The organism is Mesorhizobium sophorae (genome assembly GCF_002270415.1).
Classification (GTDB): domain Bacteria; phylum Pseudomonadota; class Alphaproteobacteria; order Rhizobiales; family Rhizobiaceae; genus Mesorhizobium; species Mesorhizobium sophorae.
Map to the genome: position 1 here is coordinate 1,411,410 of NZ_NNRI01000007.1, position 209,977 is coordinate 1,621,386.

Consider the following 209,977-nt stretch of genomic DNA (forward strand, 5'->3'; position numbering starts at 1 on the left):
GCCCGACATCGAGTTTCGCGGCGTCACCAAACGCTATGGCGCGGTGACCGCGGTCAGCGGCATCGATCTTGCCGTCCCGCCTTCCGCCTTTGTCGCCCTGCTCGGACCGTCCGGCTGCGGCAAGACGACCTGCCTGCGCATGATAGGCGGCTTCGAGCAGCCGAGCGAAGGCCAGGTGTTCATTCGCGGCCAGGACATGGCCGGCACGCCGCCCTACCGGCGGCCTGTCAACATGGTGTTCCAGCAATACGCGCTGTTTCCGCATCTCGATGTCGAGGACAACGTCGCCTACGGGCTGCGCCAGGCACGGCCGCGGCTGTCGTCGCGCGAGATCGCCTCAAGGGTCGGCGAGGCGCTGGCAATGGTGCGGCTCGCCGGCTATGGCCGCCGCAAGGTCCACGAACTGTCCGGCGGCCAGCAGCAGCGTGTCGCGCTGGCGCGCGCACTGGTCAACAAGCCGGCCGTGCTGCTGCTTGACGAGCCGCTGGCCGCACTCGACAAGAAGCTGCGCACCGACATGCAGATCGAGCTGCAGAACCTGCAGCGCGAGATCGGCATCACCTTCGTATTGGTCACCCACGACCAGGAGGAGGCGCTGTCGATGAGCGATTTTGTCTGCGTCATGAATGGCGGCCGCATAGTCCAGCTCGGACAGCCGAGTGAGATCTATGACGAGCCGGCCGATCTGTTCGTCGCCGATTTCGTCGGCAAGACCAATTTGCTGAGCGGCAAGGTCGCCGGGCAGTCGGGCGAGCTGGTGGATATCGCGCTTGCCGACGGCACCGTCATTGCGGCGCGCAAGCGGACGGCCTTGCGGCAGGGCGAGACCGTCTCAGTCAGCCTGCGTCCTGAATCGCTCAGTCTCGGCGCTCCGGAAAGCGGCCGGTTCAAGGGCATTGTCCGGAACCGGATTTTCCTCGGGTCGACCGCCGAATACGCGATCGAGGTCCAGGGCATCGGGACGCTACTCGCCAAGGCTGATCACCTGATCGGCCACGGCAATCTCTTCAAGCCGGGTGAACCCGTCGCCATCGGCTTTGCCGCCGGAACGCCCTTGGCGTTTCCGGACCCCAAGAACAACGGGACCAACCAGAGGGTAACCAAACATGTCGAAATCATATCGTGACGGACTGCCAATAAGCCCTGAAAACTTCGTCGACCAACTGATGCGCCTCAAGCGCGGCTCGATCGGCCGCCGCGACTTCCTCGGCCTCACCGGCCTCGGCATTGCGACGGCGGTGATGGCGCGCGAGATCGGCATCATGCCGACGCCGGCCTTTGCCGCTGAAAGCCTCGGCGACCGCATGTCGATCGCGACCTGGCCGAACTATCATGACCCGGCGACATTCGAGAATTTCAAGAAGGACACCGGCGTTGCCGTCGAGGTCAACGTGTTCGGCTCCAACGAGGAGATGCTGGCCAAGCTGCAGGCCGGCGCCTCCGGCTGGAGCCTGTTCGTGCCGACCAACTACACGATCTCGACCTACCAGAAGCTCGGCATCATCGAGGCGCTCGATATGGCGAAACTGCCGAATTTCGACGGCTCGCAGGAAGATCCGCGCTTCACCTCGGAAGGCACGATCGACGGGACGACCTACGCCGTGCCGAAGAACTGGGGCACCACCGGCTTTGCCGTCAACACCAAGCAGCTGACCAAGCCGATGACCAGCTGGAAGGATTTCTGGGACACAGCGATGGCGGAGGGCGACGGCCGCACCATGGTGCACGACTACCAGCTGACCACGATCGGCAATGCGCTGAAATATTACGGCTATTCGTTCAACTCGCTGAAGCAGGACGAACTCGCCAAGGCGGAGGAATTGCTGCTGAAGGTCAAGCCGCATCTGTTCGCGGTCTCATCCGACTACCAGCCGGGAATGCGCGCGGGTGATGCCTGGATGACCATGTGCTGGACCAATGACGGTGCGCAGCTGCATCGCGACATTCCCGAGATCGCCTATGTGCTGGGCAAGGAAGGCGGCGAGATCTGGACCGATTTCTATGCCATTCCAAAGGACGCCCCGAACAAGCCCGCCGGCTACGCGCTGCTCAACTACCTGATGAATCCGCAGGTCGCGGTCAAGGAGCACCTGGCCAATGGTGCGCCGTCGACCGATGCGCGGGTCAACAAGCTGCTGCCCAAGGAGGTGCTCGACAATCCGATCCTCTATCCGGCGGCGGACCTGTTGACGCCGCTCGAGTTCGGTGCGGCGGCTACACTGACCGATCCCGGCCGGGCCGAACTGATGGCCCGCTTCAAGTCGGCCTGAGCGACCGGCCTGATGCAGACAATTGACCGGCGGGCACATGTCCGCCGGCACCGGGGCGGTTTCAATGCACGGCAATAAACTTCGTGATAATCTGCTGACCGCCTTGCTGCTCGGTCCGGCGGCGGCGTGGCTGGTGGTCTTCCTGGTGCTGCCGTTCATAGCCATCGCCGTGTTCAGCGTCGGCGAGCGGGCGCCGGAGGGCGGCTACCAGGCGGCCTTTACGCTGGCGCAATATGCCAATCTTCCGGCGCGGGCGACCGCCTTCTGGAACACCATGATGCTGGCGCCGATGGGGGCGCTTGCCTGTCTTCTCGTCGCCTATCCAGTTGCCTATTACCTCGCCCTGCAAGCGCCGCAGCGCTGGCGGCTGATCCTGCTCGCGCTCGTCGTCATCCCGTTCTGGACCAGCCTTCTGATGCGGACCTATGCCTGGATGTATGTGCTGGGCGGGCGCGGCATTCCGGCTCTGCTCGCTTATGTCGGCTTCGAGGATATCAGGCTGATCAACACGCCGGGCGCCGTGCTGCTCGGCATCGTCTATGGCTATCTGCCGCTGATGATCCTGCCGATCTATGTCAGCCTCGAGCGGCTCGACCGCCGGCTGCTGGAAGCCTCCGCCGATCTCGGTGCGACGCCACTCTCCACATTCCTTGGCGTGACGCTGAAACTGTCGCTGCCGGGGGTGATGACCGGCTTCTCGCTGGTGATGATCCTGCTGCTCGGCGAGTATCTGATCCCGACGCTGCTTGGCGGCGGCAAGGTGTTCTTCATCGGCAATGCGCTGGTCGACCTGTTCCTGCAGTCGCGCAACTGGCCGTTCGGATCGGCCATCGCGATCACACTGGTGCTGGTCTCGGTGGTGGTGCTGATCGCGGCCAATCGCATCTCGACCCAAGTCTCGGGCGCCCGCCGGGTGGATCTGATCTGATGCGCGCCTTCGTCATTGCCGTCTTCGCCTTCCTCTATCTGCCGATCGCGCTGGTGGTGCTGTTCTCCTTCAACGCCGGGCACCATGCGAGCGAGTTAACCGGCTTTTCCGTGCAATGGTACGGCAAGGCGCTGGCCAACCCGTTCCTGGTCGAAGCGTTGAAGAACAGCCTGTTCATCGCCACCACCAGCGCCTCGCTGGCGGCGCTGTGCGGCACTGCGGCCGCGCTTGGCCTGGCGCGCGTCAGTGTACGGACCCGCGCTGTCTTCGATGCGCTTCTGGGTGCCGCGATCGTCGTTCCCGGGGTCGTCATCGGCATCTCGACGCTGGTCGCACTCGTCCAGCTGTTCGCGGTCGTCAACCCGTTCCTCGCCTCGATATGGCCCTACGACCAGCCGCCGCGCCTGTCGCTCGGCTATGGCTCGATCATTGCGGCGCATGGCCTGTTTTCGATGGCGCTGGTGACGATGATCGTCGGCACGCGTCTCGGCAGCCTCGACCGCAACCTGGTCGAGGCCTCGAGCGATCTCTACGCCACGCCATTGACGACGTTTCGCAGCATCGTCCTTCCGCAGATCATGCCGGCGGTGGTTGCCGGTTACCTGCTCGCCTTCACCTTTTCCTTCGACGATTTCATCGTCGCCTTCTTCGTCGCCGGTGCGCAAACCACGCTGCCGATCTATGTGTTCGCGTCGATCCGGCGCGGCGTGACGCCGGAAATCAATGCCATCGCGACGATCGTGCTCGTCGCCTCCGTGCTGCTTGTGGTGCTTGCCCAATGGCAGCTGCGCCAACGCAAACCATCAAACTGAAAGTCGCACCCATGATCCTCAAAGACCGCATCGCCGTGGTGACGGGTGCCGGCTCCGGCATCGGGCGCGCCGGCGCCATGATCATGGCTAGGGAAGGCGCGCTGGTCGTCATCGCCGACCGGGACCAGGCCAGCGGCGAGGCAACGGCTTGCGACATCCGCGCGGCGGGCGGCCGGGCCGAGGCGCTCGCCACCGATGTCGCGGATGACGCGGCGGTCGAGCAGCTCATTGCCGGCACGCTCGACAGGCACGGGCGTATCGACATCCTGCACAATCATGCCGGCATCCAGGTCGGCGGCACGCTGACCGAAGTCGAGGTCGGCGGCATGGATGCCTCGTGGCGGGTCAATGTGCGGGCGCAATTCCTGGCGGCCAGGCTGGTCATGCCGTCGATGATCGCACAGGGCGGCGGTGTCATCCTCAACACCGCCTCGAATTCGGGCGTGTTCTACGACCGCGAGATGATCGCCTACGCCACGTCGAAACATGCGGTGGTGGCGATGACCAGGCAGATGTCGCTCGACTATGCCAGCGACAATGTCCGCGTCAACGCGCTCTGCCCAGGCTGGGTCGACACGCCGTTCAACGAGCCGTTCATCGCCCAGATGGGCGGTCGCGAGGCGATCGAAAACTATGTCCGCACCAAGATCCCGATGGGGCGCTGGGCCAGCGCAGAAGAGATCGCCGAGGCGATCCTGTTCCTCGTTTCCGACCGTTCATCCTTCATGACCGGCCAGGCGCTTGTGATCGACGGTGGCGAAAGCATCGGCTGACGCGGCCTATTTGTTGGTGCAATTCCGGACGGAAAATCGCTACACGCGTTTCCTGGAATTGCACTCCGTCTCGGCCTTCAACCAGTCGGCAAATATCGTCATTGCCTGCGAGTTCTGGCGCCGGCGCCGCGCCGACAGCCAGTAACGGCCGACGTCGACGGTGCAGTCGAAAGGCTGCACCAGCTCAGCCGAACAGAGCTCGCGGCTGAACATCGAAATCGGCAGCAGCGCCACTCCGGCGCCCTGGACGGCAGCGTTCGCCATGGTGACCGATGAGTCGAAGACGATGCCCTTGATCGGCGGGCAATGGCAGCCTGCCGTCTCGAACCAGCACAGCCATTCGTCTTCCCGGTAGGAACACAGCAGCGTTTCGCGCGCGAGATCGGAAGGGTCGCGCAGACGCGCGGCGATGTCGGGGGTGCAGGCCGGCGAGAAGCCACCTGGCAGCAGCGGCGTGTTCTCGGTGCCCTGCCAGGAGCCATCGCCGAAGCGGATGGCAAAGTCGAGACCGTCGGCGGCGAGATTGACCCGGTTGTTGTTGGTCGAGATGCGCAGCTCGATGTCCGGATAGGCCTGGTGAAATGCCGGCAATCTGGGGATCAGCCATCCTGACGCAAAAGTCCCGACGACACCGACGGTGACGATGTCGTTGAAGCGGCCGCCCTCGAAGCGGTCGAGCGTGACGCTGATCCTGTTGAAGGCATCGCTCAGCACGGGCAGCAGGGCTTCGCCTTCCTCGCTCAAAGCGAGGCCGTGCGGCAATCGGCGAAAAAGCCTGATGCCGAGGACCTCTTCGAGGCCCTTGATCTGATGGCTGACGGCAGCCTGGGTGACGCGCAGTTCGAGACCGGCGCCGGTGAAACTGAGATGCCTTGCGGAGGCCTCGAAGGCGCGCAAGCCATTCAACGGGAGGTGCGATCGCTTCATCATCCAGCCCTAATTTTTCTTATGGCGGGGGCGATGTTTACTCGTTTGCGATGGCGCCGGATTCGGTCCAGTTCTGCTGCGCGGGGCGACAGAGAGTGTGGACATGACAAGCAGACGCAGTTTCATCAGTGGTCTCGCGGTGGTTTTGACGGCCCCGGTTGGTGCCATCGCGAAGGCGGCAACGAGCCCGACAAAATTTGATGGGGTCTTGCCGAAAATAAGGCGGATCGAGGCGAAAAGCGGCGGCCGGCTCGGCGTGTCCTGCCGGATCTCCGGAACGACCGCGCAATTCGGCTATCGCCAGGGCGAGCTGTTCCCCATGTGCAGCACCTTCAAGGCACTCGCGGCGGCGTTCATCCTGCATCGGGTCGATGGCGGCATCGAGCAGCTCGACCGCAGCATCAAGATCCCGCACGACGCCGTCATCGCGAACTCTCCGACGACCAAGAAACATGCCGGCGGCGAGATGACGGTGGCGCAGCTTTGCGAGGCCGCCGTGACAGTCAGCGACAACGGGGCGGCCAATCTGTTGTTGGAGTCGTTTGGCGGGCCGGCGCAGCTGACAGCCTATCTGCGTTCGATAGGCGACAAGGTGACCAGGCTGGACCGGATCGAACCGGAGCTGAACGAGTCGCTGCCGGGCGACGCGCGCGACACGACCTCGCCGCTGGCCATGACCGGCAATTTTGAACGGCTGACGATCGGCAACAGCCTGTCGGAGAAGGGCCGGGTGCAGCTTGTCGATTGGCTGGTGGCGAACAAGACCGGCGACGAGCGCATAAGGGCGGCACTGCCGAAAGGCTGGACATGTGGCGACAAGACCGGAACCGGCGCGCACGGCAGCACCAACGACGCGGCCGTCATCTGGCCGGCTTCCGGCAACCCGATTTTGATGTCGGTCTATCTGACGGGCACGAAACAGAGCCTGGCCAAACGCAACGCCGTCATTGCCGCTGTCTCGCACGCGTTGGTCGAAGCGATCGCGGCGTAAATGTTTGTATCGAGCGGCGCGGTGTTTGCCGCGCCGCTGCCTTCATACATGCTTGCGGCCACCGGTCTCGCGGAACCAGCTGTCGGGGTAGGGATACCACCAGTCCTGGATCGTCGGTTTGTGGTCGATAATCACCATCTTCGAGCGGCGGAAGGCGTCGAGGCCCTGGCGGCCAAGTTCGCGGCCGAGGCCCGAAGCCTTCCAGCCGCCGAAGGGCAAGGCGTCATTGTCGATCAGCGGGTTGTTGACCCAGACCATGCCGGCCTCGAGCCGCTCGGCGGCCTCATGCGCCTCGGCCAGATCGGTGGTGAACACCGAGGCGCCAAGCCCGAACGGGCTGTCATTGGCAAGCCGGATCGCCTCGTCGAAATCCCGGACACGGCAGATCGCGGCGACCGGCCCGAAACACTCCTCGCGCACGATCGCCATATCAGGGGTGACACCGGTCAGGATCGTTGGCTCGTAGAACCAGCCTGTGTTGTGTGCGGGCGGGATGCGCCCGCCGGTGACCGCCCTGGCACCGTTGCGAATAGCATCGTCAACGAGGCGCATCACTTTCGCCCGCGCGCCTTCGCTGACCAGCGGGCCGATCTCGGTCTTGTCCATGCCGTTGCCGATGCGCAGCGCGCGTGTCCTTTCGGCGAACAGGTCGACAAAGCGGTCATGCACGGCGTCGACGACGAAGAAGCGCTCGGCCGAGGTGCAGACCTGGCCGGTGAGGTGGAAGGCGGCGGTGACGCTGCCGGCCGCGGCGACATCGAGCGGGGCGTGTTGGCTGATGATCAGCGGATCGCTGCCGCCGGCTTCGATGACGCAAGGCTTCATGCGTTCGGCACAGGCCACCGCCACCGCCTTGCCGGCGGCGACCGAGCCGGTGAAGGCGACAGCATGGGTGCGGTCGGAAACGATCAGCGCCTGCGCGGTGGCAGCGCCGCCGGGCAGGCAGGAGACCAGCCCCTCCGGCAGCGAGCGGAACATGGTCATGTAGTCGAGCGTCGACAGCGTCGTCGCCTCGGCCGGCTTGATGACGCAGGCGTTGCCGGCGGCGAGCGATGCCGCAACAGTCCAGCACATCAGCAGGATCGGGAAGTTGTAAGGCATGATGTGGACGGAGACGCCATAGGGCTCGTAACGCGCATACTGGAAGGAACCGGCCTGCGTCGTGCCGGCGATCTTGCCGGCATCGTCGCGCGCCATCTCGGCATAGTAGCGGAAGATCGGCGCGCAGTTGGCGATCTCACCGATGGCTTCCGGATAGGGCTTGCCCATCTCGCGCACCATCAGCTCGGCGCAATGCGTGAAGTCGGCCGCTTCGATGGCATTGGCGACGGCATGGAGGTGCTTGGCGCGGCTCTTGGCGTCGAGCCTTTTCCAGGCGGCCTGCGCCTTGGTCGCGGCGGTCAGCGCGGCGTCGATCTCGCCATCGCTGGCCGACGCGATAGCCCCAACTGTCTCCAGCGTTGCCGGATCGATCACCGGTTTGTTCGCAGCGGTCATCGGCCGGTAGTCCGGATTGACGAAGTAGGTCGGCCGGTCAGGGGCGAAATGCATGGATATCCTCTCGGACCCGCTCAGCGGATCATGTAGACCTTCTTGATCGTCTCATGGACGGTGCAGACGCCTTTCCAGTCCTGCGGAAAGAACGCCGCCGTGTCCGGCTCGATCTCGATGATCTCGCCGGATTCATGGACATAGGTGCAGCGGCCCTCGAGGAAGTGGCAGAACTCGTCGCGGGTGACGTGGCAGTGCCATTTGCCTGGCGTGCACACCCACAGGCCACATTCGGAACGGCCTTCAGGCCCTTTGTACAGCAGCTTGCCCGAAGTGTGGGATTCGCCCTCGATCATAGTCGGGATGACGCCCCAGTCGACGAGGTCGGTAATAGTGAGCGGGGACTTCATGATCGGTGTTGTCATATCGATTTTCCCTAGGTGGCATTGGTGCTCACCGGCACATGAAGGCCTTGGTCAGCGTTTCGGTGATGATGGAGATGCCGGTCCAGCCGGCCGGGAAGAACACAAGCGTGCCGGCCTCGACCGGAACCTCTTCGCCGTTCTCATGGACATAGCTGCCGCTTCCCGACAGGAAATGGCAGAACTCGTCGGCCTGGAAGGTGACTTTCCGCGTGCCCGATGTGCACGACCACAGGCCGCATTCGCTCGATCCGTCCGGGTTCTGCGACAGGGTCTTGCCCGAGGCGCGCGGCGAGCCGGCTAGCGTGTTGCTGCCCGCGCCCCAATCCTCCAGGTCCACGGTCGAGGCGTTTTGCCAGTGTGGTGTCGGCATGTTGTGAAACTCCGAGGATCAGGCCAGCATGTAGACGTTGCGCATGGTCTCATGCACGGTGCATTCGCCCGCCCAGCCGGCCGGGAACATGACCACGGTTCCAGCACTGACTTCTATCACTTCGCCGACATTCGACCTGTAGGTCGCGCGGCCGGCGACGAAATGGCACAATTCATCGCGCGGGATGCTAAGGCGCCAGTGGCCAGGCGTGCAGACCCAGATGCCGGATTCCGGCTGGTTGTTCGGCCCTTTGTGCACCAGCCTGCCGGTGGAATGGGACGCGCCGTCCAGCGCATCCGGCTGGGCACCCCAGTCGACGAGATCGGTGCGGGTCGAGGCCTGATGGAGGTGTGGTGCGGAGGAGGTCACAGCAGCGCCTCCAGCAACCCAGCTGCCTTTTCCGGGCCGTTCTGCGCGTGCATCTGCGCCGAGGTCTTTGCCAGCCTGGCCTTCATCGCCGGATCGGTCAGGCAGGCTTCGATCTTGGCGACGAGCTCGGCATCGTTCCAGTCGTAGCGCGGCATGCCGAAGCCGTGGCCGGTTTCCTCGACGCGGGTGGCGTTGTCGTGGCCGTCCCAGACATAGGGCATGATGATGGCCGGCTTACCGAAATAGAGGCACTCGGTGAATGAGTTGTTGCCGCCATGGTGGATCACCGCATCGACCTGCGGGATGACCGAGGGCTGCGGGAACCAGCTCTCGACGATGACGTTGCCGGGCACGTCCGTGTACTGGTCCTTGTAGCCGCCGACATTGACCAACGCCCGGTAGCGCGTCTTGCCCAGCGTCGCGATGATGCGCTTCAACAGGTCGACATCGCCGGCGCCGAGGCTGCCGAAGGAAACATAAAGCAGCGGTCCGTCATTGTTCTCGGCGAAGGTCGGCACCGTGTAGGGTTTTTCCTGTCGCACGCAGCCTTCGAGATACTGGAATTTTGCCGGATCGAGCGGATGGCGGCGCTTGAACTTTGCCGCCTCGGGATAAAGCAGCAGGTTCAGGTAGGGCGAGGCTTCGAAGAACTGGCCGATCGGATAGGGCGTCTCGATGTTGGCGGTGAGGAAGGCGTTGAAGTCGTCATGGATCGGCCTGATCACCGCGTTGAAATGGTCGCGGTAGCGCTGGTGGCCGGCATGGTCGTTCTCGCCGCAGCCGGAAAGATGTGGCGGGATGTCCTCATCCTCGATCTCGTTTTCCGAGCAGGAGATGACGCGCACCCAAGGCTTGCCGAACTGCTTGATCGCCGGGAACAGGATGACGTTGTCGACGCAGATGACGTCCGGCTTGATGTCAGCCAGAACGCGCGGCAGATCCTTCTGCGCCCATTTGGCGCTATCGACGATCGCCGTCCAGCAATCCTTGACGTAATTGTCGACCTGGTCATAAGGCGATTTGCGGAAATTCGGGATGTGGCCATTGATGAAGTCCTCCCAGAATTTGGCCATCTGCTCGGGCGGCATCGGCTCGGACAGATTCACCGGATGGGCTGCGAAGCCGTAGCCCTTGTAGACGTCGACGAAGCCAGGATCGGAGAGGAACACCGCCTTGTGCCCGCGCGCCTCGACCGCCTGGGCGATGCCGACGGAATTGAGCGCTGGGCCATAGGCCGCTTCGGGAAAAAACGCGATCGTCTTCTGCGCCATCAGGCTTCTCCTTCACTCTGCGAAAATTCTGACATCGGCGGCGTCCCAGCCGAGTTCGACCTGGTCGCCCGACGAGACCGGCCGGCGGTCCGCCGCATCGGCGGTGACGCGCACCAGGAATGGCTTTGGCGACAGGGGGGTTCGGACATGCAGCTGCAGGTCAAGCCCCTGATAGGCCAATGCCTCGACCGTGCCCGTGGTGCGGTTGGCGGTCTCCACTGACGGGAACAGCCGGATGCGCTCTGGCCGCACCGAAGCGACAGCGGACGCACCGGGCCCAAGCTTGGGGGGAACCTTGCCGGCGATCCGCGTGCCATTGCCGGCGAGCACGCCATCGGCGGCGGCCTTGCCCGGCACGAAATTCATCACGCCGATGAAGTCGGCGACGAAACGGTCGGCGGGATGCTCGTAGATTGCATGCGGGGTGTCGCATTGCAGCAACCGGCCGTCCTTGAGCACGGCCATGCGGTCGGCCATGACAAGCGATTCTTCCTGATCGTGGGTGACGATGACGAAGGTGATGCCGACCTCGTGCTGCAGGCGCTTCAATTCCAATTGCATGGCGCCGCGCAGCTTCTTGTCGAGGGCGCCGAGCGGCTCGTCGAGCAGCAGCAGCCGGGGCCGCTTGACCAGAGCCCGGGCGAGCGCAACACGCTGCTTCTGGCCGCCCGACAATTGCTCCGGCTTGCGGTCGGCGAAGGAAACGAGTTCGGTCGTCGCCAGGATGGCATCGACACGGGAGCGGATTTCGCTAGCCGGCAAACACTCCATTTCCAGGCCGTAGGACACATTGGCCCTGACGCTCATATGCGGAAACAGCGCGTAGGACTGGAACATCAGATTGACCGGCCGCTTGTTGGGCGGGGTCCTGGCGATGTCGCGGCCGTCCAGCAGGATGCGCCCGTCATTCGGCGTCTCGAAGCCGGCCAGCATGCGCAGCAGCGTGGTCTTGCCGCAGCCCGAAGGCCCGAGCAGGGCGAAGAACTCGTTCTCGCGGATGTCGAGGGAGATACCGTCGACAGCGGTCACGCGGCCGAAACTCTTTGACACATGATCGATGGCCAGCAGCGTGCGCGGTTCGCTCATTGGCCGATGACCCCTCGATTGAGCCGCTGCGACAAGGTCAGCGCGGTGATCGAGACCGCCATGACGATGGTCGCCAGCGCGTTGATCTCCGGCGTGATGCCGAAGCGGATCATTGCGTAGATCTGCATCGGCAGCGTGGTCGAGGCGCGCCCAGCGCCGGCGGTGAAGAAAGCGATGATGAACTCGTCGACCGACAGCGTGAAGGCAAGCAGCGCGCCGGCGATGACCGCCGGCAGGATGACCGGCAATGTCACCCGCCGGAAGGTGGTGACTGCGGAGGCGCCAAGGTCGGTGGACGCCTCGACGATCGACCAGTCGAAACTTTTCAGCCGGGCGCGCACCACCGAGCAGACGAAGGCGAGATTGAAGACGACATGGGCAAGAATGATTGTGTGCAGGCCCATGGTCAGGTTAAGCATGGAGAAGAACGACAGCAGCGCGATCGCCAGCACGATGTCGGGAATGATCATCGGCGCGAAGATCAGCGCTTCGAGACCCTTGCCATAATGCCGGCGCATCTCGACGCCGATCGCCAGCAACGTGCCGAGCAGCGTGGCGATGGCGGTCGAAACCAGTGCCACGATCAGCGTGTTGAGCGCGGCGGACAGGATCGCGGAATTGCCGGCCAGCGAGACATACCATTTCAGCGAAAAGCCCGACCACGCGGTCGGCAGACCGCCCTCGTTGAAGGACAGCGCCACCAGCACGGCAATCGGGATGTAGAGGAAGGCGAAGACCAGGCTCAGCACGAGCCAGAGCGTGCGCCGCGTGGCGGGAGAGCGCTCAGCCATCGGCGCCTCCGCTCACTTGCGCGGCGCGGCCCGAGGCGCGATCGGCGGCCAGCGCCTGCGCCATCAGCACCAGCAGCATGATGGCGATCAGCACCATGGCGAGCGCCGCGCCGAAGGGCCAGTCATTGGCGGTCAAGAACTGGTCGTAGACGAGATTGCCGATCATCTGGAATCGGCCACCGCCGAGCAGCGCAGGGGTGACGAAGTTGCCGATCGACAGCACGAAGACGAACACGGCGCCGGCGGCGATGCCGGGCACGGTCAGCGGCAGGATGACACGGCGAAAGGTGGTGATGGCCGAAGCGCCGAGGTCACGCGAAGCCTCGGCGAGTTCTGGGTTGAGACGCGACAGCGGTGCGTAGCAGGCGAGGATGACGAAGGGCAGGTAGTTGTAGACCAGGCCGGCGATGACGGCACCTTCGGTGTAGAGCATCGACGGCGGCTCGCCGGTGTAGCCGAACCAGCGCAGCAGCTGGGTGATCAGGCCCTCGCGGTTGAGCAGCACGATCCAGGCATAGGTGCGGATCAGATAGTTGGACCAGAACGGCAGCACGGCGAAGAACAGCAGCACCGGCTGCAGCCGGCGCGGCGCGGCTGATATGGCATAGGCGGCGGCATAGCCGATCACCACCGCGATCAGCGTCGCCGTGCCGGCGATGCGTGCAGATTTGAGGAAGATGCCGGCATAGAGCGGGTCGAAAACCAGCCCGAAATTCTCCAGCGTGAAGGTGTATTGGATGCCGCCATAGATGCCGCGTCGGAAGAAGGCGAGCGCCAGCACCAGCGCGCACGGCACGACCATCAGCGCGGTCAGCCAGACCAGCGCCGGGGCCATCAGCAAGGAGGAGCGAAGTCTGGTCTGGGACAATGTTTGGGTACCGCTCAAGGCCGGCAGCAGAAGCGCCGCCGGCCGTGATGTCTGGTTTGACGCTGCTTACTGCGCGGCCTTGATCTCGCTGACGATCTTCGAATAGTCGCGCTGGGCGTCGCCGACGTCACGCAGCTGCTCGAACTTGACGAGATCGGCCACCGGCATCGCCATGTTGGGGAATTTCGCCAGGAAATCGGCTGGCAGGCTTTCCATAGCCGGCTTGTTCGGCACCTTGTAATCGATGTTCTGCGCCGCCCAGGCATGGTTCTTGGCGTCGAGCATGAAGTTGATGAACTGGAAGGCCGCGTCCTTGTGTTCAGAAGCCTTCATCACCACCATCGTGTCGACCCACAGATCCGAGCCTTCCTTCGGGATCACGTATTTGATCTCGGGCTTCTCGGCGATGCCGTAGTTGCACCAGCCGTCCCATGCCTGCACCATCAACGCCTCCCCGGAAACCAGCTTCGAATAGAAGGTGGTGTCGTCATAGGCGAGCAGGGTCTTCTTGGCCGAGATCAGCAGGTCCTTGACCTCGGCCATCTTGGCCGGATCGGTCTCGTTGACCGAAAAACCCTTGTCGAGCTGGCCGGCGGCGAGCAGCCAGCGGTCGGTCGCCAGCATGGTGGTCTTGCCCTTGAGGTCGTCGGAGGGCGCGAGAAGGTCGCTCCAGCTGGTCGGCGCCACCTTCACCAGGTCGGAGCGGTAGCAGAGGCCTGTCGTGCCCCAGGTGTAGGGGACTGAAAAGGTGTTGCCGACATCATGCGGCAGCTTGGTCGCTTCAGGGTAGAGGTTGGCGAGGTTGGGCACCTTGGCGTGGTCGATCGGCTCGGTCAGGCCGAGCTTGTTCAGCACCTCGGCGAAGGGCGAGGAGACGAAGACCACGTCATAGCCCTTGCCGCCGGCGGCGATGAGCTTGCCCATGATCTCTTCATTGGTGGCATGAACAACCACTTCGCCGGCGACGCCGGTGGCGGTCTTGAAGGCAGCCATGGCGTCGGGCGCCATGTAGCCGTCCCAGTTGGAAATGACCAGGTCGGCCGCAGCCGCGGGTGCGGCCAGCGCCAAGGCCAGGCCAAGTGCGATTGACGGCATCTTCAGCGAACGGTGCCGCAAGAGAGTGGTGGCGGTCATGACAGGTTCCCCATTCTGGTTGATCGTCGAATTCATTCGCCGGCTGCGACCCATGCCGCCGCCTCGATCCTGTTCCCTCGGTCTTTTTTGTGCCGATTGTCCTGACAGTACTATTGCAGAAAAAAGTACGTCAATCCATAATTTGCCAAGCGACCGTGGAATCTGGCCGATTGCGTCCGTGGGGCCGATCGGTCAAAGCATATAGGTCATGTCCGTTCACGAGCATTGTCATGCAAGCCGCCGCCCGACGACCCCGCACCAACCACCTCGACCTGGCGCAGCGCATCCTGGATGTGGCCCGGCAGCGCGGTTTCGAACCCGGCGCACGCCTGCCGGAACAGCAGATCGCCTCGCTGTGCAATGTGTCGCGCACGCCGGTACGGGCGGCGCTTAGCCTGCTTATGGAACAGGGCGTTGTGCGTTGGGAGGCGGATTCCGGCTATTACCTTGCCGTCGACCTCACGAGCCAGCCGGCCGTTGCCGCTGAATTGCCGCCTACCGAGGAGGACGAACTCGCCGAGGCGATTCTGCGCGACCGGTCGGCGCGGCGGCTGGACCAGACGGTGACCGTCGCCGGGTTGATGCGGCGGTACAATGCTGAACGCAAGACGGTACTAAAATCGCTTAACAGACTAACGGAAGAGAATCTGCTCGACCGTGCGCCCGGCCAGTCCTGGCTCTTCCGCCGCGCGCCTGACGACCCGGAGGCGCAGGGCGAAAGCTATGAGTACCGCTTGCTGCTGGAGCCCGCCGCCATCCTGACCCCCGGCTTCCGGCTTGGCGGCGCACGCGCAGCGGCCCTGCGCCAGGGCATGGAAGCGCTGTCGGCGCTGCCGGACGCCGCATTCGACACACGCGAGTTCCAGCGGCTGGACATCGATTTTCACGGCATGCTGGCGGAGGGCTCCGCCAATCGCTTCGTGGCCGACGCGCTGGCCGATCATCTCAGGCTGCGCCGGCTGCCGGGCATCTATGCCGGCGTCAACGTCTTCCGGCTGCGGCAATCGCTGCGTGAGCACCTGAACATACTCGACCATCTTGAAAGCCGGCAGTATGAGGTGGCGGCCGATCTGCTTCGCATTCACCTGCGGCTCTCCCGCAACCAGCGACCGCAAGCGGCCAGTCGCGGGGCGCCCGCCCTGTTCGGCATGATCAGCCGGCCGGAATGACGAGGATTAATTGACGCGAAAAGCCAGCCCGACCATCGCGCTGTTTCCCGAAGCGAGTTTCGGCGCGGCGTTGAATTGCGTCGGCATCGCGCAGGCGCTGCGGGCGAAAGGCGCACGGCCTGTCTTCATCTGTCATGCCGGCTTCTCCGGCGTCTTTGCCGACTATGGTTTTCAGGAATACCAGCTGCCTACCGACGAGCCGCTGAGCGACAGCGAACGGCAGAGCTACTGGCAGGCCTTCGTGCGCAGGCATCTGCCGCATTTCAGGCTGAGCCCGATCGACCAGCTCGAAACCTATGTCGCGCCGACCTGGCAAGCGATCGTCGACACCGCGGTCAACGCCGAAGCGCCGCTGCGCCAGTTGCTGGCGCGGCTGAAGCCGGACGCTGTGGTGCTCGACAACGTCATCATGTTCCCGGCGATCGCGGCCGCCGGCTGCCCGTGGGTGCGTGTCGTCTCCTGCGCCGAGACCGAGCTTCCGGACGCGCGGGTGCCCCCCTATCTGTCTGGGCTTGGCGCCGACGACCCGCAACGCGCGGCGTTCGAGGCCCGCTATCTCAAGGCCTCGGCGCCCGCGCATGACCGCTTCAACCGCTTTCGGACGGATGCCGGCCTGGCGCCGCTGCCGAAGGGCCTGTTTCTCGAAGCCTCGCCAGACCTCAACCTTTTGCTGACGCCGACGATCGTGCGCCGCGAACGCGCCGAGCCGCTCGACCCGGACCGGTTCGTCTATCTGGAAGGCTGCGTGCGTTCGGAAGGGCCGTTCGCAGTGCCTGTGTTCCCGCGCAATGAGGGGCCGTTGGTCTATCTCAGCTTCGGCAGTCTCGGCGCCATGGATGTCGGCCTGATCGAGCGCATGCTGGCCGTGTTCGACAGGCTGCCGGCCCGCTTCATCGTCAATGCCGGCGGCCTGCGCGACGCCTATCGCGCTGTGCCGGACAATGTCTATCTCGACGCCTGGTTTCCGCAGCCGTCGGTGGTTGCGAAATCAGACCTGTTCATCCATCACGGCGGCAATAACAGCTTTTGCGAAGCGCTGCGCTTCGGCGTGCCGTCGCTGATCATGCCCTATTGCTGGGACGGGCACGACAATGCCCGACGCGCCGCGGAAACCGGCGTTGGCGACCATATCGGCCGTGATGCCTGGACCGAAGGAGTATTGGAGAAAGCCATTCTCGGCCTGCTGGCCGATGACGCAATGCGCGCCCGCCTCAGGGACAATGCAGCCCATATGGCGCTGAAACCCGGAACGGATGTGGCCGCGCAAGCCATACTCTCTGTGATACGGACATGAACGAAATGCCTGACATGAACACGAATACTTCCCTCTCCAGCGGCAACGATCCCAAGGCCTGGCTGACCCAGCACGGCATCAACGAAGTCGAGTGCCTGGTGCCTGACATGAACGGGGTCCTGCGCGGCAAGGCCTTGCCGGCAGCCAAGTTCCTCAAGGCGCTGGAGGACCGCGCGCTCTACCTGCCGAGCAGCGCCTTTCTGGTCAGCATCGACGGCCGCTACACCGGTTCGATCGACGAGGGTTTTGCCTACTCGGACCCGGACATGCGCATGGTGCCGGATGTTTCGACGCTCACCCTGGCGCCCGGCGCCGGTGCAGGCAAGGCCTATGTCTTCGCCGATGCCTTTCACATGGACGACCGGCCATGGATGGCCTCGCCACGCCATGTGCTGAGAGCCGTGCTCGACCTCTACCGTCAGCGCGGTTGGCGGGCGGTGGTGGCGCCGGAGCTCGAATTCTACCTGACCGCGCCCAATCCCGATCCCGACCGGCCGCTGACGGCACCGGTCGGCGGCAATGGCCGCGCCGAGAGCGTGCAGCATCCCTACGATATGGCGGCACTGGAGGAGTTCGAGCCGGTGGTCCGCCGCATCTATGACTATGCGGCGGCATCCGGACTGCCGCTCGACACGCTGATCCATGAATCGGGTACGGCGCAGCTGGAGATCAACTTCCTGCATGGCGACGCGCTGCCGCTGGCCGACAAGGTGCTGCTGTTCAAGCGGTTGACGCGCCAGGCCGCCCAACAGAGCGGCATGCATGCCACCTTCATGGCCAAGCCGATCGCGGCACAGGCGGGGAGCTCGATGCATCTGCACATGTCGGTCATCGACGAGGCCGGCAACACGCTGTTTGCCGGCAGCGACGATGCCGACACCGAAATGTTCGGCCATTTCATCGGCGGCCTGCAGAAATATGTCCCGGAGATCATGCCGCTGTTTGCGCCCAACGTGAACTCGTTCCGTCGCATCCGGCCGAACCACAGCGCGCCGGCCAACATCGAATGGTCGCACGACAACCGCTCCTGTGGCCTGCGGGTGCCGGCTGGTGGCCGCGCCGCGCGGCGGGTGGAGAACCGGTTGCCGGGTGCGGATTCCAATCCCTATCTGGCGATCGCCGGTTCGCTCCTCGCGGGCTATCTCGGCGTCGAGCAGAAGCTGGCGCGGTCGGCCGAGGCGTCGGGCAATGCCTACAAGATCAAAAGCACGCTGCCGAAAACCATGGAGGAGGCGCTGGATCGTTTCACCGCTTGCGACCCAGTGCGGGAACTGCTCGGCGAGGACTTCTTCCAGACCTATCTGCGCGTCAAGAGCGTCGAGCTCGACCTGTTCCAGGGCGTGGTGACGAGCTGGGAACGCGACCACCTGCTGCTGAAGGTGTAATGATGGGCTTCAATTCCGGTTTGGATATCGGCAAATCCTACTATGTCGCGACGGCAAATCCGTCGCCGGACCATCCCGCCCTGCAGGGCGATGTCGACGCCGACCTGGTTGTCGTCGGCGGCGGCTGCACCGGCCTGTCGGCGGCCCTTCACGCTGCCGAGCGCGGCCTGAAGGTGGTGCTGCTCGAAGGCGGCAAGATCGGCTGGGGCGCTTCCGGCCGCAATGGCGGCCAGATGATCCCCGGCCTGCGCAAGGGCGCCAAGGGCCTGGTCAAGCTCTACGGGCCCGAGCGGGCAAAGGTCCTGTTCGACCTCGCCTTCGAGGCACGCGGGCTGGTGCTCGACATCATCGAGCGCCACGCCATCGATTGCGATCTCAGGCTGACCGGCCATCTGGTCGGGGCGGTCAATGGGTCCGACCTTAGGGATCTCGAGGAAGAGGCGGAGTGCCTGGCCACGGTGATGAAGTTCCCGCATGCCGAAATCCTGTCGGCGGCGGAAGCCCGCCGCAAGGTCGACACGCCCTATCACGGCGCGATGTACGAGCCGCTTGGCGGCCACATGCATCCGCTGAACTACACGCTCGGCCTCGCCCGCGCGGCGGCCGCGGCCGGTGTCACCATTCATGAGAATTCGGTCGCCGTGCGGCTGGAGCGCGAGCCTTCGATCCGGGTCTCGACGGCCAAGGGGTCGGTCCGGGCAAAACACGTCGTGCTGGCGGGCGATGCACTGCTCAACGGATTGGAGCCGCGCGTCAACAGCCGCATCATGCCGGTCGGCAACTACATCGTCGCCACCGAGCCGCTGGGGGGCAAACGCAATGTCATCCCGGCCAATGTCGCGGTGTCCGACACCCGCTTCGTCGTCAACTACTACCGCATGTCGGCGGACGGGCGCTTGCTGTTCGGTGGCGGCGAGCGCTACACGCCGTCGCCGCCGGCCGACATTGCCGGCTTTGTGCGGCCGCATATGGAAAAGACCTTCCCGCAACTTCAAGGCTGCCGCATCGATCATGCCTGGGGCGGGCTGGTGTCGGTGACGACGTCGCGGCTGCCGCATGTCGGGCACTATGGCGAGGTCTATTTCGCGCATGGCTATTCCGGCAAGGGCGTCATCCTGTCGACGCTGTCGGGCAAGCTTTTGGCCGAGGCGATCACCGGTGACGCTTCGCGGCTCGACCTGTTCTCGACGCTCACGCCCATGCCGTTCCCCGGCGGCACGGCGTTGCGCGGTCCACTCTACGTGCTCGGCATGCTGTGGTACGCGATGCGCGACCGCATCAAGCATTGAGGGTGAGTACGCCGCAGCTACGCATCGAAGTTCGCGCCGCCCCTCACCTGCCTACCGGCATCCTCTCCCTGTATAGTGACGGGGAGAGGGGCGCTGTCATTTATGGTTTCGCCAATCGCCAGCGTCGCAAAAAGGCGTCGGCGTTGCGGCCAGCTACTTTCTCCCCGTCTCTATACGGGGAGAAATGCCCGGCAGGGCAATGAGGGGCGGCGCCGACGATGAGGGCTTATTCCTAAGCTCGCAATGATCTCTTTAGACGACGAAAAAATCCTCGATGCGCTGCTTGGCCTCGAGCAGCGCCGGCAGGATTTCCCGTTCCATCTCCGCGACGGTGAAACGCGCGGACTGGGTCGAGACGTTGATGGCCGCGACCGTGCGGTCCGCGCGGTCGCGGATCGGCACGGCGATCGAGCGCAGGCCGAGCTCCAGCTCTTCGTCGACGACGGCAAAGCCATCCGCTTTGGCTTTGCCAATGGCATATGCCAGCAGCCGCGTGTCGGTGATTGTCTTTGGCGTCCGTTTCTCGATCGTCGCCTGGCCGAGAAATGCGTCCAATTCCTGGGGCGTCAGGCCGGCAAGCAGGACGCGCCCCATCGAGGTGCAATAGGCGGGCAGCCTGGTACCGACCTCGAGCGAGACGCTGAGGATGCGGCGGCCGGGAATGCGGGCGACGTAGACGACATCCTGGCCCGACAGGATCGCCGCCGAGCAGGCCTCGTTCAACTCAGCCGCCACTGCCCGCATGGTCGGGGCGGCGAAGCTCCATAGCGAGGCGCCGCCGAGCCAGGTGCGGGCGATGGTCAGCAGGCGCGGCGACAGCGAAAAGACGCGGCCGGCCTGGGTGGCGTAGCCTGTGGCGACAAGCGTCAATAGAAAGCGGCGGGCGCCGGCGCGGGTCAGGCCCGCCTCCTCGGCCATTTCCGTCAGCGTCATGCCAGAGGGATGCCGGGCCAGGATCTCCATGACGGCGAGGCCACGCTCGAGCGAACAGACATGGTCGCGGGAAGCCGCCTCTTCGTCCATCCCACCTCCCAGAACGATATCCTTGCCAGGATTGACTCAACCTCTCACCCAACGTAGAAAGTATCGCATATAAAACATATGTTCGCAATACGAACTTTCTTGAACCCGGGAGCCCGATGCGATGGTCAAGTTCCTGCCGCTCAAACAGGCTGTGGCCGAGAACCTGAACAATGGCGACTCCGTCGCCTTCGAGGGCTTCACCCATCTGATCCCGACGGCGGCGGCGCATGAGGCGATCCGCCAGGGATTTCGCGACCTGACCCTGATCCGCATGACACCGGACCTGATCTACGACCAGATGATCGGCATGGGCATGGCGAAGAAGATCATCTTCTCCTATGTCGGTAATCCCGGCGTCGGCCTGCTGCGGCGCGCCCGCGACGCCATCGAGAATGGTTTTCCCAGATCGATCGAGATCGAGGAACACAGCCATGCCGGCATGGCCAACGCCTATGAGGCGGGTGCTGCCGGCCTGCCCTGCGCGGTGTTTCGCGGCTATCGCGGTGCCGGGCTGGCAACGGTCAATCCGAACATCAAGTCGGTGACCTGTCCGTTCACCGGCGAGGTGCTGGCAGCCGTTCCTTCGATCCGGCCCGATGTCACCTTCATCCATGCGCAGAAGGCCGACAGGAAAGGCAATGTGCTGGTCGAAGGCATCGTCGGCATCCAGAAGGAAGCGGTGCTGGCGGCTAGCCGAGCGGTGGTGACGGTCGAGGAAGTGGTCGACACTTTCGACGATCTGCACCCCAATCTGACCGTGCTGCCGCGCTGGACGATCGCGGCGATCTCCGTCGTGCCCGGCGGTTCGCACCCGTCCTACGCGCATGGCTATTACGCGCGCGACAATGCGGCCTATCTCGAATGGGACGAGATCGCCGCCGACCGAGACAAATTCCAGGAGTGGATGCAGGCGAACGTCATCGAGAAGAGCGCCGACGATTTCGCGGCCCGTGTCGAGCATCTGAGGAAAGCGGCATGAGCGACAATCCGGACTTCACCCCCAACGAGATGATGACGATCGCCGCCAGCCGCGCGCTGCGGAATGACGATGTCTGCTTCGTCGGCATCGGCGCGCCGTCCGCCGCCTGCAACGTGGCGCGGCTGACGCATGCACCCGACATCACCTTGATTTATGAGAGCGGCACGATCGGCACCGCGCCAGACGTGCTGCCGCTGTCGATCGGCGATGGCGAATTGTGCGAAACCGCCGTCACCACGGTCGCGGTGCCGGAGATGTTCCGCTACTGGCTGCAGGGCGGCCGCATCTCGATCGGTTTTTTGGGTGCGGCCCAACTCGACAAGTTCGGCAACATCAACACCACCGTCATCGGCGACTATTTCCACCCCAAGACCCGGCTGCCCGGCGGCGGCGGCGCGCCGGAAATCGCGACGTCGTCGAAGGAGATCTACATCACCATGGCGCAGACCAGGCGCGGCATGGTCGAAAAGATCGATTTCTTCACCTCCTTCGGCCATGGCGAGGGCGGCGATCATCGAAAGCGGCTTGGCATCGACACCGCGGGCCCGACCTTGCTGATCACCGACCTCGCCATCTGGAAGCCGGACCCGGTGACCAAGGAATTCACGGTCGTGTCGTTGCATCCCGGTGTCACGCGCCAGCAGGTGCAGGAGACCTGTGGCTGGATGGTAAAGTTCGCGGAGGCGCTTGACGAAACGCCGGCGCCAAGCGAACTCGAACTGACGACATTGCGCGACCTGCAGGCCCGTACCAAGGCGGCGCATGAGGGAAGCGGAAAAGCAAAGGCTGCATGACATGGCCGAGGCCTATATCTGCGACTACATCCGCACGCCGATCGGCCGCTTCGGCGGCTCGCTGTCCTCGGTGCGCGCCGACGACCTTGGCGCCATACCCCTGAGAGCACTGGTCGAGCGCAATCCCGGTATCGACTGGCAGGCCGTCGACGACGTCATCTATGGCTGCGCAAACCAGGCCGGCGAGGACAACCGCAACGTGGCGCGCATGGCGCTGCTGCTGGCCGGTCTGCCAAAGGAGATCCCGGGCTCCACCGTCAACCGGCTGTGCGGCTCCGGCATGGATGCGCTGACCATCGCCGCGCGGGCGATCAAGGCCGGCGAGGCCGAACTGATGATCGCAGGCGGAGTCGAATCGATGAGCCGCGCGCCCTTCGTCATGCCCAAGGCCGACACGGCGTTTTCGCGCAACGCCGAGATCTATGACACCACCATCGGCTGGCGCTTCGTCAACCCGGTGATGAAGAAGCAGTATGGCGTCGATTCGATGCCTGAAACCGGCGAGAACGTGGCAGAAGAGTTCGCCATCTCCCGCGCGGCCCAGGACGCCTTTGCCGTGCGCAGCCAGGACAAGGCGGTCGCAGCGCAGGCCAACGGCCGGCTGGCCAAGGAAATCACGCCGGTGACCATCCCGCAGCGCAAGGGTGATGCGGTGATCGTCTCGAAGGACGAGCATCCCCGTGCCGGCACGACGGTCGAGGCGCTGGCCAAATTGCCGACGCCGTTCCGGCAGGGCGGCACGGTGACGGCCGGCAATGCCTCCGGCGTCAATGACGGGGCGGCTGCGTTGATCGTTGCCTCGGAAGCAGCCGTCAAGAAATATGGCCTGACGCCGATCGCCCGTATCCTTGGCGGTGCCGCCGCCGGTGTGGCGCCGCGCATCATGGGCATCGGCCCGGCGCCGGCGACGCAAAAACTGTGCGCGCGGCTTGGGCTTACGCCGCAGCAATTCGACGTTATCGAGCTCAACGAAGCCTTTGCCTCGCAAGGCATCGCCGTGCTGCGCCAACTCGGCATTACCGAGGATGCCGGGCACGTCAATCCGAATGGCGGCGCCATCGCGCTCGGCCATCCGCTCGGCATGTCGGGCGCCCGCATATCCGGTACGGCGGCGCTGGAGCTTCGCGAACGCGGCGGCCGCTATGCACTGGCAACCATGTGCATCGGTGTCGGCCAGGGCATCGCGATCGCGCTCGAACGGGCCTGAGCGGCAGCCTCTTCTTGGCCGGCTAAGATCGAGGCTGATTCGGGCGCGCAAATTTGACCATGTGGACAAAAGTGCGGACCCGTTCCATAGTTCCCTGTCTGACATTTTCACGAACAGCCGGCTCGACACGGCTGTCGAACAGAGGGGAATGCAATGGAAAACCGGAAGAATAGAATCCAGATAAAACGCGAAGGGCTTTCGCGACGCAATGTGCTGGAATTGGGCGCGCTTGGCCTGGCTGCGGCCATGCTGCCAGGCGCCGCCTTCGGCAAGGACAAGAAGCTGAAGGTAGCGGCGATCTTCGCCACGCCGATCGAGGAGCCATGGGACAACCAGATCCATGTCGCCTTGCAGAAGGCCGAGAAGGAACTCGGCATCGAGTACAAATGGTCGGAGAAGGTGCAGACAGCCGATTTCAGCCGCGTCATGCGCGAATATGCACAAGGCGGCTACCAGCTGGTGCTGGGCGATGCCTTCGCAGCCGAGCGTGAATCGCGCCGCACCGCCAAGCAGTTCCCGAAGACTGCCTTCCTCTTCGGCTCCGGCGCCGGACCGGCGGAACCCAATTTCGGCGTCTTCGACAACTGGATCCACGAGCCGGCCTATCTGTCCGGCATGATCGCCGGAAAGATGTCGAAGTCGGGCACGATCGGCGCTGTCGCGGCGATGGGCATTCCGGAAGTGAACCGGCTGGTCAACGCCTTCTTCGCCGGCGCCAAGGAGGTCAATCCCAACATCAAGAAGAAGGTCGCCTTCATCGGTTCCTTCTTCGATCCGCCGAAGGCCAAGGAAGCGGCGGTCGCGCAGATCGACGCCGGTGTCGACGTGATCTATGCCGAGCGTTTCGGTGTCATCGAAGCGGCGGTGGACAAGAAGATCCTCGCCATCTCCAACATGTCCGACCAGTCGAGCCTCGGCCCCGACACGGTCATCACCGGCCCGGTCTGGGATATGTATCCGACCGTCCAGCAGGCGATCAAACTCGTCAAGGCCGGCGTCTTCACCGCGCAGGACTATGGCGATTTCTCGCGCATGGCCAAGGGCGGTTCGCAACTCGCGCCCTACCACAAGTTCGACAAGACGCTGCCGGCGGACGTCAAGGAACTGGTCGAGAAGAAGAAGGCCGAAATCCTCGAAGGCAATTTCCGCGTCGACGTCGACGAGAACACGCCGGTTTCGGATTGATTTTTCTCACCCTCCCCTTGTGGGGGTGAGCAGCCGGTTCGCCGCAGGCGAATTCATCGTGCCAGTGGCACGATGAAAGGCTAGCGAACGCCGGGACGCTGCGAAGCAGCGGGGACCCGGAAGGGCTTGCCAATTATCAGCCCAGCCCTTCGCAGGCTCAGGGCGTTCGAAACTCGAAAAGCCAAGCAATTGGCTTTTCGTCCGCCACGCGGACCGTTGCTCACCCCCACAAGGGGGAGGGTGAAGAGCTGCGCCAACGCCATCTCACCGGGAGCCATCTTGCCCGCCCTACTCATCGAAATGCGCGGCATCACCAAGAGCTTCGGCGCCGTCAAGGCGAACGAGGCCGTTGATCTCAGCGTCGCGCCGGGCGAGATTCTCGGTCTTCTGGGCGAGAATGGCGCCGGCAAGACGACGCTGATGAACGTGCTGTTCGGCGCCTATGCGCCCGATGCAGGCGAGATCCTCATCCAGGGCCAGCCGGTGCGGATCTCCAGTTCGGCCGATGCGCTGGCCGCCGGCATCGGCATGGTGCACCAGCATTTTCATCTGGCACCCCGGCTGACGGTGCTGGAGAATCTGCTCATCGGCATATCAGGCAGATCGGGGCGGATCGATCGCGCCGGCGGGCTGGGGCGCCTGGCGGAGATCGGCCGCCAGCATGGGTTGACGCTTGATCCCGACCTTCCGGTGTCGGCGCTGTCGGTCGGCGAGCAGCAGCGGCTCGAAATCGTCAAGGCGCTGTTTCGTGGCGCCAAACTGCTGATCCTTGACGAGCCGACCGCCGTGCTGGCGCCAACGGAGGTCGACGGGCTGTTTTCGGCGCTCCGATCGATGGCGGCGCAGGGCCTCGGCATCATCTTCATCTCGCACAAGCTCAATGAAGTGCGGGCGCTGACCCATCGCTGCACGGTGCTGCGGCATGGCCGCGTCGCCGGCCGTGTCGATGACCCCGCCAACACGACATCGGCCGCAATGGCGCAACTGATGTGCGGCCACGAGATCGTGCCGCCGGCGAGGGGGGCATCGACCCCCGGTGGAGCGGTGCTGACGCTCGACGGCATTTCGACATCGCGGCATTCGGGCACGGCGTTGCGCGACGTGTCGCTTGCCGTCCGCGCCGGCGAGATCCTCGGTATTGCCGGTGTCTCGGGCAATGGTCAGCGCGCCCTGGCGGAAGTGATCTCCGGCGTGCGTGTGCCCGACGCCGGCCAGATGACCATCGCCGGCCAAAAGGTGTCGCGGTATTCGCCGCGCGAGGTGCAGGCGCTCGGTCTCGGCCGCATCCCGGAAGACCGCATGACGACCGGGCTGGTCACCAACCTGCCGCTTGCCGATTCGATGGTGCTGCCGCGCATCGGCACGGCGGCGTTCAGCAGCAGGGGCCTGCTCAAGCCAGATGCGATCCGTGCCTTCGCCGAGGCGCAGATCAAGGCCTATGACATTCGCTGCCCCGGACCGATGACCCGTGCCGGGGCGCTGTCGGGCGGCAATCTGCAGAAAGCGCTGCTGGCTCGCGAACTCGCCTTCGATCCGAAGGTGCTGATCGTCTCGCAGCCGACGCGCGGCCTTGATATCGGCGCTGCCCGCTTCATCCACGAAAAATTCCTCGACATGCGGGCCAAGGGCTGCGGCATCATCGTCATCGGCGAGGATCTCGAGGAACTGCTGGTGCTCTGCGACCGCATCGCGGTGATGTATGAGGGCCGAATCGCCGGCACGCTCGACAGCGCCGATGCGACGGTGGCCCGGCTTGGGCTGATGATGACCGGCGCGGAGGGGCACAGCTGATGTTTCGCCTGGAAGTCCGCGTCTCGACGCCCGCCTGGTTCAATTTGGCCCTGCCGCTGCTGGCGATCGCAGCCACGCTTGTCCTGTGCAGCGGCCTGATCGCGTTGGCCGGCGCCGGCGTCATCGAAGCCTATGGCGTGATGTTCACGGCCTCGCTGGGCGACAGCTACGCGATCACCGAAACGATGGTGCGTGCCGCGCCGATGATCTTCACCGGGCTGGCGGTGGCGGTCGCCTTCCGAGCAAAATTCTGGAACATCGGCGCCGAGGGGCAATTGCTGGCCGGCGCGGTGGCAAGCTGCTTTGTCGGCGCGATCCCGATGTCGGGACCGCTCGCCATGCTGTTGATGGCGGTGGCCGGTGCCGCCGCCGGCGCGGCGGTTGCCTTGGCGCCGGCGACACTGCGGGTCAAATTCAAGGTCGATGACGTGGTCAGCTCGCTGCTCCTCAATTCGGTCATCTACTATGCGCTGATGGCGCTGATCGAAGGGCCGTGGAAAGACAGTTTCAGCGGCTATCCGATTTCGCCGCCGATCGAGGATTCGGCCAACTTTCCGGTGCTGCTCGAAGGCACGCGGCTGCATCTCGGCGTTGTCGTGGCGCTGCTGGCGGCGCCATTGATCTGGTTCCTGATCGTGCGCACGACGCTCGGCTTCCGGATCAGGGTCACCGGCGAGAACCCGGAAGCCGCACGCTATGGCGGCATCCATGTCGAGCGGGTGCTGATCTCGACCGCGCTGCTGTCCGGGGCTCTGGCCGGGCTCGCTGGGGTCGGCGAGGTCGGCGGCGTGCATTTCCAGGTCATGAGCGACATCTCGCCGGGCTACGGCTATTCCGGCATCGTCGTTGCCATGCTGGCGCGGCTCAATCCGCTCGGCGTGGTGCCGGCGGCGATCTTCCTGGCCGCCGTGATGACCGGCGCCGAGGCGATGTCGCGCGCGACCGGAGTGCCGGCCTTCCTCAGCGACGTCATCCAGGGCACCGCATTGCTTGCCATGCTGGTGGCGCTGCTGTTCACCGCCTACCGCATCCGCCGCGTCGGAGTGGCCCGATGAGCGCGGTGTTCGAACAGATCTTTCAGGTCGGCTTCCTGGCCGCGATCATCCGCATCGCCACGCCGCTTGCTTTCGCGACGCTTGGCGAAATGTTCTCCGAGCGCGCCGGCGTGCTCAATCTCGGCATCGAAGGCATCATGCTGTTGTCGGCGATGACCGGCTTCACCGCCACCAGCCTCAGCGGCAGCCTGTGGCTCGGCGTGCTCGTCGCCGTGCTGACCGGCATGCTGATGGGTGCGCTGCATGCGCTGTTCACGGTGGCGCTGGGCCTCAGCCAGCATGTCTGCGGCATTGGTGTCACGCTGTTCTCCTCGGGCCTCGCCTATTTCCTCTATCGGCTGATCTTCGGCCAGCAATCGGTGCCGCCAAGCATCAAGGGGTTCGAGACGCTGCCTGTCCCGGTCCTCTCCAGCCTCCCGGTGCTCGGACCGGCGGTGTTCAACCAGTTTGCGCTGGTCTACATGGCGATCCTTGCCATTCCGCTGGCCGCCTTCGTCCTCTACCGCACGCCCTGGGGCCTGTCGGTGCGCATGGTCGGCGAAAATCCGCGCGCCGCCGATTCGGCCGGTGTCAGCGTCATCGCCACGCGTTTCCAGGCGGTCATCCTCGGCGGTGCGCTGATGGGGCTGGCCGGTGCCTTCCTGTCGATGGCACAGTTCAACGCCTTCACCTTCGGCGTGGTGTCGGGGCGCGGCTGGGTAGCAATCGCGCTGGTCGTGTTCGGCCGCTGGGATCCGTGGCGTTCGGCAGGGGCTGCGCTGCTGTTCGCCTTTGTCGATGCCTTGCAACTGCGTATGCAGGCGAGCGGGCTGGGGCATATCCCCTACGAGGCATTCCTGATGCTGCCCTTCATCTTCACGATAGTCGCCATGGCTGTCATGTCGCGCAACGCGGTGGCGCCGTCGGCCCTGCTCAAGCCGTTTCGTCGCGAGGAGCGCTGACAGCCAAGGGCTGTCAGCGTCCAGCTGGTCACATGGCGGTAAAGCCGTTGTCGACGAACAGATGCGTGCCGTTGACGAAGCTGGATTCGTCGCTGGCCAGGTAAAGCGCGGCCCTGGCCACCTCTTCCGGCTCGCCGATACGGCCCTGCTGCGCCGCCAGTGCGGCGTCTGAGACATCGATGCCGAGCCGACCGAGATCGGCAACCTCGCGCAGGCCGTGCGGCGTGCGGATGAAGCCGGGGCAGACCGCGTTGCAGCGGATGTTGCGGTCGCGGAACTCGACGGCGATGGCGCGCGCGAACATGTGGCAGGCGCCCTTGGTGGTGTCGTAGAGCACCTCCATCGGCGTCGCCGCCACCGCCGAGATCGACGAGGTGCAGACGATCGAGCCGCCACCGGCCGATATCATGCCGGGCAGCACGGCGCGCGTCATCAGGAACATCGAGCGCACGTTGACGGCATGCAGCCAGTCCCACTCCTGCACCGTCGTCTCCAGAAACGGCTTTATGACGATGGTGCCGGCATGGTTGAACAGGACGGTGATCGGGCCGAGTTTTTCGGTCGCGCCCTCCACCGCCGCCTCGACCTGAGTTTCATCGGACACGTCGGCGACCCAGTGTTCGGCTATGTGTCCCCGCGCGCGGATCGCCGCCGCGGTTGCGGCGGCTGCTTCGCCATTGCGGTCGATGATCGCCACCTTGGCACCTTCCGCGGCGAACAGCTCCGAAGCCGCTCCGCCCATCCCCGTCGCGCCGCCCGAAATGATAGCGACCTTGCCGGCCAGTCTCGCGCCCATTTTCCTGCTCCCCTGTCAGACGATTTCGTGTTTGCCGATCGGGGCGATGCTATCGCGCGCGCTCCGGGCGGCCAATGCATGATTTGGGTGCAGCGAGGACAAGGCCACAGGCTCCATTCAGGGCGAGAGCAATGCACGGCGTGACGGTCGAGCTGTGGCCAAAGCACGCCATCCCAGCAACTCGGTACCAATTCCTGATCAGATGTCAGAAAATTATTCTACCCATGTTCGAAAAATAGCAATCGACAAAGTCTACAAGTTTTATAGATTAACCGGCAAGACGGAGGTCGATATGTCCTATATCCAGAACGCCCAGACGGATCGCAGCAGCCAGCGGCTGGTCAACGCCCAGGCCTTTCGTCCGGCCTATGCCGGTGCTTTCGCCTATATCGTCTTTGCCCTTGCGTTCGTGTTCACCGGGGCAGTTGTTCTGGGCCTCATTCCCTGAGTCGTCAGATCGACCGGGACTAGCCGCCAACGCTTTCAGGCAATCGGAGTTGAATGAACCGGATCCTCGGTGCGCTCTCGCGCGGCTGGGGTTCGAATTTCACAGCATCAGTGATTCCAGAGATGGAGGAGATGGCAATGCCGATCGAGTTCACGCATGTCCCCAGCAAGACCGCCGACGCCGCTGTTCCCTTTTTCTACGACTTTGCCGAGACCGCGACCAAGCTCGGGCTGATCGAGGATGGCGGCTTCAGAAAGATCGTCGTCGACGATTCGGCCGGGCTGTTGACCAATATGGATCTTGCAGCCCAGGTGCTGGACCGGACGTCGTCGCTGGAAGTCGTGCTCACCCACTGGGCGGGCGTGGTCGAACCGACGGTGGCGGCGCGCCAGCTGGCGTCGATCGACAGGAAGAGCGGCGGACGGCTGGCGCTCAGGATGATCAGCGAACCGCTGAACGACGACGATGCCGAAACGCGGCCGGTCGGGCACACGGTCATCTGGCAGCGCATTGACGAATATCTGGTGCTGTTGAAGCGGCTGTGGTCGAACGACCGGCCGTTCGACCATGAAGGCGCGTTCTACAGCATCAAAGGCGGTTATGTGCCGCGCAAGGGTCCGCACGGCGCCGATCTCGTCATCCGCATGGGCGGGCAGTCCGGAACGGCGCTCAAGGTGACCGGTCGGCATGCCGATGTCTTCGAACTGGCGCCAGGCTCGATCGACGAGGTCCGGCAACTGATGGAGCGCGTGCGCGGCGCCGCAGCCGAACATGGCCGAGCCGGCAAGCTTCGCTTTGCGCTTCCGGTCAGGATTCACCGGGGCGCTTCCGCCGCCGGCTACAAGGCAGTCGATGTTGCCGGGCCGCCGGCCCAGGCGGCCCTGTCGCTGCTGGCCTATGCAGCTCTCGGGATCGATGAATTCATGACTGTCGGCGTCGACACGCCGCGCGAGATCGCAACGGCCGGCCGTGAAACGATCGCCCTGCTGCGCAATTCGCTGGCGCGTCGTGAGGCGGAGGTGCCGCAGCCCGGGGCATATGCGCCGCGCGTGCCGCAAGTGGTGCGTGCAGCGGGCTGAGCAGGCGCCCTTGGAATCAACCTGTCGCGCCACTCAGCCGCGACAGGCCTTCGATGACGGCGGCAGACTCCGCCAGCGCGCCGAAGACGCCGTCCTCGACCGTCACCATATGAAGCGCGGCCTCATGGGCCTTTTGATCGCCGCTGGCACAGGCATCGGAAATCGTCAGGCACTGAAAGTTGCGGTCGCAGGCCTCGCGCAACGTGGTGTGGACGCAGACATCCGTCGTGCAGCCGGTAAACATCAGATGTGTGATGCCTTGCGCGCGCAGCACAAGCTCGAAATCCGTATAGGTGAAGGCGCTGTTGCAGGTCTTGTCTACGATAATGTCCTGCGGCGCGACGTCGATCTCTGGAACGATCTGAAATCCCGGGCCTGAACGAAGCAGGATCTCGGTGCCTTCGAGACCGGCGCGCTTGCGGCGCCATTTCTCGTAAGGCGTCATGTCGGCCATGTCAGCCCGATAACCCTGCCTCGTGTGGATGATCCTGACACCGGCCTTGCGGGCGGCGGCGATCAGCCGGCCCACGGTCGGCAGGATCGCCCTCAGCGGCGAGGGGTCATATCCCTGCCTGGCAAAATAGCCCGTCGTCGACAGGAAATCCTGCTGCAGGTCGATGACGACAAGCGCGGTGTTTTCGGCGGCCAGCCTGCCGTCATAAGGGAAGTCGAAGGGCGTCGCCTTGATCATCTTTGGCTCCCGGTTTTTGGACCGGCACCATAGCACTTTGCAACAACGCGACGACACCAGATGCCGGCGGCGCGGATCCGAATTTCGCGCCGATATTGACGGTCGCGACCAATTATTGATCGTTACACTCACCTTCAATGTTGACTAGCAATATCATGTTTTATAATCAACCTGGCATCGGCCTGCCGACAACCAGTATCTGGAATTGCGGCGGCCGTACTGGAGAAGAGCCATGACCGTGGCTGGAATTGATGCCCAGACGGCCTTCCACATCGACGCGGTGCGCTTTGCTGTCGGCGAGCGGACGCTGCTCGCTCCGGTTTCGCTCGATCTGGAGGGCCTTCGACAGCAATGGAACTGACCTTGCCGCACGATCTGTCGCCATGGGGCATGTTCATGGCGGCCGATATCATCGTCAAGGCGGTGATGATCGGGCTGGCCTTCGCCTCCCTCGTCACCTGGACGGTATGGCTGGCGAAATCGCTGGAGATTTTCGCCGGCAAGCTGCGCATCCGTCATGCCGTACGGGCGATCAGCGATGCCGCCACCTTGAAGCAGGCCAGCCGTGCGCTCGACGGCAGCAGCGGCCCCGGCGCGCTTCTGGCGCGGGTGGCGGAAGAGGAGGTCGCACTCTCGGCCGGAGCGCTCGATCATGTCTCGGGAGACGGACTGAAGGAGCGGGTCACCTCGCGCCTGTCGCGCATCGAGGCGGCGGCGTCACGGCGCATGTCGCGCGGCACCGGCCTGCTGGCGACGATCGGCTCGACCGCGCCATTCGTCGGGTTGTTCGGTACCGTCTGGGGCATCATGAACGCCTTTATCGGCATCTCGCAGGCGCAGACCACCAATCTCGCTGTGGTCGCGCCTGGCATCGCCGAAGCGCTGCTGGCCACGGCGATGGGTCTTGTCGCTGCCATACCGGCTGTCGTCATCTACAACGTCTTTGCGCGCTCGATAGCCGGCTACCGGCAGATCCTCGCCGACGCCTCGGCGGGTGTCGAACGGCTGGTCAGCCGTGACCTCGACTTCCGCAGTGTCGCGCCGGCAACGGCGATGGCCGCGGAATGATGGTGGCGGACTAGCGGAGCAAGGCCATGGCAAGGAGAATCCGACAGACCATGGACGATCTCGAGGAAAGCCACGAGATCAACGTCACCCCGTTCATCGATGTCATCCTGGTGCTGTTGATCATCTTCATGGTCGCCGCACCGCTGGCGACGGTGGATGTCAATGTCGATCTTCCGGGCTCGACCGCTACGCCCGCGCCGCGGCCGGAAACACCGTTGTTCCTGACGCTGAAGGACGATCTGACGCTGGCGATCGGCAACGACCGTGTCCCGCGCCCGGCTTTCGCCGCCACGTTGGACAGCAGGACGAAGGGCGACAAGCAAACGCGCATCTTCCTGCGCGCCGACAAGGCGGTGGCCTATGGCGACCTGATGGAGGCGATGAACCTGCTGCGCCGGGCGGGCTATCTGAAGATCGCGCTGGTCGGCCTGGAAACGGGTCCCGCGGCCGATGCCCCGGCGCCCGCCACCACGAGAGCAGCAGTGCCATGACGCAAGCGGCCGCCTTGCCCTTGGTCGAGTTGTCGCGCTTCAGCCGCCGCGACCTTGGCTTGTGGGCGGGTGCGGCCGCGCTGGTGCTTGGAGCCCATGTCGCGGTCGCCTATGCCGTGCAGACCTTCAGCATGGTCGAGGAAGCCGATGGCGGCCCGCCACCGGCCCAAGTGATCGAGATGGCGCCGATGGTGGTGATGCCGGCGGTCGAGGAACAGGTGGCCGCGCTGGACGCGGTGACACCCGATCAGACCGAACCGACGCCCGCGTCCGAGAAGGCGCAGCCGGTTGTCGACCGGCCGCAAGTCGTCCCGCCCGACGAGATCGAACCCACCCGGACCGAGGTGGCTGAACAGGTCGACCAGCCGCCGCCGGATGAGGTCGCCCCCGATATTGCCGAGGCCGTCGCACCCGACGTGACTATTCCATTGCCACAACCCAAGCCGGTCGAGGCCCACAAGGACAAGAAACCGGTCGAGGCCAAGGCGAAAACGCCTGTCGACAGACCAAAACCGCGGCCGAGGAAGGAGACGGCGGCGCCGCCGAACACGGCGAGCATCGCCAGCGCCGATGCGAGGCCGGCCGCCAGGACGGCCGCGCCGAAGTCGGCGGAATCGGCATCGCGGTCCGGCGATTCCAGCAAATGGGACTCCCGCCTGGGGGCCTGGATCAAGCGGCACACGCGCTATCCCAGTTCAGCCAAGGCCCGAGGCGTGGAAGGCAAGCCGTATGTCGCCTTTACGGTCGACTCGTCGGGCCGGGTCCTGTCTGCCAGGCTCACCCGTTCCTCCGGGGATGCCGATCTGGACCGTGCTGCGCTCGCCGTGCTGCAAGGCGCCACCGTGCCGGCACCGCCGCCGGAACTCGGCGCACGCCAAAGCCGCACGGCACCGTTCGTGTTCAGCCTGCGCAACTAAGGTCTGTTGATATTCAGATGAGGCCGGCCTGCAAATGCAATCAAGGCCGCAATGGCGGCCGCATCGGACGGCCTACCCTTGATGATGTTGGCGACCTCGGTATCGGCCTGTTCGAACCAGTAGACCATGTCGGCGCTGCCGAGATCTGCGGCGGATCTTTTCAGCAGCGGCAGCAGGCCTTGCAACGCGCACAGTGTCTCCCAACGGTCTGGCCGGAGGATCGAACCTGCCGCCGCGCATGCGGCTGGCGCTTGCATGCGGCTACGCTCTCCTTGCGTGAGCGCGATTGTCCTTTGGCTGCGCCTTCGGGTGCCGCGGGTTGCCGCTGAGCTGCGGATGCCTGGCCGGCCGTGCGCCGCGAAGGACGTCGAAGGCTTCGGCATAGGCCATGCCCAGCAGATAGGAGATCATGGGAAAGCGGCTTGCTTCAGCCATCTGCACGAGCTCATTGGTCATCGACGAGATGTATTGAAGACTATCGATCTCCGACTGACGTAAAGATTGGTTTGGCACGTGCTTCTCCTGTCATCTGGTGGAACTCAGGGAACGCGTCACTGGCATACTAAGCCGACTAATTAATTGACCGACCCACCGGAGGCGGGCAGATTGCGGTGTCGATATGGTCGGTGAGGCGAACGAGACCAAGCAGGCGGTCGATCGCCGAATGTCCGAGCGCGGCGGTGGGGCATGCCGACGGGCCATGATTGGTCGCCGCAGGCATCATGTTCTGGCCGATATACCCGGCCTGCGAAAAGAAGACAGTCTGCGTGCCGGCGGCAATCGTCAGCTTCGGAGCGGGGGTCGCTTTCTTGGCCATTTTCATCCCTTCTTGACCCTCATGGGACCCGTTGAAAGACCCAAAAACGGGGATTCACGACAAGAAAGGTAAGGTCGAAAGAGTTAACGGTTTGTTAAAATTGTAGTAATGAAGCGCGCAAAAGGCGGTCTTGCGACTTATCTTTCCTGACGGTTAAGTGTAAAATATCGATTTTGTTCAGATGCAGAGTTTGACAATCGTTGGTATGCGCTCTTTTGGTGCATTTTTATTCTTATTTAGCGTAAACAGCGTGGCCGGGAGGGCTTAGCCCGTCCCGCGTGAGGCTGACCACCAGCTGGTCGACGCTCGGATCGTCGAGCCTGACGACATGTGCCATGCTGATGGCGTGCCTCGGGCGGATGTTGGATATGTCGTGCCGCATGATGACGGACACGAATGCCGGCCAAGCCTCGGTCAGAAGCATGGCCTTGCCCGTCAGCGTCGGTTCGGAGATGGGGGCCTATTGCACGGAGATCAGCGACGGCTCGCCAGTCTGGCGGCGGTTGATGCCGCTGAGACAAATCCAGTTCAGACGCGAGGTCGCCTCCCGATGGTGGTTGCCGCGCGCCTGTGCCCATGCCGATGCCCGCCGTCCGACCATCCGGTGACCCTTCTGATAGGTGACCGGTTCGGCTTCGCGCCGCACGAAGGTCACCGATCGCATCAACAGGCCGGGGCGGTGCGGAATCGAAATATAGGTGAAATAGGTGCCTCCCGCGATCGATGGACTGGGAGGGCGCATCATCTGAGGGAACAGGCTCTCGGAAATTGGCGGCAGGCCACGCCCCCTGGGCTCGGGGACGCCGGGATCCCGGTACAGTTCAGCTTCATCGATCCGGAAGTAAGTCGCATATCAGCTTGGCGGTGGCCTTGTTAGGAACGGTCTGTGCTTGCAGGTAGCGTTCGAACTGCGGTAACGACGCCCTCCAGGCGCGCCGCGATGTTGACGCCGTCACCCACGAGGTCGCCGTCGCTTTCCTCAACGACGTCTCTTGTGTGGATTCCGATGCGAAACTCAATAGGGCGCTCGATCGTAACACCTGCATTGCGTTCGAGCATGGCGGTCTGCACCTCGATGGCGTAGCGCACCGCGTCGACGATCAAGCGACCGGTCGTAGCGGCATCGCTGTCGCGGCACAGTCTGCCGCCTGTCGCGAATTGACCTTGATGTCCCCAGATGCCACTATGGAACGGTAGCTGATTGCGAAGACAAGACTTCTTGCCGCGGCGGCCGATCCCCTTGAACGCGCGGCTGGCAGCCTGCCTTAGTCGACTACCCATGCTGATTTGCGTCTTGCGGTTGGGTGACATGAATTGAGCCCAACGAACGAGACCGGCGACTGCTTTGGTGTTCAATTCTCAAACGGCTCGGATGGAGGAGCAAATGGCCAAAGACGTAGACACAAGTGCAGCCCCGCCAAGTGCTGAGCAACTGCGACTGGCTCTTCTGAAGGAGCAGATGGCAGAGGTAGACAAGCAGGAAAAACTGCGAGCGAGAGAGAATGAGGAACTCACTAAGTTTACAAACAGTTTCCTGAAGGACCAAGTGAATGACGATGAAATCGCAATGGTCCGCCGCCTGGTGATGAACGCTGTCAAGAATGGCAAGTACGAAGCACTAGTATACAGTTTCCCTTCGGACCTGTGTACCGACAGCGGCCGAGCCATCAACAGCTCTGATCCGCAATGGACCGAAACCCTCCAGGGTAAAGCCAAGCAATTCTACCAGCGCTACTTGGACATTGGGAAGCCGCAAGGTTACAAGCTCAAAGCCATGGTTATTAACTTCCCGGGTGGAGTTCCCGGTGACATCGGCCTGTTCCTCAATTGGGCGCCGGAACGCAAATAAAAACTAGTGGTGGTTTCTGAAGTGGCTGGTCAGAACACGCCCGGAACCACGTTGCGCGGAGTTGCATCGTCCACGAAGTCGTCGGGTCGCTTTTGGCGTTTGCTGAAGTTCGGTTTTTCGAACTCGACGTGCTCATAGGGGATTGAGCTCAGAATGTGCGAGATGCAGTTGATGCGCGCGCCCTTCTTGTCATTCGACGGCACGATCCACCAGGGCGCATGCCTTGTGTCTGTTGCACGGATCATTTCGTTGTAGGCGTGGGTGTACTCCCACCAACGATTGTATGACTCAATATCCATCGGGCTCAGTTTCCACTGCCGAAGGGGGTCGTCGGCACGCTGCCGGAAACGCCGTTCCTGCTCTTCCTCGCTCACATCGAGGAAGTATTTGAGCAACGTTACGCCGCCTTCTACAATGGCGGCCTCAAGAGTCGGTACCTGTTCGAGAAAGCGTCGCGCCTGCTTGTCGCTGCAGAAACCCATGACGCGTTCGACGCCGGGACGGTTGTACCAGGAGCGGTCGAATATGACGACCTCGCCTGCCGCAGGAAAGTGCGCGAAGTAGCGCTGCATATAGAGTTGGGTCTTCTCCCGATCGGTCGGCGCCGGCAGCGCGACGACCCGAAACACCCGCGGGCTGACCCGCTCGGTCAGGCGCTTGATCACTCCGCCTTTCCCGGCGGCGTCACGGCCCTCGAAAACGATCGCGATGCGGGCGCCAGTCTTCTTCACCCAAGCCTGAAGGTGAGCAAGCTCAACATGCAACCGGGCGAGTTCTTTCGCATAATTTTTCCCTTCCGATTTTTCCTCCACATGCTCAGATACGACCGCCGACTTGTTCTTCTTCTTACCCATGGGTTCCTCCCTTCAACACAACTCACACGGTGCAAATTCCTTGAAACGTCATGCGCGGGCCTCGAACGCATGATACGCGTCTTCGAGAATGTCGAAAACCATGTCGGAGCCAATGTGCTCGATTACGCCGGCCCGAACAAGGATGTCCCGCGCTTCGGCATGAAGGTCCGCCAGGCCAAACCTGATCCCGCGATTGCGCAATTCGTCAAATAGCTCCTCCAGCATTGCCGCTGCCGAGCTGTCGATCTGGGAAATTGCACTTGCATCGATCAGCAGCCAGCGGGTGTCGATCGGCAATTCCTCGGCAATGGACCGCAGCCGCGATGCGACGTAATCGGTGTTGAAGAACAGCAGGCTGCCCTGGACAAGGCAAACGGCAAGGCCGGGCACCTGACGGGCCTCGGGCGTTCGATGCAGTTTGTAGAAGCCGTCATGGCCTGGAACACGGCCGAGCATGGCGTCGCGGGGAAACATCAGCTTGCACAGAACATAGACGAGCGTCGCACCGATCGCGATGACGACCCCGTTGAGCACGCCCAGACCGATCGGACCCCACATCGCGATGAGCGCGAAGACGAACTCCATGCGGCTGATGCGCCAAATCTGCCTAAGGGCCGCGAGATCGATCAGGCTGATTGCAGTAGCCGCAAGAATCGCCCCGAGCGCAGGGATCGGGATAATCCTTAGGGTCTGCCCGAGAAACAGCAGTGTCGCGATCAGGGTCACGGCAGCCACGATGCTCGAAACTTGCGAGCGCCCGCCAACGGACAAGTTAACCGCCGTGCGCGAGTCGGAGGCCGTAACCGGGAAGGCGCCGAAAAGGCTCGCGGCTATGTTCGCAGCGCCAAATCCGATGAGTTCGCGATTTGGATCGACCGGGTAGCCGCCTATTGCCCCAAAGCTGCGGGCCGTAATGATGCCGGCGCCGTAGCTCACGACGAAGATCGCCGCAGCGCCGAGGACCAGCGTCTGGATCGGAAGGCCAGCAATCGCTGGCAACGACAACGAGGGCAACCCTGTCGGAATATCGCCGACAACCGCAATGCCGCGTCCTTCAAAGTCGAAGACGGCTGAAAGCACTACGGCGAGGACCACAACCAGCACTGGCCCGGGAACCGGAAAACGCATGATCCGTACGATCTGCAACAAACCGAACATCCCCATGGCCAGCAGGAGAGACTGCCAATGTATCGATCCGGCCTTGCGCAGAAGTTCGAGGACCGGTCCGAGCAGGCCTTCCGCCTCGATCTTGACTCCGGTGAAGCGACCGATTTGCCCGATCAGGATCGAAAACGAGATACCGATGAAGAACCCAGTCAGAATGGGGCGCGAGAGGAAGGTCGCAAGAACGCCGAGCCGAAGCACCCACGCCGCCAGGCAAAACAGCCCAACGCCTAGCGCAAGGACTGCTGCGACCGCTGTTCGGTCCACTTCGAGCCCGACTGGCACGCTCGCTGTAACGGCAACTAAAACCGCCGCGAGCACCGTCATCGTAGCCGCGTCCGGGCCGACTATGAGCTGACGCGAGGGGCCAAAGATCGCGTAGGCCACCAGCGGCGCGATACTCGCGTAGATGCCGGTCTCTGGCGGCAGGCCCGCTATCGCGGGGTAGGCGATGGCACTGGGAAGCCCAACCGCGGCAACTGCAAGCCCGGCGGAAACATCGCTTCGCACCCAGCCCATTTGATAACCGTAAAGACTTGTAGGCACGGAAAGGCGCAAGCCCACCGGGTTGAATCCTTAGCTGGCATAGCAACTTTATTAGCGTAAACTAAGTCTACAGATTTGTAAAAGGCCTGACAACAATCAGCCATGAGCGAGATCGAGTTAAAATTTCTCCTCGACGAACTGACGTCGACCCAACTGAGCGCGCGCGTGAAGGCGCTTAAGCTGGCTACTGGCCGCCCGAAAACCAGGACGCTCAGAAGCATCTATCTCGACACCCCTGGTCATGCGCTGAAGAAGTCAGGAGTCGCGCTCAGACTCCGGCGCGACGGGCGACGTTGGATACAGACCGTCAAGACCAAGCCAGAGCTGCATGGCGGCCTGTCGCAGGTTGGCGAGGTGGAGAATCCGGCTCCGGGCGGACGGCTATGTCTCGAAGCGATTCCCGACGCAGCGGTCCGGGAGGAGGTCATTCGCCGCGTGAACGGCGCGCCGCTTGAGCCCGTCTGCGAGACCGTGATCAGGCGTTCCGTCAGCGAGCTGTCCCTTGAGGACGGCACGCGTGCGGAACTGGCAATAGACATCGGCGAAATCCACGCGGGGGAGCGCTCGGCCGAGTTGCGTGAACTCGAGATCGAACTCATCGAGGGCAACCTGGGCGGACTGTTCGACATCGCGCATCTTCTGTTTCCTGACGGGGGCCTGAGGTTCTCCTGCCTTTCCAAGGCGGCGCGCGGCTATCTCCTCGCGGAACAGGGATGGATCGACCCGCCGCTCGCGCCCCGCAATGCCGAGGACGTTGCGCTCGATCGGGCTCAGATCGCCGAGCAGGCGGCACGCGACGTCCTTCGCGAGTGCCTCGAGCAGATCGCCACGAATGTCGTGGTCATCCGGAAGCTGGACGATCCCGAAGGGCCGCACCAGTTGCGGATCGGCCTGCGCCGATTGCGAAGCGCGTTCTCTGCCTGCGGTTCCGTTCTGAAGAGCCCGGAAATGACGCGGCTCAACATGGAAGCCCGCTGGCTTGGTCAGGAGGTCGGGCGTCTCAGGGATATCGACGTGGTGGCGAACGACATCGTGCGACGGGAGGCCGAGGCCCACGTGGATGAACCGGGTTTGCCGCCCCTGGCCGATGCTCTCTCGCGGCAGGCGGGGCGGCAGTGTGATCACCTTCGCAAGCTTCTCCCCGAGGCGCGCGTGCAGGCGTTCCTGATCGACTTGGCGCGGTTCGTGGAGGCGCGAGGCTGGCTCGTTCCTCAGGATTTTGGCCAGACCGAGCGGCTTGCAGCGCCGGTCGTCGAGTTGGCCGGCAAGGCACTCAGCAAGCGCTGGAAAAAGGTTAGCAAGCGCGCGCACGGACTTGAGACCTTGACGGTTGAGCAACGCCACGACCTGCGGAAACAGCTGAAGACGCTGCGCTATGCGGTTGAGTTCTTCTCTCCCTTGTACCCGGCGAAACGTGTTGAACAGTTCCTGAAGCAATTGAAGAAACTTCAGGCGGTCTTCGGCGACCTGAACGACGCGGCGATGGTCAGAGCCATGTTGACGGGGGCGGAAGCGCACGGCGCCGGCGATCCGACCGCGCAACGCGCCATCGGATGGGTGATCGGGGCGAGCCAGGCGCGTGCCGAATTCGGCTGGGCTGGCGCAAAAACCTTGTGGGAAAACCTGGATGAGATCCGCCCCTTCTGGAAGTAACTCGGCACCGCGACCGACATGTCTGACACAAGCGCCAATGGGTGCCTAATTAGTCTTGGTTGAAACGCGTCGTATAATGCTGAATGGCCGCCCGAACATTGGAAAATAAGCGCTCGGGTCCCAGCCGATTGGCGAAGCCTGAGGCCCGGATGTATTCAAGTACGCTGGGGTTCAGCCCTACCAGCCAACACGTCACGCCTTGCTCGGTCATGCGGCGTTCACCCTCCATCAACATCTGGAGGGCTGAATACTCGATGTCGAAAACCCGGCTCATGTCGAGCGCGAGGACACGCGGCTTATGCTCGGCGACCAGGGTCTGGATCCGATCCGCGACCCGTTGAGCATTGGCGAAGAAGAGCCGTCCCTCAGGCCGAAGGATCAACAGGCCCTCGAATGTCTCGTCGTCCGGGTGCTCGGACGACAACGGCCGGAGTACGTCGGCTCCCCGTTTGCGGCCGATAACGTAAACGTTTGGGTTCGCCGCCTGACTGGCCAAGCCCGCCAGCGACAGGACAATCGCCACGACGATTCCCTGGAGCGTGCCGAAGGCAAGCACGCCAAGGAAGGCCGCCAGCGCCCATCGAAACTCCATTCGCCGGACCTTGCGGATGGAGATGAACTCGGCCGGCTGAATTAGTCCAATCGAGTAGACGATCACGATTGCCGCCAGCACAGCCTGGGGCAACAGGCTGAGCAGAGGGGCAAGCAGCAGCATGGTGGCCGCTGCGGCGGCGGCCGTGACGAGCGACGCCATCTGCGTGTGTCCGCCGACCGCGCGGACCACGGCGGTCTGGGAGGTACCACCCCCCGCCGGCATGGCGCCGAACAAAGCGCCTGCCAGGTTGGCGGCGCCAGTTGCAAGAAGCTCGCGGTCGGGCTTGATGGGTGGCTCGGCGGGGTCGGCAAAGGCTCGGCCGGCGGCGATCGTTTCGGTGAAGCTCATCAATGCGATGCCGAGAGCGCCGGGCAAGAGTTGCTGGACAAGGCTGAGACTGGGCAAGGTGACCGACGGAAGCGACTGTGGAATGAACCCCACGGTGCCAACGCCCAAGGAATCCAAGCCAAGGAACCACGAAAGCACGATCCCGGCGCTCACCACTACGAGGGGAGCCGGCGAATGGGGCCAGAACCGCTCCATCGCCAACAGCGCGAGTATTGCCGCGATGGCGATGATCAGAGTGAGCACCGACATGTCGGGCAAATGGTGCGCCACACTCAAAATGTCGCGCAGGAAGCCTTCCTTCGCAATGTGCACGCCAAGCAGCTTCGGCACTTGATCAAGTACGATCACAAGGCCGATGCCGGCCTTGAAGCCGGTTAGAACGGGAGACGAGATGAAATTGGCGATGAACCCGAGGCGAAGCACGGAGGCCCCGATCAGCAGGGCTCCGGTCAGCGCGGTGAGCGTCGCAGTCGCGGTGATCAGCCTGCCCGGGTCACCGTCCGGAACTGCGAGCCCGAGCTGTGTCCCGGCGAGGATCGCAAGGGTGGTCGTAGAGCTTACACTCAGGACACGCGATGTGCCTAGCAGCGCGTAGACGATCATCGGCACGAACGCCGTGTAAAGCCCGATACTTACCGGCAGGCCCGCAACCGTCGCGTAGGCCATCGCCTTAGGCAGGACGACGGCTGCGGCCGTCAAACCTGCGACCACATCGAGGCGTTGGACTGCAACGACCGAGGGTGTTCTCACGCCGCTTTGCCAGCGCTCGTTAATCGAGCGACCTTAGTGTCAGTTTTGGGTTCTCAACATAGCGCGTAACTCCTCGGCAAGGAAGAGCGCTCAATTACGCGCCGTCCTGGGCTCTAATCAGTTGGCAGTGCGGTCCGCCTACAAATGAAAGCGGATGAGGCAGCGGCAGCTTGACGGGCGGGCGATCCAGTGGTGCCGGGCAGCCGAAACTATTCTGGACAATGCGGTAACAAGGGGATCATATAAATGCGCGTAGGCGTATTGTGTTCAACCAAGTGGGGGACACTTGATATGGTTGCACAGCTCACAACAGGCGAACGCCAGCTTGCGATCGTTGTTCTCTCGCTTGTCGCCCTCCTAGGGCTGGCCATGGCTGCCGCCGGGCGCGCAGACCCAATCGGCGTGCATGGCTTCATCGTTTTGGCAATTTGCTGTGGTCTCATTTTTGTGGTGCTCGGCGCGTATTACGCACCGGAGCCGTCTCCAGAACGGCTGGAGCATTACTATGACGACCCCAGCAAGGTCGGCATTGTGCTCACCATGGCCTGGGCGGTGGTCGGGATGTTCCTCGGCGTCTGGGTCGCAAGCCTGCTCGCGTGGCCGGACCTGACCTTCGATGCAGCGTGGGCGAGCTTCGGCCGCCTGCGCCCCGCCCATACCAGCGCCGTCATCTTCGGGTTTGGCGGCAACGCGCTGATCGCCACCTCCTTCCACGTTCTCCAGCGCACGTCCCGGGCGCGGCTGCCGGACCAGTTCAGCCCATGGTTCGTGCTCATCGGCTACAATCTGTTCTGCGTGGTCGCGGCGACCGGCTACTTCATGGGCGTGACACAATCGAAGGAATACGCCGAGCCTGAATGGTATGCTGATATCTGGCTGGTCGTCGTCTGGGTAACGTATTTTGCCATCTACATCCGCACGCTGGCGCGGCGAAAGGAACCGCACATCTATGTCGCCAATTGGTACTATATGGCCTTCATCCTGGTTGTTGCGATCCTCCACATCGTGAACAATCTTGCCGTCCCGGTATCGTTCGGACACGCCAAGAGCTATTCCGTTTTTTCAGGTGTCCAGGATGCGATGGTTCAATGGTGGTACGGCCACAACGCCGTCGCGTTCTTCCTTACAGCCGGCTTTCTCGGCATGATGTATTACTACCTGCCAAAGAGGGCCGGGCGGCCTATCTATTCCTACAGGCTTTCCATCATCAGTTTCTGGGGCATCACCTTCATGTACATGTGGGCGGGTTCCCACCACCTGCTTTACACGGCGTTGCCACAATGGGTTCAGACGCTGGGCATGACCTTCTCGCTGATCCTGCTGGTACCTTCCTGGGCTTCGGCCGGAAACGCACTCGCCACGCTCAACGGCGCCTGGCACAAGGTCCGCGACGATGCGACCCTGCGCTTCATGATGGCCGCGGCGGTCTTTTACGGACTGACCACGTTCGAGGGGTCGTTCCTGGCCATTCGCCCGGTCAACTCGCTATCCCACTACACTGACTGGACCGTCGGACATGTACACGCCGGCGCGCTTGGGTGGGTCGCGCTGATAACGTTCGGCTCGATCTACTGTATTGTTCCGTGGCTCTGGAAGCGCGAGCGTATGTATTCAGCGCGGCTGGTCGAAGTCCATTTCTGGTTGGCCATTATCGGAACGGTTATCTATGTCTTCGCGATGTGGAATTCGGGCATCATCCAAGGCCTGATGTGGCGGACCTACAACGAGAACGGAACGCTGACCTACTCCTTCGTGGAGTCCATGGTCGCCATGCATCCCTACTACATCGCGCGCGCCTTTGGCGGTCTTCTGTTCCTGATGGGCGCTATCGTCGGTTCCTACAACATCTGGATGACGATCCGTGGCGAGGCGGAGGTCGCCCCTGAGTCCGCAGACCTCCCCGAGCCCAGGCTCGCGTCCGCGCCGGGGGAGTAGGACATGGCCGAATTTCATCGCAAGATTGAACGCAACGCCATGGGCTTCGTTCTGGCCATCGTCGTCGTCGCCAGCATTGGCGGCTTTGTCGAGATCGCTCCACTGTTCACGATCGACGACACGGTCGAGAACGTGCAGGACATGCGGCTCTACACCCCGCTGGAGCAGGCTGGGCGCGACATCTACACGCGCGAAGGTTGCTACGCCTGCCATTCTCAAATGATCCGAACACTGCGCGACGAGGTCGAACGCTACGGTCCTTATTCGCTCGCCGTTGAATCTAAATACGATCATCCGATGTTGTGGGGATCAAAGCGCACGGGACCGGATCTGGCCCGCATAGGCGGCAAATATTCTGACGCCTGGCAGGTCGCCCACCTGATCAATCCCCGCGACGTCGTGCCGGAATCCGTCATGCCGAAATATGGCTGGCTGCAGCGCAACGCCCTGCGCATCGACGACCTCGGCGAGCATTTGGCCGCTCTCAGGGACGTCGGCGTTCCCTATACGGACGACATGATTGCCAACGCGACCCAGGATGCTCTCGGCCAGGCCGCTCCGGACGGTGATTTCGCCGCCGGCGTTGTCAAGCGCTACGGGCAGGCAACGCAGGTCAGGGCTTTTGACGGCGATCCGGGAACCATCACGGAAATGGATGCGCTGGTCGCCTATCTCCAGATCATGGGCCATCTCACCGACGCTGCCTACAAACAGGCGGCAGCCGCGGAGCCTGCAAAATGAACTTCGACCATGACACCGTCGTCGGCTTCACGAAGAGCTGGGGGCTGTTCTACCTGATCGCTATGGCAGTTGGCGTCCTGATCTATGTTTTCTGGCCTTCGAACTTAGAGCGGTTCCACGCGGCCAAGAAGAACATCCTCGATGAGGACGACAAGCCATGGAAGTAGGCGAACGCGATCCCGTCACCGGGCAGCTGACGACGGGTCATGAATGGAACGGCATAAAGGAGCTCTACACTCCGGTACCGCGGGTCGTGATCTTGTTTCTCGTCCTCACGACCCTGTTCGCGGTGGGATACTGGATCCTTATGCCTGCTTGGCCCTTGGGGCGGACCTACACGAAGGGCCTGCTTGGGGTCGATCAGAAAACGACGGTCGAACGTCAGGTCGAAGAGGCCACCGCCGAACGCGCGCTATGGACGAAGCGGATTGACGAGATGGATTTCCCGGCGATCAGGGCGGACCCCGCGCTGATGGAAACCGTGCGCGAAGCCGGAGCGACGCTCTTCAAGGACAATTGCGCGGCGTGCCACGGAGCTCGTGGCACAGGAGGTAAGGGTTTTCCCGACCTGACGGCAGCCGCATGGCTGTGGGGCGGCAATCCAGAGACGATCGTCGAAACGCTGCGCGTTGGGATCAATTCGGCGCATGACGAAACACGGGTCTCGCAGATGCTCGCCTTCGGCCGTGACGGAATCCTCAGCCTAGCGCAGATCAACGATGTGCGTGCCTACGTTCAGTCTCTCGGCGGGTCGACCGAACCCACCGTCGCTTCGCCTGAGGCCGTTTCTCGCGGAAAGGAAGTCTTTGTCGCGAACTGTGTTGCTTGTCATGGAGAGGATGCCAAGGGCAAACAAGACGTAGGCGCTCCTGATCTCACCGATGCCAATTGGATCTATGGGGGAGATAGCCAGTCGATCCACACGTCGATCTATTCGGGGCACCAAGGACAGATGCCGTCCTGGGAGCAGCGCCTTTCGACGACCCAGCGCAAGATCCTCGCACTTTATGTCCTGTCACTTTCGGAGAAAAGATCGTGACGGTCGCCGCTGAAAAAACAGAAGCAGGGATCGCTCCACGGGCATTCTCGCGCGGCAAGGCCTTGGCGGTCGCCTTGGTTGCCGCCGGACTTGCCACATTCACCGTTGCAAACGCGCATTTCCTCTACGTGGCATTCATGTCGCAGCCGGACTGCGTTCCACACAGCAAGGTGTCACGAGCCGCCATTCCGGGAGGCCTCTACCAAGCCGCCGATCCGGCTTGCTAGGGCCTTGCGAACACGGCAATGAACCAGGCAGGGCAGGAAGGAACATCACAATGGGCAATGTCGATTTGACAGCGGATGGCCCTACCTACGTGGGGGCCCGCAATCGCCATCTTCCAGCCGGCGCCGCCCTCGGCTGGCTGCGCGCCGGTTGGCGTGACCTCATGGCAGAGCCGGGTTCCAGCCTCGCCTACGGCCTCGCTGTGTTCATCGTTTCAGTCGCGATCGTCGGAGGCCTTTTCTTCCTCGGTCTCGACTACATCCTGTTTCCCGCCATCGCTGCCTTCATGGTCGTCGGTCCGCTCGTCGCCATAGGTCTCTACGAAAAGAGCCGGCTGATCGAGGCCGGCGAGCCGGTTTCGCTGCAGCGCATGATCTTCGTCAGGCCGGCCTCCGGCGCCCAGGTGCTGTTCACCGGCGTCATCATGCTGGGGCTGGCCTTGCTGTGGATGCGAGCCGCAGTCATTATCTATGCGCTGTTCTTCGGTTTGCGGCCGTTTCCAGGCCTCGACCATGTTGCTTCGATGCTATTCACCACGGGCATCGGATGGGCCATGCTCGCCACGGGCACCGTCGTCGGCGGGGTTTTCGCGGCGTTTTCCTTTGCGATCAGCGTTTTCTCGGTACCGATGCTCCTCGACGAGCGGACGGACGCTTTTACGGCAATGGGCATGAGCATTTCCCGCGTCTGGAACAATCGGCCTGTCATGATCGCTTGGGGAGCGATTGTGCTTGCGCTGACCGCGGTCGGCCTGCTGACAGCAATGATCGGCCTGATCGTCGTCTTTCCACTGCTCGGGCACGCTACCTGGCACGCCTACAAGGCAATCAAATGACGTCGGCTATGCTCAGGCCGCAAAAGGCTGCTGACCCATGACCTGTTGCGCGCCCGGTGCGGAGGCCGCCTTGTCGATCGCCGGGATTGATGCCGGGTCGAACCCGGCGGAGGAAATCCGGCTGGCCAGTCGTGATCTCGGTAACGGCGCCCGCCAATCCGCTCTTTCGGTTCCCGGTATTCATTGCGCGGCCTGCATCGCAACGGTCGAAAGTACCCTGTTGACATTGCCCGGTGTGGAATTTGCCCGCGTGAACCTCTCCATGAAGCGCGTCACGGTGAATTGGCGTGCGGCGGAAATCAGCTCGCCCGATCTGATCGGGGCTCTGAGCGCCGCCGGCTACGATGCACATGTATTCTCGATCGAATCCGATCCGCGCGATCCTGAGTATTCGCGGCTCATCCGGGCGCTCGCAGTTGCCGGGTTCTCGGCAATGAACATCATGATTCTGTCCGTGTCTGTGTGGTCGGGCGCCGATGCGGGCACACGTCAAGCCTTCCACTTGATATCGGCGGTGCTTGCGCTGCCTGCCTTGATCTACTCGGGGCGGATTTTCCATGCCTCTGCGTGGTCTGCGCTTCGCCAGCGACGGACCAACATGGACGTGCCGATTTCGGTTGGTGTGACGCTTGCCTTCGCGCTTAGCCTCTACGACACGGTCCACAACGCCACTCATGCATATTTCGATGCTGCGACTTCGCTTCTGTTCTTCCTGCTGATCGGCCGTACACTCGACCATTTGATGCGTGAAAAGGCCCGCTCGGCGGTGGCTGGCCTGGCCAGGCTGGCGCCTGCAGGCGCAACGATCATCGAAGCCGATGGCCAGCGGCGCTACGTCCCGGTTGGCGAGATCGAGCCCGGAGCGTCCCTACTCGTTGCCGCTGGTGATCGAATCCCGCTCGACGGGGTGGTGACGGAAGGCGCTTCCGAACTCGATTGCTCGCTGGTTTCGGGCGAGGCCGCACCCAAGCACGCCGGACCAGGGACCATGATCCAGGCAGGGTTGACGAACCTTACGGGTCCGTTGACGGTCAGGACCATTGCGCGTGCGGACAGCTCATTCATTGCCGAAATGGTCCGGATGATGGAGGCAGCCGAGGGCGGACGGGCGCGTTACCGCCGGCTGGCCGACCGGGCCGCCGCCCTCTATTCTCCGGTGGTGCACGTGATGGCCCTGCTGTCGTTCCTCGGCTGGATATCGGCTACCGGCGATTGGCACGCATCGGTCACGATCGCGATAGCCGTCCTGATCATCACCTGCCCCTGCGCGCTGGGCCTTGCCGTGCCGATCGTCCAGGTCGTGGCCGCGCGCCGCCTCTTCGAGAAAGGTATCATGGTCAAGGACGGCTCGGCGCTGGAGCGGCTTGCGGAAGTCGACACCGTGCTTTTCGACAAGACGGGAACCCTGACACTTGGAAAGCCGCGCCTCGTCAACGCCAGCGACATCGAACCGTATGCCCTGGGAATCGCGGCGGCGATCGTCGCCCGTTCCAGGCATCCAATGTCTGCGGCGATCTCGGACGCTGTACAAAACGGTCAGGCATTTCCGGAGTTCGACCGGATTTCAGAACATCCGGGCTGTGGAGTGGAAGCGCGAGCGGGAAACAATATCTATCGCATCGGCCGACCGGACTGGGCGCTTGGCCGCAAAGCCGCAATTTCCGATGAGCGCGCTTTCTCCGTTTCGCTCCTCGTGAAAGACGGCGCGCCGTTGGCCAGCTTCGTATTCGAGGACGGCAATCGTCCTGATGTTCGAGAGACGGTGAGCCGGTTGCAGCGGCAAGGCCTTGCTGTCGGAATCCTCTCTGGGGACCGACGACCTGTCGTCGAAGAACTTGCGTCATCTCTCCGGATCGACAGCTTCATGCCGGAACTGCTTCCATCCGGAAAAGTTGCGCGCATCGCCGAACTGCGCAAGGCCGGAAGCACGATTCTGATGGTCGGCGACGGCCTGAACGATGCTCCAGCGCTTGCGGCCGCGCACGTGTCTATGGCGCCCGCGACGGCAGCCGATGTCGGCCGCAACGCCGCGGACTTCGTCTTCTTGCACCCGAGTCTTTCGGCTGTGACGGACGCTCTCAAAATCTCGCGCAATGCAGGAATCCTGATTCGCCAGAATTTCACGCTGGCGATCGGCTACAACATCATCGCGGTACCAGTCGCCATCCTCGGCCACGTGACTCCGCTTGTGGCAGCGGTCGCGATGTCGCTGTCTTCGATTGTCGTTGTGTCCAACGCTCTTCGTCTCAGCAATCGTCCATGTCGAAAACCGCCCCGCTGGCAAGCCGCATCGACTCACGCCAACATTCAAGCGATGGCTACAGGATCATGAGCTACCTGTCCGTTCTCGTGCCGATCGCAATTCTGATGGGCCTTGCAGGGCTCGCCGCCTTCATGTGGGCGCTGCGTTCAGGACAGTATGACGATCTCGACGGGGCGGCCGAGCGAATCCTTATGGATGACGACCAGGAATGAAACAGCGAGGAAGCAAACCTTCTTGCGGACGGTCGATCTACGACTCAAATTCAAAGGCCCAGTTTAGGAAAATTTCGGACTGAGATGACCTGTAGCCTGCGGGGTTGTCGAAAGTTGAACGAATGACGCTCGCAACCGGAAGGTCGGCTTCGCATCTTCCTTGGAAAATTGTGGGCACGGAAATGGACCCAGAGAGACGGGAAGCAAATACACCTGCAGAAGGCCTCGAGATATGGTCTCAGTCACGGCCGAACCAAAGAGCAAAGGATGTAACCTCGGACAACACGAGGGCTTTTCCGAGCAGGTACGTGGCCAAAGGTTCCAAAATCCGCTGGTGGAGCTGAGGAGGATCGAACTCCTGACCTCGTCATTGCGAACGACGCGCTCTCCCAGCTGAGCTACAGCCCCGTCCAGCGGATGGGCGCATTTATCGGGCGCCGCGCTTTCCTGTCAAGGCGGCGTTTTGCCGAAATCCGCGGCTGCCGGTCGTCAGGCCAGCACGCGGAGGACGGCGGCCCTTGCCGGTTTCGCCTGCAATGGCTACATGTCGGCAACAATTGGAGACCGGCATGCTCGCCCTCATTCAAACAATCGTCATGGCGCTTGACCTCTATTGGTGGGTCATCATCGCTTCGGCGATCTTTTCCTGGCTCTACGCCTTCAACGTCGTCAACTCGCGCAACCAGTTCGTCGGCAGCATCGGCAACATGCTGTTCCGGCTGACGGAGCCGGCGTTGCGGCCGATCCGGCGCTTCATACCGGACCTTGGCGGCATCGACATCTCGCCGATCATCCTCCTGCTGATCCTGTTCTTCCTCCGGCAGTTCCTGCTCACCACTGTGGCGCCTCTGGTCTTGTGAACCCATGACTGCATGAGCACGCCGTTCCGCCTGCGCGATGACGGTATCGACCTGTTCGTCCGGCTGACACCAAATGCGGCGCTGGACAGGCTCGAAAGCATCGAGACCTTGGCGGATGGGCGAAGCCACCTGAAGGCCCGCGTCCGCGCCGTGCCGGAAAACGGCGCCGCCAATCAGGCGCTTGAGCGGTTGCTGGCCAAGGCGCTGGGCGTGTCGGTGTCCGCCGTCTCGATTGTCGCCGGTGGTACCGCCCGGCTGAAGACCGTGCGCATTGCAGGCGACCGGGCGATGCTGGCGAAAAAAATCGAGGCGCTCGGCCAGCAGTCCTGATGCGCTGGCGGTTCAATCCCCCAGCGGCAGACGCGGATCGTCGACTTTCAACGTGTTCACGCTCTGCTTGATGCGGCGCAGGTTTTCCAAAACCTTTGGTCCGCGCGTCTCGGCGACCGATGTGACGATCATGTCGACGATCGACAGCAGTGCGTAGCGCGACGATGTCGGCTTGTAGATGTTGCCGTCCTCGAGCGACTGGAAATGGATAACCGTGTCAGCGGCTTTGGCGAGTGCCGAGTCAGGCGGGGTGATGGCGATGGTGGTGGCGCCATATTGCTGGGCGACCTGCACCGCATCGATGACCGATCGGGCATAGCCGGAAACCGAAAAGGCGATCAGCGTGGTATCGGGAGTGGCAACGGCGGCGTACATGCGCTGCAACTGTCCGTCGATCTGCGCCAGCACCGAGACGCCCAGCCTGAACAGCCGGTTCTGCATCTCGGTCGCCATCATCGAGGAAATGCCGCCCGACCCGATACACAGAACGTTGCCGGAGACGGCGATGCGCGCGGCGACGGCGACCAGCGTCGTCATGTCGAGGTTTTCGCTGGCGCGCTGGATGGCTGATATCGCGGCCTCGGTGATGGCGGAAGCGATGCGTTGTTCGCGGGCGTCGCGGCTCAACGGCTCCGGCGACAGATACTGGCCGCCGATGGCGATGGCTTGCGCCAGATAGAATTTGAAGTCGCGCAGGCCCTCGCAACCGAGGTTGCGGCAGAACCGGGTCACCGTCGGCTCGCTGACGCCGACGCGGGCGGCAATTTCCGAGATGGCCGCCTTGGAGACAAAATCGAGGTCGGCAAGCACGAAGCCGGCCAGCTTGCGATCCGATTTCGTGCCGTCCTGCAACATCAGTTGCAGGCGCGTAATGATATCGGCCGGCGTCTTCATATCCGTGTTTTCATACGGGCAGGCCCGTCGCCTTGTCGAACAGGTGGATGTTGCCGGGATCGACGCTCACCGGCAGCACGTCGCCCGGCCTGACTGGCACCCTGTCACGGAACACGGCGCGCACCGTGTCGTTGTCGATGGCGCCATAGACATGGGTTTCGGAACCAGTCGGTTCGACGACATGCACCTTGATCGCCATCGCGTCGGCGGCCTCGCCGATGACAAAATGTTCGGGCCGGATACCGGCCTCCACCACACTGCTCGCCGACATCTGCTTGCCGGCAAGCGCAAGCCGCCCGCCGCCGGTCGACTCGAACCAGGTTTTCTCAGGCGTTGTCTTGAGAGAACCGGAAACAAAACTCATCGAAGGCGAGCCGAGGAAGCTGGCGACGAATTTGTTGGCCGGTCGGTCATAGAGCTCCAGCGGCGCGCCGACCTGCTGGATCCTGCCGTGGTCCATCACGACGATGCGGTCGGCCATGGTCATGGCCTCGATCTGGTCGTGAGTGACATAGACGATCGTCGATTTCAGCCGCTGGTGCAGCGCCTTGATCTCGACGCGCATCTGCACGCGCAATTGCGCGTCGAGGTTGGACAAGGGCTCGTCGAACAGGAACACCGACGGTTCGCGCACGATGGCGCGGCCCATGGCGACGCGCTGGCGCTGGCCGCCGGATAGCTGGCGGGGATAGCGGTCGAGATAGGAGAACAGATTGAGGACGCCTGACGCCTTCTTAACCTTTGCGTCGACCGTGGCGCGCGCCTCGCCGCGGATCTTCGGGCCAAAGCCGATATTGTCCGACGCCTTCAGATGCGGAAACAGCGCATAGGACTGGAACACCATGGCGATGTTGCGCTGCTGCGGCGGCAGCGCGTTGGCGCGCACGCCGCCGATCAACAGGTCGCCGGAGGTGATCGTCTCCAGCCCGGCCAGCATGCGCAGCAGGGTCGACTTGCCGCAGCCGGACGGCCCGACCAGCACGACGAACTCGCCGCTCTTGATGTCGAGGCTGACGTTTTCAAGGATATTGTGCTGGCCGAAGGATTTCGACAGATCGCGGAACTCGACGTCGGTCATGGTCACGCTCCCAATATGTCATCGATGAATGGCAGGCAACCGGCGGTCAGGCCAGCATCCACCGGCATCACCACCCCTGTTACGCCCGATGCGCGATCGGAGGCAAGGAAGGCGACGGCTTCGGCCACCTCCGAAGCGTTGACGATGCGGCCGAGCGGATAGAGCCGCTGCAGCTTGCCGAGGATTTCAGGATCCTTGGCAAGGCGATGGTCCCAGGCGGCAGTGCGGATCGATCCTGGGCAAACCACATTGGCACGCAGGCCGCTGCGGCCGAGCTCGACGGCAATCGCCTTGGCATAGGCGTTGATCCCGGCCTTGGCCGCCGCATAGGCGGGATTGCCGAAATGCGCGATTGCATTGACCGATGAGATGAAGACGATGCTGCCGGAGCCTTGGGTAGTCATCGCCTTGATCAGCGGATCGGCGAACATCATGACGCCGGTCAGGTTGAGGTCGAGCTCCTGTCCGATCTTGTCGGAGTTGAGGGCAGGGAGCGTCTCGGCGCGCGTCCAGCCGGCATTGTTGATGAGAATGTCCGGCACGCCATCCCGGTCGAGGATCGCGGCGATCGCCGCGTCTATCGACGCCCGGTCGAGAAGGTCGAAGACATGGCCGGAGGCAAGGTGCGGGCTGTTCAACGCTTCGCTGGACTGGTCGCAACCGACGACCCTGGCGCCCCGTTGCGCCATCAGCGCCACGATGGCGGTGCCGAGGCCGCCGCCAGCACCGGTCACCACGACAGTCTTGCCTTCGAATTCAGCCCTGCTTTCGAACTTGGCCCTGCCTTCGAATTCGGTTTGCGAAACCACCGTGTGTCATCCTCCGGGAGCTCTGACATTCGTATCAGGCCTAGTTCACTAAATGTAATTAAGCAACAGAATAATCTGCTTGCAAGCCTTCAAATCATCGATAATGTAGGAAAGTCACATAATCTTCTGTGCCGGTCGCGGAGAGGCGCGCAGGTGCAAAATCAAAATGGGAGACATCAAATGAGCCTTGCAAAATGGACTGTCGGCCTGATGGCCGGAATGAGCATGCTGGCATTTGCGGCGCAGGCAAATGCGGGCGAGGTGCGCGTCACTGTCGCCGAGTACAGCGCCAAGACTGGACCTTATTTCGACAGCGTCAAGAAGGAATTCGAGGCGGCAAACCCCGGCATCACCGTCAAGTTCGAAGTGGTACCGTGGGATGTGCTGCTGCAGAAGCTGACCACCGACATCACCGCCGGCACCAATGCCGATCTGTCGATCATCGGCACGCGCTGGCTGATCGACTTTGTCCAGCAGGATGTCGCCGAGCCGCTCGACAGCTATATCAAGCCCGACTTCAAGGGCCGCTTCATCGACACCTTCCTGTCACCCTCGATCATGGACGGCAAGACCTACGGCCTGCCGATCGCGGCCTCGGCGCGTGCGCTGTACTACAACAGGGAACTGTTCGAGAAAGCCGGCATCGCCAATCCGCCGGCAACCTGGACCGAGCTGCAGGAAGACGCGCGCAAGATCAAGGCGCTCGGTTCCGGCACCTTCGGTTTCGGCCTGCAGGGCAAGGAGATCGAGACCGACGTCTATTACTACTATGCGATGTGGTCCCAAGGCACCGAAATCCTCAACAAGGACGGCACCTCCGGCCTCGGCACGCCGGGCGCGCTCGAAGCAGCCAAGCTCTACAAGTCGATGATCGACGAGGGCCTGACCGAGCCGGGCGTCACCTCTAACAACCGCGAGGATGTGCAGAACCTGTTCAAGCAGGGCAAGGTCGGCATGATGATCACGGCACCCTTCCTGTCCAACCAGATCAAGGACGAGGCGCCAAAGCTGAAATACGGCGTGGCGGCCATTCCGGCCGGACCGACCGGTGCGCGCGGCACCTATGGCGTGACCGATTCCATCATCATGTTCAAGAACTCCAAGAACAAGGACGAGGCCTGGAAGCTGCTCAATTTCCTGTTCACCACCGAGCAGCGCGCCAAGTTCACGCAAGGCGAAGGCTTCCTGCCGGTGAACAAGGAAGAGGCCAAAATGGACTATTATGTGAACAATGCCGATCTGGCGGCGTTCACCGCCCTGCTGCCCGACGCCCGCTTCGCACCGATCATCCCAGGCTGGGAAGAAGTCGCCCAGATCACGTCGGACGCCATGCAGAAAATCTATCTCGGCAGCGCCGAACCCGAGGCGGCGCTGAAGGACGCCGCTGCCAAGGCCAATGCAGTGCTGAAGAAATAGTGCTGAGGAAATAGGGCGTCTCTCCCGCGCCCGTGGCGCGCCCAGACGATCGGGCGCGCCACACTTTTCCGAGGCGAATTTCGAATTCGCCACGGAGCGGGTCATCGTTCAACAGAAAACGCCTGACAGCTCTATCTCTCCGTTTTCAACGCAATCCAGGACGGAAAACCGCTCCACATTTTTCCTGGAATTGCTCTAGGTCAGCCGATGCAAAATCGCTTCTTGCCCTATCTCCTGACCTTGCCCAGCCTGTTCCTGGCGGCTGTCGTCATCTTCTGGCCGGTGTGGGACCTGGTCCAGATCTCGACGCATGAGGTCAGTCGCTTCGGTCAGCTTCGTGAATTCAACGACTTCGCCAATTTCGCGGCGCTCGCTGCCGATCCCGATTTCATGGCCGCGCTCTGGCGCACCGGACAGTGGACGGTGCTGGTCGTCGGTGGCGCGCTGTTGCTGTCGATCCCGGTAGCGATGATCCTCAACACCGATTTCTATGGCCGCGGCGTCGCCCGCGTTATCATCATGCTGCCCTGGGCGGTGTCGCTGACCATGACCGCCGTGGTCTGGCGCTGGGCGCTGAGCGGCGAAAGCGGCATGCTGAACTCGGCGCTGATTGGCCTCGGCCTCATCGACCACAATATCCAGTGGCTGGCGAGCGCGGAGACCGCCTTTCCGATGCAGGTGCTGATCGGCATCCTGGTGACGGTGCCGTTCACGACGACGATCTTCCTCGGCGGCCTGTCGTCGATCCCCGACGACCTCTACGAGGCGGCAGCACTCGAAGGCGCGACATCGCTGCAGCAGTTCCGCGAAATTACCTTTCCGTTGCTGAAACCGTTCATCAACATCGCCATCGTGCTCAACACCATCTACGTCTTCAATTCATTCCCGATCATCTGGGTGATGACGCAGGGCGGGCCGGCCAATTCGACCGACATCCTGGTCACCCATCTGTACAAGCTGGCCTTCCGCATCGGCAAACTGGGCGAGGCTTCCGCGGTCTCGCTGGTGATGTTCGCCATATTGTTGGTCTTCACCATGATCTATGTGCGGCTGGCGATGCGGGAGCAACGCGGATGACGAGTAAGCTGAAGCGTTCGATCATTGCCTGGCTGCTGCTGGCGCCGCTGATCGTGGTGACGATCTTTCCCTTTGCGGTGATGTTCCTGACTGCCGTCAAGCCGAGGCAGGAAGTGCTGTCGCCGACCTGGTGGCCGAGCGAATTCCGCTGGTCGAATTTCTCCGACATGTGGGTGGCGACCGGCTTCGGCCAGGCGCTGCTCAATTCGCTCTACGTATCTGTTATCGCCACGGTCGGCGCCATCCTGATTTCGGTTCCCGCGGCCTACGCGATGTCGCGCTTCCGCTTTGCCGGCTACGGCGCCTTGCGCCAGTTCCTGCTGATCTCGCAGATGATCTCGCCGATCGTGCTGGTGCTCGGCCTGTTCCGGTTGATGGCAGCCTGGGGCCTGGTCGAAAGCACCACGGCGCTCGGCTTCATCTACATGGCCTTCAACGTCGCCTTCACGGTGTGGATGCTGCAGAGCTATTTCGACACCATCCCGCGCGATCTCGAGGAAGCGGCCTGGATGGAAGGTGCCGGCCGCTGGCTGACCCTGCGCAAGGTGTTCCTGCCGCTCTGCCTGCCAGCGATCGCGGTGACCGCCATCTTTACCTTCATCAATGCCTGGAACGAATTCGTCGTGGCGCTCACCATGCTGCGCAGCCAGGAAAGCTACACGCTGCCGATCCAGGTGTTTTCGCTGGTCGCCGGCCGCTACACCATCGAATGGCACCACGTCATGGCCGCCACGTTGCTGGCGACCTTGCCGGTGGCAATCCTGTTCATCTGGCTGCAGCGCTACCTCGTCAGGGGGCTGGCGCTCGGGGCGGTCAAATAGCCGCTAGGGCGGTTCATCGTTTCACGGAAACGCAGAACCGCTCTATCTCTTTGTTTTGACACAATTCCGGACGGAAAACCGTTTCGTACTTTTCCTGGAATTGCGACAGCATCCACGGAGTTCTCATGCGCATCTTCACCGCCTCGCTGGCGACGGAAACCAACACCTTCTCGCCGGTGCCGACAGATCGGGCATCGTTCGAGATGGCGTTCTATGCCGGACCCGGCAAGCATCCGGAGACGCCGACGCTGTGTTCCTCGCCGATGGTCTCCCTGCGCCGGCGCGCGGCGGCCGAAGGCCTGACCGTCATTGAGGGCACCGCCACCTGGGCGGAGCCCGGCGGCCTGGTGCAGCAGCAGACCTATGAGGCGCTGCGCGACGAGATCCTCGGCCAGCTCGAGGCGGCACTGCCGGTCGATGCCGTCATTCTTGGCCTGCATGGCGCCATGGTGGCGCAAGGCTATGACGATTGCGAAGGCGACCTGCTCGAACGAATCCGCGAGATGGTGGGTCCGAAGGTGGTGATCGCCTCTGAGTTCGATCCGCACAGCCATCTGACACCCAAGCGTGTCGCCGCGTCAGACATCATGGCCTACTTCCTAGAGTTCCCGCACACCGATTTCTACGAGCGTGGCGAACATGTCGTCGAGCTTGGCCTCGCCGCGGCGCGTGGTGAGATCAGGCCTGTCATCTCGACCTTCGACTGCCGCATGATCCAGGTGCTGCCGACCAGCCGCGAGCCGATGCGCTCCTTCGTCGACCGCATCAAGGCGCTGCATGGCAGGGATGGCGTGCTGTCGATTTCGATCGTCCACGGCTTCATGGCGGCCGACGTGGCCGAAATGGGCACGCGCATCCTGGTCGTCACCGACAACGACAAGGCCAAGGGCGATGCGCTGGCGGAACGGCTGGGGCGAGAACTCTACGCGCTGCGCGAAGAGACGGCGATGACGATGTTGAGCGCCGCTGACGGCATCGATCGGGCGCTGGCCGTGCGCGCTGAAAACCCGGGCAAGCCGGCGGTCGTCGCCGACATCTGGGACAATCCCGGCGGCGGTGTGCCCGGCGACGGCACCGTCGTGCTGCGCCAGATGCTGGCGCGCGGGCTGAACACCATCGGCGTTGCAACAATCTGGGATCCGATCGCGGTGACCTTCTGCCTGGCGGCAGGCGAAGGTGCCGTCATCGACCTGCGTTTCGGCGGCAAGGCCGGCCCGCAGGCCGGCGAGCCGATCGACGCGCGGGTGCGGGTGCTGAAGGCCGTTCGGGAGGGCTGGCAGAGTTTCGGGCCGAGCCGGGTGACGCTCGGGCCGACGGCGCTGGTGCGCATCGAAGGCACCGAGGTCGACATCATCCTCAACACCAATCGCACGCAGACCTTCGAGCCGGATATCTTTTCCAACATCGGTGTCGATCCGATGGCCAAGGATATCTTGCTGATCAAGTCGACCAATCATTTCTATGCCGGCTTCGAGCCGATCGCCGCCGAGATCATCTATGTCTCGGCGCCGAGTTCGTATCCGAGCAATCCGGCGGTGACCGATTACAAGAAGCTGACGCGGCCGGTTTGGCCTAGGGTGACGGACCCGTGGGCGGTAGAGCCGGGATAAGGGATTGCCAGCGTTGCGACCTTGCGCGGCCTGTCCTTCTCCCCCACGGGGAGAAGGAAAAAGCAGGCGCTACACCAGCCCGCGCTTGACCATCATCGCATGGGGCGACGGCATCTTGCCGCGAAACGCCGTGTAGAGCTCTTCGGGGTCCTTCGAGCCGCCGGCGGCGTAGATGTTCTTTCTCAGCTTCTCAGCGAGACCCGGGTTGAAGGGATCGCCGGTCTCCTCGAAGGCGGCGAAGGCATCGGCGTCGAGAACTTCAGACCACATGTAGGAGTAATAGCCGGCCGAATAGCCGTCGCCGGAAAACACATGGCCGAAATGTGGAGTGCGATGACGCATCGCGATGGTTTCCGGCATGTCGAGCTTTTCAAGCGTTTCGGCTTCGAAACGAAGTGGCGCTTCTGGTGCATCCGGCCGCGCGTGATAGGCCATGTCGATCAGCGCCGAAGAGGTGAATTCGACCGTGGCGAAGCCGGCGCCAAAGGTGCGCGCCGCCAGCATCTTGTCGAGCAGCACCTTCGGCATCGGCTTGCCGGTCTTCACGTGCAGCGCGTGCTTTTCCAGAACCGCCGGCACCGTCAGCCAGTGTTCGTAGAGCTGCGAGGGCAATTCGACGAAATCGCGGCTGACCGAGGTGCCGGAAACCGACGGCCAGGTGACGTCGGTCAGCATGCCGTGCAGCGCGTGGCCAAATTCATGGAACAACGTTCTCGCCTCGTCGACCGACAGCAAGGCCGGCTCGCCGGCCGGCGGCTTGGCGAAGTTCATGATGTTGTAGATCACCGGTTTCGACCCGTGGCCAAGCTTGTACCCGGACTTGAGCGCGCTCATCCAGGCGCCGGAGCGCTTTGATGGCCGCGCGAAATAATCGGCGAGGAACAGGCCGCGTTCGCTGCCATCGGCGTTTCTTACCACGAAGACGTGCGCATCCGGATGCCATACGGCAATGCCTTGCTTTTCCTCGAAGGTGATGCCGAACAGCCGTGTCGCCACGTCGAAGCAGGCGTCGATGACGCGGTCTAGCTGCAGATAGGGTTTTAGTTCGGCCTGATCGAAGGCGAACTTTTCGGCGCGCAGCTTCTCCTGGTAGAAGCGCCAGTCCCAGGCGGCGAATGTCTCGTTGCTGCCGGCCTCCGCCGCCAGCCGCTGCAGTTCGCTCTGGTCGGCGGCGGCCCTTTCCACTGCCTTCTCCCAGACCGGATCGAGCAGCGCATGCACTGCCTTCGGCGTCTTGGCCATGGTGTCGTCGAGCTTCAGCGCGGCAAACGAGCCGTAGCCGAGCAGCTTTGCCTTTTCGGCGCGCAGCTTCAGCATGTCGCGCACGACGATTGTGTTGTCGGTGGCGCCGCCATTCTGGCCGCGCATGGTGAAGGCGCGGAAGGCGATTTCGCGCAGGTCGCGGCGTTCCGAGAAGGTCGTGAACGGCTCGTAGATCGAACGAGACAGGGTGACCGCATAGCGGCCCTTCTGGCCGCGCATCTCGGCGGCTTCGGCCATCGAGCTTTTCAGGAAGTCCGGCAAACCGGCAAGATCTGCCGCGTCGAGGAACAGCGCCCAGTCGCGCTCGTCGGCAAGCACGTTCTGGCCGAAATTCGTGCCAAGCGACGACAATTCCTCGTTGATCCTTGCCAGCCGCTTCTTGCCGTCGGCGTCGAGCTTCGCGCCGGAGCGTACAAACCCCTTCCAGGTCTTCTCCAGCACCCGCAGCGTCTCGGCATCGAGCTTCAGGCTTTCCCGGCGCTGGTAAAGGTCGTCGATGCGGGCGAACAGCCGCTCGTTCATCGAGATTGCCGAGAAATGCCTGGACATTTTTGGCGAGATGTCGCGCTCCAGTGCCTGGAACGTGTCATTGGTGTGGGCGCCGGCGCGACACCAGAAGATCGACGAGACACGGTCGAGTGCCTCGCCGCCGAGTTCCAGCGCCTGCAGCGTGTTGTCGATGGTCGGCGCGTCCTTGTTGCCGGCGATCGCCTCGATCTCCGCCTCATGCGCCTTCAGCGCCGCGTCGAAGGCCGGGGCAAAGTCGTCGTCGCCAATGCGGGTGAAATCAGGCAGGCCGAGCGGCCCCTGCCACGCGGTCAGCGGATGGATGGCGAGGTCGACGGCTTTCGTGGAATGCATGGACAATCTTTCCTTGGTGAAGGCAGGCCGGGCGCCGGTGAAGGCGGTGGGCTGGGTGAGTTGGTACCGATGTAGGGCGCAGGTTTGCCGCGCGCAACAGTGCCACCGGTCAGGTTTTCGTCAGTAACCGTCGCAATTCTCGGCGATCGCCGCTTGCGAGCTCGCGGTGATGCGATTGTCGGTCACCGCGAAGGTTTCCTGCATCAGCATGTCGTTTTTGGGAAAATCATAGCAGGCGATCACGGTGGTGACCCCGCCTTCGCTTTTCTCGATCCGGTGCCGGATCTCCGCACCCGCAACGGCGCCTTGCCATTCATCGATCGAGGCGATGAATTCCTGCTTGCTCTGCACGATGCCGAGGTCGTCCAGCTTGATGCGGACGTCGTCGGCGAGCAGGTCGGACAGTTCAGTGCGGTCGGCGACCAGGAGGGCCGAATACCATCGGCTGATGATGGCGCCATCGTCGGCATAAACTGGACTGATCGAAAACAGCAACGCTGCCGCGACGAAAGTGATCGAACGGCGATCTCCCATCATGTGCTGCCTCCGTCTTCCTGTTCGACTATCAGCTCACCCGAAGAGCCGGTTGTCACCTTTCGCTGGCGCGTTCCTTCGGTTCTGGATCATGGTCTACGCCATCTCCGGCCGTTCGAAATCGCCGGTCTCCTTGTTCATCACCCAGAGTTCGCCGGTCGAAATGTCAAACCAGGCGCCGTGCAGCGACAGCCGCCCCTTGCCTTCGAGGATCGAGACGCAAGGAAAGGTCCTGAGATTGGCGATGGAATAGCGGATCGAAATACGCTCCAGCGCGGTCTGGCGCTCCGACGCCGTCATGAACGTGCTGGAGGACACGGTCTCGGCCGCTGGGGCGATGAGGCTCATCCATTTGCCGATGAAGTCGCCGGGAGACAGCGGTGCGGACGTGGTGTCGAGCGCGGCGCGGATGCCGCCGCAGCGACCATGGCCCATGACGACGATGTTCTTGACCTTGAGGCTCTGCACGGCGAATTCGAGTGCGGCAGAGGTCGAATGGAACTCGCCGTCGGGCGCGTAGGGTGGCACCAGATTGCCGACATTGCGCAGCACGAAGAGTTCGCCGGGGCCGGCGTCGAAGATCGCTTCGGGGGCCGCGCGGGAGTCGCAGCAGGCGACGATCATCGTTTCGGGTGCCTGGCCTTCGCGGGCAAGCTCGCGATAGCGTCCGCTCTCGGTCAGATAGCGGCCGCTCATGAAACTGCGGTAGCCGGCGAGAAGATGGTCGGGGAGATGGGGCATGGGCGGCGTCTGGAGCCTTTCCGGGTTGGATGCGGCAGCTCGTTGCGGTCTAGAGCGGGTCACCGTTTCACGGAAACGTCGAACCGCTCTTTCTGTTTTGCTTTGGCGCAATTCCGAACGGAAAACCGCTTCACACTTTTCCTAGAATTGCTCCAGAGAGCCTCTAACGGCAAAAGCCTCTTGCGGGCAATGCCGAATTGCAGATGGCTGCCCGCCAATCGCCATCCAAGACGCATGGCTTGAGCTATTGGGTTCACGCCCAGATGGCGACGGGGATGCCAAAACCGTCGCGGTCCGGAGGGTCGGGAAATGGCCGTGCCTCGCCGCCGGCAATGCGACCGGCAATCAGCATCATCGCCGCCGCATCGAGAAAATCATCGGCGGCTGCACCGCGCGGCGGCGGCTGATCGAGAAAGCCCATCTCATAGCCATGCCGGCTAAGCAGCGCCTTGCGTTCCGCTATGCCGGCCGGATTGATGCTGCCCTTGATCTTCTTCGGCAGCTGCATGGCCTGGTCGCCGTTCAGCCGGCAGAAAGCGACTTCCGGATGCGATTCGAAGATGCGGCCACGCAATTCGGGCCGGGCGATGAGCAAGGCGTCGATCTCGCGGATCTTGGCAAAAATACCGAAGGCCTGGATCGAAACGCCGCGCGGCGGGTCTGATGTGGTCATGGCCACCTCGCTTGCCCGGCGATGCGCGGCATACCAGGCTTCGATGGTGGTGAAGTCGCCCGTATCGGCATAGAGCGCGGCGCGGGACGGGATCGAAAAGACGCTGGACTGCCGTTGCCCGAGCAATGGCCGCACCAGCGCTTCCGGTCCGCGCCCGCCTTTGCTCGAAAACTCGGGCAGACCGATCGGCATGTCGACGGCGAGAACCGCGTCGGCAGGCAGTGATGCAAGCAGGGCTGTGAAACTTGCAAAGACATCGACAGAGGGTGTGGAACCGGGGCTACGAGGTATCGAGCCGGGATCGCGCCGCACGGCGATCCAGCCGGCCTTGCAGCCGTCAACGCCGACAGTCACGACGGTCGTGGCCAGGGTCACGCCCGCCGGTCCCTCCCCGGATGCGTGAGGTGGCGAAGCTGCACCATCGCCATCGGGTTCGCCAGGCTCTGCGCATCGGTTTCGAGCTGCAGTTCGTCGCCGCCGCGCTTGGCGGTGCGCGCCAGGATCTCGTAGACCGCCGCCGTGGTCGACTGCAGCGCCTTGATCGCCGGCTGGCCGGACAGGATGCGCGCCAGGTAGACGGCCGCCGTCAGGTCGCCGAGACCGTTCGGCGGCTTGTCGATGAGGCGGTGCTCGGCCAGCAGCACCTGGTTGCCGTCGAGCAGCAGGTTGCCCGTGCCACCGGTCATCAGCGACGGCGCCGAGGTGACAAGCATGGTCGATGGCCCGGCGTGAAGGGCGGCCGCGATTACCGATTTCAGGTCGGGCAAGGGTGCGCCGGCCATCCATTCCAGTTCGTACCGGTTGGGGGTGGCGATGTCGGCGATCGGCATCAGCCGATCACGCATGGCGGCGGCAGTCGGTTCCGGCACGTAGAGGCCACCCGAATCGCCCATCACCGGGTCGCAGATATAGACGGCGTCAGGCGTCTTTGCCTTCACCACGGCGACCAGCGAGGCGATGGCCTCGGCCTGGCCGGCCTCGCCGAGATAGCCGGACAGCACGGCGCCGACTTCACCCAGCCACGGCGCACGCTCAAGATCGGCCATCAACGCCTTGAACTGGTCGAGCGGCGGCACGATCCGCGTCGCCCGCCCATGACCGGGATGCCAGGGCAGGATGATCGTCGGCACCGCCCACACCGGAAAGCCCAGTGTTTCCAGCGCAAAGACAGCCGCCCGGTTGCCGACCGAGCCGCGCGCGACATGGCTGGAGATGACGATGACCGCACGCGGCGCGTCGGTTTTTTCGGCGCTCATTGTTCTTTGATTCCTAACTGCCCCGGATGACGTAAAGCACGAGCCAGACCATCAGGCCCAGCGTCAGCAGCAGGCCGAGTGTGCGGCCAATGCGCGTGCCCCAGACTTCGATCGGGTCGGCACGGTCGGCATCGGCCGCGGTGACGTGGTCGCGCATGCCTTTCGTGCTGCGCGCCACAAACGAATTGCCGGCCGGATCCGTCTCGCGCGCGATGCGCTCGAGGATACGGCGCGATTCCCTCTCGCTGTCCTGGCGTTCCGCCATGATGATGTCCCGTTTCGTCGAGACCTTATCGCGTTCGCGCGGCCAAACACAGGGCCTTGCAACGGCACCGGGCGTGCCAGGCAAGCGGGCCGACGGTCGGGCGGTTTTCTTGCCCGCCGATTGTGGTAATGCTTCGCATGCAACTTCTACCGAGGGACCTCATCATGTTCGCCCAGCGCCTTGCTCCACCATCCATGTTCCGCACGCTGCCTGCCTTCCTGATGATGGCGATCGTGCTGCCGCTGCTGGCCGGCTGCGGTTACAACACCATCCCGACGGCGGAGGAAAACGCCAAGGCGGCATGGAGCGAGGTGCTGAACCAGTATCAGCGCCGCGCCGACCTCATCCCCAACCTGGTCGAGACGGTCAAGGGCTATGCCTCGCACGAAAAGGACACGCTCGATGCGGTGGTCGAGGCCCGCGCCAAGGCAACGCAGATAACGGTGACGCCGGAAACGCTGAAGGATCCCGAAGCCCTCAAGAAGTTCCAGGATGCCCAGGCAGGGCTGACCAGCGCGCTGTCGCGGCTGATCGCGGTATCGGAGGCCTATCCGGACCTCAAGGCGAACCAAAATTTCCTGGCGCTGCAGGCACAGCTCGAAGGCACCGAAAACCGCATTGCGGTGGCACGGCGCGACTACATCCAGGCGGTCAAGGACTACAATCTGACGCTGAAGACCTTCCCCTCGGTGCTGTGGGCGACCTTCTGGTTCCGCAGCAACCAGCCCTTCGCCAACTTCACCATCGACGATGACAAGCTGCAGACGCCGAAGGTCGATTTCGGCACCAAGCAGGGCGGATAACGAGCGCTTGGTGAGTCTGGTCTCTGTCGACCTTGAGCTACGTCCCACCCCCCTCTGGCCTGCCGGCCATCTCCCCCGCAAGGGGGGAGATCGGCAGCTTTGGCGCTTTCGCCAATCGTTTGCGTTGCGGAGAGTACGCTGCCTGTTATGACAGCCAATCTCCCCCCTTGCGGGGGAGATGGCCGGCAGGCCAGAGGGGGGTGGGAAGAAACGCCAACCTGGCATTCCTAGCGCTATTTCTCAGCTTCCTCTTCCTCCCGTTCACCGCCCTCGCCGCCGACCTGCCCGCCCTGACCGGCCGCGTCGTCGACAATGCCGGCATCATCGATGCGGCGACCAAGGCGGCGTTGACGCAGAAGCTTGCCGACTTCGAGACAAAAGGCTCCGACCAGATCGTCGTCGCCACCATCAACAATCTCGACGGCGAGGAGATCGAACCTTACGCCAACCGGCTGTTTCGCTTCTGGAAACTCGGCCAGGCGAAGGAAAACAACGGCGTCCTGCTGCTGGTGGCCAAGGACGACCACAAGATGCGCATCGAGGTCGGGTATGGTCTTGAAGGCACACTGACCGACCTGCACACCAAGCTGATCATCGAGAACGACTTGGTGCCGGCCTTCCGCGCCGGCGATTTCTCCGGCGGCATCAGCAAGGCCGTCAACGACATGATCATGGTGCTGGAAGGCAATCCGGAGGAGCTGGTGGCGCGTGGCGAGCGCAACCAGCAGGCGCCATTCAATTCCGACGACCTGTTCTTCGCCGTCTTCATCAGCATCTGGGCGATCATCTTCTTCGGCAGCATCGCGGTCTCCGTCCTGCCGCCGATCTTTGGCCAGAAGCTTGGTCCCGGCCGCTACCGCTGGCTCGGCATGACCTTCGAGCCACACCGGCGGTCGTCTGGTGGCGGCTGGTCGTCGGGAAGCTCCGGCGGCGGCTGGTCTTCGGGCGGTGGCGGTGGCGGCTTTTCCGGCGGCGGCGGTTCGTCCGGCGGCGGCGGTTCCTCGGGAAGCTGGTGATCGCATGACAACACGCACCGTCAGCCTGTCGAGACCCTGCCGGTTCGCCGCGGCAGTCCTGGTGGCCGTGACGGCGCTGTTCGTCGGGTTCACGGCCTTTGCCGCCGAGTTGCCGGCGCTGACCGGCCGTGTCGTCGACAATGCCGGCATCATCGACACCGCGACCAAGGCGGCACTGACGCAGAAACTCGCCGATTTCGAGACAAAGGGCTCCGACCAGATCGTCGTCGCCACCATCAACAGTCTCGACGGCGAGGAGATCGAACCCTACGCCAACCGGCTGTTCCGCTTCTGGAAGCTCGGTCAGGCCGGCGAGAACAATGGCGTGCTTTTGCTGGTGGCCAAGAACGACCACAAGATGCGCATCGAGGTCGGCTATGGGCTGGAAGGCACGCTGACCGACCTGCACACCAAGCTGATCATCGAAAACGACATGGTGCCGGCCTTCCGCGCCGGCGACTTCTCCGGCGGCATCAGCAAGGCCGTCGACGACATGGTCATGGTGCTGGAAGGCAATCCGGAGGAGCTGGAGGCGCGCGGTCAGCGCAATCCCGCCCATAACAGCATGCCCATCGACCCCATCGTCGCGGTGTTCCTGATCCTGTGGGGCACAATGTTCTTCGGCGGGTTGGCGATGGCGTTCCTGCCGCCGACGTTCGGCACAAAGCTGTCGCCGGGCGTGTACAAATGGCTGGGCATGACGTTTCGTTACGGCCGCGGACCGAGCGGATCCTCGGGCAGCAGCTGGACAACGGGTTCGTCGTCGGGCAGCGGCTGGTCGTCGGGAAGTTCCGGTGGCGGGTGGTCGTCCGGCTTAAGCAGCGGCGGCGGGTTTTCGGGTGGCGGTGGCTCATCCGGTGGTGGCGGTTCTTCAGGAAGCTGGTGAGACAAGATCATGGCGACACGACCGATCAGCCCGGAAGATCATGAGCGCATCGCCACTGCGATCCGCGCCGCCGAAACCAGGACCGATGGCGAGATCTACTGCGTCATGGCGCATGCCAGCGACGGCTATTTCTTCCCGGCCGCCTTCATGGTGACGGCAGGCATGCTGATCGTCAGCCTTGCCGTTGGTTATGGGCTGGAGGCCTGGTGGCTGTCGATCCGGCTGCCGCATTTCGTCATCGCCCAGCTGCTGGCGCTGGCCTGCGTGCTGGCCTTGTTGTGGGCGCTGCCCGGCCTGCGCATCCATCTGGTACCAAGGCGGATGCGTTATCAGGCGGCGCACGCCAATGCGATCAAGCAGTTCCTCGCCCGCAACGTCCACCGCACCGCGGCGCGCACCGGCGTGCTGGTGTTCGTCTCGATCGCCGAACGCTACGCCGAGGTGGTCGCCGATTCGGGCATCGATGCCAAAGTCGGCCAGCATGTCTGGGATGGCGTGGTGCGCGACTTGACCGCGCATGCCGGCGACGACCGGCTTGCCGATGGCTTCGTCAAGGCGATCGAAACGGTGGGCGCGGTGCTGTCCGAGCATTTCCCGGTCACGTCGAGCGACACCAACGAACTCGACGACCATCTCGTCGAGATCTGAGCCTCTCCAAAACGGTCTCGAAGCCACTTCACCGACGCGATGATCGTCTGTGAGAAAGCGGTCGGCGGGCCGCGCGGACTCTTGCAATCGGGCAATGCGGGTTTATGGTTAAGAAATCATGAATACGCTGACGATCGACATAAGGAAGGCCGAACCGAGCGACGCAGGCGCCATCGCCGAGGTGCACCTGCAGGCCTGGCGCGGCGCCTATTCCGGCATCATTCCACACCGCACGCTGACATCGATGATCAACCGCCGTGGCGCCGATTGGTGGGCGAATGCCATCCGCCGCGCCGCCACCGTGCTGGTCGTCGAAATCGGCGGCAACATCGCCGGCTATGCCACGATCGGCAAGAACCGGGCCCGGGAACTCAGGCAGCAAGGCGAAATCTACGAATTGTACCTGCGCCCGGAATATCAGGGCATCGGGCTCGGCAGCCGTTTGTTCGCGGCAGCCAAGGCGCGTCTGGCCGATCACGGGCTGAAGGGGATGGTGGTGTGGGCGCTGGAAGACAACCAGAACGCACTCGCCTTCTACGCCGGCGCCGGCGGCCGTGATGTTGCCGAGGGTGTCGAAATCTTCGAGCAGAAGGCGCTGAAGAAGGTCGCTTTCGTCTGGGAGTGACGGCCCGGCCTTTCGGCCACTGTGTCCACCTGACCCTACCCAGCACCATTCGCCGCATTGCGCCGCCGCGCCTCGCCCGCTATCGATCTTTCATCGATAAGAGGGACAAAGCCCATGCGCATTGAAGCCATAGCCAGCGGAAAGAATCCGCCTGAGGACGTCAACGTCATCATCGAGGTGCCGATCGGTGGCGAGCCGATCAAATACGAGATGGACAAGGAGGCCGGCACGCTGTTCGTCGACCGCTTCCTGCACACCTCGATGCGCTACCCCGGCAATTACGGCTTCGTGCCGCACACGCTGTCGGGCGACGGTGATCCGATCGACGTGCTGGTCTGCAACACCCGTGCGCTGGTGCCGGGTTGCGTCATCAACGTCAGGCCGATCGGCGTGCTGATCATGGAAGACAATGCCGGCCAGGACGAAAAGATCATCGCCGTGCCGTCACCCAAGCTGACGCTGCGCTACGAGAACGTCACCGAATACACCCAGTTGCCCGACATCACGCGCCAGCAGGTGCAGCACTTCTTCGAGCACTACAAGGATCTCGAGCCCGGCAAATGGGTCAAGATCGAAGGCTGGCACGATTCCAAATACGCCAAGAAGATGATCCTCGACGCAATCGCGCGGGCCAAGGCGAGCAAGTAACTCAGCTTCGTCATCCCAGGGCGGAGCGGGAGCGAAGCGACGCGCAGACCCTGGGATCCATGCCGTGATGCCTGTCGCGGACGCGGCGGAACAGAATTCTGCACCGCTGCGGCGTTGTGATTTCGCGGCATGGATCCTCGGGTCTGCGCTGCGTCGCTACGCTCCTTGCTCCGCCCGTGGATGACGAAGTTACGGGCGCTGCGGCCAATCCGACGAGCTTAGTTATCGACCCGACCGAAAGCCGGCACGTTGCCGATGACGGTGTGCCGGTCCTTGCCGCAGGCGAACGTCCGCGCTTTGTCGTCGGCCAGTTTGCGTGCCTGATCGTTGGCGGCGGGATTGCCGGTGGCCAGCACCAGGCCGACCGTGCAGCCATCGCGGGCGTCCATCTGGCCGACCTTGGCGACGAGCAGCACCTCGGTCGGCTTGTTTTCGTCGTCCGGGTTGCTGATCGAGCGGCGGTGGATCGCGGCAAAGGGCACAGCCTTGTCGCCCGTGGTTTCGATGCGCCACTCGATCCTGGCGCCGGACGAATTGAAGCCGGAGAAACTCTCCCAGACCGATGTCATGTCGCTGCCGGGCGGAAAGCCATAAACAGCGATTCGCGCGCGTCGTCATAGGCGATCAGAACGGGGTAGCCGCGATAGCCTGAACAGGCGAGATCGGCCCAGTCGCCGTCGCCTTCTTCGGCCTGCGCGTAGGTTACGCAGTCCTTCTTCCAGTCGAGATCGGTATAGGCGCTTGAGATGTCGCTGGCCTGCGCCGCCTGGCAGAAACCGGCCAAGACGAACGGGATCAGAAGAGCGCGCATGGCCGACAATCTCCGTTGCAAGCCATCGCAACGTAGCGTCAAACGCTATTTCTTCAAGCTCGCTTCAATCAGCAGATCGGCGTTGCGGGCGACCGATTGCGCCGGGCCGCCGAGCCCGAACAACTGGCCGCTGATATAGGCGCCTTCGATCAGCAGCAGCAGGCCGTCGCCCAGCGTATCGGGATCCTGCGCACCCATTGCAACCGCCATGGCGCGCAGGCGACGGCGCAATTCCTGTTTGTTGGCCTCGCTGACCACGCGGGCCGGATGGCTGTGTTCGGGGTACTCGACCGCCGCATTGGTCATGCCGCAGCCGCGATAGTCCGCCACCTGCGTGCGCTTGCCGATGCGGGTCAGGAATGCCTTGATCTGCGCACGCGGGTCGCCGGGATGGGCGGCGACCGCCTCATCGAAACGCTCCCAGTATTCCTGGTCGTACTGCCTGAGATAGGAGGCCGCCAGCTCATCCTTGGAGGGAAAGCTGCGATAGAGGCTGGGCTTGGTGACGCCGGCGCGCTTGACGATCTCGTCGACGCCGATCGCCCTGATGCCGCGCCGGTAGAACAGCTCGTAGGCCACGTCGAGGATCTTCTTGGCGGCCTTCGGTGGCGCCGATGCATGACCGTCGCTGATGGTCAGTTCAATATTTTTGTCCGTTGGCATCATGGAACTCGATTGACAATGTTACCGATCGGTACGTATACCTTCTCCCATCTGAAACGTACCGGTCAGTAACATGATAGCTCAATCCCGTCCGTTTGGCCAGCGCTACGCTTTCGTCGTGGTTGGCGTCATCTTCCTCTGCCTGCTGGTCGCGGCCGGCCTGCGCTCGGCACCCGCCGTCATGATGCTGCCGTTGGAGAACAGTTTCGGCTGGCGCCGCGACATCGTTTCGCTGGCCGCCGGTGTCGGCATCCTGCTCTACGGCCTGACCGGGCCGTTCGCCGCCGCCCTGATGGAGCGGATCGGGCTGCGCCGCACGCTGCTTGCCTCGCTGGTGGTGATGTCAGGCTCGACCGCACTCAGCCTCTTGATGACCAAGCCCTGGCATCTGTTCATCACCTGGGGCGTGTTCTCGGGCATTGGTTCCGGCGCTGTTGCCAGCGTGCTCGGCGCCACCATCGTCAACCGCTGGTTCAAGACCAATCGTGGCCTTGTCATGGGGCTGATGTCGGCCTCCAGTGCCTCAGGCATGCTGGTGTTCCTGCCGCTGATCGCCTCGCTGGCACAGTCGGGAGGCTGGCAGCCGGTTGTCATCGCCGTTTCGATCGCCACCGCTGCTCTGGTGCCGCTGGTCTGGCTGCTGGTGCCGGAGCGGCCGGCTTCGATCGGCATGGTGCGCTATGGTGCCGCGGCCGACGATGTGCCGCCGGTGTCACCGGCATCGCAGGGCAATTTCCTCGCCCACACGTTCTCGACGCTGCGCCGCGCCGCCGGCACGCGCGTGTTCTGGTATCTGTTCGCCACCTTCTTCGTCTGCGGTTTCACCACCAACGGACTGGTCGGCACGCATCTGATCGCCTTCTGCGGCGACATGGGCATCGGCGAGGTGCAGGCCGCCGGCCTGCTGTCGATGATGGGCATTTTCGACCTGATCGGCACGACGCTGTCGGGCTGGCTCACCGACCGTTTCGACCCGCGCAAGCTGCTCGGCGTCTATTATGGGATCCGTGGCCTGTCGCTGATCTACCTGCCCTATTCCGGCTTCTCGGCAACCAGCCTGATCATCTTCGCGGTGCTCTACGGCCTCGACTGGATCGCCACCGTGCCGCCGACGCTGAGGCTCGCCAACGAGGCGTTCGGCGATCGCAGCGGTCCGATCGTGTTCGGCTGGATCGTCGCTGGACATCAGATCGGCGCGGCTGCTGCCGCAGCCTTCGGCGGCACGATGCGCGAGCTTCAGGGCAATTACGAGCTGGCCTTCATGATCGCCGGCATGACGGCAATCGCCGCCGCCTGTATCTCGCTGTTGATCAACACCAGCCGACCGGCCTTCGATCCGGAACCGCAAGCGGCTTAAGGCGACTGGGTGCGGCTCTCCCTTCTCCCCCTGGAGATAAGGGGAGAACGTGCCCAGCCTGTTGGCTGTTATCAAACCTTCATGGTTTGGAGATGCGCCTGAAACATTGAGGTTGGACCTTGGTGGCACCGTTCACGCCATCCAGGAGACAGCCATGTACAAGCTCTCGATGACCCGCCGTGCTTTCGTCACCTCGGCCAGCGCCGCTGGCCTGGTTGGCGTATCAGGACTGGCAATGCCATACTATTCACGCGCCAGCCAGCGCCCGGCCTTCACCCATGGCGTCCAGTCAGGCGATGTCGACGCCACCAGCGGCATGGTGTGGACGCGCACGGATCGGCCGTCGCGCGTCACGTTCGAAGTGTCGTCGACCGAAAGTTTCACTGATGCCGTCCGCCTGGCGCCGCTCGATACCTCGCCGGCCAGCGACTATACAGTCAAGCGTCTGCTCACCGACCTCGCTTCCGACCAGGATATCTTCTATCGCATGACGGCAGCCGATCTCGCCGACATCAATGCGGTTTCCGAGCCGATCACCGGCCGCTTCCGCACCGCGCCCGCTTCCAGGCGCGACATCAAGTTCGCCTGGTCGGGCGACACCGCCGGCCAGGGCTGGGGTATCGACGAGACCGGCATGAAGACTTACGCCACGATCGGCAAGCACACGCCCGACTTCTTCCTGCATTCGGGCGACACCATCTATGCCGACGGCGCGATGAAGGACGAGGTCGACCTGCCCGGGGGCGGCAAGTGGAAGAACGTCGTGCTGATCGACGGCAAGCGCAAGGTCGCCGAGACGCTGGACGAATACCGGGACCAGTGGAAATACAACATGATGGACAAGAACGTGCTGGGCCTCAGCGCAATTTGCCCGACGTTCTACCAGTGGGACGACCACGAAGTGCTGAACAACTGGTCGGATTCGAAGGATCTCAGTGCCGACAACCGGTACACCGAGAAATCCATCCATGTGCTGGCGGCACGCGCGGCGCGTGCGTTCCATGAAATGACGACGATCCGCTACGAACCGTCCGAGCCGGGCCGCGTCTATCGCAAGATTGCCTATGGGCCGCTGCTCGACGTGTTCTTCCTCGATATGCGTTCCTATCGCGGCCCCAACGGTCCGGACATGCAGGATGAGATGACGCCACAATCGCGCATGCTCGGCGAACAGCAGACGAAATGGCTGAAGCGCGAACTGGCAAATTCGAAGGCGACCTGGAAAATCATCGCCGCCGACATGCCGCTCGGCCTCGTCGTCTGGGACGATGGCGCCAAGAAGGTCGGCGCGGAAGCGGTCAGCAACGGCGACAACCGCCCGGCCAAGGGACGCGAGCTCGAGATCGCCGATCTGCTGCGCTTCATCAAGAATGCCGGCATCAGCAACACCGTCTGGCTGACCGCCGACGTGCATTACACCGCTGCGCACTACTACAATCCCGACAAGGCGCAGTTCCAGGATTTCAATCCGTTCTGGGAATTCGTCTCGGGCCCGATCCATGCCGGCACGTTCGGCCCGAACGATTTCGACATGACCTTCGGTCCGGAGCTGAAATTCATCAAGGCGCCAACCGCCGAGCAAGGCCAGAACCTGCCGCCGTCAGCCGGCCTTCAATTCTTCGGGCTGGTCGATATCAATGGCGCCAGCGAGCAGATGACGGTGCGGCTGATGGATCGCGACGACAACGAACTCTACAAGGTCACGCTCGACCCGGTGCGGTCGGCGTAAGCCGACCTTCGTCATCTCTGGGATAACGACCGCTGCCGGCGGTCGTCAGTCGGGATAGCAGACCATCGGGACGTTCGGCCAGACGGCGGTGTCGCAGTTGGCGGCATCCTGCCTTTGCTTGAAGGCGGCGCTGACAGGGCCGGTCACCATCGGGTCGACGCCGTCGGGTGCGTCGGCAAAGACCTGCTCGGCGGATGGCGCAACGGTTGGCAAGGCAGGCCGCGCTTCCTTCTGCGTCGCAGCCGACTGCGCGGCGTTGGCCGCCAGCAGGATGGCAAAGGCAGCGGACGCGATGAGCGGCCAAAATCGGTTGAGTTTATCGGTCATGACGTTCGAACTGTCCGGGCCTCGAAAGGTTCCCGCCTTGGTTAACAAAATCATTTCACACGCAGATGCTTAAGATTTGATGAGTATTTGGTGTCGCGCGTCCTCTTTCGCAACTGCGAAAAACCCTGTATGAGCCGCGCAACCGAAAGAGGCAGCGCCTTTGGCCTGCTGCCTGCAACGCTTCCGAGACCAGAACATGAAAATCCGTAATATCGCGATCATCGCGCACGTCGACCATGGAAAAACCACCCTCGTCGACCAGTTGCTCCGGCAATCCGGCTCCTTCCGCGACAATCAGCGCGTCGCCGAGCGCGCCATGGATTCCAACGACCTCGAAAAGGAACGCGGGATCACCATCCTGGCCAAGGCGACCTCGGTCGACTGGAAGGACACCCGCATCAACATCGTCGACACCCCTGGCCACGCCGACTTTGGCGGAGAGGTCGAGCGCATCCTGTCGATGGTGGATTCGGCCATCGTGCTGGTCGACGCCGCCGAAGGGCCGATGCCGCAGACCAAATTCGTCGTCGGCAAGGCGCTCAAGGTTGGCCTGAAGCCGATCGTCGTCATCAACAAGATCGACCGTCCGGATGCCCGCCATGTTGAGGTGGTCAACGAGGTGTTCGACCTGTTCGCGGCGCTCGACGCCACCGACGAGCAGCTCGATTTCCCGATTCTTTACGGTTCAGGCCGCGATGGCTGGGTTTCGGAAAATCCGGAAGGCCCCAAGGACCAGGGCCTGGCGCCGCTGTTCGATCTCGTCATCAAGCACGTGCCGACGCCGACCGTTCATCCCGGCCCGTTCCGCATGATCGGCACCATCCTGGAGGCCAATCCGTTCCTTGGCCGCATCATCACCGGCCGCATCGAGAGCGGCACGCTGAAGTCCAACCAGCCGGTCAAGGTGCTGCACCATGACGGCACGCTGGTTGAGACCGGCCGTATTTCCAAGATCCTCGCCTTCCGCGGACTCGAGCGCCAGCCGATCGAAGAAGCCCAGGCGGGTGATATCGTCGCCATCGCCGGCCTGTCGAAGGGCACCGTCGCCGATACGTTCTGCGACCCGTCCGTGACCGAACCGCTGCATGCGCAGCCGATCGATCCGCCGACCGTGACCATGTCCTTCCTCGTCAACGACAGCCCGCTGGCCGGCACCGAAGGCGACAAGGTGACCAGCCGCGTCATCCGTGACCGCCTGCTGCGCGAGGCCGAAGGCAATGTCGCGCTGAAGATCGAGGAATCGCCGGACAAGGATTCGTTCTTCGTCTCCGGCCGCGGTGAATTGCAGCTGGCCGTGCTGATCGAGACGATGCGCCGCGAAGGCTTCGAGATCGCCGTGTCGCGGCCGCGCGTCGTCATGCAGAAGGGCGAAAGCGGCGAATTGCTGGAGCCGGTCGAGGAAGTCGTCATCGACGTCGACGAGGAGCATGCCGGCATCGTCGTGCAGAAGATGTCGGAGCGCAAGGCCGAGATGGTCGAGCTGCGCCCGTCAGGCGGCAACCGCCAGCGCATCGTCTTCCACGCGCCGACGCGTGGCCTGATCGGCTATCAGTCGGAACTGCTGACCGACACGCGCGGCACCGCCGTGATGAACCGGCTGTTCCATGCCTACGAGCCCTACAAGGGCGAGTTGCCGGGCCGCACCAATGGCGTGCTGATCTCCAACGAGCAGGGCGAGGCGGTGGCCTATGCCATGTGGAATCTGGAAGACCGCGGCCCGATGGTCATTGATCCCGGCGTCAAGGTCTATCAGGGCATGATCATCGGCATCCATAGCCGCGACAACGATCTCGAAGTGAACGTGCTGAAGGGCAAGAAGCTGACCAACATCCGCGCCGCAGGCAAGGACGAGGCGGTCAAGCTCACCCCGCCGATCCGCATGACGCTGGAACGCGCACTGGCCTGGATCCAGGACGACGAGCTGGTCGAGGTGACGCCGAAGACCATCCGCCTGCGCAAGCTCTATCTCGACCCGAACGAGCGCAAGCGTTTCGAGAAGTCAGCCAAGGCAGTTGGCGCGGCGTAATCTCACTTTCTCTTTCTCACAGCTGAGAGGGGCGGAGTACAACAGTGCTTCGCCCCTCTCTTCATTCACCCGCCAGCGGCCGAGATGATGTTCTCCCGGTCGGCTTCGCCGGCAAGGTCGATCCGGATCGTGGTCCCCGCGCGAGCCGGCCTGCGCAGGGCTTTGGCGCCGTCGGGGTCCACGACCAACAATCGCCTTTCTTCCAACGTCTGAAGCCGCGATCGCGAGAGGCCGAGTTCGTTAGCGAGCAGCCGGTCAAGCCGCAGCGATGTCGGCATTTCGAGCCCGAGCAGGAGTTCCAACATGGTTGCGGCCTCTTGAGGGGAGCCGAGCATTTGTTTGCGGACGACGACGTCGGGAAATTCCTCCACGCGTCCCAGCCGGCTGCGCAGCGCGATGACGTCGAAAGCATGGCGCCGGGCGAGTGACGGATCATTGCTTTCGAGCGCTGCCAGCCGCGCCGGTTCGATGTCGCGGCGGTTGCAGCGCTCCAATATGCCGAAATTCCAGGAATTGTCGCAGTCGATGCAACGGTAGATCAGCCAGACGTCGATGCGCTTGCCGTTGGCGTTGACGCGGAATTTTTCGCTGCAGCGATAGGCCTTCACGGTGCCGCAGCGATTGCAGTTGATGAGTGGTCGAGGTGCAGTCTTGGGCGCGATCGCCCAGCGGATACGCAGGAGTGCAGACATGCCGATAAGCTCTTCCCGTCGGGAAGTTCATCAGGTCGGCAATGTCGAGATGCCCATGCGGGCGCGGCGTGGCGGCAGGCTGTGGCGATCGGAAATCAGGTGTCACGGGCGGAAAGCGCGCGACAGCGGTTCAGCAGTGCCAAACCGGTCTCGAACCGCCGCCCAGAGGAACACATGAATTGAAAACAGGCACCGCGAATGCGGCGCCATGCAGTGTGTCGGGGGAGTTGACGAGACCGGCGGTTACTGAGGCAAAGTGAGGCTCGAAATTGTTTCGCGGCGGCCCTTCTAGCTGCGAGATGCCAGAGGTGCAAGGCACCTGATTATCTCACGTTGGTGCTACCGTTCATCCGCCTGCCGGCACCTTCTCCCCGTAAGGGATGGAGGAGAAGGGAGAAGCTCCAGCGATTATCTTGCCTTTGCCAGCGTTACAGCTGTCGGGTTAGTGTGGCGGATCGAACCTCAAGCAGAGATCCTGACCATGCACCTCACTTCGCTGCTGATCTTCGCCGCCGCCTTGTTCGTTGCCGCCGGTTCGCCGGGCCCGTCGATCGCGGCGCTCGTCGCGCGGGTCATCTCGAAAGGGTATCGTGACGTGTTCCCGTTCCTGCTCGCCATGTGGATTGGCGAGGGCATCTGGCTGTCGTTGGCGGTGTTCGGGCTGGCTGTCGTGGCGCAGAGTTTTCACTTCGCCTTCGTCGTCGTGAAATGGATCGGCGTCGCCTATCTCGCCTATCTCGCCTTCAAGATGTGGACCGCGCCGGTCGACGCCAAAGAGGGCGAGATGCCGCGCGAGGATTCGCCCGCAAAACTGTTCTTCGCCGGCATGGCGGTGACGCTCGGCAATCCCAAGATCATGATGTTCTACCTGGCGCTGCTGCCGACCATCATCGACCTCGCGTCGGTGAGCATCCTCGGCTGGGTCGAATTGACGGCGACCATGGCGGTGGTCCTCATCGTCATCAATCTCGCCTGGGTGCTCGCCGCCTCGCAGGCGCGCAAGCTGTTGAAAAGCAAGCGCGCCATGAAGATCGCCAACCGCGTCAGCGCCACCACGATGGCCGGCGCTGCCGCGGCGATCGCGGCGCGGCGATAGGGCATGAATCCGAACCGAAGGACTGCGTCAGCGAAAAGCGGGAACGTTTTCTGCTTCGCAGACCCTCGGTTAGGAGGATCACGCTTAAAACGCCGCGTCACATCACTTCAATGATCGGCGCGATCTCGACGCTGAAAGCCGGGTCCATCAGGATAGGACAATCCTTGGCCTTGCCGACGGCATCGTCGATGTCTTTTGCTTCAACGATCGTATAGCCGGCGGTTGGATTGCTGCCGCCATTGTTCTCGACCTTGCCGCCGGGCAGCACCATCTTCGACATGCCGACCGGATTGCCGCCGTCGACCACGGCCGAGCCGAGCTTGCCGTACCAGTGCGTCCAGGCGTCCATTGCCGCCTGCCGTTCGGCCTCCTCGGTCGGCATCTTGCCCGAGCCGTGATAGACGTAGAGAAACTTCGCCATGTTCTCCTCCCTTGATCAGCGGCATCGAACCGGCATGCGGTCACGCCGCCTGGCGATCATCGGACCAAAGCGGCGAACATGCAACGAGAATGCGAAAGGGCTAATGTAGGGCGCGGCTGGCTCCAGCAGCTTACCTCGCCATGGCGTGGTATTCGTCGTTCGGCCGCATGTCGATTGCCGCCGCCACGCGGTTCGACATGTTGAAGAACGAAGCGGTCGAGGCGATGTCCCAGATGTCGCGATCGGTGAAGCCGGCCTTGCGCAGTGCGGCTCGATCAGCCTCGACGATCTTAGCCGGCTCTTCCGTCAGCTTGACGGCGAATTCGAGCATTGCGGTCTGCCTCGGCGAAAGCTCGGCGGCGCGGAAGTTCATCACCATCATCTCGCCGAGCGTCGGGTCGCCGGACAACTGTCGCACCGCCGCGCCATGCGCGGTCAGGCAATAATAGCAATGGTTGATCGAGGAGACGGCAACCGCGATCATCTCACGTTCCAGTTTCGACAGGCCGGACTCGCCCAGCATCAGGTCGTTGTACATGTCGGTGAAGGCGCGCAGCTTCTTGTCGTCGAAGGCGTAGGCGCGCAGCACGTTGGGAACGAGGCCGAGCTTCTCCTCGCATTTGGCGAAATAGGTTTTTGTCGCCTCGCTCAACTCTCCCGAAGCAAGGTCAAGCGCGGTGATTTTGTCGGTCATGGGGTGGCTTCTCCTCGTTGGGCGATGTCCTGTCGCCGAATTCCGATAAATCTTGGCAAGCCGTCAAACCTTTGTCGCCAAACAGCGCTCATCTGCTACCATAGTCACAAAAGCATGCGACGGGAGGAGTGGCATCATGGCCAGCGTGAAATCCGCAGCGAAGTCGAAGAAAAAGGCCACCGCAGCAGCAAGGACGGAGGAAAGACCAGCCAGGCTTGCCGACTACCTGCTCGCCCGCGCGCCGGCCGAAGACATCGCCGCCTATGAGGTGGCCGACCTCGAACGCGCCGCCGATCTTGCCGGCCAGGCGGTCGCCGGCCACAAGAAGAGTGAGTGCGTCGTCGCCGTCGATGCCGATTCAGGCGTCGTCCGCGAGGGCCGCCCGGTGACGGTGATCACGGTCGTCAACGACAACATGCCGTTCCTGTTCGATTCCATCCTTGGCGAGATCACCGAAAGCGCCGGCGAACCGACGCTGGTCACCCACCCGGTCATCACCGTTCGCCACGGCAAAGGCGGTGTGGAAGAAATCCTCGGCGACGGCAATTTCGCCAAGGACGACGGCAGCCACGACCGGCTGAGCGTCATCCATGTTCATATCCCGCGGCTGACCGCCGAGCAGGCGGCGGGATTGACCGAGCGGCTGCGCAAGATGCTCGGTCAGGTGCACGCTGCTGTCCACGACTGGCGGCCGATGCTGGCCCGCCTCGACCAGGCGATCTCGGAGTTCCGCTATTCGGCGGTGCCGCTCGACAAGAAGAGCGTTGCCGAGGCGATCGCCTTCCTGGAGTGGCTGCGCGACGACAATTTCACCTTCCTCGGCATGCGCGAGTTCAAATACACCGGCGGCGAGGAAAGCGGCACGCTGGAGCGCGCCGACAAGCCCGGTCTCGGTATCCTGTCCGATCCGGATGTGCTGGTGCTGAGGCGCGGCACGGAAGCTGTGACGACAACGCCGGAAATCCGCGCCTTCCTGCATGGGCCGGAGCCGCTGATCGTCACCAAGGCCAATGCCAAGTCTTCGGTGCACCGCCGCATCTATCTCGATTACATCGGCGTCAAGACCTACACGTCCAAGGGCACGCTGGCGGGCGAATTGCGCATCGTCGGCCTGTTCACCTCGACCGCCTACACGCGCTCCGTGATGAAGATCCCGTATCTGCGGTCGAAGGCCGAAACGATCATCGCCAAGTCCGGTTTCGATCGGCACGATCACTCCGGCAAGGCGCTGATCAATGTGCTGGAGAGCTATCCGCGCGACGAGTTGTTCCAGGTGCCGGTGCCGATCCTGAGGAAGCACGCCGCAGCCATTCTCGGCTTGGTCGAGCGGCCGCGGGTCCGGGCGCTGGTGCGTGTCGACCAGTTCGATCGCTTCGTCTCGATCCTCGTCTTCGTGCCGCGCGACCGCTACGACAGCGTCGTGCGCGAGAAGATCGGCAGCTATCTCAAGACCGTCTTCGAAGGCCGGCTGTCGGCCCATTACCCGGCCTTCCCCGAAGGCGGGCTGGCGCGCGTCCATTTCATCATCGGCCGCTCAGGCGGCAAGACGCCGAAGGTCGAGCAAGCGGCGATCGAGGCGGCGATCCGTGACATCGTGCGCACCTGGGAGGATGCCCTTTCCGATGCGGCGGACGCCAATGGTGGCGACCAGGCTTTGAAGAGCATCGCCGCACGGCTGCCGGAAAGCTACCGCGATACGTTCAGCGCGGCGGTGGCGCTGGCCGATGCGGGGCGCATCGCCAAGATCAGCGCCAGCAATCCGATCGCCATCGACTATTATCGTCACGCCGAGCAGAAGCCGCATCAGGCGTCGCTGAAAATCTATCACCACGGCAGCCCGGTGGCGCTGTCACGGCGCGTGCCGGTGCTGGAAAACATCGGCTTCCGGGTCATCAGCGAGCGCACCTTCGAGGTCGGCGACGACCAGTCCGGTATGGTCTTCATCCACGACATGGAGCTCGAGAACAGCTACGGCAAGCCGATCGACCTTACCGATGGCGGCGCGCTGTTCGAGGACGCATTCCTGTCCGCCTGGCGGGGCGACGTCGACAATGACGGCTATAACGGCCTTGCCCAGACCGCGGGCCTGTGGTCGGGCGAGATCACCATCCTGCGCGCCTATGGCCGCTATCTGCAGCAGGTCGGCATTCCGCAAAGCCAGGACTTCATCGCCGCCGCGCTCAACCGCTATCCCGATATCGCGCGCGGCCTGCATGCGCTGTTCATCGCCCGGCTTGGCCCGACGGCCGAGGCCGAGGGCGTGGTGGCGGCAAAGCACCTCAAGGCCAAGATCAAGGATGCGCTGGAAGATGTGCCGAACATCGACGACGACACCATCATCCGCCGCTATCTCAACCTGATCGAAGCCTCGCTGCGCACCAATCATTTCGTTGCCGATACGAAAGAGAAAGGCCAGTCGCTGGCGATCAAACTCGATTCGCATGCGGTCGACGGCTTGCCGGCGCCGCGGCCGTGGCGGGAGATCTTCGTCTACGGTTCCGAGGTCGAGGGGCTGCATCTGCGCTTCGGCCCGGTGGCGCGTGGCGGTCTGCGCTGGTCGGACCGAGCCCAGGACTACCGCACCGAGGTGCTCGGCCTGGTCAAGGCGCAGCAGGTCAAGAACGCCGTCATCGTGCCGGTTGGCGCCAAGGGCGGCTTTTTCCCCAAGCGCCTGCCGGCGGGCGGCAGCCGCGATGCGATCTTCGAGGCCGGCACCTCGGCCTACAAGAACTTTGTCTCCAGCCTGCTGTCGATCACCGACAATATCGGCCTCGACGGCGTCATCCCGCCGGCCGGCGTCGTGCGCCGCGACCCGGACGATCCATATTTCGTCGTTGCCGCCGACAAGGGCACCGCGACCTTCTCCGACACCGCCAACGCCATCAGCGAGAAGCACGGCTTCTGGCTCGACGACGCGTTCGCCAGCGGCGGATCGGCCGGTTACGACCACAAGAAGATGGGCATCACCGCCAAGGGCGCCTGGGAAGCGGTCAAGCGGCATTTCCGCGAGATGAACCGCGACATCCAGACCTCGCCCTTCACCGTCGTCGGTGTCGGCGACATGTCGGGTGACGTGTTCGGCAACGGCATGCTTTTGTCGCCGAAGACCAGGCTGATCGCCGCCTTCGACCATCGCGACATCTTCATCGATCCCGATCCCGACATGGCGGCTTCGATGGCCGAGCGCGAGCGCATGTTCGCCCTGCCGCGTTCGAGCTGGCAGGACTACGACAAGACCAAACTGTCGGAAGGCGGCATCATCGTGTCGCGCAACCAGAAGTCGATCACCTTGCCGGCGGCGGCGGCGGCGGCGATCGGTCTGGCCAAGACGACCGCCACGCCGGTCGAGATCATGGGCGCCATCCTCAAGGCGCCGGTCGATCTGCTCTGGTTCGGCGGCATCGGCACGTATTTGAGGGCATCCGGCGAAACCAACGCCGAGGTCGGCGACCGCGCCAATGATGCCGTCCGCATCACCGCGCTCGACGTGCGCGCCAAGGTGATCGGCGAGGGCGCCAATCTCGGCGTGACGCAGCGGGCCCGCATCGAGTTCGGCATGAATGGCGGCCGCTGCAACTCGGACGCCATCGACAATTCGGGCGGCGTCAACTGCTCCGACGTCGAGGTCAACATCAAGATTGCGCTGGCTTCGGCCATGCGCAAGGGATCGTTGACGCGCCCTGCGCGCAACAAGCTGCTGGCCGAAATGACCGGGGAGGTTAGCGGACTGGTACTGTCCAACAATTACGAGCAGACACTGGCGCTTTCGATCGCCCGCAAGCGCGGCCTCGCCGACATCGCGCACCAAAGCCGCTTCATGACTGCGCTGGAGGGACGCGGCCTGCTCGACCGCGCCGTCGAGACGCTGCCGTCGCCGGCAGCCCTTGCCGAGCGCGAAGCACGGGGCGAGCCGCTGACCAGGGCCGAGCTCGGCGTGTTGCTGGCCTATGCCAAGATCGTGCTGTTTTCCGATATCGTCGCCAGCGACGTGCCGGACGACGTGCATTTCGATCGCGACCTGATGGGCTATTTCCCGGACCGGATGGCGAAGAAATACGCAGCCGAGATCAACGACCACAGGTTGCGCCGCGAGATCATCGCCCGCGTCGTCGCCAACGACCTGGTCAATCGCGGCGGCCCGTCCTTCGTCAACCGGTTGCAGGAAGCGACCGGACGTACCGCGGCCGACGTGGTGCGCACTTTTGCTGTGGTGCGCGACGGTTTTGCCTTGCCGGCGCTCTATCGCGAGATCGACGCGCTCGACAATCTCATCGACGGCCAGGTGCAGCTTGATCTCTACCAGGCGGTCAGCCGGCTGATCTACGTGACCAGCGGCTGGTATCTCAAGAACGATGCCGGCACCGCACCACTTGGTCAGCGCATCGGCGAACTCATGGAAGCGCGCAAGGCACTGGAACCCAAGCTCGTTTCGCTGCTGCCGGCCTTCTCGCGCGAGCGTATCGAGGAGAAGCGGCACGGGCTGTTCAAGAGTGGCGCGCCGGAAAAGCTGGCCGGGCAATTGGCGCTGAACGAGGTGGCGGAGCTCATCCCCGACATCGCGCTGACAGCGCGCACGGCCGGCGCCGACATCGTTGCCGCGGCCAAGGCGTTCTTCGCGGTCAGCGATGCCTTCCGTATCCCGCGTGTCGAGGACGCGGCGCGTTCGATCACGCCCTCCGACTACTACGATCAACTGGCGCTGTCGCGCGCCACCGACACGATCGGGGCAGCGCGGCGCGGCATTGCGGTGGCAGCACTCACCGGTCATGCCAAGGCCGCGGATCCGGTGGTGGCCTGGCTGGAAGCCGGCGGCGAGCGGGTGGCGCGCATCCGCGAGCGGCTTCAGGCGCTCACCGAAGGCGGCGACATCACCGTGTCGCGGCTGTCGGTCGCGTCGGGGCTGATGAGCGATCTGACGGGGATGTGACCCCATTCGCTTCACAAGGCTGGTGCTGCCCCTCATCCGGCTGCCGCCACCTTCTCCCCGTATTGTGACGGGGAGAAGGGAGCCTGTCGCGATCGTCGGCGCCTTACTACAACGCTGACCGTTGGCGAAACGTCGATGACCGCGTCTTTCTCCCGTCACTATACGGGGAGAAATGCCCGGCAGGGCAATGAGGGGCGGCGCCATGCTTGTTCGTTTGCACCATCACGAAAAAACATGCAGACATGGCGCGCGACGCGTGGAGCAGACGCTGAGGAGGGGACATGACCGAGGTAACCGTGCAGCGTGCGTCCGGGCGCGGCATCTGGGGATGGATGTTCTTCGACTGGGCGGCGCAGCCGTTCTTCACTGTCGTCACCACCTTCATCTTCGGCCCCTATTTCGTTTCGCGCATGGCGAGCGATCCCAATACCGGCCAGGCGGTCTGGGGCTATGGCATTGCCGCGGCCGGGCTGGTCATCGCCGTGCTGTCGCCAATCCTCGGCTCGATCGCCGACCAGACCGGACCGCGCAAGCCCTGGATCGCGTTCTTCGCCGCGATCAAGATCACCAGCCTTTGCCTATTGTGGTTCGCGGCTCCTGGCTCCAACCTGTTCCTCATCGTGGGGCTGTTCTCGTTGGCCTCGGTGGCGGCGGAATTCTCGACCGTGTTCAACGATTCGATGATGCCGCGCCTGGTGCCGAAAAGCGAAATCGGCCGCATCTCCAACATCGCCTGGGGCCTCGGCTATCTCGGCGGCATGATCGCGCTGATCTTCGTCGTCACCTGCATGGCCGGCTCGCCCGAGACCGGCAAGACAATCATCGGCCTCGACCCGCTGTTCGGCCTCGACCCGAAACTCGGCGAGGACGCGCGCGCCACCGGGCCGCTGTCGGCCGGCTGGTACTTCCTGTTCATCCTGCCGATGTTCTTCTTCACGCCGGATGCCATCAAGGGCATCCCGATCGGGCCGGCGGTGCGCGAAGGCCTTTCAGAGCTGAAATCGACGCTGGCCGAGGTGCGCCAGCGTGGCGGTATCTTCCGCTTCCTCGTCGCCCGCATGATCTACCAGGACGGCGTCAACGCGCTGCTGGCGCTGGGCGGCACCTTCGCGGCGGCGATGTTCCACTGGTCGATCACCGAGATCGGCATGTTCGGCATCATCCTCAATGTCGTCGCCATCCTGGGCTGCTGGGTTGCGGCGCGCCTCGACACCGCGCTCGGCTCCAAGGTGGTCGTGATGATTGCGCTGGTCATGCTGTCCATCGCCACCGTCGGCGTCGTCTCGACCGGTCCGGGCTTCACGCTGCTCGGCCTGATACAGCTGTCGACGGCCGATTCGGGCGGCCTGTTCGGCACCGCGGCCGAAAAGGCCTACATCCTGTACGGCCTGTTGATCGGCCTGGCCTTCGGGCCGGTGCAGGCATCGTCGCGCTCCTACATGGCGCGCAGCGTCACGGCGGCGGAATCCGGCCGCTATTTCGGCATCTATGCGCTGGCCGGGCGGGCGACCAGCTTCCTGGCGCCGTTCCTGGTGGCAACCATCACCGCCGTCAGCGGCTCGGCGCGGCTCGGCATGGCGGTGATCATCCTGTTCCTGGGCATCGGCATGGCGATCCTGATCAGGACGCCGTATCCGGCGGACCAGCCGGTAGAATGATTTACCCTCCCCCTTGTGGGGGTGAGCAGCCCGGTTCGCGCAGCGAATTCAGCGTGCCGGTGGCACGATGAAAGGCCGGCGAACGCCGGGACGCTGCGCAGCAGCGGGGACCCGGCCGGGCTGTTGATCATTCATTCCCAGCCCTTCGCAGGCTCAGGGCGTTCGAAGCTCGAAAAGCCAAGCAATTGGCTTTTCGTTCGCTGCGCGAACCGCTTCTTACCCCCACAAGGGGGAGGGTAAAGGCCCCTCAGTGCCGGAAGTGCCGCACGCCCGTAAACACCATGGCGATCCCGTGCGCGTCGGCGGCGGCGATGACGTCGTCGTCGCGCATCGAGCCGCCGGGCTGGATGACGGCGGTGGCGCCGGCTTCGATCGCCGACAGCAATCCGTCGGCGAAGGGGAAGAACGCGTCGGAGGCGACAACCGAGCCCTTGGTCAGCGGTTCGGCAAGGCCCGCCGCCTCGGCCGCGTCGAGCGCCTTGCGCGCGGCAATGCGCGAGGAATCGACCCGGCTCATCTGGCCGGCGCCGATGCCGACGGTGGCGCCGTCCCTGGCGTAGACGATGGCGTTGGACTTGACGTGCTTGGCGATGCGGAAGGCGAATTTCAGGTCGGCCATTTCGGCCGCCGTCGGCGCGCGCTTGGTCACCACTTTCAGCTCGAGGTCGTCGACCACGGCATTGTCCCTGCCCTGGACGAGGATGCCACCGGCGACGGATTTGACTGTCGTGCCGGGCGTGCGCGGGTCCGGCAGGCCGCCGGTGACCAGCAGGCGCAGGTTCTTTTTCGCCGCGACGATTGCGGCTGCCTCGTGGGTCGCGTCGGGCGCGATGATCACCTCGGTGAAGGTTTTCACGATCTCCTCGGCGGCTTCGGCGTCGAGGGTGCGATTCATGGCGACGATACCGCCGAAGGCCGAGACCGGATCGCAGGCTAGCGCCTTGGCATAGGCTGCCTTCAGCGACGCGCCCTCGGCGACCCCGCACGGGTTGGCGTGCTTGATGATGGCGACGGCGGCGGAGCGGTTCGGATCGAATTCGCCGGCCAGTTCGAACGCGGCATCGGTGTCGTTGATGTTGTTGTAGGAGAGCTGCTTGCCTTGCAACTGGCGCGCCGTGGCGACGCCCGGCCGCTTGTCGCCATTGAGGTAGAAGCCGGCGCTCTGGTGCGGATTCTCGCCGTAGCGCATCACCTCGACCAGCCTGCCGCCGAAGGCGCGCCACATCGGATGCTCGATCTCGAGCGCCTCGGCGAACCAGCCGGAGATCGCCGCGTCATAGGTGGCGGTGCGGGCAAAGGCCTTGGCCGCCAGCTTCTTGCGGAAATCCAGCGACAGCGAGCCGATGTTCATCTCCAGTGCGTTCAGCACCGAGGCGTAGTCGCCAGGGTCGGTGACGATGGCGACATAGGCATGGTTCTTGGCCGAGGCGCGGATCATCGCTGGGCCGCCAATGTCGATGTTCTCGACAATCGCGGCATAGTCAGCGCCGGAGCGGCGGACTTCCTCGAAGGGATAGAGATTGGAGACGACGAGATCGATCGGCTCGATGCCGTATTTGCGCATCGCAGCCGAGTGCTCGGGGTCGTCGCGCACACCAAGCAGCGCGCCATGCACGCCGGGATGCAAGGTCTTGACGCGGCCATCCATGATCTCGGGAAAGCCGGTGAGCTCGGAGACGTCACGCACCGCCAGGCCAGCCTCGGCGATCGCCTTTGCCGTGCCGCCGGTCGAGACCAGTTCGACGCCGGCAGCCGCCAGCGCCCTGGCGAAATCGATCAGCCCGGTCTTGTCGAAGACGGAGAGCAGGGCGCGACGCACCGGAACGAGGTCGGGTGCTGGAATGTTCTTGGCGGCGACGGCCATGGGCTGGCGGCCTTTCACGGCTGGTGTGGTGGGTGCCCGCGCCGTAGCACATGAGGCCCGGAAATCAAGCGTCGCGCGTCATTCGACGGTTTCATATGCAATTTGCCGGGCGCGGATATAGGCTCTTTTTCTCGTCAATGGAGGAAACTGATGGCATTTGTCCGTATTGGCCAGTTCACAGCGTTGCCGGAAACGACGGAGCAGTTGCGGGCGATCTATGAAACCGAGGCGATCCCCGCTATCCGCGCCGCAAACGGCAATATCAGCGCAGTGCTGCTGCAGCAGCATCAAGCGCGCGACACATTCATGGCAATCACCATATGGAGCACCGTCGAGGACGCAGAGCGCTATGACCGCAGCGGCCAAGCGGCGGCGATGGTCGACAAGATCCGCTTCGCCTTCGCCGGCCCGCCATCGCTCAGCACCTATGACGCCTTCGGTATCTCGCAACAGGCTTGAGCGAGCCGACTGTTTTCGCGCGCCAGATCAGTTGTTCTCGGGATAGCCGGCGATGCTGGTGCGTGTCAGCTGCCAATGGACTTCGGCGACGTCCGAGGCTTTGAAGGCAAGCACGATCTGGCGGCTGCGGCGCGGGCCGCCAAGGCCGGCGAAATAGATCGATTCCTCGACCTCCGGCACCACTTCGCTGGAGGTGAACACCCAGGTGTCGGCCTGATCGCCGGCCAGGACCAGCCGATCGTGCTCGTCCTGCAGCAGGTTGACGTCGGGATGGACGTGGAAGCGGATGGTGACGAAGTCGCGGCCGTTGTTGCGGATCGCCGCATTGCCCGGGCGCAGAAAGCGGTCCCTGCCGGCCAGCACGTTGCCGTTCTGCGACAGTTTCAGCTCGCGCTCATGCAGGAAGCCGAAGCGCGGGACATAGCCGTCATGGCGGGCGATGAAGCCTTGAATTCCTTTCTGGTCGGTGCGCTTGCACTGCACCTGTTGCGGCCCGCCGATCAATGGCGAGCCGAGCAGGTCGTTGACACGCAACGAATGGCTGAAGCGTGCCGACGAGGTGTCGTTGATGGTAGCGGTCGAGTGCGCGGCGGTGGCGCGCGCCAGCGGCCGGAACTCGGCGACGCCATAGGTGTCGATGCCGGCGTTGACGATGTAATGCTGGCGGCCGGACGACAGTTCGAAGGCGAGGCATCCGGCGTGCGCGGCATTGGACACGTCGACCGGCGGCGGCAGGCCGGTGTCGGCGATGACGGTGACGCCGCCCATCGACAGGCGCTCATAGCCGGAATGCGGGGCATGCAGCAGCGGCGAGCCTGCGGTGTCGTCGTGACGCAGGATGGTGGCGATGCGATCGTGGATGGTAGCGCCCATGCCGTTGAAGCGGGCGAGGCTGCCGTCCTGATGGCGGAAGAAGCGCAGCGCCGGCAGCATGCGGTCGATGGCGCCGATGAGGGCCTGCGGCGGCGTTTCGGCCTGGTTGGCATAGGTCTGGCGCAACGGCAAAAGGTCGGCGAGGATTTCCAGGACGACCATCGGATTGCGCGAAATGTGACCGCCATCGGCAAGGATCTGGCGGTCGAGCTCCGCGGCGAGGTTGCGGGTGGCGCCGCGCAGCGCCGATGCCGGCGCCGGCAAGGACAGGGCGGCGAAGGCCAGCGCGATGCGGGCGCGCAGCCTGTCCTTGCCATCCGGCATTTCGCGCGCCATCGACCTGAGGTAGCGGATCTGGACGGCAAGCGTCTTCAGGAAGGCGCGGTAGAAGGGGAATTCGGCGCCCTGCAGCACGACAGAGGAATGCTGCAGCCAGGCGATGATGCGCTTGGCCGTCGTGCCGGGCTCCCAGGCGATGCCAGAAATATGGCTGCCATGGATGGTGATCCAGTCGGAGACCAGCGCGCGGGCGTTGGCGGCGGCCAGTTCGGTGCCGGCGGCGCGCATGTGGCGCAGCCAGCGAAAGCCGTGCAGCGTCTTTTGCCAGCCGTGGTTGGGCACGTTGATCTGGAAGGGCGATTTGCCGCCGGTCTCGACCAGATGCCCCGACAGGGGATAACGGCCGTAGTAGATCTCGAGCGCGATCTGCGGGTCGGCCAGACGCAGGTCCGGCGGTGCGATCAGCACACGTTCGGGCGTGCGGCCGGAATAGCGCCAACGATAGATCGGCCCGGCACGCAAGCGCCGGCGCGTCTTGCGCCAGAACTCCTTCGCGACAAGCGTCCACAGACGCGTCGTGTTGCTGGCAGCAAGTGCCAAAACCCCTCCTGATCGTCTTCTACCCCGGCACAAGTTTACATGATTGCACGACTCGTGCGAAGGCGAATTCCATCGGACGGCGCCGGCTCATCCGGTGTTGCCCCCGACCTTCCCTAAAAAAGTCAGCAAATCCCGGCGGTTAAATATTTAGCCGGCTCGGCGCATGCGGGCGGCGAAGAAGCCGTCGAGGCCCGAGCGTTCCGGCGCGCCGAGGTCCAGATCGGCGGGCGTGGTGCGCAATGTGCCTTGCGGCGTCAGGAACGGATCGATGCCGGCGATCTCGCCTTGCCGCAGCGGATCGTCGGCTATTTCAGCCGTCCCGGCCAGAAAGGCGCGATAGAGGTCTTCGCCCTCGAGCGGGTCGAGCGAACAGTTGGAAAAGACGATCCTGCCGCCGGGTTTTACCAGCGTCACGGCGCGGGCGAGCAGCCTGCGTTGCAGGTCGGCGAGCTTTTCGACATCGGCCGCCGTCTTGGTCCATGGCACGTCGGGATGTCGCCGCACCGTGCCGGTCGACGAGCAGGGCGCGTCGAGGAGCACGGCGTCGAACAATTCCTTAGGCTCGTATTTAGTGAGGTCGGCCTGGACGATGTCGGCGGACAGGCCGAGGCGGTCGAGATTTTGCGTCAGCCGCACCAACCGGTTCTTCGATGTGTCGACGGCGGTGACCTTGGCGCCGGCGAGAACGAGCTGCGCGGTCTTGCCGCCGGGAGCGGCGCAGAGATCGGCGACGCGAAGCCCCCTGACATCGCCGAACAGACGCGCTGGCAGGCTGGCGGCGGCGTCCTGGACCCACCAGGCGCCGTCGGCAAAGCCGGGCAATTCGGTGACGGGCCCGGCAAGCTTTTCCACCCGAATTGTGCCGGTCGGCAGGACGATGCCGCCGAGCCGCTCGGCCCACAGTTCGGGATCGGCCTTGACCGAGAAATCGACCGGCGCTTCGTGCCGATGTGCTGCGAGAATCTGCCTGGCCTTTTCATTGCCGTAGGCAGCCTTCAGCCGGTCGGAGAACCATTTTGGCGCTTCGTCGGTGGCGGCAAGGGCGGCAGGCAACTCCGTTTCCTTGGCGCGCGCGAGCGTGCGCAGCACGCCGTTGACCAGGCCGGAAAAACGCACCGTGCGCGGATCTGATTTGGCGTGGGTCACCGCCAGGTCGACGGCGGCGCTGTCGGGAATGTCGAGGAACAGGATCTGTGCCGCCGCCACGTGCAATATGTGCGACAGGGCGGTGGCGTTGGGCGGCAGTGGCTTTTCCAGCCGGCGCGCCAGCAACCCGGTGATGGTCATGCGATAGCGCAGTGCGGTGACCAGGATGGCACGCACCAGGCCGCGATCGCGCAAGTCGAGCGCTCTGTACTGCGGGTGGCCGTTCTCGTGGTCGGTCAGCCCGTCGAGCGGCGTCCTGGCGTCGATGACGGCGGCAAGCAGGCGCGCCGCCGCCTTGCGGGCGGCGAGACCGGCAACGAAGTCGCCGCCATCCTTGTGTTCCTGATCGCCTGAAACTGTGCGTCGAGGTCCTCTGCCCGCCACGCTCACGACCACCGGCCTTTGGGCCCGGTCGGGTTGCGCCCCCATGGATTGGGCTTCGGTTCAGCCGATTCCGCCGGCTGTTCAGGTCGCGCTGCCTGGCCCCATGGGCCTGACGGCGGCTGTTCGCCCGGCTGCCGGGGTGCCGGGGCCTGGCGTGGTGCGACTCGAGTGTCGCTGCCTTCCATGTCGCGCGCCATCGCCTGCAAGGCCGCGATGCGGTTTTCGGTGCTCGGGTGGGTGGAAAACAGACTGTCCATGCGCTCGCCGGAAAGAGGATTGATGATGAAGAGATGCGCCATTGCCGGATTGCGCTCGGCATCGGGGTTGGGAATGCGTTCGGCGCCGCGAGCGATCTTGTCAAGGGCGGACGCCAGCCAGAGCGGGTGTCCACAGATTTCGGCGCCGCGCCGGTCGGCCTCGTATTCGCGGGTGCGGCTGACCGCCATCTGCACGACCATCGCCGCAAAGGGCGCCACGATCATGGCCGCCAGCACGCCGACAAAGCCGAACGGATTGTTGTCGCGGTTGCCGCCGATGAAGAAAGCGAAATTGCCAAGCATCGAGATGGCGCCGGCAAAGGTGGCGACGATGGTCATGGTCAGCGTGTCGCGGTGCTGCACATGGGCGAGTTCGTGCGCCATCACCGCGGCGACCTCTTCATGGCTCAGCCTCTGGAGCAGGCCAGTGGAGGCGGCGACGGCCGCGTTCTGCGGGTTGCGACCGGTGGCGAAGGCGTTCGGCTGCGGATTGTCGATCAGGTAGGTCTTCGGCATCGGCAGCCCGGCTTGTTGGGCCAGTGACTGCACGATGGCGTAATATTCGGGCGCGTTCTTTTCGTCGACCTCGACGGCGCGGTTCATCGACAGCACCATCTTGTCGGCGTTCCAGTAGCTGAATAGATTGGTGCCGGCGGCGATGACCAGCGCGATCATCATGCCGCCCGATCCGCCGATCAGAAAGCCGACGCCCATGAACAGTGCCGTCATCGCGGCAAGCAGCATGGCGGTGCGAAGTGTGTTCATCGTCTGCTCCTGTCCCTGTGGCGGTGAAAAGGGGTCGATCGTTGCGAGGTCATCGCTATATGATGGGAAACGCCAGTTCCTGTTTCAATCCGCCGGACATATCGCATGAACGACGAAACCAGTAAAACCGATGCCGACCTTGGCCATGACATCCAGCCAAAGGCGCTGACGCCGGAGGCCAGCCGTGCGCTCGCGGAAGCCGAAGCAAGGCGCGTGAAATATCTGGAGAAAGAAGCCGCGACCCCGAAGGAAATCGGCGGCCGTGGCGGAAAGGAACCCGGCCGCTACGGCGACTGGGAGGTCAAGGGCCTGACCAGCGATTTCTAATGCATGTCGCGCAAAAGTGGCCTCGGTTTTGCGATAACGACATGCACAACAAGAAGGCCTAAAGCGCGTCGCTTGAATCGGTCTCAACGCGACGCGCTTTAGGAAGCCGCCGCGCTTTGTGCTCGCTCCAGACCAAGCTGGCCCTGGGCGTCGGCGACCGCCGTCAGGTTGCTGTAGTCAAAAATGGTTTCGTGCGGCGTGTCCATCTTGTGCTGATGCGTCGCGGTGATCACTAACACCGTGGCGCCGGCCGCCTCGCCCGCCTGGATACCCGGCGTTGCGTCCTCGAAAACCACGCAGTCGTGGGCGTCGAAGCCAAGCCGCTCGGCCGCCAGCTGGAAGCAGTCGGGCGACGGCTTGCCATGAGCCACGTCTTCCCCCGTGATTATTGTCGCCGGACGCGGAATGCCCGCCGCTTCAATCCGTACCAGCGCAAGCGCGAGTGGCGATGAGGTGACGATGGCCCAGCGATCCGGCGGCAGCGAGTTCAGGAAGGCCGCAGCTCCGCCGATGGCATGGATCCCTTCGACATCGGCGATTTCGGCCCGTGTAATCTCGTTCGCCTCGTGCTGTGGGTCGATACCGGGAAGTGCCAGCCGGCGGACGGTCTCGATGGCGCGCCTGCCATGCATCGTTGGGAGGAAAGTCGCCACGTCGAGGCCGTGCCCCATCGCCCAATTGCTCCAGACGCGTTCCGCGGCCGCGGTCGAATTGAGCAGCGTGCCATCCATATCGAAGAGGAAGGCCGCGAATTTCTTGCCTGCGAACATGGTTTTCCTTGAGTTGGGGGAGCGCTTGTGGCGGTCGCCGAACCTAACGTCGCGGCGTCGGTAAGGGAAGGCACGAGGGCCACCTTTTCGATAGTCCCAGGGAACCACAGTCCGTCCTCTCGCGTTTGAACAAAACTGTTTTCCACGACGATCGAATGGGGACTGCGATGCTGATCCGGCTCGGCTACGAAATCGCCATTGAGTGCACCGCGGCCACCCCGGTGATTTCGCTGCTCGAGATCCACAGGGACAGGCAGGCCGACATAAAGCGGCAGACGCGGGTGCTGACGTCGCCTGCGGTGTCGACCAGGCTCTACCACGATCTCTACGGCAATGGCTGCCGCCGCTTCACCGCGCCCGCTGGCGGTTTTCGCATCCTTTATGACGCGGTCGTCGAGGACAGCGGCGAGACCGACGAAGTCAACACGCTGGCCAGGGAAGTGCCGGTGGCGGAACTGCCCGACGAGGTGCTCGGCTATCTCCTCGGCAGCCGCTATTGCGAGACCGATCACCTCAGCGGCCTGGCATGGCAGCTTTTCGGCCATGTCCCCTCGGGCTGGGCGCGGGTGCAAGCGATCGTCGACTATGTCCACAACCGGCTCTCGTTCGGCTACGGCTACGCGCGTTCGACCCGCACCGCGGCACAGGCGCATGACGAGCGCGTCGGCGTCTGCCGCGACTTCGCTCATCTGGCTATAACGCTCTGCCGCTGCATGAACATTCCGGCGCGCTATGTGAACGGCTATCTCGGCGACATCGGCGTGCCGGCCGATCCGGCGCCGATGGATTTCTCGGCGTGGATGGAAGCGTTCCTCGACGGCAAATGGTACGCATTCGATCCGCGTCACAACACGCCGAGGGTCGGCCGCGTCGTCATCGCGCGCGGCCGCGACGCTACCGACGTGCCGCTGCTGCACAGCTTCGGCCCGCATCGGCTCAACCTGTTCAAGGTGTGGACCTACGAACAGGAAGGCAATTTGTTCAATCCGCCCTATCATGCCATCGACAGGACGGTCAGCGCGCAGATGCTGGCCTGATCTCTCGGTAGCCGGGCATGTGATCCGGCAAGTTTGACGCCCTGCGATTTCTAACAGCTGGTCCGCTTCGGCACAGAAGCCCTGTGCCGCAACAGGACGTCATCGGGCATTGCGTGATCCCTTGGCTTGATCATGGTAAGCGACTGGTAAAGGAACCCGAAAATGTGTGTTTCTGTTTACCGGTCATTCACCTTTGCGCAGCTCTCAACCTAACAAAAACAATAGGTTGTTGGCGAACGGCTGGCCTTCTGTCCCTTAGCGGCGTTAACCGGCCGGAATCCTGCATTGTCCTTCCCGCGGCGACGAGGCCGAGGTGAGTGGAGGCTGCAGGATGCGGAATTTCGGGGGTCTTGTTCACGCGGCTGGCGTCTTCGCCAGACATCGTGGTGGAAATTTCGCAGTCCTGTTCGGCCTTACCGCTTCTGTCTTGGCACTGGCTGTTGGTTTTTCCGTCAACGTAACCCAGCTCTACAATGCCAGATCGAGCCTGCAGGGCGTGGTCGACGCCGCAGTCACGTCGACGGCGCGCGACCTGACGACCGGCGTCATCAGGGAAGCCGATGCCAACAGATCGGTGCAGGCCTTTCTCGATGCCAACAGCCAGGCAGGCATCCTGCAGGCCGATGAGATCGTGCTCGACAGGCTGATTGTCAGCACGACCGCCAAGACCGTCCAGGCGGACGCCCATGTCGATGTCGCCCTGTATTTCCCGATGTTCAACATGGGTGGCACAAAGCGCGTCGCCGCTTCCACAACGGCGCTCTACTCGGACAAGACCATCGAAGTGGCGATGATGCTCGATGTGACCGGGTCGATGGGGCCGAACATCTGGGCCAAGACCAACAAGATCGGCGACCTGCAGATTGCCGCCTCCGGGGCTGTCAAGGATCTGCTGGACAACAACATCGATCCGAGAAATCCGCGTGTGCGTGTGGCGATTGTTCCCTACGCCGAAGCTGTGAACACTGGCGGTCTTGCTGGCAGTGTCTTCGTCGAGGAGAAGGGCGGGCCGGACCTGCCGCCACCCTTGGATGCTCCGGTTTCGGTGTCGGTGACACCAGCGCCCGACAAATGCGCCACCGAACGCAAGGACAAGGATGGCTATGCCGATACTTCGTCCGACGGACCTTCCACGTCGCGGTGGGACAGCAACGGCAAGGAGTACCTGGCCAAAATCAATCGGGACGATCACATGAGAACCTGCCCGACGCCGGAACTCATCCCGCTGTCGGCCGACGAGGACAAGCTGCTCGACACGATCGATGATTTCAGCGCGGCTGGCGTGACCGCCGGCGGTATTGCCGCGCAGTGGGGCTATTACATGCTTTCACCCTCGTGGCGCTCGACCATCGTCAACGCCGGGCTCGGTGCGGGTCCCGCCAATTTCGACAAGAGGAAAGTCGCCAAGGTCGCCATCCTGATGACGGACGGGCAGTTCAACACAGCCTTCGCCGGCGAGCGCGGTGCGCCAAACTCACAGAATTCCGGCCAGATGTCGCGCGACAATGCCGAAGGCATTTGCGACGACATGAAGCGCGTCGGCATCGAGATCTTCACGATCGGCTTCGATCTGAACGATCCAACCATGACGGCGACCGAACGGGACCAGGCAAAAAGCGTGCTCCGGGACTGCTCCACAGCGGACACGTCCTCGCTGAAGCACTATTACGAGGCGGCCACAGGGGCGGAATTGAAGCAGGCGTTCGACGACATCGTCCAGAACATCGAGAAGATCACCGTCACCAAATGAGCCTTTGAGCAGCGGACAGGTCCGCGGGTTATTGGTCCAAAAGGAAAAGGCCGCCGCTTCTCTCGAAGCCGGCGGCCTTCCGTGTTTCCGTCCGTGGCGCGGCCAATGGTGGTAACCCGTGAGGTCACCTACCGCGCATCTCGCGCCTTAACGGGAAGTCTGCTTCCCGAAAGTGCAATCCGCTGAGGCCACGTTCTGGAAAACGAAATCACTCGACATCGGATCACCTCCTTTCGATTTGTTGAACACACAGAGATGATGGGGTCTGATTTGGCAAATGGCAAGGCGTCACCCTCAAAAAGCCGGGTGTGTGTCTTTCCGGACATGCTTGCCAGACGGGCTGGCCAGATGGGCTGACCAAACGGGGTGGCTTGCGATCCGAGGGCAAACGGACAACATTGGCGCTCTTGGCTTCGGGGAGGAAGCATGGACGCCACGGAAAGAGCTGCGCGCATCGTTCGCACGGTGATCGAGGCGCTGAAGCCGGGCTTTGCCGTCAGATTGTGGACCGGCGAGCGGATCGGTCCCGCCGACGGTCCGGTGTTGGCCATCAACGACCAGGACATCGTCTGGCAACTGGCGCGCCGGCCAAATTTTTCGACGCTGCTCGAGATGTGGATTTCCAAGACGATCGACGTGGAGGACGGGTCGCTGTTCGATCTCTACGCCTTGCCCTCACAGGGCAAGCTGAGGTTGAAGGCGTTGCCGAAGCTGGCGATCCTGCGCGATCTGCCCGCCGTCCTGTTCTCGCGAAGGCAGATGACGCGCCGGGCCGATCTTGCCGGCCGCAACCCCTTCGTCAGCGGTTCGAACAAGCAGGCGATCGAGCATCATTACGATATTTCGAACGGGTTCTACGGGCTCTTCCTCGATGAACGCATGGTCTACACCTGCGCCTATTTCACCGATTTCGCCAACGGCATCGACCAGGCGCAGCAAGACAAGCTCGACCATATCTGCCGTAAACTGAGGATGAAGCCCGGCGACCGGCTGCTCGACATCGGCTGCGGTTGGGGCGCGATGCTGATCCATGCCGCCAAGCACTATGGCGCCATCGGCCATGGGGTCTCGTTGTCGGAGGAGCAGACCCGACTGGCGCGCGAGCGCATCCGCGCCGAGGGTCTCGATGATCGGATCACCATCGACATAAAATCCTATACGGAACTGAGCGGCAGCTACGACAAGATCTCGTCGATCGGCATGTTCGAGGCCGTCGGCCTCGCCAACCACGGCACCTATTTCTCGACCATCCATCGCTTGCTCAAGCCAGGCGGCATCTATTTGCACCACGCCATCACCCGGCGCGGCAAGGGCAGCCCGAAGAAGACGCTGCGCAAGGGCGCCGAATATAAGGCGCTGATCAAATACATATTTCCCGGCGGTGAGGTCGACACCATAGGCATGACGCTCGGCAATCTCGAGGCGCATGGATTTCTCGTCCACGACGTCGAAAACCTGCGCGAACACTATGCCCGCACCTGCAGGCTTTGGGCGGAACGTCTGCACGCAAGGTTCGATGAGGCGATCGCCGAGGTCGGCGAAGCCAAGGCCCGCCTGTGGCTGCTTTACCTGACAGGCTGTTCGATCACCTTCGAACGCGCCTCGGCGCAGATTTTCCAGACCGTCGTCACCAAGCGTGCGCGGGGATCGAGCGGCTTGCCGCCGACGCGGGCGGATCTTTACCGGTGATCAGACGAATCGCATCGCCGCGCCGATTTCGACGCGGGCCGGTCGATCGATCGTGCAGTAGACGCCGAGATTGTGCGCGTTGTGGCGGACCAGATTGCGCAGGATGGCCGGGTCGTGGTCGAAATCATCCTGGGCAATGATGGTGAAGCCGCAGCGGCGGCACGGCTCGGAGATGGTCAAGTGCAGATCGCCGATCGCCAGCTTGCGGCCGATCCATTCCGTCTCCGGGAACGATCCTTCGACCGGCGCCATGTCGACGACGATGTTGGGGCGGAAGCGTCGCGGATCGGGCACGCCTTCGGGGTGCAATGCCTTCAGCCGTGCCAGCGAAGCCGTGGTCAAAAGGTGGATCGGGGCCTTGCGGTAACGCTCGGCGGTCAGCGGTCCGGAATAGCCAGGCGCCGCGCGTTCCCTCCGAAACGGCCGGATCGAGGCCGCGAAGCCAAGATAGGCGGAAACGGCGCGATCGCTTTCGGCTCCTGGCGCCGCCAGCCAGTCGCCGTCGGGAATGGCAACCTCCAGTTCACGGGTTAGCGACAACCGGGTCCTGATGCGCGGCACCTTGTGCCATTTCCCATCGCGGTCGGGTCGCGCGATTTCGTTGTCGGTGGCATCGACGAGACCGAACATGCGGTCGCCGTCGATGCTTTCCTGATCCACCGTAATCGCGTCCAGGCGCTCGCCGGCGAGCGAACTCGCCGGGTAGCGCCAAAGCTCGATGACCGAACCCACCGCGACTGTCGATTGCATCAGCTTTTCTTGTTCTGCCGGTTGGCGATCAGGTCCTCGACGACGGCCGGATCGGCGAGTGTCGAGGTGTCGCCGAGGGCCGAAAAATCGTCCTCGGCGATCTTGCGCAGGATGCGGCGCATGATCTTGCCCGAGCGTGTCTTGGGCAGGCCGGGAGCGAACTGGACCTTGTCGGGCGAAGCGATGGCGCCGATCTCCTTGCGGACATGGGCAATCAACTCCTTGCGCAATTCCTCGCCAGGCTGTTCGCCGGCCATCAGCGTGACATAGCAGTAGATGCCCTGGCCCTTGATGTCGTGGGGGTAGCCGACGACGGCCGCTTCCGAAACCTTGTCGTGACTGACCAGTGCGGATTCGACTTCCGCCGTGCCCATGCGGTGGCCGGAGACGTTGAGGACGTCGTCGACGCGGCCGGTGATCCAGTAGTAGCCGTCGGCGTCGCGGCGGCAGCCGTCGCCGGTGAAGTACTTGCCCTTGTAGGTCGAGAAATAGGTCTGCACGAAGCGGTCGTGGTCGCCATAGACGGTGCGCATCTGGCCCGGCCAGGAATCGGTGATGCACAGATTGCCGTCAGCCGCGCCCTCCAGCACCTTGCCCTCGCCGTCGACCAGCTGCGGCTTGATGCCGAAGAAGGGCCGCGTGGCCGAACCTGCCTTGAGGTCGGTGGCGCCGGGCAGCGGGGTGATCAGGATGCCGCCGGTCTCGGTCTGCCACCAGGTGTCGACGATCGGCACCTTGCCGTTGCCGACGACGTTGAAATACCACTCCCAGGCTTCCGGATTGATCGGCTCGCCGACCGAACCCAGCACGCGCAGCGACTCGCGCGATGTCCTGGTGACATGCGCATCGCCGGCGCCCATCAGCGCGCGCAATGCGGTCGGCGCGGTGTAGAAGATGTTGACCTTGTGCTTGTCGATGACTTCCCAGAAGCGCGACTGCGACGGATAGTTCGGCACGCCCTCGAACATCAGCGTGGTGGCGCCGTTGGCAAGCGGCCCGTAGACGATATAGCTGTGGCCGGTGACCCAGCCGACATCGGCGGTGCACCAGTAGATGTCGCCGTCATGGTAATCGAAGACATATTGGTGCGTCATCGAGGCATAGACGAGATAGCCGGCGGTGGTGTGGAGCACGCCCTTCGGCTTGCCGGTCGAGCCCGAGGTGTAGAGGATGAACAGCGGATCCTCGGCCTTCATCTTCTCAGGCTTGCATTCGGCTTTCACCGAAGCGACTTCGTCGTGGTACCAGACGTCGCGGCCCGGCGCCCAGCCGACCTTCCCGCCAGTGCGGCGCACGACGACAACCTTGTTGACCATGACGAAATTCTTGGCGGCGATATCGATCGCCTTGTCGGTGTTCTCCTTCAGCGGGATGGCCTTGCCGCCGCGCAGGCCTTCGTCGGCGGTGATGACGAAGGTCGATTCGCAGTCGACGATGCGGCCGGCGAGCGCGTCGGGCGAAAAGCCGCCGAAGACGATCGAGTGGATGGCGCCGATGCGCGTGCAGGCAAGCATCGCATACGCCGCTTCCGGGATCATCGGCATGTAGATGGTGACGCGGTCGCCCTTCTTGACGCCGTGCTTCTTCATCACATTGGCGAGCCGGCAGACATGCTCGTAAAGCTCGTTATAGGTGATCTTCTTGTCGTCGTAGGGATTGTCGCCTTCCCAGATGATGGCGGTCTGGTCGCCGCGCTTCTTCAGGTGGCGGTCGATGCAGTTGTACGAGACGTTGGTCAGGCCATCCTCGAACCACTTGATCGAGACCTTGCCATCGAAGGAGGTGTTCTTGACCTTGCTGAAGGGCTTGAACCAGTCGATGCGCTTGCCATGCTTGCCCCAGAACTTGTCCGGGTTCTTGACGCTGTCGGCATACCATTTCAGGTAGGTGTCATTGTCGATCAGTGCGTTTTTCTTCCACGCCGGCTGGACGCGATGGACATGAACCTCGGACATTCTTCACTTTCCTCCCGAACCAATCCGCCGGCTTGAAACGCCGGCGGGATCGCGGCGACGCGGCCGCGAATTCGGCGGCATTATTACCAGTTCCTCCGTTACGGCAATATTAGACATTGGGTTTGCGCGGCGGGATGCCGCAGACAGACTTGCGCCGACTGTCAGCACTCAGGCGATGCCGCTGCTAACTGCATGTTTTCGCGCGGAAAACCCGTTCTTGATCAGGAAAAATCAATAGACAGTTAAGCAACGGCGCGCACAATCCAGCGTTGGGAGGAACGGAGACTCAACCAAGGGACCGTCCAAGGGGGACTGCAATGCAAGACCATTCCGAAATGGACCTGATGCTTAGGGGATATGGCCTGACCACGGCCAAGATTCTTTACCATTTTCCCGATCATCCGCATCTGCTGCAGAGCTACATCTGGCAGGACTACGACATCGCTCCGAAGTTTCCGGTGCTGATCCGCTTCATCGAATTCTGGAAGACGAGGCTCGACGGCCCCCTGCATTCGGTTGTCTACACGCATCAGAAGCTGATCGCGCCGAACGAATGGCGCAAAGTCGACGGCGAGTTCGTGCTGCATTAGGGTGTGCCGATATTCAGGTGAGGCCGGCCTGCGAATGGCGGTTTCCTGCGCTTCCGGTGCTCACGTACTTTAAGTACGCTCCGCTTCGGTTCTCGGAAGCCACCATTCTCGACTCGGCCTGACCTGAATCTCGACACACCCCGATCCCGAACGGTTATGTGTTAAACCGCCGGCGGGTTCAGCCGGGCGAAACCTTCCTGGCGGCGATAGGGGAAATATGGGTAGGGCGCGGTGACTTCGCTGGCCGCGTCGAGTTTCCCGATCTGCTCCGGCGTCAAGGTCCAGCCGATGGCGCCGAGATTTTGGCGCAGCTGTTCTTCGTTGCGGGCGCCGATGATGACCGAGGACACGGTCGGGCGCTGCAGCAGCCAGTTGATGGCGATCTGCGGCACCGTCCTGCCGGTTTCTTCGGCCACCGCGTCAAGGGCATCCATGACCCGGTAGAGATGCTCGTCCTCGACCGGTGGGCCGAAGCTGGCGGTGTCGTGCAGCCGGCTCTTTTCCGGCAGTTTTGCTCCCCGGCGGATCTTGCCGGTCAGGCGGCCCCAGCCGAGCGGGCTCCACACCAGCGCGCCGACGCCCTGGTCGAGGCCGAGCGGCATCAGCTCCCACTCATAGTCGCGGCCGACCAGCGAGTAGTAGACCTGGTGCGCGACATAGCGCGGATAGCCGTGCCTGTCGGCTTGCGCCAGCGACTTCATCACTTGCCAGCCGGAGAAATTGGAGACGCCGACATAGCGAAGCTTGCCGGAGCGCACCAGCTCGTCCAGAGTCGACAGCACCTCCTCGATCGGCGTGCCGGCATCGAAGGCATGCAGCTGCAGCAGGTCGATGTAATCGGTGCCGAGCCGCCGCAGCGCGTCGTCCACGGATTTGATCAGCCGCGAACGCGACGAGCCGTAGTCGGCCGGGCCGTCGCCCATCGGCAGCGAGGTCTTGGTCGAGATCAGCACGGCATCGCGGCGGCCCTTTATCGCCTCACCAAGCACTTCTTCCGACGCGCCGTTCGAGTAGACGTCAGCGGTGTCGAACAGATTGACGCCGGCTTCGAGGCAGATGTCGACCAGCCGCCGCGCTTCCCTGGCGTCGCTGTTGCCCCAGGCGCCGAACAGCGGGCCGGAGCCGCCAAAGGTTCCCGCGCCAAATGAGAGTGCGGGCACTTTCAAGCCCGATGCACCGAGACGTCGATAGTTCATTTTCGTGGCTCCTGGTGGTTTGGAAAGGGATGTCGAAGGCGATCCGGTTTTGCCGGCGTTACGAGCGGACCGAGACAGGCTCGCCGATCGTAGGGCTGCGATCGAGACGCAGTGCCAGACCCGCCACGGCGAGTGCGGTGAGCGGCAGCAGGGCGGCGATCCAGGTGAGCGAACCCAAGCCGAGGCCCTGGGCGATCACCGCGCCGCCAAGCCAGGCGCCGGCGGCGTTGCCGAGATTGAAGGCGGCGATGTTGAAGGACGAAGCAAGGCTTTGGCCCGCACCTTGCGCCTTTTCCAGCACCCACATCTGCAGCGGCGCCACGGTGCCGAAAGCGGCGGCACCCAGCAGGCCGACATAGATCACGGCCATTACCTGGCTGTGGATGGCGAAGGTCATGGTTGCGAGCACCAGGGCCAGCACCACGAGGCTGCCCAGCACGGCCGGCACCAGCCAGCGATCGGCGATCTTGCCGCCGGCGAGATTGCCGGCGATGAGACCGCCACCGAAGACGAGCAGGATCGGCGACACGGCGGCTTCGCCAAAACCGCTGATCTGCGTCAGCAACGGGGCGATGTAGGTGAAGACGGCGAAGACGCCGGCATAGCCGAGCACGGTGGTGGCGAGGCCGAGCAGCACGGGCGTGCGGCGCAGTACGGCGAGATCGGCGCGCAGGTCGCTCTTCTCGGGCGCCGTCTGGCTGCGTGGCACCAGAGCCAAGATGACGGCGAAGGCCGCCAGGCCAACCACGGTTACCGCCCAGAAGGTCGCCCGCCAGCCAAAGGCCTGGCCGAGCCAGGTGCCGAAGGGCACGCCGAGGATGTTGGCGATGGTCAGGCCGGTGAACATCAGTGCGATCGCCGAGGCCTTCTTGTTGGGCGCGACCAGCCCGGTGGCGACCACCGAACCGACACCGAAGAAGGTGCCATGGGCAAAAGCGGTGATGACGCGGGCGCCCATCAGCGTCCAATAGTCGGGCGCTAGCGCACAGGCGAGATTGCCAAGCGTGAAGATCGCCATCAGCGCCAGAAGCACGGTCTTGCGCGGCCAGTTGCCGGTGGCGATGGTCAGCAGGGGCGCGCCGATGACGACGCCGAGCGCATAGCCCGAAATGAGCTGGCCGGCGGCTGAGATCGAGACGCCGAGATCCTTGCTGACGTCGAGCAGCAGGCCCATGATGACGAATTCGGTGACGCCAATGCCGAAGGCGCCGGCGGCGAGGGCGTAAAGAGCAAGAGGCATGGCGATTTCCACTTCGATGAGGAAGAGCGCCGTCCCGCGCCCCGACCCGAAAGATTGTGTCGCCATGCATTGTGAACCAGACTTGCGCCGGGCACATTTTCTGTGAAATAGATTCACAGATGGCCAGGCCCGACATCAATCGCTCCGGCGAGATCGAAGTGTTCGTGCGCGTCGTCGAGGAAGGTAGTTTCTCTTCCGCGGCACGCGCGTTGCGCATGACGCCGTCGGCGGTCAGCAAGCTGATCGCGCGGCTGGAGGCTCGGCTTGGCGCGCGGCTGGTCAGCCGTTCGACGCGAAAACTGCAACTGACACCGGAAGGCACCGCGTTCTACGACAGCGGTCAGCGCATCCTGGCCGACATGTCGGCGGCCGAGCAGGAAGCCGCGGCAGGGGCGGCGCCACGCGGACGGCTGCGCGTCAACTCCTACGTTCCCTTCGGGGTGCATCGGCTGATCCCGCTCCTGCCACGCTTCCTTGAACGTTACCCCGAGATTTCGGTCGATCTGATGCTGACCGACAGTGTCATCGACCTGATGGCGGAACGCGCCGATGTCGCCATCCGCGCCGGGCCGCTCGGCGAATCACGGCTGGTGGCGCGCAAGCTCGGGCAAAGCCCGGTGGCGGTCGTTGCAGCATCTTCCTACCTCCAGACGCATGGCACGCCTCTAACACCGGCCGATCTCGACAGGCACAACCGCATGGGCTTCGGTTTCGTGCGGCATGTCGATGGCTGGCCGTTTCGTGACGCGGCTGGCAATCCCATCATGGTTTCGATCACCGGCAACACGCTGGTCAGCGACGGCGAGGCAATGCGGCTGATGGCGCTGGCGGGCGCGGGCATTGCCCGGCTGGCGCGCTGGCACGTGGCAGCCGATATCGGGGCCGGCCGGCTGGTGCGGTTGCTCGAGGATTTCAATCCGGGCGACGAGGAGGTCACCCACGCCGTCTATGTCGGCCACGGCCGGCATCTGCCGGCGCGGGTGCGCGCCTTTCTCGATTTTCTTGGCGAGAGCGTGCGGCTGACCTGAGGCGAGGCGGCTCTCGGGAGCCCATGGGCTCCCGAGATGTCTGCGCTGGTGGCGGCTAGGCTTTCGGCGTGAACGGCGCCGGGCGGCGGCCGGCTGCCTGGCGCTCCACCATCCAGCCAGGATATTCGGCCGGCAGGGCGCTGACCTCATCGAGGCGGACAAGATCGTCGGCGTCGAGCTTCAACTGGGTGGCGGCAAGGTTCTGTTCGAGCTGCTCCATGCGGCTGGCGCCGATGATGACGCTCATCACGAAGGGCTTGGCCAGGACATAGCCGAGCGCCACAGTGGCAACGTTCACATCGTGCTTTTTGGCGATCTCGCGCATGACGGCGACGGCCGCCCAGGCGCGCTCCTCGTTGACCGGCGGAAAGTTGAGGGAGGCACGACGGCCCTCGCCATTGCCGGGCGCGCCTGGGCCGTATTTGCCGGACAGCAAGCCTCCGGCCATCGGCGACCATACCATCAGGCCAAGCTTTTCCTCATTGATGAGCGGCACGATTTCGCGCTCGAGATCGCGTCCGGCGATCGAATAATAGGACTGGATGGTCTCGAAACGGGCAAAGCCCTTGCGGTCGGCGATGCCGAGCGCCTTGGCGATGCGCCAGGCCTGCCAGTTGGAAACGCCGACATAGCGGACCTTGCCGCGGGCAACCAGATCGTCGAGCGCCCGCAGCGTCTCGTCGATCGGCGTCACCATGTCGGTGCCGTGCAACTGATAGAGGTCGATATGGTCGAGTTGAAGCCGCTCGAGGCTGGCATCGACCGAATCCATGATGTGGCCGCGTGACGAGCCACGCTGGTTAGGACCGTCACCCATGGCGCCATGCACCTTGGTGGCGATGACCACTTTCTGCCTGTCGACGCCGAGATCCCTCAGCGACTGGCCGAGCAGCCGCTCGGACTCGCCAAACGAGTAGACGTCGGCCGTATCGAAGAAATTGACGCCGGCGGCGAGCGAGCGCGCAACGATCTCGTTGACGCCCTTCTGGTCGAGGCTGGCGATCAGGCCCCATTGGGCGTTTTCGCCGGCGGCGCCGAAGGTCATGGTGCCGAGGCAAAGTTCGGAGACGAACATCCCCGTATTTCCAAGCTGGTTGTAACGCATAGTGGAGGCTCCAGGAGAATGGTGATGACACCAAGCAAATAGGAACGATACGTTTCGTTTCCAGTCTTGGCACAACGAGGCTGCCAGATTGGCCCAAAGTCCGCGGTGTCAGCGGCTGCCGAAGATCGCCGATCCGACCCGGACGCTGGTGGCGCCGAAGGCGACCGCCGTCTCGTAGTCGCCGGACATGCCCATCGACAGTTTGGCGACGCAGGCCTCATGCGCTAGCTTCTCCAGCAAGGCGAAGTGAGGACCTGGGTTCTCGTCGGCCGGCGGAATGCACATCAGGCCTTCGATGGCGAGGCCGTGGACACCACGGCAGCGGGTGACGAAGGCGACCGCATCGCGCGGTTCGATGCCGGCCTTCTGCGGCTCGGAGCCGGTGTTGACCTGGACATAGAGCTTCGGCGCGCGGCCCTGCCTGGCGATCTCCCTGGCGAGTTCGACGGCGATCTTGTCGCGATCGACCGTCTCGATGACATCGAACAGCGCCACCGCCTCCTTTGCCTTGTTCGACTGCAGCGGACCGATCAGATGCAGCTCGATGTCGGCAAAAGTCTCCTTCAGCGCCGGCCATTTGCCTTGCGCCTCCTGCACGCGGTTTTCGCCGAAGACGCGCTGGCCGGCCTCGATGACCGGGCTTATGTCAGCGGCGTCAAACGTCTTGGAAACCGCGACCAGCGTTACCGCGCCAGGATCGCGGCCGGCTTCGCGCTCGGCGGCGGCGATCTTGGCCTTGACCACGAAAAACTGCTGAACGGCGTCACCCATATGCAAATCCCGCTGTTTTGATCCGCGTTTTTGACCGACGCGAGACCCATATGGTTGACGGGTTTGCCAAACCATGGTGAACACCCGGACCATATCCAATGAACTGCCGAGCTGTCGCCCGCAGTCCGCATGCTTTTAAGTGAAAAACGTCCCATGGCAACCGAACGATACAATCCGCGCGCGTCAGAGCCCAAATGGCAGAAGGCCTGGGACGCCAGGAAGCTTTTCGAAGCGCACAATGACGATCCGCGCCCGAAATACTACGTGCTGGAAATGTTCCCCTATCCGTCGGGGCGCATCCACATCGGCCACACCCGCAACTACACGATGGGTGACGTGGTGGCGCGCTACAAGCGGGCCAAGGGCTTCAACGTGCTGCACCCGATGGGCTGGGACGCCTTCGGCATGCCGGCCGAGAACGCGGCGATGCAGAACAAGGTCCATCCCAAGGAATGGACCTACCAGAACATCGCCACCATGCGCGAGCAGCTCAAGGTCATGGGCCTGTCGCTGGACTGGGCGCGCGAATTCGCCACCTGCGATGTCGACTACTACCACCGTCAGCAGATGCTGTTCCTCGATTTCGTCGAGAAGGGGCTGGTGACGCGCAAATCCTCCAAGGTCAACTGGGATCCGGAGGACATGACCGTTCTCGCCAACGAGCAGGTCATCGACGGACGCGGCTGGCGTTCGGGGGCGCTGGTCGAACAGCGCGAACTGACGCAGTGGTTCTTCAGGATCACCGATTTCGCGCAGGATCTGCTGGATTCGCTCGACGGCCTCACCGAATGGCCGGAAAAAGTGAAGCTGATGCAGCAGAACTGGATCGGCCGCTCCGAGGGCCTGCTGATTCGCTGGCCGCTGGCCGACGCCATCGGCGGCGAGCATGAGTTGGAAGTCTATACGACAAGGCCCGACACCATTTTCGGCGCCTCCTTCATGGCTGTCGCCGCCGATCACCCGCTGGCCAGGAAGGCTGCCGAGACCAATCCGGCGCTGGCCAAGTTCATCGACCAGGTCCGCCATATGGGCACTTCGGTGGCGGCCCTGGAGACGGCCGAGAAGAAGGGCTTCGACACCGGCATCCGCGTCGTTCATCCGTTTGACGACAGCTGGACGCTGCCGGTCTATGTCGCCAATTTCGTGCTGATGGAATACGGTACCGGCGCTATCTTCGGCTGTCCGTCCGGCGACCAGCGCGACCTCGACTTCGCCAACAAATACGGCCTGCCGGTGATCCCGGTGGTGATGCCGGAAGGCGAGAATCCAGGCAGCTTCCAGATCATCGATGAAGCCTATGTCGGCGACGGCGTCATGATCAATTCGCGCTTCCTCGACGGCATGAAGCCGGATCAGGCGTTCGACGAGGTCGCGAGACTGCTGGAGCAGAAGACCATCGGCAACCGGCCGATGGCCGAGCGCAAGGTGAATTTCCGCCTGCGCGACTGGGGCATTTCGCGCCAGCGCTACTGGGGTTGCCCGATCCCGATGATCCATTGCGAGGATTGCGGCGTGGTGCCGGTGCCGAAGGCCGACCTGCCGGTCAGGCTGCCCGACGATGTCGATTTCGACCGGCCCGGCAATCCGCTCGACCGCCATCCGACCTGGCGCCATGTCAAATGCCCGCAATGTGGCAAGGATGCGCGTCGTGAAACCGACACGATGGATACGTTCGTCGATTCGTCGTGGTATTTCGCGCGCTTCACGGCGCCCAGAGCGTATGAGCCGACCGATCCCAAGGCAGCCAATGAGTGGCTGGCGGTCGACCAGTATATTGGCGGCATCGAGCACGCGATCCTGCATCTGCTCTATTCGCGCTTCTTCACCCGCGCCATGCGCGAGACCGGCCATGTCGATTTGGCCGAGCCGTTCAAGGGCCTGTTTACGCAAGGCATGGTGGTGCACGAAACCTATCGCGTCGGCTCGGCGTCGAATGGCCGCTGGCTGGCGCCTACGGAAGTGCGGCTGGAGGACGTCGACGGCAAACGCCGCGCCATCGACATCGCCACCGGCGAGGCGGTGACGATCGGCCCGCTCGAAAAGATGTCGAAGTCGAAGAAGAACACGGTGAGCCCGGAAGACATCACCGACGGCTACGGCGCCGACACGGCGCGCTGGTTCATGCTGTCGGACTCACCGCCCGAGCGCGATGTCGAATGGACCGACGATGGCGCCGCCGGCGCGCATCGCTTCATCCAGCGCATCTGGCGCCTGGTGTCGACGGCGGCCGAGACGCTGGCCGGCATCAAGCCCGTGGCGGCCAATGCCGGCGAGGCGGCAGTGGTTTCGAAAGCTGCGCACAAGATCCTGAAGGCGGTCGGCGAGGATATCGAAAAGCTCGCCTTCAACCGCGCCATCGCCCGCATCTACGAACTGGCCAATGCGCTGACCACGCCGCTCAACGATGTGGCCGAAGGCAAGGCCGATGCGGCGCTGAAAAGTGCCTGCCGGCAGGCCGTGGAGATACTCGTGCATCTGATCGCGCCGGTCATGCCGCATCTGGCCGAGGAGTGCTGGGAAACGCTCGGCGGCACCGATCTGGTCGCCGAACGGTCGTGGCCGGTCTTCGATCCGGCACTGGTCGTCGACAACGAAGTCACCTATCCGGTACAGGTCAACGGCAAGAAGCGGGGGGATTTGACAATTGCTCGCGACGCGGACCAAGGTGCGGTCGAAAAAGCGGTACTGTCTCTCGACTTCGTGCAGAAAGCACTCGAAGGTAAGGCTCCGCGCAAGGTGATCATCGTGCCGCAGAGGATCGTCAATGTCGTTGCCTGATCGAAAGACAGAGCTGGGCCGTTTGCTGCGCCGCGTGGCGCTTGCCGGCCTGCTCGGCTCGCTTGCGCTGGCCTCGGCCTGCACGGTGCGGCCGCTTTATTCGAGCGCGCCGCTGTCGACCAGCTCGACCGGCAGTGCCAATTCCGAACTGGCGTCGATCGGCATCAAGCCGGTCAACACGCGTTTCGGGCAGCAGGTGCGCAACAATTTGATCTTCGGATTTGGACGAGGCGCTGGCGAACCGGCCTCGCCGGCCTATTCGCTCTTTCTCGGCGTGGGCGAAGCCGTCGAATCCGCGGCACTCGTGCAGGTCGGAACCGACGAAGACGAGCCGACCGCTGGTTCCGTGACGCTGACCGCCAACTATACGCTGAGCGATGCCAAGACCGGGGCAAAGATCGCGTCCGGGAGGCGTTCGATCACCTCGTCCTTCGACAGGCCGCGTCAGGAATTCGCCGCATACCGGGCACAGATCGACGCCGAGAACCGTGCCGCGCGCGAACTGGCCGAAGCGCTGCAACTGTCCATCGCCCAGGACCTGGTCAAGTACGGCAAGACGGCCGGCTAGCGCATCATCGTTTCGAACGCTCCCGCCTCAAAACGCGGGTATGGCGGGCAGTGGTGACGTTGATCACGCGCGCCCAAAGTCAGACCGCCGAAATTGCCGCAGAGATAGCGCGCCTCACTCCTTGTGGCTCCCCCAGGCAGATTGCGCCGGCGTGAGTGCTGCCTGACGACGGTCGCTCGTTGCGACCGGTACGATGACATTGCTGTCCCAAGATCGTCGACGATCGCGCCGCCGGGAAGCAACTGTTAACCACTCGCTCCCTATTGCTCGGCAGGTGTTTCAGAGCGAGTCGTGAGAATGGAATCCAAGCGTTTTTCCCGGGTCAATTCATTGAAGGCAACTTCGCCCGATGACCCCGGGGTAGAGCGTTTCGAGGGCGTGAGTGGCAGGGCCGGTCGGCAAGCTCCTTCAGCCGCGACAGGCGGCCATGATCGCCCAACTCACCAGGGACAGGACGGCCGGCAGTCCGGCATACACCAGACAGGCTATTCCGCGCGGGTTGTTGATCTTGGCGGTAGCAAGCGGCCCTATATGGAGCCGAGGGTTGACCAGGGGACGAGCCATGCGTCCCCGAAGATCGGCGACATCGAAAGTCCTGCCTGGCAGGAATATTTCTTCCTCGCGCCCAACGTGCGTTTTACGCGCACGCCTGACTACGAGACCAAGAAGCATCGCCAGCAGAGCGACCCTGTCGTCGAACAGGGCGCTCCAGACGCGCTCCCAACGCAACAGGCCGTCACACAGCCCATCGTTGATAAGGCACCATTTGCTCCCTCGCTGCTGGCATTGCCGGTTTCGGTGAAAAGCCGCAATTTGGAAACAGCCCGGTTGCAGGGCAGCAGCGAACCGGCCGCATCAAGGACGTCGCCGCTGGCTGCAGCGTCTGCTGCGCCGGGGCGTGCCAACGACAAGGCACGACGTGCGCCGTCGGTACCTCCGATGACCGCCGCAGCGGGACGAGCATCCGTGCGCATGGCCGCCGTCCCGGCAGGCAGCGCCGCGGCCAAGACAGCCAACCCCGAGACACTGCGCTGGCCTCATCTCTCCGATCATGCCTTCTTCGAGGTCATGGCACCCTACCTAGTCGACGTTTCGTCCCCGGCCCGACCTGCCAACCCGGCCACGCCGGCGCCGGCCGCGGCTGCGCGAATTGGTATCGGTACATCGTTGGTCTCCGACGCCACCTCGCTGTTTCGTGTCATCGAATGGCTTCCAGGCCAGCCCTCGAAGCCGTCACCTGATGTCCGGCCGTCCAACTCCAACCAAGCCGTCGCCCAGCCCGACATGCCGGCGAGCAATGCGCCGTTGCAGGTTGAGGTCGCTGCAATCTCCGCTGCGGCAAGCGATGCCGTTGCCGTGCCAATCGTTCGGAGTCGAGACGTCGCCGTGCGGGCCGCGTCCGCGTCCCCACGCTTGCCTCTGGCCGGCAAAATCGTGCCTTCAATGGCGGGGGATTCGTATCAGCTCCCCTCCGAAGAGTTGTTGCAGCAGCCACCGGAGGGGCAGGGGTTCTACATGTCGCAGGAGCGGCTTGAGCAGAACGCCGATCTTTTGGAAAGCGTACTCGAAGATTTCGGCGTGCGCGGCGAGATCATTCATGTTCGCCCAGGCCCGGTCGTCACGCTCTATGAGTTCGAGCCGGCGCCGGGTGTCAAATCCTCCCGTGTCATCGGGCTCGCCGATGACATCGCCCGCTCCATGTCGGCGGTTTCGGCGCGCGTCGCGGTCGTGCCTGGCCGCAATGTCATCGGCATCGAGCTTCCGAACGAGATGCGCGAAACGGTCTATTTCCGCGAGCTGATCGAATCGGAGGGCTTCCGCAAAACCAGCTGCAAACTGGCGCTCTGTCTCGGCAAGACGATCGGCGGCGAGCCTGTCATCGCCGAGTTGGCGAAGATGCCGCACCTGCTCGTGGCGGGCACCACCGGCTCGGGCAAGTCGGTCGCCATCAACACGATGATCCTGTCGTTGCTCTACCGGCTGAAGCCGGAAGAGTGCCGCCTGATCATGGTCGACCCCAAGATGCTGGAGCTCTCCGTCTATGACGGCATCCCGCATCTTTTGACCCCTGTCGTCACGGACCCCAAAAAGGCGGTCACCGCGCTCAAATGGGCGGTGCGCGAGATGGAGGACCGCTATCGCAAGATGGCGCGGCTCGGCGTGCGCAACATAGACGGCTACAATGAGCGCGCGGCTGCCGCCCGCGACAAGGGCGAGACGGTCGTGATGACCGTGCAGGCCGGCTTCGAAAAAGGCACCGGCGAGCCGCTTTTCGAGCAGCAGGAAATCGACCTTGCCCCGATGCCCTATATCGTCGTCATAGTCGACGAGATGGCCGACCTGATGATGGTTGCCGGCAAGGAGATCGAAGGCGCCATCCAGCGTCTGGCGCAGATGGCCCGCGCTGCCGGCATCCACCTGATCATGGCAACGCAGCGCCCTTCGGTCGATGTCATCACCGGCACGATCAAGGCCAACTTCCCGACCCGGATTTCCTTCCAGGTGACATCCAAGATCGACAGTCGCACCATCCTGGGCGAACAGGGCGCCGAACAGCTGCTTGGCCAGGGCGACATGCTGCACATGATGGGTGGCGGGCGCATTTCGCGCGTGCATGGCCCGTTTGTTTCCGATGCGGAAGTCGAGCACGTCGTGGCGCATCTGAAGGCGCAGGGTCGCCCCGAATATCTGGAGACGGTGACAGCCGACGAGGATGAGGAAGAAGCCGAAGCCGATCAGGGCGCGGTCTTCGACAAGGGATCCGTTGCAGCTGAAGACAATGATTCCATATATGACGAGGCGGTCAAGGTGGTGGTGCGCGACAAGAAGTGCTCGACGTCTTACATCCAGCGCCGCCTCGGTGTCGGTTACAACCGCGCCGCATCGCTGGTCGAGCGCATGGAAAAGGAAGGGTTGGTCGGTGCACCCAACCATGTCGGCAAACGCGAGATCATCATGGGCCGGCGCCCGCAGATGAGCGCGCCCGACGATGACGGCACCGATTGATCGGCAGGCGCGCCCTTGTCGACGTCTTCGGGAGCACAATAAAAAAGGCCGGTTGCCCGGCCTTTTTTTGTTGGAAGCGGTGTGATCTCAGCCGATCGCTATGTCAGCCGATCGCCATCTCAGCCAATGGATTGGCCGGTCTTTGCCCAGTCGGCGAGGAACTGTTCCAGGCCCTTGTCGGTCAGCGGGTGCTTGACCAGTGCCTTCAGCGTCGCCGCCGGCACGGTGGCGACATCGGCGCCGATCAGTGCTGCCTGCTTGACGTGGTTCACGGTGCGAACCGAAGCCACCAGGATCTCGGTCTGGAAATCATAATTGTCGTAGATCTGCCGGATCTCCTGGATCAGCTCCATGCCGTCGACGCCCATGTCGTCGATGCGGCCAACGAAGGGCGAGATGAAGGACGCACCGGCCTTGGCCGCGAGCAACGCCTGGTTGGCCGAGAAGCACAGCGTGACGTTGACCAGGCGGTTCATCTCGGTGCGGATCGTCTTGCAGGCCTTCAGGCCGTCGAGCGTCAGAGGCACCTTGATGCAGACATTGTCGGCGATCTTGGCCAGAACCTTGGCCTGCTGCATCATCTCGGAATATTCGGTGGCGGTGACTTCAGCCGAGACCGGACCCTTGACGATGTCGCAGATCTGCTTGGTGACCTCGGCGATCTTGCCGCCGGATTTCAGGATCAGCGACGGGTTGGTGGTGACGCCGTCAAGCAGGCCCAGATCGTTGAGCTCACGGATATCCTTGACGTCTGCGGTGTCGACAAAAAATTTCATGGCGGTCTCCTGACGATTTCGTCGTGCTGGGAAAGGCACGTTCAGCGTTGCCCTTTGATCTAGACCAAAGTCGGGGCAAGGTCACGCTTCATGATCGAAGATTCGCCCTTTGTCGCAGCCGCACCCGTGCTGGTGCCGATGCCCGCCGAACGCCCCTACACCTATGCAGTGCCGGCCGGCATGCGCGTGGTGCCGGGCTCGATCGTGCGCGTGCCGCTTGGCCCGCGCCAGGTTGCCGGCATCGTGTGGGATGGCGTGGTCGAGACGGTCGACGCGAAAAAGCTGCGCCCGATCGAACAGGTTTTCGATTGCCCGCCGATCGACCGCGCAATGCGCCGCTTCGTCGACTGGGTGGCGCAGTACACGCTGTCGCCGCCCGGCATGGTGGCGCGCATGCTGCTCAGGGCGCCGGAAGCGTTCGACCCCGAACCATGGATCGAGGGGCTGCAGCGCACCCTCTTGACGCCCGACCGGATGACGGGTGCGAGAGAGCGCGTGCTGGAGACGGCCGAAGGCGGACTTGCCTGGACGCGCTCCGGCCTCGCACACGCGGCCGGCGTGTCGTCGACGGTGATCGACGGCCTGAGGGCGCAAGGCGTGTTCGAGACGGTGATGATCCCGCCACGCCCGGTGGTGGCCGCGCCCGACACCAGCTACGCGGTGCCAGAACTGATGCCGGACCAGAACGACGCGGCGCGGATGTTGCGCGCCAATGTCGCGGCTGGTGTGTTCAATGTAGCGCTGCTCGACGGCGTCACCGGGTCGGGCAAGACGGAAGTCTATTTCGAGGCGGTGGCAGCCGCCCTCGATCAGGGCAAGCAGGTGCTGATCCTGCTGCCGGAAATCGCGCTGACGCACGCCTTTCTCGATCGCTTCCAGCAGCGCTTCGGCGCCAAGCCGGGCGAATGGCATTCGGACCTGCCGCCGAGGATGCGTGAAAGGGTCTGGCGGCAAGTGGCGGAAGGCGGCGTGCGCGTCGTCGCCGGGGCGCGCTCGGCGCTGTTCCTGCCGTTCAGGGAGCTTGGCCTGATCGTCGTCGACGAGGAGCATGACCCCGCCTACAAGCAGGAGGACCGCGTCTTCTACAATGCCCGCGACATGGCTGTCGTGCGCGGCCATATCGGCAGCTTTCCGGTGGTGCTGGCGTCGGCGACGCCATCCGTCGAAAGCCGGGTCAATGCCAGCCAGGGCCGCTACAACAGGGCGGTGCTCACCGCCCGCTTTGCCGAGGCTGCTCTTCCGCATCTCAAGGCGGTCGACATGCGGCGGGCGCCGCCGGCACGTGGCAGCTTCCTGTCGCCGGTGTTGCTCGACCATATGCGCCAGACGCTGGGAAGGAAGGAGCAATCGCTGCTGTTCCTCAACCGGCGCGGCTATGCGCCGCTGACGCTGTGCCGGGTCTGCGGCCATCGCTTCGGCTGCCCGGTCTGTTCGGCCTGGCTGGTCGAGCACAGGTTTCGCGGCCAGCTGGTCTGCCATCATTGCGGGCACAATGAGCGCCGTCCCGAAGCCTGTCCGGAATGCGGTACGCTCGACCATCTGGTCGCTTGCGGACCAGGCGTCGAGCGCATCTCCGAAGAGGTCGTCGCGCATTTCCCGGACGCGCGCACCATCGTTTTGTCATCCGACCTGATGGGCGGCGTGCGGCGGCTGCGACTGGAGCTGGAAGCGATCGCCAATGGCGAGGCCGACATCGTCATCGGCACGCAACTCGTCGCCAAAGGCCACAACTTCCCCAACATGACGCTGGTCGGCGTGGTCGACGCCGACCTTGGGCTTGCCAATGGCGATCCGCGGGCGGCCGAGCGCACTTTTCAATTGCTCAGCCAGGTGACCGGCCGCGCCGGTCGAACCGGCAAGAAGAGCCTCGGCCTGCTGCAGACTTTCCAGCCCGACCATCCGGTGATGCGGGCGATCGTCTCCGGCGACGCCGAGGCCTTTTACGAGCGCGAGATCGCCGAGCGTGAACGGGCGGCCCTGCCGCCGTTCGGCCGGCTCGCCGGCGTCATCGTCAGCGCGGTGACGCGGGCCGAGGCCGAGGGCCATGCGCGCGGCCTGCGCCGTGCCGCGCCCGAGGCCAACGATCTGTTCGTGCTGGGTCCTGCGGAGGCGCCGCTGTCATTGCTTGGTGGCCGGCACCGCTTTCGCCTGCTGATCCAGGGTGAACGCCGCGCCGACATGCAAGGCTTCATCCGCGCCATGCTGGCCAATGGGCCGAAACAGCGCGGCTCGGTCAGGGTGCAGGTCGACATCGATCCGCAGAGCTTTTTGTAAGGATGCGATTGCTAGTCGGGGCCCGGCGGGTCTTTCAATATATTCCAGCACCAAACGCCGAGCGCTTCAAAATGCCTGACGTTTGCCGTAATCACAGTAAGGTCGTTAGTTGCCGCCGAGGCAGCGATCAGTGTGTCCGCCAGGCCCGGATTTTTCCCCTGTGCAGAGGCTGCTTCCTCCATTTGGCCCGCCCTTCGCGCTATATCGGCATTGACCCCTAGAATTTGATCTGCAAATCCTTCGATAGTGTCGTTCAGCCAAACGGTGAGACTCTCCGCGCGCTTTATGGCCCCAGCACGATCGAGTTTGCGTATGCCTTTCTCGATTTCGGTGATCGCTATAACTGGTATGAAGAGCGCTTGCTTTTCGCCTTGGGTTGCGATCCAGATGGAGACGTCTTTTGCAAGCGGCGGCCTTCCTGGAGCGAACGCGGATAAGATGGAAGTATCGATGAGATAGCCGCTCAAAGATCGATATCCCGCGACGGTGACTCGTTCCTTTCAAACTCGATCCCTCCTGGATAGGTCAGAAGAAACTCCCCGAAGTTTCGACGCTTGACTGGATAAAGCTTTTGCAAGTCCTCGACCGAAACAATAGCCGCTGCTGGCTTACCATGCTTTGTGATAATGGTGGGCTCGCCGCCCTCCGCGGCCTCGACGAGCGCCGAGAACCCTGCCTTAGCCTCTCGAACCTGCACCGTTTTCACAGCAAACCTCCTTGTGGTCTCATGTGGTCATAATATAGGAATTGCTGAGGAAAGGAACAGCCGCCATGAAAACCCTTGGCCTTCTGGGCGGCATGAGTTGGGAATCGACCGCCATCTATTACCGCCTGCTCAACGAGATCGTGCGCGAGCGGCTGGGTGGGCTGCATTCGGCGAAACTGCTGATGTGGTCGTTCGATTTTGCCGAGATCGCCGAGCGGCAACATCATGGCGACTGGGACGGCGCCGGCGTGCTTCTGGCTGACGCGGCACGCAAGCTCGAGGCGGGCGGCGCGGAGGGCCTGCTTCTGTGCACCAACACCATGCACAAATTGGCCGACCAGGTGCAGGCGTCGGTATCGATCCCGTTGATCCACATAGCCGACGCTACCGCAGTCGCCGTCAAGCGTGCCGGCATGCAGCGCCCGGCGCTGCTGGCGACGCGCTTCACCATGGAACAGGATTTCTACAAGGGCCGGCTCGCCGACAAACATGGGTTGCAGCTCATTGTGCCCGATGCCGCCGGCCGCGACATGGTGCATCGCGTCATCTACGAGGAACTGTGCCAGGGCGTCGTTACCGAAGCCTCGAAAGCGGCCTATATCGCCGAGACCGAACGCCTGCGTCGCGAAGAGGCCGCCGACAGCGTCATCATGGGCTGCACCGAGATCACCATGCTGATCGGCCAGCCGGACTTCGATATACCGGTCTTCGACACGACGCGCATCCATGCCGAGGCGGCGGTGGCCTTCATGCTGCCCTGAAGCAATTCGAGGGAAATCGCGCAGCGATTTCCCTTGGGAAGTCAGAGATCAGGGCTGGATGGCGACAGTGCCGCTGCCGACCACTTTCAGCTTCCATCCGTCTGCCTGCGTGCCAGCGAGATTGAGATGCCCGGCCAGGAAATACAGGCGATCGGTGTCGGGGCCCTTGGCGGTGCAGAATCGATCCTGCAGATAGGACGGAGGCGTCGCCTGGTAGTAAAGGTCCGCCTCGATGCTGGCAGGGTGTGCGCCCTTCGGCAAATCGGCAAGCGGTATCGAGTAGCTCAGCGTGTCGCTGCCGCCCGATACGTAGTCGGGATCGTCCTCGACGGCGGTCCCGCCGACATCGACGGCGAGCTCCTCGTCTGCCCCCAATGCCTTGGCGATTTCGAGCCGGCTTTCGACCGGGAGGAAGCCCGCCGGCAATATCCGGTTGTCCTTCACCTCCGTGCAGATCGACAGGAAGCTGGTCGTCAGTTCGCCTTCAGGCTTGGATTGCGCATTGCAGACCGGATTGGGTGTGTCGGCGGGCGGCGTGGAGACCAGTTCCTGATAGATCTGAACCTGATCCTGTCGCGTGATCTTCTGGTAGTGTGGCTGATGCGGCCGTTCGCCAGGATCGAGGCGGCCGGAACAATCATCCTTCCACCAGAGCTCGCCATCAAGCGGCTTGCCGTCGGCGCCGACGATCACACCGGCAGCATTTGTGCGACCGGAGACCCAAAGCTGCTCGCCATTCTGGTCGAGCACGCTGAAGGTGAGAAACGCACGCCGGAAACCCACTCCGGAGGGAAACTTGTGACCGGCCAGGTTCTTCACCGTCACCTTGGCATCGAGCGCGTCGGCGGTCATGGCAAGGTCGCTGACAGTTACGGTGGCGGTTGCCTGCGAGGCCTGGTCCAGCATCGCCTGCTCGGTGAGGACGAGAGGATCGAGAGCCTTCTTGCCCATCATCGGATCGCGCGTCCTGATGCCGAAAACTTCGGGAAACTGCTGCGCCATCTTGACCAGGAAGACGTTGAGACCGACGAGCGTGTGGCGGGCAAATCCCTCGCGAACCGAAAGATCCGGCGCGTTGCTGGACTCGGTCTGCGGGAAATTGAGATTTTCCTGGATGCTGGCGATCTTGCTCATCGTCGGCGATCCGTCCTGTTCCGTCGATGGCATGTGACAACCCTGACAGCTGCGCGGCGTGGCGCCGGCGCCCAGTGGAAGCGGGCCGTCCGGCGTGCTGCCGGTTCGATAGGCGCTGAACGCCCATTCCGGATAGGTCGTCTGCTCGTAGATATGCGCCAGGGTGTTGGTGCCCTGCAGAACCGGCAAATGAACCGTGTGGCACGTCCCGCAGACCTCGGAGCTCATGATCGTGGCGTCGTGGACTGGTTTGATGCCGAGTGCGGTATGCATCGGGCCGACTTCCGGTTTCTCGAAGGGGCCGATGAGCGTATCGGGCGAACCGACCATGAAGCTGCCGGTGAAGGTCTTGGCAAAGCCGGTCGCGTGAGGATTGAGCAGCGCCTGCCGCTCGTCCACACAGGCGTTCTGCGGCTGATCGCCGAGTGGTCCGCTGGCCTTGGTGTTGAGCACCATTCGGTGACAGGATGTGCAGGTGATGCCATCGCGGGCAAGCATGCCGTAATTGGCGTGCGCGGCACCCGGATTGTCGACCGGCCAGGGCGTCGCATCGACCATGTCGCGCGTGAACAATTCGCACTTGCCCGAGCGCGCCTTCTCGTCGATGTGAAACTGCCGTTCCCCGGCGATGCCGTGGCAGCCAAGGCAAGCGTCCTGCACCACACCGGACATTTTGGGGTGAAAGCTTTGCGTTTCGCTGGCGAGCTGCGCGAAGAATATCGGGTCGCGGCCTCCCAGCCCCATCGGCGAGGTTCGCCAGGTCGCCAGCGGAGACAGATTGATCAAGCCATCGCCATGTGGGTTTGGCCTGGTCATGTCGAACTGCAGCCCGGTGCTGCCGGCATCATGACAACCCAGGCACTGGCTCGAGGTCAGGAACGTATCGGACGCATCGGGACCCTTGGCCCCGACCCAGGTGTTGTCGTAGGTCTCGGAAGGCATTCGCGAGACGGTCTCATAGGTCGGCATCTCGCGGACGTAGGCCTGCAGCGCGGCGATCACGTCGGCGTTCGGACTGTAGAGCGGTTGGCCAAGACGCGGGTTGCCATCGGCCGGCAAAACGACGGTCTGGTGCAACGTATCTGCCGGCGCTCCCTTGAAGAAATCCTGTGCGAGATAGTTGAGCGGCTTGTCCGGCTCACCCGCGATGTTCTTGGGAGAAGCGAAGGTCAGATTGTCGGCCGCCGAGGCATGGCAGTTCATGCAGTACTGGGCGAAACCCATGTTGGGCAGGCTGTTGTTGTCGGCCGGCAGGGCTGGCCAATCCGGTGTCCAGCCGCTCTGGCTGCCAAAACCATACCAGCCCCAGAACCAGCCATCGTAAGAGGCGCTGGCATCGCGGATCATGATCGCGGCGCCGCTGGTTGGAAAAAGTTTGAGAGGATCGACTGTCCGGCAATCCGACGCCGGCTCCGAAAACATCTCCTTGACCATGATGGCACCGTCGGGAACCGGCGGCGGATGATCGACCTCGCCTTCGGCGGAGCGATTCTTGCGAAGCCAGTCCGTCATCTCCAGCGAATACCAGATCATGACAGGCGCATGGGTTCCGAAATCCTTGCCCTGCCAGGCGCCGTTGACCAAGGTCGCGATGCGGGGTCCGGCCTGGCGCACATATTTGTCGTGCACCCATCCGGCAGCTTCGTTGCGATAACAGTAACTGCCGAGATACTGGTTGAGCTTGTTCTCGTAGTCGCCCAGGGGCAGCGCCGACGGCTTCTTGATCGTGGCCTCGAGCTGCTGGCAGAGCAAGGGATCGGCGGGAGCCATGGCCGTCGGCCGTTCGGCGATACAGTCCGCGCGTGCACCCTGCGCGATCCCGACAAGGGCGGCCGCTGCGATCCAGATGCTGGCCAGATGCAATGTCCGACAAAGATCCGGCATGATCGTCTCCGAATTTCGAGATCCTGCCTGCCGCACTCCCGTCCGCGCAGATTTCACAGGTGATCGCACAACATGTGAAGTTGCTAAAATAAACAAGAAGTCGACGAAAGCAACATTCGAAGCATAATACTTGCGTTACGCCGCGGCAAGACAGCGATCTATACTATCGAAGAAATTGTCCGCGTATCTCTTGTCCAAGGAATTGTTTCCCTGCCAACCGAATCGGCTGCCAAGTCGCGGCTTCCAAGCGTGAAGCTCCTATCAGGCGACGGCATTCCAGGGCGGCCTTGCCGAACCCCGCCTTTCCGGCTGTGCGCTTGACTTCCGCCATCGGCGACATTCAATGCATCTAGAATTGCGTGAGGGGGAAGCAAGATGGATTTTGCGTTTCCATGGCCGATGAGCCAGGGTGAATGGCTGGCGTGGTCGAGCGCCGTCGTCACCACGTTGCTCGGCCTTTTGTTTTTTCTGGCGCCCAGCCTGGCCTTTCGTATCCTGCGTTTGCAGGTCAAGCCCGAGAAGGTGGCGGCGATCGCCGAGGGGCGCGGCAGGATGTCGGGCTTCTATCTCGGCGTCGGCCTGTGCTGCATCCTGCTGGCGCAGCCGTTGATCTACATGACGCTTGGCTTCTCCTGGCTGTTCACCGCCTTCGGCCGACTGCTGTCGATGATGTCGGATGGCGCCAATACGCCTTTCAATTGGGTGTCTATTGTGGTGGAATTGGCATTGGCGGCGTTGCCGCTCGCCTTTGCCTTCGGCTTTCTGCCTTGAATCCCTGGGGTTTCCGGGGCGCAAGGCGGGACTCTTTTGCTGGATGCGACAATAGTGCCTGAAAACCATGCGGAACGACGCATTGCGGTCTTAAAATGCCTGTGCTAGACGGCAATCGACTTTCGGCCGGGGATAGCGGAAGCCGCGTCTCCGTGCTTGGAAAAATGCAGTAAGGTCAAAGATTTAGCCAGAGTTTTTGCTCGCGCCAACAATCTACGGCCTGTCAGACAAGAGAAAAGACGGTCCGTGGCCCAATCGTCATCGCCAATCTCAGGTGTCGCAGAACGCTATGCGGGTTCGCTGTTCGAACTCGCCCTGCAGGCAAATTCGGTCGCCAAGGTCGAGGCAGACCTCAACAGTTTCGAGGCGATGCTCGCGGGCAGTGCCGACCTTACCCGGCTGATCAACAGCCCGGTGTTTTCCAGCGAGGACCAGGCCAAGGCCATCGCGGCGATCGCCGACAAGGCAGGGATCACCGGCCTCACCGGCAATTTCCTGCGCGTCGTGGCCCGTAACCGCCGTCTGTTCGCCATCCCCGGCATGATCAAGGCGTTCCGCCAGATCGCCGCCGAACACCGTGGCGAGACCGCTGCTGAAGTGACGTCGGCGCACGAGTTGACCGATGCCCAGCAGAACGAACTCAAGGCGGCGCTGAAGGGCGTTGCCGGCAAGGACGTGGCCATCTCAATCACCGTCGATCCGTCGCTGCTCGGCGGGCTGGTGGTCAAGATGGGCTCGCGCCAGATCGATACGTCGCTCAAAACCAAACTCAACTCGCTCAAGCTTGCACTGAAAGAGGTCGGCTGATGGACATCCGCGCCGCGGAAATTTCCGCAATTCTGAAAGACCAGATCAAGAATTTCGGCAAGGAGGCCGAGGTCTCCGAAGTTGGACAGGTGCTGTCCGTCGGTGACGGTATCGCCCGCGTCTACGGCCTCGACAATGTCCAGGCCGGCGAAATGGTCGAATTCCCCGGCGGCACTCGCGGCATGGCGCTCAACCTCGAAGCCGACAATGTCGGCGTCGTCATCTTCGGCGCCGACCGCGACATCAAGGAAGGCGACATCGTAAAGCGCACCGGCGCCATCGTCGACGTTCCGGTCGGTCCGGGTCTGCTCGGCCGCGTCGTCGACGCGCTCGGCAATCCGATCGACGGCAAGGGCCCGATCAAGGCAGTCGAGCGCAAACGCGTCGACGTCAAGGCGCCCGGCATCATCCCGCGCAAATCGGTGAACGAGCCGATGTCGACCGGCCTCAAGGCCATCGATGCACTGATCCCGGTCGGCCGCGGCCAGCGCGAGCTGGTCATCGGCGACCGCCAGACCGGCAAGACCGCCATCATCCTCGACACGATGCTCAACCAGAAGTCGGTGCACGACAACGGCCCCGAGAAGGAAAAGCTCTACTGCGTCTACGTCGCCGTCGGCCAGAAGCGCTCGACCGTGGCGCAGTTCGTCAAGGTGCTGGAAGAGCGCGGCGCGCTCGAATATTCGATCATCATCGCCGCCACCGCGTCCGACCCGGCGCCGATGCAGTATCTGGCGCCGTTCGCCGGCTGCACCATGGGCGAGTATTTCCGCGACAACGGCATGCATGCGCTGATCAGCTATGACGATCTGTCGAAGCAGGCCGTCGCCTACCGCCAGATGTCGCTGTTGCTGCGCCGCCCGCCGGGCCGCGAAGCCTATCCGGGCGACGTCTTCTACCTGCACTCGCGCCTGCTCGAGCGCGCCGCCAAGCTCAACGACGATCTGGGCGGTGGGTCGCTGACCGCCCTGCCGATCATCGAGACGCAGGCCAACGACGTGTCGGCCTATATCCCGACCAACGTGATCTCGATCACCGACGGCCAGATCTTCCTCGAAACCAACCTGTTCTTCCAGGGCATCCGTCCGGCCGTCAACGTCGGCCTGTCGGTGTCGCGCGTCGGCTCGGCCGCGCAGATCAAGGCGATGAAGCAGGTTGCCGGCTCGATCAAGGGCGAGCTCGCGCAGTACCGCGAAATGGCGGCGTTCGCGCAGTTCGGCTCCGATCTCGACGCCGCCACGCAGCGCCTGCTCAACCGCGGATCGCGCCTGACCGAACTCCTGAAGCAGCCGCAGTTCTCGCCGCTGAAGACGGAAGAGCAGGTCGCGGTGATCTTCGCCGGCGTCAACGGCTATCTCGACAAGCTGCCGGTCAACCAGGTCGGTAAGTTCGAGCATGGCCTGCTCAGCCACATGCGTGCGGCGGGCAAGGACGTGCTCGAGGCCATCCGCAAGGAAAAGGCGCTGTCGGACGATCTGCGCGCCAAGCTGAAGGCCGAGATCGACGCTTTCGCCAAGACCTTCGCCTGAGCGAAGCGCCAGTCGGGATGAGACAAGACGGGATCAGGTTTGAAGCATGCCTTCATTAAAAGACCTTCGTAACCGTATCGCCTCGGTCAAGGCGACGCAGAAGATCACCAAGGCGATGCAGATGGTCGCCGCGGCGAAGCTGCGCCGTGCGCAAGAGGCTGCCGAAGCGGCGCGCCCCTATTCGGAGCGCATGGGTTCCGTGCTGGCCAACATCACCCAGGCAATCGGCGGCGGCGGCGATGCCCCGGCGCTGATGACCGGCACCGGCAAGGACGACGTGCATTTGCTCGTCGTCTGCAGCGCTGAGCGCGGCCTGTGCGGCGGCTTCAATTCGCAGATCGCCCGCCTTGCCCGCGACCATATCCGCAAGCTTTTGGCCGACGGCAAGCAGGTCAAGATCATCTGCGTCGGCAAGAAGGGTTTCGATATCCTGCGCCGCGACTATGCGTCGATGATTCTCGATCGTGTCGATCTGCGCGAGGTCAAGACGCTCGGCTTCGTCAATGCCGACGCGATCGCCAAGAAAGTCATCCACCTCTTCAACGAGGGCGGCTTCGACATCTGCACTCTGTTCTATTCGCAGTTCAAGTCGGTGATCAGCCAGATCCCGACCGCGCAGCAGATCATTCCATCCGGTATCGCTTCGGCTCCGGCCGAGGCGGTGGATGGCGGCAGCGCCGTCTATGAATACGAACCGGAGCCGGGCGAAATCCTCTCCGACCTCATTCCGCGCAACATCTCGGTGCAGGTTTTCCGGGCGCTGCTCGAAAACGCGGCCGGCGAAATGGGCGCCAAGATGAGCGCCATGGACAATGCGACGCGCAATGCCGGCGAGATGATCAACAAGCTGTCGATCACCTACAACCGCCAGCGGCAGGCGCAGATCACCAAGGAACTGATCGAAATCATTTCGGGCGCCGAGGCGCTCTAGGCGCGGTTTGCGGGTCATCGACCCGCGAGCGGACCGCGTGAGAAACAAAGGACGAAAAAGGGTAAAGACGATGGCGAAAGCAGCGACCCCCCAGAAGGTAACACCCAAGACGGCAGCCCCCAAGGCCGCAGCCGCGAAGACCGCAGCCCCCGCGAAGGCGGCAAAGGCTCCGGCAGCAGCCGCGAAGGCAGCTCCGGCCAAGACGGCATCAGCACCGGCCAAGGCCGCAGCGACCAAGACATCCGCAGTGGCCACCAAGGCAACCGGCGTTGTCGGCAAGGTCCGCCAGGTCATCGGCGCCGTTGTCGACGTGCAGTTCGGCGATCACCTGCCGGCGATCCTGAACGCGCTCGAGACGACCAATGTCGGCAACCGCCTGGTGCTCGAAGTGGCCCAGCATCTGGGTGAAAACACCGTGCGCTGTATCGCCATGGACTCGACCGAAGGTCTGGTGCGCGGCCAGGAAGTGCGCGACACCGGCGCGCCGATCACCGTTCCGGTCGGCCCGGGCATGCTCGGCCGCATCATCAACGTCATCGGCGAGCCGGTCGATGAAGAAGGCCCGGTCGACGGGATCGAAATGCGCTCCATCCACCAGCCGGCTCCGACCTATGTCGAGCAGTCGACGGAAGCACAGATCCTGATCACCGGCATCAAGGTGCTCGACCTCCTGGCTCCCTACGCCAAGGGCGGCAAGATCGGCCTGTTCGGCGGCGCCGGCGTCGGCAAGACCGTGCTGATCCAGGAGCTGATCAACAACATCGCCAAGGCGCATGGTGGCTACTCGGTGTTCGCCGGCGTCGGCGAGCGCACTCGCGAAGGCAACGATCTCTATCACGAGTTCATCGAGTCTGGCGTCAACAAGAAGGGCGGCGGTGAAGGCTCCAAGGCCGCTTTGGTGTATGGCCAGATGAACGAACCGCCGGGCGCCCGCGCCCGCGTCGGCCTGACCGGCCTGACGGTTGCGGAATATTTCCGCGACCAGGGCCAGGACGTGCTGTTCTTCGTCGACAACATCTTCCGCTTCACGCAGGCGGGTTCGGAAGTGTCGGCTCTGCTCGGCCGTATCCCGTCGGCCGTGGGCTATCAGCCGACGCTCGCCACCGACATGGGCGCGTTGCAGGAACGCATCACCACCACCACCAAGGGCTCGATCACATCGGTGCAGGCGATCTACGTGCCCGCCGACGACTTGACCGACCCGGCGCCGGCGACCTCGTTCGCCCACCTCGACGCGACCACGACGCTCAACCGCGCCATCGCCGAAAAGGGCATCTACCCGGCCGTCGATCCGCTGGATTCGACTTCGCGCATGCTCGATCCGCTGGTCGTCGGTGACGAGCACTATGCCGTCGCGCGCCAGGTGCAGTCGATCCTTCAGCGCTACAAGTCGCTGCAGGACATCATCGCCATCCTGGGCATGGACGAGCTGTCGGAAGAGGACAAGCAGACGGTGGCACGCGCCCGCAAGATCGAGCGCTTCCTGTCGCAGCCCTTCTTCGTCGCCGAAGTGTTCACCGGCTCGCCTGGCAAGCTGGTCGACCTGGCCGACACCATCAAGGGCTTCAAGGGTCTCTGCAACGGCGACTATGACCACCTCCCGGAAGCCGCCTTCTACATGGTCGGCGGCATCGAGGAAGCGGTTGAGAAGGCACAGCGCCTGGCGGCCGAAGCGGCATAAGAAGCGAATAGCGAATAGGGAGTAGCGAATAGGGGCTTATGAGACGAGCGAGTTTCTTCACTACTCGCTACTCACTATTCCCCGTTTGCTAGATTGATCATGGCCGAAGCTTTCAAGTTCGAACTGGTCTCGCCGGAGCGCCTGCTTGTTTCCGAGCAGGTCGAATCCGTCGTCATTCCAGCTGCAGAAGGCGAGATGACCGTGATGGCGCATCACGCGCCGGTCATGACCACGATCAAGCCGGGTGTGGTCACTGTTAAGACCGCGTCGGGCGAGGAAGAGCGTTATGTCGTGTTCGGCGGCTTCGCCGACATCGTTCCGGCTGGCTGCACGCTGTTGGCGGAGTCGGCTGTGGCGGTGAATGATGTCGACCGCGCCGATCTCGCCCGCCGCATCCAGGAAGCCAAGGAAGACGCCGCCGACGCCAAGGACGACGAGGCCCGCAGCAAGGCCGAACAGTTCCTTAGCCAGCTTACGACGCTGGAAGGCGCCATCCTGCCGGCCTAAAATTCGCTTCAGATGAGTGAAAAGCGGGGCCTTGCCTCGCTTTTTTGTTTGGCGGACAGTCCGGCTGCCTTGGGTATGGGGGGTGGCCGATGACGGAAGAAACAGCTGCGCGAGAAACAGCTTCGCGATCCCGCTGGTCGACCGCTTTGGTATCCGCCTTTGGCGGTCCGTTCGGTGGGTTCCTCTGGATCGGCAGCGGCAGACTGGCGGCTGCCAGCCTGGTGGTGGTCAGTGCCATCAGCTTGGCGCCTATCTACATCGGCTTTCCGGTGTTTCCGGGCGTCGATCTGGCTTGGCTGGCCAATCTTTCAGGTATCGCTTCGATGATCGTGTGGGTGGCGCTCGTCCTGCCTTTGCGTCGCGATCTGAGCCGTATCGGGTCCCGCCTCGACTATTCACTTCCTATTCCCAACGCGGCGAAGGCCAGTGTCGGACCATCCCGTCGCAGGTGCACGAGATGGACAGCCACGAGTTCAATCAGCGTCTGACGCTCGGCGTGGTCGCTGGCGAAGCCGGCGAGGTCGAACACCGCCGTCACGGTCTCATTCGCCGGTAGCTGCTGGCTCAAAAGCGCCGTTAATGCCGCATCGAGTGGGTCGGTGAAATGGCCCTCCGGCAAGGTCTTTCCCCGCGCTGCGCAGGCGGCGATCCAGGCGGCGACCACCAGCGTGAGATGGACCAATTCGGTGCCGGCTTCCAAGCACTCCAAGGCCGATGCGACGATGCGTTGCGGCAGCTTCTGGCTGCCGTCATTGGCGATCTGCGCCGTACGGTGGGCAAGAGCGGTGTTCGAAAAACGCTCGGTAAGCTCGGCGGTATAGGCTGATGTATCGAGGCCGGCATCCTCCGGCAGCGTTGAAATGGCTTCGGCCCACAATGCGTCGACGAACTGCCGGATTGCCGGGTCGGCGAAGGCGCGGTCGACGGTGGCATGACCGCTGAGCAGGCCGAGATAAGCGATGCCCGAATGCGCGCCGTTGAGCAGCCTGAGCTTCATGTCCTCGAAGGGGCCGACATCGCTGACCATGGTGACGCCGAACCGTTCCCAGGCTGGCCGGCCCTCCGGAAAATTGTCCTCGATCACCCATTGGCAGAACGGCTCGGTCATGACCGGCCAGGCGTCCTCGACGCCGAGTTCGGCAGCAATCCGCGCCCGGTCGGCGTCGGTGGTGGCGGGCACGATGCGATCGACCATGCTGGAGGGAAAAGTGACCTGGTCCGCGATGTGGCTGGCGAGCCCGGCATTGCCCCTGGGGGCGAGCGCGGAATCGCCTGATTGGGCGAGCCTGGCATCGCGCAATTCGGCGAATGCGATCAGCAGCCGGTGCAGCGTCGCACCATTGGCCGGCAGGTTGTCGCAGCAGAGCACGGTGAAGGGCGGCGTGCCGGCGGCGCGTCGCCGCGCAAGCGCCTCGGCGAGAAAACCATGCGCTGTCTTCGGCATTTGCGGATTTGCCAGATCGTGGACGATATCGGGATGAGCGATGTCCAGCCCGCCGCCGGCGGCCCTGAGATAGGCCTTTTCGGTGATCGTCAACGTCACGATGCGGGTGCGCGGATCGGTCAGCGCGGCCAGCACCGCGCCCGGGTCCTCCGGCGCCACCAGCATCGACGCGATGGAGCCGATGACGCGAAGCTTTTCCTCGCCGCTGCTCCTGATCGCCAGCGTGTAGAGCCCGTCCTGCGGCGAGAGCGCATCGCGTGTGTCGGCGCTGCGCAGTGAAACGCCGACGATACCCCAACTCGTGTCTCCTGCAGCCAGGCAGTCGTCGACATAGGCTGCCTGATGGGCGCGATGGAAGGCGCCGACGCCGAGATGCACGATACCGGGGACGACGAGGCTGCGATCATACGAAGGAGTCGCGGCCGACGCCGGCAAAGTATGTGCCGTCATCGCGGAAAGGCGCCTGGTTGGCGTGGCGCGGCTAGTCTGGTTGGACGGCATGAGATCGCCTCTGAGATGGGTCGGCAAGCGACGTAACATCCGATTTCTTGCCACACAATGGCAGGAAAAGTCATCATACAACAATCCAATTTTTGTATGTTGACATTATTTCTTGCCGACCCTACCGATATCGGCCCTGGGAGGATCGTCGTGGCACTGACCAATGCGGATTTGCTGTTTCCCGCCGACGCGAATTCGCGCTCCATCGCCCGCGATCTCTATGCCGGGATCAAGGACCTGCCTATCGTCAGCCCGCATGGTCACACCGATCCGCGCTGGTATGCGCTGAACAAGCCGTTCCCGGATCCGGCGCAATTGCTCATCGTGCCCGACCATTACATCTTCCGCATGCTGTTCAGCCAGGGCGTTCGCCTCGAGGATCTCGGCGTGGCGACCTTGGACGGCGCGCCGGTGGAGACCGATGGCAGGGCGATCTGGCGGCGTTTTGCCGAGAACTATTTCCTCTTCCGAGGCACGCCGACCCGGCTGTGGTTCGACCATGTGCTGGCGCACCTGTTCGGTATCGACGAACCGCTGAACGCGGCGACTGCCGACCGTCACTACGACACCATCGCGACGGTGCTGCAATGGGAGAATTTCCGCCCGCGCGCGCTGTTCGAGCGCTTCAACATCGAGGTCATCACAACGACGGAAGGCGCGCTCGACGATCTCAAATGGCACCAGATGATCCGCGACAGCGGCTGGGATGGCAAGGTCGTCACCGCCTATCGGCCGGACGCCGTCGTCGATCCGGACTTCGAGGGGTTTTCGGCCAATCTCGACAAGCTCGGCGAAATCACCGGCTGCGACACCGGCAACTGGGCCGGCTATCTCGATGCCCACCGTCAGCGGCGTGCCTTCTTCAAAAGCTTCGGGGCGACCTCGTCCGATCACGGCCATCCGACAGCCGAGACCGCCAATCTCTCCGATGCGGCGGCCGAGGAACTGTTCAACCGTGTGCGCCAGGGTTCAGACGATGAACGCGAAAAGCGGCTGTTCCGTGCCCAGATGCTGACCGAAATGGCCAAGATGAGCCGGGATGACGGGCTTGTGCTGCAGATCCATCCCGGTTCATGGCGCAATCATTCGCCTTCTATTTTCCAGAAGTTCGGCCGCGACAAGGGTTTCGATATCCCGACAAGGACCGACTATGTGACGGCGCTGAAGCCGCTGCTCGATTGCGTCGGCCTGGAACCGGACCTGACGATCATTCTCTTCACGCTCGACGAGACCAGCTATGCGCGCGAACTGGCGCCGCTCGCCGGCACCTATTCGGCGCTGAAGCTCGGGCCGGCCTGGTGGTTCCACGACAGCCCGGAAGGCATGCGCCGCTTCCGCGAGATGACCACCGAAACGGCCGGTTTCTACAACACCGTCGGCTTCAACGACGACACCCGCGCCTTTCCATCCATACCGGCGCGCCATGATGTGGCGCGGCGGGTCGACTGCGCGTTCCTGGCGCGTCTCGTCGCCGAGCACCGGCTGCGCGAGGACGAGGCGCACGAGCTGGCGCGGGACCTTGCCTACACGCTTGCCAAGAGGGCGTACCGGCTCTGAACCGGGGAGAAGCGATGCGCTCGATCTGGCGCGAGCCTTATGGTTCTCGGGCTTGTGACCTATATTCAGGCCATCTCGCTTTGGTTGCCGGCGTGTTCAAATAGGGGGCGACATGGCATCGGATACCGCAACCGACCTCAGGGTCGAGCGAAAACCAAAGCTGTCGGAGACCGTCGTCGCGGCGATCCGCAAGCAGCTGCAGGCGGGCGAGATCCTGCCGGGCCACAAATTGCCGACCGAAGGCCAGTTGACCGAGACCTTCGGCGTCAGCCGCACCGTCATCCGCGAAGCCCTGGCCAAGCTTGCCGCCGACGGCCTAGTCGAGCCGCGCCAGGGCGCCGGCGTCTTCGTCACCGAGCACATCTCCACGATGTTCGGCGCGCTGGCCGCCGACATGGGCAGCAAGGATTCGATCGCGCTCAACGTGCTCGAGGTGCGCCTGGCGATCGAGATCGAATCGGCCGGTCTCGCCGCCATCCGCCGCAACGCCGCGCAGGAGGCGGCGATCCAGGAAGCCTTCTTCGAGTTCGAACGGCTGCTGCTTGCCAGCGAGCCGACCGGCCCGGCCGACCTCGCCTTCCACCGGGCGATCGCCAGCGCCACCAACAATCCCTTCTATGTCGAGATGCTCGAAGTGCTCGGCCGGCGCGCCATTCCGTGTGACGTGACCTCGCCCTGGTCGACCGAGCTGGTGCAATCCGACACATATCAGCGCGGGCTGCAGCGCGAGCATCTGGTGATCCTCAACGCGATCACATCAGGCGACGCCGAAGCCGCGCGCGAGGCGATGCGTGCGCACCTCAGCGCCAGCCAGCAGCGCTACCGCGAGCGGCTGCATGCAAGGCAGGCTTTCTATGCCAGTTCGGTCAAGGGCGCTGCCGGCGAATGACCCATCTCAAGTCAGGACTGCAATGAGCCAGAGCCATACCGACTACACATCGCGCTTCGCCATCGATCCTGTTGCCGCCGCGGCGATGGGAACCGACGAACTGCGGCACAATTTTCACATCGACGATCTGTTCCAGCCCGGCCGTATCACCCTGACCTACACCCACTACGATCGCATGATCGTCGGCGGCGCCGTGCCGACTGAGGCACCGCTTCAGTTGGAGGCGATCAAGCCGACCGGGACCAAGGATTTTCTCGACCGCCGCGAGCTCATCGCCGTCAACATCGGTGGCGCCGGTGTCGTCACGGCCAGCGGCCAACCTCATGAATTGCAGGCGCGCGACATGCTCTATCTCGGCATGGGCAGCAAGGATGTGTCGTTCGCCTCGGCTGATAAAGCCGCGCCGGCCAAGTTCTACCTGCTCAGCGCGCCGGCGCATCAGGCCTGGCCGAGCCGGCTTATCCGCATCGGTGACGCCAAGCGTCTCGACCTCGGCAGCAAGGATAGCTGCAATGAGCGCTCGATCTTCCAGTTCATCCATGCCGAGGGTGCAAAAACCTGCCAGCTGGTGGTTGGCATGACCCAGCTGGCGCCGGGCTCGGTGTGGAACACCATGCCGTGCCATGTGCATGACCGGCGCATGGAAGCCTATCTCTATTTTGACCTGGCCGAGACGGCGCGCGTTTTCCACTTCATGGGCGAGCCGGACGAGACGCGTCATATCGTCATGGGCAACGAGGAGGCGGTGCTGTCGCCGGGCTGGTCGATCCACTCTGGCGCCGGCACTTCGAACTACGCCTTCATCTGGGCGATGGCCGGCGACAATGTCGACTATAGCGATGTCGACCCGGTGGCATTGGACGACTTGCGGTGAGCGACCTTTCCGCCTTCAGCCTGGCCGGCAAACGCATTCTCGTCACCGGCGCCAACACCGGCATCGGTCAAGGCATAGCCGTCTCGATCGCGCGTGCCGGCGGTGCGGTGATCGGCGCCGGGCGCTCGTCGATGGACGACACGGCAAGCAGGGTTGCCTCAGTCGGTGGGCAATTCGAGGCGGTAAGCGCCGACCTTGCCGACACGGCAGCCGCCGGTCCGATGCTGGACCGGATCTGGGACGAAAGCGGCCCGCTCGACGGGCTGGTCAACAATGCCGGTATCATCCGGCGCGCCGATGCCGTCGATTTGAGCGAAACCGACTGGGACGACGTCATGGACGTCAATTTGAAGACGGCCTTCCTGCTCTGCCAATCCTTCGCCAGGCGCGTGCTTGGCGAAGGACGCCAGGGCAAGATCGTCAACATCGCTTCGGTGCTGAGTTTTCAGGGCGGCATCCGCGTCGCGTCCTACACCGCCTCGAAACACGGCGTGCTCGGCATCACCAGGCTGCTCGCCTGCGAATGGGCGGCAAAAGGCATCAACGTCAACGCCATCGCGCCCGGCTATATCGAGACAAACAATACGCAGGCGCTGCGTGCCGATCCCGACCGCAGTGCCGCTATCCTGGCGCGTATCCCTGCCGGGCGCTGGGGCGTAGCGGAAGACATTGGCGACGCCGCCGTCTTCCTTTTGGCACCGGCGTCGAACTACATGCATGGCGCGGTGGTGCCGGTGGATGGCGGCTGGCTGGCGCGATAGGGAGATGACGATGGCTGAGCCGAAGATTTTCGCGCATGCCGGCGAGGGTGGCTGGACGGCGACGCCGGATGGCAACAGGCGGCGCGTTCTGCTGCACACCGATGAACTGATGATGGTCGAATTCGGTTTCTACAAAGGTGGCGTCGGTGCCCTGCATTCGCACCCGCATGTCCAGGCGAGCTATGTCGCGGAGGGCCGCTTCGAGGTGACCATCGACGGGCGGACCGAAATCATCGCGGCCGGTGGCAGCTTCATCGTGCCGTCCAATCTGGTGCACGGCGTCAAGGCGCTGGAGGCGGGGCGGTTGGTCGACAGTTTCACGCCGCACCGGGCCGATTTTCTCGCCTAGACCACGACTTGCTTAGCCAAGGCTGGGAGATCGAGCGCGGGGAATGACCCGCGCCCCAAAGAGGCGCGGGTTGTTGCCTGGGCGCTTTTGGCGCCGCGGTACTCAAGACATGACCGCAGGATGTGGAGCCTGCCGTATCATCGTGAACATAGGTTTAACGCGCCGTACAACCGATGGCTGTCCCAGAGCGGTTCATCATTTCACGGAAACGGAGAACCACTCTATCTCTTTGTTTTGACGCAATTCCCTGAGGGAAAGCGCGTACGCGCTTTTCCCGGGAAAACCGTTTCACACTTTTCCTGGAATTACTCTAGGTCAGGTGATGTGCCGGAGCAGGCTGAAAATCCGCTCGAACGTCTTGCCATAGGGCGGACGCAGCAAGCCTCCCGCGCTCAGCCTCGACTGCAGGAAAACCGGCTTCTGCTTGCTGAAGGTGCGGAAACCCCATTCGCCGTGATAGGCGCCCATGCCGCTGGCGCCGACGCCGCCGAAGGGCTGGTTCTCCTGCACCAGATGCAGCATGCAGTCGTTTATGGTGACGCCGCCGGCGACCGTCTCGTGCAGGATGCGTTGACGGTTGCCGCTGTCGCGCCCGAACCAGTAGAGCGCCAGCGGCCGGTCCGCGCGGTTCACATGGTCGATCGCCTCGTCTATCCCCGCATACTCGACGATCGGCAGCACCGGCCCGAAAATCTCCTCGCGCATCAGCCGCAGGTTCGGGCCGGCATTGCGGACCAGGGTCGGCAGCAACTTCCGGCTGGCAGTGCCGAGTTCCTCGCCGGCCGGGTTGATTTCGACGACATCGGCGCCGGTATCGCGGGCCTCAGTGATCATCTCGCGCAGGCGCTGGTGGTGCCGGTCACTGATGATGGCGGTATAGTCGGGATTGTCGCGCAAGGTCGGGTAGAGCCGCGCTATTGCCGTCGCGAGCTTCGCGGCGACGGTGCCTGCCTGCCCTTGCGGCACCAGCAGATAGTCCGGCGCGATACAGGTCTGCCCGGCATTCAACAGCTTGCCATAGGCGACGCTGGCTGCCGCCGCATCGAGGTCGCAGGACGGATCGAAGATCGCCGGCGACTTGCCGCCGAGTTCGAGCGTAACCGGGGTCAGGTTGGCGGCGGCGGCGATCGCAACCTGGCGGCCGACCGCGGTCGAACCGGTGAACAGCAGATGATCGAAAGGCATCGACACGAAAGCCTTTCCCATCTCCGCATCGCCGGTGATGACGCTGAGCTCATCGGGTGCGAAATGCTGGCCGGCCAGTTGCGCCAGCAACGCCGAAAAAGCCGGAGTCAGTTCGGACGGCTTGACGAGCACGCGATTGCCAGCGGCAAGTGCCGCGGTTACCGGTGCGACGGCAAGCTGGAAGGGATAGTTCCAGGGCGAGACGATTCCGACGACACCCAGCGGCTGCGCGACGAGGCGGTTTCTGCCGGGCACGAACGGCATGGTGGTGGCAACGCGACGCTCGCGCATCCAGCTCTTCAGATGAGACAGCGCGTGGCGGATGCCGGCGCGCACGACAAACAGTTCCGCAAGGCGCGTCTCGTGCGCGGAGCGGCCACCAAAGTCGGCGTCGATCGCGGCGCAGATATCGGCCTCATGTCGCTCAGTCAGCGCCAGCAGTCGCTTCAGGCGGTCCTTGCGGACGCCAATGTCCGGGAAAGGCTGCGTCTCGAAGGCGGTACGCCGCAGCTGAAACCGCTCGCCGAGAGCATCTTGTCTGGTCTGCAGCATAGAGCGCCCTCCCTGGCCTTGGTCGGGACAAGCTTACATCGCAGCGGGTGATGGAATCCAGCGGAGTGCAGGTGTCGCAAGGGAAGGGACAGCCTCTGTCTCCAACATGGGTCCCATCGCCGCCATGGTGCAGCCCGGCGATGTCAACGAACCGAGGTTCCCGCAAAGGGCCGTTGTGGTTGGATGACGGCTGCGCTACTCCAAGGCGTCACGCGGAGAGTCGTTTTGATCGGTTTCCACATCCTCTCCAATCCACCAAAAATCGTTTCCGCCCCGGTGTCCGACTGATGCAGGCACAGGCAGCGAGCGTTCGGGCCGAGGACCCCAAGCGGCGCGTCCTGAAGGACGTGTTCGGCTTCGACGATTTTCGCCCCGGCCAGGCCGATGTCATGGACGCGCTGCTGGCCGGGCGTCATGTGCTGGCCGTCATGCCGACGGGTGCGGGCAAGTCGCTTTGCTACCAGGTGCCGGCGCTGGTTCTGGGCGGGCTGACCATCGTCGTTTCGCCGCTGGTGGCGCTGATGCAGGATCAGGTCGCCGCCTTGCGCCTTGCCGGCGTTGCCGCCGATACGATCAATTCCTCGATCGACCGAGAAGCCAATGTCGCCGCCTGGCGTCGCGTCGCGGCGGGCCAGACGCGGCTGCTCTATCTCGCGCCGGAGCGGCTGATGACCGAGCGGATGCTCGATGCGCTGGCCAGGCTCGACGTCAGCCTGATTGCTGTCGACGAGGCGCATTGCATCTCGCAATGGGGGCCGGCGTTCCGGCGCGAATATGAAGATTTGTCGCGGCTGCGCGGCATCTTCCCCAACGTGCCGATCATCGCGCTGACGGCAACGGCGGACGAAGGCACGCGCACCGACATCGAGGCGCGACTGTTCGCCGAGCGTGTCGAGACCCTGGTGCTGGGGTTCGACCGGCCGAACATCAAGCTTGGCATCGCCGCCAAGCAGGACAGCAAGCGCCAGTTGCTGAGCTTCGTCGAGCGCCACCCCGGCCGCAGCGGCATCGTCTATTGCCTGTCGCGCAAGAAGACGGAGGAAATGGCGGCCTTCCTCGAGAAGAACGGCGTCACCGCGCTCGCCTACCATGCCGGCATGAGCAAGGACGCGCGCGACGCCAACCAGAACAGCTTCATGACCCTCTCCGGTGTCGTCATGGTGGCGACCATCGCCTTCGGCATGGGCATCGACAAGCCTGATGTCGCCTATGTCTTCCACACCGATCTGCCGGGCAGCCTGGAGGCCTATTATCAGGAAATCGGCCGCGCCGGCCGCGACGGGCGACCAGCCGAGGCGCATATGCTGTTTGGCCTTGGCGATATCCGCATGCGGCGGATGTTCATCGACGACGAGGATGCGCCGCCCGAGCACAAGAGGCGCTCGCATGGCCGGCTCGACACGCTGATCGGCTATTGCGAAACGGCGCACTGCCGCCGCCAGGTGCTGCTCGGCTATTTCGGCGAGGAAGCGCCGCCTTGCGGCAATTGCGACACCTGCCTCGACCAGGCGCCGCGCGCCGATGGCGGAGCGGAGGCGCGGATCATCCTGGCGGCTGTCGCGCAGAGCGGAGAACGCTTCGGTGCCGGCCATGTCATCGATATCCTGCTCGGCCATGAAACCGAGAAGGTGCTGGCCAGGAACCACCAGAGGCTCTCAAGCTTCGGCAGCGGACTGGCGCACAAGAAGGATTTCTGGCTGTCGCTGATCCGGCAGCTCGTCGCGGGTGGTTTCCTGATACCGGATCCGGGCGGCCATGGCGGCCTCGCCATCGTCGAAAAAGGCCATGCGCTTGGCCGTGGCGAAATGCCGTTCCACTATCGCGTCGAGGTACGCAGCCCCGCCTTGCGCGGCAAGGTGCGGTCCGCCCAGGCCGCGGACATGGAAGGCGTAGATGCTTCGCTGCTGGCCGCGCTGAAGACACTGCGGCTGCGCCTCGCCAAGGAGCGGCAGGTGCCGGCCTATGTGGTGTTTTCCGATCGCACGCTGATCGACATGGCCGAGCGCCGCCCAACCGATCTCGACGCCTTCGCCGAAGTGAATGGCGTCGGGGCGGCGAAGCTCAAGGAATTCGGCCTGGTTTTTCTCGCTGCAATCGCGGGCCACCAGTCGGGTGGCTTGGGCTGAGGGCGACACGCGTCGGCGGCAGCGCATCTCAGTGTCGCACTCTTCGTGCATCCGACGGGAACAAGCGCACTGCCATTTTTCCGGCGGCGAAACCGATCCGCAAGCCGGCCATTTTCGTGGCCACCTTACAAATCCGTAATGTCGCGGCGAAGCACCGGTAAGCTAAGATTCCAACAAAGAGGCACGGAGAATGCGAAGGGTGAGCATTTGAATGGGGCAATGTCGCCATCGCCGCCGCGGGTTCATCGCAAACGGCAGACCTCCGGCTTTCGACGCGGACTGAACCGATGCGTCCATACGATCAAGTGGGCGGCGCTTCGTTGGATATTCCGCCGCGACATCGCCGCCATCCAGTCCAAACTCGGTGTCGAACCCTTCGCTGCAATCCTTCAGAAGTATCCAGACATTCCCCTGAAGCCCGTCCGATCCTACCTGACGACCGGGCTGAGGCGCGGGCATCGTCGTGTCGCCGTCGTTGGTCATTACGTCGCGGCGGCGCAACTCTTCACCGACGCGGCCCTGATCAGGAGCCACACTGGCGGCCAACAGCTGCTGGATGTCTCGACCACGGTAGGCAACGTCACGGTTGAACTGACGGGCCAGGACAAGTTGTACCGGGAGGCTGAGTGTCGCCTGCTCCTGCGCATGGCCGGGCGGCCAATCACCGAGATGGGCCTTGCGATTGTGGATAGATCGCTCCTGCGGCTCGCCGGGCAGGGACAAGTGCTTTGGATAGGTGCGCTCAAGTCCGCATCAGTTGGAGTGCAAGGTCTTGATGATGCGCGGACGCTGACGAAGGCCATGGAAGGACTGCGACCCAAAACACTTTTGCTGCTGGTGGCCCAGGTGCTCGCACGCTCTCTGAACATTTCGGGTCTTGTTGCCGCGTCGAACGCGGGCCATGTCTTTGCAAACGACTTTGCCCTGCGCCACCGCATTTCCGCGGACTACGACAGCTTCTGGGCCGAATCCGGGGGCAGCCGGGTCCACCTGACGATGTTCGATCTGCCCCTTACGAAAACGCAGCGTGATCCGGCTGAATACAAACCGAACAAGCGGGCACAGCTACGCAGGCGTCAGCATCTCGAGCTGGAGATCGCCCGCCGAGTGGGCGAGGCGATCAAGCCATTGCGCCGCACCTGACAACCTTGCAGACCTCGCGAAATCGTACGCCGGCACCTGTTGGAAACCGTGCCCTGGTCATCAGGCCATTCTAAGCGCGAACGTCTGTTGTGATGCCTGCCCGATACAAAAGCACCGCCACGGTGGCGTCAACCGGTTACACAGGGCAGGAATTATCTCCGACCTTCTGGGAGGAGTGGTGTTTCAGCGTCCCCAGAGACTGCGTGGGCGTGTCGTCGGTTGGCTGTAGCGCGGCGACTGGAACGCTCCACGCCTTGAAAGCGGATAGCGAAATCTTGTGAAGGCAAGGTCAGGCTGTGTTCTCCGTTCTGTATCGGCGACGGTGGGAGACTGGGAGAGATGGATACCATGCACGGGAGGCGTCTGGAAGTTGGCAGGGCATGGATGCGGGGCGGCCCGCGTGCAGGCGCCTGGCTGAGCAGTGAAATGACCACGCAGCGCCACCTCGCGGCGATCCTGGCTTGCGACGTGGTCGGCTATTCGCGGCTGACGGAGCGCGACGAGCGCGGCACGCTCGAGAGGCTGAAGATCTACCGCAAGGACCTCCTCGAACCGCTGGTCTCCGAGCACCAGGGTCGGATCGTCAAGCTCACCGGCGACGGCATGCTGTGCGAGTTCGCGAGCGTCGTTAACGCGGTGACCTCGGCGATGGCGATCCAGCAGGCCCTGGCAGAACACGAGGCGGAGGCGCCCGAGGAAGAGCGGATACGCTTGCGCATCGGCATCAATCTCGGCGACGTGGTCTGCGAGGAGGACGGCGACCTCTACGGGGACGGTGTCAACATCGCCGCCCGCCTCGAAAGCGTCGCCGATCCCGGCACCGTGGTCGTCTCGGGCACCGCCTACGACCACCTTGAGGGCAAGCTCGACTGCGGCTTCACGCCGCTCGGCGAGCTGCGCCTCAAGAATATCGAGCGGCCTGTGCGCGCCTACCGCGTCGAGACAGACGCCAGCGCCTCGGTGGCTGCACCGCCTGCCCTGCCCGACAAACCCTCGATCGCGGTTCTGCCTTTCACCAACATGAGCGGCGACCCCGACCAGGAGTACTTCGCCGACGGGCTGGTGGAGGACATCATCACGGGATTGAGCCGGGTGAACTCCTTCTTCGTGATCGCCCGCAACTCGTCCTTCACCTACAAGGGCCGGGCGGTGGACCTGCGCCAGGTCGGGCGCGAACTGGGCGTCCGCTACGTGCTCGAAGGCAGCATCCGCAGAGCAGGATCGAGGGTACGTATCAGTGGGCAGTTGGTGGACGCGATCAGCGGACACCATGTCTGGGCCGACCGCTTCGAGGGCGACGTGAGCGACATCTTCGAGCTGCAGGACAAGGTAACCGAAAGCGTCGTCGGCGCTGTCGAGCCGAGCATCCGGCTGCAGGAGATCAAGCAGGCGCGCATGAAGCCGACCGACTACATCAGCGCCTACGACCTCTACCTTCGCGCGCTGCCGCGCTTCTACAGCATGTCGCGCGAAGGCTTTGCCGACGTGCGCCGGCTCATCAACGAGGCACTCAGCATCGACCCTGGCTTCAACTTGGCAAAGGGACTCGGCGCCTATATCCGCAGCCTGTCCGTGAGCCAGTGCTGGCACGAGCCCGACGACGTCCGAGTCGCCGTGCGCATGGCGCGCGAGGTCCTGGCGGAAGCGCGCGACGACCCCACGAGCCTGCGCTTCGCCGCGCAGGTGATCGCCTACAGCGCGAAGGACTACGAGATGGCGCTGGGCGCCATCGAACGATCCCTGCTGCTCAACCCCAATTCGGCGCAGGGCCATACCGGCAGCGGCTGGGTGAACGCACATGCCAGCCGCCCGCTCGTCGCGATCGAGCACTTTCACAGGGCAATGCGGCTGAGCCCGGTCGATCCCGAGAAGGGCATCGCGCTCTCCGGCATCGGAATGAGCTACCTGATGCTCGAGCGCTACGAGGAAGCGCTGGCATGGGGAGAACGCGCGCTGCACGAGATGCCGAACTACGGCTCCTCGCACCGGGTGGTGATCATGGCGCTGGTCAAACTCAACCGGCTGGACGAGGCGCAGGCAGCGGCGCGGCGGCTGATGGAGGCGTTTCCGACCTTCACGCTCACCCTGCAGAGACAGATCAACCCGTGGCTGGACAAGGTGTTCGCCGAGCGTTACGTCGAGGCCTTGGGCATCTCCGGCGTGCCGGAGTGATCGTCGCGCCCGCTTGTCCGAGGGATGAGCGCGTAGAGCAGCCCTGAACAGCCGGCGAGCTCTCTGTTGGGTTCGCGTCGAACTTCCGTGCGGCACCGCCATTTGGAGGGCGCCTGGGAAGTGAAGGCTTTTCAGATGGTTAGAGGACCTATTGCGAGACTGGCGGAGAGGGAGGGATTCGAACCCCCGATGGGCTTGCACCCATGCCGCATTTCGAGTGCGGTGCATTCGACCACTCTGCCACCTCTCCGCGGTCATGGTCGGCCGTTGCCGGCGCGGCGCACTAGATAACGGCTGAACGGGCAGGTTACAAGGCCAATCCGCGAGTTATTTGGCTTCCGGGACAAGCGGTGGATTTGCACTGGTGCCTGCGGTCAAGCCCACGCGGATTTCCGGCCGCCCGACGGATCCTCGCGTGCCGACGACGGCAATGCCGTGCGATCGTGTCGACATGGCGAGATGCTTGCCGAGCTAATAACCGTCCCGGCAACGGCTTCGCCTTGACTTGCACCCAACCTTCGGTTAGGGACAGCGCGCAATCGGCGTGGAGGGTTCTTCCGCGCCGCTTGTTTTTTGAACCCGCAGACTGACAAAAAGACGGCCGAGCCGCCAGAGGCGGTTCATCAAGGCCGACCGAACAGCGAAAGGCAAAAAATGTTCGCAGTCATTAAAACGGGTGGCAAGCAGTATCGCGTTGCCGCCAACGATCTCCTGAAGATCGAAAAAGTCGAAGCCAGTGTCGGCGATATCGTCGAGATCGGCCACGTTCTCGCGCATGGCGAGGGCGAGAATGTCACGTTCGGCGCGCCGTTCGTCGATGGCGCGGTGGTCACCGCCGAAGTCGTCGAACAGGGCAAGAACCGCACTGTCATCGCTTTCAAGAAGCGTCGCCGGCAGAATTCGCGCCGCAAGATCGGCCATCGCCAGCTTTTGACCACCGTTCGGATCTCGGAGATCCTGCTGGGTGGCGCCAAGCCGACGAAGACGGCAGCCGTCAAGGCGCCGAAGAAGGAAGCCAAGGCAGAAGCCGCCACCGAAGCGAAGGCGGAAGCCGCGCCGAAGAAGGAGCCCAAGGCCAAGGCAGCCGAGACCGCGGCGGCGCCGCTGTTCAAGGCGCCGAAGGGCGAGCCGGACGACCTGACCGTGATCAAGGGCATCGGCCCGGTCGCTGCCAAGGACCTTGCCGAGCAGGGCATCATCACCTTCGCCCAGCTCGCCAAGCTGACCGACAAGGATGTCGCCAAGATCGACGAGCACATGCCCTTCAGCGCCGACCAGATCAAGGACTGGCGCGAGCAGGCCAAGGAATTGGCGGCGAAGTAATCTTCTGGCGATAAGGTCGCCGGAATCGGACTTGAAACGGAACGCGAACGCGTTCATAAGGCCTTTTAGGCGCCTTGCGGCGCAACGGAGTTAGTTAGATGGCACACAAGAAAGCTGGCGGCTCGTCGCGCAACGGTCGCGACTCGCATTCCAAGCGTCTGGGCGTGAAGAAGTTCGGCGGCGAAGCCGTCATCCCGGGCAACATCATCATTCGTCAACGCGGCACGACCTGGCATCCCGGCGTCAATGTCGGCATGGGCACGGACCATACCCTTTTCGCGCTCGAAACCGGCGCCGTGACGTTCAACAAAAAAGCCAACGGCCGAACCTACGTATCGGTCAACCCGATTGCCAAAGCCGCGGAGTAGCCGGTTCCGCACTAGAACACCGGCGCCCATCTCGGGAACCGGTGTCTGGCAAAGCCAGGAAAAGGATCAGGGGAGATGGGTTTCCATCTCCCCTTTTTCTTGGCCTGGAGGACTTTCACATGGTTGCCGAAGCGGAAGACACCGAAGACGAAAGTTACGCGATAGACTGCCCGGTCCTGGTCACCGAGCGGCTGGTGATGCGGGCGCCCCATGAAGGCGACATTCCGCAACTGGTTGAACTTGCCGACAACCGTCATGTCGCCGAAATGCTGGCCCGCATGCCGCATCCCTATGGTGAGGCCGAGGGCCGCGCCTTCCTTGCCATGACGAAGTCGCGCCGCGCCGGCATCGCCTATGCCCTGACGCTGGCCGGCACCGACACCTTTGTCGGCTGCGCCGGTCTCAACACCACCGATCGCGGGCTGGAACTCGGCTACTGGATCGGCGAGCCTCACTGGAAGAAGGGCTATGCGACCGAAGCAGCGCACGCGCTGGTCGACCTCGCCTTCCAGAAGACGTCGATCCAGGTGCTGCATGCCTCGACGCGGGTCATCAATCCGGCCTCGCGCCGGGTCATCCACAAATGCGGCTTCCAGTATGCCGGCCAGGGCATGTTGAACTCGATCGTCGCCGGCCAGGTGCCGGTCGAGCGCTACCGGCTCGACAGGAAGACCTGGACCAGCCTCAGGAACTGGGTGCATTTTTGAGATGCGTCGATATTCAGGTGAAGCCGGCCTGCGAATGGCGGTTTCCTGCGCTTCCGGTGCTCACGTACTTTAAGTACGCTCCGCTCCGGTTCTCGGAAGCCACCATTCTCGGCTCGGCCTGACCTGAATCTCGACGCATCTCGCGTCGCATGGAAATCATAGGTTTGAAAAAGTCAGCCCAGTTCGACCCATACCGGCAGATGGTCCGAACCGACTGCCTGGCGGTCGACCCACAGACGCTTCAGCGATTTGGCCAGCGAAGCGCTGGTGAAGACATAGTCGATGCGCTTGTGGCGGCTGGCATTGGCGGGCTGTTTGGGGTCGACCCAGCTGACCAGATCGTCGCCGGTGACGTTGAGGCGCATGGCGGCATCGACGGCAAAGTCGGCGGTCAGCGGCATGCCGAATTCATGGTCCGGCCGGCCGGCGAGTTCGACATATTCGGGTGAGCCGGCCAGCATGTTGAAATCGCCCATGCCGACGAAGGCTTCGGGATGCGGCAATTCCGGCAGGCCGATCTCGGCGACGCCGGACAGCGCGCCGCCTTCGAGCGCATAGTTCAGCAGGCGTCGGCGCAGGAACTGGATCTGGCTGGCGCGTTCGACGGGGCTGCGGTGATCGAGATGGATGGAATAGAAGCGGATGAAACCCAACGGCGTCTCGATCAGCGCTTCCAGCGCGCCGCGCTGGAAATTCATCATCTCGAAGCTGCGGCTGCGCGGCAAAAGCAGGTTGCGCGACAGATGAATGGGCGTTTTCGACAGCACCATATTGCCAAGCTGGAAGGTCGTGGTGATGGCGCGGCCGTTGTCGATGCGCGAGCCGATATTGGCCTCGAAATTGCTGCCATAGACAGCGAAATAGTCGGGCAGCGCCTCGCCGATCTCGGCGACCATGTCGCGGCCGCCGTTCCGGGGATTGTTGCGGGTGACCTCCTGCAGGGCGATCACGTCGGCGCCGCGCACGGCGTCAGTGATGCGACCGACATCGTACTGCCCATCGAGACCGATGCCGTACTGGACGTTGTAGGTTACAAGCTTCATTCCGACATCTCTCCAGCCGGTCCCAAGCGGCCATTGTCACAAAACGGCCTCGCCCTTCGCCGCGCCTTGGTTTAGAGCAAGGCGCTAGATTTAGAGCAATGCCGCAAAGCCACAAAGCCACTAGCAGAAACTGCACAGCCCATGAAATTTCTCGATCAAGCCAAAGTCTACATACGCTCCGGTGACGGCGGCGCCGGCTCGGTGTCGTTCCGGCGCGAAAAATTCATCGAGTTCGGCGGACCGGACGGCGGCGATGGCGGCCGTGGCGGCGATGTCTGGCTGGAGGCGGTCAACGGGCTGAACACGCTGATCGACTATCGCTACCAACAGCATTTCAAGGCCAAGACCGGCGTCCACGGCATGGGCCGCAACATGACCGGCGCCAAGGGTGCCGACGTCACGCTGAAGGTGCCGGCCGGAACACAGGTGTTCGAGGAAGACAACGAGACGCTGATCTGCGACCTGACGGTGGTCGGCCAGCGCTTTCTGCTGGCCAAGGGCGGCAATGGCGGCTTCGGCAACCAGCATTTCAAGACCTCGACCAACCAGGCGCCGCGCCGCGCCAATCCCGGCCTGCCGGGCGAGGAACTCAATATCTGGCTGCGGCTGAAGCTGATCGCCGATGCCGGGCTGGTCGGGCTGCCCAATGCCGGCAAGTCGACATTTCTCGCTGCGGTGACTGCGGCCAAGCCGAAGATCGCCGACTATCCCTTTACGACGCTGCATCCCGGTCTTGGCGTTGCCCGCATCGATGCGCGCGAATTCGTCATCGCCGACATTCCCGGCCTGATCGAAGGCGCGCATGAGGGCGTCGGCATCGGCGACCGCTTCCTTGGCCATGTCGAGCGCACGCGCGTGCTGCTGCACCTGGTCTCGGCACAAGAGGAAAACCCGGGCAAGGCCTACAAGACCGTGCGCGCCGAACTCGATGCCTATGGCAACGGCCTGACCGACAAGGTCGAGATCGTCGCGCTTTCCCAGGTCGACACGCTCGACGCCGATGCGCGCAAGAAGAAGGTCGCCTCGCTGAAGCGCGCCGCGGGCCGGGCGCCGATGCTGTTGTCGGCGGTCACCGGCGAAGGCGTCGAGGCAGTGCTGCGGGCGCTGATGGCGGTGGTGGGCGAGGCGCGGGCGCAAATCTCGGCCCCGGTCGAGACGCGCTGGGAAAAGTAGGACCATGCAGTCGCTGAAGAGATACCGGCGCATCACCGTGAAGATCGGCTCGGCGCTGCTCGTCGACCGCGCGACGGGCCTGAAGCGCGACTGGCTGGCCTCGCTGGCCGACGACATTGCCGTGCTTGCGCAAGGTGGTGCCGAAATCCTTGTCGTCTCCTCCGGCGCCATCGCGCTTGGCCGCACCATCCTTGGACTGGGCAAGCGGGCCTTGAAGCTCGAGGAGAGCCAGGCCGCAGCCGCCGTCGGACAGATCGCGCTGGCCGGCGCCTGGTCGGATGCGCTCGGCAAGGGAAGCCTGAAATCAGGGCAAATCCTGCTGACGCTCGGCGACACCGAGGAGCGTCGCCGCTACCTCAACGCGCGGGCGACGATCTCGACGCTGCTGAAGATGAAGGCGGTGCCGGTCATCAACGAGAACGACACGGTGGCGACCTCTGAAATCCGTTATGGCGACAATGACCGGCTGGCCGCGCGGGTCGCCACCATGATGGGCGCCGACCTTTTGGTGCTGCTTTCCGATATCGACGGGCTCTACACCGCGCCGCCGGCGCGGGACCCCGGTGCAAAGTTCATTCCGGTGGTCGATCGCATCACGCCGGACATCGAGGCGATGGCGGGCGCCGCGGCGTCCGAACTGTCGCGCGGCGGCATGCGGACAAAGCTCGATGCCGGCAAGATTGCCACCGCCGCCGGCACCGCCATGATCATCACGTCGGGCACGCGGCTGTCGCCATTGATGGCGATCGAACGCGGCGAGCGCGCCACCTTCTTCCGGCCGAGCAGCAATCCGGTCAAGGGCTACAAAACCTGGATCGCCGGCCAGCTCGAACCGGCCGGCCGGCTGACGGTCGATGCCGGCGCCATCGGCGCGCTGCTGTCGGGCAAATCGCTGCTGCCGGCCGGCGTCAAGCTGGTCAGCGGCAATTTCTCGCGCGGCGACACCGTGGCTATCCTGTCGCCCGAGGGCCGCGAGATCGCGCGCGGGCTGGTTGCCTACGATGCTGCCGATGCCGTAAGGATCGCAGGGCTGAAGACGGCCGAGATCGAAACCGTGCTCGGCTACGAGGCGCGTTCGGCGATGATCCACCGCGACGACCTTGTGGTGAGCCATCCTGGCGACCAAGTACGGGCTGGTGACCAAGTACGGGCTGGTGACCAAGTACGGGCCAGTGACGAACTACGAGCCGGTGACGAAGTATCGAGCGGAGGATGAGCCATGCTGAAGCTGCATGAAAAATCCGGGGACGACACGGTGGCGCTGATGGCCGATATCGGCCGCCGCGCCCGCGCTGCCGCCCGACCGCTGGCCATCGCCACCACCGCCGCCAAGAACGCTGCACTTGTCGCCATGGCCGAGGCAATCGTCGCCGGCGAGCAGGATATTCTCGACGCCAACGCCATCGATGTCTCGAATGGCGAGGAGTCCGGGCTTTCCGCTTCGTTCATGGACCGGCTGAAGCTCAATCCGGCGCGCATCCACGCCATGGCCGACGGTATCAGGGAAATCGCCGAACTGCGCGACCCGGTCGGCGACGTCATCGCCGCGTGGGACCGGCCAAACGGCCTCAATATCGAACGCGTGCGCACGCCGCTCGGCGTCGTCGGCGTCATCTATGAGAGCCGGCCGAACGTCACGGCGGATGCCGGCGCGCTTTGCCTCAAGGCCGGCAATCCAGTGATCCTGCGCGGCGGCTCGGATTCGCTCAATTCGTCGGCGGCCATCCATGCCTGCCTGGTCGAGGGGCTGAAGGCAGCCGGCCTGCCGCAAGACGCCATCCAGCTGGTGCCGACCACCGATCGCGCCGCTGTCGGCGAGATGCTAAAAGGGCTCGACGGCACGCTCGACGTCATCATTCCGCGCGGCGGAAAAAGCCTTGTCGGGCGAGTGCAGACCGAGGCGCGGGTGCCGGTGTTCGCCCATCTCGACGGTATCTGTCATCTCTACATCGACCGCTCCGCCAAGCTCGACATGGCGGTGCGGATCGCCGTCAACGCCAAGATGCGGCGCACCGGCGTCTGCGGCGCTGCCGAGACGCTGCTGGTCGACCGCGCTGTCGCCGCCACGCATCTGGTGCCGATCCTCGACGCCCTGCGCGCCGCCGGCTGCGAAATCCATGCCGATGCCGAGGTGCTGAAGGCATTTTCCGACGCCAAGCCGGCCACTGATCTCGACTGGGTGACCGAGTATCTCGATGCCGTCATCGCGGTGAAGCTGGTCGATGGCGTCGCAGGTGCGATCGACCACATCGAGACGTTCTCCTCGCATCACACCGAGGCGATCGTCGCCGAGGACGCGCAGGCGGTGGAAAAATTCTTCAACGAGATCGATTCGGCGATCCTGCTGCACAACGCCTCGACGCAGTTCGCCGATGGCGGCGAGTTCGGCATGGGCGCCGAGATCGGCATCGCCACCGGCAAGATGCATGCGCGCGGGCCGGTCGGCGTCGAGCAACTGACCTCCTTCAAATACCGCGTGCACGGGTCGGGACAGGTGAGGCCTTGAAGCTTTTCGTCGTTAGAGCCTAAAGCTTTGCGCCCAGCCACCCCCCTCTGTCCTGCCGGACATCTCCCCCGCAAGGGGGGAGATTGGCTGTCGCAACTCCCTTCGCTAGTCGCAAGTGCTGGTAGGTGGGCGCCTCCGCTAGAACTGCTAATCTCCCCCCTTGCGGGGGAGATGCCTGGCAGGGCAGAGGGGGGTGCCTGACACATGCCTTCGCAGTCCGAACACCTCGTCCGCCCCCGCTACCTCAAGATGCCGCATGCCGAAAAGGGGCTCGCTGTCGGCCTTTTCGGCGGCTCGTTCAATCCGCCGCATGCCGGCCATGCCCTTGTCGCCGAAATCGCGCTCAGACGCCTGGCGCTCGACCAGTTGTGGTGGATGGTGACGCCTGGCAATCCGCTGAAGAGCACGCGTGAACTGGCGCCGCTCGGCGAGCGGCTGCAGCTCTCGGAGCAGATCGCCAAGAACCCGAAGATCAAGGTCACCGCGTTCGAGGCGGCGCATCACGTTCGCTTCACCGCCGATGCGCTGGCGCTGGTCAAGGCGCGCAATCCCGGCGTCGACTTCGTCTGGATCATGGGCGCCGATAGCTTGCGCGATTTCCATCGCTGGCAGCGCTGGCGCGAGATCGTGATGACCTTCCCGATCGCCGTCATCGACCGTCCGGGCGCGACGCTGTCGTTCCTGTCGTCGGTCGTCGCCAAGACCTTCGACTACGCCCGCATCGACGAAGGGGATGCGCCAAGGCTCGCCCGCATGAAGGCGCCGGCCTGGACCTTCATCCACGGCCCGCGCTCGTCGCTGTCGTCGAGCGCAATCCGCAAGCTGGCCAAGGGTTGAGCCGCTCACCTGGCGATGTCGCTTTTATCGCACCCTTTGCCCGTTTCATGGGCAATCCTGAGCAGGCATGTCGATCACCAGGAAACACCGCACCGAAGCCGGGCAGGGCGATGAGCCCACGCCGCTGATCGCGATTGCCAGCGTCATCGTGTCGATGGCGCTGATCGCCGTCGGCAACGGGCTGATGTTTGCCTATATCCCGGTCCGGCTCGGCGCCGAGGGCTTCGATCCGACCTGGGCCGGGCTGATCATCACCGGACTTTCGGCCGGCGGTCTCGCCGGCTGCATCCTGACCGGACCGCTGGTGCGAAGGGTCGGCCATGCCCGCGCCTTCATGGTGCTGTCGGCGCTGATCGCACTGGCCAATGCCGCGGTCGGCGCCGGCCCGCATCCGTTGCTCTGGATCGCTGCCCGCGCGCTCTACGGCTTTGCCATATGCGGCCTGTTCATCGTCGCGCAGAGCTGGCTAAACGATGCCGTTGCCAATGCCATCCGTGGCAGGGTGATGGCGTTCTTCTACGTTGCCTATGTCGCCGGGCTCGGCGTCGGCTATGCGACGCTGGCTTTTGTCGACATCAGAACCGCGGACGCGCCGCTGATCGGCATTGCCTTCACGGCACTGTCGATCCTGCCCGTGGGGTTGACCAGGCTTGCCCAGCCGCCGCCACCGCAAGCGGCCTCGGTGGCGCTCGGCCGGGCCTGGCGGATTTCGCCGGTCGGCGTCGCCGGCATGCTTGCCGTCGGCGGCCTGTCGATGTCGATCGCCGGCTTCGCGCCGATCCATGCCACCGCCAAGGGCTACAGCCAGGCCGACGTCGCCCTGCTGCTTTCGGCGATGCCGGTCGGCACCCTGATCCTGCAGATCCCGCTCGGCTGGATTTCCGACCGAACCGACCGCCGCTATGTGCTGATCGCCGCGGCCGCGCTCGCCATGGTGGCCGGCCTGCTCGCGCTCGGGTTCGATGGCGGCGCGCTGGCGGCTCTGGTGGTGATCTACATCGTCTGGGACGGCGCCTCGGAATCGATCTATTCGCTGGCCAGTGCGCATGCCGCCGACCGCGCCGGCAAGGATGACCTGGTGGCGCTGTCCAGCTCGCTGTTGTTTGCCTGGTCGCTTTCGGGCTTCATCGTGCCCGGCATCGTGACCGCGCTGTCGGCCGTCTTCGGGACGCAGGCCTTCATCTATGTGGCGATCGTCATCGCCTGTGCCTTCTGCCTGTTCGTGCTTTTGCGCGTGGTGACGACGCGGGCCGTTCCCGCCGCCGAAACCGGCAGTTTCGCGCCGATGACAGCGCAGGCGCCCTTGCCGGTCGAACTCGCCTTCGGACCGGACGAGCAGCCCCGGAACCGGGGCAACTGACTAGCATGATCTTTTCCGAAAACCGAAAGCCGCCGTCGGGATCATGCTTTATTGCCGGCGGGCTTCCGGCGCCGGCGCTTCGGGTGGCGGGAGCGGGATCGATATGCCTTCCGCGTCGAATTCCTGCTTGGCGCGCTTGGTGAGATCGGCCTGGGTGGCAAAGAAATCCGCGGCCGATGTCCAGTAGCGCAAGGCGATGGAGACCGTGCTTTCACCCAATGTCGCGACGAAAGCGATCGGCGCCGGCTCGCGCTTGACCCGGCGCTCGGCGGTGGCGATGGCAAGCAGCGTCTTCTGGGCGCGGTCGATGTCGTTCCAGGAGCCGATCGAGAGCGTGATGTCGGTGCGGCGCACGCCGTTGCGACTGTAGTTGCGCACCGGCTGGTTCCACAACGTCGAATTGGGCGCCAGGATGTATACGCCGTCGGCCGTCCTGAGCTTCGTCGCGAAGAGGCCGATCTCCTCGATCGAGCCGGCAATCGAACCGACCTCGACGGATTCGCCGATACGGAACGGCCGCAGCGCCAGGAGCATGATGCCGGCCGCGATGTTCTGCAGCGTGCCTTGCAGCGCCAGGCCGATGGCAAGACCGATGGCGCCGATGGCGGCAATGATCGACGCCGTCTGCACGCCGAACTGGCCGAGCACCATGATCGTCACGAGGATCAGGATGGCATAGCGGACGATCTTCGAGAAGAAATGCCGCAACGTTGCGTCGAAGCCGTGAATGTGGCCGAGGCCAGCGGAGATGGAACGCTCGGCAAGGCCGGCAACGATATAGCCGACAACCAAGAGGATGACGGCACCGATGGCCGAGAAGGCGTAGGAAACGATCAGCGTGCTGAGTTGCGCAAGGCCGGCCTGGACGGTGAGAAGGGTGTTCTGCGGGTCGATGGGCATGGGGGAAAATCCGGTTGGTGGGCGACCCGATAACCCACGCAGGCGCCATGGGTTCCGATCTTTTCCGGCATGCTTTGGGACCGCGGGACCGACAATACGTTCGTGCGAGACAGGGCGCCGTCTTGAAACTGCAACGGAACTCTGCCTATCTAAGTGGTGTCACCTGCTTTTGGGGGTGATTTGGTTGTTCTTGCTGCGAAAGGAAATACACTGAGAACAGCACTGCGGAAGAAGGCCGATATCATGCCTTCGCCGGCCGGGATCAGCGTAAACGACGCCGTGTCCCGCGCCATCAAGACAGTCCTTGCCAGTCTGGAAGACTCCAAGGCCGAAAACATCGTCTCAATCGACATTCAGGGGAAATCGAGCCTCGGCGACTACATGGTCGTTGCGTCGGGCCGATCGCACCGTCATGTCTCGGCTGTCGCCGATCACCTGCTCAAGGCGCTGAAGGATGCCGGTCTCGGCACGGCGCGCGTCGAGGGGCTGGCAGGCGCCGACTGGGTCCTGATCGATTCGGGCGACATCATCGTCCATGTCTTCCGTCCCGAAGTCCGCGAATTCTACAATCTCGAAAAGATGTGGCAGGCGCCGGACCTCGAGGAAGAGACCCTCCACTAAGCCGCCTTTGTTTTGATGCATGTCGTCATCCCAAAACCGGTTCCCACCTTGGGTGACATGCATTAGTGGCTTATAGGGGCGAGGATGAAGGTATCAGTTCATGCCGTGGGCCGGATGAAAGCCGGCCCCGAGAAGCAGCTCGCCGACCGCTATTTCGAGCGCTTTGCCAAAAGCGGCCCGGCGGTGGGGCTCGAATTTGCCGGCGTGGCCGAAATCCCCGAGGGGCGCGCGCAGACCGCCAACGAGCGCCGGCGCGACGAAGGCCAGAAGCTGCAGGGGCAGTTGCAGCCCGGCACCGCACTGATCTTGCTCGACGAACGCGGCAAGAATTTTTCCTCCGAAGACTTTGCAGGCCGCATCGGCCAGCTGCGTGATGGCGGCCGCAAGGCGATGGTCATCGCCATCGGCGGCGCCGACGGGCACGATCAGCCGCTGCGCGATCAGGCAGAATTGGTGATGTCGTTCGGATTGCTGACCTGGCCGCACCAACTGGTCCGCGTGATGCTGGGGGAGCAGCTGTACCGGGCCGCGACCATCCTTTCCGGCCATCCCTATCATCGTTCGTAACCGGTGGTTTGGCGCGACCATACGGATTTCCGCCCCAATGCGCCACCAGACTGCGCCAATTGGGGGCTCTCATACATGGTTTGGGGGGCTTTCGAACATGGTTGATTGTTCGTTAACGAAGCCACGCATAGAGTTGGGCTTCAATGTCTGAAGACTCGAAATCAGGAACGGCCTCATGGCGCGCGCGCTGCGGCATCGCGGCGGCGATGCTCGTGCTGTCGTTGCACGCGGTGCGGGCCGAGAACACGCTCGACCTTGCCCCCGATCCGGACCAGAGCCGCGCCGAATACGAACAGGTCTCGAAGGAGATCACGCTGTCGTCCGAGCGCCTGGCCAAGCTCGCCGCCGACATCGCGACGATCAAGAAGGACCATGCCTCGATCACCGCCGCCTTGATCCAGTCGGCCATGACCGAGCAGAAACTCGGCCAGGACATCGAGGATATCGGCGCCAAGCTGGAAGGACTGAAGGGCCAGGAACAGAAGATCCGCACATCGCTTGCGGCACGTCGCGACGTGCTGGCCGAAGTGCTCGGCGCACTGCAACGCATGGGGCTCAACCCGCCGCCGGCGATCCTGGTCAAGCCCGAGGACGCGCTGTCGTCGGTGCGTAGCGCCATCCTGCTCGGCGCCGTGGTACCGGAACTGCGCCAGCAGACCGATAGCCTGCTGGCCGATCTCAAGGAGCAGTCGCGGGTCACTGCCTCGATCGAGGCCGAGCGGGCGCGGTTGACGGCGGCAGTCGGCGACCAGACAGCGGAAAAGAAGCGGCTCGGCATGTTGCTGGAGGCCAAGCAGAAGCTCGAGGCCGACACGCAAACGCAAATGGCCGCTGAAAAGCAGCGGTCCGAGGCGCTGGCGGCCAAGGCCGGCAGCCTGAAGGAATTGATCGCCTCGCTCGAAGCCGACAAAAGCCGCAAGGCGGCAGATGCGGCCAAGGCCGCCGAGCAGAAGACGGCGGACGGCGACAAGACGTCAGCGCCGGCGGAGACCCCAGCGGAATTGGCGTCCCTGCCTGTACCGGAAGGCAATCGACTTGCCGCAGCGGCACCCTTTTCGGCACTGCAGGGGCAGATCGCATTGCCGGTGACCGGCCGCATCAAACGGCGATTCGGTGCCGAGGACGGTAACGGCGCAGTGATGCTTGGCGACATGGTTGCGACACAATCGGGAGCCATCGTTACCGCGCCGGCGGATGGGAATGTGCTTTATGCGGGGCCGTTTCGCTCTTATGGTCAACTCTTGATCCTGAACGCAGGCGACGGTTATCATGTCGTTTTGGCGGGGATGAGCAGAATCAGCGTCGCGACTGGCCAATCAGTGCTCGCAGGAGAGCCGGTCGGCGCGATGGGAGAGGCCCGGGTGGCGAGCACCTCGGTTTCGAAGAATGGAAATACCACACCGGAACTCTATGTCGAGTTCCGCAAGGATGGAAAACCCGTCGATCCGGCCCCATGGTGGGCGGACCGTTTTTCTGGAAGGACGTGAAATGATGCGGAAACTGTCGCTTCTGTTTGCCGGTGCGCTGATGGGCGCGTCCGCCATGAGCCTTGTTTATGGCACACCCGGCTCGGCGGCGAACGCTGCGGGGTCGGAGACCTACAAGCAACTGGCCATCTTCGGCGATATCTTCGAGCGGGTGCGGGCGCAATATGTGACGCCGCCCGACGACAAGTCGCTGGTCGAGAACGCCATCAACGGCATGCTTTCCTCGCTTGACCCGCACTCCTCCTACATGAACGCCGAGCAGGCGCAGGACATGCGCGTGCAGACCAAGGGTGAGTTCGGCGGCCTCGGCATCGAGGTCACCATGGAAAACGACCTGGTCAAGGTGATCACGCCGATCGACGACACGCCGGCCGCCAAGGCAGGCGTGCTTGCCGGCGACTATATCGCCAAGATCGATGGCGAGGAGGTTCGCGGCCTCACCCTCAACGACGCGGTCGAGAAGATGCGCGGCTTGGTCAACACGCCGATCAAGCTCACCATCCTGCGCCAGGGCGCCGACAAGCCGATCGAATTGACGGTCGTGCGCGACATCATCAAGGTCAAGGCGGTCAAGTTCCGGGTCGAGAACGACATCGGCTACATGAAGATCACCTCGTTCACCGAAAAGACCTATGACGACCTCGAGAACGCCATCGACACTATCAAGAAGCAGGTGCCGAACGACAAGCTCAAGGGCTATGTGCTCGATCTGCGCCTCAATCCGGGCGGCCTGCTCGACCAGGCGGTGAGCGTCTCCGATGCCTTCCTCAACCGCGGCGAGATCGTCTCGACGCGCGGTCGCGATCCGAAGGACGTCACCCGTTTCGACGCCAAGCCCAAGCAGGTCGACGACATCAACGGCAAGCCGATGATCGTGCTCGTCAATGGTGGCTCGGCCAGTGCGTCGGAAATCGTCGCCGGCGCGTTGCAGGATCTGCGCCGCGTCACGGTGGTCGGCACGCAGTCCTTCGGCAAGGGCTCGGTGCAGACCATCATTCCGCTCGGCGAAAACGGTGCGCTGCGGCTGACGACGGCGCTCTATTACACGCCGTCCGGCAAGTCGATCCAGGGCAAGGGCATCACGCCCGACATCAAGGTCGACCAGCCGCTGCCGCCGGAACTGCAGGGCAGGGACCTGACGCGCGGCGAATCCGACCTCAAGGGCCATATCAAGGGCGCCGACGAGAGCTCAACGGGTTCAGGCTCGGCAGCCTATGTGCCGCCGGATCCGAAGGACGATCTGCAGCTCATCTATGCCGAGCAGCTGCTGCGCGGCCAGAAGACCGATCCGTCCTTCCCGCCCAATCCGGAGAAGGCCGTTCTCAACCAGTAAAGGGTCTAGAGCGGCGCAAGCGCCGCTCCAGCTTTCTGTTTTGGCATCGGATTTTCCCAAAACCGGATTCCGCTTTTGGGTCCGATGCCAGGGGCCGACAACAGGTCTGGCCGCCTGATGCAAGCAATGCGATGCTGCCGGGACCGAAAGGTTCCGGCAGTTTGATTCGGGGCAAGGCGAAGCCCTGGGATGCGGGCGCCAGGGGTGCGCCAGGATTGATGAATTCGCGCATGTCTTTTCGAAGAGGTTCGTCTTCGGAGCATGCGCCCGGGGATGCGGCTTGGCTGACATAGGCAAGGACATCGAACGCCCGCTTGGACAGACGGTCCGATCGACGCGCGCGGCCGGCAAGGTCAGCGCCGGCGCGATCGCGGCAACCGTGGTCGTGTTGGCGGTGGTCGGCGTCTCCGGTGCGATCGCGCTCAGGGAAAAGCCGTTCCGCAAGCCGCAAGAGGTCGCTGTTTCGACGCCGAAAGTGACGGCGACGGCCGAGCCCGCTGCCGCGCCGGCCGCATTGGCCCCGGTGGCCGCAGCCAAGCCGGAGGCGCCCGCCAAAACCGGTGGGCCGCAGATCATCCAAGTACAGACGGAGGAGGGCGACGGCCCGCCCAAGGCGGGGATCGTCATTCGCGACCCGTCAACCATGGGGCAGAACCTGAAGATCGCCCATATTCCCGACAAGGCGCTGATCGAAGCCAGCCAGACCGGGCCATTGCCCGCCCGGGCAGCCGATGGCCGGCGCCCGTTCGACGTCTATGCGCGGCCGTGGTCGGGCGCGCGTGGTGCACGGGTGGCGATCGTCATCGGCGGGCTTGCGGTTTCGCAGACAGGCACCCAGGCGGCCATCGCCAAGTTGCCGGCGGAGGTGACGCTGGCCTTCGCGCCGCAAGGCAACAGCATCGGCCGCTGGATGCAGGCGGCTCGGCAGGGCGGCCACGAGATCGTCATGCAGGTGCCGCTCGAACCGTTCGACTATCCGAACATCAACCCCGGCCGCAACACGCTGACGGTGGCGGCGAGTGCGGATGAGAATTTGAAGAACCTACACTGGGCGCTGTCGCGGACGACAAACTACACCGGCGTCATGAACTACATGGGCGCGCGTTTTTCCGCCGACGCTACGGCGATGGAGCCGTTCATGGCCGAACTCGGCAAGCGGGGCCTGGCCTATATCGACGATGGCTCGTCGGCACGCAGCTTGGCGCCGGACCTGGCGCTGAAGGACGGCGTGCCCTTCGTCTCCGGCGACACGGCGATCGATGCCGTGCAGGATCGCGGCGCCATCCTGAAGAAACTCGACGGGCTGGAAGCCACCGCGCGTGCCAAAGGCTTTGCCGTCGGCATCGGCTCGGCCTTCGACCTCACGGTCGACACGGTGTCGTCCTGGGTGACCGAGGCCAAGAAGCGCGGCATCGAGATCGTGCCGATTTCGGCGGTGGCCATCGATCCGCAAAAAGGCTAGCGATCCTCCCAAGTATCGAATTTCCAGCAAGGGCCGGCACGAGGGCAAGATGGCTAAGAAGACTGTTGATCGCGAAACGTTGCCGTATCGTCCCTGTGTCGGGCTGATGATCCTCAACGCCGACGGCCTGGTCTGGGTCGGGCATCGCATTGCCGAACCGGACAGCGAATTCGCCGGCACGACGCAGCTCTGGCAGATGCCACAGGGCGGCATCGACAAGGGCGAGGAGCCGTTGCAGGCGGCCGAGCGCGAGCTCTACGAAGAGACCGGCATGCGCGGCGTCTCGCTGCTCGCCGAGGCGCCGGATTGGATCAATTACGATTTGCCCGACCACCTCGTCGGCATTGCCTTCAAGGGCAGGTATCGCGGCCAGACGCAGAAATGGTTCGCCTTCCGCTTCCACGGCGATGTCGGCGAGATCCAGATCAATCCGCCGCCGGGCGGCCACACCGCAGAATTCGACAAATGGGCATGGCGGCCGATGCAGGACCTGCCCGACCTGATCGTGCCGTTCAAGCGCCATGTCTACGAGGAAGTAGTGGCGGCGTTCCGGCATCTAGCGCAATAGCCTCGACCGAAACGACCGCCGTCGCCGCGCCGGCCTGGCGGCCCTATTGATGTCTAATGCGCGTCGCGTTTGAACGGATTCAAGCGACGCGCTTTAGGCTTTTGTTTTATGCATGTCGTTCTCCCAATACCGGGACCACTTTTGGGCGACATGCACTATCCGCCATGAGAAGGGTCGCCATGAACGACGCCCCCAAGAGGTCACTGCCCGAGGACATCGCTGCCACAGGCGAAGCGGTGGCTGGCGCCATCCTGACCATCGACCTTGGCGCGATCCGTGAAAACTACCGGCGGCTGAAAGCGCACCTTGGCAGGGTGCGCTGCGCCGGCGTGATCAAGGCCGATGGCTACGGCCTCGGTGCGAGCCAGGTGGCGGCGGCACTCGCCGGCGAAGGTTGCGATATCTTCTTCGTCGCGCTTCTGGGCGAAGGCATCGCCTTGCGCCGCTCGCTCGGGCCGGGTTCCGCCATTTTTGTGCTGAACGGCATTCCGCCCGGTGCCGAGCCGGACGCCGTGGCGGCAGACCTTTCCGCCGTCGTCAACAGCCCCAGACAACTGGCGGCCTGGCGTGCGGCGGCCGGCCGCGCCGGCCGAAAGCTGCCGGCGGCGATCCAGGTCGATAGCGGCATGTCGCGGCTCGGCATGGCGCCCAGGGATGTCGAGCGCGTTGCCGCCGATCCCGGTGCCTTCGACGGCATCGATGTCCGTTTTGTGATGAGCCATCTGGCCTGCGCCGACGAGCCGGAGCATCCGGCCAATGAACGGCAGCGACTGGCGTTCGAGCGGCTGCGCGCACTGTTGCCCGAGGCGCCAGCCTCGTTCACCAATTCATCCGGCATCTTTCTTGGGCAGCGCTTTCACTATGATCTCGCCCGGCCGGGTGCCGCGCTCTACGGCATCAATCCGACACCGGCCCGACCAAACCCGATGCTGCCAGTGGTGCGGCTGCAGGCCAAAGTGGTGCAGACACGCATGCTGGAGGCCGGCGTTGGTGTCGGCTATGGCCACACCTTCCGCACCACGGCTCCGCTCACGGCCGCGACGATTTCGCTTGGCTATGCCGATGGCTGGCATCGCCGCGCGGCGTCCGCGGCCTGGTTCGAGGGCGTGCGGCTGCCCTTCCTTGGGCGGGTGTCGATGGATTCGATCATTCTCGACATTTCCGCTTTGCCACCCGGCAGGCTGGGCGAGGGCGATCTCGTCGAACTGCTCGGCCCCTCGCAAAGCGTCGACGATGCGGCCGGCCACGCCGGCACCATCGGCTACGAAATCCTGACCAGCCTTGGCCACCGCTTTCATCGGCGTTACGTCGACGGTTGAGCGGTTTGGCCACGCTTGACAAGCATGCGCCTGTCGGCAAGGGTCGGTGCATGAGCAACCTCGCCCATATCAGAACCTTGTTCAGGGTCTGCCCGATCGCGGGATCGTAGCCCCGGCGCGGCCGCCTTCTTGGCGTCCGTCCGAACCGGGGCATCCATACATCCAACACCGCCATCAAGCCTGACAGCCCTCGCGTCTGCCGGCTTTTCATCAAGCTGCTGTCAGTACGGCGGCAAGCGCGCATCTATTCGATGCGCCAATCCAAGAGGTTTGCCATGCAACATGCAACAGGACTGCACCCACAGAACCAGCTCACAGTCAGCGATGCCGACCATGACAGGCTGACAGGCCTGGCGAGAGCGTCGCTCGACCGAACGCCTGAGACGGCCGAAGAGCTGCTTTCGGAAATGGACCGGGCCGTCGTCACGGAAGCGGCGGCGATGCCTGCCGGCGTGGTGCAAATGGGCTCGACAGTGACGATCCGTGGCGAAAACGGGAACACCCAGCGCATCACGCTGGTCTACCCCGGCGATGCCGATATCACCGAAAACAGGATCTCGGTGCTGACGCCGATGGGGACGGCGCTCATCGGCGCAACCGTCGGGCAGGCGGTGTGCTGGAGCGGCCGTGGCGGCCGGGAACTGTCGGTGACCGTCGAAGCCGTCGACACGCCCGCCTCCGGCCCGCAGCGGTCCTGATCGTGGAGATGATGATGACAGGCAAGAATTGTTGCTTGACGACCAAGGACTTTGCCGTCCTCGAAGTCATGCTGGAGCGTCGGCGGGCATTCGCGGATCCGATGGTGGATATGCTTGAACACAAGCTTGCAAACGCCGATCTCGTCTCGATCGATGTGGTCGAACCCGATGTCGTGACGCTGAACAGCAGAGTGATGTTTTGCATCGATGCCGGCCCTGCCGAGACACGAACCCTGGTGCAAAACGAGGTGCGCGGACCGGTCGGCTCCAGCCTATCGATAGCAACGAGGCGCGGGCTTTGCATACTTGGCTTGGCCCAAGGCCAGTCGGCCATCATCGAACAGGCCGACGGCAGGCACGAGTCGATCCTGATCAAGGCCGTGCTTTACCAGCCAGAGGCTGCGCGGCGCGCAGTCAAGGAAAAATCCCCAACCGAGGTGAGGCGACCATATGGGCTCACCCTGGTCTACAGCGCCGCGGCCGACAGGCGGCCTCTTGGCGAGACGGCTGGAATGCGGCAGACAGAAGACGACGACCCCGGTCCATCGGCGGCGTGAACGGGCAACAGCGCATGGTCTCGAAAATCGGAATCGATTTTCGGAAAGGATCATGCGCAAATCGGAAAATGCGGCCGCGTCTATGGGCGTCCGGAAGGACGCGCGGCGCGGCAAGGAGTGAACGATGAAAATCATGGTGCTGGGCGGTGGCGTCATCGGGGTGACCACGGCGTACTATCTCGCCGAGGCCGGCCACGAGGTGACGGTGGTCGATCGCCAGAAAGGCCCGGCGCTGGAAACCAGCTTCGCCAATGCCGGCGAGATTTCGCCCGGCTATGCCTCGCCCTGGGCCGGGCCCGGCATTCCGCTGAAGGCGATCAAATGGCTGCTGATGAAGCATGGCCCGCTGGTCGTGCGTCCGGCCTTCGACCCGCATATGTGGACATGGCTGGTCAAGATGCTGCGCAATTGCACGGCCGAGCGCTATGCGATCAACAAGGCGCGCATGGTGCCGCTGGCCGAATACAGCCGCGACACGCTGAAGGCGCTGCGCGAGGCGACCGGCATCGCTTATGACGAGCGTGCCCAGGGCACGCTGCAGCTATTTCGCACGCAGAAGCAGCTCGACGGCACCGGTGGCGATGTCGAGGTGCTGAAGAAGTATGGGGTGCCCTATGAGATCCTCGACCAGGACGGCTGCATCGCCGCGGAGCCAAGCCTGGCCGGAGTGCGCGAAAAGTTCGTCGGCGGCCTCAGGCTGCCGCGCGACGAGACCGGCGACTGCAAGATGTTCACCGACCGGTTGGCCGAGCTGTGCGTGGCTCGCGGGGTCAAATTCGAATATGGTCTGACGGTTTGGCGCGTTATCCGCAGCCGCAACCGCATCGCCAATCTCAGCACCAGCAAGGGCTGGCTGACCGCCGACGCCTATGTCATGGCCATGGGCAGCTATTCGGCGGATTTCATGCGTCGGGTGAAGCGGCCGATCCCGGTCTATCCGGTCAAGGGCTATTCGATCACCGTGCCGATCCAGGATGCCGCCGTGGCGCCGGTGTCGACGGTGATGGACGAGACCTACAAGGTGGCGATCACCCGGCTGGGGAACCGCATCCGGGTCGGCGGCACGGCCGAGATTTCCGGCTTCGACCTCAGGCTGCACGAATCGCGACGGCGCACGCTGGAACACTCGGTCGGCGATCTCTTTCCGGGCGCCGGCGCGATGCGGGACGCGACGTTCTGGTGTGGGCTGCGGCCGATGACGCCGGATGGTCCGCCGCTGATCGGCCGCACCGAGCTTTCCAACCTCTATCTCAACACCGGCCACGGCACGCTCGGCTGGACCATGGCGTGCGGCTCAGCCAAGGTGCTGTCAGATATCATCTCCAGCCGGGTGCCGGACATCGATGTCCGAGATCTCGCGCAGGAACGCTATCTGCGATAGGGCGCCGCGACGTCGCCCAAATTCGTCAAAACGCCTGCCTGACCCAGTCTTCGTCGAACAGCAGCCGATAGGCCCACGGGATCGTTACGTTGGTGGGAACCGGGTTGGAGTGGGCGAGATAGTCGTCATAGATCGCCTTCATCCTGGTGTAGAAGGCGGGGTCCAGCACCATCATGCCGTTCTCCGAATCATGGAAGAAGCTGCGGTTGTTGAGATTGACCGAGGAGATGGCGACCAACCTTTCATCGATCATCATGATCTTGGAATGCAGCACGACATCGGGCGCCTTGAACTCGCGAATGTCGATGCGGTCGCCATATTTCTCGACGAACAGCTTGTTGAGCGCGGTGAGGAATCTGCCGCCAATGTCGCCTTTGAGATCGATACGGCCAACAATGTCGATCTTGACGCCGCGGGCGAGCGCCCGGTCGAACGCGTGGTTAAGCTTCGGCGTCAGGTTGAGATAGGGATTGATGATCTGGATATGGTGCTGGGCGGCGTCGACCAGCTCGACGAAATAATCCTCCAGCGCATGGCCATCCGCGTAGGGCACGGAGATGAAGTGCCGCGCCGTGCCTGACGGGCGGCGGCCGTCGGACCGAACCGGAATGGAGAAAGGCCGCGCGATGTTGGTGTCGGCGTCGCGAAGCCACACTGTCGAGAGATGCGCGGCGAGCGCCTCGACCGTGGTTCGGTCGGTGAACTCGAAGTCGAAGTCGCTCCAGTTCGAATAGTAGTTCAAGGAAAAGCCGTCGGTCCTGCCATATTGCTCCAGATCCGGATAGCGCGACAGATCGATCGGCTGGTGGAACAGGAAGCCGTCATGGATGTTGCGGCCGCCGATGATGACGCGCGAGCGCCCGGGATCCTCAGCCAGCGTTGCCAGCATCTTGATGTGGTGGGTCTTGTGAAATTGTGAGATCTGCTCGTCGATCGGTGCGCCCCGATCGGCCCGCCAGCGGTATTCCTGCAACTCGACATTGGGGAACTCGGCCGCCAGCCGGTGCAGCAGCGCGTCGTCCTTGTCGCGCTCCAGCACGTCTGTGACCATGATGCGCACCTTGGTGCCGAGCGCGGCATGGTGGCGGATCAGCCGTTCGATGATGCGGCCCGAAAAATCCGCCTTGAACTCGAGCGAGGACAGATAGATTAGCTTCAGCTTTGGCGCCTTCGAGAAGTCGAGCGGCAGCTCCGGGTCGCCCCTGTCGATGGCGCTGTCGGGCAGCGGCGTTCCCATCAGCGCCTCGACCTTGGCGTTGAAGCCGTCGCGCGACTTGCGCAGCAGGCGCGGCTCTCCGATCGGCAAGGCGCAGGTCTGCGACAGCCAGCGGCTGGCGTAGAAGGCGCGGCTGAGCGGGTCGAGGCCCGTGGGGTCAGGCGTCGGGCAACGCTCGTAGCGGCTGTCGAAAGCGGCGAGCGCCGGGTCGGCGGTCTCTTCGCGCCGGATGGTGAGGGGCGCGCCGGCCGGGACAAGGCTGGAGCGGATTCTTGCGGTGCAGCGGTTCAGGCTGTCACTTGGGAACAGGCTGACCGTGTCGTCCTCGCCAGACAGGCGAAAGCGGAATGCCGTGCCCGCGGCAATGGTTCGCGAACCGGCACCGTCGCGCAGCGCCAACGCGCCATCGCATGAGCCGTCGATCTCGGCCGGTTGCTTGCCCGCCTGACGCAGCACGATCTCGACGCTGCGCGCCTGCAGGCCGGAGAAATCGAATGTCTTGGGCGCCGAAGACCGAGCCGCGGCGTCGATGTAGAGCGTCTGCCGCGACACCCGCCAGCGCCCGTCGAAATGGCCATCGCCGCTGCCACCGCCGGCCGGCGGCAGATGCGTTTCGGCAACCGGTCCGGCCAGGTGCTGCAGCGTCGGGTAGGTCGCCTGGAAATCGCTGTTGCGGATGTCATGGCGGTCATGGCCGAAAGGGCCGGTGCCGTTGGCCCGGTCCATGGCGCCGAGCTGGTGGTCGGCGAGCAGCGCCAGGAACCGCTTTTCATAGTCGCTTGTCCCGGCGTCGCCAAAAAACTGAGCGGCGGCAACCTGCGGCCCCGGAGTCCTGGCCGACAGCGAGGGGCGAGCGCAGGCCTCTTGGCCCTGCAGCAGGTCACAGGCATTGCGGCCGGGCGAGCCGGCACAGCCGGCAAGGACAACGAACGCCAGCCCGGACAGGGCCACAACGATGGCTGCGCGGCAGTTCACCCGGTCGCCCCGGCCTTCAGGACGCTCAGTTGTGCCGGGTCGCGCGGCGGCATGAAGCCCTGCGGGAACACCTTGCAGACGGGGACGGCGAAAGTGGCGATCAGCAGCTCCGCCTCGCCGCGCATCTTGCGGGGTGCTGTCTTGTCGTCGCGTATCGTTTTCGCCGAGGCGACAAGGGCACCATCGCAATCGCAATGATTGTGGCGGGCGATGTAGCAGGCATCATGGATCCGGCAGGCTGCGTCGAGGCGATCGACCGGCCGCGCCGACAGATCGCCGGTGCGGGTGCCGGGGCCGCAATAATTGCCGAAGACGAAAGGCGAAGGGTGGGCCATGGCGTAGCGGATCGGCTTGGGCAGGTCGGCCTCCGGCACTTTGGTCCATGGATTGGCGCATGCGGAAAGGAAGAGCAGCGGCAGGATGGCAAGAACGGCTCGCATGTCTATCCGCGCCAGCTTTCTGAAATATTCCCCACCTGGCGATCTGCCCGTGGCGGCGACTGCGCGCCTGATGCCACACTGGCCGGTTTTGTGGCAAGGAAAAGGCGGCGTGTCTAAACGAACAGGCTTCTCTCCCGCTCCACCGCCTTGGTGATGAAGCTGGCGACGATCTGGACGCGGCGCAGCGGCCGGACCGATTCGTGATAGACCAGCCAATAGGCGCGGCGGATGGGTGCGATCACGTCGACGGACACCAGTTCCGGCATCGAGCGAGCGACGAAGGTGTGCAGAATGCCGATGCCGGCGCCCGAGCGCACCGCCTCGGCCTGGCCGAGTGCCGAGGAGATGGCGAAGCTGGTGCGCCAATCCGGGCTGAACTCGGCCGCATAGTCGAGCGACGGGCTGACGATCAGGTCCGGCACATAGCCGATGAGCGTGTGCTGACCAAGCTCGGCGGCTGTCTTGGGCAAGCCATGTGCCTCGGCATAGGCGCGCGAGGCAAACAGGCCGAGCGAATAGTCGACCAGCTTTCCCGCCACCAGCCGGCCCTCCGTCGGCCGCTCGACGGTGATGGCGATGTCCGCCTCGCGGCGCGACAAGGAGAAGGAGCGCGGCACCGGTACAAGCTGGATCGTCAGTTCGCGGTGCAGGCCCGTCAGTGCGCCGAGACGCTTGGCCAGGAAGGCGACGCCAAACCCGTCCGGCGCGCCGATGCGGACCGTGCCGGAGACGTCGTCGCCCTCGCCGGCGACGGTCGAACGCGCGGCGATCATGTCGCCTTCCATGCGCTCGGCAATGTCGAGAAAGCGCTCGCCGGCCGGCGTCAGTTCGCTGCCGGTGGTCAGCCGGCGAAACAGCTTCGTCCGCAGCGCGTCCTCGAGTGCGGCGATGCGGCGCGAGACGGTGGCATGGTTGAGCTCCAGCCGCCTGGCCGCGCCAAGGATCTGGCCGGCCCGCGCCACGGCCAGGAAGATGCGGACGTCATCCCAGTTCATGGGGATGGTCCGATCTAATCGTGAACGCCGCGTTCCCGCCCACCCCCCTCAGTCCTGCCGGACATCTCCCCCGCAAGGGGGGAGAGTGGCAGCTCCGCCGGCGGCATCTTTGCGGCGTCGAAGGTTTCCGAAGACGAAAGCAACATCCGATCTCCCCCCTTGCGGGGGAGATGTCCGGTAGGACAGAGGGGGGTGGGAAGGAATGCAATCTTTCAACCCTTGGAACGATCGAAGGCCGGATATTTGCGGCAATTAATGCACAGTCGGCCTCCGTTGTCTATTTCATGCACAACGGTTGCGTTCTGGCTCGCGTTGCCATCCGCCGGGCAAAGGCGGACAATGCGCCATCACAAACCCAGGGAGAGAAATCATGATCGACTACGGTCATTTCATCGGCGGCAAGCATGTCGCCGGGACCAGCGGCCGCAAGCAAGATGTCATGCAGCCGATGGACGGTTCCGTGCGTGGCACGGTGGCGCTGGCTTCGCAGGCTGAACTGCGCGCGGCGGTCGAGAATGCCAAGGCAGCACAGCCCAAATGGGCGGCAACCAACCCGCAGCGCCGCGTGCGCGTGCTGATGAAGTTCCTCGAACTCGTCGCCCGCGACTATGACGAACTGGCCGATATCCTGGCGCGCGAGCATGGCAAGACCATCGCGGACGCCAAGGGCGACATCCAGCGCGGCCTCGAAGTGGTCGAGGTCTGCATCGGCGCACCGCATATGATGAAGGGCGAATTCACCGACGGCGCTGGCCCGGGCATCGACGTCTATTCGATGCGCCAGCCGCTCGGCGTCGTCGCCGGCATCACGCCGTTCAACTTCCCGGCGATGATCCCGCTGTGGAAGATCGCGCCGGCCATCGCCTGCGGCAATGCCTTCATCCTGAAGCCGTCGGAGCGCGACCCGGGCGTACCGATGCGCATCGCCGAACTGTTCATCGAAGCCGGCCTGCCGGCAGGCATCCTCAATGTCGTCAACGGCGACAAGGATGTGGTCGATGCCATCCTCGATGATCCCGACATCAAGGCCATCGGCTTTGTCGGATCGACGCCGATCGCCCACTACATCTATTCGCGCGGCACCGCCGCCGGCAAGCGCGTGCAGTGCTTCGGTGGCGCGAAGAACCACATGATCATCATGCCCGATGCCGACATGGACCAGACCGTCGACGCGCTGATCGGCGCCGGCTACGGCTCGGCCGGCGAGCGCTGCATGGCGATCTCGGTGGCTGTCCCGGTCGGCAACGACACCGCCAACAGGCTGATGGAAAAGCTGATCCCGCGCGTCGAAAGCCTGAAGGTCGGACCTTCGACCGACTCTTCGGCCGATTTCGGCCCGCTGGTGACGGCGCAGGCGCTGGAGCGCGTCAAGGGCTACGTCGACACCGGCGTCAAGGAAGGCGCCAAGCTGGTCGTCGACGGCCGCGGCTTCTCGATGCAGGGCTACGAGGATGGCTACTACATGGGCGGCTGCCTGTTCGACAACGTCACCGCGGACATGCGCATCTACAAGGAAGAGATCTTTGGTCCGGTGCTCTCGGTGGTGCGGGCGCCGACCTATGAGAGCGCGATCAAGCTCGCCAACGACCACGAGATGGGCAATGGCGTCGCCATCTTCACCCGTGACGGTGATGCGGCGCGCGACTTCGCCTCGCGGGTCCAGGTCGGCATGGTCGGCGTCAACGTGCCGATCCCGGTGCCGATCGCCTACTACACCTTCGGCGGCTGGAAGGCGTCCTCCTTCGGTGACCTCAACCAGCATGGCCCGGACGCGTTCCGCTTCTACACCAAGACCAAGACGGTCACCTCGCGCTGGCCGTCCGGCATCAAGGACGGTGCTGAATTCGTCATCCCGACGATGAACTGAGACCGGAAAACTTTGGACTATGGAGAAGGCGGGTTTATCCCGCCTTCTTCGTTTCTGAGGCTCCGCAGAATGGTCATGCGCCGATCTCCAGCCTTGCGATCCGGCCGTCATGCAGTGTGAAATTGTAATGCAGCGTCGCCGGGCTGCCGGGGAAATTGCCCGACACCATGCCGGCGATCCGCCACGCGTGGCCATTGACCGTCGCGTCGACGACCTCAACGGTCACCCGGTATTTTCTCGTCGTTGCTTCCATCCAGTCGCGGATGGCGGCCGAACCCCGATGGGTTTCACCTTCGTCCCTGACCGTGGCGTCCGACGAGAAGCACGAGCATCGTGTCGATGTCGTGCCTGTTCTTGGCGGCAAAATAGTCTGTCAGCGGCTGCGGAAGTCTTGCGGTCATGGTTTCGTCTCCGGTTTCAGGTCCTGCCGTAGACGCGAAGGTCCGCGGCCTTGTCCGGCTCCTAAAATGAGATATGCTGAAAAAATGGCAAGAACCAACGAAAAAGTAAGGTACTTATCCGAAAGTAAGGTCATGTCAGAAAGGAAGTCTGGACCCGAAAGCAAGGTTGAGGCGCTGACGCCGGTGTCGGCGGCGAGCGGCGTGGAAAATGTGCTGCGCATCCTTGAAGGCCGCTGGAAGCTGGTGATCCTGTTTCACCTGTTCGGCGGCAAGGTGCTGCGCTTTTCCGATCTCGAACGGGCGATCCCGGCGATCTCGCAGAAGATGCTGATTCAGCAACTGAGGCAGATGGAAGCCGACGGGATCGTGCGCCGCATCGTGCATCATCAGGTGCCGCCGAAAGTCGAGTACCGCCTGACCGACTGGGGGCAGGCGCTATGTCCGGCTCTCGACGCCCTGCTGAAATGGGCGGCGCTTCGCGACCCCTCGGAAACCTGACGCGGATCGAAGTCGTACGGCTCGCCGCCAGGGTTGAGATGCTGCTTGTTTTCGGATCGGGACCTCACCATATCGAATCCAGGGAATGCGATAAGAATTCCCTGACGACAGACCGGAAACCAGAAGGAGTGACGTGATGAAGACGTCGGACCCGGCCTGGAACGCTCCGGCATAGCGAGGCTGCCCATGTGCCTCCCTTTGCCGGATCGTGAAGGCGAAGGAGGTGCCAGATGGCACACAAATTTTCGTTTCGATGGATCAGGATGGCCGCGATCGGCACCGCGCTGGCGCTGTCGACGCTGTCGGCAGAGGCGCAATTCATCTGCGGCGGCCACAGCGACCTTGTCGCGGGACTGGCGCAGGCCTTCCAGCAGAAGCAGATCGGCTACGGTGTGGTCGGGCGAGCTGCCATTGTCGAGATCTATGTCTCGGCAAGTGGGACATGGACCATGCTGGTGACCGACGTGCAGGGCCGAAGCTGCATCTTCGCGACCGGTGACGGATGGGAGAATACCGTCTCCGTCACCGCGACGGCGCATGGGATATGAACCGCCCGTTCAGCGGCGGGTAGCGGCCACCTCGGCGTGGCCGCGCAGCAGTGCGATCAGCCGCTTGGCATCCTTGGCCGCGGCCTCCTCGTCGCCGTCGAGGATCGAGCGGATCAGCGCGACATGATGCTCGGCCGATTCAGCAAGCCCGGTGTCGGCCTTGTAGCGGAACCAGAAACGGCGGCTGTGGGTTTGCAAGGGAGCCGCCAGGCGGGCGGCGAAAGGATTGTCGGCGGCCAGCGCCAGCGCTTCGTCGAGCGCCTTGTCGGCCTGGATGAAGGCAAGCACGTTGCCCGAGATCACCGCCTTCTGCATGGCAAGGGCTGCTTCGTGAAACATGTCGGCGGCTTCGCGGGTGACGAAGCGGGCGGCCGACCGGGCCAGCACCACCTCGACGCCGCGGCGTGCATCGAGCACGCGCAGCCAGTCGCCGGGATGCAGCGGAGCGATTGCGATGCCGGCGCGCGGCCGCACGTCGAGCAGCCCTTCCCAGGCCAGCCGCTGGATTGCCTCGCGCACCGGCGTGCGGCCAAGCGCCAGCCTTTCGATCAAGGCGCCCTCGGTGACGAAGCTCGCGGGTGCTAGTTCGAGCGTGACGATCAGGTGCTCGAGGACGCGGTAGGCTTTGGCCGCCGCCGGCTCGAATGCAATGCTTGAGTCTATGGATATCAAAGGCGATCTCCTGATATATCCAGGATATATCATAAGAGATTCCGCATTGACAGATGATTTTATAGCAGATATACGGCTGATATATCAGATGGAGACATGACCATGTGGACCGGAGTTTTCCCCGCCGTCACGACCAAATTCACTGCCGATGATCGCCTCGACCATGCCGAGATGGAGCGCTGCTTTGGCCTGCAGATGGAGGCCGGCTGCGACGGCATCATCGTCTGCGGATCGCTCGGCGAAGGGCCGATGCTGTCGCCTGACGAGAAGATCGAGGTGCTGAAGACCGCGCAGAAGGTCGCCGGCAAGAAGCCGGTGCTGCTGACGGTCAATGAGGCCGGTACCCGCGAGGCGGCCAGCATTGCACGCCGCGCCGCCAAGGAAGGCGCCAACGGCCTGATGGTGGTGCCGAGCCCGATCTATCACACCAATGCGGAGGAGACGGTCGCGGCGCTGCGCGCCGTCGCGGAGGCTGGCGACCTGCCGGTCATGATCTACTCCAACCGGCTCGCCTACCGCGTCGACGTCACCGTCGACCAGATGGAGGAGCTGGCATCGGACAAGCGTTTCGTCGCCATCAAGGAATCCTCCGACGACATCCGCCGCTCGACAGAGATCATCAATCGCTTGGGCACTCGCTACGACTTGTTCACCGGCGTCGACAATCTCGCTTTCGAGGCGCTGTCGGTCGGCGCCATCGGCTGGGTCGCCGGACTGGTCACCGCGTTTCCGCGCGAGACTGTCGCCATCTACCAGCTGATGAAGCAGGGCCGACGCGAAGAGGCGCTCGCCATCTACCGCTGGTTCCGGCCGCTGCTCGATCTCGACGTCTCGACCTATCTGGTGCAGAACATCAAGCTTGCCGAAGTGTTCGCCATCCAAACCAATGACCGCGTGCGCATGCCGCGTCAGCCGCTGTCGGGCGAGCGCCGCAAGGCAGTCGAAAAGATCGTCAAGGACGCGCTGGCGGTTCGGCCGACACTGCCGCGGTTCTAAAGCTTTCTTCTCCCCTTCATGAGGAGAAGATGGCGGCAGCCAGAAGAGAGGCAGCGCCTACGTGCACGCAAGTTCGAAGTCGACAGAAGAGGGGCGCCGCCCCTCATCCGCCCTTCGGGCACCTTCTCCCCGTGAACGGGGAGAGGGGGAAGACATAGCCATCATCGGTGGCGGCATCATCGGTATCTGCGCCGCCGCCTGTCTTTCCGAGGCGGGGCGCAAGGTCACGATCTTCGATCGCACCGGCATTTGCGAGGAAACGAGTTCCGGCAACGCCGCCGCCTTCGCCTTCTCCGACGTGCTGCCGATGGCGCACAAGGGCATGATCCGGCAGCTGCCGAAATGGCTGGCCGACCCACTCGGCCCGCTCAGTATTCCACCCGCCTATCTGCCGAAGCTTCTGCCCTGGCTGTTCCGCTTCTGGCGCGCCGGCGCGCCGGCAAAATATGAAGCGAGCCTCGCCGCCCAGGCGGGCATGATGAAGCTTGCCGAAGCCGAATGGATGGGCTTGCTCGATCGCTCCGGCACGCGCGGCATGCTTCGCGAGGACGGCTCGCTCGAACTCTACGAGAGCGAGGCCGAGTTCCGCGCCTCGCTGCCCGGCTGGGCCGCGCGCGAGCGCTTCGACATCGGTTTTCGCCATGTCGAGGGCGATGAAATTGCAGCCCTGCAGTCCGGGCTCTCGCCACGCTTCGTCAAGGGCACGTTCATGCCGGGATGGAAGACGGTCGCCGATCCAAAACTGCTCGGCAAGGCGGTATGGGCCTACGCGCAGACCAGGGGCGCGCGCTTTGAAATGGCGCGGATCGAGCGCGTCGGGGCGGATCAGGATGGCGCCACATTGACGCTGGCCGACGGAACGACCAGGCGAGCCCGACATCTTGTGGTCGCCGCCGGCGCCTGGTCGCATCTGCTGGCGAGGCAATTCGGCGATCGCATTCCGCTGGAGACCGAGCGCGGCTACAACACCACGCTGCCAAAGACTGCCTTCGACGTGAAGCGGCAGCTGATCTTCTCCGGCCACGGCTTCGTCATCACGCCGCTCGAAACCGGCCTGCGCGTCGGTGGCGCGGTCGAACTCGGCGGCATCGAGCGGCCGCCCAACTATGCGCGATCGAAGGCGCTGCTGCAGAAGGCGGAAAAATTCCTGCCGGGGCTTGATCCGGCCGGCGGGCGCGAATGGATGGGGTTCCGTCCCTCGCTGCCGGATTCGGTGCCCGTCATAGGTCGCGCGTCGGGAAGCCGGCCGGTGGTCTATGCCTTCGGCCATGGCCATCTCGGCCTGACCCAGGCGGCAGCCACCGGACGGTTGATCCGCGATCTCGTCCTGGGGCAGACTCCGCCGATCGATCTGGGCCCCTTCAGTCCACAACGATTCTGATTTTTTCGGGTTTTGATTTTTCGAGGAGCGTCATGGCCAAGAAATCCTTCTTCTGCATAGACGGCCACACCTGCGGCAATCCGGTGCGGCTGGTCGCCGGCGGCGGCCCGCTGCTGCAGGGGTCGACGATGATGGAGCGGCGCGCGCACTTCCTTGCCGAGTATGACTGGATCCGCACCGGGCTGATGTTCGAACCGCGCGGTCATGACGTGATGTCCGGCTCGATCCTCTATCCGCCGACGCGCGAGGATTGCGATATCGCCATCCTGTTCATCGAAACCTCGGGCTGCCTGCCGATGTGCGGCCATGGCACCATCGGCACGGTGACGATGGCGATCGAGCACGGGCTGATCAAGCCGAAGACGCCTGGCGTGCTGAGGCTCGACACGCCGGCCGGCCTGGTCATCGCCGAGTACAAACAGGTCGGCGACTATGTCGAGGAGGTGCGCATCACCAACGTGCCGTCCTTCCTCCATGCCGAGGGCTTGACGGTAGAGTGTCCGCAGCTCGGCGAAATCACCGTCGATGTCGCCTATGGCGGCAATTTCTACGCCATCGTCGAGCCACAGAGGAACTATCGCGACATGGCCGACCATTCGGCCGGCGACTTCATCGCCTGGAGCCCGGTGGTGCGGCAGCGGCTCAACGAAAAATATTCCTTCGTGCATCCGGAGAACCCGGGCATCAACCGGCTGTCGCACATGCTGTGGACCGGCAGGCCGACCGTGGAGGGCGCGGACGCCCGCAATGCCGTCTTCTACGGCGACAAGGCGATCGATCGCTCACCGTGCGGCACCGGCACCTCGGCGCGCATGGCGCAGCTTCATGCCAAGGGCAAACTCAAGGCCGGCGACAGCTTCGTCCATGAATCGATCATCGGTTCGCTGTTCAAGGGCAGGGTCGAAAAGGACGTCACCGTGGCGGGCAAGCCGGCCATTATTCCCTCGATCGGCGGTTGGGCACGGATGACTGGGTTGAACACCATCTTCATCGACGACCGCGATCCGTTCGCGCATGGCTTCGTCGTCAAGTGATATCGACAGGCTTTGCATGTCGCCCAAAGGGGGCGCGGGTTTAGGCGAACGAACTGCAGGACCTAAAGCCGATCCGCTTCGGCATCGACCGAAACCTCCCGGCGAAACCAATCGGCGAAGGTAAACGCGGCAGGCGAGGCATCCACCGACATCGTCAGGAAGTAGCCCTTGTCGCGGTTGGTAGCGAGCTGTGACAGAACAATCAGATCGCCCCGCTTCAGTTCGTCCCGAAAAACGTCCACGGGACAAAGCGCCACGCCGTGGCCGGCGATGACCGCCGTTGCCAGAATGTTGAAGTCGGCGAAGACGGGTCCGTTGCCAATGTCGACATTGGGCAGTCCGGCCTCGGAGAACCACTCGCGCCAGCCGTGACGGGTCTCGTCATGCAGCAGGTCAGCGCCCGCTATTCCCGCGGCTGTTCGCAGATGGTCCCTGCCGGCGAAGTAATAGGGGCTGCACACCGGTCGGTTCAGGCGTGAAAACAGCTTGAGGCTGGTAACGCCGGGAGTGGTATCCGCCCCAAGCGTGATCAGCACGTCGTTCTCGCCATCGCCGAGCCTTTCCTCTGCCCGGGCATAGGCCACCCGCATGCCGATATCGGGATGGCTGGCGGTGAAGTCCGGCAGGCGGGGCACGAGCCAACGGCTGGCAATGGAAGGTATGCAGCCTACCGATACGGTCGCCACGGCCGCATTGCGCCTGATACGCCGGCATGTGGCGCCGAGTTCGGCAAGTGCCCCGCTCGCCGAGGCCTGCAGGACAACCCCGGCATCCGTCAGCCGTACCTTGCGCGCCTCCCGGTGGAAGAGCGTCACGCCCAACCACTCCTCCAGCCGCCTTATCTGGTGACTGATGGCCGGGTGAGTGACGTGCAGCTCCTCTGCGGCAGCGGAAAAACTGAGATGGCGCGCAGCGGCCTCGAAAGCACGGACGGCGTTCAGCGGGATGTAGTCCATATGTAAAATTAACTAACATATCGGGTGAAAAGCAATCATTTGAAGGCGCGCATGTCTTGCGGCATTTCTGCAATCGGACTTCGGGGCAAGAGCAGATGCAACGAAGATTCCGGGCTTTTGACGATATGCAGGGAAAACGATCATGTTCACCAGACAATTAGCTGATGTAGAAAAATCTGACTTCTTCGTGGATTGGGGCAATGGCACCAGCCACCGCCTGCTGACACAAAAGGACGGCATGGGGTTCACCGTCTGCCATACCGTTGTGCGTGCAGGCAGCGAATCGCGCCTCCACTATCGACGGCATTTCGAGGCCTGCTACTGCATCGCCGGCGCCGGCGAGGTCGAAGACATGTCCGGTGGAGTGCATCGTATCGAGCCAGGCACGATCTATGTGCTCGATGAACATGACGATCATTATCTGCGTGCCGATGCCGCCGGCGACATGATCCTGGTCAGCGTCTTCAATCCTCCACTTGATGGCACCGAGCGGCATGTCCTGAGCGAGAATGGCGGATCCGCCTACTGAGTCCCGAGGAGCCATCGTTGCCTCGATCGGCGGCCGGTCGCCGATTACCGGATGAACACCAGCTTCATCGACGACCACGATCCGGTTCGCGCATCGTTTTGTGGTTAGCTAAGGGGAATCCTGACCCAGGGGAAAGCAACGGAACGAAAAACGGATCGTGTCAGGAACGCAACGATTCCTCTCATCACCTAGTTTTGACGGTGATTTCTTCGAAATGGGGCGCATGATGTGGTCGAATCGTCAAAGACATTGCGTTATGCCAATGGTAGGGTCCGCGATAGTCCAAGGGGCCGGATGGGAAAAACGGGCAATCGAACGGCGTGCCGGCAAAACACGCATGACGGTTGAAAAATGACGTTGCAATCCGGGCTCGAAACTTTACGACTAGGGGAAATACGAAAAGGAATGCGTCTGCATGGGCGACATTCCAGGGGAGCCACGTACACATGCAGTACTTTGTCCAGCAGCTTATCAACGGGCTGACGCTGGGATCGATCTATGGGCTGATCGCGATCGGCTACACGATGGTCTACGGCATCATCGGCATGATCAACTTCGCCCATGGCGACATCTTTATGGTGGGCGCCTTCACGGCGCTGATCGTCTTCCTCGTCCTCGGTGCACTGTTCTATTCGGTGCCCGTCGTCATCGCGCTGCTGGTCATGATGATCGTGGCGATGCTGCTCACCAGCCTCTACAACTGGACGATCGAGAAGGTGGCCTACCGGCCGCTGCGCGGTTCGTTCCGGCTGGCGCCGCTGATCACCGCGATCGGCATGTCGATCGCGCTGTCGAACTTCGTCCAGGTGACGCAAGGGCCGCGCAACAAGCCGATCCCGCCGATGGTCAGCCAAGTCTATAACATCAACGGCATCAGCGTGTCGCTGAAGCAGATCATCATCGTTCTCGTCACGGCGGCGCTCCTGGCGCTGTTCTGGTACCTGGTCAACAGGACATCACTGGGTCGAGCGCAAAGAGCGTGCGAGCAGGACCGCAAGATGGCCGCACTGCTCGGCATCGACGTCGACCGCACGATCTCGATCACCTTCATAATGGGTGCCGCGCTCGCCGCAGTCGCTGGCACCTTGTTCCTGATGTATTACGGCGTCATTGCCTTCTCGGACGGCTTCACGCCGGGTGTGAAAGCGTTCACGGCGGCGGTGCTGGGCGGCATCGGTTCGCTGCCGGGCGCGGTCCTCGGCGGGCTGATGATCGGCTTCATCGAAAGCATGTGGTCGGCGTATTTCTCGATCGACTACAAGGACGTCGCCGCGTTCTCGATCCTGGCGATCGTGCTGATCTTCCTGCCTTCCGGCATTCTGGGCCGGCCAGAAGTCGAAAAGGTCTGAGATCATGGCGGTTACCGTATCTCCGGAAAGCGACGTCGTCGCCAGCCCTGTCCAACGCGGCCTTAAGGAAGGCTTCTATGCCGGCGCAATTTCGCTTGGCCTGTTCGTGCTGTTCATTGGCCTGAAGACCGGCCAGAACATCTCCAATGAACTGGTCGTCACCACGCGCTGGGGCTTGCTTGCCGGCGTGGTGGTCGCCACGGCTGTCGGACGCTTCCTCTATGTCGCCTATGGCCAGCCCTTCATGGCCAACCAGAAGATCGCCGACGTCGCCACCGGCCTGTTGCCGGGCAGCGTGGCGTCGCGCTTTTTCCAGGTGCCGTGGTTCATCGCGGCCGTCATCGCGGCGGTGCTGCTGTTCGTTTTTAACAACTCGCTCGCCGGATGGGTCGGAGCAGAACCGGCCGGCTATCTGCAATTCCTGCGCGCCCTGGCGATCATCTATGTGCTGGCCAGCGTGATCTACTATTTCAGGGCCTTCATCCACGCCAACTTCACCAAGCTCGGCATTGCCGCGCTTGTGCTGTACCCGATCCTCGTGGTCGCGGTTTTGTCGCTGAACGCGTGGTCGATTGCCGGAGGGCTGCAGGGCTCGCTGAAATGGGTCGATAATTTCGGCATCCAGATCCTGATCTATGTGATGCTGGCCTGGGGCCTGAACATCGTTGTTGGCCTCGCCGGCCTGCTCGACCTCGGCTACGTCGCCTTTTATGCACTTGGCGCCTATGCGTATGCGCTGCTCGCCACGCATTTCGGCCTGTCGTTCTGGATCCTGTTGCCGGCCGCGGGCGCCATGGCGGCCCTCTGGGGCGTGCTGCTCGGCTTCCCCGTGCTGCGCCTGCGTGGCGACTATCTGGCTATCGTGACGCTGGCCTTCGGCGAGATCATCCGCCTGGTGCTGATCAACTGGCGCGAGGTCACCAACGGGTCGGCCGGCATTTCCGGCATTCCCAAGGTCAGCTTCTTCGGGCTGATGTCCTTCAACGTGTCGGACTCGAACTACATAGCCAAGGTGCTGCACATCGCTCAGTCAGGTGCCTACTATAAGATCTTCCTTTATTATCTGATCCTGGGCCTGTGCCTGCTCACCGCCTTCGTCACCATCAGGCTGCGGCGCCTTCCTGTCGGCCGTGCCTGGGAAGCGCTGCGCGAGGACGAGATCGCCTGCCGGTCTCTGGGCATCAACACGACGACGACCAAGCTTACGGCCTTTGCCACTGGCGCCATGTTCGGCGGCTTCGCCGGCTCGTTCTTCGCCGCGCGGCAAGGCTTCGTCAGCCCGGAATCCTTCGTCTTCCTGGAATCGGCCATCATCCTGGCCATCGTCGTGCTCGGCGGCATGGGCTCGCTGGTCGGCATAGCGGTTGCCGCAATGGTGATGATCGGCGGCACGGAGGCGCTGCGCGAACTCGACTTCCTCAAGCAGATCTTCGGGCCGGACTTCACTCCCGAACTCTACCGCATGCTTCTGTTCGGCATGGCCATGGTCATCGTCATGCTGTGGAAGCCGCGCGGCTTCGTCGGCAGTCGCGAGCCGACCGCCTTCCTCAAGGAGCGAAGGGCTGTCTCCAGTTCCTTCACCAAGGAGGGCCACGGCTGATGAATGCGAGCACACCCATGAACGAGGCCATCCTGCAGGTCGAGCATCTGTCGATGAAGTTCGGCGGCCTGGTCGCCATCGGCGACCTGTCCTTCACCGCCAAGCGTGGCGAGATCACCGCGCTGATCGGACCCAATGGTGCCGGCAAGACAACCGTGTTCAACTGCATCACCGGCTTCTACAAGCCGTCGGAGGGCATGATCACGCTCAACCGGAACGACGGCTCGAGCTATTTGCTCGAACGTCTTCCCAACCACGAGATCCCGGCGCGCGCCAAGGTGGCGCGCACCTTCCAGAACATCCGCCTGTTCTCGGGCATGACGCTGCTGGAGAACCTTTTGGTTGCCCAGCACAACAAGCTGATGAAGGCCTCGGGCTATACGGTGCTTGGCCTGTTCGGCTTCAGCGGCTATCGCAAGGCCTCGGCCGAATCAGTCGAGCTTGCCAGGCACTGGCTGGAGAAGGCCGATCTCGTCGACCGTGCCGACGATCCGGCCGGTGACCTGCCCTACGGCGCGCAGCGGCGTCTCGAGATCGCCCGCGCCATGTGCACGGGTCCCGAGCTCCTCTGCCTGGACGAGCCGGCGGCCGGCCTCAATCCGAAGGAATCGGCGTCGCTCAACGAATTGCTGATCGACATCAAGAACACATCAGGCACCTCGATCCTTTTGATCGAGCATGACATGTCGGTGGTCATGCAGATATCCGACCACGTTGTGGTGTTGGAATATGGCCGCAAGATCTCTGACGGAAATCCGCAATCGGTGCGTACCGATCCGCGCGTCATTGCCGCCTATCTCGGCGTCGACGACGAGGAAGTCGAGGCGGTCCTCACCGAAGTCGGCGACGAAGACGTCATCGAACAGCTCGATACGGGGCCTGATGCCGCGCACGGTCCGGGGACATCGTCCTCGTATCTCGCCGGGCCAGTGACCGACACGGTCGGCCATAGCGAGGGCGAGCGGGTCACCGTGTCGAAAGGCGCCTCCAAGGCGGCGCAGGTCGACGCAAGATCGCTCGCAGCGGCAAACAAGGCGGCCTCGCTGGCCGCCGTACCGGCGGCCAAGCCTGCTCCAAAGGCAAAGCCTGCTCCAAAGGCAAAGCCTGCTCCGAAATCAGCGTCAAAGGCGGCAACTGGGGCGGCAGTGAAGTCGACCGCGGCGCCCGCACCGGCAAAGCCGGCAGCCAAGGCTCCAGCGGCGAAGGCTCCTGCGGCGAAGGTTGGGGAAATCTCCAACCGGCTGGCGGCACCGCGCGGCGGCAAGGCCGACAATCTGACCCGCATCAAGGGCATCGGCACGGTCAACGAGAAGAAGCTCAACGAGCACGGCATCTTCCACTTCGACCAGATCGGTGCCTGGAAGAAGGCCGATGTCGAGGCCGCCGAAGCCTACCTTGCCTTCGATGGACGCATCGCGCGTGAGGAGTGGGTCAAGCAGGGCAAGCTGCTCGGCCAGGGCAAGGACACGGAATTCTCGCGCCGCGTCGACGCAGGCAAAGTGGCGACCAGCCATGCTTCCGGGAAGACCGCAAGCGCGGCTTCCGGGAAGAGTGCCGCCGCCAAGCCTGTGGCGGGCAAGCGCGGAGGGGACAAGTGATGGCCGGGACAACGCTGCTCGATATCAAGGGCGTGCAAACCTATTACGGCAACATCCGGGCGCTGAACGGCGTCGATGTCCACGTCAACCAGGGTGAGATCGTGGCGCTGATTGGCGCCAACGGCGCCGGCAAGTCGACGCTGATGATGACCATTTTCGGCGCGCCTCGCGCTCGATCCGGCTCCATTACCTTTGCCGGCACCGACATCACCCAGATGCCGACGCACGAGATCGCGCGCATGCGCATCGCCCAATCGCCGGAGGGCCGGCGCATCTTCCCGCGCATGACGGTGATGGAAAACCTGCAGATGGGCGCCAGCCTCGACAACCTCAAGCACTATGACGAGGACGTCGAGAAGGTGTTCACGCTGTTCCCGCGGCTCAAGGAGCGCGTCGCCCAGCGCGGCGGCACGCTGTCGGGCGGCGAGCAGCAGATGCTGTCGATCGGACGTGCGCTGATGGCGCGGCCGAAGCTGTTGTTGCTCGACGAACCGTCGCTGGGTCTGGCGCCGCTGATCGTCAAGCAGATCTTCGACGCCATCCGCGAGCTGAACCGCACCCAGGGGCTGACCGTGTTCCTGGTCGAGCAGAACGCTTTTGGCGCGCTGAAGCTCGCGACACGCGGCTACGTCATGGTCAACGGCAATGTGACGATGAGCGGCACCGGCAAGGAACTGCTCGCCAATCCGGAAGTGCGCGCCGCCTATCTCGAAGGCGGACACCACTGAGGTTGGAGCGGAACGTGTGCATCCGATATTCCGCTCCAAGTTGTTTGTTTGTCGCGTGATCTTTGTCCGAAAAGTCTGCAACTTTTCGGGATCATGCTAGGGAGACTTCACCATGCAGGGCATTCTTTACGAGGAGCCGTCGATCTGGCAGTTCTTCTTCGTCACCTGCCTGCTCGGCGGCTGGGCGGCCTGGATGACGGGCAAGGCCAGTGCCCAGACATGGCGCAGCTTCATCCATCTGTTCGTCTATATGCTGGGCCTCGGCATCGGCATCCGCTTCATCCATCACGCGCTGTTCGGCGGCACGATGTTCTCGCTGCACTACTATATCGTCGACACGATCGTGCTGATGATCCTTGGCTTCGTCGGCTATCAATACACACGAACAAACCAGATGGTGACGCAGTATAATTGGCTCTACGAAAGAGCTTCAATCTTGAGCTGGAAGCCGAAAGGCTGAGGTTCATCATTAACGCCGCTTCGGGGATGAATCGGCGTGACAAGTGCCTGAAAATCGGCAAACTATGCTTTCTGCGATAAGGGTGGGCATCGCATGAAAGCTTCATCCACGCCCACTCCGTAAATGGGAGCGTTTAAATGAAAAAATCACTTTTGTCCGCCGTCGCCCTGACCGCGCTCGTCGCGTTCGGCGGCAGCGCGTGGGCTGATGTACTGATCGGCGTTGCCGGTCCGATCACCGGTCCGAACGCAGCCTTCGGCGCACAGCTTCAGAAGGGTGCGGAAGCGGCTGTCGCCGACATCAATGCCAAGGGCGGCATCAATGGCGAGCAGATCAAGCTCGAGGTTGGCGACGACGTCTCCGATCCGAAGCAGGGCATCTCGGTCGCCAACAAGTTCGTCGGCGACGGCGTCAAGTTCGTGGTCGGCCACTTCAACTCGGGCGTCTCGATCCCGGCATCCGAAGTCTATGCGGAAAACAACATCGTCGAGATCACTCCGGCTGCAACCAACCCGCAGTTCACCGAGCGCGGCCTGTGGAACGTGTTCCGCACCTGCGGACGCGATGACCAGCAGGGTAGCATCGCCGGCGCTTATCTCGCCGCGAACTTCAAGGACGCCAAGATCGCCGTCGTGCACGACAAGACCACCTACGGTCAGGGCCTTGCCGACGAAACCAAGAAGGCGATGAACGCCAAGGGCGTGACGGAAGTCATGTATGAAGGCATCAATGTCGGCGACAAGGACTTCTCGGCACTGATCGCCAAGATGAAGGAAGCCGGCGTCTCCATCATCTATTGGGGCGGTCTGCACACTGAAGCCGGCCTGATCATCCGCCAGGCGGCCGACCAGGGCCTCAAGGCGACGCTGGTTTCCGGTGACGGCATCGTGTCGAACGAGCTGGCTTCGATCGCGGGCGACGCGGTTGCGGGCACGCTCAACACGTTCGGCCCGGATCCGCGCCTGATCCCCGCGAACAAGGAACTCGTCGAGAAGTTCCGTGCGCAGGGCTTCGAGCCGGAAGCCTACACGCTCTACGCATACGCTGCCGTGCAGGCGCTTTCGGAAGCGGCAGCAGCCGCCAAGTCGAACGACCCGCAGGAAGTTGCCAAGGCGCTGCATGCGAATGGACCGTTCAAGACCGTGCTCGGCGACCTGTCCTATGACGCCAAGGGCGACCCGACGCTGCCCGGCTACGTCATGTACGAATGGAAGAAGGGCGACGACGGCAAGTACACCTACATCCAGAAGATGTAAGCCTGTCGGCCTTGATCTTTACGGAATGCCCGGCGCTTCGCGCCGGGCATTTTTCGTTTGAGCCCCGCTCCCTTCCGGACGATCCGGCAAGCCGATAAAGCCGGCGTTTAGCCGGAAAAACATCAGGCCTTGAATGGCCGCGCCGGGGCTTTCTTGCGCGTTCGACCGAATGCGACCGACTTTGGCGCAAAGATTCCGTTTCAATCGATTTAATTGAGCGTCAATTTTGTTTGCACTGCAGCATTTTCGCGCTAATCATGACGCCAGTTTCGTCCCCGACACTGTCCGGAGTTCGTCCTTGGCCATTACGAAGATCCTCGTCGCCAACCGATCCGAAATCGCCATTCGCGTCTTTCGCGCGGCCAACGAACTTGGTCTCAAAACCGTGGCGATCTGGGCCGAGGAGGACAAGTACTCGCTGCATCGCTTCAAGGCCGACGAGAGCTACCAGGTCGGGCGCGGACCGCACCTGACCCGCGACATGGGACCGATCGAAAGCTACCTGTCGATCGAGGAGGTGATCCGCGTCGCCAGGCTTTCGGGCGCCGATGCCATCCATCCCGGCTACGGGCTTTTGTCGGAAAGTCCCGAATTCGCCGAAGCCTGCGCGGTCGCCGGCATCACCTTCATCGGCCCGAAGCCGGACACGATGCGCCGGCTCGGCAACAAGGTTGCCGCGCGCAATCTGGCGATCGAGGTCGGCGTGCCTGTGATCCCCGCCACCGATCCGTTGCCGGACGACATTGAGGCGGTCAAGACACTGGCCAAGGAGATTGGCTATCCGGTGATGCTGAAGGCATCGTGGGGCGGCGGTGGGCGCGGCATGCGCGCCATCCGCTCCGAGGCCGATCTTGCGCGCGAGGTCATGGAAGGCAAACGCGAGGCGAAAGCCGCCTTCGGCAAGGACGAGGTCTATCTCGAAAAGCTGATCGAACGCGCCCGCCATGTCGAGGTGCAGGTGCTGGGCGACACGCATGGCAATGCCGTGCACCTGTTCGAGCGCGACTGCTCGATCCAGCGCCGCAACCAGAAGGTCGTCGAGCGGGCGCCGGCGCCCTATCTCGAAATGTCGCAACGCGAGGAGCTTTGCGGCTACGCGCTGAAGATTGCGCGCGAGACCAGCTATATCGGTGCCGGCACGGTCGAGTTCCTGCAGGATGCCGACACCGCCAAGTTCTACTTCATCGAGGTCAATCCGCGCATCCAGGTCGAGCACACCGTCACCGAGCAGGTGACCGGCATCGACATCGTCAAGGCGCAGATCCACATCCTCGACGGCTTCGCCATCGGCACGCCGGAATCGGGCGTGCCGGCGCAGAAGGACATCCGGCTGAACGGCCATGCCTTGCAGTGCCGCATCACCACCGAAGACCCCGAGCACAATTTCATTCCCGACTACGGCCGCATCACCGCCTATCGTGGTGCCACCGGCTTCGGCATCCGCCTCGACGGCGGCACCGCCTATTCCGGCGCGGTCATCACCCGGTTCTACGATCCGCTGCTGGAGAAGGTGACGGCCTGGGCGCCGACGCCGGCCGAGACCATCGCCCGCATGAACCGGGCCTTGCGCGAGTTCCGCATCCGCGGCGTCGCCACCAACCTCACCTTCCTCGAAGCGATCATCAACCACCCGAGCTTCGCCGACAATTCCTACACGACCAAGTTCATCGACACGACGCCGGAACTGTTCCAGCAGGTGAAGCGCCAGGACCGCGCCACCAAGCTCATCAACTATCTGGCCGACGTGTCAGTCAACGGTCATCCCGAGGCGCGGGGCCGGCCACAGCCGAAGGCCGACGCGGCCGCACCCATCGTGCCTTACCTCAACGGCAATGTGCCGGGCGGCAGCAAGCAGAAGCTGGACGTGCTCGGACCGGAGAAATTTGCCACCTGGATGCGCGCGCAAAAGGAGGTGCTGGTTACCGACACGACGATGCGCGATGGCCATCAGTCGCTGCTCGCCACCCGTGTGCGCACGCATGACATCGCCGGCATCGCCGGCACCTATGCGCGCGCCCTGCCGCAGCTTCTGTCGCTCGAATGCTGGGGCGGCGCCACCTTCGACGTCGCCATGCGCTTCCTCACCGAGGATCCATGGGAGCGGCTCTCGCTGGTGCGCGAGGCAGCGCCCAATCTGTTGCTGCAGATGCTGCTGCGCGGCGCCAATGGTGTCGGCTACACCAATTATCCCGACAATGTCGTGCAGCATTTCGTCAAGCAGGCGGCCAGCGGCGGCATCGACCTGTTCCGGGTGTTCGACTGCCTGAACTGGGTCGAGAACATGCGCGTCGCCATGGACGCGGTCGGCGCCGAAGGCAAGCTGATTGAAGCGGCGATGTGTTACACCGGCGACATACTCGACCCGGCGCGAGCCAAATACGATCTCAAATACTATGTCGGCCTGGCCGGCGAATTGCAGGCTGCCGGCGCCCACATCATCGCCGTCAAGGACATGGCCGGCCTGTTGAAGCCTTCCGCCGCACGCGTGCTGTTCAAGGCGCTACGCGAGGCGACCGACCTGCCGATCCATTTCCACACCCACGACACGTCGGGTCTGTCGGCGGCGACGGTGCTGGCTGCGGTGGAGAGCGGCGTCGACGCCATCGACGCGGCGATGGATGCCTTCTCCGGGAACACATCGCAGCCTTGCCTTGGCTCGATCGTCGAGGCGCTGAAAGGCACCGAGCGCGACCCCGGCCTCGACCCGCAATGGATCCGCACGATCTCGTTCTACTGGGAAGCTGTGCGCAACCAGTACGCCGCCTTCGAAAGCGACCTCAAGGGACCGGCCTCGGAAGTCTACCTGCATGAAATGCCGGGCGGCCAGTTCACCAATCTCAAGGAACAGGCGCGCTCGCTCGGGCTCGAGACACGCTGGCACGAGGTGGCGCAGACCTATCACGACGTCAACCTGATGTTCGGCGACATCGTCAAGGTGACACCGTCGTCCAAGGTCGTCGGCGACATGGCATTGATGATGGTCAGCCAGGACCTGACCGTCGCCGATGTCGAAAACCCGACCAGGGATATCGCCTTTCCGGATTCGGTCGTCTCGATGCTGCGCGGCGATCTCGGCCAGTCGCCCGGCGGTTGGCCGGCAGCACTGCAGAAGAAGGCGCTGAAGGGCGACAAGCCGATCACGGTGCGGCCGGGCTCGCTGCTCAAGCCGGCCGATCTCAAGGCCAGCCGCAAGGAGATCGAGGAGAAGCTCGAACGCAAGCTTTCGGAGTTCGAATTTGCCTCGTGGCTGATGTATCCGAAGGTGTTTTCCGACTTCGCCGGCGCGCAGGAGACCTACGGGCCGGTCAGCGTCCTGCCGACGCCGACCTATTTCTACGGCATGAAGCCAGAGGACGAGATCTTCGTCGACATCGAGAAGGGCAAGACGCTCGTGGTGCGCTGTCTGGCCATCGGCGATGTCGACGACAAGGGCATGGTCACCGTGTTCTTCGAGCTCAACGGCCAGCCGCGCCGCGTGAAGGTGCCCGACAGGGCGCATGGCGCGTCCGCCGCCAAGGCCCGCCGCAAGGCCGAGCCGGGCAACGAGGCGCATGTCGGCGCGCCGATGCCTGGCGTCGTCTCGGCGCTTTCGGTTGCCGCTGGCCAGGCCGTGAAGGCCGGTGACGTGCTGCTTTCCATCGAGGCGATGAAGATGGAGACGGCGTTGCACGCCGAGCGCGACGGCACGGTCGCCGAGGTGCTGGTCAAGGCCGGCGACCAGATCGATGCCAAGGATCTGCTGATCGCCTTCAATTGAGAGCTGGCAAAGAACGGGCAGGCTGTCGGCGTCTGTCGGCAGCCTGGAGCGTGTTCCATCCCGATGGAATCGGGTTGGGGCTCCATCTCTGTGTTGGGGCATGAACTCCAGGGAAAACCGGTACCCACTTTTCGGGATCATGCCCCTGTGGCTTGTTCGATAACAGCTTGACCCGCCGCCGCCGGTCGGGCATCGAACCGGCTCAAATTTGCCGCCGTAGTCCCCCGAGTCGCGGCGCAGAAACGATGTGGAGAAAACATGGCCGACGATATCACCGAGACCAGCCAGACTGTTGCCGCCGGCCAGCTGCGTGCCTTCATCGAGCGCATAGAGCGGCTCGAGGAAGAGAAGAAGACCATTTCTGACGACATCAAGGAAGTGTTCGCCGAAGCCAAGGGGACCGGCTTCGACACCAAGGCGATGCGGACGATCATCCGGCTGCGCAAGAAGGACCAGGCAGAGCGGCAGGAGGAGGAAACCATCCTCGACCTGTACAAGGCCGCGCTCGGCATGGTGTAAGACTAACCGGCCCGGCGCCCCATGCGGTTGCCGGAGATACGGTTCGAAACATGAGCGAATTCGACTTCGGCGCCCGCCGCGCCTCTGAATTCCGCCAGCGCGGTTTCTGGACGCTGTTCGAGGAACGGCATCCGGAGGAAAAGGCTCTGCTGGCGAGGCGCGGACCCTGGTTCTGGCAGCGCGGGCTGCCCGACTTCGCATTGGTTCTTTCCATGTATGTCGCGCCGGCGCAGAACCATGTCGGCGTCTTCTTTGGGCGCAACGAGAAGTTCGGTGCCACGGGAGCGTGGGCGCGGTTGAAGCCGTTCCAGCCGGCGATCGAAGGCAAGTTGAAGCTCAGGCCCGAACAGAGTTGTCAGGGGCTCGGCATCAATTCGATGTGGCGGGTGAATTGCTTTGCCGAGGACAACTGGCCTGCGATGGCCGACTGGTTGGTGACGGAGGCCTCGCGCATCGAGCGCGCGGTCACCGAGGTTCTGGCGGACGAAGTCGGAGCGTGAGCTCGCGTCCGCCGACCGATGAGCGAGACGGGGCTTTTGCGATCAGCTCGCCTTCGCCGTATCGCGGCCGATCTCGTCCAGATGGTGCTGCAGGGTCATATGGTCGAGCGTGCCCACCGGCAGATTGACGAACAGCGAGATGCGATTGCTGAGCATGCGAAAGGCATCGGCGAAGGCGAGGTGCATCTCGGCGTCGGTGCCGTGGGCCTTGGCCGGGTCCGGTATCGCCCAAAGTGCCGTCATCGGATGGCCGGGCCATATGGGACAGGCTTCGTTCGCGGTGCTGTCGCAGACGGTGAAGACGAAGTTCATTTCCGGTGCGTCGGGCGCGGCGAATTCGTCCCAGCTTTTCGAGCGGGCGAAGCCGGTGTCGAAGCTGAGGGTTTCGAGCAGTTGAAGTGCGTAGGGATTGACCGTGCCCTTCGGTTGAGAGCCGGCGGAAAAGGCCCTGAACCTGCCGGCGCCGATCCGGTTGAGGATGGCTTCCCCCATGATGGATCGTGCCGAATTGGCGTTGCAGAGAAACAGCACATTGTAGAAATTGTCGCTCATCTCAAGACCTCCCTGGCAGGCGACTGGATGATTGAGCGGCAAATTCCGTCGGGACGTCGCCGCTTGGCAAAAGTATATCGAAAAGAAGCGGCGTAGAAAGGTTTCGCGACCGTGTGATGACATCCGGTCAGGTCACGATGTCCATTGTCGCCTGGTGTTGACAGTTTGTTGCGTTTGACGTTCCTGCCGACGCCGAAGCGAGGGTTGCGCCGATGAATGTTTCAAAGCTCCCCGAAGACGAGAACGACACGGCCAGCCGGGGCTTCTTCCGCGCACGCTGGCAAGGCCTGGTGCCGCTCGATCGGCTGTTCTGGCGCGACCTCGTCCTTGTCGGCACGGCGATCAATGTCGTATCTTCGGTGACCGCGCTCATCCTGCTCGGACTGAAGCTGCCGCTCGCGCTGGTTCTGGCGGTGCATTTCGCGCCGGTGCCTTACAACATCTTCCTGACCTTTGCCGTATGGCGAACCACGGAAAGGGCCACCGGCGCCAAGGCCTCGCTGATGACGCTCGGCGCCACATTGTGGCTGATCCTGTCGGTCGTGGTCTGACAGTGCGGATACGGGGCACCTATCGCGCAATGAAAAAGGGCGGCCGCAGCCGCCCTTTCAATTCATCCGACGATCGGGTTAGGCCGTTGGCTCGAATTTCAGCGCCACGCCGTTGATGCAATAGCGCAGGCCGGTCGGTGGCGGGCCGTCCTCGAAGACATGGCCGAGATGGCTGCCGCAGCGGGCGCAATGGCATTCGGTGCGGACCATGCCATAGCTGCGGTCGACGGTGTTCTCGACCGAGCCCGGCACCGGGTCGTTGAAGCTCGGCCAGCCGGTGCCGCTCTCGAACTTCAGCTTGGACTCGAACAGCGGCTGGTCGCAGCCGACGCAGGAAAACGTGCCGGCGCGCTTCTCGTAGAGCAAAGCGCAGCTTCCCGGCCGCTCGGTGCCATGGCCGCGCATGACGGCATATTGCTCCGGCGTCAGCCGGGCGCGCCATTCGGCGTCGGTGCGGGTGACGGGGTAGGTGTGGGTGTCCATTTGATCTCCTCAGCCTTGCCGGCTCGTTGTTGATTGCAACCTCATATTCGCACCAAGATAGGCATTTGTTACGAGGTTTGCCCGCATTTTCGATCGTGCCTTCACGCGATGGCTGCAAGATAGCGCGCGACCGATATATCGAATGCCGCTTTTGCGTCCCCAATCACATTCTGGTTCCACCATGCGCCGTAGATGTGGTTGAACTGGAAGGGCTCCAATGCCTTCGCGATGCGGCGCACGGCGGCTGCGTTGAGCGGGATATAGTTGGGATAGCTGTACATGAAGCTGACATGGCGGCGCGTCGGCGTTACCTGCAATATGTCGCCGGACAGCAGGGCGTTGCCGCCATCGCGTTCCCAATGGAGCACCTGGCCGCCGGCAAAGTGGCCACCACAGCGGACAAGTGTCAGCGAAGGGTTGATAGGCAACGTCTCGCCCTCCCAACTGACGATCGCCTTGTGCGGCCGCATGATCCATTGGCGGTCATCGGCGTGGAGAAAGATCGGCACACCGCCAAAAGCCTCGCTCCACTCGACCATCACCGAATAATAGTGGCAGTGCGAGATGGCTATCGCTGTCAGGCCGCCGCGGCGGTTGATCTCGGCCACCGCCTCGTCGCTGACCATCGAGATGCAGTCCCACAGCACATTGCCGTGCGGCGTCTGCGCCAGCAACGCGCGCTGGCCGATGGCGAAGCGCGGCTCGATGCCGAAGGCGAGAACGCCGGCATCGTCCTTGACCACGACCCGGTGTCCGTCAGCGAGCTCCTCCGGTGTGATCCAGGCCTGGCCTTCCCAGCGCACATATTGCCGCTCGTCCTCGCAGATCGGGCAGCGGTTCGGCGGTGCCTTCATTGCCGCGAACTGGACGCCGCATTGCAGGCAGAGAAAGCAGGTCATCGTTTTTCCTGTCTGTTCAATGCTTCCTTGAAAGCTGCCTGGTCGCGCCTTCGAGCCCGGCCAGCGTCAGCGGGAACATGCGGCCGCCGAAGACGTCGCGGATCATGGCAATCGAATGGGTATAGCCCCAGTTCTTCTCGTTCTCGGGGTTCAGCCATACCGCGTTGGGCCATTGCTGCAACAGGCGGCCGAGCCAGACGGTCCCGGCCTCCGGGTTCCAGTGTTCCACCGAGCCGCCGGGCAGGGCGATCTCGTAAGGGCTCATCGAGGCGTCGCCAACGACGATCACCTTGTAGTCCGGCCCATATTTATGGATCAGGTCGAAGGTCGGGATCGTCTCGGCATGACGGCGGCGATTGTCCTTCCACACGCCCTCATAGAGGCAGTTGTGGAAATAAAAATATTCGAGCTGGCGGAATTCGGCGCGGGCGGCCGAAAACAGCTCTTCGACGCTCTTGATGTGGTCGTCCATCGAGCCGCCGACATCGAAGAACATCAAGAGCTTCACCGCGTTGCGCCGTTCGGGCCGCGTCTGCACGTCGAGATAGCCGTGCTCGGCGGTGGCGTGGATGGTGCCCGGCAGGTCGAACTCCTCCTCGGCGCCCTCGCGCACCCAGCGGCGCAGGCGCTTCAGCGCGATCTTGATGTTGCGGGTGCCGAGTTCGACGGCATCATCGAAATTCCTGAACTCGCGTCTGTCCCAGATTTTAACGGCGCGTCGGTTGCGGCTTTCGTGCTGGCCGATGCGCACGCCTTCGGGATTGTAGCCATAGGCGCCGAAGGGTGAGGTGCCGCCGGTGCCGATCCATTTCGAACCGCCCTGGTGGCGGCCTTTCTGCTCCTCCAGCCGCTGTTTCAAGGTCTCCATCAGCTTTTCGAAACCGCCGAGCGCCTGGACCAGTTTTTTCTCTTCGTCGGTCAGGTGCTTCTCGGCGAGCCGACGCAGCCATTCTTCGGGAATATTGGCGACATCGACGGCATCCGGCCCGCTCAACGCCTCGACGCCCTTGAAAACATGGGCAAACACCTGGTCGAAGCGGTCGATGTGGCGCTCGTCCTTCACCAACGCGGTGCGGGCCAGATAGTAGAAACCCTCGACGTCGTAGTCGACCAACCCGACTTCCAGCCCCTCCAGCAGCGACAGATATTCCCGCAGCGAGACGGGAACACGCGCTGCCTTCAGTTCGAGGAAGAAAGGGATGAACATGGTCTATCTACAGCAGATCATACTCGATGAAGCCGGTCCGGCGCGCCACATAGTCGTAGAGCTTGCGCGCGGTGGCGTTGGTCTCGTGCGTCATCCAGTAGACATTCTTGACGCCGATTCTTGCGGCTTCCAGCTTTACCGCCTTGATCAGCTCAGCACCAATGCCCTTGCCGCGCACGTCCGGATCGGCGAACAGGTCCTGCAGATAGCAGTTGTTCTGCTCCGCCCAGCAGGAGCGGTGGTAGAGATAGTGGGTGAGGCCGACAGCCTTGCCGTCGAGCGTGGCGATGAAACCCTTCGGTTCGAACTCGCCTGCCGTGAACAACCGCTTCCAGGTAACGGCGTAGACTTCTTCCGGCAGCTTGGTCTCGTAGAAGGTCAGATAGTCGGTCCACAGGCGCCGCCAGTCGGCATGGTCGGACTGCGCAAGCGGGCGGATAGTGATCTCGGTCATTTCGATCCCCGTGAAATCTGGAACCCGATCCATACCAACAGAATCGCGATCGGGAACATCCTTGCCTATCCCGCCGGCAAATCATACTCGCGAAAAGCGGTGGCGAGCATATGCAGCGCCTCTCTTGCCCGCGGCGCCAAGGCGCGCGAATGCAAGACGATATCGGAAGAGGGGATGGGCGGCAGGCCGAGCTTACGACCCACCTCGATCAAGCCAGGGGGAGCGACACGCTGGGCGAGGGCGCAAACGACGAAGCCGGCCGATACCGCGATGTTGACAGCCGCGCCGCCGCCGCCGACGAAAGCCTCGCTCCAGGCGATGCCTGCTCTATCCAGCGCCTCGACTGCTCTCAGCCGATCCGGGCAGTTGCATACGGTGCTTAGAAGAGCGAGGCGCAAGGGCGTCCCGGGCCGCCATTCGAAGGCAGGGGCCGCGAACCAGCCATAATGGGTGCGCGACAAGGCTTCGCCCCGGCGACTGTCGTCTTCCTGGTGCACGATCACCGCATCGAGTTCGCCCCTATCGAAAGCCTCCTGCAGCAAAGAGCTGGTATCGATCCTGATGTTGAGGGCAAGCGACGGATCATGGGCATGAAGCTGGGCTATCAATATGGAAAGCTCGGGCCCCGCGACGTGGTCGACAAAGCCGAGAGCAAGGCGACACGGCGCCTCGGAAAACTCCGCCATGGCGCGTTCATGGGCGGCAAGGAATTCGCGGGCTGCCGGGAGGAAAACCGCTCCCCTTGCCGACAGCCGCACGCGGCGCGGGGTTCGTTCGATCAGACGCGCGCCGAGCTTTTCTTCGAGCCGGCGCAGTTTGACGCTGATCGTCGCCTGGGTGCTACCCAGCGCGGCAGCCGCACGGGTGAAGCTCTGCAGATCAGCCACCATGACGAAGGTCCGCACAGCGTCGACATCAAGGCTTGCCATCTCGATCATTCCTTTTTGTCATCTCTGAAATAGAGATGCATAGTCTTTTTTCATGGTCAACCCTCGTCTATGTCACCTCCATCGCAGTTTGCAAAGCACCCGCCCGTGGCTCACCTGCGAATGCTCCGATGGAAAGGGATTGCTATGCTTCAAATCGACCGAAACACCGTTGCGCTTGCGGGCGCTTGTCTTGCCTCGCTGCTGTTTGGCCTCGAAATCTCGAGCGTACCGGTGATCCTGCCGAAACTGGAAAGCGTGCTCGCCGCCGATTTCAAGGATCTGCAGTGGATCATGAATGCCTACACCATCGCCTGCACCACGGTGCTGATGGCGACGGGGACACTGGCGGACCGGTTTGGCCGCAAACGTGTGATGGTGACCACCACCATCGCCTTCGGCTTTGCCTCCCTGCTATGCGGCCTCGCACCGAGCGCGCCAATCCTGATCATTGCGCGTTTTTTGCAGGGGCTTGCAGGAGGAGCGATGTTCACCTGCAGCGTGGCCGTGCTGTCGCACCAGTTTCAGGATGGTGGTGAACGCGGCAAGGCCTTCGTTGCCTGGAGTATCGCCTCGGGCATCGGGTTGGGTTTCGGTCCCGCCATTGGTGGATTGATCGTCGCATTCTCGAGCTGGCAATGGGTGTTCCTCATCCACGTGCCGCTGGCGATCCTTGCCCTGGTCTTCATCGTCGCCGGTGTCACGGAATCACGCGATCACAACGCCCAGAAGCTCAATCGGGCCGGCATCCTGACGCTTTCGCTCGCAGTGTTCGGTTTCTCCTATCTGATCACGCAAGGCGCCGATCTCGGGTCCGGCGCCCGTGTCGGCGTGATCGTCGCGGCGATAGCGGCCTTCATCGGGTTTCTTGTTGCCGAAAGGGTCAATCCCTATCCGATGTTCGACTTCTCCGTCTTCCGCATCCGCCAATTTTCAGGCGCGATCATGGGCGGCATCGGCATGAATTTCAGCTACTGGCCGTTCATCATCTATCTGCCGATCTATTTTTCTGGCGTTCTGGGCTATGACAGCACCACGACCGGCCTGTTGCTGCTCGTCTACACGCTTCCCCTGATGCTGATGTCCTCAACCGCCGAGCGCCTGCGCGCGCGCTATCAGGCGCGAATTGCGATCCCGCTTGGGCTTTTGACATTGGGGATCGGCTTTATCGCCATGAGGATAGGGTCCGGGCTCGAGGGAGCCAACTGGGTGACGATGCTGCCTGGTACGCTGATCGCCGGCATCGGCATCGGCCTGACCAATTCACCGACCACCAACACCACGACCGGCTCGGTATCGCCGGATCGTGCCGGCATGGCCTCGGGAATCGATATCAGCGCACGCCTGATCACGCTCGCCATCAACATCGCGGTGCTGGGCCTGCTGTTGACGCAGGGCATCGTTTATTATCTGCGGAACGCATTTGGCGGCGCATTCGACCCGAGTGAATTGCGCGCGCTGGCGAAAGATCGCCACCGGAAACCTCGACGGCCTGACACAGGACTCGCCCAGGCTCGCGGCCCTCGACCCATCCGGCGCTATCGCGCATGCAGCCCTGGTCAACGGTTTTGGCTGGGTCATGCTCTATAGCGGGATCGGCGTTCTAGCCCTTGCCGTCATCAGCTTCATCATCTTCGGTGTGAAGACTGCCGCGCCGCAGGAGGAAAGGGGGCAGCGTTCCGCTCAGACCGTTGGCGAGGTTCGCTCGTAGCCTCGGCCTCCGGATACCTGCACGGACAGTCTTAGCCCTGCCGCCTCGCCATGAAAGCCAGCCGCTCGAACAGATGCACGTCCTGTTCGTTCTTCAGCAACGCACCGTGCAGCTTGGGCAATGCGTTCTTCGGGTCGGCGCGCAGGTCTTCCGGCGCTATGTCGTCGGCGACCAGCAGGCGTATCCAGTCGAGCGCTTCCGAGGTTGACGGCTTCTTCTTCAGGCCGGGCACCTCGCGGATCTCGTAGAACTGAGTCAGCGCCGCCCGCACCAGGTTCTGCTTGATGCCGGGATAGTGCACGTCGACGATTTTGTGCAGCGTCTCGACGTCGGGAAAGCGGATGTAGTGGAAGAAGCAGCGGCGCAGGAAGGCGTCCGGCAGCTCCTTCTCGTTGTTGGAGGTGATGATGACGATCGGCCTGACCGCGGCGCGAATGGTCTCGCCGGTCTCGTAGACGAAGAACTCCATCCGATCGAGTTCCTGCAGCAAATCGTTGGGGAACTCGATATCGGCCTTGTCGATCTCGTCGATCAGAAGCACGACCTTCTTGCCGGCCGAGAACGCCTCCCAAAGCTTACCGCGCTTGATGTAGTTCCTGATGTCGTTGAAGCGCTCGTCGCCGAGCTGGCTGTCGCGCAGCCGCGACACGGCATCGTATTCGTAAAGGCCCTGCTGCGCCCTGGTGGTCGACTTGACGTGCCATTCGATCAGGTCGAGCCCAAGGGCTGCCGCAACTTGCCTGGCGAGTTCGGTCTTGCCTGTGCCGGGCTCGCCCTTGACCAGCAAGGGCCGTTCCAGCGCGATCGCGGCGTTGACCGCCACCATCAGATCCTTGTCGGCGACATAGGCCGCCGTGCCTTCGAAACGCATTGTTGCTCCTTAGAGTGGTTCACCGTTTCACGGAAACGTCGAACCGCTCTATCTCTTTGTTTTGACGCAATTCCGGACGGAAAGCCGTCTGCACTTTTCCTGGAATTGCTCTTGGTTGGTCATGACGACCGTAAGGACGCGGCTCCGCCTGTGCAAGGGTGGCTTGTCGGCGGCGGCCAGAGCGTGGATCCGCCACGGAAAGAATGCCTGTCTCACTGGCGCTTGGTCGACCAGCAGCCTATATTGGGTGGGACGGTCTGCGCTTCCCGGCAGGAGAACATTTTCCCCGGGGCCTTAACGATCCTTAGGGAGCTGTCCCTGGGAAGACCCGTGGGTTTTCTCACACGGCGCCCACCTACTTTGTAGGTTCCCGGGATCGCTCTCTCCACCGGTTGTGTGGATCGTCACTTTTCGCAACGCATCCATGTCTTTCGGTGGATGATGCGGTAGAAAACGTCGCTCCTAAAGCTCCACCCAGATCTGACCTTTTCTATCGTCTGCGCATGACATCTTCAAAACACCTGAAAAAGCAGCTTCGCCTCGAGGCACTCGGGCGCCGCGACGCGCTCGATGAATTCTGGCGGGTGGAGATCGCCCTCGAAATGGCCGAGACGGCGCGCGATCACCTCGCTGTCGAGCCGGGTCAGATCGTCTCCGGCTTCTGGCCGATGCGCTCGGAAGTCGACGTCCGGCCGTTGATGTTCGCCTTGCGCGAGAAGGGAGCCAGGCTTTGCCTGCCGGCGATCCTCGACAAGACCACCATCGTCTTTCGCGAGCTCGTGCGGGGCGCGCCGATGGTCGAGATGGGTTTCGGCACGGTCGGCCCGCATGAGGAGGCCGAGGTGCTCGACCCCACGGTGATGCTGGTGCCGCTCGCCGCTTTCGACGCGCGCGGCCATCGCATCGGCTATGGTGCCGGCTACTACGACCGCGCCATCGCCAAGCTGGTCGACAAGGGGCTGCCGCTCAGATTGATCGGCATCGCCTTCGACTGCCAGGAGGTGGGGCTGGTGCCAGATGAGGACCACGACGTCGTCATCCCGGAAATACTCACGGAGAGTGGGTTGCGCCGCTTCGCGCCAAAATTGTAGACAAGCACAATGGACGCATGATCTTTTCACAGACGTCATGCAGCTTTTGCTTCGCTGACATTCGGTGCGGGATCATATGAGACTTCTCTTCCTCGGCGACATGGTTGGAAAAACGGGACGCACGGCAGTGTGGGAACAACTGCCGGGACTGATCTCCGATTTCAAACTCGATTTCGTCATCGTCAACGGCGAGAATGCCGCCGGCGGCTTTGGCATCACCGAAGAGATCTTTCGCGAAACGATCGCGGCGGGCGCCGATGTTGTCACCACCGGCAACCATGTCTGGGACCAGCGCGACGCGCTGGCGTTCGCGCCGCGCGAAGAGCGCTTTTTGCGCCCCTCCAATTTCCCCAAGGGCACGCCCGGACGCGGCTCCGGCGTCTACATCGCCAGGAGCGGTGCGCGTGTGCTGGTCGCCAACATCATGGGCCGGGTGTTCATGCATCCCGAACTCGACGATCCGTTCCAGGCCGGTGAGCGCGAACTGGCCGCCTGTCCGCTCGGCGAGCAGGCGGATGCCGTGATCATCGACTTCCACGCCGAGGCAACCTCGGAAAAGATGTGCTTCGCGCATTTCGTCGATGGCCGCGCCAGTCTCGTCGTCGGCACCCACACGCACCAGCCGACCGGCGATCACCAGATCCTCAATGGCGGCACGGGTTACATTTCCGACGCCGGCATGTGTGGCGACTACGATTCCTCGCTCGGCATGGACAAGGAGGAACCGCTCAACCGGTTCCTATCGAAAGTGCCGAAAGGGCGTTTCGAGGCAGCAACCGGACCGGCGACATTGTGTGGCGTCGGCGTCGACATTTCCGACCGCACCGGGCTGACCGAGAGGATCGCGCCGTTTCGTCGCGGCCCGCGGCTGGAGGAAACCGCACCGTCCTTCTGGTCGTGACATTGATATGGACGCAAGCAGTACCTAATTGCCGGCGACACTGCTCTAGATCGTAGAGGGGACGACCTCCATGCAGCTCATCGAATTCCTGGCGCCGCATTTTCACTTTGTGTCCGATCCAACGGCCTGGGTCGCGCTGCTGACGCTGGTGGTGCTGGAGATCGTGCTCGGCATCGACAATCTGATCTTCATCTCGATCCTGACCAACAAGCTGCCGGAAGCGCAAAGGGCGCGCGCCCGCCGGCTTGGCATCTCGGCGGCGCTGATCATGCGGCTGGTGCTGCTGGCCACGATTTCGATCATCGTCCAGCTGACGACGCCGGTGTTCACCGCCTTCGGTCACGGGTTCTCCTGGCGCGACCTGATCCTGATTGCCGGTGGCCTGTTCCTGGTGTGGAAGGCGACCAAGGAGATCCATCACACGGTCGATCCCGACGATCACCAGGACACGATGCTGGGTGAGACTCTGCAGATGAGCCTCGCCGGCGCGATCTTCCAGATCCTGCTGCTCGACCTCGTCTTCTCCATAGATTCGATCATCACCGCCGTCGGCATGACCGACGAGATCGCCATCATGTACATTGCCGTGATCGTCGCGGTCAGCGTGATGATGCTGGCGGCCGGACCGCTGGCAAATTTCATCGCCAAGAACCCGAGCATCGTAATGTTGGCGCTGGGCTTCCTGCTGATGATCGGCATGACGCTGATCGCCGACGGCATGGGCTACCATGTGCCCAAGGGTTACATCTACGCGGCGATGGGTTTTTCGGCCCTGGTCGAAGGGCTCAACATGCTGGCGCGACGACGGAGAAAAGCGAAGTCCGGCGAGGGGCATTGAGGTTGGCAAGAGCATAGCCGCATCACGAGACCTTGGAATTTGTCGCTGTCGCGTAGGATCGCTGGATCAGCCAGTATGCCAGCCATGCGATCAGCATCATCGACCGGCTGAAGTCCGACCTTAGGGCGTGAGCGATTGCAGCGGCCTCGCGGCTGGACGAATTGAGCCGATTTATCTATAAGCCGCCCATTCCGACAGAGAACGCCGTGCTTCCACGAGTTGCACCTGGGACACTCTGAAAATTTGAATTCGAGCATTTTGCAGAAGACGAGGTGAGATCACCTCGCTTCGGGATGCTCTAGCCGAGAAGACGACAGGGGTGCCATGGCTGGCCATTCACAGTTCAAGAACATCATGCACCGCAAGGGCCGCCAGGATGCGGTGCGGTCGAAAATGTTTTCCAAGCTGGCACGCGAAATCACCGTTGCCGCCAAAAGCGGGACGCCCGATCCATCGATGAACCCGCGCCTGCGCCTGGCCGTGCAGAACGCCAAGGCGGTGTCGATGCCGAAGGACAACATACAGCGCGCCATCAACAAGGCCTCGATGGGCGATGCCGAAAACTACGAAGCCGTGCGCTATGAGGGCTATGGACCCGGCGGCGTCGCCGTCATCGTCGAAGCGCTGACCGACAACCGCAACCGTTCGGCCTCGAACGTGCGCGCCGCCTTCACCAAGGCCGGCGGGGCGATGGGCGAAACCGGTTCGGTGTCGTTCATGTGGGATCGTGCCGGCGAGATCTATTATCCGGCATCGGCCGGCAGCGCCGACAAGGTGATGGACGCGGCGATCGAAGCCGGCGCCGATGACGTGGAATCCGATGAGGAAGGCCACACGATCTATTGCGCCTTTGAAAATCTCGGCGAAGTGTCGAAAGCGTTGGAGGCCTCGCTCGGCGAAGCTGAATCGGTGAAGCCGATCTGGAAGCCGCAGAACAGCGTTCCGGTCGACGAGGATCGGGCACACTCGCTGATGAAGCTGGTCGCCACGCTCGAGGATGACGATGACGTTCAAAGCGTCTACGCCAACTTCGAAGTCGACGACGAGACCATGGCCAAGCTCAGCGCGGCATGAGCGGAGTCCAGCCAGAGACATGAGCGAAGCTCAGCTTCCCGCCATCCGCATCACCTATTGCACGCAGTGCCAGTGGCTGCTGCGTGCCGGCTGGATGGCGCAGGAGCTGCTTTCGACCTTCGGCACCGACCTCGGCGAAGTGACGCTGGTGCCAGGCACCGGCGGCATCTTCACCATTTCCTGCAATGATACGCTGATCTGGGACCGCAAGCGTGACGGCGGCTTTCCGGAAGCGGCCAAGCTTAAGCAACTGGTCCGCGATGTCATCGACCCGGATCGCGATCTCGGCCATTCCGACCGCAAGGGTCATACGCAAAAAGACCCCGCCTGAGCAGGATCTTTTGCATTTCGCAGAACGCTTCTCTCTCTGTCTCGACGCAAATCCGGACGGCCACGCACTTTTCCTGGAGTTGCTTAGAGCAATGAGAGAATGAAGCAGGCCATCGCCATGATGGCGGTGATGGTGCGGACGTGGTTCCACATCACCCATTGGCTCAGATGGTTCGCCCACACAGCGGCGCCGTTGCTGCTGGCCGGGTCGACGGCGGCGAGCGCATCGTTGAGCGGCACGTTGAAGACCATGGTCACGATCGGGTTGCCGATCAGGTAGATCACCGCGCCGGCAAGCAACCAGTACGAGCCGGACTGGCTCCAGCCCATGATGGCGGCGGCGATAAGAACCAGACAGAGCAGGCCGGTACCGAACAGCGCCGTCATGAAGGTCGGGGTGATCACCGTGACGTTGATCGAATTCATCGCCGCGATGCCGCTGGGGACGGGCAGTCGGGCAAGCGCCGCCATGACGAAATTGGAAAAGGCGAAAGACACGCCGCCGCCGACGCCCGAGCCGATTGCGGCAATGATGGTAAGGGTGGGAAGAAGCTTGATCATCTCAGTTGCTCCAGATTCGGCTAGCGGCGGTTTCGGTTGCGTAGGTGGAGAAGTCTCTTGGCTGGCGGCCAAGCACGCGCTGGACGCCGTCGGTCAGCGTCTCGTTGCGGCCGTCAAGCACTTCGGTGAACAGCTCGTTGAGCAGCCAGGCGAATTCGGGCGGCAGGTCGTGCGCGGCCACGGCGGCGGTGAACTCGTCATGCGAAATCCTGACAAAGCGGATGTCGCGCCCTGCGGCCTTGCCGATCTCGGCGACGGCGTCGGCGAAGCTCAGCAGCCGTGGCCCGGTCAGTTCATAGAGCTGGCCGACATGCCCTGGCTCAGTCAGCACGGCAATGGCGACGTCGGCGATGTCATCGGCATCGATAAACGGCTCGCCGACATTGCCGACCGGCAAAGCCACTTCGCCCTCAGCCAAGGACTCGACAAGGAAGCCTTCGCTGAAGTTCTGCGAGAACCAGGCGCAGCGCAGGATCGTCCAGTCGGCGCCAGAGGCCTTCAGCATCTCTTCGGAACGCTGGGCTTCCACCTCGCCACGTCCGGACAGCAGCACTAGCCGGTTGATGCCGTTTTGTACGGCAAGCCTGGCGAAGGCGCCGATCACCTCGGCGGCACCCGGCACGGCCAGATCGGGATAGTAGCTGATGTAGACGGCGCTGACGCCTTGCATTGCCAGGCCCCAGGTTGCGGGGACCTCCCAGTCGAAGCGCGGGGTGCCCGAGCGCGAGCCGATGCGCACCGGGAGGCCTTGCGCCGTCAACCGCTCGGCAAGGCGGCGGCCGGTCTTGCCGGTGCCGCCGAGGATCAGGATGGGGTTTGGTGTCGTGTTGTTCATAGCTGTTTTCCTCTGTTTCTAAACATGAGTAATCCTCACATTTGCAAAACGTGATAAACCCTCGTATTTTGCGAGTCAAGCGATTTTGTTGGCATTGGAGACAGCCATGGAAGACACGGCCGCGCCGGTTTCGTCACAGGAGCAGATTGCTTCCCCGCGCCGGGCGCCGAGCCAGCAGCGCAGCCGCGAGCGGGTCGAACGCATGCTCGCCGCTGCCTCGGCGCTGATTGCCGAGCAAGGCAGCGACGCCATGCGCATGGGCGAAGTGGCGGAACGGGCAGGGGTGTCGATCGGCTCGCTCTACCAGTTCTTTCCGGACAAGCGGGCGGTCGTCTGGGCGCTGGCCGAGCGCTACACCGCCGAAAGCCAGGCGTGCATCTCGGCGGCACTCGCCGATGTCGGCGACGCCGAAGGCCTGCGCCAAGCGTTTTCCGAGCTGGTCGATATCTACTACGGGCTGTTCCTGGCCGAGCCGGTGATGCGCGACATCTGGTCAGGCACGCAGGCCGACAAGGCGCTGCGCCAGCTCGAACTCGCCGACAGCCGGGCCAACGCCGAATTCCTCACCGCGGTGCTGAAGCGGCTGCGGCCGGCAGCCGATCCGACGGCGCTGGAAACCACGGCGTTCCTGGTCTGGCAGATGGGCGAGGCCGCCGTCCGGCTGGCGATCTCGGTCGACCGGCAAGAGGGCGACAGGCTGGTCTCGGCTTACAAGCGGATGGCGCTGCGGGAACTATTGGCGGAGTAGGACGCGATGGAAGGTGAGCAACAAAAAACCCGCCACAAGGGCGGGTTTTTCGATCTGCGAAAAAGGTCGTCGGGCTTAGAGGCCGAAACCTTCGAAACGCTTCTTGAACTTCGACAGGCGACCACCGCGATCGAGCAGGGTCTGCTGGCCGCCGGTCCAGGCCGGGTGGGTGGTCGGGTCGATATCGAGGTTCATCGTATCGCCTTCCTTGCCCCAGGTCGAACGGGTCATGTATTCGGTGCCGTCGGTCATGACGACCTTGATGGTGTGGTAATCGGGATGGATGTCGGTCTTCATGGTTCGGTTCCTGGCTTGCCGGCGCTGCCGACGGGCATAAGCCTGCGTCGATGCGCCCCTTTTTAAAACTCGAAGCCGCAGCTATTGAAGAGCCACGGCTTCTAAAACGGTCGGCGAGCCTATACATCAGCCGGAATTGAATCACAAGGCCGCGGCAAGCGCATATATTGAGGCGCATAGCCAGAGGCGGCTAGAGGAAACGCAGGAATGGCGCAAACCAGCAGCGCAGACGAGCGCCGGCGCTCGCTCAAGCCGCTCAGGCGCCTGTTCCCGTACATCACGCATTATCGCACGCTGGTCGTCGGCGCGCTCATTTCGCTGGTCATCGCCGCGGCAACGACGCTGGCGCTGCCGCTGGCCGTGCGGCGGATGATCGATCATGGGTTCTCGTCGGCCAACACCATCTTCATCGCCGAATATTTCGCAGCCCTGGTGGCGATGGCCGCCGTGCTGGCGGCCGCTTCGGCCAGCCGCTACTATTTCGTCATCACGCTCGGCGAGCGCGTCGTCGCCGATATCAGGCGCGATGTCTTTACCCATGTGACGACGCTGTCGCCGTCCTTTTTCGACACCGCCCAGTCGGGCGAGATCGTGTCGCGGCTCGCCGCAGACACCACGCAGGTCAAGTCGGCGGTCGGGGCGACGGCCTCGGTGGCGCTGCGCAACGTCATTCTCGGCCTTGGCGCGTTGGGGATGATGGTCGTCACCAGCCCGAAACTGTCCGGTTTGGTTATTGCCGCCATTCCGGTCATCGTGCTGCCGCTGGTCGCCTTCGGCCGCTCGGTGCGGCGCAAGTCGCGGCAGGCGCAGGATACGCTTGCCGATGCCACCGCCTACGCCAGCGAACAGATCGGCGCGGTGCGCACCTTGCAGGCCTTCACCAATGAAAAGCTCGTCACCGGGCATTTCTCGGGCGCCGTGGAAGCCGCTTTCGAGGCGGCGCGCGCCTCGATCTTCGCGCGCTCCTTCCTCACCTTTTTTGCCATTTTCACCATCTTCTCGTCCGTCGTGGCGGTGCTGTGGTTCGGCTCGCGCGACGTGCTTGACGGCAATCTGTCGCCAGGCACGCTCGGCCAGTTCCTGCTCTATTCGGTGTTTGCCGCCGGTGCGCTCGGCGCGCTGTCCGAGGTCTGGGGCGAGCTTGCGCAAGCGGCGGGTGCTGCCGAACGGCTGACCGAGATCCTGGCCGAGAAGCCGGCAATCCAGGCGCCGGCCGATCCGAAGCCGCTGCCTGCCGTCGCCAAGGGCGCGATCGCCTTCGATGACGTCTCCTTCTCCTATCCGGCAAGGCCCGACCGCGCTGCCGTGCACGGCTTGAGCTTTCAGGTCTTGCCCGGCGAGACGGTGGCGATCGTCGGTCCATCAGGGGCCGGCAAGAGCACGGTCTTTTCGCTGATCCTGCGCTTCTACGATCCTGAAACCGGCAAGATCCTGATCGATGGCGTCGATGTGCGCGAAGCCGATCCGGTCTCGGTCCGCGAGCGCATCGCCATCGTGCCGCAGGACGTCACCATCTTCGCGGCAAGCGCGCGCGACAATATCGGCTTTGGCCGGCCGGGCGCCAGCGAGGCCCAGATCGAGACGGCGGCGAAGGATGCGCTCGCCGACGAATTTATCCTCAAGCTCGAGAAAGGCTATGACAGCCAGGTCGGCGAGCGCGGCGTGACGCTGTCCGGCGGCCAGCGCCAGCGGGTGGCGATCGCTCGCGCCATCCTGCGCGACGCGCCGATCCTACTGCTCGACGAGGCGACCTCGGCGCTCGACGCCGAAAGCGAGACGCTGGTGCAGATGGCGCTGGAACGGCTGATGCAGGGCCGCACGACCATCGTCATCGCCCACCGGCTGGCGACGGTGCTGAAGGCCGACAGGATCCTGGTCATGGATGGCGGCCGCATCGTCGAGGAAGGCACGCATCAGAGCCTCGTCGCCAAGGGCGGCATCTACGCGCGGCTGGCCAAGCTGCAGTTCGAAACCGGCGCCAGCGCCTTCAGGGGCGCGGCGGAGTAGTCGCAAACATCTGCCTCCTGATGTGCCGACCTCCCCTCAAGCCGCTCCGTATCGCTGCTTCAGATGGTTGACGAAATAGCTGGCGTCGAGCTTTTCGCCGGTGGCGCGTTCGAGCAGGTCCGGTGTCGACCAGCGAGACCCCTGCGACCAGATTTTTTCGCGACGCCAGGCGTTGATTGACGCGAAATTGCCTTTGGCGAGATCGTCATCGGCAGCAGGATGCTCGCGCGTCAGCGCCGCCCATTGCTGTGCCGCCATCATCGCGCCCAGCGTGTAGGAGGGGAAGTAGCCGAAGGCGGCACCCGGCCAGTGCACGTCCTGCATCGGTCCGTCGGCCGGATTGTCGATGGTCGAGAGACCGAGATAGTCGCGCATCTTGGCGTCCCAGGCTTCTGGCAGTTCTGCCACCTCCAGCCTGCCCGAGACGAGCTCCTGCTCCAGCTCGTAGCGCAGGATGACATGCAGCGGGTAGGTCACCTCGTCGGCATCGACACGAATCAGGCCGCGCTCGACGTGGTGCACATGCGGCAGGATGTCGTCGAGCGACCAGGCTTCGCCGAGATGCTTCTCGACCACCGGCAGCGCCCAGCGCCAGAAGGCCGGGTTGCGGCCGAGCTGCTTTTCGACGAACAGGCTCTGGCTTTCATGCACGGCCATGCCGCGCGCCTTGCCGAGCGGCCAGTGCGCCCATGCCTTCGGCAGGTTCTGTTCATACAGCGCATGGCCGGTCTCATGCAGCACGCCCATCAATGCCGACAGGAAGTCCGAGGTCTTGTAGCGGGTGGTGATGCGCACGTCGCTCGGCACGCCGCCGCAGAAGGGATGGTGCGACACCGACAGCGACCCATGCGTCAGGTCGAAGCCGACCGCCGTCATCATGGCAAGGCCGAGCTCGCGTTGCCGGTCGATCGCATAGGTGCCCGAAAGCGGCTTCAGCGGCCGCTTGCGCAGCCGCGCTTCCTGTATCGCCAGAGCCTCCGGCACGAAGCCTTTCAGGAAAGCCTTGAGGTCGGTGAAGACAGGCGTGATGTCGGCGGCGCGGTTGCCGGGGTCGTATTGCTCCATGAGCGCGTCATAAGGGGCAAGACCGAGCACGTCGGCACGCAGCGCCGCCTCTTCGCGCACCAGCGCCACCACGCCCTCCAGCGCCGGCTGGAAGCCCGCCCAGTCGTTCTTGGCGCGCAGGTCGCGCCACAGCTGCTCGCAACGCATGCGCGCGGTGGTCTGACGTTCGACGAACTCGACCGGCAGGCAGGTCAGGTTGGTGTACTGCCGCCGCAATTCGGCGACCGCGGCCCGTTGCTCCTCACTCAACGCTTCCTGTTCGGCCGCGGCGAGCCAGTCGGCAATTTCCGGCGCCGTTGCCCTGGTGTGGTACATGCCGGCCAGCGCCGACATTGCCTCGGCGCGCTTCTCGCCGCCGCCGACAGCCATGTGGGTGGCCTCGTCGGCGCCGAGGATGGCCAGCGCATGCTCGAGCGCTTCGAGCTTGTGGCCGAGATCATCGAGTTTCTGAAAGGACATGGCAGGTTCCGTGATTGAGGACGGCGCGAAAAGATACCAACGCAAAAGCGTTTGCAAGCCTGCGGCCCTGTGCGGCGGATGCATCTTGCACAGGTGAGGTCACGCGTGAAATGCTGCTGGCCTCGCCTGAAGGGGGAACAACATGATCGGCAACATCCTGGTCGGACTGGTGGCCTTGATCCATGTCTACATCGTCTATCTCGAAATGGTGCTGTGGGACACGCCGCGTGGGCACAAGGCGTTCAATCTGAAGCCGGAATTCGCCAGCGCCTCGAAGGTGCTCGCCGCCAATCAGGGTCTTTACAATGGCTTCCTCGCCGCCGGCCTGATCTGGGGGCTTTACCTCGGGACAGCCGGTTTTCAGGTCAAGGTTTTCTTCCTGTTGTGCGTGGCCATCGCTGGCCTCTATGGCGCGGCAACGGTTGGCCGCAAGATCCTGTTCATTCAGACCGTGCCGGCGGTCGTCGCCCTGATTGCCGTCTGGCTTGGTTGGTAGGAAACTGGGCTGGCAGGAACCTGGGCTGGTAGCAACCTGGGCTGAGGGAAAAAGGACGCCCGCGGGAGAGGGGGCCCCGAGGGCGCCAGGTGGTCCTTTCCTGGCGCAGGATCTCGGAAGGAATCATGCGCGAGATCGAAGTGCTAGAGCTTGGCGTTCAAGCTTTCAGCCGTTCGGATAGTTTCCGCCGTCGGAGCCATCGCCCATCAGGAAATCGCTGCCGATACCGACCCTCAGACGCTGGTCGACATTGTCGAGACGGCGCAGCAGCTCATGGTATTGCGCGGCCGGTATCCTGCCGTGATCCGATGCCGCTATCTTCTCGGCCGCCTGACTGATGCGGACCGTCCGCATTTCCAGGCGTTCGGCGACGGCGGGCGTGATGTTGTTGGCCTGCCTTGCATCGACTATGCCCTGGCGGACGCCTTGAACCTGTTGGATGAGGCCTTCGACGCGCGGCCCCGTAAAGTCGGTCGGATCGCCGGCGTCCAGAGCGCCTCTGTGATGGCCCGCGGCATAGGCGCCGGCGAGCGGAACGGCGATGAGGACCGCCGTGAGTGTTGCAGTTCTAAGCGAGGTGCTGGGAATAAAAGAGCGCATTGTCGCGTTCTCCTCCTGAAGAGGAAGGCGGCGATTGTCTCGCCTGCCCTCCGGCTGCGGGCCGTCCGGTTCCGTCGCGTCGCGATGGGGTTCATCGCCGGCGGTTCTCGGCCCAGGCGGGGAAGCTAGGACCGCAATTCGACGATGTGTAATTAAAAAAAGATAATCTTTTCAGGCCTTGCCGGCCTCGCTCTACGCCCTAGAGTTGAGCCGGCGAACAAATTCGCGTGATGCCGCGTGATGATGGATCAACGTTCGGTGAGCTTCAGTTCAATACGCCGGTTCTTGTTGCGCGCCTCTTCGGTGTCGGCGGGGTCGAGCGGCTGGAACTCGCCGAAGCCGGCGGCGACCAGGCGGTTGGCCGGCACGCCGTTCTCGATCAGGAACTTCACCACCGAGGTCGAACGCGCCGTCGACAGCTCCCAGTTGTCCCGGTAGCGGCCGGTGCCGGAGAGCGGCTTGTTGTCGGTATGGCCGTCGACGCGCAGCACCCAGTTGATCTCGGGCGGGATTTCCTTCTGCAATTCGATGATGGCGTCGGCAAGTTTCTTCATCTCCACCTTGCCGGCATCGTTGATCACTTCGGAGCCGGTCGGGAACAGCACTTCGGACTGGAAGACGAAGCGGTCGCCGACGATGCGGATGTTCTCGCGGTCGGCGAGGATCTCGCGCAAGCGGCCGAAGAAGTCGGAGCGGTAGCGGTTCAATTCCTGCACGCGCTGCGCCAGTGCGACGTTCAGGCGGCGGCCGAGATCGGCGATCTTGGTGTTGGAATCGCGGTCGCGGGTTTCGGAGACGTTGAGCGCATCCTCGAGCGCACCGATCTGCTTGCGCAGTGCTGCAATCTGCTGGTTGAGGATCTCGACCTGGCTCAGCGCCTGCTGACTGATCTGCCGCTGGCTGTCGAGTTCGCCCGAAAGCGCTACGGCACGCTGGTTGGCGGCGTCTCCGGCGCCGGCACCTTGCGCCAGCAATTGTTCGAGCCGGCTCTTTTCCGCTTCCGCCGCCGACAGCGATGCCTGCAGATTGGCGAGCGAATCTTCCTTGTCCTGCGCCGTCGAGCGCTCCAGTGCCAGAAGCTGGGTCAACTCGTTGATCTGCGAATTGAGTCGCGAGAGCGCCGTGTCCTTGCCGGAGATTTCGCGGCCCAGCAGGAACTGCGCCAGCACGAAGACGGTGAGCAGGAACATGATCGCCAGAAGCAGCGTCGACAGCGCGTCGACGAAGCCCGGCCAGTAATCGATGCGGCGATCGGTGCGCCGTCCACGCGCCAGCGCCACGTCAATGCACCCCGGGCTTCTTCAGGGCGTCGGCAATCTTTTCCAGCGTGTTGCGCATCGCCTTCTGCTCGTCGGACTGGGCCTCGACCCAGTCGCGCATGATCTGCTGCTCCGAGCGCATGTTCTTGACCAGGCCGGAAATGCCGTCGGCGAGATTGGCCATCGCGGTGGCGACGCGCGGATTGGAGCCGCCGCCATTCTCCTGCATGCTGCGCAGCCTTTCCGACAAGACCCTGATCTCGTCCGAGGATTCGGTCTTGGCCTGGTCGGAGACGACGATGTCGGACGACAGGTCGGTGACTGAGGACAGCCAGTTTTCCAGTTCGGTGTAGAAGCGCGTCTGGGCGCGGCCGGCCTGCAGGTCGAGGAAGCCGAGCACCAGCGAGCCGGACAGGCCGAACAGCGAGGACGAGAAGGCCGTGCCCATGCCGGCCAGCGGCGCCGAAAGGCCTTGCTTCAGCGAATCGAGCACCGCGGCGGCATCGCCAGTACCCGGATCGAGCGATTCAATGGTCTCACGGATCGAGGCGATGGTGTTCAACAGACCCCAGAAAGTGCCGAGCAGGCCGAGGAACACCAGCAGGCCGACGAGATAGCGCGAGGTGTCACGGCTTTCGTCGAGGCGCGTGGCGATGGAATCGAGCATTGTGCGCATTGAACTGGTCGAGAAGGCCGTCGCCGAGGAGCGGCCGATCATCGCCTTCATCGGCGCCAGCAGCACCGGTTCGGTGGTCTCCGAGCCGGCGCGGAAGGAATTCACCCAGCGCACTTCGCGAAACAGCCGTCCGACCTGAGCGAAGGCCAAGAGGATACCGACCACCAGCACGCCGACGATCAGGCCGTTGAGGCCGGGATTGCTGCCAAAGGCGGTCGAGATCTGGCGGGTCAGGATGGCGGCGATGAAGGCGACGATGACCAGGAAGATCATCATGGTCAGCAGAAAGACCTGCGGGCTCGACAGTTTATGCGGATCGTAGATCAGGACATCAGAGCGTCTGCCCATGCCGAAGGATCTGAGAAAAGCCATCCGTGCCCCGTTTCCGATGCCGCCGCCGATCAGTAGACCGCGACTCTAAACGGAATTGTGACCAAATTGAATGGCGCTTGGCAATATTGCCGCGTCGATAAGCCTGTGTCAGAGGCGATTGATGACCAGACAGTCGACCATGGCGGCCAGATGCAGGCCGGCGCCGGTGACGACGAAGCCGTGCCACAATGCATTGTGGAAGCGCAATCCCTTCCAGGCAAAGAAGATGACGCCGCAGGAATAGACGATGCCGCCGGCAACGATCAGCGCGATCGACGTCGTCGGCAGGGTCTGGACAAGCGGCTTTACCAGGACGATGCCGCTCCAGCCGATGGCGAGGTAGAAGACGATCGCCAGCCGGTCGAAACGACCGGGAAAAAACACCTTGATGGCGATGCCCAGCGCTGCAGCGGCCCAGACGAGGACAATCATCCAGCGCGCAAGCGGCGAGCCTTCGAGCTGAGCCAGGAAAGGCGTGTAGGTCGCGGCGATAAGGAGATAGATCGCGGCGTGGTCGAAGCGCCGCAGGATCCATTTCGCCGGCGACGACACCGGCCACAGATTGTAGGTCAGCGACACAGACAGCACGGTGAGCAGCGAAACCACATAGAAGGCAGCGGCGATGTATTCGCCCGGCCCGACGCGAAACGCCGCCAGCGCCAGCAGCGCCGAACCCGCCGAGATCGCCAGCACGATGCCGACCGCATGGACGATGCCGTCGGCGATCATCTCGGCGCGCGAATAGTGCCAGCGTCCGATGAACGGGATGTCGTGGTGGGGCTTGATGTCGTTCACTGCCGGGTTCCTGCGCCGCGCACTATGATCTGGGCGCTTGCCGGGCAGTATTTCAAGCTTCCATTGCGGTTTTGCGACTGCGGCGCATCAGCGCGGCGTGTCAGTCAGCGTGCCGAGAGCGGCTTCTTCACGGCCTTCAGCAAAGCGCGCTGGATGACCTCGTTGCCGGCGACCACCGAGCCGTTGTCGAGCATGTCCTGACCACCGTCCATATCCGAAACGAAGCCACCCGCCTCGCGGATCAGCAGCAGGCCGGCGGCGACGTCCCAGGCCGACAGGCCGGTTTCCCAAAACCCGTCCATGCGGCCGGCGGCGACATAGGCGAGATCGAGCGAGACGGCCCCCAAGCGGCGCACGCCGGAGACCTCAGCCATGACGTTGCGCAGTTCGACGAGGAAATTGCCGTGGTGGCCGCGGCCGAGATGCGGCACGCCGCAACCGATCACCGTGTCGACCAGCTTGATGCGGCCGGCGACGCGCAGCCGGCGGTCGTTCATGAAGGCGCCGCCGCCGCGTTCGGCGGTGTAGAGCTCGTCCATTGCCGGATTGAAGATGACGCCAGCAACGATCTGTCCCTGGCGTTCCAGGGCGATCGAAACGGCAAAGAGCGGGATGCCGTGCAGGAAGTTGGTGGTGCCGTCGAGCGGGTCGACGATCCAGCGGTGCTGGCTGTCGTCGCCTTCGACCACGCCGCGCTCCTCCATCAGGAAAGCGTAGCCCGGCCGTGCCTTCGACAGTTCGGCAAAGACGATCTCCTCGGCCTTGCGGTCGGCCTGGCTCACATAGTCGCCAGGGCCTTTCATCGAGACCTGCAGGTTCTGCACCTCGCCGAAGTCGCGCGACAGCGAGCGGCCGGCTTTCATTGCGGCCTGGACCATGACGTTGAGAAGGGCTGAGCGTGCCATCGTGCTTCTTCCTGCTGCTGCGCTTCAAGCGCTGTCTTGATGCATGTCGGTGACCCAAAACCGGGGCCACTTTTGGGCGGCATGCATCAGTCTGCGCGGCGCACGTAAGTGATTTCGTTGGTGTCGACGATGATGCGTTCGCCGGCGCCGATGAAGGGCGGTACCAGCACACGGATGCCGTTCTCCAGTACTGCCGGCTTGTAGGAGGACGCGGCCGTCTGCCCCTTCACCACGGGATCGGCCTCGGTGATGGTCAGCGTCACATAGTCAGGCAGAGAAATGCCGATCGGCCGCTCTTCATAAAGCTGGACCGTGACCATCATGCCGTCCTGCAGGAAGGCGGCGCGGTCGCCGACGAAATCCTTCGCCAATTCGAGCTGCTCGTAGCTCTGGGTGTCCATGAACACCAGCGCGTCTTCCTGCGCGTAAAGGAAGGAAAAATCCTTGAGATCGAGCCGGATCTGCTCGACCGTCTCGGCCGAGCGGAAGCGCTCGTTGAGCTTGGTGCCGTTGATGAGGTTCTTCAGTTCGACCTGGTTGTAGGCGCCGCCCTTGCCTGGCTTGACGGTGTTGGTCCTGACCGCCACCCACAGGCCGCCGTCATGCTCGATGACGTAGCCGGGACGGATTTCGTTGCCATTGATCTTGGCCATAGTGATCTGATCCGGGAATGAGATGTTCGCTGGGAAAGCGATTTCGGGCTCCCAAGACCACAAATCGCCAGAAGAGGCAAGGGAGCGGGGCAGGCTGGGGCCAAGCGGCAGGGATGAAACAACCAGCCGGGGTCTGGAGATGCGGTGCCGAAGAAGGCCGGGTCAGGTATTCTGGTCGATGACCGCACCGACCGATTTGGCGATCGCATCGGCGACGAGCATCACGCCCTTCGGCAGATGCTGAGGGAGTAGATGCATGGGCATGAGGCCGAGCCCGTGACCCCGGTGCACCCACTCCATCTGCATGGCCGGGTCCTGGATTCCCGGTCAGGGCAGGCGGTTCGCCTTCTGCAGCGCCTGCTTGGTCTGGTCGTCGTCCAATCCCTGCAGGAAGTCGTCCATCTGCGGGTCGATGAGACCGGCGCGGCGGGCGACGATGTACCAGGCGGCGGCGAGGACAAGATCCGGATCGATGCCGATGCCTTGCATATAGAGCTTGGCGAGGCGGTTCTGGGCGGCGACATTGCCGCCCTCCGCCGCTTGCTTCATCCAGCCGAAGGCGGATTTCAGGTCGCGGCCGCCACCTCGACCCTCGATCATCCAGGCTGCGAGATCGATCTGTGCGGTGTCGTAATTCTGCCGTGCGGCCTGCGCCAGCAGGCGCCTTGCCTGCGCGTCGTCGCGCGGCTTGCCGCCGACGCCATTGGCATAGATCTGCGACATTGCATATTGCGCGTCGGCGAGGCCGGTGGCGGCGGCACGCTCATAGTAGGAGACCGCCCTGGCGAGGCCGGCGTCGCCGGGGTCCTGCTGAACCAGCATCTGCGCGAAATTGAACTGCGCCAGCCGGTTGCCGGCCTCGGCGGCGGCCTGCATCAGCGCATAGGCCCCCTTCTCGTCCTTCTTGACGTAGCGGCCATCGAGCAGCATCAGCGCATACTGGAACTGCGATTCCGGCACGCCCTGTTCGGCGGCGAGCGCGTACCATTTCGCCGCTTCCGCGGCATTGAGCGGCACTCCCAGCCCGCGTGACAGGATTTCGGCGACCAGCGTCTGCGCCGCCGGGTCGCCGTTTTGCGCGCGGATCAACGCGAGATTGTAGGCCGTCTTGTAGAGACCACGCTGGAAAGCGCCGTAGGCGGCGTCGGCAGGTTTTGCGCCGAAGCGATCGGGGTTGATGGCCTCGGCCGAGGGCAGCGGCGCCGGCTCGGCCGTGGTGGCGGGCTGTGGCAGCGGCTTGTCGATTGGCTTGTCCGTATGCACGCCGGCTTCCGGCTTGGGCTGTGGCAGCGGGATGTTCTCCGCGGCCGCTGCCTGGACCATGAGCACCGTAAGCAGAGCCTGGATGGGAAGCGTCGCCGAAGGCACGTCAGTCCTCGAAGCGCGGCGCGGTCTCGTCGAGCAGCGCGTTGGCGCTGGCGACCGCTGTCCTGGGGTCGGTGCCGTCGGCGAACACGGCGCTCGACAGTGCCACGAATTCGGCGCCGGTGGCGCCCACCGCTTCCACCGAGGCGATGTCGGATCCGGCCATGACGATGCAAGGTATCTGGATCATATCGGCCCACCATTTGCCGAGCGACAGGTTGCGCGGGTGCGGTTCGGGCTTGTTGTCGTAGCCGAAGCGGCCGAAGAAGATGTAGTCGGGCCGTGTCTCGCCAAGCTCGAGCGCGTCGTCACGTGTCTTGGCGCCGCCGGCGCCGACCATCATCTTTGCCTGGAAATGTTCGATCGTCTCGGCGAGTTCGGCCTTGGAGACCTCGACATGGATAGCGTCGGCCTGCACGCGACCGGCTATGCGGGTATCGCCGGCGATGACGACAGCGACGCCCGCGGCCTGCGCGGCCGGCACGATCTGTTCGGCGAAAGCCTGGAAGGAGGCCTCGTCCATGCCGTTCTCCGGCAGGATCAGCGAGGCGACGTCGCCGC

At 63.4% G+C, this 209,977-nt stretch carries 199 protein-coding genes, 2 tRNA genes, 1 other RNA gene and 4 pseudogenes (1 of these 206 running past the window's edge); 122 read left to right on the forward strand and 84 right to left on the reverse strand.

Features of this window, described 5'->3' with window-relative positions; genetic code table 11:
* The 5 genes from CGZ66_RS11280 to CGZ66_RS11300 form a co-directional block, all read left to right on the forward strand.
* Positions 1–1,126, forward strand: the 3' portion of a protein-coding gene (locus CGZ66_RS11280; RefSeq protein ID WP_095084087.1) for an ABC transporter ATP-binding protein. 11 nt of this gene lie to the left of the window's left edge; the window shows 1,126 of its 1,137 coding nt (coding positions 12–1,137); the start codon falls outside the window, past its left edge; it ends in the stop codon at positions 1,124–1,126.
* Entirely contained in the window at positions 1,107–2,270 is a 1,164-nt protein-coding gene (locus tag CGZ66_RS11285; RefSeq protein WP_095084088.1) for an ABC transporter substrate-binding protein, read from the forward strand. The genes CGZ66_RS11280 and CGZ66_RS11285 overlap by 20 nt, the downstream gene beginning before the upstream one ends.
* 64 nt (positions 2,271–2,334) lie before the next feature.
* Positions 2,335–3,198: an ABC transporter permease gene (locus CGZ66_RS11290; protein WP_095084400.1), complete on the forward strand. Its 864-nt coding sequence runs from the start codon at positions 2,335–2,337 to the stop codon at positions 3,196–3,198.
* Complete coding sequence (locus tag CGZ66_RS11295) at positions 3,198–4,010, forward strand: ABC transporter permease (protein ID WP_095084089.1); 813 nt, start codon at positions 3,198–3,200, stop codon at positions 4,008–4,010. The genes CGZ66_RS11290 and CGZ66_RS11295 overlap by 1 nt, the downstream gene beginning before the upstream one ends.
* An 11-nt stretch (positions 4,011–4,021) precedes the next feature.
* Complete coding sequence (locus CGZ66_RS11300) at positions 4,022–4,783, forward strand: SDR family NAD(P)-dependent oxidoreductase (protein WP_095084401.1); 762 nt, start codon at positions 4,022–4,024, stop codon at positions 4,781–4,783.
* Positions 4,784–4,822: 39 nt separating this feature from the next.
* Here CGZ66_RS11300 and CGZ66_RS11305 read toward each other — a convergent pair whose 3' ends face one another.
* Positions 4,823–5,710, reverse strand: a complete 888-nt coding sequence (locus CGZ66_RS11305) for a LysR family transcriptional regulator (RefSeq protein WP_095084402.1) — start codon at positions 5,708–5,710, stop codon at positions 4,823–4,825.
* Between the two features lie 103 nt (positions 5,711–5,813).
* Between CGZ66_RS11305 and bla the strand changes: the two genes are divergently transcribed.
* Positions 5,814–6,701, forward strand: coding sequence for a class A beta-lactamase (bla, locus tag CGZ66_RS11310; RefSeq protein WP_095084403.1), 888 nt, complete (start codon positions 5,814–5,816; stop codon positions 6,699–6,701).
* Positions 6,702–6,743: 42 nt separating this feature from the next.
* On the opposite strand, the gene CGZ66_RS11315 is transcribed toward bla, so the two are convergent.
* From CGZ66_RS11315 to CGZ66_RS11355, 9 genes are all read right to left on the reverse strand, one after another.
* Complete coding sequence (locus CGZ66_RS11315) at positions 6,744–8,252, reverse strand: aldehyde dehydrogenase family protein (protein WP_095084090.1); 1,509 nt, start codon at positions 8,250–8,252, stop codon at positions 6,744–6,746.
* Positions 8,253–8,272: 20 nt separating this feature from the next.
* Positions 8,273–8,617 (reverse strand): cupin domain-containing protein, encoded by a 345-nt coding sequence (locus CGZ66_RS11320; RefSeq protein ID WP_095084091.1) that lies wholly within the window; start codon positions 8,615–8,617, stop codon positions 8,273–8,275.
* 28 nt (positions 8,618–8,645) lie between these two features.
* Positions 8,646–8,987: a cupin domain-containing protein gene (locus CGZ66_RS11325; RefSeq protein WP_095084092.1), complete on the reverse strand. Its 342-nt coding sequence runs from the start codon at positions 8,985–8,987 to the stop codon at positions 8,646–8,648.
* A gap of 18 nt (positions 8,988–9,005) precedes the next feature.
* Positions 9,006–9,356, reverse strand: a complete 351-nt coding sequence (locus CGZ66_RS11330) for a cupin domain-containing protein (protein ID WP_095084093.1) — start codon at positions 9,354–9,356, stop codon at positions 9,006–9,008.
* Positions 9,353–10,627, reverse strand: a complete 1,275-nt coding sequence (locus CGZ66_RS11335; RefSeq protein ID WP_095084094.1) for a glycosyltransferase — start codon at positions 10,625–10,627, stop codon at positions 9,353–9,355. The genes CGZ66_RS11330 and CGZ66_RS11335 overlap by 4 nt, the downstream gene beginning before the upstream one ends.
* Positions 10,628–10,639: 12 nt before the next feature.
* Complete coding sequence (locus CGZ66_RS11340; protein WP_095084095.1) at positions 10,640–11,713, reverse strand: ABC transporter ATP-binding protein; 1,074 nt, start codon at positions 11,711–11,713, stop codon at positions 10,640–10,642.
* On the reverse strand, positions 11,710–12,504 hold the full coding sequence (locus CGZ66_RS11345; RefSeq protein ID WP_095084096.1) for an ABC transporter permease: 795 nt from the start codon (positions 12,502–12,504) through the stop codon (positions 11,710–11,712). The genes CGZ66_RS11340 and CGZ66_RS11345 overlap by 4 nt, the downstream gene beginning before the upstream one ends.
* Positions 12,497–13,339 (reverse strand): ABC transporter permease, encoded by an 843-nt coding sequence (locus CGZ66_RS11350; RefSeq protein ID WP_095084097.1) that lies wholly within the window; start codon positions 13,337–13,339, stop codon positions 12,497–12,499. The genes CGZ66_RS11345 and CGZ66_RS11350 overlap by 8 nt, the downstream gene beginning before the upstream one ends.
* A gap of 99 nt (positions 13,340–13,438) precedes the next feature.
* Positions 13,439–14,506, reverse strand: coding sequence for a polyamine ABC transporter substrate-binding protein (locus tag CGZ66_RS11355; RefSeq protein ID WP_095084404.1), 1,068 nt, complete (start codon positions 14,504–14,506; stop codon positions 13,439–13,441).
* A gap of 230 nt (positions 14,507–14,736) precedes the next feature.
* Here CGZ66_RS11355 and CGZ66_RS11360 point away from each other — a divergent pair, with 230 nt between their 5' ends.
* The 4 genes from CGZ66_RS11360 to CGZ66_RS11375 are packed head-to-tail and all read left to right on the forward strand — an operon-like array spanning position 14,737 to position 19,643.
* On the forward strand, positions 14,737–15,675 hold the full coding sequence (locus tag CGZ66_RS11360; protein ID WP_095084098.1) for a GntR family transcriptional regulator: 939 nt from the start codon (positions 14,737–14,739) through the stop codon (positions 15,673–15,675).
* A gap of 10 nt (positions 15,676–15,685) precedes the next feature.
* A complete protein-coding gene (locus CGZ66_RS11365) occupies positions 15,686–16,969 on the forward strand; it encodes a nucleotide disphospho-sugar-binding domain-containing protein (protein ID WP_095084099.1) in 1,284 nt (427 codons plus the stop codon).
* 5 nt (positions 16,970–16,974) lie between these two features.
* Complete coding sequence (locus tag CGZ66_RS11370) at positions 16,975–18,354, forward strand: type I glutamate--ammonia ligase (protein WP_095084405.1); 1,380 nt, start codon at positions 16,975–16,977, stop codon at positions 18,352–18,354.
* On the forward strand, positions 18,354–19,643 hold the full coding sequence (locus CGZ66_RS11375; RefSeq protein ID WP_095084100.1) for an NAD(P)/FAD-dependent oxidoreductase: 1,290 nt from the start codon (positions 18,354–18,356) through the stop codon (positions 19,641–19,643). Before CGZ66_RS11370 ends, CGZ66_RS11375 begins: the two co-directional genes overlap by 1 nt.
* Before the next feature lie 252 nt (positions 19,644–19,895).
* Here CGZ66_RS11375 and CGZ66_RS11385 read toward each other — a convergent pair whose 3' ends face one another.
* Entirely contained in the window at positions 19,896–20,666 is a 771-nt protein-coding gene (locus CGZ66_RS11385) for an IclR family transcriptional regulator domain-containing protein (RefSeq protein ID WP_095084101.1), read from the reverse strand.
* Between the two features lie 121 nt (positions 20,667–20,787).
* Between CGZ66_RS11385 and CGZ66_RS11390 the strand changes: the two genes are divergently transcribed.
* The 7 genes from CGZ66_RS11390 to CGZ66_RS11420 all read left to right on the forward strand — a co-directional run bounded on the left by CGZ66_RS11390 (position 20,788) and on the right by CGZ66_RS11420 (position 28,618).
* Positions 20,788–21,645, forward strand: coding sequence for a CoA transferase subunit A (locus CGZ66_RS11390; RefSeq protein WP_095084102.1), 858 nt, complete (start codon positions 20,788–20,790; stop codon positions 21,643–21,645).
* Complete coding sequence (locus CGZ66_RS11395) at positions 21,642–22,439, forward strand: CoA-transferase subunit beta (RefSeq protein ID WP_095084103.1); 798 nt, start codon at positions 21,642–21,644, stop codon at positions 22,437–22,439. Before CGZ66_RS11390 ends, CGZ66_RS11395 begins: the two co-directional genes overlap by 4 nt.
* A gap of 1 nt (position 22,440) precedes the next feature.
* Positions 22,441–23,646 (forward strand): 3-oxoadipyl-CoA thiolase, encoded by a 1,206-nt coding sequence (pcaF, locus tag CGZ66_RS11400; RefSeq protein WP_095084406.1) that lies wholly within the window; start codon positions 22,441–22,443, stop codon positions 23,644–23,646.
* 153 nt (positions 23,647–23,799) lie between these two features.
* Complete coding sequence (locus CGZ66_RS11405) at positions 23,800–24,831, forward strand: BMP family protein (protein ID WP_095084104.1); 1,032 nt, start codon at positions 23,800–23,802, stop codon at positions 24,829–24,831.
* 279 nt (positions 24,832–25,110) lie between these two features.
* Entirely contained in the window at positions 25,111–26,622 is a 1,512-nt protein-coding gene (locus CGZ66_RS11410; protein WP_095084407.1) for an ABC transporter ATP-binding protein, read from the forward strand.
* The gene (locus CGZ66_RS11415) at positions 26,622–27,677 is read left to right on the forward strand and encodes an ABC transporter permease (RefSeq protein ID WP_095084105.1); all 1,056 of its coding nucleotides are present in this window, start codon (positions 26,622–26,624) and stop codon (positions 27,675–27,677) included. Before CGZ66_RS11410 ends, CGZ66_RS11415 begins: the two co-directional genes overlap by 1 nt.
* Entirely contained in the window at positions 27,674–28,618 is a 945-nt protein-coding gene (locus tag CGZ66_RS11420) for an ABC transporter permease (protein ID WP_095084106.1), read from the forward strand. The genes CGZ66_RS11415 and CGZ66_RS11420 overlap by 4 nt, the downstream gene beginning before the upstream one ends.
* 28 nt (positions 28,619–28,646) lie before the next feature.
* On the opposite strand, the gene CGZ66_RS11425 is transcribed toward CGZ66_RS11420, so the two are convergent.
* Positions 28,647–29,414 carry an SDR family NAD(P)-dependent oxidoreductase gene (locus CGZ66_RS11425; protein ID WP_095084107.1) on the reverse strand — a complete coding sequence of 256 codons (768 nt, stop codon included), beginning with the start codon at positions 29,412–29,414 and terminating at the stop codon, positions 28,647–28,649.
* A 292-nt stretch (positions 29,415–29,706) separates the two neighbouring features.
* On the opposite strand from CGZ66_RS11425, the gene CGZ66_RS11430 reads away from it, so the two are divergent.
* Together CGZ66_RS11430 and CGZ66_RS11435 are read left to right on the forward strand one after the other, a co-directional pair.
* Positions 29,707–29,862 carry a hypothetical protein gene (locus tag CGZ66_RS11430; RefSeq protein ID WP_095084108.1) on the forward strand — a complete coding sequence of 52 codons (156 nt, stop codon included), beginning with the start codon at positions 29,707–29,709 and terminating at the stop codon, positions 29,860–29,862.
* Positions 29,863–29,999: 137 nt separating this feature from the next.
* Entirely contained in the window at positions 30,000–30,941 is a 942-nt protein-coding gene (locus CGZ66_RS11435; protein WP_095084408.1) for an LLM class flavin-dependent oxidoreductase, read from the forward strand.
* A gap of 16 nt (positions 30,942–30,957) precedes the next feature.
* Here CGZ66_RS11435 and CGZ66_RS11440 read toward each other — a convergent pair whose 3' ends face one another.
* A complete protein-coding gene (locus CGZ66_RS11440; RefSeq protein WP_095084109.1) occupies positions 30,958–31,632 on the reverse strand; it encodes a cysteine hydrolase family protein in 675 nt (224 codons plus the stop codon).
* A gap of 232 nt (positions 31,633–31,864) precedes the next feature.
* On the opposite strand from CGZ66_RS11440, the gene CGZ66_RS41335 reads away from it, so the two are divergent.
* The 4 genes from CGZ66_RS41335 to CGZ66_RS11460 are packed head-to-tail and all read left to right on the forward strand — an operon-like array spanning position 31,865 to position 34,108.
* Complete coding sequence (locus CGZ66_RS41335) at positions 31,865–31,993, forward strand: hypothetical protein (protein ID WP_280952795.1); 129 nt, start codon at positions 31,865–31,867, stop codon at positions 31,991–31,993.
* Positions 31,984–32,700, forward strand: a complete 717-nt coding sequence (gene exbB, locus CGZ66_RS11450; protein ID WP_095084110.1) for a tonB-system energizer ExbB — start codon at positions 31,984–31,986, stop codon at positions 32,698–32,700. Before CGZ66_RS41335 ends, exbB begins: the two co-directional genes overlap by 10 nt.
* 26 nt (positions 32,701–32,726) lie before the next feature.
* Positions 32,727–33,191, forward strand: coding sequence for a TonB system transport protein ExbD (gene exbD, locus CGZ66_RS11455; protein WP_095084111.1), 465 nt, complete (start codon positions 32,727–32,729; stop codon positions 33,189–33,191).
* Positions 33,188–34,108: a TonB family protein gene (locus CGZ66_RS11460; protein ID WP_095084112.1), complete on the forward strand. Its 921-nt coding sequence runs from the start codon at positions 33,188–33,190 to the stop codon at positions 34,106–34,108. The genes exbD and CGZ66_RS11460 overlap by 4 nt, the downstream gene beginning before the upstream one ends.
* On the opposite strand, the gene CGZ66_RS11465 is transcribed toward CGZ66_RS11460, so the two are convergent.
* The 6 genes and pseudogenes from CGZ66_RS11465 to CGZ66_RS11485 form a co-directional block, all read right to left on the reverse strand.
* Positions 34,105–34,293, reverse strand: coding sequence for a hypothetical protein (locus CGZ66_RS11465; RefSeq protein WP_167392053.1), 189 nt, complete (start codon positions 34,291–34,293; stop codon positions 34,105–34,107). The genes CGZ66_RS11460 and CGZ66_RS11465 overlap by 4 nt on opposite strands.
* 76 nt (positions 34,294–34,369) lie before the next feature.
* The gene (locus CGZ66_RS11470; protein WP_095084114.1) at positions 34,370–34,621 is read right to left on the reverse strand and encodes a hypothetical protein; all 252 of its coding nucleotides are present in this window, start codon (positions 34,619–34,621) and stop codon (positions 34,370–34,372) included.
* 58 nt (positions 34,622–34,679) lie between these two features.
* Positions 34,680–34,925: a hypothetical protein gene (locus CGZ66_RS11475; protein WP_095084409.1), complete on the reverse strand. Its 246-nt coding sequence runs from the start codon at positions 34,923–34,925 to the stop codon at positions 34,680–34,682.
* 232 nt (positions 34,926–35,157) lie between these two features.
* Positions 35,158–35,349 carry a hypothetical protein gene (locus CGZ66_RS41730; protein ID WP_245331062.1) on the reverse strand — a complete coding sequence of 64 codons (192 nt, stop codon included), beginning with the start codon at positions 35,347–35,349 and terminating at the stop codon, positions 35,158–35,160.
* A 36-nt stretch (positions 35,350–35,385) separates the two neighbouring features.
* Positions 35,386–35,670 carry a hypothetical protein gene (locus CGZ66_RS41735; protein WP_245331063.1) on the reverse strand — a complete coding sequence of 95 codons (285 nt, stop codon included), beginning with the start codon at positions 35,668–35,670 and terminating at the stop codon, positions 35,386–35,388.
* Between the two features lie 173 nt (positions 35,671–35,843).
* Positions 35,844–36,032: pseudogene (locus CGZ66_RS11485) on the reverse strand (adenylate/guanylate cyclase domain-containing protein); the annotation flags it as partial.
* 277 nt (positions 36,033–36,309) lie between these two features.
* Here CGZ66_RS11485 and CGZ66_RS11490 point away from each other — a divergent pair.
* Positions 36,310–36,774: a histidine kinase gene (locus CGZ66_RS11490; RefSeq protein WP_425352276.1), complete on the forward strand. Its 465-nt coding sequence runs from the start codon at positions 36,310–36,312 to the stop codon at positions 36,772–36,774.
* Between the two features lie 29 nt (positions 36,775–36,803).
* Here CGZ66_RS11490 and ppk2 read toward each other — a convergent pair whose 3' ends face one another.
* Positions 36,804–37,628 (reverse strand): polyphosphate kinase 2, encoded by an 825-nt coding sequence (gene ppk2 / locus CGZ66_RS11495; RefSeq protein WP_095084116.1) that lies wholly within the window; start codon positions 37,626–37,628, stop codon positions 36,804–36,806.
* Positions 37,629–37,676: 48 nt separating this feature from the next.
* The gene (locus CGZ66_RS11500; protein WP_095084117.1) at positions 37,677–39,311 is read right to left on the reverse strand and encodes a SulP family inorganic anion transporter; all 1,635 of its coding nucleotides are present in this window, start codon (positions 39,309–39,311) and stop codon (positions 37,677–37,679) included.
* 129 nt (positions 39,312–39,440) lie between these two features.
* Between CGZ66_RS11500 and CGZ66_RS11505 the strand changes: the two genes are divergently transcribed.
* Entirely contained in the window at positions 39,441–40,991 is a 1,551-nt protein-coding gene (locus CGZ66_RS11505; protein WP_095084118.1) for a CYTH and CHAD domain-containing protein, read from the forward strand.
* A gap of 49 nt (positions 40,992–41,040) precedes the next feature.
* On the opposite strand, the gene CGZ66_RS11510 is transcribed toward CGZ66_RS11505, so the two are convergent.
* Positions 41,041–42,684, reverse strand: a complete 1,644-nt coding sequence (locus tag CGZ66_RS11510; RefSeq protein ID WP_245331064.1) for a SulP family inorganic anion transporter — start codon at positions 42,682–42,684, stop codon at positions 41,041–41,043.
* A gap of 291 nt (positions 42,685–42,975) precedes the next feature.
* Between CGZ66_RS11510 and ccoN the strand changes: the two genes are divergently transcribed.
* The 8 genes from ccoN to ccoS are packed head-to-tail and all read left to right on the forward strand — an operon-like array spanning position 42,976 to position 49,934.
* Entirely contained in the window at positions 42,976–44,619 is a 1,644-nt protein-coding gene (gene ccoN, locus CGZ66_RS11515; protein ID WP_206073697.1) for a cytochrome-c oxidase, cbb3-type subunit I, read from the forward strand.
* A 3-nt stretch (positions 44,620–44,622) separates the two neighbouring features.
* Positions 44,623–45,360, forward strand: a complete 738-nt coding sequence (gene ccoO / locus CGZ66_RS11520; RefSeq protein WP_095084120.1) for a cytochrome-c oxidase, cbb3-type subunit II — start codon at positions 44,623–44,625, stop codon at positions 45,358–45,360.
* Positions 45,357–45,527, forward strand: coding sequence for a cbb3-type cytochrome c oxidase subunit 3 (locus CGZ66_RS11525; protein WP_095084121.1), 171 nt, complete (start codon positions 45,357–45,359; stop codon positions 45,525–45,527). Before ccoO ends, CGZ66_RS11525 begins: the two co-directional genes overlap by 4 nt.
* On the forward strand, positions 45,518–46,399 hold the full coding sequence (ccoP, locus tag CGZ66_RS11530; RefSeq protein WP_095084122.1) for a cytochrome-c oxidase, cbb3-type subunit III: 882 nt from the start codon (positions 45,518–45,520) through the stop codon (positions 46,397–46,399). Before CGZ66_RS11525 ends, ccoP begins: the two co-directional genes overlap by 10 nt.
* Positions 46,396–46,626 carry a hypothetical protein gene (locus CGZ66_RS11535; protein ID WP_245331065.1) on the forward strand — a complete coding sequence of 77 codons (231 nt, stop codon included), beginning with the start codon at positions 46,396–46,398 and terminating at the stop codon, positions 46,624–46,626. Before ccoP ends, CGZ66_RS11535 begins: the two co-directional genes overlap by 4 nt.
* A 50-nt stretch (positions 46,627–46,676) precedes the next feature.
* Entirely contained in the window at positions 46,677–47,459 is a 783-nt protein-coding gene (locus tag CGZ66_RS11540) for a DUF2189 domain-containing protein (RefSeq protein ID WP_095084123.1), read from the forward strand.
* A 37-nt stretch (positions 47,460–47,496) separates the two neighbouring features.
* Positions 47,497–49,791 carry a cation-translocating P-type ATPase gene (locus tag CGZ66_RS11545; protein ID WP_095084124.1) on the forward strand — a complete coding sequence of 765 codons (2,295 nt, stop codon included), beginning with the start codon at positions 47,497–47,499 and terminating at the stop codon, positions 49,789–49,791.
* On the forward strand, positions 49,788–49,934 hold the full coding sequence (gene ccoS / locus CGZ66_RS11550) for a cbb3-type cytochrome oxidase assembly protein CcoS (RefSeq protein ID WP_095084125.1): 147 nt from the start codon (positions 49,788–49,790) through the stop codon (positions 49,932–49,934). The genes CGZ66_RS11545 and ccoS overlap by 4 nt, the downstream gene beginning before the upstream one ends.
* A gap of 332 nt (positions 49,935–50,266) precedes the next feature.
* Here the strand turns inward: ccoS and CGZ66_RS11555 are convergent.
* Positions 50,267–50,342 (reverse strand) — tRNA-Ala (locus CGZ66_RS11555).
* 161 nt (positions 50,343–50,503) lie between these two features.
* Between CGZ66_RS11555 and CGZ66_RS11560 the strand changes: the two genes are divergently transcribed.
* Positions 50,504–50,794, forward strand: a complete 291-nt coding sequence (locus CGZ66_RS11560) for a YggT family protein (protein WP_095084411.1) — start codon at positions 50,504–50,506, stop codon at positions 50,792–50,794.
* Positions 50,795–50,806: 12 nt separating this feature from the next.
* On the forward strand, positions 50,807–51,124 hold the full coding sequence (locus CGZ66_RS11565; RefSeq protein WP_095084126.1) for a DUF167 family protein: 318 nt from the start codon (positions 50,807–50,809) through the stop codon (positions 51,122–51,124).
* A gap of 12 nt (positions 51,125–51,136) precedes the next feature.
* Here the strand turns inward: CGZ66_RS11565 and CGZ66_RS11570 are convergent, their stop codons facing one another.
* The 3 genes from CGZ66_RS11570 to CGZ66_RS11580 are packed head-to-tail and all read right to left on the reverse strand — an operon-like array spanning position 51,137 to position 53,905.
* Entirely contained in the window at positions 51,137–52,018 is an 882-nt protein-coding gene (locus CGZ66_RS11570) for a MurR/RpiR family transcriptional regulator (protein ID WP_095084127.1), read from the reverse strand.
* A 10-nt stretch (positions 52,019–52,028) separates the two neighbouring features.
* Complete coding sequence (locus tag CGZ66_RS11575; RefSeq protein WP_095084128.1) at positions 52,029–53,096, reverse strand: ABC transporter ATP-binding protein; 1,068 nt, start codon at positions 53,094–53,096, stop codon at positions 52,029–52,031.
* Between the two features lie 2 nt (positions 53,097–53,098).
* Positions 53,099–53,905: an SDR family oxidoreductase gene (locus CGZ66_RS11580; RefSeq protein ID WP_095084129.1), complete on the reverse strand. Its 807-nt coding sequence runs from the start codon at positions 53,903–53,905 to the stop codon at positions 53,099–53,101.
* A gap of 180 nt (positions 53,906–54,085) precedes the next feature.
* Here CGZ66_RS11580 and CGZ66_RS11585 point away from each other — a divergent pair, with 180 nt between their 5' ends.
* The 4 genes from CGZ66_RS11585 (at position 54,086) to CGZ66_RS11600 (ending at position 58,829) form a co-directional block, all read left to right on the forward strand.
* Complete coding sequence (locus CGZ66_RS11585; protein WP_095084130.1) at positions 54,086–55,321, forward strand: ABC transporter substrate-binding protein; 1,236 nt, start codon at positions 54,086–54,088, stop codon at positions 55,319–55,321.
* 207 nt (positions 55,322–55,528) lie between these two features.
* Positions 55,529–56,398, forward strand: coding sequence for a carbohydrate ABC transporter permease (locus CGZ66_RS11590; RefSeq protein WP_095084131.1), 870 nt, complete (start codon positions 55,529–55,531; stop codon positions 56,396–56,398).
* Positions 56,395–57,219, forward strand: coding sequence for a carbohydrate ABC transporter permease (locus CGZ66_RS11595; RefSeq protein WP_095084132.1), 825 nt, complete (start codon positions 56,395–56,397; stop codon positions 57,217–57,219). Before CGZ66_RS11590 ends, CGZ66_RS11595 begins: the two co-directional genes overlap by 4 nt.
* A gap of 125 nt (positions 57,220–57,344) precedes the next feature.
* Positions 57,345–58,829 carry a M81 family metallopeptidase gene (locus CGZ66_RS11600; RefSeq protein WP_095084133.1) on the forward strand — a complete coding sequence of 495 codons (1,485 nt, stop codon included), beginning with the start codon at positions 57,345–57,347 and terminating at the stop codon, positions 58,827–58,829.
* A 69-nt stretch (positions 58,830–58,898) separates the two neighbouring features.
* On the opposite strand, the gene CGZ66_RS11605 is transcribed toward CGZ66_RS11600, so the two are convergent.
* The 6 genes from CGZ66_RS11605 to CGZ66_RS11630 all read right to left on the reverse strand — a co-directional run bounded on the left by CGZ66_RS11605 (position 58,899) and on the right by CGZ66_RS11630 (position 64,422).
* Positions 58,899–60,953 (reverse strand): M3 family metallopeptidase, encoded by a 2,055-nt coding sequence (locus CGZ66_RS11605; RefSeq protein WP_095084134.1) that lies wholly within the window; start codon positions 60,951–60,953, stop codon positions 58,899–58,901.
* A 120-nt stretch (positions 60,954–61,073) separates the two neighbouring features.
* Entirely contained in the window at positions 61,074–61,487 is a 414-nt protein-coding gene (locus CGZ66_RS11610; protein WP_425352284.1) for a nuclear transport factor 2 family protein, read from the reverse strand.
* Between the two features lie 96 nt (positions 61,488–61,583).
* Positions 61,584–62,228 carry a carbonic anhydrase gene (locus tag CGZ66_RS11615; protein WP_095084136.1) on the reverse strand — a complete coding sequence of 215 codons (645 nt, stop codon included), beginning with the start codon at positions 62,226–62,228 and terminating at the stop codon, positions 61,584–61,586.
* A gap of 253 nt (positions 62,229–62,481) precedes the next feature.
* The gene (locus CGZ66_RS11620; RefSeq protein ID WP_167392054.1) at positions 62,482–63,276 is read right to left on the reverse strand and encodes a DUF429 domain-containing protein; all 795 of its coding nucleotides are present in this window, start codon (positions 63,274–63,276) and stop codon (positions 62,482–62,484) included.
* Positions 63,273–64,157: a pyridoxal kinase PdxY gene (gene pdxY / locus CGZ66_RS11625; protein ID WP_095084137.1), complete on the reverse strand. Its 885-nt coding sequence runs from the start codon at positions 64,155–64,157 to the stop codon at positions 63,273–63,275. The genes CGZ66_RS11620 and pdxY overlap by 4 nt, the downstream gene beginning before the upstream one ends.
* 13 nt (positions 64,158–64,170) lie before the next feature.
* Positions 64,171–64,422: a hypothetical protein gene (locus tag CGZ66_RS11630; protein WP_095084413.1), complete on the reverse strand. Its 252-nt coding sequence runs from the start codon at positions 64,420–64,422 to the stop codon at positions 64,171–64,173.
* A 164-nt stretch (positions 64,423–64,586) separates the two neighbouring features.
* Between CGZ66_RS11630 and CGZ66_RS11635 the strand changes: the two genes are divergently transcribed.
* The 6 genes from CGZ66_RS11635 to ppa all read left to right on the forward strand — a co-directional run bounded on the left by CGZ66_RS11635 (position 64,587) and on the right by ppa (position 69,048).
* Positions 64,587–65,225 carry a LemA family protein gene (locus CGZ66_RS11635; RefSeq protein WP_095084414.1) on the forward strand — a complete coding sequence of 213 codons (639 nt, stop codon included), beginning with the start codon at positions 64,587–64,589 and terminating at the stop codon, positions 65,223–65,225.
* A 200-nt stretch (positions 65,226–65,425) separates the two neighbouring features.
* The gene (locus CGZ66_RS11640; RefSeq protein ID WP_206073698.1) at positions 65,426–66,241 is read left to right on the forward strand and encodes a TPM domain-containing protein; all 816 of its coding nucleotides are present in this window, start codon (positions 65,426–65,428) and stop codon (positions 66,239–66,241) included.
* 4 nt (positions 66,242–66,245) lie between these two features.
* Positions 66,246–67,127: a TPM domain-containing protein gene (locus CGZ66_RS11645; RefSeq protein WP_095084139.1), complete on the forward strand. Its 882-nt coding sequence runs from the start codon at positions 66,246–66,248 to the stop codon at positions 67,125–67,127.
* A gap of 9 nt (positions 67,128–67,136) precedes the next feature.
* Entirely contained in the window at positions 67,137–67,775 is a 639-nt protein-coding gene (locus tag CGZ66_RS11650; protein WP_095084140.1) for a TPM domain-containing protein, read from the forward strand.
* A 118-nt stretch (positions 67,776–67,893) separates the two neighbouring features.
* A complete protein-coding gene (locus CGZ66_RS11655) occupies positions 67,894–68,400 on the forward strand; it encodes a GNAT family N-acetyltransferase (protein WP_095084141.1) in 507 nt (168 codons plus the stop codon).
* Positions 68,401–68,514: 114 nt separating this feature from the next.
* Entirely contained in the window at positions 68,515–69,048 is a 534-nt protein-coding gene (gene ppa / locus CGZ66_RS11660; protein WP_095084142.1) for an inorganic diphosphatase, read from the forward strand.
* A 218-nt stretch (positions 69,049–69,266) separates the two neighbouring features.
* On the opposite strand, the pseudogene CGZ66_RS11665 reads toward ppa, so the two are convergent.
* Positions 69,267–69,859 (reverse strand): annotated as a pseudogene (locus CGZ66_RS11665) (hypothetical protein).
* Between the two features lie 45 nt (positions 69,860–69,904).
* Entirely contained in the window at positions 69,905–70,522 is a 618-nt protein-coding gene (locus CGZ66_RS11670) for a TetR/AcrR family transcriptional regulator (protein WP_095084415.1), read from the reverse strand.
* Positions 70,523–70,595: 73 nt separating this feature from the next.
* Between CGZ66_RS11670 and CGZ66_RS11675 the strand changes: the two genes are divergently transcribed.
* Both CGZ66_RS11675 and CGZ66_RS11680 read left to right on the forward strand, forming a co-directional pair.
* Positions 70,596–71,879, forward strand: a complete 1,284-nt coding sequence (locus tag CGZ66_RS11675) for an MFS transporter (RefSeq protein ID WP_095084143.1) — start codon at positions 70,596–70,598, stop codon at positions 71,877–71,879.
* Positions 71,880–72,033: 154 nt separating this feature from the next.
* Positions 72,034–73,608, forward strand: a complete 1,575-nt coding sequence (locus tag CGZ66_RS11680; RefSeq protein WP_095084144.1) for an alkaline phosphatase D family protein — start codon at positions 72,034–72,036, stop codon at positions 73,606–73,608.
* Positions 73,609–73,653: 45 nt separating this feature from the next.
* Here the strand turns inward: CGZ66_RS11680 and CGZ66_RS11685 are convergent, their stop codons facing one another.
* Positions 73,654–73,935 carry a hypothetical protein gene (locus CGZ66_RS11685; protein WP_245331066.1) on the reverse strand — a complete coding sequence of 94 codons (282 nt, stop codon included), beginning with the start codon at positions 73,933–73,935 and terminating at the stop codon, positions 73,654–73,656.
* A gap of 196 nt (positions 73,936–74,131) precedes the next feature.
* On the opposite strand from CGZ66_RS11685, the gene typA reads away from it, so the two are divergent.
* Positions 74,132–75,961, forward strand: a complete 1,830-nt coding sequence (gene typA / locus CGZ66_RS11690; RefSeq protein ID WP_095084146.1) for a translational GTPase TypA — start codon at positions 74,132–74,134, stop codon at positions 75,959–75,961.
* A 65-nt stretch (positions 75,962–76,026) separates the two neighbouring features.
* Here typA and CGZ66_RS11695 read toward each other — a convergent pair whose 3' ends face one another.
* Positions 76,027–76,653: a DUF1062 domain-containing protein gene (locus CGZ66_RS11695; protein WP_095084147.1), complete on the reverse strand. Its 627-nt coding sequence runs from the start codon at positions 76,651–76,653 to the stop codon at positions 76,027–76,029.
* A gap of 481 nt (positions 76,654–77,134) precedes the next feature.
* On the opposite strand from CGZ66_RS11695, the gene CGZ66_RS11700 reads away from it, so the two are divergent.
* A complete protein-coding gene (locus tag CGZ66_RS11700) occupies positions 77,135–77,749 on the forward strand; it encodes a LysE family translocator (RefSeq protein WP_095084416.1) in 615 nt (204 codons plus the stop codon).
* Positions 77,750–77,846: 97 nt separating this feature from the next.
* Here the strand turns inward: CGZ66_RS11700 and CGZ66_RS11705 are convergent, their stop codons facing one another.
* Both CGZ66_RS11705 and CGZ66_RS11710 read right to left on the reverse strand, forming a co-directional pair.
* Entirely contained in the window at positions 77,847–78,170 is a 324-nt protein-coding gene (locus CGZ66_RS11705; protein ID WP_095084148.1) for a YciI family protein, read from the reverse strand.
* A 130-nt stretch (positions 78,171–78,300) separates the two neighbouring features.
* Positions 78,301–78,864 carry a peroxidase-related enzyme gene (locus CGZ66_RS11710; protein WP_095084149.1) on the reverse strand — a complete coding sequence of 188 codons (564 nt, stop codon included), beginning with the start codon at positions 78,862–78,864 and terminating at the stop codon, positions 78,301–78,303.
* Positions 78,865–79,000: 136 nt separating this feature from the next.
* Between CGZ66_RS11710 and CGZ66_RS11715 the strand changes: the two genes are divergently transcribed.
* Together CGZ66_RS11715 and CGZ66_RS11720 are read left to right on the forward strand one after the other, a co-directional pair.
* Positions 79,001–83,791 carry an NAD-glutamate dehydrogenase gene (locus CGZ66_RS11715; RefSeq protein WP_095084150.1) on the forward strand — a complete coding sequence of 1,597 codons (4,791 nt, stop codon included), beginning with the start codon at positions 79,001–79,003 and terminating at the stop codon, positions 83,789–83,791.
* Between the two features lie 281 nt (positions 83,792–84,072).
* Positions 84,073–85,449, forward strand: a complete 1,377-nt coding sequence (locus CGZ66_RS11720) for an MFS transporter (protein WP_095084151.1) — start codon at positions 84,073–84,075, stop codon at positions 85,447–85,449.
* Between the two features lie 247 nt (positions 85,450–85,696).
* On the opposite strand, the gene purH is transcribed toward CGZ66_RS11720, so the two are convergent.
* Positions 85,697–87,313 (reverse strand): bifunctional phosphoribosylaminoimidazolecarboxamide formyltransferase/IMP cyclohydrolase, encoded by a 1,617-nt coding sequence (gene purH, locus CGZ66_RS11725; RefSeq protein WP_095084417.1) that lies wholly within the window; start codon positions 87,311–87,313, stop codon positions 85,697–85,699.
* Positions 87,314–87,463: 150 nt separating this feature from the next.
* Between purH and CGZ66_RS11730 the strand changes: the two genes are divergently transcribed.
* The gene (locus CGZ66_RS11730) at positions 87,464–87,772 is read left to right on the forward strand and encodes a putative quinol monooxygenase (RefSeq protein WP_095084152.1); all 309 of its coding nucleotides are present in this window, start codon (positions 87,464–87,466) and stop codon (positions 87,770–87,772) included.
* A 27-nt stretch (positions 87,773–87,799) separates the two neighbouring features.
* On the opposite strand, the gene CGZ66_RS11735 is transcribed toward CGZ66_RS11730, so the two are convergent.
* The 3 genes from CGZ66_RS11735 to htpX all read right to left on the reverse strand — a co-directional run bounded on the left by CGZ66_RS11735 (position 87,800) and on the right by htpX (position 92,076).
* A complete protein-coding gene (locus CGZ66_RS11735; protein WP_095084153.1) occupies positions 87,800–89,524 on the reverse strand; it encodes a heparinase II/III family protein in 1,725 nt (574 codons plus the stop codon).
* A gap of 147 nt (positions 89,525–89,671) precedes the next feature.
* A complete protein-coding gene (locus tag CGZ66_RS11740) occupies positions 89,672–91,060 on the reverse strand; it encodes an RsmB/NOP family class I SAM-dependent RNA methyltransferase (RefSeq protein WP_167392056.1) in 1,389 nt (462 codons plus the stop codon).
* Positions 91,057–92,076 carry a zinc metalloprotease HtpX gene (gene htpX / locus CGZ66_RS11745; RefSeq protein WP_095084155.1) on the reverse strand — a complete coding sequence of 340 codons (1,020 nt, stop codon included), beginning with the start codon at positions 92,074–92,076 and terminating at the stop codon, positions 91,057–91,059. The genes CGZ66_RS11740 and htpX overlap by 4 nt, the downstream gene beginning before the upstream one ends.
* A gap of 105 nt (positions 92,077–92,181) precedes the next feature.
* Here htpX and CGZ66_RS11750 point away from each other — a divergent pair, with 105 nt between their 5' ends.
* Entirely contained in the window at positions 92,182–92,403 is a 222-nt protein-coding gene (locus CGZ66_RS11750) for a DUF1674 domain-containing protein (RefSeq protein WP_095084156.1), read from the forward strand.
* Between the two features lie 98 nt (positions 92,404–92,501).
* Here CGZ66_RS11750 and CGZ66_RS11755 read toward each other — a convergent pair whose 3' ends face one another.
* Positions 92,502–93,173 carry an HAD-IA family hydrolase gene (locus tag CGZ66_RS11755; RefSeq protein WP_095084157.1) on the reverse strand — a complete coding sequence of 224 codons (672 nt, stop codon included), beginning with the start codon at positions 93,171–93,173 and terminating at the stop codon, positions 92,502–92,504.
* 167 nt (positions 93,174–93,340) lie between these two features.
* Between CGZ66_RS11755 and CGZ66_RS11760 the strand changes: the two genes are divergently transcribed.
* The 3 genes from CGZ66_RS11760 (at position 93,341) to CGZ66_RS11770 (ending at position 97,649) form a co-directional block, all read left to right on the forward strand.
* Positions 93,341–94,210 (forward strand): transglutaminase-like domain-containing protein, encoded by an 870-nt coding sequence (locus CGZ66_RS11760; RefSeq protein ID WP_095084158.1) that lies wholly within the window; start codon positions 93,341–93,343, stop codon positions 94,208–94,210.
* Positions 94,211–94,541: 331 nt separating this feature from the next.
* Entirely contained in the window at positions 94,542–95,960 is a 1,419-nt protein-coding gene (locus tag CGZ66_RS11765) for a pilus assembly protein (protein ID WP_095084159.1), read from the forward strand.
* Positions 95,961–96,386: 426 nt separating this feature from the next.
* Positions 96,387–97,649, forward strand: coding sequence for an SAM-dependent methyltransferase (locus CGZ66_RS11770; protein WP_095084160.1), 1,263 nt, complete (start codon positions 96,387–96,389; stop codon positions 97,647–97,649).
* Here CGZ66_RS11770 and CGZ66_RS11775 read toward each other — a convergent pair whose 3' ends face one another.
* Both CGZ66_RS11775 and acs read right to left on the reverse strand, forming a co-directional pair.
* The gene (locus CGZ66_RS11775) at positions 97,650–98,399 is read right to left on the reverse strand and encodes an MOSC domain-containing protein (protein WP_095084161.1); all 750 of its coding nucleotides are present in this window, start codon (positions 98,397–98,399) and stop codon (positions 97,650–97,652) included.
* Complete coding sequence (gene acs / locus CGZ66_RS11780) at positions 98,399–100,354, reverse strand: acetate--CoA ligase (RefSeq protein ID WP_095084162.1); 1,956 nt, start codon at positions 100,352–100,354, stop codon at positions 98,399–98,401. Before acs ends, CGZ66_RS11775 begins: the two co-directional genes overlap by 1 nt.
* Before the next feature lie 317 nt (positions 100,355–100,671).
* On the opposite strand from acs, the gene CGZ66_RS11785 reads away from it, so the two are divergent.
* On the forward strand, positions 100,672–100,944 hold the full coding sequence (locus CGZ66_RS11785) for an usg protein (protein WP_095084163.1): 273 nt from the start codon (positions 100,672–100,674) through the stop codon (positions 100,942–100,944).
* A gap of 161 nt (positions 100,945–101,105) precedes the next feature.
* Here the strand turns inward: CGZ66_RS11785 and CGZ66_RS11790 are convergent, their stop codons facing one another.
* Positions 101,106–102,140, reverse strand: coding sequence for an aldo/keto reductase (locus CGZ66_RS11790; RefSeq protein ID WP_095084164.1), 1,035 nt, complete (start codon positions 102,138–102,140; stop codon positions 101,106–101,108).
* Positions 102,141–102,198: 58 nt separating this feature from the next.
* Positions 102,199–103,380 carry an MFS transporter gene (locus CGZ66_RS11795; RefSeq protein ID WP_095084418.1) on the reverse strand — a complete coding sequence of 394 codons (1,182 nt, stop codon included), beginning with the start codon at positions 103,378–103,380 and terminating at the stop codon, positions 102,199–102,201.
* 119 nt (positions 103,381–103,499) lie between these two features.
* On the opposite strand from CGZ66_RS11795, the gene CGZ66_RS11800 reads away from it, so the two are divergent.
* On the forward strand, positions 103,500–104,408 hold the full coding sequence (locus tag CGZ66_RS11800; protein ID WP_095084165.1) for a LysR family transcriptional regulator: 909 nt from the start codon (positions 103,500–103,502) through the stop codon (positions 104,406–104,408).
* A 55-nt stretch (positions 104,409–104,463) separates the two neighbouring features.
* Here the strand turns inward: CGZ66_RS11800 and CGZ66_RS11805 are convergent, their stop codons facing one another.
* Both CGZ66_RS11805 and CGZ66_RS11810 read right to left on the reverse strand, forming a co-directional pair.
* Complete coding sequence (locus CGZ66_RS11805; RefSeq protein ID WP_095084166.1) at positions 104,464–105,513, reverse strand: aldo/keto reductase; 1,050 nt, start codon at positions 105,511–105,513, stop codon at positions 104,464–104,466.
* A 108-nt stretch (positions 105,514–105,621) separates the two neighbouring features.
* Positions 105,622–106,284: a YggS family pyridoxal phosphate-dependent enzyme gene (locus CGZ66_RS11810; RefSeq protein WP_095084167.1), complete on the reverse strand. Its 663-nt coding sequence runs from the start codon at positions 106,282–106,284 to the stop codon at positions 105,622–105,624.
* 153 nt (positions 106,285–106,437) lie between these two features.
* Here CGZ66_RS11810 and leuS point away from each other — a divergent pair, with 153 nt between their 5' ends.
* The 3 genes from leuS to CGZ66_RS11825 all read left to right on the forward strand — a co-directional run bounded on the left by leuS (position 106,438) and on the right by CGZ66_RS11825 (position 112,636).
* Positions 106,438–109,062 (forward strand): leucine--tRNA ligase, encoded by a 2,625-nt coding sequence (gene leuS / locus CGZ66_RS11815; protein WP_095084168.1) that lies wholly within the window; start codon positions 106,438–106,440, stop codon positions 109,060–109,062.
* Positions 109,049–109,630: an LPS assembly lipoprotein LptE gene (lptE, locus tag CGZ66_RS11820; RefSeq protein ID WP_095084169.1), complete on the forward strand. Its 582-nt coding sequence runs from the start codon at positions 109,049–109,051 to the stop codon at positions 109,628–109,630. Before leuS ends, lptE begins: the two co-directional genes overlap by 14 nt.
* A 297-nt stretch (positions 109,631–109,927) precedes the next feature.
* Entirely contained in the window at positions 109,928–112,636 is a 2,709-nt protein-coding gene (locus CGZ66_RS11825) for a DNA translocase FtsK (protein ID WP_095084170.1), read from the forward strand.
* 119 nt (positions 112,637–112,755) lie between these two features.
* Here the strand turns inward: CGZ66_RS11825 and fsa are convergent, their stop codons facing one another.
* Positions 112,756–113,412 (reverse strand): fructose-6-phosphate aldolase, encoded by a 657-nt coding sequence (gene fsa, locus CGZ66_RS11830; RefSeq protein WP_095084171.1) that lies wholly within the window; start codon positions 113,410–113,412, stop codon positions 112,756–112,758.
* A gap of 90 nt (positions 113,413–113,502) precedes the next feature.
* On the opposite strand from fsa, the gene CGZ66_RS11835 reads away from it, so the two are divergent.
* A complete protein-coding gene (locus CGZ66_RS11835) occupies positions 113,503–115,686 on the forward strand; it encodes a primosomal protein N' (RefSeq protein WP_095084172.1) in 2,184 nt (727 codons plus the stop codon).
* An 11-nt stretch (positions 115,687–115,697) separates the two neighbouring features.
* Here the strand turns inward: CGZ66_RS11835 and CGZ66_RS11840 are convergent, their stop codons facing one another.
* Together CGZ66_RS11840 and CGZ66_RS11845 are read right to left on the reverse strand one after the other, a co-directional pair.
* Positions 115,698–116,153 carry a type II toxin-antitoxin system VapC family toxin gene (locus tag CGZ66_RS11840; RefSeq protein ID WP_095084173.1) on the reverse strand — a complete coding sequence of 152 codons (456 nt, stop codon included), beginning with the start codon at positions 116,151–116,153 and terminating at the stop codon, positions 115,698–115,700.
* Positions 116,150–116,392, reverse strand: coding sequence for a type II toxin-antitoxin system Phd/YefM family antitoxin (locus CGZ66_RS11845; protein ID WP_095084174.1), 243 nt, complete (start codon positions 116,390–116,392; stop codon positions 116,150–116,152). Before CGZ66_RS11845 ends, CGZ66_RS11840 begins: the two co-directional genes overlap by 4 nt.
* A gap of 65 nt (positions 116,393–116,457) precedes the next feature.
* Here CGZ66_RS11845 and CGZ66_RS11850 point away from each other — a divergent pair, with 65 nt between their 5' ends.
* Positions 116,458–117,153, forward strand: coding sequence for an aspartate/glutamate racemase family protein (locus tag CGZ66_RS11850; RefSeq protein WP_095084175.1), 696 nt, complete (start codon positions 116,458–116,460; stop codon positions 117,151–117,153).
* 48 nt (positions 117,154–117,201) lie between these two features.
* Here CGZ66_RS11850 and CGZ66_RS11855 read toward each other — a convergent pair whose 3' ends face one another.
* Complete coding sequence (locus CGZ66_RS11855; RefSeq protein ID WP_206073699.1) at positions 117,202–120,171, reverse strand: hypothetical protein; 2,970 nt, start codon at positions 120,169–120,171, stop codon at positions 117,202–117,204.
* Between the two features lie 375 nt (positions 120,172–120,546).
* Here CGZ66_RS11855 and CGZ66_RS11860 point away from each other — a divergent pair, with 375 nt between their 5' ends.
* From CGZ66_RS11860 to CGZ66_RS11885, 6 genes are all read left to right on the forward strand, one after another.
* Complete coding sequence (locus tag CGZ66_RS11860) at positions 120,547–120,942, forward strand: AGROH133_08824 family phage infection protein (RefSeq protein WP_095084176.1); 396 nt, start codon at positions 120,547–120,549, stop codon at positions 120,940–120,942.
* Between the two features lie 246 nt (positions 120,943–121,188).
* On the forward strand, positions 121,189–121,749 hold the full coding sequence (locus CGZ66_RS11865) for a F0F1 ATP synthase subunit delta (RefSeq protein ID WP_095084177.1): 561 nt from the start codon (positions 121,189–121,191) through the stop codon (positions 121,747–121,749).
* Positions 121,749–123,278 (forward strand): F0F1 ATP synthase subunit alpha, encoded by a 1,530-nt coding sequence (atpA, locus tag CGZ66_RS11870; RefSeq protein WP_095084178.1) that lies wholly within the window; start codon positions 121,749–121,751, stop codon positions 123,276–123,278. The genes CGZ66_RS11865 and atpA overlap by 1 nt, the downstream gene beginning before the upstream one ends.
* A 46-nt stretch (positions 123,279–123,324) precedes the next feature.
* Entirely contained in the window at positions 123,325–124,209 is an 885-nt protein-coding gene (locus tag CGZ66_RS11875) for a F0F1 ATP synthase subunit gamma (protein ID WP_095084179.1), read from the forward strand.
* Positions 124,210–124,279: 70 nt separating this feature from the next.
* Positions 124,280–125,890, forward strand: coding sequence for a F0F1 ATP synthase subunit beta (atpD, locus tag CGZ66_RS11880; protein WP_167392057.1), 1,611 nt, complete (start codon positions 124,280–124,282; stop codon positions 125,888–125,890).
* 99 nt (positions 125,891–125,989) lie between these two features.
* Positions 125,990–126,397 (forward strand): F0F1 ATP synthase subunit epsilon, encoded by a 408-nt coding sequence (locus tag CGZ66_RS11885; protein ID WP_095084180.1) that lies wholly within the window; start codon positions 125,990–125,992, stop codon positions 126,395–126,397.
* 391 nt (positions 126,398–126,788) lie between these two features.
* Here CGZ66_RS11885 and CGZ66_RS11890 read toward each other — a convergent pair whose 3' ends face one another.
* On the reverse strand, positions 126,789–128,342 hold the full coding sequence (locus tag CGZ66_RS11890; RefSeq protein WP_095084181.1) for a mannitol dehydrogenase family protein: 1,554 nt from the start codon (positions 128,340–128,342) through the stop codon (positions 126,789–126,791).
* A 96-nt stretch (positions 128,343–128,438) separates the two neighbouring features.
* Here CGZ66_RS11890 and uxaC point away from each other — a divergent pair, with 96 nt between their 5' ends.
* The 5 genes from uxaC (at position 128,439) to CGZ66_RS11915 (ending at position 132,772) form a co-directional block, all read left to right on the forward strand.
* Positions 128,439–129,899, forward strand: a complete 1,461-nt coding sequence (gene uxaC, locus CGZ66_RS11895) for a glucuronate isomerase (protein ID WP_167392058.1) — start codon at positions 128,439–128,441, stop codon at positions 129,897–129,899.
* Between the two features lie 112 nt (positions 129,900–130,011).
* The gene (locus tag CGZ66_RS11900) at positions 130,012–130,788 is read left to right on the forward strand and encodes a FadR/GntR family transcriptional regulator (RefSeq protein WP_095084182.1); all 777 of its coding nucleotides are present in this window, start codon (positions 130,012–130,014) and stop codon (positions 130,786–130,788) included.
* A 22-nt stretch (positions 130,789–130,810) separates the two neighbouring features.
* A complete protein-coding gene (kduI, locus tag CGZ66_RS11905) occupies positions 130,811–131,662 on the forward strand; it encodes a 5-dehydro-4-deoxy-D-glucuronate isomerase (protein WP_095084183.1) in 852 nt (283 codons plus the stop codon).
* Positions 131,659–132,423 carry a 2-dehydro-3-deoxy-D-gluconate 5-dehydrogenase KduD gene (kduD, locus tag CGZ66_RS11910; RefSeq protein WP_095084184.1) on the forward strand — a complete coding sequence of 255 codons (765 nt, stop codon included), beginning with the start codon at positions 131,659–131,661 and terminating at the stop codon, positions 132,421–132,423. Before kduI ends, kduD begins: the two co-directional genes overlap by 4 nt.
* A gap of 10 nt (positions 132,424–132,433) precedes the next feature.
* Positions 132,434–132,772 carry a cupin domain-containing protein gene (locus CGZ66_RS11915; protein ID WP_095084422.1) on the forward strand — a complete coding sequence of 113 codons (339 nt, stop codon included), beginning with the start codon at positions 132,434–132,436 and terminating at the stop codon, positions 132,770–132,772.
* A 315-nt stretch (positions 132,773–133,087) separates the two neighbouring features.
* On the opposite strand, the gene CGZ66_RS11920 is transcribed toward CGZ66_RS11915, so the two are convergent.
* Entirely contained in the window at positions 133,088–134,509 is a 1,422-nt protein-coding gene (locus CGZ66_RS11920) for a coniferyl aldehyde dehydrogenase (protein ID WP_095084185.1), read from the reverse strand.
* Between the two features lie 287 nt (positions 134,510–134,796).
* Between CGZ66_RS11920 and recQ the strand changes: the two genes are divergently transcribed.
* The 3 genes from recQ (at position 134,797) to CGZ66_RS11935 (ending at position 139,950) form a co-directional block, all read left to right on the forward strand.
* On the forward strand, positions 134,797–136,635 hold the full coding sequence (gene recQ / locus CGZ66_RS11925) for a DNA helicase RecQ (RefSeq protein WP_095084186.1): 1,839 nt from the start codon (positions 134,797–134,799) through the stop codon (positions 136,633–136,635).
* Positions 136,636–136,854: 219 nt separating this feature from the next.
* The gene (locus CGZ66_RS11930; protein ID WP_095084187.1) at positions 136,855–137,778 is read left to right on the forward strand and encodes a DUF535 family protein; all 924 of its coding nucleotides are present in this window, start codon (positions 136,855–136,857) and stop codon (positions 137,776–137,778) included.
* A gap of 426 nt (positions 137,779–138,204) precedes the next feature.
* A complete protein-coding gene (locus CGZ66_RS11935; RefSeq protein WP_095084423.1) occupies positions 138,205–139,950 on the forward strand; it encodes an adenylate/guanylate cyclase domain-containing protein in 1,746 nt (581 codons plus the stop codon).
* A gap of 160 nt (positions 139,951–140,110) precedes the next feature.
* Here the strand turns inward: CGZ66_RS11935 and CGZ66_RS11940 are convergent.
* A tRNA-Ser gene (locus CGZ66_RS11940) sits at positions 140,111–140,200 on the reverse strand.
* Between the two features lie 404 nt (positions 140,201–140,604).
* Here CGZ66_RS11940 and CGZ66_RS11945 point away from each other — a divergent pair.
* The 3 genes from CGZ66_RS11945 (at position 140,605) to CGZ66_RS11955 (ending at position 142,348) form a co-directional block, all read left to right on the forward strand.
* Complete coding sequence (locus tag CGZ66_RS11945; protein WP_095084424.1) at positions 140,605–141,273, forward strand: 50S ribosomal protein L21; 669 nt, start codon at positions 140,605–140,607, stop codon at positions 141,271–141,273.
* Positions 141,274–141,371: 98 nt separating this feature from the next.
* Positions 141,372–141,641, forward strand: a complete 270-nt coding sequence (gene rpmA / locus CGZ66_RS11950) for a 50S ribosomal protein L27 (protein WP_013529063.1) — start codon at positions 141,372–141,374, stop codon at positions 141,639–141,641.
* Positions 141,642–141,760: 119 nt separating this feature from the next.
* A complete protein-coding gene (locus CGZ66_RS11955; protein WP_095084188.1) occupies positions 141,761–142,348 on the forward strand; it encodes a GNAT family N-acetyltransferase in 588 nt (195 codons plus the stop codon).
* A gap of 173 nt (positions 142,349–142,521) precedes the next feature.
* On the opposite strand, the gene CGZ66_RS11960 is transcribed toward CGZ66_RS11955, so the two are convergent.
* Positions 142,522–143,391 carry an endonuclease/exonuclease/phosphatase family protein gene (locus CGZ66_RS11960; RefSeq protein WP_095084189.1) on the reverse strand — a complete coding sequence of 290 codons (870 nt, stop codon included), beginning with the start codon at positions 143,389–143,391 and terminating at the stop codon, positions 142,522–142,524.
* A gap of 141 nt (positions 143,392–143,532) precedes the next feature.
* Between CGZ66_RS11960 and obgE the strand changes: the two genes are divergently transcribed.
* The 5 genes from obgE to CGZ66_RS11990 all read left to right on the forward strand — a co-directional run bounded on the left by obgE (position 143,533) and on the right by CGZ66_RS11990 (position 149,267).
* Complete coding sequence (gene obgE, locus CGZ66_RS11965) at positions 143,533–144,564, forward strand: GTPase ObgE (RefSeq protein WP_095084190.1); 1,032 nt, start codon at positions 143,533–143,535, stop codon at positions 144,562–144,564.
* Positions 144,565–144,568: 4 nt separating this feature from the next.
* Positions 144,569–145,780, forward strand: coding sequence for a glutamate 5-kinase (gene proB / locus CGZ66_RS11970; protein ID WP_095084191.1), 1,212 nt, complete (start codon positions 144,569–144,571; stop codon positions 145,778–145,780).
* 3 nt (positions 145,781–145,783) lie between these two features.
* Positions 145,784–147,070, forward strand: coding sequence for a glutamate-5-semialdehyde dehydrogenase (locus CGZ66_RS11975; RefSeq protein ID WP_095084192.1), 1,287 nt, complete (start codon positions 145,784–145,786; stop codon positions 147,068–147,070).
* A 249-nt stretch (positions 147,071–147,319) separates the two neighbouring features.
* A complete protein-coding gene (locus tag CGZ66_RS11985) occupies positions 147,320–147,907 on the forward strand; it encodes a nicotinate-nucleotide adenylyltransferase (RefSeq protein WP_095084425.1) in 588 nt (195 codons plus the stop codon).
* A gap of 67 nt (positions 147,908–147,974) precedes the next feature.
* Entirely contained in the window at positions 147,975–149,267 is a 1,293-nt protein-coding gene (locus CGZ66_RS11990) for an MFS transporter (RefSeq protein WP_095084194.1), read from the forward strand.
* Positions 149,268–149,315: 48 nt separating this feature from the next.
* Here CGZ66_RS11990 and CGZ66_RS11995 read toward each other — a convergent pair whose 3' ends face one another.
* Positions 149,316–150,167, reverse strand: a complete 852-nt coding sequence (locus CGZ66_RS11995) for a mechanosensitive ion channel family protein (protein ID WP_095084195.1) — start codon at positions 150,165–150,167, stop codon at positions 149,316–149,318.
* Positions 150,168–150,410: 243 nt separating this feature from the next.
* Between CGZ66_RS11995 and rsfS the strand changes: the two genes are divergently transcribed.
* From rsfS to CGZ66_RS12045, 10 genes are all read left to right on the forward strand, one after another.
* On the forward strand, positions 150,411–150,788 hold the full coding sequence (rsfS, locus tag CGZ66_RS12000) for a ribosome silencing factor (protein WP_091578959.1): 378 nt from the start codon (positions 150,411–150,413) through the stop codon (positions 150,786–150,788).
* A gap of 84 nt (positions 150,789–150,872) precedes the next feature.
* Entirely contained in the window at positions 150,873–151,355 is a 483-nt protein-coding gene (gene rlmH / locus CGZ66_RS12005) for a 23S rRNA (pseudouridine(1915)-N(3))-methyltransferase RlmH (RefSeq protein WP_095084196.1), read from the forward strand.
* A gap of 143 nt (positions 151,356–151,498) precedes the next feature.
* Positions 151,499–152,842, forward strand: coding sequence for a murein hydrolase activator EnvC family protein (locus tag CGZ66_RS12010; RefSeq protein ID WP_095084197.1), 1,344 nt, complete (start codon positions 151,499–151,501; stop codon positions 152,840–152,842).
* Position 152,843: 1 nt separating this feature from the next.
* A complete protein-coding gene (locus tag CGZ66_RS12015) occupies positions 152,844–154,175 on the forward strand; it encodes a S41 family peptidase (RefSeq protein WP_167392059.1) in 1,332 nt (443 codons plus the stop codon).
* A gap of 280 nt (positions 154,176–154,455) precedes the next feature.
* The gene (locus CGZ66_RS12020; protein WP_095084198.1) at positions 154,456–155,637 is read left to right on the forward strand and encodes a divergent polysaccharide deacetylase family protein; all 1,182 of its coding nucleotides are present in this window, start codon (positions 154,456–154,458) and stop codon (positions 155,635–155,637) included.
* A 49-nt stretch (positions 155,638–155,686) separates the two neighbouring features.
* Positions 155,687–156,205 carry an RNA pyrophosphohydrolase gene (locus CGZ66_RS12025; RefSeq protein WP_095084199.1) on the forward strand — a complete coding sequence of 173 codons (519 nt, stop codon included), beginning with the start codon at positions 155,687–155,689 and terminating at the stop codon, positions 156,203–156,205.
* Between the two features lie 179 nt (positions 156,206–156,384).
* Complete coding sequence (gene alr, locus CGZ66_RS12030) at positions 156,385–157,524, forward strand: alanine racemase (protein WP_095084427.1); 1,140 nt, start codon at positions 156,385–156,387, stop codon at positions 157,522–157,524.
* 275 nt (positions 157,525–157,799) lie between these two features.
* Positions 157,800–158,222 (forward strand): nucleoside diphosphate kinase regulator, encoded by a 423-nt coding sequence (gene rnk, locus CGZ66_RS12035; RefSeq protein WP_095084428.1) that lies wholly within the window; start codon positions 157,800–157,802, stop codon positions 158,220–158,222.
* A gap of 35 nt (positions 158,223–158,257) precedes the next feature.
* Positions 158,258–158,779 carry a GreA/GreB family elongation factor gene (locus CGZ66_RS12040; protein ID WP_245331068.1) on the forward strand — a complete coding sequence of 174 codons (522 nt, stop codon included), beginning with the start codon at positions 158,258–158,260 and terminating at the stop codon, positions 158,777–158,779.
* A 124-nt stretch (positions 158,780–158,903) separates the two neighbouring features.
* The gene (locus CGZ66_RS12045) at positions 158,904–160,160 is read left to right on the forward strand and encodes a D-amino acid dehydrogenase (RefSeq protein WP_095084201.1); all 1,257 of its coding nucleotides are present in this window, start codon (positions 158,904–158,906) and stop codon (positions 160,158–160,160) included.
* Positions 160,161–160,185: 25 nt separating this feature from the next.
* Here CGZ66_RS12045 and CGZ66_RS12050 read toward each other — a convergent pair whose 3' ends face one another.
* The 3 genes from CGZ66_RS12050 to CGZ66_RS12060 all read right to left on the reverse strand — a co-directional run bounded on the left by CGZ66_RS12050 (position 160,186) and on the right by CGZ66_RS12060 (position 163,786).
* Positions 160,186–162,351: a phospholipase D-like domain-containing protein gene (locus CGZ66_RS12050; RefSeq protein WP_095084202.1), complete on the reverse strand. Its 2,166-nt coding sequence runs from the start codon at positions 162,349–162,351 to the stop codon at positions 160,186–160,188.
* Positions 162,348–162,791, reverse strand: coding sequence for a phospholipase A2 family protein (locus CGZ66_RS12055; protein WP_095084203.1), 444 nt, complete (start codon positions 162,789–162,791; stop codon positions 162,348–162,350). Before CGZ66_RS12055 ends, CGZ66_RS12050 begins: the two co-directional genes overlap by 4 nt.
* A 113-nt stretch (positions 162,792–162,904) precedes the next feature.
* Positions 162,905–163,786, reverse strand: a complete 882-nt coding sequence (locus tag CGZ66_RS12060) for a LysR family transcriptional regulator (protein ID WP_095084204.1) — start codon at positions 163,784–163,786, stop codon at positions 162,905–162,907.
* Positions 163,787–164,156: 370 nt separating this feature from the next.
* Between CGZ66_RS12060 and CGZ66_RS12070 the strand changes: the two genes are divergently transcribed.
* Positions 164,157–165,653: a CoA-acylating methylmalonate-semialdehyde dehydrogenase gene (locus CGZ66_RS12070; RefSeq protein ID WP_095084206.1), complete on the forward strand. Its 1,497-nt coding sequence runs from the start codon at positions 164,157–164,159 to the stop codon at positions 165,651–165,653.
* Positions 165,654–165,726: 73 nt separating this feature from the next.
* Here CGZ66_RS12070 and CGZ66_RS40725 read toward each other — a convergent pair.
* A pseudogene (locus tag CGZ66_RS40725) lies at positions 165,727–165,924 on the reverse strand (nuclear transport factor 2 family protein); the annotation flags it as partial.
* A gap of 262 nt (positions 165,925–166,186) precedes the next feature.
* On the opposite strand from CGZ66_RS40725, the gene CGZ66_RS12080 reads away from it, so the two are divergent.
* A complete protein-coding gene (locus CGZ66_RS12080) occupies positions 166,187–166,552 on the forward strand; it encodes a winged helix-turn-helix transcriptional regulator (protein ID WP_167392061.1) in 366 nt (121 codons plus the stop codon).
* Positions 166,553–166,782: 230 nt separating this feature from the next.
* On the forward strand, positions 166,783–167,100 hold the full coding sequence (locus CGZ66_RS12085) for a hypothetical protein (RefSeq protein ID WP_245331069.1): 318 nt from the start codon (positions 166,783–166,785) through the stop codon (positions 167,098–167,100).
* Positions 167,101–167,109: 9 nt separating this feature from the next.
* On the opposite strand, the gene CGZ66_RS12090 is transcribed toward CGZ66_RS12085, so the two are convergent.
* Positions 167,110–167,805: a GntR family transcriptional regulator gene (locus CGZ66_RS12090; RefSeq protein ID WP_425352279.1), complete on the reverse strand. Its 696-nt coding sequence runs from the start codon at positions 167,803–167,805 to the stop codon at positions 167,110–167,112.
* A 69-nt stretch (positions 167,806–167,874) separates the two neighbouring features.
* On the opposite strand from CGZ66_RS12090, the gene CGZ66_RS12095 reads away from it, so the two are divergent.
* The 3 genes from CGZ66_RS12095 to CGZ66_RS12105 all read left to right on the forward strand — a co-directional run bounded on the left by CGZ66_RS12095 (position 167,875) and on the right by CGZ66_RS12105 (position 171,183).
* Positions 167,875–168,768, forward strand: coding sequence for a dihydrodipicolinate synthase family protein (locus CGZ66_RS12095; RefSeq protein ID WP_095084431.1), 894 nt, complete (start codon positions 167,875–167,877; stop codon positions 168,766–168,768).
* A 61-nt stretch (positions 168,769–168,829) separates the two neighbouring features.
* Positions 168,830–170,149 (forward strand): NAD(P)/FAD-dependent oxidoreductase, encoded by a 1,320-nt coding sequence (locus CGZ66_RS12100; protein ID WP_167392062.1) that lies wholly within the window; start codon positions 168,830–168,832, stop codon positions 170,147–170,149.
* Positions 170,150–170,181: 32 nt separating this feature from the next.
* The gene (locus CGZ66_RS12105; protein WP_095084208.1) at positions 170,182–171,183 is read left to right on the forward strand and encodes a 4-hydroxyproline epimerase; all 1,002 of its coding nucleotides are present in this window, start codon (positions 170,182–170,184) and stop codon (positions 171,181–171,183) included.
* A gap of 62 nt (positions 171,184–171,245) precedes the next feature.
* On the opposite strand, the gene CGZ66_RS12110 is transcribed toward CGZ66_RS12105, so the two are convergent.
* Positions 171,246–172,139 carry a LysR substrate-binding domain-containing protein gene (locus CGZ66_RS12110; RefSeq protein WP_095084209.1) on the reverse strand — a complete coding sequence of 298 codons (894 nt, stop codon included), beginning with the start codon at positions 172,137–172,139 and terminating at the stop codon, positions 171,246–171,248.
* A 142-nt stretch (positions 172,140–172,281) separates the two neighbouring features.
* Here CGZ66_RS12110 and CGZ66_RS12115 point away from each other — a divergent pair, with 142 nt between their 5' ends.
* The 10 genes from CGZ66_RS12115 (at position 172,282) to CGZ66_RS12160 (ending at position 184,435) form a co-directional block, all read left to right on the forward strand.
* The gene (locus tag CGZ66_RS12115) at positions 172,282–172,668 is read left to right on the forward strand and encodes an ectoine synthase (RefSeq protein WP_095084210.1); all 387 of its coding nucleotides are present in this window, start codon (positions 172,282–172,284) and stop codon (positions 172,666–172,668) included.
* 446 nt (positions 172,669–173,114) lie between these two features.
* Positions 173,115–174,017, forward strand: coding sequence for a branched-chain amino acid ABC transporter permease (locus CGZ66_RS12120; protein WP_095084211.1), 903 nt, complete (start codon positions 173,115–173,117; stop codon positions 174,015–174,017).
* A 4-nt stretch (positions 174,018–174,021) separates the two neighbouring features.
* Positions 174,022–175,617, forward strand: coding sequence for a high-affinity branched-chain amino acid ABC transporter permease LivM (gene livM, locus CGZ66_RS12125; RefSeq protein ID WP_095084212.1), 1,596 nt, complete (start codon positions 174,022–174,024; stop codon positions 175,615–175,617).
* Positions 175,617–177,215, forward strand: a complete 1,599-nt coding sequence (locus CGZ66_RS12130) for an ATP-binding cassette domain-containing protein (protein WP_095084213.1) — start codon at positions 175,617–175,619, stop codon at positions 177,213–177,215. The genes livM and CGZ66_RS12130 overlap by 1 nt, the downstream gene beginning before the upstream one ends.
* Positions 177,215–177,943 carry an ABC transporter ATP-binding protein gene (locus CGZ66_RS12135; RefSeq protein ID WP_095084214.1) on the forward strand — a complete coding sequence of 243 codons (729 nt, stop codon included), beginning with the start codon at positions 177,215–177,217 and terminating at the stop codon, positions 177,941–177,943. The genes CGZ66_RS12130 and CGZ66_RS12135 overlap by 1 nt, the downstream gene beginning before the upstream one ends.
* A 112-nt stretch (positions 177,944–178,055) precedes the next feature.
* Entirely contained in the window at positions 178,056–178,403 is a 348-nt protein-coding gene (locus tag CGZ66_RS12140; RefSeq protein WP_095084215.1) for a DUF6867 family protein, read from the forward strand.
* 137 nt (positions 178,404–178,540) lie between these two features.
* Entirely contained in the window at positions 178,541–179,659 is a 1,119-nt protein-coding gene (locus CGZ66_RS12145; protein ID WP_095084216.1) for a branched-chain amino acid ABC transporter substrate-binding protein, read from the forward strand.
* Positions 179,660–179,957: 298 nt separating this feature from the next.
* Positions 179,958–183,416, forward strand: coding sequence for a pyruvate carboxylase (pyc, locus tag CGZ66_RS12150; protein WP_095084217.1), 3,459 nt, complete (start codon positions 179,958–179,960; stop codon positions 183,414–183,416).
* Positions 183,417–183,674: 258 nt separating this feature from the next.
* Positions 183,675–183,935, forward strand: coding sequence for a DUF2312 domain-containing protein (locus CGZ66_RS12155; RefSeq protein ID WP_027027312.1), 261 nt, complete (start codon positions 183,675–183,677; stop codon positions 183,933–183,935).
* Between the two features lie 50 nt (positions 183,936–183,985).
* A complete protein-coding gene (locus tag CGZ66_RS12160) occupies positions 183,986–184,435 on the forward strand; it encodes a hypothetical protein (RefSeq protein WP_095084218.1) in 450 nt (149 codons plus the stop codon).
* A 42-nt stretch (positions 184,436–184,477) separates the two neighbouring features.
* Here CGZ66_RS12160 and CGZ66_RS12165 read toward each other — a convergent pair whose 3' ends face one another.
* Positions 184,478–184,987 carry an arsenate reductase ArsC gene (locus CGZ66_RS12165; protein WP_095084219.1) on the reverse strand — a complete coding sequence of 170 codons (510 nt, stop codon included), beginning with the start codon at positions 184,985–184,987 and terminating at the stop codon, positions 184,478–184,480.
* Positions 184,988–185,199: 212 nt separating this feature from the next.
* Here CGZ66_RS12165 and CGZ66_RS12170 point away from each other — a divergent pair, with 212 nt between their 5' ends.
* Positions 185,200–185,538, forward strand: a complete 339-nt coding sequence (locus tag CGZ66_RS12170; protein WP_095084220.1) for a hypothetical protein — start codon at positions 185,200–185,202, stop codon at positions 185,536–185,538.
* A gap of 78 nt (positions 185,539–185,616) precedes the next feature.
* Here CGZ66_RS12170 and msrB read toward each other — a convergent pair whose 3' ends face one another.
* The 5 genes from msrB to CGZ66_RS12195 form a co-directional block, all read right to left on the reverse strand.
* A complete protein-coding gene (gene msrB / locus CGZ66_RS12175; protein ID WP_023688927.1) occupies positions 185,617–186,021 on the reverse strand; it encodes a peptide-methionine (R)-S-oxide reductase MsrB in 405 nt (134 codons plus the stop codon).
* A 101-nt stretch (positions 186,022–186,122) separates the two neighbouring features.
* The gene (locus CGZ66_RS12180) at positions 186,123–186,920 is read right to left on the reverse strand and encodes an MBL fold metallo-hydrolase (RefSeq protein WP_095084221.1); all 798 of its coding nucleotides are present in this window, start codon (positions 186,918–186,920) and stop codon (positions 186,123–186,125) included.
* 16 nt (positions 186,921–186,936) lie between these two features.
* Complete coding sequence (locus CGZ66_RS12185) at positions 186,937–188,127, reverse strand: vWA domain-containing protein (RefSeq protein ID WP_095084222.1); 1,191 nt, start codon at positions 188,125–188,127, stop codon at positions 186,937–186,939.
* A gap of 7 nt (positions 188,128–188,134) precedes the next feature.
* Positions 188,135–188,581, reverse strand: a complete 447-nt coding sequence (locus CGZ66_RS12190; RefSeq protein ID WP_095084223.1) for a GNAT family N-acetyltransferase — start codon at positions 188,579–188,581, stop codon at positions 188,135–188,137.
* 65 nt (positions 188,582–188,646) lie between these two features.
* On the reverse strand, positions 188,647–189,510 hold the full coding sequence (locus CGZ66_RS12195; protein ID WP_095084433.1) for a LysR family transcriptional regulator: 864 nt from the start codon (positions 189,508–189,510) through the stop codon (positions 188,647–188,649).
* A 144-nt stretch (positions 189,511–189,654) separates the two neighbouring features.
* Between CGZ66_RS12195 and CGZ66_RS12200 the strand changes: the two are divergent.
* A pseudogene (locus CGZ66_RS12200) lies at positions 189,655–191,218 on the forward strand (MFS transporter).
* A gap of 31 nt (positions 191,219–191,249) precedes the next feature.
* Here the strand turns inward: CGZ66_RS12200 and CGZ66_RS12205 are convergent.
* On the reverse strand, positions 191,250–192,089 hold the full coding sequence (locus CGZ66_RS12205; RefSeq protein WP_095084224.1) for an AAA family ATPase: 840 nt from the start codon (positions 192,087–192,089) through the stop codon (positions 191,250–191,252).
* 251 nt (positions 192,090–192,340) lie between these two features.
* Between CGZ66_RS12205 and ssrS the strand changes: the two genes are divergently transcribed.
* The 6 genes from ssrS (at position 192,341) to CGZ66_RS12240 (ending at position 196,324) form a co-directional block, all read left to right on the forward strand.
* Positions 192,341–192,496: non-coding RNA, 6S RNA (gene ssrS / locus CGZ66_RS12210), on the forward strand.
* A gap of 96 nt (positions 192,497–192,592) precedes the next feature.
* A complete protein-coding gene (locus CGZ66_RS12215) occupies positions 192,593–193,180 on the forward strand; it encodes a 5-formyltetrahydrofolate cyclo-ligase (RefSeq protein WP_095084225.1) in 588 nt (195 codons plus the stop codon).
* A 76-nt stretch (positions 193,181–193,256) separates the two neighbouring features.
* Entirely contained in the window at positions 193,257–194,081 is an 825-nt protein-coding gene (locus tag CGZ66_RS12220) for a TIGR00282 family metallophosphoesterase (RefSeq protein WP_095084226.1), read from the forward strand.
* 70 nt (positions 194,082–194,151) lie between these two features.
* A complete protein-coding gene (locus CGZ66_RS12225) occupies positions 194,152–194,919 on the forward strand; it encodes a TerC family protein (RefSeq protein WP_095084227.1) in 768 nt (255 codons plus the stop codon).
* 324 nt (positions 194,920–195,243) lie between these two features.
* Positions 195,244–195,993 carry a YebC/PmpR family DNA-binding transcriptional regulator gene (locus CGZ66_RS12235; RefSeq protein ID WP_095084228.1) on the forward strand — a complete coding sequence of 250 codons (750 nt, stop codon included), beginning with the start codon at positions 195,244–195,246 and terminating at the stop codon, positions 195,991–195,993.
* Between the two features lie 19 nt (positions 195,994–196,012).
* Positions 196,013–196,324, forward strand: coding sequence for an Rdx family protein (locus CGZ66_RS12240; protein ID WP_095084229.1), 312 nt, complete (start codon positions 196,013–196,015; stop codon positions 196,322–196,324).
* 83 nt (positions 196,325–196,407) lie between these two features.
* On the opposite strand, the gene CGZ66_RS12245 is transcribed toward CGZ66_RS12240, so the two are convergent.
* Together CGZ66_RS12245 and CGZ66_RS12250 are read right to left on the reverse strand one after the other, a co-directional pair.
* Positions 196,408–196,884, reverse strand: coding sequence for an anthrone oxygenase family protein (locus tag CGZ66_RS12245; protein WP_095084230.1), 477 nt, complete (start codon positions 196,882–196,884; stop codon positions 196,408–196,410).
* Between the two features lies 1 nt (position 196,885).
* The gene (locus CGZ66_RS12250; RefSeq protein WP_095084231.1) at positions 196,886–197,719 is read right to left on the reverse strand and encodes an NAD(P)H-binding protein; all 834 of its coding nucleotides are present in this window, start codon (positions 197,717–197,719) and stop codon (positions 196,886–196,888) included.
* 106 nt (positions 197,720–197,825) lie between these two features.
* Between CGZ66_RS12250 and CGZ66_RS12255 the strand changes: the two genes are divergently transcribed.
* Complete coding sequence (locus CGZ66_RS12255) at positions 197,826–198,467, forward strand: TetR/AcrR family transcriptional regulator (protein WP_095084232.1); 642 nt, start codon at positions 197,826–197,828, stop codon at positions 198,465–198,467.
* A 75-nt stretch (positions 198,468–198,542) separates the two neighbouring features.
* On the opposite strand, the gene rpmE is transcribed toward CGZ66_RS12255, so the two are convergent.
* Positions 198,543–198,764: a 50S ribosomal protein L31 gene (rpmE, locus tag CGZ66_RS12260; protein WP_006327661.1), complete on the reverse strand. Its 222-nt coding sequence runs from the start codon at positions 198,762–198,764 to the stop codon at positions 198,543–198,545.
* A 207-nt stretch (positions 198,765–198,971) separates the two neighbouring features.
* Between rpmE and CGZ66_RS12265 the strand changes: the two genes are divergently transcribed.
* Complete coding sequence (locus tag CGZ66_RS12265; RefSeq protein ID WP_095084233.1) at positions 198,972–200,771, forward strand: ABC transporter transmembrane domain-containing protein; 1,800 nt, start codon at positions 198,972–198,974, stop codon at positions 200,769–200,771.
* 36 nt (positions 200,772–200,807) lie between these two features.
* On the opposite strand, the gene CGZ66_RS12270 is transcribed toward CGZ66_RS12265, so the two are convergent.
* Positions 200,808–202,295 (reverse strand): carboxypeptidase M32, encoded by a 1,488-nt coding sequence (locus tag CGZ66_RS12270; protein WP_095084434.1) that lies wholly within the window; start codon positions 202,293–202,295, stop codon positions 200,808–200,810.
* Between the two features lie 142 nt (positions 202,296–202,437).
* Between CGZ66_RS12270 and CGZ66_RS12275 the strand changes: the two genes are divergently transcribed.
* Positions 202,438–202,791 (forward strand): DUF1304 domain-containing protein, encoded by a 354-nt coding sequence (locus CGZ66_RS12275; RefSeq protein WP_095084234.1) that lies wholly within the window; start codon positions 202,438–202,440, stop codon positions 202,789–202,791.
* A 165-nt stretch (positions 202,792–202,956) separates the two neighbouring features.
* Here CGZ66_RS12275 and CGZ66_RS12280 read toward each other — a convergent pair whose 3' ends face one another.
* From CGZ66_RS12280 to CGZ66_RS12315, 9 genes are all read right to left on the reverse strand, one after another.
* Complete coding sequence (locus tag CGZ66_RS12280; protein ID WP_095084235.1) at positions 202,957–203,391, reverse strand: hypothetical protein; 435 nt, start codon at positions 203,389–203,391, stop codon at positions 202,957–202,959.
* Positions 203,392–203,639: 248 nt separating this feature from the next.
* The gene (locus CGZ66_RS12285; protein WP_095084236.1) at positions 203,640–204,671 is read right to left on the reverse strand and encodes a peptidoglycan -binding protein; all 1,032 of its coding nucleotides are present in this window, start codon (positions 204,669–204,671) and stop codon (positions 203,640–203,642) included.
* 1 nt (position 204,672) lies between these two features.
* Positions 204,673–205,698 (reverse strand): MotA/TolQ/ExbB proton channel family protein, encoded by a 1,026-nt coding sequence (locus CGZ66_RS12290; protein ID WP_095084237.1) that lies wholly within the window; start codon positions 205,696–205,698, stop codon positions 204,673–204,675.
* 108 nt (positions 205,699–205,806) lie between these two features.
* Positions 205,807–206,493: a PAQR family membrane homeostasis protein TrhA gene (trhA, locus tag CGZ66_RS12295; RefSeq protein WP_095084238.1), complete on the reverse strand. Its 687-nt coding sequence runs from the start codon at positions 206,491–206,493 to the stop codon at positions 205,807–205,809.
* A gap of 104 nt (positions 206,494–206,597) precedes the next feature.
* Positions 206,598–207,398 (reverse strand): inositol monophosphatase family protein, encoded by an 801-nt coding sequence (locus tag CGZ66_RS12300; protein WP_095084239.1) that lies wholly within the window; start codon positions 207,396–207,398, stop codon positions 206,598–206,600.
* Between the two features lie 86 nt (positions 207,399–207,484).
* Positions 207,485–208,051, reverse strand: coding sequence for an elongation factor P (efp, locus tag CGZ66_RS12305; protein WP_095084240.1), 567 nt, complete (start codon positions 208,049–208,051; stop codon positions 207,485–207,487).
* 162 nt (positions 208,052–208,213) lie between these two features.
* Positions 208,214–208,357, reverse strand: a complete 144-nt coding sequence (locus CGZ66_RS39850) for a hypothetical protein (RefSeq protein WP_167392063.1) — start codon at positions 208,355–208,357, stop codon at positions 208,214–208,216.
* A 21-nt stretch (positions 208,358–208,378) separates the two neighbouring features.
* On the reverse strand, positions 208,379–209,374 hold the full coding sequence (locus tag CGZ66_RS12310) for a tetratricopeptide repeat protein (RefSeq protein ID WP_167392091.1): 996 nt from the start codon (positions 209,372–209,374) through the stop codon (positions 208,379–208,381).
* Positions 209,375–209,420: 46 nt separating this feature from the next.
* A partial coding sequence (locus CGZ66_RS12315; protein WP_095084242.1) for a thiamine phosphate synthase occupies positions 209,421–209,977 on the reverse strand: 557 nt, incomplete at its 5' end.

What these genes read in the sequence shown, in the direction of transcription:
- CGZ66_RS11285 (WP_095084088.1), top strand. Translation starts at nt 1,107, where the DNA reads ATGTCGAAATCATATCGTGACGGACTGCCAATAAGCCCTGAAAACTTC.
- CGZ66_RS11290 (WP_095084400.1), top strand. Translation starts at nt 2,335, where the DNA reads ATGCACGGCAATAAACTTCGTGATAATCTGCTGACCGCCTTGCTGCTC.
- CGZ66_RS11295 (WP_095084089.1), top strand. Translation starts at nt 3,198, where the DNA reads ATGCGCGCCTTCGTCATTGCCGTCTTCGCCTTCCTCTATCTGCCGATC.
- CGZ66_RS11300 (WP_095084401.1), top strand. Translation starts at nt 4,022, where the DNA reads ATGATCCTCAAAGACCGCATCGCCGTGGTGACGGGTGCCGGCTCCGGC.
- CGZ66_RS11305 (WP_095084402.1), bottom strand. Translation starts at nt 5,710, where the DNA reads ATGAAGCGATCGCACCTCCCGTTGAATGGCTTGCGCGCCTTCGAGGCC.
- bla (WP_095084403.1), top strand. Translation starts at nt 5,814, where the DNA reads ATGACAAGCAGACGCAGTTTCATCAGTGGTCTCGCGGTGGTTTTGACG.
- CGZ66_RS11315 (WP_095084090.1), bottom strand. Translation starts at nt 8,252, where the DNA reads ATGCATTTCGCCCCTGACCGGCCGACCTACTTCGTCAATCCGGACTAC.
- CGZ66_RS11320 (WP_095084091.1), bottom strand. Translation starts at nt 8,617, where the DNA reads ATGACAACACCGATCATGAAGTCCCCGCTCACTATTACCGACCTCGTC.
- CGZ66_RS11325 (WP_095084092.1), bottom strand. Translation starts at nt 8,987, where the DNA reads ATGCCGACACCACACTGGCAAAACGCCTCGACCGTGGACCTGGAGGAT.
- CGZ66_RS11335 (WP_095084094.1), bottom strand. Translation starts at nt 10,627, where the DNA reads ATGGCGCAGAAGACGATCGCGTTTTTTCCCGAAGCGGCCTATGGCCCA.
- CGZ66_RS11340 (WP_095084095.1), bottom strand. Translation starts at nt 11,713, where the DNA reads ATGAGCGAACCGCGCACGCTGCTGGCCATCGATCATGTGTCAAAGAGT.
- CGZ66_RS11345 (WP_095084096.1), bottom strand. Translation starts at nt 12,504, where the DNA reads ATGGCTGAGCGCTCTCCCGCCACGCGGCGCACGCTCTGGCTCGTGCTG.
- CGZ66_RS11350 (WP_095084097.1), bottom strand. Translation starts at nt 13,339, where the DNA reads ATGGCCCCGGCGCTGGTCTGGCTGACCGCGCTGATGGTCGTGCCGTGC.
- CGZ66_RS11355 (WP_095084404.1), bottom strand. Translation starts at nt 14,506, where the DNA reads ATGACCGCCACCACTCTCTTGCGGCACCGTTCGCTGAAGATGCCGTCA.
- CGZ66_RS11360 (WP_095084098.1), top strand. Translation starts at nt 14,737, where the DNA reads ATGCAAGCCGCCGCCCGACGACCCCGCACCAACCACCTCGACCTGGCG.
- CGZ66_RS11370 (WP_095084405.1), top strand. Translation starts at nt 16,975, where the DNA reads ATGCCTGACATGAACACGAATACTTCCCTCTCCAGCGGCAACGATCCC.
- CGZ66_RS11375 (WP_095084100.1), top strand. Translation starts at nt 18,354, where the DNA reads ATGATGGGCTTCAATTCCGGTTTGGATATCGGCAAATCCTACTATGTC.
- CGZ66_RS11385 (WP_095084101.1), bottom strand. Translation starts at nt 20,666, where the DNA reads ATGGACGAAGAGGCGGCTTCCCGCGACCATGTCTGTTCGCTCGAGCGT.
- CGZ66_RS11390 (WP_095084102.1), top strand. Translation starts at nt 20,788, where the DNA reads ATGGTCAAGTTCCTGCCGCTCAAACAGGCTGTGGCCGAGAACCTGAAC.
- CGZ66_RS11395 (WP_095084103.1), top strand. Translation starts at nt 21,642, where the DNA reads ATGAGCGACAATCCGGACTTCACCCCCAACGAGATGATGACGATCGCC.
- pcaF (WP_095084406.1), top strand. Translation starts at nt 22,441, where the DNA reads ATGGCCGAGGCCTATATCTGCGACTACATCCGCACGCCGATCGGCCGC.
- CGZ66_RS11405 (WP_095084104.1), top strand. Translation starts at nt 23,800, where the DNA reads ATGGAAAACCGGAAGAATAGAATCCAGATAAAACGCGAAGGGCTTTCG.
- CGZ66_RS11415 (WP_095084105.1), top strand. Translation starts at nt 26,622, where the DNA reads ATGTTTCGCCTGGAAGTCCGCGTCTCGACGCCCGCCTGGTTCAATTTG.
- CGZ66_RS11420 (WP_095084106.1), top strand. Translation starts at nt 27,674, where the DNA reads ATGAGCGCGGTGTTCGAACAGATCTTTCAGGTCGGCTTCCTGGCCGCG.
- CGZ66_RS11425 (WP_095084107.1), bottom strand. Translation starts at nt 29,414, where the DNA reads ATGGGCGCGAGACTGGCCGGCAAGGTCGCTATCATTTCGGGCGGCGCG.
- CGZ66_RS11430 (WP_095084108.1), top strand. Translation starts at nt 29,707, where the DNA reads ATGTCCTATATCCAGAACGCCCAGACGGATCGCAGCAGCCAGCGGCTG.
- CGZ66_RS11435 (WP_095084408.1), top strand. Translation starts at nt 30,000, where the DNA reads ATGCCGATCGAGTTCACGCATGTCCCCAGCAAGACCGCCGACGCCGCT.
- CGZ66_RS11440 (WP_095084109.1), bottom strand. Translation starts at nt 31,632, where the DNA reads ATGATCAAGGCGACGCCCTTCGACTTCCCTTATGACGGCAGGCTGGCC.
- CGZ66_RS41335 (WP_280952795.1), top strand. Translation starts at nt 31,865, where the DNA reads ATGACCGTGGCTGGAATTGATGCCCAGACGGCCTTCCACATCGACGCG.
- exbB (WP_095084110.1), top strand. Translation starts at nt 31,984, where the DNA reads ATGGAACTGACCTTGCCGCACGATCTGTCGCCATGGGGCATGTTCATG.
- exbD (WP_095084111.1), top strand. Translation starts at nt 32,727, where the DNA reads ATGGCAAGGAGAATCCGACAGACCATGGACGATCTCGAGGAAAGCCAC.
- CGZ66_RS11460 (WP_095084112.1), top strand. Translation starts at nt 33,188, where the DNA reads ATGACGCAAGCGGCCGCCTTGCCCTTGGTCGAGTTGTCGCGCTTCAGC.
- CGZ66_RS11475 (WP_095084409.1), bottom strand. Translation starts at nt 34,925, where the DNA reads ATGGCCAAGAAAGCGACCCCCGCTCCGAAGCTGACGATTGCCGCCGGC.
- CGZ66_RS41730 (WP_245331062.1), bottom strand. Translation starts at nt 35,349, where the DNA reads ATGCTTCTGACCGAGGCTTGGCCGGCATTCGTGTCCGTCATCATGCGG.
- CGZ66_RS41735 (WP_245331063.1), bottom strand. Translation starts at nt 35,670, where the DNA reads ATGATGCGCCCTCCCAGTCCATCGATCGCGGGAGGCACCTATTTCACC.
- CGZ66_RS11490 (WP_425352276.1), top strand. Translation starts at nt 36,310, where the DNA reads ATGGCCAAAGACGTAGACACAAGTGCAGCCCCGCCAAGTGCTGAGCAA.
- ppk2 (WP_095084116.1), bottom strand. Translation starts at nt 37,628, where the DNA reads ATGGGTAAGAAGAAGAACAAGTCGGCGGTCGTATCTGAGCATGTGGAG.
- CGZ66_RS11500 (WP_095084117.1), bottom strand. Translation starts at nt 39,311, where the DNA reads ATGGGCTGGGTGCGAAGCGATGTTTCCGCCGGGCTTGCAGTTGCCGCG.
- CGZ66_RS11505 (WP_095084118.1), top strand. Translation starts at nt 39,441, where the DNA reads ATGAGCGAGATCGAGTTAAAATTTCTCCTCGACGAACTGACGTCGACC.
- ccoN (WP_206073697.1), top strand. Translation starts at nt 42,976, where the DNA reads ATGGTTGCACAGCTCACAACAGGCGAACGCCAGCTTGCGATCGTTGTT.
- ccoO (WP_095084120.1), top strand. Translation starts at nt 44,623, where the DNA reads ATGGCCGAATTTCATCGCAAGATTGAACGCAACGCCATGGGCTTCGTT.
- CGZ66_RS11525 (WP_095084121.1), top strand. Translation starts at nt 45,357, where the DNA reads ATGAACTTCGACCATGACACCGTCGTCGGCTTCACGAAGAGCTGGGGG.
- ccoP (WP_095084122.1), top strand. Translation starts at nt 45,518, where the DNA reads ATGGAAGTAGGCGAACGCGATCCCGTCACCGGGCAGCTGACGACGGGT.
- CGZ66_RS11540 (WP_095084123.1), top strand. Translation starts at nt 46,677, where the DNA reads ATGGGCAATGTCGATTTGACAGCGGATGGCCCTACCTACGTGGGGGCC.
- CGZ66_RS11545 (WP_095084124.1), top strand. Translation starts at nt 47,497, where the DNA reads ATGACCTGTTGCGCGCCCGGTGCGGAGGCCGCCTTGTCGATCGCCGGG.
- ccoS (WP_095084125.1), top strand. Translation starts at nt 49,788, where the DNA reads ATGAGCTACCTGTCCGTTCTCGTGCCGATCGCAATTCTGATGGGCCTT.
- CGZ66_RS11560 (WP_095084411.1), top strand. Translation starts at nt 50,504, where the DNA reads ATGCTCGCCCTCATTCAAACAATCGTCATGGCGCTTGACCTCTATTGG.
- CGZ66_RS11565 (WP_095084126.1), top strand. Translation starts at nt 50,807, where the DNA reads ATGAGCACGCCGTTCCGCCTGCGCGATGACGGTATCGACCTGTTCGTC.
- CGZ66_RS11570 (WP_095084127.1), bottom strand. Translation starts at nt 52,018, where the DNA reads ATGAAGACGCCGGCCGATATCATTACGCGCCTGCAACTGATGTTGCAG.
- CGZ66_RS11575 (WP_095084128.1), bottom strand. Translation starts at nt 53,096, where the DNA reads ATGACCGACGTCGAGTTCCGCGATCTGTCGAAATCCTTCGGCCAGCAC.
- CGZ66_RS11585 (WP_095084130.1), top strand. Translation starts at nt 54,086, where the DNA reads ATGAGCCTTGCAAAATGGACTGTCGGCCTGATGGCCGGAATGAGCATG.
- CGZ66_RS11590 (WP_095084131.1), top strand. Translation starts at nt 55,529, where the DNA reads ATGCAAAATCGCTTCTTGCCCTATCTCCTGACCTTGCCCAGCCTGTTC.
- CGZ66_RS11595 (WP_095084132.1), top strand. Translation starts at nt 56,395, where the DNA reads ATGACGAGTAAGCTGAAGCGTTCGATCATTGCCTGGCTGCTGCTGGCG.
- CGZ66_RS11600 (WP_095084133.1), top strand. Translation starts at nt 57,345, where the DNA reads ATGCGCATCTTCACCGCCTCGCTGGCGACGGAAACCAACACCTTCTCG.
- CGZ66_RS11605 (WP_095084134.1), bottom strand. Translation starts at nt 60,953, where the DNA reads ATGCATTCCACGAAAGCCGTCGACCTCGCCATCCATCCGCTGACCGCG.
- CGZ66_RS11610 (WP_425352284.1), bottom strand. Translation starts at nt 61,487, where the DNA reads ATGGGAGATCGCCGTTCGATCACTTTCGTCGCGGCAGCGTTGCTGTTT.
- CGZ66_RS11615 (WP_095084136.1), bottom strand. Translation starts at nt 62,228, where the DNA reads ATGCCCCATCTCCCCGACCATCTTCTCGCCGGCTACCGCAGTTTCATG.
- pdxY (WP_095084137.1), bottom strand. Translation starts at nt 64,157, where the DNA reads ATGAGCGCCGAAAAAACCGACGCGCCGCGTGCGGTCATCGTCATCTCC.
- CGZ66_RS11630 (WP_095084413.1), bottom strand. Translation starts at nt 64,422, where the DNA reads ATGGCGGAACGCCAGGACAGCGAGAGGGAATCGCGCCGTATCCTCGAG.
- CGZ66_RS11635 (WP_095084414.1), top strand. Translation starts at nt 64,587, where the DNA reads ATGTTCGCCCAGCGCCTTGCTCCACCATCCATGTTCCGCACGCTGCCT.
- CGZ66_RS11645 (WP_095084139.1), top strand. Translation starts at nt 66,246, where the DNA reads ATGACAACACGCACCGTCAGCCTGTCGAGACCCTGCCGGTTCGCCGCG.
- CGZ66_RS11650 (WP_095084140.1), top strand. Translation starts at nt 67,137, where the DNA reads ATGGCGACACGACCGATCAGCCCGGAAGATCATGAGCGCATCGCCACT.
- CGZ66_RS11655 (WP_095084141.1), top strand. Translation starts at nt 67,894, where the DNA reads ATGAATACGCTGACGATCGACATAAGGAAGGCCGAACCGAGCGACGCA.
- ppa (WP_095084142.1), top strand. Translation starts at nt 68,515, where the DNA reads ATGCGCATTGAAGCCATAGCCAGCGGAAAGAATCCGCCTGAGGACGTC.
- CGZ66_RS11670 (WP_095084415.1), bottom strand. Translation starts at nt 70,522, where the DNA reads ATGCCAACGGACAAAAATATTGAACTGACCATCAGCGACGGTCATGCA.
- CGZ66_RS11675 (WP_095084143.1), top strand. Translation starts at nt 70,596, where the DNA reads ATGATAGCTCAATCCCGTCCGTTTGGCCAGCGCTACGCTTTCGTCGTG.
- CGZ66_RS11680 (WP_095084144.1), top strand. Translation starts at nt 72,034, where the DNA reads ATGTACAAGCTCTCGATGACCCGCCGTGCTTTCGTCACCTCGGCCAGC.
- CGZ66_RS11685 (WP_245331066.1), bottom strand. Translation starts at nt 73,935, where the DNA reads ATGACCGATAAACTCAACCGATTTTGGCCGCTCATCGCGTCCGCTGCC.
- typA (WP_095084146.1), top strand. Translation starts at nt 74,132, where the DNA reads ATGAAAATCCGTAATATCGCGATCATCGCGCACGTCGACCATGGAAAA.
- CGZ66_RS11695 (WP_095084147.1), bottom strand. Translation starts at nt 76,653, where the DNA reads ATGTCTGCACTCCTGCGTATCCGCTGGGCGATCGCGCCCAAGACTGCA.
- CGZ66_RS11700 (WP_095084416.1), top strand. Translation starts at nt 77,135, where the DNA reads ATGCACCTCACTTCGCTGCTGATCTTCGCCGCCGCCTTGTTCGTTGCC.
- CGZ66_RS11705 (WP_095084148.1), bottom strand. Translation starts at nt 78,170, where the DNA reads ATGGCGAAGTTTCTCTACGTCTATCACGGCTCGGGCAAGATGCCGACC.
- CGZ66_RS11710 (WP_095084149.1), bottom strand. Translation starts at nt 78,864, where the DNA reads ATGACCGACAAAATCACCGCGCTTGACCTTGCTTCGGGAGAGTTGAGC.
- CGZ66_RS11715 (WP_095084150.1), top strand. Translation starts at nt 79,001, where the DNA reads ATGGCCAGCGTGAAATCCGCAGCGAAGTCGAAGAAAAAGGCCACCGCA.
- CGZ66_RS11720 (WP_095084151.1), top strand. Translation starts at nt 84,073, where the DNA reads ATGACCGAGGTAACCGTGCAGCGTGCGTCCGGGCGCGGCATCTGGGGA.
- purH (WP_095084417.1), bottom strand. Translation starts at nt 87,313, where the DNA reads ATGGCCGTCGCCGCCAAGAACATTCCAGCACCCGACCTCGTTCCGGTG.
- CGZ66_RS11730 (WP_095084152.1), top strand. Translation starts at nt 87,464, where the DNA reads ATGGCATTTGTCCGTATTGGCCAGTTCACAGCGTTGCCGGAAACGACG.
- htpX (WP_095084155.1), bottom strand. Translation starts at nt 92,076, where the DNA reads ATGAACACACTTCGCACCGCCATGCTGCTTGCCGCGATGACGGCACTG.
- CGZ66_RS11750 (WP_095084156.1), top strand. Translation starts at nt 92,182, where the DNA reads ATGAACGACGAAACCAGTAAAACCGATGCCGACCTTGGCCATGACATC.
- CGZ66_RS11755 (WP_095084157.1), bottom strand. Translation starts at nt 93,173, where the DNA reads ATGTTCGCAGGCAAGAAATTCGCGGCCTTCCTCTTCGATATGGATGGC.
- CGZ66_RS11760 (WP_095084158.1), top strand. Translation starts at nt 93,341, where the DNA reads ATGCTGATCCGGCTCGGCTACGAAATCGCCATTGAGTGCACCGCGGCC.
- CGZ66_RS11765 (WP_095084159.1), top strand. Translation starts at nt 94,542, where the DNA reads ATGCGGAATTTCGGGGGTCTTGTTCACGCGGCTGGCGTCTTCGCCAGA.
- CGZ66_RS11770 (WP_095084160.1), top strand. Translation starts at nt 96,387, where the DNA reads ATGGACGCCACGGAAAGAGCTGCGCGCATCGTTCGCACGGTGATCGAG.
- CGZ66_RS11775 (WP_095084161.1), bottom strand. Translation starts at nt 98,399, where the DNA reads ATGCAATCGACAGTCGCGGTGGGTTCGGTCATCGAGCTTTGGCGCTAC.
- acs (WP_095084162.1), bottom strand. Translation starts at nt 100,354, where the DNA reads ATGTCCGAGGTTCATGTCCATCGCGTCCAGCCGGCGTGGAAGAAAAAC.
- CGZ66_RS11785 (WP_095084163.1), top strand. Translation starts at nt 100,672, where the DNA reads ATGCAAGACCATTCCGAAATGGACCTGATGCTTAGGGGATATGGCCTG.
- CGZ66_RS11790 (WP_095084164.1), bottom strand. Translation starts at nt 102,140, where the DNA reads ATGAACTATCGACGTCTCGGTGCATCGGGCTTGAAAGTGCCCGCACTC.
- CGZ66_RS11795 (WP_095084418.1), bottom strand. Translation starts at nt 103,380, where the DNA reads ATGCCTCTTGCTCTTTACGCCCTCGCCGCCGGCGCCTTCGGCATTGGC.
- CGZ66_RS11800 (WP_095084165.1), top strand. Translation starts at nt 103,500, where the DNA reads ATGGCCAGGCCCGACATCAATCGCTCCGGCGAGATCGAAGTGTTCGTG.
- CGZ66_RS11805 (WP_095084166.1), bottom strand. Translation starts at nt 105,513, where the DNA reads ATGCGTTACAACCAGCTTGGAAATACGGGGATGTTCGTCTCCGAACTT.
- CGZ66_RS11810 (WP_095084167.1), bottom strand. Translation starts at nt 106,284, where the DNA reads ATGGGTGACGCCGTTCAGCAGTTTTTCGTGGTCAAGGCCAAGATCGCC.
- leuS (WP_095084168.1), top strand. Translation starts at nt 106,438, where the DNA reads ATGGCAACCGAACGATACAATCCGCGCGCGTCAGAGCCCAAATGGCAG.
- lptE (WP_095084169.1), top strand. Translation starts at nt 109,049, where the DNA reads ATGTCGTTGCCTGATCGAAAGACAGAGCTGGGCCGTTTGCTGCGCCGC.
- CGZ66_RS11825 (WP_095084170.1), top strand. Translation starts at nt 109,928, where the DNA reads ATGGAATCCAAGCGTTTTTCCCGGGTCAATTCATTGAAGGCAACTTCG.
- fsa (WP_095084171.1), bottom strand. Translation starts at nt 113,412, where the DNA reads ATGAAATTTTTTGTCGACACCGCAGACGTCAAGGATATCCGTGAGCTC.
- CGZ66_RS11835 (WP_095084172.1), top strand. Translation starts at nt 113,503, where the DNA reads ATGATCGAAGATTCGCCCTTTGTCGCAGCCGCACCCGTGCTGGTGCCG.
- CGZ66_RS11850 (WP_095084175.1), top strand. Translation starts at nt 116,458, where the DNA reads ATGAAAACCCTTGGCCTTCTGGGCGGCATGAGTTGGGAATCGACCGCC.
- CGZ66_RS11855 (WP_206073699.1), bottom strand. Translation starts at nt 120,171, where the DNA reads ATGCCGGATCTTTGTCGGACATTGCATCTGGCCAGCATCTGGATCGCA.
- CGZ66_RS11860 (WP_095084176.1), top strand. Translation starts at nt 120,547, where the DNA reads ATGGATTTTGCGTTTCCATGGCCGATGAGCCAGGGTGAATGGCTGGCG.
- atpA (WP_095084178.1), top strand. Translation starts at nt 121,749, where the DNA reads ATGGACATCCGCGCCGCGGAAATTTCCGCAATTCTGAAAGACCAGATC.
- CGZ66_RS11875 (WP_095084179.1), top strand. Translation starts at nt 123,325, where the DNA reads ATGCCTTCATTAAAAGACCTTCGTAACCGTATCGCCTCGGTCAAGGCG.
- atpD (WP_167392057.1), top strand. Translation starts at nt 124,280, where the DNA reads ATGGCGAAAGCAGCGACCCCCCAGAAGGTAACACCCAAGACGGCAGCC.
- CGZ66_RS11885 (WP_095084180.1), top strand. Translation starts at nt 125,990, where the DNA reads ATGGCCGAAGCTTTCAAGTTCGAACTGGTCTCGCCGGAGCGCCTGCTT.
- CGZ66_RS11890 (WP_095084181.1), bottom strand. Translation starts at nt 128,342, where the DNA reads ATGCCGTCCAACCAGACTAGCCGCGCCACGCCAACCAGGCGCCTTTCC.
- uxaC (WP_167392058.1), top strand. Translation starts at nt 128,439, where the DNA reads ATGTTGACATTATTTCTTGCCGACCCTACCGATATCGGCCCTGGGAGG.
- CGZ66_RS11900 (WP_095084182.1), top strand. Translation starts at nt 130,012, where the DNA reads ATGGCATCGGATACCGCAACCGACCTCAGGGTCGAGCGAAAACCAAAG.
- kduI (WP_095084183.1), top strand. Translation starts at nt 130,811, where the DNA reads ATGAGCCAGAGCCATACCGACTACACATCGCGCTTCGCCATCGATCCT.
- CGZ66_RS11915 (WP_095084422.1), top strand. Translation starts at nt 132,434, where the DNA reads ATGGCTGAGCCGAAGATTTTCGCGCATGCCGGCGAGGGTGGCTGGACG.
- CGZ66_RS11920 (WP_095084185.1), bottom strand. Translation starts at nt 134,509, where the DNA reads ATGCTGCAGACCAGACAAGATGCTCTCGGCGAGCGGTTTCAGCTGCGG.
- recQ (WP_095084186.1), top strand. Translation starts at nt 134,797, where the DNA reads ATGCAGGCACAGGCAGCGAGCGTTCGGGCCGAGGACCCCAAGCGGCGC.
- CGZ66_RS11930 (WP_095084187.1), top strand. Translation starts at nt 136,855, where the DNA reads ATGTCGCCATCGCCGCCGCGGGTTCATCGCAAACGGCAGACCTCCGGC.
- CGZ66_RS11935 (WP_095084423.1), top strand. Translation starts at nt 138,205, where the DNA reads ATGACCACGCAGCGCCACCTCGCGGCGATCCTGGCTTGCGACGTGGTC.
- CGZ66_RS11945 (WP_095084424.1), top strand. Translation starts at nt 140,605, where the DNA reads ATGTTCGCAGTCATTAAAACGGGTGGCAAGCAGTATCGCGTTGCCGCC.
- rpmA (WP_013529063.1), top strand. Translation starts at nt 141,372, where the DNA reads ATGGCACACAAGAAAGCTGGCGGCTCGTCGCGCAACGGTCGCGACTCG.
- CGZ66_RS11955 (WP_095084188.1), top strand. Translation starts at nt 141,761, where the DNA reads ATGGTTGCCGAAGCGGAAGACACCGAAGACGAAAGTTACGCGATAGAC.
- CGZ66_RS11960 (WP_095084189.1), bottom strand. Translation starts at nt 143,391, where the DNA reads ATGAAGCTTGTAACCTACAACGTCCAGTACGGCATCGGTCTCGATGGG.
- obgE (WP_095084190.1), top strand. Translation starts at nt 143,533, where the DNA reads ATGAAATTTCTCGATCAAGCCAAAGTCTACATACGCTCCGGTGACGGC.
- proB (WP_095084191.1), top strand. Translation starts at nt 144,569, where the DNA reads ATGCAGTCGCTGAAGAGATACCGGCGCATCACCGTGAAGATCGGCTCG.
- CGZ66_RS11975 (WP_095084192.1), top strand. Translation starts at nt 145,784, where the DNA reads ATGCTGAAGCTGCATGAAAAATCCGGGGACGACACGGTGGCGCTGATG.
- CGZ66_RS11985 (WP_095084425.1), top strand. Translation starts at nt 147,320, where the DNA reads ATGCCGCATGCCGAAAAGGGGCTCGCTGTCGGCCTTTTCGGCGGCTCG.
- CGZ66_RS11990 (WP_095084194.1), top strand. Translation starts at nt 147,975, where the DNA reads ATGTCGATCACCAGGAAACACCGCACCGAAGCCGGGCAGGGCGATGAG.
- CGZ66_RS11995 (WP_095084195.1), bottom strand. Translation starts at nt 150,167, where the DNA reads ATGCCCATCGACCCGCAGAACACCCTTCTCACCGTCCAGGCCGGCCTT.
- rsfS (WP_091578959.1), top strand. Translation starts at nt 150,411, where the DNA reads ATGCCTTCGCCGGCCGGGATCAGCGTAAACGACGCCGTGTCCCGCGCC.
- rlmH (WP_095084196.1), top strand. Translation starts at nt 150,873, where the DNA reads ATGAAGGTATCAGTTCATGCCGTGGGCCGGATGAAAGCCGGCCCCGAG.
- CGZ66_RS12010 (WP_095084197.1), top strand. Translation starts at nt 151,499, where the DNA reads ATGTCTGAAGACTCGAAATCAGGAACGGCCTCATGGCGCGCGCGCTGC.
- CGZ66_RS12015 (WP_167392059.1), top strand. Translation starts at nt 152,844, where the DNA reads ATGATGCGGAAACTGTCGCTTCTGTTTGCCGGTGCGCTGATGGGCGCG.
- CGZ66_RS12025 (WP_095084199.1), top strand. Translation starts at nt 155,687, where the DNA reads ATGGCTAAGAAGACTGTTGATCGCGAAACGTTGCCGTATCGTCCCTGT.
- alr (WP_095084427.1), top strand. Translation starts at nt 156,385, where the DNA reads ATGAACGACGCCCCCAAGAGGTCACTGCCCGAGGACATCGCTGCCACA.
- rnk (WP_095084428.1), top strand. Translation starts at nt 157,800, where the DNA reads ATGCAACATGCAACAGGACTGCACCCACAGAACCAGCTCACAGTCAGC.
- CGZ66_RS12045 (WP_095084201.1), top strand. Translation starts at nt 158,904, where the DNA reads ATGAAAATCATGGTGCTGGGCGGTGGCGTCATCGGGGTGACCACGGCG.
- CGZ66_RS12055 (WP_095084203.1), bottom strand. Translation starts at nt 162,791, where the DNA reads ATGCGAGCCGTTCTTGCCATCCTGCCGCTGCTCTTCCTTTCCGCATGC.
- CGZ66_RS12060 (WP_095084204.1), bottom strand. Translation starts at nt 163,786, where the DNA reads ATGAACTGGGATGACGTCCGCATCTTCCTGGCCGTGGCGCGGGCCGGC.
- CGZ66_RS12070 (WP_095084206.1), top strand. Translation starts at nt 164,157, where the DNA reads ATGATCGACTACGGTCATTTCATCGGCGGCAAGCATGTCGCCGGGACC.
- CGZ66_RS12080 (WP_167392061.1), top strand. Translation starts at nt 166,187, where the DNA reads ATGTCAGAAAGGAAGTCTGGACCCGAAAGCAAGGTTGAGGCGCTGACG.
- CGZ66_RS12085 (WP_245331069.1), top strand. Translation starts at nt 166,783, where the DNA reads ATGGCACACAAATTTTCGTTTCGATGGATCAGGATGGCCGCGATCGGC.
- CGZ66_RS12090 (WP_425352279.1), bottom strand. Translation starts at nt 167,805, where the DNA reads ATGATATATCCTGGATATATCAGGAGATCGCCTTTGATATCCATAGAC.
- CGZ66_RS12095 (WP_095084431.1), top strand. Translation starts at nt 167,875, where the DNA reads ATGTGGACCGGAGTTTTCCCCGCCGTCACGACCAAATTCACTGCCGAT.
- CGZ66_RS12105 (WP_095084208.1), top strand. Translation starts at nt 170,182, where the DNA reads ATGGCCAAGAAATCCTTCTTCTGCATAGACGGCCACACCTGCGGCAAT.
- CGZ66_RS12110 (WP_095084209.1), bottom strand. Translation starts at nt 172,139, where the DNA reads ATGGACTACATCCCGCTGAACGCCGTCCGTGCTTTCGAGGCCGCTGCG.
- CGZ66_RS12115 (WP_095084210.1), top strand. Translation starts at nt 172,282, where the DNA reads ATGTTCACCAGACAATTAGCTGATGTAGAAAAATCTGACTTCTTCGTG.
- CGZ66_RS12120 (WP_095084211.1), top strand. Translation starts at nt 173,115, where the DNA reads ATGCAGTACTTTGTCCAGCAGCTTATCAACGGGCTGACGCTGGGATCG.
- livM (WP_095084212.1), top strand. Translation starts at nt 174,022, where the DNA reads ATGGCGGTTACCGTATCTCCGGAAAGCGACGTCGTCGCCAGCCCTGTC.
- CGZ66_RS12130 (WP_095084213.1), top strand. Translation starts at nt 175,617, where the DNA reads ATGAATGCGAGCACACCCATGAACGAGGCCATCCTGCAGGTCGAGCAT.
- CGZ66_RS12135 (WP_095084214.1), top strand. Translation starts at nt 177,215, where the DNA reads ATGGCCGGGACAACGCTGCTCGATATCAAGGGCGTGCAAACCTATTAC.
- CGZ66_RS12140 (WP_095084215.1), top strand. Translation starts at nt 178,056, where the DNA reads ATGCAGGGCATTCTTTACGAGGAGCCGTCGATCTGGCAGTTCTTCTTC.
- CGZ66_RS12145 (WP_095084216.1), top strand. Translation starts at nt 178,541, where the DNA reads ATGAAAAAATCACTTTTGTCCGCCGTCGCCCTGACCGCGCTCGTCGCG.
- CGZ66_RS12155 (WP_027027312.1), top strand. Translation starts at nt 183,675, where the DNA reads ATGGCCGACGATATCACCGAGACCAGCCAGACTGTTGCCGCCGGCCAG.
- CGZ66_RS12160 (WP_095084218.1), top strand. Translation starts at nt 183,986, where the DNA reads ATGAGCGAATTCGACTTCGGCGCCCGCCGCGCCTCTGAATTCCGCCAG.
- CGZ66_RS12165 (WP_095084219.1), bottom strand. Translation starts at nt 184,987, where the DNA reads ATGAGCGACAATTTCTACAATGTGCTGTTTCTCTGCAACGCCAATTCG.
- CGZ66_RS12170 (WP_095084220.1), top strand. Translation starts at nt 185,200, where the DNA reads ATGAATGTTTCAAAGCTCCCCGAAGACGAGAACGACACGGCCAGCCGG.
- msrB (WP_023688927.1), bottom strand. Translation starts at nt 186,021, where the DNA reads ATGGACACCCACACCTACCCCGTCACCCGCACCGACGCCGAATGGCGC.
- CGZ66_RS12180 (WP_095084221.1), bottom strand. Translation starts at nt 186,920, where the DNA reads ATGACCTGCTTTCTCTGCCTGCAATGCGGCGTCCAGTTCGCGGCAATG.
- CGZ66_RS12185 (WP_095084222.1), bottom strand. Translation starts at nt 188,127, where the DNA reads ATGTTCATCCCTTTCTTCCTCGAACTGAAGGCAGCGCGTGTTCCCGTC.
- CGZ66_RS12190 (WP_095084223.1), bottom strand. Translation starts at nt 188,581, where the DNA reads ATGACCGAGATCACTATCCGCCCGCTTGCGCAGTCCGACCATGCCGAC.
- CGZ66_RS12195 (WP_095084433.1), bottom strand. Translation starts at nt 189,510, where the DNA reads ATGGCAAGCCTTGATGTCGACGCTGTGCGGACCTTCGTCATGGTGGCT.
- CGZ66_RS12205 (WP_095084224.1), bottom strand. Translation starts at nt 192,089, where the DNA reads ATGCGTTTCGAAGGCACGGCGGCCTATGTCGCCGACAAGGATCTGATG.
- CGZ66_RS12215 (WP_095084225.1), top strand. Translation starts at nt 192,593, where the DNA reads ATGACATCTTCAAAACACCTGAAAAAGCAGCTTCGCCTCGAGGCACTC.
- CGZ66_RS12220 (WP_095084226.1), top strand. Translation starts at nt 193,257, where the DNA reads ATGAGACTTCTCTTCCTCGGCGACATGGTTGGAAAAACGGGACGCACG.
- CGZ66_RS12225 (WP_095084227.1), top strand. Translation starts at nt 194,152, where the DNA reads ATGCAGCTCATCGAATTCCTGGCGCCGCATTTTCACTTTGTGTCCGAT.
- CGZ66_RS12235 (WP_095084228.1), top strand. Translation starts at nt 195,244, where the DNA reads ATGGCTGGCCATTCACAGTTCAAGAACATCATGCACCGCAAGGGCCGC.
- CGZ66_RS12240 (WP_095084229.1), top strand. Translation starts at nt 196,013, where the DNA reads ATGAGCGAAGCTCAGCTTCCCGCCATCCGCATCACCTATTGCACGCAG.
- CGZ66_RS12245 (WP_095084230.1), bottom strand. Translation starts at nt 196,884, where the DNA reads ATGATCAAGCTTCTTCCCACCCTTACCATCATTGCCGCAATCGGCTCG.
- CGZ66_RS12250 (WP_095084231.1), bottom strand. Translation starts at nt 197,719, where the DNA reads ATGAACAACACGACACCAAACCCCATCCTGATCCTCGGCGGCACCGGC.
- CGZ66_RS12255 (WP_095084232.1), top strand. Translation starts at nt 197,826, where the DNA reads ATGGAAGACACGGCCGCGCCGGTTTCGTCACAGGAGCAGATTGCTTCC.
- rpmE (WP_006327661.1), bottom strand. Translation starts at nt 198,764, where the DNA reads ATGAAGACCGACATCCATCCCGATTACCACACCATCAAGGTCGTCATG.
- CGZ66_RS12265 (WP_095084233.1), top strand. Translation starts at nt 198,972, where the DNA reads ATGGCGCAAACCAGCAGCGCAGACGAGCGCCGGCGCTCGCTCAAGCCG.
- CGZ66_RS12270 (WP_095084434.1), bottom strand. Translation starts at nt 202,295, where the DNA reads ATGTCCTTTCAGAAACTCGATGATCTCGGCCACAAGCTCGAAGCGCTC.
- CGZ66_RS12275 (WP_095084234.1), top strand. Translation starts at nt 202,438, where the DNA reads ATGATCGGCAACATCCTGGTCGGACTGGTGGCCTTGATCCATGTCTAC.
- CGZ66_RS12280 (WP_095084235.1), bottom strand. Translation starts at nt 203,391, where the DNA reads ATGCGCTCTTTTATTCCCAGCACCTCGCTTAGAACTGCAACACTCACG.
- CGZ66_RS12290 (WP_095084237.1), bottom strand. Translation starts at nt 205,698, where the DNA reads ATGGCTTTTCTCAGATCCTTCGGCATGGGCAGACGCTCTGATGTCCTG.
- CGZ66_RS12300 (WP_095084239.1), bottom strand. Translation starts at nt 207,398, where the DNA reads ATGGCACGCTCAGCCCTTCTCAACGTCATGGTCCAGGCCGCAATGAAA.
- efp (WP_095084240.1), bottom strand. Translation starts at nt 208,051, where the DNA reads ATGGCCAAGATCAATGGCAACGAAATCCGTCCCGGCTACGTCATCGAG.
- CGZ66_RS39850 (WP_167392063.1), bottom strand. Translation starts at nt 208,357, where the DNA reads ATGCAGATGGAGTGGGTGCACCGGGGTCACGGGCTCGGCCTCATGCCC.
- CGZ66_RS12310 (WP_167392091.1), bottom strand. Translation starts at nt 209,374, where the DNA reads ATGGTCCAGGCAGCGGCCGCGGAGAACATCCCGCTGCCACAGCCCAAG.